The sequence below is a fragment of the Streptosporangium brasiliense genome (assembly GCF_030811595.1).
GTDB classification, from domain to species: Bacteria; Actinomycetota; Actinomycetes; order Streptosporangiales; family Streptosporangiaceae; genus Streptosporangium; species Streptosporangium brasiliense.
This window is the reverse complement of sequence record NZ_JAUSRB010000001.1, coordinates 1,254,265-1,482,507: the sequence shown is the minus strand read 5'-3', so window position 1 is coordinate 1,482,507 and position 228,243 is coordinate 1,254,265. Positions and strand designations below refer to the sequence as shown.

General features: G+C 71.5%; 208 protein-coding genes, 2 tRNA genes and 3 pseudogenes (2 of these 213 cut by a window edge). 104 read left to right on the top strand and 109 right to left on the bottom strand.

All coding sequences use genetic code 11. The annotated features are described in order from the left end of the window. The 6 genes from J2S55_RS06640 to J2S55_RS06615 form a co-directional block, all read left to right on the top strand. Positions 1 to 100: the 3' portion of a polysaccharide pyruvyl transferase family protein gene (locus J2S55_RS06640; RefSeq protein WP_306858072.1), read on the top strand. The gene continues 1,052 nt to the left of window position 1, outside the view; only the last 100 of its 1,152 coding nucleotides appear in the window; its start codon lies off the left edge, out of view; it ends in the stop codon at positions 98 to 100. Between the two features lie 107 nt (positions 101 to 207). Continuing rightward, a complete protein-coding gene (locus J2S55_RS06635) occupies positions 208 to 1,884 on the top strand; it encodes an MFS transporter (RefSeq protein ID WP_306858071.1) in 1,677 nt (558 codons plus the stop codon). Positions 1,885 to 2,025: 141 nt separating this feature from the next. Next, the gene (locus J2S55_RS06630) at positions 2,026 to 2,556 is read left to right on the top strand and encodes a hypothetical protein (RefSeq protein ID WP_306858070.1); all 531 of its coding nucleotides are present in this window, start codon (positions 2,026 to 2,028) and stop codon (positions 2,554 to 2,556) included. 68 nt (positions 2,557 to 2,624) lie between these two features. Further along, positions 2,625 to 3,062, top strand: a complete 438-nt coding sequence (locus J2S55_RS06625; protein WP_306858069.1) for a hypothetical protein — start codon at positions 2,625 to 2,627, stop codon at positions 3,060 to 3,062. A gap of 175 nt (positions 3,063 to 3,237) precedes the next feature. Continuing rightward, positions 3,238 to 3,441 (top strand): hypothetical protein, encoded by a 204-nt coding sequence (locus tag J2S55_RS06620; RefSeq protein ID WP_306858068.1) that lies wholly within the window; start codon positions 3,238 to 3,240, stop codon positions 3,439 to 3,441. A gap of 42 nt (positions 3,442 to 3,483) precedes the next feature. Then, a complete protein-coding gene (locus J2S55_RS06615; RefSeq protein WP_306858067.1) occupies positions 3,484 to 4,164 on the top strand; it encodes a haloacid dehalogenase type II in 681 nt (226 codons plus the stop codon). Between the two features lie 149 nt (positions 4,165 to 4,313). Here J2S55_RS06615 and J2S55_RS06610 read toward each other — a convergent pair whose 3' ends face one another. The 3 genes and pseudogenes from J2S55_RS06610 to J2S55_RS06600 all read right to left on the bottom strand — a co-directional run bounded on the left by J2S55_RS06610 (position 4,314) and on the right by J2S55_RS06600 (position 6,679). Continuing rightward, complete coding sequence (locus J2S55_RS06610) at positions 4,314 to 4,766, bottom strand: hypothetical protein (protein WP_306858066.1); 453 nt, start codon at positions 4,764 to 4,766, stop codon at positions 4,314 to 4,316. A gap of 251 nt (positions 4,767 to 5,017) precedes the next feature. After that, positions 5,018 to 5,281, bottom strand: a pseudogene (locus J2S55_RS06605) (discoidin domain-containing protein); the annotation flags it as partial. Positions 5,282 to 5,431: 150 nt separating this feature from the next. Continuing rightward, positions 5,432 to 6,679: an MFS transporter gene (locus J2S55_RS06600; RefSeq protein ID WP_306858065.1), complete on the bottom strand. Its 1,248-nt coding sequence runs from the start codon at positions 6,677 to 6,679 to the stop codon at positions 5,432 to 5,434. Between the two features lie 83 nt (positions 6,680 to 6,762). Between J2S55_RS06600 and J2S55_RS06595 the strand changes: the two genes are divergently transcribed. Continuing rightward, positions 6,763 to 7,248 carry a winged helix-turn-helix transcriptional regulator gene (locus J2S55_RS06595; RefSeq protein WP_306858064.1) on the top strand — a complete coding sequence of 162 codons (486 nt, stop codon included), beginning with the start codon at positions 6,763 to 6,765 and terminating at the stop codon, positions 7,246 to 7,248. A gap of 176 nt (positions 7,249 to 7,424) precedes the next feature. Here the strand turns inward: J2S55_RS06595 and J2S55_RS06590 are convergent, their stop codons facing one another. Further along, positions 7,425 to 7,688, bottom strand: coding sequence for a hypothetical protein (locus tag J2S55_RS06590; protein ID WP_306858063.1), 264 nt, complete (start codon positions 7,686 to 7,688; stop codon positions 7,425 to 7,427). 496 nt (positions 7,689 to 8,184) lie between these two features. Beyond that, positions 8,185 to 8,261, bottom strand: a tRNA-Pro gene (locus J2S55_RS06585). A gap of 113 nt (positions 8,262 to 8,374) precedes the next feature. Between J2S55_RS06585 and J2S55_RS06580 the strand changes: the two genes are divergently transcribed. The 4 genes from J2S55_RS06580 (at position 8,375) to J2S55_RS06565 (ending at position 10,653) form a co-directional block, all read left to right on the top strand. Then, positions 8,375 to 8,818, top strand: coding sequence for a hypothetical protein (locus J2S55_RS06580; protein ID WP_306858061.1), 444 nt, complete (start codon positions 8,375 to 8,377; stop codon positions 8,816 to 8,818). Between the two features lie 356 nt (positions 8,819 to 9,174). Further along, positions 9,175 to 9,813: a hypothetical protein gene (locus J2S55_RS06575; RefSeq protein WP_306858059.1), complete on the top strand. Its 639-nt coding sequence runs from the start codon at positions 9,175 to 9,177 to the stop codon at positions 9,811 to 9,813. A 6-nt stretch (positions 9,814 to 9,819) separates the two neighbouring features. After that, the gene (locus J2S55_RS06570) at positions 9,820 to 10,458 is read left to right on the top strand and encodes a hypothetical protein (RefSeq protein ID WP_306858058.1); all 639 of its coding nucleotides are present in this window, start codon (positions 9,820 to 9,822) and stop codon (positions 10,456 to 10,458) included. Positions 10,459 to 10,461: 3 nt separating this feature from the next. Further along, on the top strand, positions 10,462 to 10,653 hold the full coding sequence (locus tag J2S55_RS06565) for a hypothetical protein (RefSeq protein ID WP_306858056.1): 192 nt from the start codon (positions 10,462 to 10,464) through the stop codon (positions 10,651 to 10,653). 273 nt (positions 10,654 to 10,926) lie between these two features. Here the strand turns inward: J2S55_RS06565 and J2S55_RS06560 are convergent, their stop codons facing one another. The 3 genes from J2S55_RS06560 to J2S55_RS06550 all read right to left on the bottom strand — a co-directional run bounded on the left by J2S55_RS06560 (position 10,927) and on the right by J2S55_RS06550 (position 13,669). Beyond that, the gene (locus J2S55_RS06560) at positions 10,927 to 12,252 is read right to left on the bottom strand and encodes an NAD(P)/FAD-dependent oxidoreductase (protein WP_306858054.1); all 1,326 of its coding nucleotides are present in this window, start codon (positions 12,250 to 12,252) and stop codon (positions 10,927 to 10,929) included. A 65-nt stretch (positions 12,253 to 12,317) separates the two neighbouring features. Then, positions 12,318 to 12,773: an ATP-binding protein gene (locus J2S55_RS06555; protein WP_306858052.1), complete on the bottom strand. Its 456-nt coding sequence runs from the start codon at positions 12,771 to 12,773 to the stop codon at positions 12,318 to 12,320. A gap of 119 nt (positions 12,774 to 12,892) precedes the next feature. Further along, positions 12,893 to 13,669 carry a SigB/SigF/SigG family RNA polymerase sigma factor gene (locus tag J2S55_RS06550; protein WP_306858050.1) on the bottom strand — a complete coding sequence of 259 codons (777 nt, stop codon included), beginning with the start codon at positions 13,667 to 13,669 and terminating at the stop codon, positions 12,893 to 12,895. 192 nt (positions 13,670 to 13,861) lie between these two features. On the opposite strand from J2S55_RS06550, the gene J2S55_RS06545 reads away from it, so the two are divergent. After that, positions 13,862 to 14,233: an STAS domain-containing protein gene (locus J2S55_RS06545; RefSeq protein WP_306858048.1), complete on the top strand. Its 372-nt coding sequence runs from the start codon at positions 13,862 to 13,864 to the stop codon at positions 14,231 to 14,233. Between the two features lie 221 nt (positions 14,234 to 14,454). Here J2S55_RS06545 and J2S55_RS06540 read toward each other — a convergent pair whose 3' ends face one another. Further along, a complete protein-coding gene (locus J2S55_RS06540; protein ID WP_306858046.1) occupies positions 14,455 to 15,171 on the bottom strand; it encodes a GAF and ANTAR domain-containing protein in 717 nt (238 codons plus the stop codon). Positions 15,172 to 15,297: 126 nt separating this feature from the next. Here J2S55_RS06540 and J2S55_RS06535 point away from each other — a divergent pair, with 126 nt between their 5' ends. Continuing rightward, the gene (locus J2S55_RS06535) at positions 15,298 to 17,157 is read left to right on the top strand and encodes a SpoIIE family protein phosphatase (protein ID WP_306858044.1); all 1,860 of its coding nucleotides are present in this window, start codon (positions 15,298 to 15,300) and stop codon (positions 17,155 to 17,157) included. A 338-nt stretch (positions 17,158 to 17,495) separates the two neighbouring features. Further along, positions 17,496 to 18,647 carry a glycosyltransferase gene (locus tag J2S55_RS06530; RefSeq protein WP_306858042.1) on the top strand — a complete coding sequence of 384 codons (1,152 nt, stop codon included), beginning with the start codon at positions 17,496 to 17,498 and terminating at the stop codon, positions 18,645 to 18,647. Positions 18,648 to 18,875: 228 nt separating this feature from the next. On the opposite strand, the gene J2S55_RS06525 is transcribed toward J2S55_RS06530, so the two are convergent. After that, positions 18,876 to 19,883 carry a hypothetical protein gene (locus J2S55_RS06525; RefSeq protein WP_306858040.1) on the bottom strand — a complete coding sequence of 336 codons (1,008 nt, stop codon included), beginning with the start codon at positions 19,881 to 19,883 and terminating at the stop codon, positions 18,876 to 18,878. A gap of 100 nt (positions 19,884 to 19,983) precedes the next feature. Next, positions 19,984 to 21,051, bottom strand: coding sequence for a PucR family transcriptional regulator (locus J2S55_RS06520; RefSeq protein ID WP_306858038.1), 1,068 nt, complete (start codon positions 21,049 to 21,051; stop codon positions 19,984 to 19,986). A 94-nt stretch (positions 21,052 to 21,145) separates the two neighbouring features. Between J2S55_RS06520 and J2S55_RS06515 the strand changes: the two genes are divergently transcribed. After that, positions 21,146 to 22,072 carry a proline dehydrogenase family protein gene (locus J2S55_RS06515; protein WP_306858036.1) on the top strand — a complete coding sequence of 309 codons (927 nt, stop codon included), beginning with the start codon at positions 21,146 to 21,148 and terminating at the stop codon, positions 22,070 to 22,072. Continuing rightward, positions 22,072 to 23,697, top strand: a complete 1,626-nt coding sequence (pruA, locus tag J2S55_RS06510; protein ID WP_306858034.1) for an L-glutamate gamma-semialdehyde dehydrogenase — start codon at positions 22,072 to 22,074, stop codon at positions 23,695 to 23,697. The genes J2S55_RS06515 and pruA overlap by 1 nt, the downstream gene beginning before the upstream one ends. A gap of 149 nt (positions 23,698 to 23,846) precedes the next feature. Here pruA and J2S55_RS06505 read toward each other — a convergent pair whose 3' ends face one another. Beyond that, a complete protein-coding gene (locus J2S55_RS06505; protein WP_306858032.1) occupies positions 23,847 to 23,996 on the bottom strand; it encodes a hypothetical protein in 150 nt (49 codons plus the stop codon). A 221-nt stretch (positions 23,997 to 24,217) separates the two neighbouring features. Here J2S55_RS06505 and J2S55_RS06500 point away from each other — a divergent pair, with 221 nt between their 5' ends. Further along, positions 24,218 to 25,807: an arabinofuranosyltransferase AftB family protein gene (locus J2S55_RS06500; protein WP_306858030.1), complete on the top strand. Its 1,590-nt coding sequence runs from the start codon at positions 24,218 to 24,220 to the stop codon at positions 25,805 to 25,807. A 14-nt stretch (positions 25,808 to 25,821) separates the two neighbouring features. On the opposite strand, the gene J2S55_RS06495 is transcribed toward J2S55_RS06500, so the two are convergent. The 3 genes from J2S55_RS06495 to J2S55_RS06485 form a co-directional block, all read right to left on the bottom strand. Beyond that, on the bottom strand, positions 25,822 to 26,316 hold the full coding sequence (locus tag J2S55_RS06495; RefSeq protein WP_306858029.1) for an NUDIX domain-containing protein: 495 nt from the start codon (positions 26,314 to 26,316) through the stop codon (positions 25,822 to 25,824). A gap of 198 nt (positions 26,317 to 26,514) precedes the next feature. Continuing rightward, the gene (locus tag J2S55_RS06490; RefSeq protein ID WP_306858028.1) at positions 26,515 to 26,868 is read right to left on the bottom strand and encodes an OsmC family protein; all 354 of its coding nucleotides are present in this window, start codon (positions 26,866 to 26,868) and stop codon (positions 26,515 to 26,517) included. 192 nt (positions 26,869 to 27,060) lie between these two features. Beyond that, the gene (locus tag J2S55_RS06485; RefSeq protein ID WP_306858027.1) at positions 27,061 to 27,429 is read right to left on the bottom strand and encodes a helix-turn-helix domain-containing protein; all 369 of its coding nucleotides are present in this window, start codon (positions 27,427 to 27,429) and stop codon (positions 27,061 to 27,063) included. A gap of 59 nt (positions 27,430 to 27,488) precedes the next feature. On the opposite strand from J2S55_RS06485, the gene J2S55_RS06480 reads away from it, so the two are divergent. From J2S55_RS06480 to J2S55_RS06470, 3 genes are all read left to right on the top strand, one after another. Continuing rightward, positions 27,489 to 28,073: a hemerythrin domain-containing protein gene (locus tag J2S55_RS06480; protein WP_306858026.1), complete on the top strand. Its 585-nt coding sequence runs from the start codon at positions 27,489 to 27,491 to the stop codon at positions 28,071 to 28,073. Positions 28,074 to 28,197: 124 nt separating this feature from the next. Beyond that, positions 28,198 to 28,926, top strand: a complete 729-nt coding sequence (locus J2S55_RS06475; RefSeq protein ID WP_306858025.1) for a YqjF family protein — start codon at positions 28,198 to 28,200, stop codon at positions 28,924 to 28,926. A gap of 189 nt (positions 28,927 to 29,115) precedes the next feature. Next, positions 29,116 to 30,366: a PP2C family protein-serine/threonine phosphatase gene (locus J2S55_RS06470; RefSeq protein WP_370879596.1), complete on the top strand. Its 1,251-nt coding sequence runs from the start codon at positions 29,116 to 29,118 to the stop codon at positions 30,364 to 30,366. Between the two features lie 79 nt (positions 30,367 to 30,445). Here J2S55_RS06470 and J2S55_RS06465 read toward each other — a convergent pair whose 3' ends face one another. Further along, positions 30,446 to 31,339, bottom strand: coding sequence for a glycosyltransferase family 2 protein (locus tag J2S55_RS06465; RefSeq protein WP_306858024.1), 894 nt, complete (start codon positions 31,337 to 31,339; stop codon positions 30,446 to 30,448). Positions 31,340 to 31,704: 365 nt separating this feature from the next. Here J2S55_RS06465 and J2S55_RS06460 point away from each other — a divergent pair, with 365 nt between their 5' ends. The 6 genes from J2S55_RS06460 (at position 31,705) to J2S55_RS06435 (ending at position 37,467) form a co-directional block, all read left to right on the top strand. Continuing rightward, positions 31,705 to 32,124, top strand: coding sequence for an ester cyclase (locus tag J2S55_RS06460; protein WP_306858022.1), 420 nt, complete (start codon positions 31,705 to 31,707; stop codon positions 32,122 to 32,124). Between the two features lie 303 nt (positions 32,125 to 32,427). Next, complete coding sequence (locus tag J2S55_RS06455) at positions 32,428 to 33,477, top strand: iron-siderophore ABC transporter substrate-binding protein (RefSeq protein WP_306858021.1); 1,050 nt, start codon at positions 32,428 to 32,430, stop codon at positions 33,475 to 33,477. 16 nt (positions 33,478 to 33,493) lie between these two features. After that, complete coding sequence (locus tag J2S55_RS06450) at positions 33,494 to 34,531, top strand: FecCD family ABC transporter permease (protein ID WP_306858020.1); 1,038 nt, start codon at positions 33,494 to 33,496, stop codon at positions 34,529 to 34,531. Then, positions 34,528 to 35,580 (top strand): FecCD family ABC transporter permease, encoded by a 1,053-nt coding sequence (locus tag J2S55_RS06445; RefSeq protein ID WP_306858019.1) that lies wholly within the window; start codon positions 34,528 to 34,530, stop codon positions 35,578 to 35,580. Before J2S55_RS06450 ends, J2S55_RS06445 begins: the two co-directional genes overlap by 4 nt. Beyond that, complete coding sequence (locus tag J2S55_RS06440; RefSeq protein WP_306858018.1) at positions 35,577 to 36,383, top strand: ABC transporter ATP-binding protein; 807 nt, start codon at positions 35,577 to 35,579, stop codon at positions 36,381 to 36,383. Before J2S55_RS06445 ends, J2S55_RS06440 begins: the two co-directional genes overlap by 4 nt. A 178-nt stretch (positions 36,384 to 36,561) precedes the next feature. Beyond that, positions 36,562 to 37,467, top strand: coding sequence for an AraC family transcriptional regulator (locus J2S55_RS06435; protein ID WP_306858017.1), 906 nt, complete (start codon positions 36,562 to 36,564; stop codon positions 37,465 to 37,467). Positions 37,468 to 37,692: 225 nt separating this feature from the next. On the opposite strand, the gene J2S55_RS06430 is transcribed toward J2S55_RS06435, so the two are convergent. From J2S55_RS06430 to J2S55_RS06420, 3 genes are all read right to left on the bottom strand, one after another. Then, positions 37,693 to 38,568 carry a hypothetical protein gene (locus tag J2S55_RS06430; RefSeq protein ID WP_306858015.1) on the bottom strand — a complete coding sequence of 292 codons (876 nt, stop codon included), beginning with the start codon at positions 38,566 to 38,568 and terminating at the stop codon, positions 37,693 to 37,695. 306 nt (positions 38,569 to 38,874) lie between these two features. Then, the gene (locus J2S55_RS06425) at positions 38,875 to 39,870 is read right to left on the bottom strand and encodes a serine hydrolase domain-containing protein (protein ID WP_306858013.1); all 996 of its coding nucleotides are present in this window, start codon (positions 39,868 to 39,870) and stop codon (positions 38,875 to 38,877) included. A gap of 230 nt (positions 39,871 to 40,100) precedes the next feature. Further along, the gene (locus tag J2S55_RS06420; RefSeq protein ID WP_306858011.1) at positions 40,101 to 40,853 is read right to left on the bottom strand and encodes a dienelactone hydrolase family protein; all 753 of its coding nucleotides are present in this window, start codon (positions 40,851 to 40,853) and stop codon (positions 40,101 to 40,103) included. A 70-nt stretch (positions 40,854 to 40,923) separates the two neighbouring features. On the opposite strand from J2S55_RS06420, the gene J2S55_RS06415 reads away from it, so the two are divergent. Then, entirely contained in the window at positions 40,924 to 41,439 is a 516-nt protein-coding gene (locus J2S55_RS06415) for a MarR family winged helix-turn-helix transcriptional regulator (protein WP_306858010.1), read from the top strand. Between the two features lie 26 nt (positions 41,440 to 41,465). Here the strand turns inward: J2S55_RS06415 and J2S55_RS06410 are convergent, their stop codons facing one another. The 4 genes from J2S55_RS06410 to J2S55_RS06395 form a co-directional block, all read right to left on the bottom strand. Further along, positions 41,466 to 42,017 carry a hypothetical protein gene (locus J2S55_RS06410; RefSeq protein ID WP_306858009.1) on the bottom strand — a complete coding sequence of 184 codons (552 nt, stop codon included), beginning with the start codon at positions 42,015 to 42,017 and terminating at the stop codon, positions 41,466 to 41,468. A 149-nt stretch (positions 42,018 to 42,166) separates the two neighbouring features. Next, a complete protein-coding gene (locus J2S55_RS06405) occupies positions 42,167 to 42,919 on the bottom strand; it encodes a lysophospholipid acyltransferase family protein (protein WP_306858008.1) in 753 nt (250 codons plus the stop codon). A 147-nt stretch (positions 42,920 to 43,066) separates the two neighbouring features. Next, positions 43,067 to 44,722, bottom strand: a complete 1,656-nt coding sequence (locus J2S55_RS06400; protein WP_306858007.1) for a thiamine pyrophosphate-binding protein — start codon at positions 44,720 to 44,722, stop codon at positions 43,067 to 43,069. Next, entirely contained in the window at positions 44,719 to 45,492 is a 774-nt protein-coding gene (locus J2S55_RS06395; RefSeq protein ID WP_306858006.1) for a cyclase family protein, read from the bottom strand. Before J2S55_RS06395 ends, J2S55_RS06400 begins: the two co-directional genes overlap by 4 nt. A 145-nt stretch (positions 45,493 to 45,637) precedes the next feature. Here J2S55_RS06395 and J2S55_RS06390 point away from each other — a divergent pair, with 145 nt between their 5' ends. The 5 genes from J2S55_RS06390 to J2S55_RS06370 all read left to right on the top strand — a co-directional run bounded on the left by J2S55_RS06390 (position 45,638) and on the right by J2S55_RS06370 (position 55,550). Continuing rightward, on the top strand, positions 45,638 to 52,330 hold the full coding sequence (locus tag J2S55_RS06390; RefSeq protein WP_306858005.1) for a HEAT repeat domain-containing protein: 6,693 nt from the start codon (positions 45,638 to 45,640) through the stop codon (positions 52,328 to 52,330). A 179-nt stretch (positions 52,331 to 52,509) separates the two neighbouring features. Next, positions 52,510 to 53,502 carry a dihydroxyacetone kinase subunit DhaK gene (gene dhaK / locus J2S55_RS06385; RefSeq protein WP_306858003.1) on the top strand — a complete coding sequence of 331 codons (993 nt, stop codon included), beginning with the start codon at positions 52,510 to 52,512 and terminating at the stop codon, positions 53,500 to 53,502. A gap of 1 nt (position 53,503) precedes the next feature. Continuing rightward, entirely contained in the window at positions 53,504 to 54,196 is a 693-nt protein-coding gene (dhaL, locus tag J2S55_RS06380) for a dihydroxyacetone kinase subunit DhaL (protein WP_306858002.1), read from the top strand. Beyond that, complete coding sequence (locus tag J2S55_RS06375; protein WP_306858000.1) at positions 54,190 to 54,561, top strand: PTS-dependent dihydroxyacetone kinase phosphotransferase subunit DhaM; 372 nt, start codon at positions 54,190 to 54,192, stop codon at positions 54,559 to 54,561. The genes dhaL and J2S55_RS06375 overlap by 7 nt, the downstream gene beginning before the upstream one ends. Before the next feature lie 242 nt (positions 54,562 to 54,803). Then, complete coding sequence (locus J2S55_RS06370; protein WP_306857999.1) at positions 54,804 to 55,550, top strand: neutral zinc metallopeptidase; 747 nt, start codon at positions 54,804 to 54,806, stop codon at positions 55,548 to 55,550. Positions 55,551 to 55,842: 292 nt separating this feature from the next. On the opposite strand, the gene J2S55_RS06365 is transcribed toward J2S55_RS06370, so the two are convergent. Next, positions 55,843 to 56,820, bottom strand: coding sequence for a hypothetical protein (locus J2S55_RS06365; protein WP_306857998.1), 978 nt, complete (start codon positions 56,818 to 56,820; stop codon positions 55,843 to 55,845). A 107-nt stretch (positions 56,821 to 56,927) separates the two neighbouring features. Beyond that, positions 56,928 to 57,509, bottom strand: coding sequence for a hypothetical protein (locus tag J2S55_RS06360; protein ID WP_306857997.1), 582 nt, complete (start codon positions 57,507 to 57,509; stop codon positions 56,928 to 56,930). Positions 57,510 to 57,619: 110 nt separating this feature from the next. On the opposite strand from J2S55_RS06360, the gene J2S55_RS06355 reads away from it, so the two are divergent. Both J2S55_RS06355 and J2S55_RS06350 read left to right on the top strand, forming a co-directional pair. Beyond that, positions 57,620 to 58,672 (top strand): sensor histidine kinase, encoded by a 1,053-nt coding sequence (locus J2S55_RS06355; RefSeq protein WP_306857996.1) that lies wholly within the window; start codon positions 57,620 to 57,622, stop codon positions 58,670 to 58,672. After that, positions 58,669 to 59,313, top strand: coding sequence for a response regulator transcription factor (locus J2S55_RS06350; RefSeq protein WP_306857995.1), 645 nt, complete (start codon positions 58,669 to 58,671; stop codon positions 59,311 to 59,313). The genes J2S55_RS06355 and J2S55_RS06350 overlap by 4 nt, the downstream gene beginning before the upstream one ends. Positions 59,314 to 59,754: 441 nt before the next feature. Here the strand turns inward: J2S55_RS06350 and J2S55_RS06345 are convergent, their stop codons facing one another. After that, the gene (locus J2S55_RS06345) at positions 59,755 to 60,306 is read right to left on the bottom strand and encodes a DUF6461 domain-containing protein (protein WP_306857994.1); all 552 of its coding nucleotides are present in this window, start codon (positions 60,304 to 60,306) and stop codon (positions 59,755 to 59,757) included. Positions 60,307 to 60,931: 625 nt separating this feature from the next. Between J2S55_RS06345 and J2S55_RS06340 the strand changes: the two genes are divergently transcribed. Beyond that, entirely contained in the window at positions 60,932 to 62,239 is a 1,308-nt protein-coding gene (locus tag J2S55_RS06340) for an MFS transporter (RefSeq protein WP_306857993.1), read from the top strand. Between the two features lie 337 nt (positions 62,240 to 62,576). Here J2S55_RS06340 and J2S55_RS06335 read toward each other — a convergent pair whose 3' ends face one another. The 3 genes from J2S55_RS06335 to J2S55_RS06325 form a co-directional block, all read right to left on the bottom strand. Next, on the bottom strand, positions 62,577 to 62,837 hold the full coding sequence (locus tag J2S55_RS06335; RefSeq protein WP_306857992.1) for a transposase: 261 nt from the start codon (positions 62,835 to 62,837) through the stop codon (positions 62,577 to 62,579). 21 nt (positions 62,838 to 62,858) lie between these two features. Beyond that, on the bottom strand, positions 62,859 to 63,140 hold the full coding sequence (locus J2S55_RS06330) for a hypothetical protein (RefSeq protein WP_306857991.1): 282 nt from the start codon (positions 63,138 to 63,140) through the stop codon (positions 62,859 to 62,861). 186 nt (positions 63,141 to 63,326) lie between these two features. Continuing rightward, the gene (locus J2S55_RS06325; protein ID WP_012889737.1) at positions 63,327 to 63,581 is read right to left on the bottom strand and encodes a Smr/MutS family protein; all 255 of its coding nucleotides are present in this window, start codon (positions 63,579 to 63,581) and stop codon (positions 63,327 to 63,329) included. A gap of 440 nt (positions 63,582 to 64,021) precedes the next feature. Here J2S55_RS06325 and J2S55_RS06320 point away from each other — a divergent pair, with 440 nt between their 5' ends. Next, positions 64,022 to 67,363, top strand: coding sequence for a S8 family serine peptidase (locus tag J2S55_RS06320; protein ID WP_306857990.1), 3,342 nt, complete (start codon positions 64,022 to 64,024; stop codon positions 67,361 to 67,363). Positions 67,364 to 67,418: 55 nt separating this feature from the next. Here the strand turns inward: J2S55_RS06320 and J2S55_RS06315 are convergent, their stop codons facing one another. Both J2S55_RS06315 and J2S55_RS06310 read right to left on the bottom strand, forming a co-directional pair. Continuing rightward, entirely contained in the window at positions 67,419 to 67,847 is a 429-nt protein-coding gene (locus J2S55_RS06315) for a CBS domain-containing protein (RefSeq protein WP_306857988.1), read from the bottom strand. Positions 67,848 to 67,941: 94 nt separating this feature from the next. Beyond that, positions 67,942 to 69,141, bottom strand: a complete 1,200-nt coding sequence (locus tag J2S55_RS06310; protein ID WP_306857987.1) for a PucR family transcriptional regulator — start codon at positions 69,139 to 69,141, stop codon at positions 67,942 to 67,944. A 372-nt stretch (positions 69,142 to 69,513) separates the two neighbouring features. Between J2S55_RS06310 and J2S55_RS06305 the strand changes: the two genes are divergently transcribed. The 16 genes from J2S55_RS06305 to J2S55_RS06230 all read left to right on the top strand — a co-directional run bounded on the left by J2S55_RS06305 (position 69,514) and on the right by J2S55_RS06230 (position 85,715). Further along, positions 69,514 to 70,290 carry an ABC transporter ATP-binding protein gene (locus J2S55_RS06305; protein WP_306858571.1) on the top strand — a complete coding sequence of 259 codons (777 nt, stop codon included), beginning with the start codon at positions 69,514 to 69,516 and terminating at the stop codon, positions 70,288 to 70,290. Then, positions 70,287 to 70,517, top strand: coding sequence for a hypothetical protein (locus J2S55_RS06300; RefSeq protein ID WP_306857986.1), 231 nt, complete (start codon positions 70,287 to 70,289; stop codon positions 70,515 to 70,517). The genes J2S55_RS06305 and J2S55_RS06300 overlap by 4 nt, the downstream gene beginning before the upstream one ends. A gap of 23 nt (positions 70,518 to 70,540) precedes the next feature. After that, entirely contained in the window at positions 70,541 to 71,338 is a 798-nt protein-coding gene (locus J2S55_RS06295; RefSeq protein ID WP_306857985.1) for an ABC transporter ATP-binding protein, read from the top strand. Next, positions 71,335 to 72,225, top strand: a complete 891-nt coding sequence (locus tag J2S55_RS06290; protein WP_306857984.1) for a branched-chain amino acid ABC transporter permease — start codon at positions 71,335 to 71,337, stop codon at positions 72,223 to 72,225. The genes J2S55_RS06295 and J2S55_RS06290 overlap by 4 nt, the downstream gene beginning before the upstream one ends. Then, positions 72,218 to 73,342, top strand: a complete 1,125-nt coding sequence (locus J2S55_RS06285; protein ID WP_306857983.1) for a branched-chain amino acid ABC transporter permease — start codon at positions 72,218 to 72,220, stop codon at positions 73,340 to 73,342. The genes J2S55_RS06290 and J2S55_RS06285 overlap by 8 nt, the downstream gene beginning before the upstream one ends. A 1-nt stretch (position 73,343) precedes the next feature. Next, on the top strand, positions 73,344 to 74,648 hold the full coding sequence (locus J2S55_RS06280) for an ABC transporter substrate-binding protein (protein WP_306857982.1): 1,305 nt from the start codon (positions 73,344 to 73,346) through the stop codon (positions 74,646 to 74,648). A 106-nt stretch (positions 74,649 to 74,754) separates the two neighbouring features. After that, the gene (locus J2S55_RS06275) at positions 74,755 to 76,173 is read left to right on the top strand and encodes an aminopeptidase P family protein (RefSeq protein ID WP_306857980.1); all 1,419 of its coding nucleotides are present in this window, start codon (positions 74,755 to 74,757) and stop codon (positions 76,171 to 76,173) included. 236 nt (positions 76,174 to 76,409) lie between these two features. Continuing rightward, the gene (locus J2S55_RS06270; protein ID WP_306857978.1) at positions 76,410 to 77,219 is read left to right on the top strand and encodes an MlaE family ABC transporter permease; all 810 of its coding nucleotides are present in this window, start codon (positions 76,410 to 76,412) and stop codon (positions 77,217 to 77,219) included. Continuing rightward, entirely contained in the window at positions 77,219 to 78,085 is an 867-nt protein-coding gene (locus J2S55_RS06265; RefSeq protein WP_306857977.1) for an ABC transporter permease, read from the top strand. Before J2S55_RS06270 ends, J2S55_RS06265 begins: the two co-directional genes overlap by 1 nt. A 6-nt stretch (positions 78,086 to 78,091) precedes the next feature. Further along, positions 78,092 to 79,108, top strand: coding sequence for an MlaD family protein (locus J2S55_RS06260; protein ID WP_306857975.1), 1,017 nt, complete (start codon positions 78,092 to 78,094; stop codon positions 79,106 to 79,108). Beyond that, positions 79,105 to 80,172, top strand: a complete 1,068-nt coding sequence (locus J2S55_RS06255) for an MCE family protein (protein WP_306857973.1) — start codon at positions 79,105 to 79,107, stop codon at positions 80,170 to 80,172. The genes J2S55_RS06260 and J2S55_RS06255 overlap by 4 nt, the downstream gene beginning before the upstream one ends. Beyond that, the gene (locus J2S55_RS06250) at positions 80,172 to 81,197 is read left to right on the top strand and encodes an MlaD family protein (protein WP_306857971.1); all 1,026 of its coding nucleotides are present in this window, start codon (positions 80,172 to 80,174) and stop codon (positions 81,195 to 81,197) included. The genes J2S55_RS06255 and J2S55_RS06250 overlap by 1 nt, the downstream gene beginning before the upstream one ends. A 62-nt stretch (positions 81,198 to 81,259) precedes the next feature. Next, positions 81,260 to 82,342 (top strand): MCE family protein, encoded by a 1,083-nt coding sequence (locus J2S55_RS06245; RefSeq protein ID WP_306857969.1) that lies wholly within the window; start codon positions 81,260 to 81,262, stop codon positions 82,340 to 82,342. Between the two features lie 70 nt (positions 82,343 to 82,412). Beyond that, on the top strand, positions 82,413 to 83,432 hold the full coding sequence (locus J2S55_RS06240; RefSeq protein ID WP_306857968.1) for an MCE family protein: 1,020 nt from the start codon (positions 82,413 to 82,415) through the stop codon (positions 83,430 to 83,432). Further along, the gene (locus J2S55_RS06235; RefSeq protein WP_306857966.1) at positions 83,429 to 84,793 is read left to right on the top strand and encodes an MCE family protein; all 1,365 of its coding nucleotides are present in this window, start codon (positions 83,429 to 83,431) and stop codon (positions 84,791 to 84,793) included. Before J2S55_RS06240 ends, J2S55_RS06235 begins: the two co-directional genes overlap by 4 nt. Before the next feature lie 4 nt (positions 84,794 to 84,797). Next, positions 84,798 to 85,715 (top strand): hypothetical protein, encoded by a 918-nt coding sequence (locus tag J2S55_RS06230; RefSeq protein WP_306857965.1) that lies wholly within the window; start codon positions 84,798 to 84,800, stop codon positions 85,713 to 85,715. A 146-nt stretch (positions 85,716 to 85,861) separates the two neighbouring features. Here J2S55_RS06230 and J2S55_RS06225 read toward each other — a convergent pair whose 3' ends face one another. From J2S55_RS06225 to J2S55_RS06210, 4 genes are all read right to left on the bottom strand, one after another. Further along, positions 85,862 to 86,863 (bottom strand): LCP family protein, encoded by a 1,002-nt coding sequence (locus tag J2S55_RS06225; RefSeq protein ID WP_306857963.1) that lies wholly within the window; start codon positions 86,861 to 86,863, stop codon positions 85,862 to 85,864. 2 nt (positions 86,864 to 86,865) lie between these two features. Further along, positions 86,866 to 87,447: an RNA polymerase sigma factor gene (locus J2S55_RS06220; protein ID WP_306857962.1), complete on the bottom strand. Its 582-nt coding sequence runs from the start codon at positions 87,445 to 87,447 to the stop codon at positions 86,866 to 86,868. Positions 87,448 to 87,796: 349 nt separating this feature from the next. Then, positions 87,797 to 88,681, bottom strand: a complete 885-nt coding sequence (locus J2S55_RS06215; protein WP_306857959.1) for a phosphotransferase family protein — start codon at positions 88,679 to 88,681, stop codon at positions 87,797 to 87,799. Between the two features lie 286 nt (positions 88,682 to 88,967). Beyond that, entirely contained in the window at positions 88,968 to 89,621 is a 654-nt protein-coding gene (locus tag J2S55_RS06210) for a LysE family translocator (protein WP_306858570.1), read from the bottom strand. Positions 89,622 to 89,798: 177 nt separating this feature from the next. Between J2S55_RS06210 and J2S55_RS06205 the strand changes: the two genes are divergently transcribed. Further along, entirely contained in the window at positions 89,799 to 91,136 is a 1,338-nt protein-coding gene (locus J2S55_RS06205) for an aminotransferase-like domain-containing protein (protein WP_306857957.1), read from the top strand. Positions 91,137 to 91,345: 209 nt separating this feature from the next. After that, positions 91,346 to 92,026: a 4'-phosphopantetheinyl transferase family protein gene (locus J2S55_RS06200; protein ID WP_306857955.1), complete on the top strand. Its 681-nt coding sequence runs from the start codon at positions 91,346 to 91,348 to the stop codon at positions 92,024 to 92,026. Here J2S55_RS06200 and J2S55_RS06195 read toward each other — a convergent pair. Next, the gene (locus J2S55_RS06195) at positions 91,976 to 92,959 is read right to left on the bottom strand and encodes a cation diffusion facilitator family transporter (protein WP_306857954.1); all 984 of its coding nucleotides are present in this window, start codon (positions 92,957 to 92,959) and stop codon (positions 91,976 to 91,978) included. The genes J2S55_RS06200 and J2S55_RS06195 overlap by 51 nt on opposite strands. Positions 92,960 to 93,070: 111 nt before the next feature. Between J2S55_RS06195 and J2S55_RS06190 the strand changes: the two genes are divergently transcribed. From J2S55_RS06190 to J2S55_RS06175, 4 genes are read left to right on the top strand one after another with little or no spacing between them, the layout of a single operon-like run. Beyond that, positions 93,071 to 93,661 (top strand): malonic semialdehyde reductase, encoded by a 591-nt coding sequence (locus J2S55_RS06190; RefSeq protein WP_306857952.1) that lies wholly within the window; start codon positions 93,071 to 93,073, stop codon positions 93,659 to 93,661. A gap of 15 nt (positions 93,662 to 93,676) precedes the next feature. Beyond that, positions 93,677 to 94,228 (top strand): MarR family winged helix-turn-helix transcriptional regulator, encoded by a 552-nt coding sequence (locus tag J2S55_RS06185; RefSeq protein WP_306857950.1) that lies wholly within the window; start codon positions 93,677 to 93,679, stop codon positions 94,226 to 94,228. 60 nt (positions 94,229 to 94,288) lie between these two features. After that, positions 94,289 to 94,969: an LppX_LprAFG lipoprotein gene (locus J2S55_RS06180; protein WP_306857947.1), complete on the top strand. Its 681-nt coding sequence runs from the start codon at positions 94,289 to 94,291 to the stop codon at positions 94,967 to 94,969. 3 nt (positions 94,970 to 94,972) lie between these two features. Next, positions 94,973 to 96,751 carry an MFS transporter gene (locus J2S55_RS06175; RefSeq protein WP_306857946.1) on the top strand — a complete coding sequence of 593 codons (1,779 nt, stop codon included), beginning with the start codon at positions 94,973 to 94,975 and terminating at the stop codon, positions 96,749 to 96,751. 227 nt (positions 96,752 to 96,978) lie between these two features. Here J2S55_RS06175 and der read toward each other — a convergent pair whose 3' ends face one another. The 11 genes from der to pyrG form a co-directional block, all read right to left on the bottom strand. Next, complete coding sequence (der, locus tag J2S55_RS06170; RefSeq protein WP_306858569.1) at positions 96,979 to 98,358, bottom strand: ribosome biogenesis GTPase Der; 1,380 nt, start codon at positions 98,356 to 98,358, stop codon at positions 96,979 to 96,981. A 35-nt stretch (positions 98,359 to 98,393) separates the two neighbouring features. Then, entirely contained in the window at positions 98,394 to 99,050 is a 657-nt protein-coding gene (cmk, locus tag J2S55_RS06165) for a (d)CMP kinase (RefSeq protein WP_306857944.1), read from the bottom strand. A 124-nt stretch (positions 99,051 to 99,174) separates the two neighbouring features. Beyond that, entirely contained in the window at positions 99,175 to 100,284 is a 1,110-nt protein-coding gene (locus J2S55_RS06160) for a prephenate dehydrogenase (RefSeq protein ID WP_306857942.1), read from the bottom strand. 7 nt (positions 100,285 to 100,291) lie between these two features. Then, positions 100,292 to 100,651 carry a chorismate mutase gene (gene aroH / locus J2S55_RS06155; RefSeq protein ID WP_306857940.1) on the bottom strand — a complete coding sequence of 120 codons (360 nt, stop codon included), beginning with the start codon at positions 100,649 to 100,651 and terminating at the stop codon, positions 100,292 to 100,294. Between the two features lie 77 nt (positions 100,652 to 100,728). Further along, complete coding sequence (locus tag J2S55_RS06150; protein ID WP_306857938.1) at positions 100,729 to 102,447, bottom strand: pseudouridine synthase; 1,719 nt, start codon at positions 102,445 to 102,447, stop codon at positions 100,729 to 100,731. Continuing rightward, positions 102,447 to 103,004: an SMC-Scp complex subunit ScpB gene (gene scpB, locus J2S55_RS06145; protein ID WP_306857936.1), complete on the bottom strand. Its 558-nt coding sequence runs from the start codon at positions 103,002 to 103,004 to the stop codon at positions 102,447 to 102,449. Before scpB ends, J2S55_RS06150 begins: the two co-directional genes overlap by 1 nt. Further along, a complete protein-coding gene (locus tag J2S55_RS06140) occupies positions 102,997 to 103,848 on the bottom strand; it encodes a segregation and condensation protein A (protein WP_306857934.1) in 852 nt (283 codons plus the stop codon). Before J2S55_RS06140 ends, scpB begins: the two co-directional genes overlap by 8 nt. Positions 103,849 to 103,878: 30 nt before the next feature. Then, positions 103,879 to 104,826 carry a ParA family protein gene (locus J2S55_RS06135; protein WP_093887137.1) on the bottom strand — a complete coding sequence of 316 codons (948 nt, stop codon included), beginning with the start codon at positions 104,824 to 104,826 and terminating at the stop codon, positions 103,879 to 103,881. Between the two features lie 99 nt (positions 104,827 to 104,925). Beyond that, on the bottom strand, positions 104,926 to 105,852 hold the full coding sequence (locus J2S55_RS06130) for a site-specific tyrosine recombinase XerD (RefSeq protein WP_306858568.1): 927 nt from the start codon (positions 105,850 to 105,852) through the stop codon (positions 104,926 to 104,928). Positions 105,853 to 105,864: 12 nt separating this feature from the next. Then, positions 105,865 to 106,491 (bottom strand): NUDIX domain-containing protein, encoded by a 627-nt coding sequence (locus J2S55_RS06125; RefSeq protein WP_306857931.1) that lies wholly within the window; start codon positions 106,489 to 106,491, stop codon positions 105,865 to 105,867. Beyond that, complete coding sequence (gene pyrG / locus J2S55_RS06120) at positions 106,488 to 108,158, bottom strand: CTP synthase (RefSeq protein WP_306857929.1); 1,671 nt, start codon at positions 108,156 to 108,158, stop codon at positions 106,488 to 106,490. Before pyrG ends, J2S55_RS06125 begins: the two co-directional genes overlap by 4 nt. A gap of 157 nt (positions 108,159 to 108,315) precedes the next feature. Between pyrG and J2S55_RS48220 the strand changes: the two genes are divergently transcribed. The 5 genes from J2S55_RS48220 (at position 108,316) to J2S55_RS06095 (ending at position 113,624) form a co-directional block, all read left to right on the top strand. Continuing rightward, positions 108,316 to 109,251: an acyltransferase gene (locus tag J2S55_RS48220; protein WP_370879595.1), complete on the top strand. Its 936-nt coding sequence runs from the start codon at positions 108,316 to 108,318 to the stop codon at positions 109,249 to 109,251. A gap of 49 nt (positions 109,252 to 109,300) precedes the next feature. Beyond that, a complete protein-coding gene (locus J2S55_RS06110; protein ID WP_306857927.1) occupies positions 109,301 to 110,452 on the top strand; it encodes an NAD(P)H-dependent flavin oxidoreductase in 1,152 nt (383 codons plus the stop codon). Between the two features lie 430 nt (positions 110,453 to 110,882). After that, a complete protein-coding gene (locus J2S55_RS06105) occupies positions 110,883 to 112,043 on the top strand; it encodes a ScyD/ScyE family protein (protein ID WP_306857926.1) in 1,161 nt (386 codons plus the stop codon). Between the two features lie 140 nt (positions 112,044 to 112,183). After that, positions 112,184 to 112,777, top strand: coding sequence for a DUF4126 domain-containing protein (locus J2S55_RS06100; protein WP_306857924.1), 594 nt, complete (start codon positions 112,184 to 112,186; stop codon positions 112,775 to 112,777). 232 nt (positions 112,778 to 113,009) lie between these two features. After that, positions 113,010 to 113,624 (top strand): hypothetical protein, encoded by a 615-nt coding sequence (locus J2S55_RS06095; RefSeq protein WP_306857922.1) that lies wholly within the window; start codon positions 113,010 to 113,012, stop codon positions 113,622 to 113,624. 152 nt (positions 113,625 to 113,776) lie between these two features. Here J2S55_RS06095 and J2S55_RS06090 read toward each other — a convergent pair whose 3' ends face one another. Further along, a complete protein-coding gene (locus tag J2S55_RS06090) occupies positions 113,777 to 113,944 on the bottom strand; it encodes a helix-turn-helix domain-containing protein (protein ID WP_306857921.1) in 168 nt (55 codons plus the stop codon). Positions 113,945 to 114,358: 414 nt separating this feature from the next. Here J2S55_RS06090 and J2S55_RS06085 point away from each other — a divergent pair, with 414 nt between their 5' ends. Beyond that, positions 114,359 to 115,231, top strand: a complete 873-nt coding sequence (locus J2S55_RS06085) for a serine protein kinase RIO (RefSeq protein WP_306857920.1) — start codon at positions 114,359 to 114,361, stop codon at positions 115,229 to 115,231. A gap of 338 nt (positions 115,232 to 115,569) precedes the next feature. Here J2S55_RS06085 and uvrB read toward each other — a convergent pair whose 3' ends face one another. After that, on the bottom strand, positions 115,570 to 117,681 hold the full coding sequence (gene uvrB, locus J2S55_RS06080) for an excinuclease ABC subunit UvrB (RefSeq protein WP_306857919.1): 2,112 nt from the start codon (positions 117,679 to 117,681) through the stop codon (positions 115,570 to 115,572). Positions 117,682 to 118,019: 338 nt separating this feature from the next. Between uvrB and J2S55_RS06075 the strand changes: the two genes are divergently transcribed. From J2S55_RS06075 to J2S55_RS06060, 4 genes are all read left to right on the top strand, one after another. Continuing rightward, entirely contained in the window at positions 118,020 to 119,642 is a 1,623-nt protein-coding gene (locus J2S55_RS06075; RefSeq protein WP_306857918.1) for an SPFH domain-containing protein, read from the top strand. After that, positions 119,639 to 120,886: an SPFH domain-containing protein gene (locus tag J2S55_RS06070; protein WP_306857917.1), complete on the top strand. Its 1,248-nt coding sequence runs from the start codon at positions 119,639 to 119,641 to the stop codon at positions 120,884 to 120,886. The genes J2S55_RS06075 and J2S55_RS06070 overlap by 4 nt, the downstream gene beginning before the upstream one ends. 28 nt (positions 120,887 to 120,914) lie before the next feature. After that, on the top strand, positions 120,915 to 121,688 hold the full coding sequence (locus tag J2S55_RS06065) for a sporulation protein (RefSeq protein ID WP_306857914.1): 774 nt from the start codon (positions 120,915 to 120,917) through the stop codon (positions 121,686 to 121,688). A gap of 78 nt (positions 121,689 to 121,766) precedes the next feature. Then, positions 121,767 to 122,585: an inositol monophosphatase family protein gene (locus tag J2S55_RS06060; RefSeq protein ID WP_306857912.1), complete on the top strand. Its 819-nt coding sequence runs from the start codon at positions 121,767 to 121,769 to the stop codon at positions 122,583 to 122,585. 112 nt (positions 122,586 to 122,697) lie between these two features. Here J2S55_RS06060 and coaE read toward each other — a convergent pair whose 3' ends face one another. From coaE to polA, 5 genes are all read right to left on the bottom strand, one after another. Continuing rightward, positions 122,698 to 123,297, bottom strand: coding sequence for a dephospho-CoA kinase (gene coaE, locus J2S55_RS06055; protein ID WP_306857910.1), 600 nt, complete (start codon positions 123,295 to 123,297; stop codon positions 122,698 to 122,700). A 154-nt stretch (positions 123,298 to 123,451) separates the two neighbouring features. Further along, positions 123,452 to 123,940: a GNAT family N-acetyltransferase gene (locus J2S55_RS06050; protein ID WP_306857909.1), complete on the bottom strand. Its 489-nt coding sequence runs from the start codon at positions 123,938 to 123,940 to the stop codon at positions 123,452 to 123,454. A gap of 116 nt (positions 123,941 to 124,056) precedes the next feature. After that, positions 124,057 to 125,553 (bottom strand): 30S ribosomal protein S1, encoded by a 1,497-nt coding sequence (gene rpsA / locus J2S55_RS06045; protein WP_306857907.1) that lies wholly within the window; start codon positions 125,551 to 125,553, stop codon positions 124,057 to 124,059. 203 nt (positions 125,554 to 125,756) lie between these two features. Next, positions 125,757 to 126,845, bottom strand: a complete 1,089-nt coding sequence (locus J2S55_RS06040) for a polysaccharide deacetylase family protein (RefSeq protein ID WP_306857905.1) — start codon at positions 126,843 to 126,845, stop codon at positions 125,757 to 125,759. A gap of 107 nt (positions 126,846 to 126,952) precedes the next feature. Further along, a complete protein-coding gene (gene polA, locus J2S55_RS06035) occupies positions 126,953 to 129,664 on the bottom strand; it encodes a DNA polymerase I (protein ID WP_306857904.1) in 2,712 nt (903 codons plus the stop codon). A 146-nt stretch (positions 129,665 to 129,810) separates the two neighbouring features. Between polA and J2S55_RS06030 the strand changes: the two genes are divergently transcribed. Continuing rightward, positions 129,811 to 130,155 (top strand): PaaI family thioesterase, encoded by a 345-nt coding sequence (locus J2S55_RS06030; protein ID WP_306858567.1) that lies wholly within the window; start codon positions 129,811 to 129,813, stop codon positions 130,153 to 130,155. Positions 130,156 to 130,373: 218 nt separating this feature from the next. On the opposite strand, the gene J2S55_RS06025 is transcribed toward J2S55_RS06030, so the two are convergent. Genes J2S55_RS06025 through J2S55_RS06015 form a run of 3 tightly spaced genes read right to left on the bottom strand, consistent with a single transcriptional unit; the run spans position 130,374 to position 132,850 of the window. Then, positions 130,374 to 131,126: an amino acid ABC transporter ATP-binding protein gene (locus J2S55_RS06025; RefSeq protein WP_442480305.1), complete on the bottom strand. Its 753-nt coding sequence runs from the start codon at positions 131,124 to 131,126 to the stop codon at positions 130,374 to 130,376. A 5-nt stretch (positions 131,127 to 131,131) separates the two neighbouring features. Beyond that, positions 131,132 to 131,983: an amino acid ABC transporter permease gene (locus J2S55_RS06020; protein ID WP_306857902.1), complete on the bottom strand. Its 852-nt coding sequence runs from the start codon at positions 131,981 to 131,983 to the stop codon at positions 131,132 to 131,134. A 3-nt stretch (positions 131,984 to 131,986) separates the two neighbouring features. After that, positions 131,987 to 132,850 (bottom strand): ABC transporter substrate-binding protein, encoded by an 864-nt coding sequence (locus J2S55_RS06015; protein WP_306857901.1) that lies wholly within the window; start codon positions 132,848 to 132,850, stop codon positions 131,987 to 131,989. A gap of 506 nt (positions 132,851 to 133,356) precedes the next feature. Between J2S55_RS06015 and J2S55_RS06010 the strand changes: the two genes are divergently transcribed. Then, a complete protein-coding gene (locus tag J2S55_RS06010; RefSeq protein WP_306857899.1) occupies positions 133,357 to 133,917 on the top strand; it encodes a DUF4352 domain-containing protein in 561 nt (186 codons plus the stop codon). 190 nt (positions 133,918 to 134,107) lie between these two features. Here J2S55_RS06010 and J2S55_RS06005 read toward each other — a convergent pair whose 3' ends face one another. From J2S55_RS06005 to J2S55_RS05980, 6 genes are all read right to left on the bottom strand, one after another. Next, a complete protein-coding gene (locus J2S55_RS06005) occupies positions 134,108 to 134,821 on the bottom strand; it encodes an ABC transporter ATP-binding protein (RefSeq protein WP_306857898.1) in 714 nt (237 codons plus the stop codon). Continuing rightward, the gene (locus J2S55_RS06000; RefSeq protein WP_306857897.1) at positions 134,811 to 135,614 is read right to left on the bottom strand and encodes an ABC transporter ATP-binding protein; all 804 of its coding nucleotides are present in this window, start codon (positions 135,612 to 135,614) and stop codon (positions 134,811 to 134,813) included. The genes J2S55_RS06005 and J2S55_RS06000 overlap by 11 nt, the downstream gene beginning before the upstream one ends. Positions 135,615 to 135,622: 8 nt before the next feature. Then, positions 135,623 to 136,792: a branched-chain amino acid ABC transporter permease gene (locus J2S55_RS05995; protein ID WP_306857896.1), complete on the bottom strand. Its 1,170-nt coding sequence runs from the start codon at positions 136,790 to 136,792 to the stop codon at positions 135,623 to 135,625. Continuing rightward, positions 136,789 to 137,757, bottom strand: a complete 969-nt coding sequence (locus J2S55_RS05990) for a branched-chain amino acid ABC transporter permease (protein WP_306857895.1) — start codon at positions 137,755 to 137,757, stop codon at positions 136,789 to 136,791. The genes J2S55_RS05995 and J2S55_RS05990 overlap by 4 nt, the downstream gene beginning before the upstream one ends. A 157-nt stretch (positions 137,758 to 137,914) precedes the next feature. Further along, positions 137,915 to 139,087, bottom strand: a complete 1,173-nt coding sequence (locus tag J2S55_RS05985; protein ID WP_306857893.1) for a branched-chain amino acid ABC transporter substrate-binding protein — start codon at positions 139,085 to 139,087, stop codon at positions 137,915 to 137,917. 359 nt (positions 139,088 to 139,446) lie between these two features. After that, the gene (locus J2S55_RS05980; protein ID WP_306857891.1) at positions 139,447 to 140,046 is read right to left on the bottom strand and encodes an ANTAR domain-containing response regulator; all 600 of its coding nucleotides are present in this window, start codon (positions 140,044 to 140,046) and stop codon (positions 139,447 to 139,449) included. 113 nt (positions 140,047 to 140,159) lie between these two features. On the opposite strand from J2S55_RS05980, the gene J2S55_RS05975 reads away from it, so the two are divergent. Next, positions 140,160 to 140,232: transfer RNA gene (locus J2S55_RS05975), tRNA-Leu, on the top strand. A gap of 227 nt (positions 140,233 to 140,459) precedes the next feature. After that, positions 140,460 to 141,032, top strand: a complete 573-nt coding sequence (locus J2S55_RS05970) for a GNAT family N-acetyltransferase (protein ID WP_306857890.1) — start codon at positions 140,460 to 140,462, stop codon at positions 141,030 to 141,032. 452 nt (positions 141,033 to 141,484) lie between these two features. Here J2S55_RS05970 and pyk read toward each other — a convergent pair whose 3' ends face one another. From pyk to gltB, 4 genes are all read right to left on the bottom strand, one after another. Then, positions 141,485 to 142,915 (bottom strand): pyruvate kinase, encoded by a 1,431-nt coding sequence (gene pyk, locus J2S55_RS05965; RefSeq protein ID WP_306857889.1) that lies wholly within the window; start codon positions 142,913 to 142,915, stop codon positions 141,485 to 141,487. A 286-nt stretch (positions 142,916 to 143,201) separates the two neighbouring features. Further along, on the bottom strand, positions 143,202 to 144,863 hold the full coding sequence (locus J2S55_RS05960) for a S8 family peptidase (RefSeq protein ID WP_306857887.1): 1,662 nt from the start codon (positions 144,861 to 144,863) through the stop codon (positions 143,202 to 143,204). A 132-nt stretch (positions 144,864 to 144,995) separates the two neighbouring features. Continuing rightward, on the bottom strand, positions 144,996 to 146,474 hold the full coding sequence (locus tag J2S55_RS05955) for a glutamate synthase subunit beta (protein WP_306857885.1): 1,479 nt from the start codon (positions 146,472 to 146,474) through the stop codon (positions 144,996 to 144,998). Between the two features lie 77 nt (positions 146,475 to 146,551). Beyond that, complete coding sequence (gltB, locus tag J2S55_RS05950) at positions 146,552 to 151,057, bottom strand: glutamate synthase large subunit (RefSeq protein WP_306857883.1); 4,506 nt, start codon at positions 151,055 to 151,057, stop codon at positions 146,552 to 146,554. Positions 151,058 to 151,258: 201 nt separating this feature from the next. Between gltB and J2S55_RS05945 the strand changes: the two genes are divergently transcribed. Beyond that, positions 151,259 to 152,809 (top strand): bis-aminopropyl spermidine synthase family protein, encoded by a 1,551-nt coding sequence (locus J2S55_RS05945; RefSeq protein ID WP_306857881.1) that lies wholly within the window; start codon positions 151,259 to 151,261, stop codon positions 152,807 to 152,809. Here J2S55_RS05945 and J2S55_RS05940 read toward each other — a convergent pair. The 15 genes from J2S55_RS05940 to J2S55_RS05870 form a co-directional block, all read right to left on the bottom strand. Further along, positions 152,775 to 153,395: a hypothetical protein gene (locus J2S55_RS05940; protein WP_306857879.1), complete on the bottom strand. Its 621-nt coding sequence runs from the start codon at positions 153,393 to 153,395 to the stop codon at positions 152,775 to 152,777. The two genes, J2S55_RS05945 and J2S55_RS05940, sit on opposite strands and share 35 nt — an antisense overlap. Before the next feature lie 49 nt (positions 153,396 to 153,444). Then, the gene (locus tag J2S55_RS05935; protein ID WP_306857878.1) at positions 153,445 to 154,254 is read right to left on the bottom strand and encodes a hypothetical protein; all 810 of its coding nucleotides are present in this window, start codon (positions 154,252 to 154,254) and stop codon (positions 153,445 to 153,447) included. Continuing rightward, entirely contained in the window at positions 154,251 to 154,970 is a 720-nt protein-coding gene (locus J2S55_RS05930) for a VIT1/CCC1 transporter family protein (RefSeq protein WP_306857877.1), read from the bottom strand. The genes J2S55_RS05935 and J2S55_RS05930 overlap by 4 nt, the downstream gene beginning before the upstream one ends. After that, complete coding sequence (lgt, locus tag J2S55_RS05925) at positions 154,967 to 156,118, bottom strand: prolipoprotein diacylglyceryl transferase (protein WP_306857876.1); 1,152 nt, start codon at positions 156,116 to 156,118, stop codon at positions 154,967 to 154,969. The genes J2S55_RS05930 and lgt overlap by 4 nt, the downstream gene beginning before the upstream one ends. Positions 156,119 to 156,144: 26 nt before the next feature. Beyond that, positions 156,145 to 156,909 (bottom strand): DsbA family protein, encoded by a 765-nt coding sequence (locus J2S55_RS05920; protein WP_306857874.1) that lies wholly within the window; start codon positions 156,907 to 156,909, stop codon positions 156,145 to 156,147. Then, entirely contained in the window at positions 156,909 to 157,421 is a 513-nt protein-coding gene (locus J2S55_RS05915) for a MauE/DoxX family redox-associated membrane protein (RefSeq protein ID WP_306857872.1), read from the bottom strand. Before J2S55_RS05915 ends, J2S55_RS05920 begins: the two co-directional genes overlap by 1 nt. 452 nt (positions 157,422 to 157,873) lie before the next feature. Then, on the bottom strand, positions 157,874 to 158,668 hold the full coding sequence (trpA, locus tag J2S55_RS05910) for a tryptophan synthase subunit alpha (protein ID WP_306857870.1): 795 nt from the start codon (positions 158,666 to 158,668) through the stop codon (positions 157,874 to 157,876). 66 nt (positions 158,669 to 158,734) lie between these two features. Then, positions 158,735 to 159,940 carry a tryptophan synthase subunit beta gene (gene trpB / locus J2S55_RS05905; RefSeq protein ID WP_306858566.1) on the bottom strand — a complete coding sequence of 402 codons (1,206 nt, stop codon included), beginning with the start codon at positions 159,938 to 159,940 and terminating at the stop codon, positions 158,735 to 158,737. Between the two features lie 42 nt (positions 159,941 to 159,982). Further along, on the bottom strand, positions 159,983 to 160,792 hold the full coding sequence (trpC, locus tag J2S55_RS05900) for an indole-3-glycerol phosphate synthase TrpC (protein WP_306857868.1): 810 nt from the start codon (positions 160,790 to 160,792) through the stop codon (positions 159,983 to 159,985). Positions 160,793 to 160,960: 168 nt separating this feature from the next. Next, positions 160,961 to 161,344, bottom strand: a complete 384-nt coding sequence (locus J2S55_RS05895) for a DUF2752 domain-containing protein (protein ID WP_306857866.1) — start codon at positions 161,342 to 161,344, stop codon at positions 160,961 to 160,963. A gap of 121 nt (positions 161,345 to 161,465) precedes the next feature. Then, entirely contained in the window at positions 161,466 to 161,855 is a 390-nt protein-coding gene (locus J2S55_RS05890) for a DUF4190 domain-containing protein (protein ID WP_306857864.1), read from the bottom strand. 147 nt (positions 161,856 to 162,002) lie between these two features. After that, positions 162,003 to 162,689, bottom strand: a complete 687-nt coding sequence (locus J2S55_RS05885; protein WP_306857862.1) for a Trp biosynthesis-associated membrane protein — start codon at positions 162,687 to 162,689, stop codon at positions 162,003 to 162,005. Then, complete coding sequence (gene hisI, locus J2S55_RS05880; protein ID WP_306857860.1) at positions 162,686 to 163,033, bottom strand: phosphoribosyl-AMP cyclohydrolase; 348 nt, start codon at positions 163,031 to 163,033, stop codon at positions 162,686 to 162,688. The genes J2S55_RS05885 and hisI overlap by 4 nt, the downstream gene beginning before the upstream one ends. Further along, positions 163,023 to 163,721: a cache domain-containing protein gene (locus J2S55_RS05875; RefSeq protein ID WP_306857858.1), complete on the bottom strand. Its 699-nt coding sequence runs from the start codon at positions 163,719 to 163,721 to the stop codon at positions 163,023 to 163,025. Before J2S55_RS05875 ends, hisI begins: the two co-directional genes overlap by 11 nt. Before the next feature lie 30 nt (positions 163,722 to 163,751). Beyond that, positions 163,752 to 164,474 (bottom strand): FadR/GntR family transcriptional regulator, encoded by a 723-nt coding sequence (locus J2S55_RS05870; RefSeq protein WP_306857856.1) that lies wholly within the window; start codon positions 164,472 to 164,474, stop codon positions 163,752 to 163,754. 145 nt (positions 164,475 to 164,619) lie between these two features. On the opposite strand from J2S55_RS05870, the gene J2S55_RS05865 reads away from it, so the two are divergent. From J2S55_RS05865 to J2S55_RS05850, 4 genes are read left to right on the top strand one after another with little or no spacing between them, the layout of a single operon-like run. Continuing rightward, positions 164,620 to 165,648, top strand: coding sequence for an ABC transporter ATP-binding protein (locus tag J2S55_RS05865; protein WP_306857854.1), 1,029 nt, complete (start codon positions 164,620 to 164,622; stop codon positions 165,646 to 165,648). A gap of 16 nt (positions 165,649 to 165,664) precedes the next feature. Continuing rightward, on the top strand, positions 165,665 to 166,888 hold the full coding sequence (locus J2S55_RS05860) for an ABC transporter substrate-binding protein (protein ID WP_306857852.1): 1,224 nt from the start codon (positions 165,665 to 165,667) through the stop codon (positions 166,886 to 166,888). Next, positions 166,855 to 167,820, top strand: a complete 966-nt coding sequence (locus J2S55_RS05855; RefSeq protein WP_306857850.1) for an ABC transporter permease — start codon at positions 166,855 to 166,857, stop codon at positions 167,818 to 167,820. Before J2S55_RS05860 ends, J2S55_RS05855 begins: the two co-directional genes overlap by 34 nt. Continuing rightward, positions 167,817 to 168,626, top strand: coding sequence for an ABC transporter permease (locus tag J2S55_RS05850; RefSeq protein WP_306857849.1), 810 nt, complete (start codon positions 167,817 to 167,819; stop codon positions 168,624 to 168,626). Before J2S55_RS05855 ends, J2S55_RS05850 begins: the two co-directional genes overlap by 4 nt. Positions 168,627 to 168,653: 27 nt before the next feature. Here J2S55_RS05850 and ppk2 read toward each other — a convergent pair whose 3' ends face one another. Then, the gene (gene ppk2, locus J2S55_RS05845) at positions 168,654 to 169,610 is read right to left on the bottom strand and encodes a polyphosphate kinase 2 (RefSeq protein WP_306857847.1); all 957 of its coding nucleotides are present in this window, start codon (positions 169,608 to 169,610) and stop codon (positions 168,654 to 168,656) included. Positions 169,611 to 169,971: 361 nt separating this feature from the next. Between ppk2 and J2S55_RS05840 the strand changes: the two genes are divergently transcribed. The 4 genes from J2S55_RS05840 to J2S55_RS05825 are packed head-to-tail and all read left to right on the top strand — an operon-like array spanning position 169,972 to position 173,256. Continuing rightward, positions 169,972 to 170,889, top strand: coding sequence for an amino acid ABC transporter permease (locus J2S55_RS05840; protein WP_306857845.1), 918 nt, complete (start codon positions 169,972 to 169,974; stop codon positions 170,887 to 170,889). After that, entirely contained in the window at positions 170,886 to 171,650 is a 765-nt protein-coding gene (locus J2S55_RS05835; RefSeq protein ID WP_306857842.1) for an amino acid ABC transporter ATP-binding protein, read from the top strand. Before J2S55_RS05840 ends, J2S55_RS05835 begins: the two co-directional genes overlap by 4 nt. A gap of 59 nt (positions 171,651 to 171,709) precedes the next feature. Then, a complete protein-coding gene (locus J2S55_RS05830) occupies positions 171,710 to 172,708 on the top strand; it encodes a transporter substrate-binding domain-containing protein (protein WP_306857840.1) in 999 nt (332 codons plus the stop codon). Beyond that, a complete protein-coding gene (locus tag J2S55_RS05825) occupies positions 172,705 to 173,256 on the top strand; it encodes a GNAT family N-acetyltransferase (protein WP_306857838.1) in 552 nt (183 codons plus the stop codon). The genes J2S55_RS05830 and J2S55_RS05825 overlap by 4 nt, the downstream gene beginning before the upstream one ends. Here the strand turns inward: J2S55_RS05825 and J2S55_RS05820 are convergent. Further along, positions 173,253 to 175,025 carry an ABC transporter ATP-binding protein gene (locus J2S55_RS05820; protein ID WP_306857836.1) on the bottom strand — a complete coding sequence of 591 codons (1,773 nt, stop codon included), beginning with the start codon at positions 175,023 to 175,025 and terminating at the stop codon, positions 173,253 to 173,255. The genes J2S55_RS05825 and J2S55_RS05820 overlap by 4 nt on opposite strands. A 70-nt stretch (positions 175,026 to 175,095) precedes the next feature. After that, entirely contained in the window at positions 175,096 to 176,877 is a 1,782-nt protein-coding gene (locus tag J2S55_RS05815) for an ABC transporter ATP-binding protein (protein WP_306857834.1), read from the bottom strand. A gap of 189 nt (positions 176,878 to 177,066) precedes the next feature. On the opposite strand from J2S55_RS05815, the gene J2S55_RS05810 reads away from it, so the two are divergent. The 7 genes from J2S55_RS05810 (at position 177,067) to J2S55_RS05780 (ending at position 183,542) form a co-directional block, all read left to right on the top strand. After that, on the top strand, positions 177,067 to 177,699 hold the full coding sequence (locus J2S55_RS05810) for a TIGR03085 family metal-binding protein (RefSeq protein WP_306857832.1): 633 nt from the start codon (positions 177,067 to 177,069) through the stop codon (positions 177,697 to 177,699). Positions 177,700 to 178,324: 625 nt separating this feature from the next. Beyond that, complete coding sequence (locus J2S55_RS05805; protein WP_306857830.1) at positions 178,325 to 178,486, top strand: hypothetical protein; 162 nt, start codon at positions 178,325 to 178,327, stop codon at positions 178,484 to 178,486. A gap of 158 nt (positions 178,487 to 178,644) precedes the next feature. Further along, on the top strand, positions 178,645 to 180,054 hold the full coding sequence (locus J2S55_RS05800) for a glutamine synthetase family protein (RefSeq protein WP_306857828.1): 1,410 nt from the start codon (positions 178,645 to 178,647) through the stop codon (positions 180,052 to 180,054). A 138-nt stretch (positions 180,055 to 180,192) separates the two neighbouring features. Then, positions 180,193 to 181,194: a hypothetical protein gene (locus J2S55_RS05795; protein WP_306857826.1), complete on the top strand. Its 1,002-nt coding sequence runs from the start codon at positions 180,193 to 180,195 to the stop codon at positions 181,192 to 181,194. A gap of 224 nt (positions 181,195 to 181,418) precedes the next feature. After that, entirely contained in the window at positions 181,419 to 182,138 is a 720-nt protein-coding gene (locus J2S55_RS05790) for a VOC family protein (RefSeq protein WP_306857824.1), read from the top strand. A 271-nt stretch (positions 182,139 to 182,409) separates the two neighbouring features. Beyond that, positions 182,410 to 182,865, top strand: coding sequence for a nuclear transport factor 2 family protein (locus tag J2S55_RS05785; protein ID WP_306857822.1), 456 nt, complete (start codon positions 182,410 to 182,412; stop codon positions 182,863 to 182,865). A gap of 8 nt (positions 182,866 to 182,873) precedes the next feature. Then, the gene (locus tag J2S55_RS05780; RefSeq protein WP_306857821.1) at positions 182,874 to 183,542 is read left to right on the top strand and encodes an SDR family NAD(P)-dependent oxidoreductase; all 669 of its coding nucleotides are present in this window, start codon (positions 182,874 to 182,876) and stop codon (positions 183,540 to 183,542) included. 111 nt (positions 183,543 to 183,653) lie between these two features. On the opposite strand, the gene J2S55_RS05775 is transcribed toward J2S55_RS05780, so the two are convergent. Beyond that, a complete protein-coding gene (locus J2S55_RS05775) occupies positions 183,654 to 184,202 on the bottom strand; it encodes a winged helix-turn-helix domain-containing protein (RefSeq protein ID WP_306857819.1) in 549 nt (182 codons plus the stop codon). A gap of 322 nt (positions 184,203 to 184,524) precedes the next feature. Here J2S55_RS05775 and J2S55_RS05770 point away from each other — a divergent pair, with 322 nt between their 5' ends. Further along, entirely contained in the window at positions 184,525 to 185,103 is a 579-nt protein-coding gene (locus J2S55_RS05770; protein WP_306857818.1) for a Uma2 family endonuclease, read from the top strand. A 410-nt stretch (positions 185,104 to 185,513) separates the two neighbouring features. Here the strand turns inward: J2S55_RS05770 and hisF are convergent, their stop codons facing one another. From hisF to hisD, 9 genes are all read right to left on the bottom strand, one after another. After that, complete coding sequence (gene hisF, locus J2S55_RS05765; protein WP_306857817.1) at positions 185,514 to 186,284, bottom strand: imidazole glycerol phosphate synthase subunit HisF; 771 nt, start codon at positions 186,282 to 186,284, stop codon at positions 185,514 to 185,516. Between the two features lie 13 nt (positions 186,285 to 186,297). Next, positions 186,298 to 186,690 carry a RidA family protein gene (locus J2S55_RS05760; protein ID WP_148269081.1) on the bottom strand — a complete coding sequence of 131 codons (393 nt, stop codon included), beginning with the start codon at positions 186,688 to 186,690 and terminating at the stop codon, positions 186,298 to 186,300. Positions 186,691 to 186,715: 25 nt separating this feature from the next. Then, positions 186,716 to 187,438, bottom strand: a complete 723-nt coding sequence (priA, locus tag J2S55_RS05755) for a bifunctional 1-(5-phosphoribosyl)-5-((5-phosphoribosylamino)methylideneamino)imidazole-4-carboxamide isomerase/phosphoribosylanthranilate isomerase PriA (protein ID WP_306857815.1) — start codon at positions 187,436 to 187,438, stop codon at positions 186,716 to 186,718. 4 nt (positions 187,439 to 187,442) lie between these two features. Continuing rightward, on the bottom strand, positions 187,443 to 187,784 hold the full coding sequence (locus J2S55_RS05750; RefSeq protein ID WP_306857814.1) for a hypothetical protein: 342 nt from the start codon (positions 187,782 to 187,784) through the stop codon (positions 187,443 to 187,445). Between the two features lie 19 nt (positions 187,785 to 187,803). Further along, on the bottom strand, positions 187,804 to 188,433 hold the full coding sequence (gene hisH / locus J2S55_RS05745) for an imidazole glycerol phosphate synthase subunit HisH (protein WP_370879594.1): 630 nt from the start codon (positions 188,431 to 188,433) through the stop codon (positions 187,804 to 187,806). Next, positions 188,430 to 188,585, bottom strand: coding sequence for a CG2302 family histidine operon protein (locus J2S55_RS05740; RefSeq protein WP_306857811.1), 156 nt, complete (start codon positions 188,583 to 188,585; stop codon positions 188,430 to 188,432). The genes hisH and J2S55_RS05740 overlap by 4 nt, the downstream gene beginning before the upstream one ends. Positions 188,586 to 188,628: 43 nt before the next feature. After that, a complete protein-coding gene (gene hisB, locus J2S55_RS05735) occupies positions 188,629 to 189,249 on the bottom strand; it encodes an imidazoleglycerol-phosphate dehydratase HisB (protein WP_306857810.1) in 621 nt (206 codons plus the stop codon). After that, complete coding sequence (locus tag J2S55_RS05730; RefSeq protein ID WP_306858565.1) at positions 189,246 to 190,322, bottom strand: histidinol-phosphate transaminase; 1,077 nt, start codon at positions 190,320 to 190,322, stop codon at positions 189,246 to 189,248. The genes hisB and J2S55_RS05730 overlap by 4 nt, the downstream gene beginning before the upstream one ends. A gap of 61 nt (positions 190,323 to 190,383) precedes the next feature. Continuing rightward, positions 190,384 to 191,691 carry a histidinol dehydrogenase gene (gene hisD / locus J2S55_RS05725; RefSeq protein ID WP_306857809.1) on the bottom strand — a complete coding sequence of 436 codons (1,308 nt, stop codon included), beginning with the start codon at positions 191,689 to 191,691 and terminating at the stop codon, positions 190,384 to 190,386. 99 nt (positions 191,692 to 191,790) lie between these two features. Between hisD and ybaK the strand changes: the two genes are divergently transcribed. Together ybaK and J2S55_RS05715 are read left to right on the top strand one after the other, a co-directional pair. Then, on the top strand, positions 191,791 to 192,291 hold the full coding sequence (ybaK, locus tag J2S55_RS05720) for a Cys-tRNA(Pro) deacylase (RefSeq protein WP_306857808.1): 501 nt from the start codon (positions 191,791 to 191,793) through the stop codon (positions 192,289 to 192,291). Between the two features lie 98 nt (positions 192,292 to 192,389). Further along, a complete protein-coding gene (locus J2S55_RS05715; RefSeq protein WP_306857807.1) occupies positions 192,390 to 193,781 on the top strand; it encodes an amidase in 1,392 nt (463 codons plus the stop codon). Here J2S55_RS05715 and J2S55_RS05710 read toward each other — a convergent pair. Further along, positions 193,768 to 194,316, bottom strand: a complete 549-nt coding sequence (locus tag J2S55_RS05710) for a hypothetical protein (RefSeq protein WP_306857806.1) — start codon at positions 194,314 to 194,316, stop codon at positions 193,768 to 193,770. The genes J2S55_RS05715 and J2S55_RS05710 overlap by 14 nt on opposite strands. Positions 194,317 to 194,414: 98 nt before the next feature. On the opposite strand from J2S55_RS05710, the gene murA reads away from it, so the two are divergent. Together murA and J2S55_RS05700 are read left to right on the top strand one after the other, a co-directional pair. Next, on the top strand, positions 194,415 to 195,737 hold the full coding sequence (gene murA / locus J2S55_RS05705; RefSeq protein WP_306857805.1) for a UDP-N-acetylglucosamine 1-carboxyvinyltransferase: 1,323 nt from the start codon (positions 194,415 to 194,417) through the stop codon (positions 195,735 to 195,737). A 73-nt stretch (positions 195,738 to 195,810) separates the two neighbouring features. Next, a complete protein-coding gene (locus J2S55_RS05700) occupies positions 195,811 to 198,132 on the top strand; it encodes a transglycosylase domain-containing protein (RefSeq protein ID WP_306857803.1) in 2,322 nt (773 codons plus the stop codon). 98 nt (positions 198,133 to 198,230) lie between these two features. Here the strand turns inward: J2S55_RS05700 and J2S55_RS05695 are convergent, their stop codons facing one another. Together J2S55_RS05695 and J2S55_RS05690 are read right to left on the bottom strand one after the other, a co-directional pair. Further along, on the bottom strand, positions 198,231 to 199,061 hold the full coding sequence (locus tag J2S55_RS05695; RefSeq protein ID WP_306857802.1) for a hypothetical protein: 831 nt from the start codon (positions 199,059 to 199,061) through the stop codon (positions 198,231 to 198,233). Beyond that, complete coding sequence (locus J2S55_RS05690; RefSeq protein WP_306857801.1) at positions 199,054 to 199,569, bottom strand: SigE family RNA polymerase sigma factor; 516 nt, start codon at positions 199,567 to 199,569, stop codon at positions 199,054 to 199,056. Before J2S55_RS05690 ends, J2S55_RS05695 begins: the two co-directional genes overlap by 8 nt. A gap of 191 nt (positions 199,570 to 199,760) precedes the next feature. On the opposite strand from J2S55_RS05690, the gene J2S55_RS05685 reads away from it, so the two are divergent. After that, entirely contained in the window at positions 199,761 to 200,693 is a 933-nt protein-coding gene (locus J2S55_RS05685) for a hypothetical protein (RefSeq protein ID WP_306857800.1), read from the top strand. Positions 200,694 to 200,805: 112 nt separating this feature from the next. After that, positions 200,806 to 200,946, top strand: a pseudogene (locus tag J2S55_RS05680) (hypothetical protein); the annotation flags it as partial. 251 nt (positions 200,947 to 201,197) lie between these two features. Here J2S55_RS05680 and J2S55_RS05675 read toward each other — a convergent pair. The 5 genes from J2S55_RS05675 to J2S55_RS05655 form a co-directional block, all read right to left on the bottom strand. Then, positions 201,198 to 202,508 (bottom strand): serine hydrolase domain-containing protein, encoded by a 1,311-nt coding sequence (locus J2S55_RS05675; RefSeq protein ID WP_306857797.1) that lies wholly within the window; start codon positions 202,506 to 202,508, stop codon positions 201,198 to 201,200. A 159-nt stretch (positions 202,509 to 202,667) separates the two neighbouring features. After that, positions 202,668 to 203,633, bottom strand: a complete 966-nt coding sequence (locus J2S55_RS05670) for a TolB family protein (RefSeq protein WP_306857795.1) — start codon at positions 203,631 to 203,633, stop codon at positions 202,668 to 202,670. A gap of 115 nt (positions 203,634 to 203,748) precedes the next feature. Further along, on the bottom strand, positions 203,749 to 204,969 hold the full coding sequence (locus J2S55_RS05665; RefSeq protein ID WP_306857794.1) for an MFS transporter: 1,221 nt from the start codon (positions 204,967 to 204,969) through the stop codon (positions 203,749 to 203,751). Further along, positions 204,970 to 206,328: a galactose-binding domain-containing protein gene (locus J2S55_RS05660; RefSeq protein WP_306857793.1), complete on the bottom strand. Its 1,359-nt coding sequence runs from the start codon at positions 206,326 to 206,328 to the stop codon at positions 204,970 to 204,972. 258 nt (positions 206,329 to 206,586) lie between these two features. Then, a complete protein-coding gene (locus J2S55_RS05655; RefSeq protein ID WP_306857792.1) occupies positions 206,587 to 206,949 on the bottom strand; it encodes a MerR family transcriptional regulator in 363 nt (120 codons plus the stop codon). 138 nt (positions 206,950 to 207,087) lie between these two features. Between J2S55_RS05655 and J2S55_RS05650 the strand changes: the two genes are divergently transcribed. After that, positions 207,088 to 208,476 carry an MFS transporter gene (locus J2S55_RS05650; RefSeq protein WP_306857791.1) on the top strand — a complete coding sequence of 463 codons (1,389 nt, stop codon included), beginning with the start codon at positions 207,088 to 207,090 and terminating at the stop codon, positions 208,474 to 208,476. Between the two features lie 55 nt (positions 208,477 to 208,531). Here the strand turns inward: J2S55_RS05650 and dnaE are convergent, their stop codons facing one another. Then, positions 208,532 to 212,053, bottom strand: coding sequence for a DNA polymerase III subunit alpha (gene dnaE, locus J2S55_RS05645; protein WP_306857790.1), 3,522 nt, complete (start codon positions 212,051 to 212,053; stop codon positions 208,532 to 208,534). 184 nt (positions 212,054 to 212,237) lie between these two features. Between dnaE and J2S55_RS05640 the strand changes: the two genes are divergently transcribed. Further along, positions 212,238 to 213,614 (top strand): amino acid permease, encoded by a 1,377-nt coding sequence (locus J2S55_RS05640; RefSeq protein ID WP_306857789.1) that lies wholly within the window; start codon positions 212,238 to 212,240, stop codon positions 213,612 to 213,614. Positions 213,615 to 213,687: 73 nt separating this feature from the next. Here the strand turns inward: J2S55_RS05640 and J2S55_RS05635 are convergent, their stop codons facing one another. Next, positions 213,688 to 213,996, bottom strand: coding sequence for a chorismate mutase (locus J2S55_RS05635; protein WP_306858564.1), 309 nt, complete (start codon positions 213,994 to 213,996; stop codon positions 213,688 to 213,690). A 171-nt stretch (positions 213,997 to 214,167) separates the two neighbouring features. Continuing rightward, positions 214,168 to 214,620 (bottom strand): annotated as a pseudogene (locus J2S55_RS05630) (hypothetical protein); the annotation flags it as partial. Between the two features lie 315 nt (positions 214,621 to 214,935). Here J2S55_RS05630 and J2S55_RS05625 point away from each other — a divergent pair. The 6 genes from J2S55_RS05625 to J2S55_RS05600 all read left to right on the top strand — a co-directional run bounded on the left by J2S55_RS05625 (position 214,936) and on the right by J2S55_RS05600 (position 222,627). After that, entirely contained in the window at positions 214,936 to 216,945 is a 2,010-nt protein-coding gene (locus J2S55_RS05625) for a serine/threonine-protein kinase (RefSeq protein WP_306857788.1), read from the top strand. A 49-nt stretch (positions 216,946 to 216,994) separates the two neighbouring features. Further along, positions 216,995 to 219,076, top strand: coding sequence for a serine/threonine-protein kinase (locus tag J2S55_RS05620; protein ID WP_306857787.1), 2,082 nt, complete (start codon positions 216,995 to 216,997; stop codon positions 219,074 to 219,076). Next, positions 219,073 to 219,918: an AraC family transcriptional regulator gene (locus tag J2S55_RS05615; protein ID WP_306857786.1), complete on the top strand. Its 846-nt coding sequence runs from the start codon at positions 219,073 to 219,075 to the stop codon at positions 219,916 to 219,918. Before J2S55_RS05620 ends, J2S55_RS05615 begins: the two co-directional genes overlap by 4 nt. A gap of 10 nt (positions 219,919 to 219,928) precedes the next feature. After that, positions 219,929 to 220,609: an AzlC family ABC transporter permease gene (locus J2S55_RS05610; RefSeq protein WP_306857784.1), complete on the top strand. Its 681-nt coding sequence runs from the start codon at positions 219,929 to 219,931 to the stop codon at positions 220,607 to 220,609. Then, the gene (locus tag J2S55_RS05605; protein ID WP_306857783.1) at positions 220,606 to 220,917 is read left to right on the top strand and encodes an AzlD domain-containing protein; all 312 of its coding nucleotides are present in this window, start codon (positions 220,606 to 220,608) and stop codon (positions 220,915 to 220,917) included. The genes J2S55_RS05610 and J2S55_RS05605 overlap by 4 nt, the downstream gene beginning before the upstream one ends. A 114-nt stretch (positions 220,918 to 221,031) precedes the next feature. Next, complete coding sequence (locus J2S55_RS05600; protein WP_306857782.1) at positions 221,032 to 222,627, top strand: serine/threonine-protein kinase; 1,596 nt, start codon at positions 221,032 to 221,034, stop codon at positions 222,625 to 222,627. 108 nt (positions 222,628 to 222,735) lie between these two features. Here the strand turns inward: J2S55_RS05600 and J2S55_RS05595 are convergent, their stop codons facing one another. The 3 genes from J2S55_RS05595 to J2S55_RS05585 are packed head-to-tail and all read right to left on the bottom strand — an operon-like array spanning position 222,736 to position 224,646. Continuing rightward, positions 222,736 to 223,665, bottom strand: coding sequence for an RluA family pseudouridine synthase (locus J2S55_RS05595; RefSeq protein ID WP_306857781.1), 930 nt, complete (start codon positions 223,663 to 223,665; stop codon positions 222,736 to 222,738). After that, positions 223,658 to 224,263 (bottom strand): signal peptidase II, encoded by a 606-nt coding sequence (locus J2S55_RS05590; RefSeq protein WP_306857780.1) that lies wholly within the window; start codon positions 224,261 to 224,263, stop codon positions 223,658 to 223,660. The genes J2S55_RS05595 and J2S55_RS05590 overlap by 8 nt, the downstream gene beginning before the upstream one ends. Beyond that, complete coding sequence (locus tag J2S55_RS05585) at positions 224,227 to 224,646, bottom strand: TraR/DksA family transcriptional regulator (protein WP_306857779.1); 420 nt, start codon at positions 224,644 to 224,646, stop codon at positions 224,227 to 224,229. Before J2S55_RS05585 ends, J2S55_RS05590 begins: the two co-directional genes overlap by 37 nt. A gap of 469 nt (positions 224,647 to 225,115) precedes the next feature. On the opposite strand from J2S55_RS05585, the gene ileS reads away from it, so the two are divergent. Beyond that, positions 225,116 to 228,243, top strand: partial view of an isoleucine--tRNA ligase gene (ileS, locus tag J2S55_RS05580; protein WP_306857777.1) — the 5' portion only. 37 nt of this gene lie beyond the right edge of the window; 3,128 of the gene's 3,165 nt are visible here — the first part of the coding sequence; it begins with the start codon at positions 225,116 to 225,118; the stop codon falls past the right edge of the window.

Here is a 228,243-nt window from a genome sequence, read left to right as displayed (position 1 = left end):
CCCGGCCCTGCGCGCCCGCGCCGCCGCGACGGCCGAGCACCTGCTGGCACAGCTCGAACTCATCTCGCCGCGCACGTCCGTCTGGGACCGGAGCGCGTAGGGGGAAGGGGGGAACGGACAGGGGAGGCGGAGAACCGGAGGGAGCGCGGAGGACCGAGCGGAGGGAGCCTCCCGAGCCAGGACCGAGCGAACCGGGGAGCACCAGAGATGAGCCGGCCGCCACCGCAGCAGCCAAGGGGCGTCCCGCCGACGAAGGCGATGTGGGCGCCCCTGCGCCGCCGACTGTTCCGCGCGCTGTGGATCGCCCAGCTCGTGGCCAACACGGGCACGTGGATGCAGACCGTCGGCGCGCAGTGGCTCATGGGCGACCTGGGCGGCGACGCGCTGGACATCGCCCTGGTGCAGACCGCCACCGCGCTCCCGATCTTCCTGCTCGTCGTCCCGGCCGGGGCGCTGGGCGACATCCTCGACCGGCGCCGTCTGCTGCTGGTCAGCCAGGTGCTCACTTTCGCCGGCGCGGCCGCCCTCGCCGTGCTCACCGCCGCCGACGCCGTGACGCGGCCGCTCCTGCTCACCCTGACCGGCTTGATGGCCGTCGGGCAGGCCTTCGCCGTGCCCACCTTCCAGGCCATCCAGCCCGAGCTCGTCAGCCTGGACGAGATCCCGCAGGCCGCGCTGCTCAACGGCGCCAACGGCAACGTGGCACGGGCCATCGGGCCCGCGCTCGGCGGTGCGCTCATCTCCGTCGCGGGGCCGGAGGCGACGTTCGCCCTCAACGCGCTGTCCTTCCTCGGCGTCATGCTGGTGCTGTACGTCTGGAAGCGGCCACCCGACCACCGCCCCCTGGGCGCCGAGCACATCCGCGACGCGATCCGCGCGGGCGCGCGCTACGTCCGCAGCGCCCCGGAGTTCGCCGCGGTCCTGTGGTGCTCGGTGATGTTCACCTTCTGCGCCAGCGGGATGTGGGCCCTGCTGCCCGCCCTCGCCCGCGGCCCGCTCGGTCTCGGCGCCGGAGGTTACGGCGTGCTGCTGGCCGGGGTCGGCGCCGGCGCCGTCGCGGGCGCGTTCGCCCTCCCCGTGGCCCGCGGACGGATGGGGCCCAACACGGTCGTGGCCGGTTCGACGATCTGCTACGCCCTGGCGATGGCCGTCATCAGCACGGTCGAGGCCGTGCCGGTCGTCATCGCCGCCCTGGTGGCGGCCGGCCTGGCCTGGATCGCCGTCCTGTCGACGCTGAACGCCGCGGCCCAGCTCCTGCTGCCGGAGTGGGCGCGCGCGCGGTCGCTGGCCTACTACCAGCTGGTGTTCATGGGCGGGCAGGCGGTGGGGGCGCTGGTGTGGGGGCTGGTGGCCGAGAGCCTGTCCCTGCGGGCGGCCTTCCTGGTCCCGGCCGCCGTGCTGATCCTGAGCACGCCGATCGGCGTGCTGCGGGTGCCGCTGCCGACGGCGCGCTTCGACATGCGCCAGGTGCGCCACTATCCCGAGCCGCCCAGCGACATGGAGCACAACAGGGGACCGCTGCTGGTGGTGGTCGAATGGCACGTCGACCCGGCGAACGCCGAGGCGTTCCTGCAGGTGATGCAGCAGATCGGCCGGGCACGGCGGCGCACCGGGGCGACGATGTGGAGCCTCTTCGAGGACATGGAGGAGCCGACCCTCTACGTCGAGACCTTCACCATCCAGACCGCGCACGAGCATCTGCGCCAGCACGTCGAACGGGGCACGGCCAGGGACCAGGAGCTGGACCTGCAGGCACTGCGCCTGGTCATGGAGGGTACCTATCCGGAGGTGCGCCACCTGATCTGGGCCTACGCGCCCACGCCGGGTCAGGAGGCGAAGGAGCCGGAGCTCAGGTCGATCGTGTCGCTGCTGCGCCCCCGCTGACGGCGGCCGCGCCGGGGCGCGGGCAACCGTCCCGCAAGCGCCGGTCAAGCGGCCCCGCCGACAATCGGCCCGCCGATCGCCGCCGCCCGGCACCCCCGCCGGACGGCGCCGTCGATCGCCCGACGATCCCGAGAGGCGAGGATGATGAGAGCACTGGGCTGGGCCGGCGTGATCACCGGCACGGCGATGACACTGGCCGGCCTGTACGGCATGGCCGTCATCCCGACCACCGATCTCCGCCTGCCGGCCTGGGCGGTGCCGCTCTTCGTCGTCGGGCTCCTGTTGGAGATCGGCGCCGCGACGGTGCTGTTCCACGCCTACTTCGACCGGATGTGGGAGCGTTCCGTACAGGCCGTCCCCGGCGGGGGCTCCCCCGGCAGGCTCCTTTCCTCCATCGGCGTCCTGACCGGCGAGGACGGCCTGCTGACCGGCGGCCTGCCCGCCGAGGCGGACATCCTGGCGATGGCCGACACGGGCATGACCGTCAACGACTCCCCGGTCGCGCAGTTCCGGCTGGAGGTCCGGACGGGCACCGCCGAGCCGTACGTCGTCGACCATCGTCAGACACTGCCCGGGCTGCCGGCCGGCGCGGTGCTGCCGGGCCGCAGGGTGCCGGTCCGGGTCGACCCCGCGGACGCCCGGCGGCTCGCCATCGACTGGGCGGCGCTGTGAGCGCGGGCGACGGGACCGGATCTCCCCGTTCCCCGGGCCGTCGCCCTCCCCCGCTCTACGATGGTGCGATGCACGCGGAACTTCTGGCCGCGCTGGAGCCGGTCTGCCGGGACTTGCGCACGGGCTGCGCCGTACCCCCTGACATCCGTGAGGCCCACGCCGACCCGGGCCGCTGGGAGGGGCTGGCCTGCGCCTTGTTCTACGGCCCCGACGGCAGCGGGCAGGAGGTCTCCGTGGTGCTCGGCGAGGATCCGGCCGAGCAGGTGGCCCGGCTCGCGGACCAGGTGCAGGAGTGGGCGGTGGAGGCGTTGTGGGCGGCGGGCCTGCCCGCGGTGTGGCCGCACTGCCCGGCACACCCTGATTCGCACCCCCTGCTGGCCAGGGCGGAGCGCGGCCAGGCGGCGTGGTTCTGCCCGCACACCGGTGAGCTGGTCACCCCTGTCGGGCTGCTGCCCGCCCGCACGCCGCCGGAGGGACCGCGGCCCGCGGCGCCCGGACAACCATGATCTCCAAGAATCGGCGCATACTTACAGGGTAGGAAGCACCAGGATCGGGCCGACAGCTCCGCGATCTCACCGGAGCCCGACCGTCCCGCCCGGCGGGGCCGGCGTCGAGCACGCCCGGCTCGCGCGCTTCTCCATGACGGGGCACGGGCGGGAGCGCGGTGCCGAAGGAGGAGCAATGATCCATGACGGCACGTCCACCCCGGACCAGCCGGTGAGCGTTGAGGCCGGACGCCCCGCCGACGACTTCCCGATCGAGGACTCGGAGTGGCCGGCACCGCTCGCGCAGTCGCCCGACGCCCAGCCCGAGGGAGACCCCGACGCCGGCAGGCAGCACGACTGGCTGCCGCGCAGAGCGCAGTCGCCGGACGACATGGAGTGATCCCGGGGCGACGCGGCAGCGGACCGATCCGGGAGGAGTGACATGAGCGCGGTCCCCCAGATTGTGATCTTCGACGTCAACGAGACGCTCAGCGACATGGCGCCGATGCGTGCCCGCTTCGAGGAGGTGGGGGCGCCCGGGCATCTGATGCCCACCTGGTTCGCGGGCGTGCTGCGCGACGGGTTCGCGCTGACCGCGGCAGGCGGTTACGCCGAGTTCGCCCAGGTCGCCGCCGATGTGCTCAAGGAGCTGCTCGCCACCACGCCCGGCTGGCACGGCGACCCGGACGGCGCGGCCGCGCACGTGCTGGACGGGCTGGCCGGGCTGAAGGTGCATCCGGACGTCCCGGACGGGATGCGGATGCTCCGCGAGGCGGGGATACGGATGTTCACCATGACCAACGGCGCCGCGTCGACGACCGAAGGCCTACTGGCACGGGAGGGGCTCCTCGACCTGGTCGAGGAGCGGCTGGACGTGCACGGCCCCCGGGCGTGGAAACCCGCCGCGACCGCCTACCTGTACGCGGTCGGCCGCGCCGGAGTCCATCCCGACCAGGCTGTCCTGGTCGCCGTGCACCCGTGGGACATCGACGGCGCACAACGGGCCGGGCTCGTCGGGGCCTGGCTGGACCGGCACGGCACGCCGTACCCGGGCGCGATGTCCGCCCCGCACCTCAGCGCCCCGGACCTCGTCAGCCTGGCCGGGCGCTGGCAGAGCCCCTGACCGTCCGGGAGGCTCCGCCGGCGTCCCCGGCCGTGCCGTACGGCGGGCGGTCCGCCGGGGCGTCAGACGGGGCCGTACTCGGCGGCGCCGATGCCGCCGTCCGGTCCGATCTCCGCGCTGCCGCGACCCCGGGCTTTCGAAATCAGCGGCTACCAGCCGTCACCATTTCCGTTTCCGTTTCCGTTGCCGTTTCCGTTGTCCTCGCCGTTGCCATTCCCGTTGCCATTGTCCTCGCCGTTTCCGTTGCCGTTGTCCTCACCGTTGCCGTTGTCGTCCGTCCACTGCCCTCTCTCGTCGCACCCCTCGTGATTCCAGCCTTGTTCGTAGCCTATGTAGTAGCCGTACTCGAAGTCCGGCAGGCCCGAGTCCCCGTGGCCCTGCGGGTTGGGAGCGATGCAGCGATGGCCGTCCAGCTGGCCCTGAGTGATGCCCGGCTGGCAGCCGTGGCCCCTCGTCTCGCACGGGTCCTGCGGATCCGCCGGGGCTGCCACCTCTGGATCCGCTCGGAGCGGGGCGGCCAGGGCCTCCGCGGCGAAGCCCTGAGGGATCGCGAGGGAGGCGGCGAGTGCCGGCCCGACGATGAGTGAGTATTTACCAAACATGACTGCTCCTTTCCGGCAAATAACAGAGTATTTGCCTCGATCCGGAGAGGCATTCATGAGCGCAAGCGGGGGATACCCTGTTACATACGGCAAATAGCTATACAAGGTACAAACCATCTCAAATGCCATCAAAAGAGATCATCCTCCGGTTAGTCGGCGGCCCGAGTCGATGATCTGCTTATGGCGGAGAATTACCCCAAGGGATTTCCGGCTGATTTCCCACACGCCCACGTTCTTGTGGGTGAGCAGGCTCATACCACCGACCAGCGGGACCTGTGGTCCGCCGAGGCCACGACCGTGCTGTAGCTGGAGCCGTCGGCGCCGCCCTGGACCGAGAGCGTCTGGACGCGGGTCTGCCAGACGGTCGGCGCGGGCACCTTCAGGACGATCTGGTCGACACTCGTGGCGGTGCCGAGGTCGATCCGTGCCCACCGCGGGAAGCTGTTGTCGGTGCTCTCCCAGTAGGTGGACTGGTCGCCGTCGTTGGCCGCCGACACCTCGTGACCGGCTATGGAACTGCCGGCTTGGGCCGCTTCCCCGGCTCGGACAGCCGTTGGCGCCGAGAACGATCAGGACGGGTGCCGCGCGCCCCCTCGGCCGGATCCCGGGCGGTTCCGGACGGATCGAGCAGGGCCAGGCCGTGGCCCCCGCCCGCGGCGATGGCCTCATGGAGTGGTCATCGTGTTCTCTGTCGCGGTGAGCTCGCCCGTACCGATGTCGCCGTGAGGCCGCCGGTGCAGCGCCCAGATCACCAGGGCGGCGGTGGCGTAGCCGGCGCCGAGCACACTCGCGGCGGCCCACCCGGCGGCATCGTAGGCCCAGGTGGTGGTCACGGCGCCGAGACCGGAGCCGAGGGAGTAGAAGACCATGTAGGCGCCGATGGTGCCGCTGGCCCGGTCGGGGCGGGCCGCGGTGATGAGCTGCTGGCTGGTGACGTGCACGGCTTGCACGGCGAAGTCGAGCAGCACGATGCCCGCGCCCAGCGACCACAGCGAATGACCGGTCAGGGCGGTCAGCCCCCACGAGGCGATCAGAACGGCCAGGGACCATCCGGTCACGGAGCCGGAGCGACCGCGGTCGGCCCAGCGTCCTGCCCGCGCGGCACCGAGGGCTCCGGCCAGACCCGCGAGGCCGAACAGGCCGATCTGGGTGGTCGACAGCTGCCAGCGCTCGGCCGACAGCGGCAGCGCGATCCCGCTCCAGAGCGTGCCGAAGGAGGCGAACAGGAAGAACGCGATCAGCGCCCGCCCCCGGAACAGGCGGTCCGTCGCCGTCAGTCGCCCCACGGTGCCGATCGCCCGCGCATACCGCCGGGCGCCACCGCGGCGGCCGTCCCGGTCGCGCGGTGACCTCCGGGCGTCCGGGGGGAGCACGGCGAGGACGGCGGCCGCCAGCGCGAGGGAGAGGATCGTGAGGGTGAGATAAATACCGCGCCAGCCGGCGAGGTCGGCGAGGAGCCCCGCGAGCACCCGGCCGCCCAGGATGCCGATCACGACCCCGGAGGTGACGACGCCGATGTCACGCCCGCGCTCGGGTGCGGCGGAGGTGGCCGCGGCATAGGCCACGGCGATCTGCACGACCACGGCGAACACGCCCGCCACGGCCAGACCGATCAACGCCACCGCCGGCTGTTCGGTGACGGCCACCAGGCCGGTGCCGAGCGCGGCGAGGGTGAGATGGCAGGCCATGAGCCGGCGCCGGTCCAGCAGGTCGCCCAGCGGCACGAGCAGGATCAGGCCGGCCAGATATCCGAGCTGTCCGACGCCGACGACCCAGCCCAGCCCGCCCGCGCTCAGCCCGAGGTCGGTCCCCATCCGCTCCAGGACGGGCTGGGCCGCGTAGATGGTCGACACCGCCACCGCGCACACCACGGCCAGCAGCGTCCGGCGCCCGCGTCCCGATCCCCGATCCATCCCGACCTCCAATTGGTAGCAAAATGCAACTGATTGAAGGTAAGGCATAATAGTTTCAAATCGCAACTCTTTGGAGGTGGCGCATGACCGGCGAGCAACCCGCACCGACCCCTCCGGGCGGCCGGTGGACCGACTCCACCTGCCCGGTGGCACGCACGGTCGACCTGATCGGTGACCGGTGGACCCTGCTGATCATCCGCGATGCGATGGACGGCGCACGCGCGTTCACCGACTTCCAGGAACGCCTCGGCGTGGCGCGCAACATCCTCAGCGTCCGCCTGCGCCGCCTCGTCGAGCACGGCATTCTGGCCCGCCGGACGGCCCCCTCGGGCAAACGGCAGGAGTATGTCCTGACCGAGGCCGGACGGAATCTGTTCGCCACGGTCGTCGCCCTGCGCCAGTGGGGCGAACGCCACCTGTTCGCCCCTCACGAGCCGCACTCGGTGCTCGTCGACGAGCGCGGGGCGATCGTGCCCGAACTCCAGCCCCGCGACGCCGCCGGCACCGCGCTCACCGTCGAGTCGACCGGGGTCCGCAAGCCCGACGCGGCGGCGTCCCCCCGGACGTGACCCCAGCCGCCAGGCGGCAGGCGGTCGGCCCGCCGTTCCGGCGCCCGACGACGGAGCCCGGACCGCTGGCGTGCGGTCCGGGCTCCATCACGACGTAGATCCAGTTAACCGGTGTTCCGCCGTTCACCCTGGTCAGGGCGGCGGGGGCACCTTGCGGCCGACGAGGTCCGCGCCGTTCAGCGGTTGGTCCACAGGTGCCAGAGCCAATCGCCTTCGGAACAGGTGTAGTGATCCCAGTGGCCCCGGTCGATTCCGCCCTGACCGGCCGTCACGCAGTTGGAGTGGCTGGTGTACCAGTCACGGTAGACATCATCGCCGGCAGGCATCTGGCTGGTCGCGTCGACGGTCGCGGCCTGGACGGGGGCCGAGAGGGCCGGCGCGGCGAGCAGCGCGGCTGCCGTGAGTGCCGCAGCCCCGGCCTTCAGTGCTGTTTTGATCATGGTGTGTCTTTCTCTGGGGGAACAACTGCCATGGTCACACCAAGTGATTAAATCATCACCCTAAGTGCTTACGGAAGCCCTGGCCCGCCGTTCGACGGCTCCCGGCTGGGCGATCAGACGCCCTCGGAACGCTCGGACCCATGGTGCGCGGCGTCCGGTTGGCGCCGGAGGGTGTGCCGGCGATCCAGCCGGCGGCCACGCTCCGGCCGGCCCACCCCTGACGCCGGTCGGTCCAGCCCGCTCGGGCAGGTAGGGCATCCCGGGCACGGGACGGCTGTCCGGAAGGGTGCGCGGGCTCATCCGCTCCGCGGGACGGGACGGTGGACACGGATCATGCGGCCGGACCCGGTCGGATTCTGCACTTCTCCGAGGACCCGGAGATCACCCGGTCCGTGCCCCACGGTGCAGAACGTGCCCACAATGCAGAAAACCGTGCCCCGCAATGCAGAAAGGGTGTCTCCCTTGCGGGTGACACCCTTGCCGACCAGTGAGAACCTGGTCGGGACGACAGGATTTGAACCTGCGACCCCTTGACCCCCAGTCAAGTGCGCTACCAAGCTGCGCTACGTCCCGGTTGTCCTGCGCCCTCTCGGGCGGGACGTCATAACCTTAGCGCAGATCGGCTGGACGTGCGCACGCCAAGGCGTCCAGCCGGCGGATGTGATCACGCGAGAGACGGGGTGCAGGTGGGGCGCAGAGCGCTGATCGACCAGGACGAGCTGCGACGGCTCGTCCGGCAAGGGCTGTCCAACGCGGAGCTGGCCGCGCGGTTCGGAGTGAGCGAATCGGGAATCCTGCAGGCCAAGAGGGCCGCGGGGCTCTCCAAGCCGATGCTCGACCACTCCCGGGCGATCCCATGGAAGCTGGACCGCTCGCACAGCCAGTCGGGCCCGGCCACGAACCTGCGCAACCTGTCGTCCGTGGCCCAGGGACGCGCGATCCCCTCGGAGAAGCTCAACACCGCGCTGCGCTGGGCCGACCGGCTGGTGGCCGACGGCCTGGACGTCGCCTACGAGCCGGACCGGGGGTTCCACGAGATCCCGGCCGTCCCCGGGCGGTCGCTCGTCGAGACGGTCCTGGCCGCGGCCCGCAGGACGCTGGAGCCCGCGCGGGACCAGGACCCGGCCTGAACCCGCACGGTTCGAACCCGCACGGTTCGAACCCACGCCACCCGAACCGCACGCCCCGAACCCGCACGGCCTGAACCACGCGGCCTGAACCACACGGTTCGAACCCGCGCGGGCCAAACCTGCACGGGCCGAACCCGCGCGAGCCGAACCGCGCGGGCGCGCGTATCACCGCGACCGCCGGACCACTGGACCGCTGGACGGAAAGACCGCGCCGAAGCCGCCGGCCGTCCGGAAAAGCTCGACAAAACACCGGTTCAGAAAATTTTTGATGGCGGGCGCCGACATGGGCGGCCGGTTTCGAGGCTTGTCTCCGGGGCAGCGCACGGGGACAACCGCTTACACGACCGGAGGCAGCCATGTCCACTGTGATCTGGGTGGCCGTCATCGTGGTCGCGGTGGTGGCGATCATCGCAGTCGGCTATGCCGTACTGCAACAGCGACGCCGGCACCGACTCCGCGATCGATTCGGCCCCGAGTACGAACGCGCCCTGCGGGAGCGCGACACACGGCACGAGGCCGAGCAGGAGCTCATCGCCCGCGAGCAGCGTGTCAACTCCCTCGACATCCGGCCGCTCGACTCCGGGACACGTGACGCCTACGCCAAGAAGTGGATGGAGGTCCAGGAGCGGTTCGTGGACGCTCCGGGTTTCGCGGTGACCGAGGCCGATCACCTGGTGACCTCCGTGATGGCGGAGCGGGGCTATCCGACCGATGACTTCGAGCAGCGCCTGTCCGACCTTTCGGTGGCACACGGCCGCACTCTCGGCCACTACCGGCAGGCTCACGAGATCAGCAGCCGCGCCGCCCACAAGGAGGCCTCCACCGAGGAGCTCCGGCAGGCCATGGTCCACTACCGCGTCCTGTTCGAGGAGCTGCTCGCGGCCCCCGAGGGCGCGGTCAACGGCGGCCCCTCCGCGCGGCACACCGGTCCGCGCGCGGGAGAGACGACCAACGACGACGGGCGGACCGGCCGCCACGACCCCCGAGGACGGTGATCCCACATGAACGACCGGCAGCATGAAGACCGCCTGGTCTACAAGCACGATGACGACGATCTGAGCATCCCGCCCCAGCGCGCCGACGGGATGCCCGCCACCCAGGAACCGCGTCACAGCTCCCAGGAGCCGCGTCACGGCGGGGTGCTCCCGGAGCGCCGCGACGGCCTGGACGACGGCCGCCGCGGCGACCTGGACGACGACGACACGCCGACGGTGATCGCGGACAGGCCCGCGGGCCTTCCGGTGCCCGGTCAGGCGGCGGCCCACGCCGACCGGCCCGACCCGGCGGACACCGGGCACACCGGGCACACCACCGACGCCGCACACATCCCGGACGTCACGCACAGCGCCGACACCACCGGCGGCCCCCTCTTCGATCACGACTCCGAACAGGTACGGCGGCGCTGGCAGGAGGTCCAGGCCGGTTTCGTCGACGACCCGCGTGACTCGGTGGAACGCGCCGACTCCCTCGTCGGGGAGATCACGACCTCGCTGCGGACCGCGCTAGAGGCCCGGACCGCCGAGCTCCAGGGCCGCTGGAAGAACAACGACCACAACGACACCGAGCAGCTCCGTACCGCCCTGCGCGACTACCGGGCGACACTGGAGCAGCTCCTGACCCTGACCAGCGGGACGAGGTGACCCATGCTCGCAATCGCTGCCGCGGTCGTGTTCGGCCTCGGCCTTCTCCTTGATCTGATCAACACCAGGATCGGCGGCATCAGCGGCACGACCTTCCTGCTCCTCGGCCTGCTCCTGCTCGCGCTGCACCAGGCCGGAGTCGGTACGGCGGGCGTGCGGAGCGGGAATGGAGGAAGCTGGCGCCGCAGGCGCTGAGGACCCGTCTGAGAGCCCGCGGCCCGCGCCGATCGCCCCGGCGGAGCGGACGGGGACGCGGCCGGGACAGGAACGCGCGGAGGGGGCACCGTCCACACGGACGGCGTCCCCTCCGGCCGGAGCGGCCCGGACGGCCCCTTGAGGAGAGACACCGGAGGGCCCCCCTTCAGGAGAAGCCCCGGACGGGCCCTTCAGGAGAAGCCCCGGACGGGCCCTTGAGGAGAAGCCCCGGACGGGCCTTCAAGTAGGGCCCCTCGGAGAGGCCGGGACGGGTCAGCGGGACGCCGGGACGCCGGACTCGGTCCGGGCGGCGAGCTCGAACTCCTGGCGGGGACGGGTTATCGCGCCGAGCGAGACGGTCTCCCTGCGGAAGAACAGCCCCAGGGTCCAGTCGGTCATCACCCGGACCTTCTTGTTCACGGTGGGGACCCGCGACAGATGGTAGGTCCGGTGCATGAACCAGGCGGGCAGGCCGCGGATCTTGCGGCCGTAGATCTGGGCGACCCCCTGGTGCAGTCCCAGGCTGGCCACCGACCCGGCGTAGGCGTGCCGGTAGGGCCTGCGCTCCCTGCCCCGGAGCGTGGCCACCACGTTGTCGGCCAGCCGGCGGGCCTGCCGTACGGCGTTCTGGGCGTTGGGCGCGCACATCTCCCCCGGCCTGGTGAGGTCGGGCACGGCGGCGCAGTCCCCCGCGGTGAAGACGTCGGGGAAGCCCTCGACGGCCAGTTCCGCGGTCGCCTTCACCCGGCTCTTGTCGTCCAGCGGGAGCCCGCTGTGGTGCACGAGGGGGTTCGGCCTGACCCCGGCGGTCCACACCAGGGTGTCGGTGTCGAACTCGGTGCCGTCGTCGAGCACGATGTGCCCTTCCTCGGCGGAGCTCAGCCGGGTGTTGATGCGCACGTCGATCCCCCGCCCGCGGAGCTGCTCCAGCGTCCAGCGGCCCATCTCGGGGCCGACCTCGGGAAGGATGCGGTCGGTGGCCTCCACCAGGAACCAGCGCATGTCGCCGGGGTCCACCGTCGGGTAGTAGCGGCAGACGTCGCGGGCCATGTCCTCCAGCTCGGCCAGTGCCTCGACGCCGGCGAAGCCCGCGCCGACGAAGACGAAGGTCAGCGCCCTGGACCGGACGGCACTGTCGGTGGTGGACTCGGCCAGGTCGAGCTGGGCGAGCACGTGGTCGCGGAGGTGGATGGCCTCCTCGACGTTCTTGAAGCCGATGCCCCACTCGGCCAGGCCCGGGATGGGCAGGGTCCGGGAGATGGAGCCCGGCGCGAAGACCAGGATGTCGTAGGACAGGGTACGGCCGGGGCCCTCGTACAGGCGCAGGTCGGCGGTGTGGGCGACGGGGTCGATGCCGGCCACCCAGCCGTTGAGGATCTCGCACTTGTTCAGGACCCGGCGCAGGGACACGACGACGTGCCTGGCCTCGACGTTGCCTGCCGCCGCCTCCGGGAGGAACGGCTGGTAGGTCATGTATGAGTCGATGTTGATGACGGTGATGCGGGCCTCGCCGCGCCGGAGTTTGCGCTGGAGCCGCAGGGCGACGTACATGCCGACATAGCCGCCGCCGACGATCAATATCCGGACAGGTGCTGTCATAAACCGGCTTGTACCCAAAAAAGCAGATTCGGACCGATAAGGGTCTTATGTCGGAAAAAGCCGTTTCAGACTTTGAAGGACATCGTGATGAACGTCCCGGCCGCCCCGGTCTCGAACTTGATGTCGGAACTGATCATCCGGGCCACCCAGAGCCCCATGCCGCTGGTGGCATAGGGCGCGGGCGGCGTGTCGCCCGGGGGCCCGTCAGGGGACCACTGCCCCTCGTCGTGGATCTCCACGACGAGGGTGCGGCCGACGGTCCACATCCGCAGCACGGCCTTGGCCGTGGCATGGCCGTGGGTGACGGCGTTGGTGGCGACCTCGTTGACCGCCACGAGGAAGTCGGCCAGGCTCTCCTGCGACATCCCGCTCCGCATGGCCTGGACGGTGGCGAAGTCGCGCACGTCGGGCAGGTCGGGGAGGCAGAAGGCGATCTCCGCCACGGCGGCTCCGGCGGGGACGGGCCGGGAACGGGCGCCGCTCGCCAGGAAGCGAGCCGGACGAACACCGTCCTCGTTCACGCGAGATCCGCCTCCCCTGTCCCACCGCGCCATCTTCCCCGGCGCCTGGGGATCATTCAAACGCACCCTATGCCACTCCTGCCGTCGCCGACTGGGGTGCCCGGTGAGGGGCCGTGTATTCAGCATTCGGCGACGAGTTCCTCGCGGAGCTGGTCCAGGACCTTCCGCAGGATACGGGAGACGTGCATCTGGGAGATCCCGAACTCGGCGGCGATCTCCGCCTGGGTCATGTTGCCGAAGAACCGCAGCAGGAGGATGTTCTTCTCGCGCGTCGGCAGCTTGTCGATCAGCGGCTTGACCGCCTCGCGGTCCACCAGGACGCCCAGCGCGTCGTCCTCGTCGGGGATGACGTCGCCCAGCGCGGCCGCGTCGTCGTCTGCGCCGAGCGGCGCGTCGAGCGAGAGGGCGCTGTAGGCGGCCGAGGCGTCGAGGGTGAGCAGGACGTCCTCCTCGGAGATGTTCATCTTCGCGGCGAGCTCGGCGATCGTCGGCGACCGGCCCAGGTCCTGGCTGAGATCGGCGACCAGCCGGTTCAGCTCGGCCCTGCGCTCCTGGTAGACGCGGGGCACCCGGATGGCCCAGGTGCGGTCACGGAAGTGGCGCTTGACCTCACCGGTCATGGTGACCACGGCGTAGCCGCGGAAGGCGTGGCCGAGGGTGGGGTCGAATCCGTTGATGGCCTTCATCAACCCGACGTACGCGGCCTGGAGGAGGTCCTCCAAGGGCTCGCCCCGGTAGCGGTAGCGGCGGGCGATCTCCATGGCGAGTGGCCGGTGCATCTCGACGATCCGCTCGCGCAGACGCTCGGCGCGGTATTCGGAGACCTCGGGCAGAACCATCTCGGCGAGGAGTTCCTCGGCGGTCATGTCGGTGAGTTCGAGGGCCTGAACAGACATTGCTGCTCCTTGTATAACTGTCGGACGACACCGGCAGCTCGGAACAGCATCCGGGCAGACGGCATCGCCTCGACCACTTTTCGAGGCGAGGCCCTCTGCTGGACCTCGGTTCTAGTATTACCCCGATTCCGGGAGTATTGCTCGCTCTCAGGTAACAGTAAGGTTGCTAATCAAATGGCGAGGAGGACCTGAGTGACGGTGTCGGAGAACGGCGAGAGAGCGGCGGCCCTGACTCTGACGTCGGCGCTGGTCAGTGGGGTCAATGTGATCCGGGTGACGGGCCTGCTGGACGCGACGACCAGGGACCAGTTCGCCGACTACCTGGCGGCCGAGGTCGCCGAGCACGGCCCGGACATGGCGCTGGACCTGGGCGGGGTGACGTTCATGGACTCCCGCGCGCTCGGGCTCATCGTCCATCACTGGCAGCTCAGCACCAACTCCGGGGGGAAATTCGCCCTCATCGGCGTGGAATACGCCAAGACCAAGGTGATGTGGATCACCGGCCTGGCCCAGCGCCTGCCCCTCTACGACACGGTCGAGGACGCGCTCGCCGCGTTCGGTTAGCCCGCTCCCCACCCGCTCCCCCGCCGTCCGGCCCGGGTGTCCACGGCGCCCTGCGGCCCGGGGGTCCACGGCGGCCGGAGCTCCCTCCCGGCGGCCACGGCGCCGCCGCGACACGCCGGCCTCCCGGACAGCTCCCTCCCCCGGCACCTCGCCCCCGGGGCGCCGTCTCCCGGGCATCTCGCTCAGGGCCTCCCGGGCATCTCGCTCAGGGCGCCGTCCTCTCAGCCGGCTCGCCCGCCCCGGTTCCGCTGGTGCTCGTCGACCAGCAGCCGGGCCAGGTCGGCTACCTTCACCTGGTGGTGCTGGGAGATCCTGCGCAGTTCGTCGAAGGCGGCCTCGGCCGAGCAGCCGCTGGACTTCATGATGATGCCCTTGGCCTGGTCGATGATCGCCCGGCCGGCCAGCGCCTCCTGCATCTGGGCGGCGTCGGTCCTGACCTCGTCGTAGTCCCACATGTTGGCCAGCGCCACGCCCACCTGCTCGGCGAGCATGTCGGCCAGCGGGGGGACGCTCCGGGCCGCGAAGACGCCGGGACGCACGCCGTACAGGCCGAGGACCAGGACGGCGCGCTCGACGGTGATCGGCAGGGCCAGGACCGAGCGGATCCCGCAGCGGACCGCCATGCCGGCGTAGTCCGGCCAGCGCGACTCGCGCAGCACGTCCTGGATGATCACGTGACGGCCGGTGGCTCGGGCCTCGGCGGAGGGCCCCTGTCCCAGCTCACCCTCGCTGTCGACGAGCACGATGAGCTCGCTGTGCGAGGCCGAGACGACCAGGCGCTCGGCACGCCACAGCTCGGCCGAACCGCCCGCGCAGCCGGGCACGTCGCCGGCGAGGGTGGTGGTGAGCCCGCGCAGCACGCTCTCGCTCGAGGTCTCCTCGCTGACCCTGCCGAGCGCGGCGAGGTCCCGGGCGAGAACGGGAGTGACCATCTCCATGTCACGGAACCCCTTCCTGATTTCGCTAACTTAATCACTATCTGACCGCGCATCGATCCGACCCACCGGGTGGCGTACCGTCTACGACGGGGCCAGTCCCATCCCGGCCGCTGACGAGGACGAACATTGACCGACGCCATTGGCCTTCAGGCCCTGGAGCAAGCGCTGAGCGCGCTGACGACCAGGGTCTCCTCCCTGCGCGAGACCAGGTCCGCCTACCCAGCCGATCCCCGGTCCACACTCGACGCCGCGCTGGCGGAGCTCGACACCGCCCGCGAGCTGCTGGAGACGTCCCTGCGCGAGCTGCGCAAGGCGCCCAAGCGGTCCGGTGAGCGGGAGAGCGGGTCGCAGCGGGAGCTAAAGCTGCTGCGGCAGGTGTTCCGCACCTTCCCCGTCCCCGTGGTGGTGCTGGACGCCTCGGGGGTGGTCCGGCGCATCAGCGCGGAGACCTCCCAGATGTTGGGCAGCCCGGCCGGCTATCTGATCGGGCGCTCCTTCCCGCTGTTCGTCGACGTCTCCCGGCGCGCGGCGTTCCGCTCGCACCTGACGGCGGTGCAGCAGGGAGGGCAGACCGCGACGTTCCAGACGCGGCTGGCCCACCAGGGCCGCGCGCACACGGTGCAGCTCGCCCTCACCCGGCTGACGATGCCGGGCGAGCCGCAGGAGATGACCGCCGTCGTGATCCTCCCGCTGGAGGCTCAGGTGGCCGGCGCCCCCAGGGGACCGGTCGACCGGTCGGACGCCTCCCTGGTCATGGCCGCCGCCCGCCGCCAGGAGCTGCTGTCCGCGATGACCCGTCTGCTGCTCGACGAGGAGAGCCTGCGCCAGCCGGTGACCGTCACCCGGGCCGCACGGCTGCTGGCGGCCGAGAGCGCCGACTGGGTGATCGCCGACGTGGTCCGCGACGGCGTGCCCCGGCGGGCCTGCGTGCTGGGCCCGGGCGACAAGCCGGTGACCGACTTGATCCGGCTGATCGAGGGGATGACCCCGCTGACCGCGCCGGCCGTCGCCCACGTGCTGACCGGCGGCTCGGGCGTGGTCCACGAGATGCTGGAGGACGAGACGCTGCTCGGCGAGGTGCCCGGCGGGCCGCCGCTGCTGCGGGTCATGGGCGCCGCCTCGGCGCTGATCGTGCCGATCCAGGGTGACGGCGGCGCGCTGGGCGCCCTCACCCTCCTACGGCTGCGCGACCGCGAGCCGTTCTCCCTGGCCGACCTGGGCCTGATGGAGGAGATCGGCGTCCACCTCGGACTCGCCCTGCGCGCCCGGCGCAGCTTCCAGACGCGGTCCCAGGCCGCCGACGCGCTGCGCACCAGCGTGGTGCCGCGGAGCCTGCCGGACATCCCCGGATTCGAGGCGGCGGCGATCTATCACGCGGGCTCCAGCCTGGTCGGGGCCGAGTTCTACGACGTCTTCCCCGTGCGGGACGGGTGGGGGTTCGCCCTGGGCGGCGCGGCGGGCAAGGGCGAGGAGGCCGCGTCGGTCAGCGCCATGGTCCGCAACGGGCTGCGCGTCCTCAGCGTCTGGGAGTCCGATCCGGGCGAGGCGCTGCGCAAGCTGAACCACGCGCTGACGGTGCAGCACAGCGGCATGTTCGTGATGGCGGTGGCGGGGTTCATCCGGGCGCGCAGGATCAAACTGGCCAGCGCGGGGCACCATCCCGCCGCGATCCTGCAGTCCGACGGCTCGGTGCGGTTCACCGCCGGCGGCGGCGTGCCGCTCGGCATCGCCGCCGAGGCCGAGATGTTCAGCGAGGAGCTCACGCTGTCCTCGGGCCAGACGCTGGTCTTCTACTCCGACGGGCTGGTCGCCTCGCAGAACGAGCAGGGCGAGCCGTACGGCGAGAACCGCCTGGCCGACGTGCTCGCGCGCTGCGTGGCGCAGTCCCCGGCCACGGTGGTCAAGGCCGTGGAGGAGGACCGGCACGCCTTCTCCGGCGGACGGGTGTGGGACGAGATCGTGATCCTCGCCCTGCGCGCCGTGTGACTCACCCGCCCCGCGCCCCTCGCCCCTCGCCCTGCGCGCCGTGTGACTCACCCGCCCCGCGCGCCTCGCCCGCCCCACGGCGCGGTGCTCCCGGTGAGGCACGGTGCTCCCGGTGACTCGCGGCGCCCAGGACATCCGTGCCGACCTGGGCAGATGACCGGCAGGGGCGGGCACGGCCGGCGCCCGCCCCGGGAAACCGCGGCGGAGCGGGAGAAATTGAGGTTTGCCGGCGGCGGGAATCCGGGTATGTTTTCTCTCATACAGACGTGTGCCTAAGACGCAGGCACCCCTGAAGGAATCACAGGCTTTCCATGCCTATCTCCTCCCAGAGGTGTGCCGTGAATATTGCATTCGTCTCCTCCGACGCGCTGTCCTCCTCCCAGAGCCAGTCCGACATCGCCGCGCAGCGTGCCCACCTCCTCGCCGTCGCCCGCGAGCTGGGCCGGGAGCACAAGGTCACGATCTACACCCGCCGGCACTCCGACTCCGACAAGCCGCGGGTGCGGGTGTCGCAGGGGGTCACGCTGGAGAACCTGCCCGCCGGGCCGGCGGAGGACCTTCCCGAGGACAGTGTCCTGCCCTACCTGCCCGACCTCGGCGACCAGCTCATGCGCCGCTGGGGGCAGGACCGCCCGGACGTCATCCACGCCCACTCCTGGACCGGCGGCCTGGCCGCCATCGCGGGAGCCGACGGTCTCGGCGTCCCGTTCACCCAGAGCTTCAGCAGCGAGCACACCCACGACGCCAAGAAGGTCCGGGTGCAGCGCGCGATCGGCCGCCGGGCCAGCGCGGTGATCGCCGGATGCGGGGACGAGGAGTCCACGCTGATCCGGCTGGGCGTGCCGCGCCGCAACATCTCGGTCATCCCCTGCGGCGTCGACGTCGAGCGGTTCCGGCGCCAGGGCCCGGCCGCGGCCCGCGGCACCCGGCCCCGCCTGCTCCACGTCGGGCCGCTGACCAAGGAAAAGGGCGTCTACACCGCCATCCGCGCGCTGGAGGGCATCCCCGACGCCGAACTGCTCATCGCCGGCGGACCGGAGGCCGCGGCGCTGCCGCACGACGCCGACGCGCACCGCGTCATGCTGCTGGCCAAGGAGGTCGGCGTGGAGGACCGGGTCACCCTGCTCGGGCAGGTCCCGCACACCTCGGTGCCCAAGCTGATGCGCAGCGCCGACGTGGTCGTCTCGCTGCCGCAGGAGACCTCGACCGGCGTCGTCGCGCTGGAGGCCATGGCGTGCGGCGTGCCGGTCATCGCCTCGGCGGTGGGCGCCCACCTCGACTCCGTCGTGGACGGGGTGACGGGCCTGCTGGTGCCGGCGGACCGTCCGGCCCGGACCTCGCGCCTCATCCGCGAGCTGCTCGCCGACCCCACCCGGCGCACCGCGCTCGGCTTCGCCGGCGCCGACCGCGCCCGCTCCCGCTACTCCTGGGAGCGGATCAGCCAGGAGCTCGTCCAGGTCTACGAGAACGCGCTCGCCGCGCGGCACTGACCGGCCACACCTGCTGGGGTCCCCATACGGGGGCCCCAGTTCTCATGTCCGGCGTTCTCATGTCCGGCGCTTCCCTGCCCGGCTTTCAAGTCCGGCTTTCAAGTCCGGCTTCCCTGCCCGGTCCCGGGCGGTAGATCCGGCTGGTCCCCCGTCCCCTACCGTCCGTCGCACCGCACGGCAGCGCGGCGGCACGGCGGAGTCGTTCCGCTCCCTTACCCCTCGGCTCCCTTACCCCTCGGCCCGTCCCTGCTCGTCCTGTCCCGGCGCTGCTTGTCCCGGCCTTTCCTGTCCCGGCGCGGTACGGCGGTGCAGCAGAACGCCGAGGCCGGCGGCGGTCAGCAGGACGGCCCCGGCCAGGACGAGGATCACGGCGCCGCCGACGGCCCCGCCGGTCCAGTGCCAGACGGCCTCGGGGACCGCCAGCGTCAGCCCGGTCACGCCCGCGACGATCAGCACCCAGGCGCGTTCCCTGCCGTACAGCGCCAGGCAGGCCAGCGCGATCAGCGCGGTCACCGAGTAGCCCCAGGTCTGCTCATCCCACAGCAACGGCCACTGCCCTCCGGCCAGTGCGATGACCGCGCCCATACCCAGGGCGAGCGGGCGCGGGACCAGGCGCCCGGCGAGGGCGAGGGCCAGGACGAGCGCGCCCAGCGCGACGTAACCGGCCCCCCACGCGGCGCTCTCCGGCCGGGCGAACGCCTCCAGCAAGCCGGTGACGGCGACCAGAGCCAGGGCCCCGCAGGCCAGCAGGCCGACCGCGGTGGGCAGCGCCACGTAGGCGGCGGCCGCGACGGCCAGTCCCACCGCGCCACCGGCCAGCACCTCGTCGTGCTCGGCGACGACCCCCGCGCAGAGGGCGGCCGTCGCCGAGCCCAGCGCGGCGAGCGTGGCGGCGACCCTGCGCTGCACGGCGGCCGTCCGGCCGGTCGCCGTCCAGGCCATCCGGCCCAGCCAGGCGGCGGCCGCCAGCAGCAGGGCGGTGATGACCGCGAGCACCGCGATCCTCGCCGGTTGGGACATCCGGTCCCACCCCAGGCCGACGAAGGTGGCCGCCCCGGCGAGGACGAGCCCGCCGCCGACGTAGGAGACGATCTCGCTCCACCGCACGCCGCCGGCCGGCCGCTCGCGCAGGGCCTCGTGCACGGCCCGGGCGACCGGCTCCACCTGCTCGGCACGGAGCTCGCCGGAGTCCACCAGCCTCGACAGCGCCTGCCGTACCGGATCAGCGTCGCTCATAGGCGCATGCTCGCACAGACGGGAGCCGGGGAACACACCGGTCACCGGCGGCCCGAGAACGGCACATCGCTGGACCATGCGGGCAGAGGACAGCACATCGCTAGAGCAGGCGGGCCGCCTTGAGGCTGAGATGGACCAGCAGCCGGTCCTCGCCGTCGGCCAGGTCGCGGCCGATGAGCCGCTCGGCCTTGCCCAGCCGGTAGTAGAGCGTCTGGCGGTGCACGCCGAGCGCCGCCGCGGCCGCCTGGACCTGGCCCGCCCGGTCGAGGTAACCCTCCACGCTCCTGGCCAGCTCCGGGTCCACGGCCAGCCCGGCGGTCTCCCCCGCCAGCTCGCGCAGCTCGGCCTGGGACAGGCGGGCCAGCGTCCGGTAGACGCCGAGGTCGGACCAGGCCGCGACGGGGGCGAGGGCGGGCACCCGGTCGGCCACCCTGAGCGCCTGCACGGCCTCCCGCCAGCTCCGCCAGGCCTGCGCGGGGTCGGCCCGGGCGTCCCCGACCCCGGCGGCCGTGCCGTACATGGACTGGACCCGGCCGGCCAGCTGCCAGGCCTGGGCCGCCGGGGCGAGCAGCGCGACCAGCGGCTCCCCCTGGACGGGCAGGCCGGGGTCGGAGAGCACGCCGCGCGGGAGGGTCCAGAGCGCGGCCACCCGCTCCAGCGAGGTGCGGACGGCGATGGCGGTCACCGGGCCGTGCACGTCGAGCTGGGACAGCGCCCAGGAGCGCTCGTCGGCGTCGGGGGAGAACAGCTCCCGCAGGTTCCGGCCCAGGTCCTGGCGGCTGCGGGCCTCCTGGGCGAGCGCCGCGGCGACCCGGGCGACCAGGCCCGACACCGAGGCGAGCGCGTCACCGTCGAGGGTGCCGTCGTCCAGCAGCCACAGGTAGCCGTAGGTGACCTCGTGGTGGCGCAGCGGCACGCACACGCGGGCCAGGACGCCCAGCTCGGCGTCGGCGGGGATGCGGACCGGGCCGCGCGCGGCGGCGATGCCGTATCCCTCGAAGTAGGACCGCACCTCCTCCGTCGCGCGGCGGCGCAGGATCGACTCCTGGCGCACCACGTCGATGTCGCCGCTCTGCGCGGCATAGGCCAGGAGCTGGAACGAACGATCTTCAATCGTGGCGGAAGCCCCGAGCCTGGCGGCGATCTCGTCGACTGTCTCCTGCAACACCCTCCCATTGTTGTGCATCTGTATGAACAGCGGTTCCAGCGCTCGTGGCAGATGCACATGAGCCCTATCTGAACAGGGGTTTTAGTCTGAAAGCATGCTCGGTTCCCTTCTTCTCGCCGGTTCGCGGGTGCCGCTCGTCCGGCGCGCGGTGTCCGGCGTCCCGCTGACCCGCAAGGTCGTCGACCGCTTCGTCGCGGGCGAGACCACCCAGGACGCGGTCGAGGCCATCCGCCGGCTGACCGGCGCCGGTCTCGCCGTCACCGTCGACCACCTGGGCGAGGAGACCCGGGACGCCGGAGCCGCCGCCCAGACGGCGGACGCCTACATCGTGCTGCTCGACGCGCTGCGCGGGCTGGGGCTCGGCGACCGCGCCGAGGTCTCGGTGAAGCTCTCGGCGGTCGGCCAGGCGCTCGGCGGGGACGGCGACAAGATCGCTCTGGAGAACGCCCGCCGCATCTGCGAGGCCGCCCACGCCTCGGGGGCGAACGTGACCTTCGACATGGAGGACCACACCACGGTCGACTCCACGCTGGGCATCCTGCGGGCGGTGCGCGAGGACTACCCCTCCGCCGGCGTCGCCCTCCAGGCATACCTGTTCCGCACCGAGGCGGACTGCCGCGACCTGTCCCACGAGGGCTCGCGGGTCCGCCTGGTCAAGGGCGCCTACGCCGAACCCGCCACGGTGGCCCACCAGAACAAGGTCGAGGTCGACAAGGCCTACGTCCGCTGTCTGCGGATCCTCATGGCGGGGAAGGGTTACCCCATGGTGGGGACGCACGACGACCGGCTCATCTCGATCACCGAGACCCTGGCCGACCGTTTCGGCCGATCCCTGGGCGAGTACGAATACCAGATGCTCTACGGGATCCGCACCGACAAGCAGCAGGCCCTGGCCGGTGCCGGCCACACCATGCGCGTCTACATCCCCTACGGCGACGACTGGTACGGCTACTTCATGCGCCGCCTCGCCGAGCGCCCGGCCAACATCGCCTTCTTTCTTCGTGCCCTTGGAGGCAAGTGATGGATGCCATCTCCAACGTTCCTACCCCCGCCAACGAGCCGGTGCTCGGCTACGGGCCGGGCAGCGCCGAGCGTGCGGCGCTCGAGAACCGCGTCAAGGAACTGGCCGGAGCCCAGCTCGACCTGACCATGACGATCGGCGGCGAGCAGCGGATGGCCGGCGGCGCCTCCATCGACGTGGTCCAGCCGCACAACCACGCCTCCGTGCTCGGCCGTACGGCTGACGCCACCGCCGACGACGTGCGCGCCGCGATCGACGCCGCGCGCAAGGCCGCGCCCGCCTGGCGCGCCCTGTCGTTCGACGAGCGCGCCGCGATCTTCCTCAAGGCCGCCGACCTGCTGGCCGGGCCGTACCGGCAGACGCTGAACGGCGCCACGGTCCTGGGCCAGTCGAAGTCGGCGCAGCAGGCCGAGATCGACTCCGCCTGTGAGCTGATCGACTTCCTGCGTTTCAACGTGGCCTACGCGCGCCAGCTCTACAGCGACCAGCCGGTGTCGTCCCCGGGCGTGTGGAACCGGATGGAGTACCGCCCGCTGGAGGGCTTCGTCCTGGCGATCACGCCGTTCAACTTCACCGCCATCGCCGGCAACCTGCCGTCGGCGCCGGCCCTGATGGGCAACGTCGTCGTCTGGAAGCCCTCCCCCACCCAGCAGTTCGCCGCGCACTTCACCATGCGCCTGCTGGAGGAGGCCGGGCTCCCGCCGGGCGTCATCAACATGGTGACCGGCAACGGCGCCGCCGTCTCCGAGGTCGCCACGGCCCACCCGGACCTGGCCGGCATCCACTTCACCGGATCCACCGCGACCTTCCAGCACCTGTGGTCCACGGTGGGCGCCAACATCGCCTCCTACCGGTCCTACCCGCGCCTGGTCGGCGAGACCGGCGGCAAGGACTTCGTGCTGGCCCACCCCTCGGCCGACCCGGCGGTGCTGACCACCGCGCTGGTCCGCGGCGCGTTCGAGTACCAGGGGCAGAAGTGCTCGGCGGCCTCCCGCGCCTACGTCCCGCGCTCGGTCTGGTCGCTGATCCGTGACGACCTCGTCGGCATCTCCGAGTCGCTGACCGTCGGCGACGTGGCCGCCGACATGTCGACCTTCATGGGCGCGGTCATCGACGGGCGGGCCTTCGCCAAGCACAAGGCCGCGATCGACCGGGCCCGCGGGCTCGACTCGATCAACGTGCTGACCGGCTCCTACGACGACTCCACCGGCTACTTCGTGAAGCCGACCATCCTGGAGTCGGCCGACCCGACCGACGAGATCTTCACCAGGGAGTACTTCGGTCCGATCCTCGGCGTGCACGTCTACGACGACGCCGACTTCGACGCGGTGCTCGACCAGATGGAGAGCGTCTCCCCGTACGCGCTGACCGGTTCGGTCATCGCCCAGGACCGCTACGCGATCGCCTCGGCGTCGGAGCGGCTGCGCTTCGCGGCGGGCAACTTCTACGTCAACGACAAGCCCACCGGCGCCGTCGTCGGCCAGCAGCCCTTCGGCGGCGCCCGCGCCTCGGGCACCAACGACAAGGCCGGCTCGATCTTCAACCTGATCCGCTGGGTCAACGCCCGCACGATCAAGGAGACGTTCGTCCCGCCGGTCGACCACCGCTACCCGCACATGGGCTGACCTCCCGCGGCCCGGCCGGCGGCGGCCCGGCCCGAGAGAGCCCGGCTGTTCGAACGGCACCGCCGAACAGCCCGCGGTAGACGACGACGCCCGGGTCTCGAATTTCGAGACCCGGGCGTCGCTCGTTCACTCCGCCTTCACTTCGCCGGTCACAGCCACGGCATCGACCCCACCCACACCGCGCCGACGTCGAGCCGGTACCGGCCGGGCCCGTACGCCGCGCGCAGCAGGTGGACCGGTACGACAACCGGTGCCTGCTCCTGTTTGGAGCTCTTCGCCTGGATCACCCGCTGCAACATCCGGCACAGGCAGTCGGCCTTGAGTCATCTCAGCTTGATCAACTACGGGCAGTGCTCCGATAAGGTCCTGCTCGTAGCAGGACGGCCGATGCCCGCCTTATGGGGATCCCGGCGGTAAGCGTAATGCGATCAGTACGGAGGATGCCGTGCCCCCGCTCGTGTACGTCGATCACGCTTCCGCTGTCACGCGATCACCGCGACGGGCACGGGCATGGAACCGAATGATCATGGTGGTGGCCGCAGCCGTGATGGCCTTCGCCGGATGGCAGAACCGGTGGATCAGCGACGACGGCCTCATCGCCGTGCGGACCGTCCGGCAGTTACTCGCGGGCAACGGACCGGTCTTCAACATCGACGAACGCGTCGAGGCCAACACCAGCACCGCCTGGACCTATCTGGTCGCGGTGGTCTCCTGGCTGAGCCGGGGCGACGTGGCCTACGTCGCGGTGTTGCTCGGCCTCGCGTGCACAGTCGGCGCCATGTTGTTCGCCGTAGCCGGTACCGTGCGCCTGCACGGCGGCTCGCACTGGTTGCTGCCCGCCGGGGTGCTGATAGTCCTCGCGCTGCCGCCGTTCTGGGAGTTCGCCACCTCCGGCCTGGAGACCGGGCTGGTGTTTCTATGGATAAGTTCGTCCTGGTGGTTGCTGGTCCGGGCGGCTCCGGGAGGACCTGCGCTCCCCCTGGTGCTCGTCCTCGGTCTGGCGCCGCTGGTCCGGCCGGAGCTGGTCCTGGCCTATCCGGTCTTCTTCGGCGCGCTGCTCGTGCTGCGGCGGCCGGGGTGGCGCACCGTCGTCCGCTGGTTCATGATCTCCCTGGCCCTGCCGGTGGCCTACCAGATCTTCCGAATGGGCTACTACGGGCTCCTCGTACCCAACACCGCCCTTGCCAAGGAGGCCGGCGAGAGCCGGTGGGCACGCGGCCTGATCTACGCCGGGGACACCATGCTGACCTATCAGCTCGCGGGCCCCCTGCTGGCGGTGATCCCGCTTTCACTGTGGGCCTGCCGTACGCGCCGCGACCTCATCGTGTCGGCAGTCCCGCTCACGGTCGGGCTGCTGATGCTGCTGTATGTCCTGCGGGTCGGTGGCGACTTCATGCACGGCCGGATGATGCTGCCGGTTCTCTTACTTCTCCTGCTTCCCGCCATGGTTCTGCCGCTGCGCGCCATCGCCGCGCTCGCCTGTGCGACTGTGGCGCTGTGGGCCGTGGTCTGCGCCGCGGTGCTGAGCGTGCCGTACGGGCAGGCCGTCGGGCCGGACGGGATCGCCGACGAACGCGGTTTCTACGTACTCGAGACCCGGGACCCGCATCCGGTCACCGCCGAGTCCTACGTCCGCGCCAGGCCGGCCCCACTGAGCACGGAGAACGCCACTGGCTTGCACGTGCCTGACATGGGGCCGGTGCCGCTCCGCGCCGACCAGCCCGCGCGCCTGGCTGTGGCGGGCAAGGTTCTGGGCACACTGAGCGCGTCGTTCCCACTGGACGTCCTCGTCATCGACCAACTTGGCCTGGCCAACGCCCTCGGCAGTCATATGGCGACGGCCTGCGGGCAGCGGGTCGGTCACGAGAAGCCGCTTCCCGCCGAGTACGTCTTCGCCGACTACATGGCCCCGGGGACTCCGCTGCCGGACGAGCGGTTCCGGGCCGAGGTGGACCGGATCAGGGGTGAGATGGCCACCGGCGGGTTCCGGGACCTGCTGGACGCCGCGAGGGCCCCGCTGACGCCGCGCCGCTTCTGGGACAACCTGGTGGGCGCCCCGGCGCGCACGGCCTTTCGATTCCCCACCGCGAACGCCTCCTGCCCGTCGTGAGCACTTACCTGGGCTCACAGGGATTTCCGTACGAAGTATTCCGCCACGATCCGGGTGTGCAGCGGGAAGGCCAGCTCCCGCGGCCCGTCGATCAGCAACCACTCCGTCGTCTCGGCCGTGGACGCGACCGGCGGGAGGGCTGCCGAGCCGATCCGCGGCCCCACGGCGAAGATCAGCACGGTGCCGTCGGGAGCGCTGAGCACATCGAACAGCCGGACGTCGTCCGCGTCGACGACGACACCCGTCTCCTCCCGGAGCTCTCGGACGGACGCCTGCTGCCAGGACTCGCCCATGTCGATGAAGCCGCCGGGCAGGGCGAGCCCGCCGCGGTGCGGTTCGATGTCACGGCGGACCACGAGCAGGCTGTCGTCCACCGGCAGCACCATCACCGCGACCGGCAGCGGGTTGAGGTAGACGGTGTTCCGGCAGGCGGAGCAGGTCCGCGGCCAAGCCTGGCCGGAGGCGAACGCCTCACCACAGAAGGAGCAGTGCGAGTTCCTGACCGTCACGCCTGTGAGACTAGACCAGATGGGTACGGGTCCCGTACGGGAGCCTCCGCAGGCTTGACGGATCCTTGATCCCGCGATGCCGGGAAGCCGGAGACGGCACGGAATCGCGTCCGGCCGGTCAGGGAGGCCACAGAGGCGGAGGGGGCGGAGGGGGCGGAGGGGCTTTCCCCTCACCGGTGCTCCCGGGCCGTGGACGGCTCAGGCCAGGGTCATGACGCACGGGACGGACAGGCGCAGGGACTGCGCGACGACGCGGTACCGTTCGGTCAGCTCGATCAGCCGTGTCCGCTGCTCCTGGGTGAGGTCGCCCTCAAGCTCGAAACTGAGCCGTATCCCCGCGAAACCCACCGGGGCGTCCTTGCTGACGCCGAGCGTGCCGCGGAAGTCCAGATCGCCCTCGGCCCGGAGGGAGCCCCCGCGGACCGGGTGGTCCAGGGCGGTGGCCACCGCTCTCAGCGTCACTCCGGCACAGGCCACCAGGGCTTCGAGCAGCATGTCACCCGAACAGGCGAGGGTGCCGTCACCTCCGATCGCCGGGTCTTCCCCTGTCACCCCGTACCGACATCAACGACGCCGCGCCCGCCCGGGTCCTCACCCCGCCGTCCCGGCGTGTCCAGAACTCACGGCCGGCTGTTCCCGCAAGGGACTCCGGATCGGTGCCGCCCGGACCCCATACCCGGTGGACAGGCCCGGCATGCCCGGCATACCCGGTGAACAGGGCCGACGTCCCAACCGTCCGCGACGTCAACGCTCCGCAGGTCCGTCCGGGAGCGCGCGGGCGGCCTCCCGGCGGGTGAAGCCGGCGCGGTAGGCGCTGGGGCTGACGCCCAGGCGCCTCAGCAGGTGCTGGCGCAGCGAGTCGGCGCTGCCCAGGCCGCTCTGCCGGGCCACCTGGTCCATGAGCAGTGCCGTGGTCTCCAGCAGCTCCCTGGCTCGCTGGACCCGCTGGTGGAGCAGCCACTGCAGCGGGCTCAGCCCCGTCTCGGCGTGGAACCTGCGGGTCAGGGTCCGCACGCTGGTGCGCGCGTGGGCCGCCAGGTCGGTCAGGATCAGCGACTCGTCTTGACCAGGCCCTCGTCGAGATGGCCGGGCGGTAGGCCTGAACGATGGCACGCACGGACAGATAGGCGGGACCGGTTGGGGTAGGGCGACCCGCGTGAAGGGAGCACCCCATGAATGATCACCGGACCGCCCCTGAGTCGATGGGCGAGAACGACGTCGTGGACCTGCTGCTGCGACAGCACGCGCTCATCCGGGACCTTTTCGACGAGGTCGAGAACGCGCCCGCGGGCGAGCGCGCGGAGCCGTTCCAGCGGCTGGTGCGGCTGCTGGCCGTACACGAGACGGCCGAGGAGGAGGTCGTCCACCCCTACATCCGCCGTAAGATCGACGGCGGTGAAGCCGTCGTCGAGGACCGGCTGGCCGAGGAGAACGAGGCCAAGCAGCTCCTCGCCCACATGGACGAGGCGGGGGCGGACGACCCGCGGTTCCTGGCCGATCTCACCGCGCTGCGCGCGGCGGTGACGGCCCACGCGAGTGCCGAGGAGCGCTACGAGTTCGCCCAACTGCGCGCGCGGACCACCGAGGCCGAGCGCCGCGCGATGGCGGCCGCGGTGAAGGCCGCCGAGGCGCTGGCGCCGACCCACCCGCACCCGGGTGTCGAGTCGGCGACCAAGAACCTGCTGGTCGGCACGCCGATCGCGATCATGGACCGGGCCCGCGACGTGATCCGCAAGGCCATGGGCAAGGAGAACTGACAGACCCCTCTCCGGGGCGGTACGGCCCGCGCCCCCGATCCACGTCGGGCGCGCGGGCCGGCCGCCGGGTGGCGGATCCGCCGGGCACCGCACTGGACCGGCTTCCCGGGGGTAGGGGCGCGGGATGCGAACGACACAGTCCCCGCGGGGCGTCTGGCCGGTGATGTACCACCAGTGGTCTCAGATGACCTTCGTTCACTGGCGCTACCCCTCCGCCCTGGTCCAGCCGTTGCTCCCCGACGGGCTCACGGTGGAGGAGTTCGACGGCTCGGCCTGGGTCGGTCTGACGCCCTTCCTCATGGAGAACGTACGAGTGCCCGGAGCGCCGGTGCTGCCGTGGCTGTCCACGTTTCCCGAGACGAACGTGCGCACGTACGTGAAGGACGCGTGGGGGCGGAGCGGCCTGTGGTTCCTGTCGCTGGACGCCGGGCGCCTCCTCCCCGTCATCGGCGCCCGGGCCGGCTACCGGCTGCCCTACCACTGGTCCGACATGTCGGTGCGCGTTGAGGGCGGACGGCGCGTCTACCGCTGCCGGCGCCGCCGGCCAGGGGGCTCTGCCGGCGCCCGGTGCGACGCCGACGTGGAGTGGGGCGCGCCTCTGGCCGACTCCGAACGGGACGGGCTGACGGACTTCCTCACCGAACGCTACCGGCTGTTCACCGTCATCGGCGGCGGGCTGGCCCACGCCGAGGTCGAGCACCGGCCGTGGCCGCTGCGCCGCGCCCGGCTGACACATCTCGACCAGGGGCTCCTGCAGGCGGGCGGGCTCACGGCCCCGGACCACGATCCGATCCTGCACGCCTCCCCGGGAGTACGGGTACGGGTGGGAATGTGGAGCAGGAGCCGGCCGTAGTGCCCGACCTCTTGAGGCGGGAGTGCCGGGCCGTTGCCACGGAGCGGGGATCAGGGGTTCATGGGCCGGTAAAGCGCTGCCTCCGGTCGTTTTGTGATCTGCGCTCCGGACTTACCCGGGGTGAACAATCGTCTCTGTACGGAGGCCGTCGACGGACGTGGGTGGTCGCATGCAGGCGGAGGTGATGTCGTGAACGCCCAGCGCGGCACGGCGCGGATGCTGAGCGGACTGCTGGAGGCCGGCCACCTGATCGCGCTGGAGCGGCTGCCGTCCCTGGTCGCCGTGCACGCCGCCCACGCCGGCCTGGACGAGGTGCTGATCTACCTGGCCGACCTGCAGCAGAACGTGCTGCGGCTGCTGACCGGCCATGGCGAGGACGCCGGCGGGCAGGGCGGGGAGAGCGGCCAGGAGACAGCCGGGCGGATCGACGAGCTGCAGATCGACGGGACGCTGGCCGGACGGGCTTTCCAGCAGATAGAGGTGCTTCCCCGGTCCGGCGCCGGCGGCGAGGCCGATCACTGGTGGGTGCCGCTGCTGGACGGCACCGAGCGCCTCGGGGTGCTGCGCGTCAGCGCCTCGGACGCCGACGAGACGACCCGGGAGGCGATGCGGGCCCTGGCATCGCTGGTGGCGTTGCTGGTGGTCAGCAAACGCCCCTACAGCGACTCCTACGCCCGGCTGGTGCGCACCCGGCCGATGCATGTGGCCGCGGAGATGCAGTGGAACCTGATGCCGCCGCTGACCTTCGCCAACGCCGAGGTGGTGATCAGCGCGGCCTTGGAGCCGGCGTACGAGGTCGGTGGGGACGCCTTCGACTACGCCATCGCCGGCGACGTCGCGCATCTGGGGATCTTCGACGCGATGGGCCACGACGTCTCGGCCGGGCTGACCGCGAGCCTGGCCGTGGCCGCCTGCCGCAACAACCGGCGCCGAGGAGCCGGCCTGGCCGAGAACAGCGAGATGATCGAGGCCGTCCTGATCGCCGAGTTCGGCCGGGCGACCCGGTTCGTCACCGCGGTCCTGGCCGACCTGGACACCTCCACCGGAGTGCTGAGCTGGGTCAACCGCGGCCACCATCCGCCGGTGGTGATCCGGGGCGGCCGGTGGATCACCATGCTGGCCTGCCGGCCCGCCCACCCCCTGGGCCTGGACCTGGGCATCCCGGTCGCCTTGTGCCGCCAGCAGCTGGAGCCCGGCGACCGGCTGCTGCTCTACACCGACGGCATCACCGAGGCCCGCAACGCCTCCGGGCAGGAGTTCGGCCTGGAGCGCTTCGTCGACTTCATCATCCGCCGCACCGCCGACGGCCTGCCGGTCCCCGAGACCCTGCGCCGTCTCACTCACAGCGTGCTCGACTACCACGACGGCCGGCTCCAGGACGACGCCACCGTCCTGCTGACCGAATGGCAGGGCACCGCCCAACGCCGGCTGCGCATGTGACGGGCCCGGCGTCCCCGGCCCGGCGCGCCGTCCCCGGGTCCTCACGCTCTCCGGGGCGGATGTCCGCGGCCGAGGAAGATCACTCGTTCACCGTCTCGGCGGCGGCCTGTCCCGCGGAGCCGTGCCCGCCGCCGGGCGCCTCCAGCGACCTGCGGGCCGCCTCGACCTGCGGCGGCAGCCTGCGGCGGCCCGCCAGCGCCGCGGGCAGCCTGGGGACGGCCTCCCACAGCCCCCGCCGCCCCGCGGGGCCACCGCGCGCGGCGGCGGACGCCGTGCGCGCGACCACCGGCCACGGCCGCCGCAGGACGGCGGTGAGCACCGCGTTGCGGGCGGCGAGCACCTGCCTGCCCCGGGGGTCCCGCGAGGGCGAGGGATGGTGGTGGGCGACGACGTCCTCGACGTAGGCGAGCCCCCAGCCCGCCGCCGCCAGATCGAGGGCGAGGCGCTCCTCCTCCCCGAAGAAGAAGACGACCCCGTCGAAGCCTCCGGCGGCGAGGTACGCCTCCCGGCGCACCACCGCGCCGCACGCCAGAAACCCCAGAACACTCGGGCCGGGCAGGTCCGGCTCCCTGCCGAGGGGGGAGGCCGCCATGTCCGCACAGACCGGATCCGACCGCTCCTGCGGCCCGACCAGCACGCGTCCGGCCAGCACCGCCAGGCGAGGATGGGCGTCGAGGACGTCGGCGGCGCGCTCCAGCGCGCCGGCCGCCCACCAGGAGTCGTCGTCGGCGAAGGCCACGTAGGGCGTCCCCGCCAGCCGTACCCCGAGGTTGCGGGCGGGCGCGCCGAGGTTGCGCCCCAACTCGACGACCTCGACACGGGGGAAACGCCGCCGCACGGCGGCCGCGCTCCCGTCGGTCGAACCGTTGTCGAGCAGGATGACGGGCCCCTCGTGACGGGGCAGCGAGCGTTCCAGGTCGTGGCGGCGGTCCCGGCTGGCCACCACCACCGTCACCCGCGCCGGCCGGCCCATCCAGCCGACCCACCGGACCGCTCGGGCCCGGAGACTCTCCGACTCCCCCGTGGCATGCTCTCGGCCTCCGTCCCGCGACGGTCCGCACCGTGGCCCGTCTCGCGTCCCTCCTGCCGCGGGAGGGCCGGCGGAACGTCCGTACGGCCGGTATCTACCCCGCTGAACACCGAAGACGCCGTCGGCGGCCGGCGGACGCGCTGATGCCGGCCGAGCCACCCTGGTCATATGCTCGGGATTAGCGGGTTCCGTGAGGTGTTCGCATCAGCCGTCGTGGTGATCGGCGCAGCGGGCCTCCTTCGAGAGGCGACCGGCCTGAGGGAGCAGCCGCGTCGCGTGCGTCCACTCGCGGGGAGGAGGGCGACACCATGACCGATGCCCGGCAGGTGCGCGACGGATACACCGCCGCGTTCAACGATCACGACCTGGACGCGCTGCTGCGCACCGTCAGCCCGACCGGGGTGACCGTCAGCCCGGAGGGCCTGTCCCAGGGGCGCGAAGAGCTCGCCTCGTACTTGGAGCAGTTCTGGGAGGCCTTTCCGGACGTCCGCGCGGTGGTCACGGAGTCGTTCGACGTCGGCGACGCGGCGATCGACGAGCTGCTGATGGTCGGCACCCACAAGGGACCGTACGTGTTACCCGATGGCCGGGAGATCGCGGCGACGGGCCGCTCGGTGTCGCTGCGCTGCTGTTACGTCTGCGTGGTCGAGGACGGGCTCATCGTGAGCCTGCGCCTCTACTACGACCAGTCGGAGTTGCACGCCCAGCTCGGTATCTCCTGCGGGTGACCTCCGGCACGGCCCCGGGGAGACGTCCCCGCGCGGGCTCGGGCGGCGCGGTCACGGCCGGGTGGCGGACCGGGCGGTGGACTGCCGCCGGACCAGGTTCACCGCGATCGGCGAGAGACGGCCGGGCCGGCCCGCGGCGTCGGGCGGATTGAGGATCGGAGATTAGATAGGTTAGTCTTACCTAACTTCGAAAGCTCGGGCTGCGACCCGCGCGGCCTCCCGCCTCGGCCCGATCCTCGATCCAGCCGTCCCCCGCGGCGGCCGGGCGTGGCCGCGCGGCCCATGAAGCACAAGGATTCACCGATGCCGTTCAGGTTCGCCCGCGCGCGCCGCCGTGCGCTCTCCCTCTCAGCAGTCGTCGCCGCGGCCGCCCTCGCCCTCGGCGGTTGCTCCGCGGCCGAGGAGAAGCCCGCCGCCGCGGCGCCGGCGGGGACCGGCGGCTCCGCGTTCCCGGTCACGATCGACAGCGCGCTGGGCCAGGCGAAGATCACGCAGCAGCCCCAGCGCGTCGTCACCCTCGGGCAGGGGTCGGCCGAGACCGCGATCGCGCTCGGCTTCACGCCGGTGGGGATCGAGAGCTACGCCTGGGGCAGTGACAAGACCGGCTACCTGCCGTGGATCCACGAGGCGGTGACCAAGGCCGGCGGCACGCTGCCGAAGCAGTTCGCCGGCGGCGAGGACATCGACTTCGACACGATCGTCGAACTCGACCCGGACGTGATCCTGGCGCCCTGGTCCGGCATCACGAAGGAGCAGTACTCCGTCCTGTCGGGCATCGCGCCGACCGTGGCCTACCCGGACCTGCCGTGGAGCACGAACTGGGACCAGCAGATCGAGATCATCTCCAAGGCGCTGGGCAGGCCCGCCGAGGCCCAGCCGCTGATCTCGAAGGTCAGGAAGCAGCTCGCCGACGCGGCCGCGACCCGGCCCCGGTACAAGGACGTCACCTTCTCCTACATCTACACCACCGGCCCCGGCACCCTCGGCGTGTTCAAGCCCGAGGAACAGCGGGTCGAGATGGTCTCCTCGCTCGGGCTCACCGTCGACCCCGTCGTGAACTCCTTCAAGGAGACCGAGGGCACCGACTCCGCCCTCATCGGCCTGGAGAACGCGCAGAAGCTCGCCGGCAGCGACCTGGTCTTCACCTTCTACACCGACGAGAAGACCCGCAAGGAGATCGAGGCGCAGAAGCTGTACGCGGCGATCCCCGCGGTCAGGCGCGGCGGCGTCGTCTCCAGCGACGACACCCCGTTCGTCACCGCGTCGTCGATCATCAACCCGCTCACCGTGCCGTGGGTGATCGACCGCTACCTGCCGCTGATCGACAAGGCCGTCGCCACCATCGACCGCTGAGATCCCCGGCTCCTCGATGAGCACCGCCACCCATGCCCTGCCGGGCGGCGCCGGCGCCCCGCGCGCCGGCGCCGCCCGGCTGGCGTGTTCCCTGGTCATCGGACTCGCCGTACTCGCGCTCGCCATGCTCGCGAGCGTCGCGTTCGGCAGCCATCCCACCTCGCTCCCGGACGTCCTGGACGTCCTGGCCGGCACCGCGGACCCCAACACCGCCGCGGTCGTCGAGAGCCGCTACCCGCGGACCGCGCTCGGCCTGCTCGCCGGCCTCGGCCTGGCCGTCGCGGGTACGCTCATGCAGGGCGTCACCCGCAATCCCCTCGCCGACCCCGGGCTCCTCGGCATCACCGGGGGCGCGTCCGCCGCCATCGTCACCGCCCTGGCCTTCCTCGGCGCGTCCGGCCAGTCGGCCGCCGTGTGGTGGGCCCTGCCGGGGGCGCTCCTGGCGGGACTCCTGGTCCATGTCATCGGTTCGGCGGGCTCCGGCGCCGGGCCGGCGCGGCTCGTCCTGGCCGGCGCGGTCGTCTCGGCGATCCTGACGGCCTACGTCCAGGCGGTGGCGCTGAGCAAGCCGCAGGTCTTCGACGGCTACCGCTACTGGGTGGTCGGCGCGCTGGGCGGACGGGACTTCGAGGTCCTGGTGTCGGTCCTGCCGCCGGCCGCCCTCGGCCTGCTGCTCGCCGTACTGCTGGGGCCGGCTCTCAACACGCTCGCGCTCGGCGACGAGTCCGCCTCGGCGCTCGGCGCCAACCCCGCGCTGACGCGTTCGGGCGGGCTCCTGGCGGCGACGCTGCTGAGCACGGCGGCGACCGCGGCGGTCGGTCCCATCGCCTTCGTCGGCCTGGCCGTCCCGCACATCGTCAGGGCGCTCGTCGGCGTCGACATCCGCGTGCAGATCGCGTTCTCGGCCATCGTCGGCCCCGCCCTGCTGCTGCTGGCGGACGTCGCGGGCCGCGTGGTCCTGCGCCCGCAGGAACTGATGGTCGGCGTGGTGACCGCGCTCGTCGGGGCGCCGGCGCTGCTGCTGGCCGTACGCCGGATGAGGGGCACCGCATGACACGGACCCGCCCCGCGTCCCCGCGCGGCTACGTCACGATCGGCCGCGCGGTGGCGATCCCCGCCGCGCGCATCCCCGTCATCGCCGGGACCGTCACCGTGTCGCTCGTCGTCGCCGCCGCCGTCGCCACGCTGACGCTCGGACGGCTCGGCATCCCCCTCGGCGACCTGGTGGGCGCTCTCACCGGGGGCGCCGAGGGGAAACAGGCGTTCGTGCTGGAGCGGCTGCGCGGCCCGCGCCTGAGCGTGGCCGTCGGCGTCGGAGCCGCGCTCGGCCTGTCGGGAGCGCTGTTCCAGACGGTCACCCGCAACCCGCTCGGCAGTCCGGACGTGATCGGGCTGAGCGCCGGCGCCGGGGCGGGCGCCGCGGTCGCCGTGCTGCTCCTGCCCGGCGTGCTGCCGGCGCCCGCCGGCGCCCTGGCCGGCGCCGTGATCGCCATGGCGCTGGTGTACGTGTCGACCGGGACCGGATTCCGTAACCCCGGCCGCCTCGTCGTCGCGGGCATCGGCGTCCACTCGATCTCCACGGCGTTCATCCAGTACGTCGTCTACGCCGTGGAGCGGGACAAGGCCACCGTTCTCACCGCCTACGTCAACGGCAGCCTGGCGGCACGCTCGTGGGAGCACGCCGCCACGGTCTGGGTGATCCTCCTGGCCGTGGCGCCGCTCGTCGCGCTCATCGCCCGGCGTCTCGACATCTCCGAGCTGGGTGACGGGCTCGCCGCCGGGCTCGGCGCCGAACCGGAGCGGACCCGGGCCGTCGCCGTCACGCTGTCGATCGTCCTGTCGGCCGGCGCCGTCGCCGTCGCCGGGCCCATCGCGTTCGTCGCCCTGACCGCCCCGCAGATCGCCAGACGGCTCACCCGCGGGCCGGGCCCGCATCTGACGCTGTCCACACTCGTCGGCGCGCTGCTGCTGGTGCTCGCCGACCTCGCCGCGCAGCAGTCGCCGATCCCGGGCAACCTGCCCGTCGGCATCTACACGCTGGCCGTCGGCGGGCTCTACCTGGGATATCTGCTGACCCGCGAATGGAGAAAAGGAAGCCTATGAGCAGCCGGGCAGTGCCACGCGAGACCGGACTGGGCGCACGGGACGTGACGATCTCCTACGGCGGCGCCCCTGTCGTGCGCGACGTCAGCCTCGACATCCCGCACGGCGGGTTCACCATGATCATCGGACCGAACGGGTGCGGCAAGTCGACCCTGCTCAAGGCACTCGCCCGCACCCTGAGACCCGGACGCGGACGCGTCCTGCTCCACGGCCGGGACATCTGGTCGTACCGGGGGAAGGAGGCCGCCCGCCACGTGGCCCTGCTGCCGCAGAACCCGATCGCGCCCGACGGCATCACCGTGGGCGGCCTGGTACGGCGTGGCCGCTATCCGCACCACACGCTGCTCCGTCAGTGGTCGCCCGACGACGACACCGCGATCGGCTCCGCCCTCGAACGGACGGGCATGCACGGGCTCTCCGAGGCGCGGGCGAGCGAGCTGTCCGGCGGTCAGCGCCAGCGCGCGTGGATCGCCATGGTGCTCGCGCAGCAGACGGACCTCCTGCTGCTCGACGAGCCGACCACCTTCCTCGACATCTCCCACCAGTACGAGCTGCTGGAGCTCTGCCGCGAGCTGCACGAGGACGGCAAGACCGTCGTCGCCGTCCTGCACGACCTCAACCAGGCCGCCCGCTTCGCCTCCCACCTGATCGTGATGAACGAGGGGCGGGTGTTCGCCGAGGGGCCGCCGTCGGAGGTGCTGACCCCGCGACTGGTCGAGGACGTCTTCCGGCTGGCGTGCGACATCGTGCCCGATCCCCGGACGTCCACCCCGATGGTGGTCCCTCACTCCCGCCGGCCCTGAGGACGTCGTGGCCGAGGGGCGCGGGTGGGTGGCGGCACGGCGTCCGGTCCTACCGGTCCCGCCCGGTACGGGGATCGTCATGTGATCCAGCCGGTCACCCCGAGTCATGTGATCCACTCGGTCACCCTGATGTGAGACGCTTGCCTGGGCATGACGCGCATCGCATAGGAGTCCGTCCATGGACGTGATCGGGGACCTGCTCACCGGTGTGCGGGCGCGGGGGGCGGCGTTCGGCCGGTCGATCGCCTCTCCTCCGTGGGGGATCAAGTTCGCCGTGTCGACGCCGCTGTCGGTGGCGACGATGGTGCGCGGCCGGGCGTGGGTCACCGGCGCCGACGGCCGGGCCCGGCCGCTGCGGCCGGGCGATGTCGCGCTGGTCAAGGGCGGCCGGCCGTACGTGATCGCCGACTCCCCCGCCACGGCGCCGGCCGTGACCGTGTACGGCGAGGAGTGCGAGGGTGACGTGGTGGGGCCGGGCCCCGACGCCTACGGGGCCGCCGGCGGCGAGGCGCTGCTGGTGACGGGCGCCTACCGGATGGCGGGCGACCTGTCGGCGCGGCTGCTGTCGGCCCTGCCCGAGCTGCTGGTCGTCCCGGGTGACGACGTACGGCCGGCGCCCGCGCTCGACCTGATCAGCGCGGAGGTCACCGGCTCGGAGCCCGGCTCGCAGGTGGCGCTGGACCGGCTGCTCGACCTGCTGCTGGTGCTGCTGGTGCGGGCCTGGTTCGCCCGTCCGGAGGCCGGGACGCCGGCGTGGTACGCGGCGCTGGCCGATCCGCAGATCGGCCGGGCCCTGCGGCTGGTCCACGACCGGCCGGGCGCCCCCTGGTCGGTGGCGTCGCTGGCGGAGGCCGTGGGCATGTCACGGGCGGCGTTCGCCCGCCGGTTCGCCGCCCTGGTCGGCCGGCCGCCCCTGGCCTACCTGACCGAGTGGCGGATGGAGCTGGCCGCCGACCTGCTGCGGCGGCCGGGGGTGACGGTGGCGGCCGCCGCCGAGAAGGTCGGCTACGCCGACGCGTTCGGCTTCAGCGCCGCGTTCAAGCGGGTCCGCGGCGTACCGCCGAGCCGGGCCGCGCTCCGCTGACCCCACGGTCTTCGGTGCCCGCGCGGCGCCCGGCCGCCGCCGGGCGCGCGTGGGGGTGACGCCGGCTCGGACACGCGTTGGGGTGACGCCGGACACGACGGCCCGAACACGTGCGAGGGTCACGACGGCCCGGGCACGCGTGGAGGGTGACGCCGGGTGCGCCGGCCCGGACACGGGGAGGCCGTGCCCGGGCCGGCGCGCCGGTGTCCGGTCAGGAGCGGACACTCAGGGGTTGAGGGCCGGGGTCGCGGTGGCCGTCGGGGTCGGGGTCGGGATCGGGGTCCCCGGAGCCGTCGGGGTGGGGACGGGCGTCTCCGGAGCCGTCGGGGTGGGGGCCGGGTCCGTCGGGGTGGGGACCGGCGGAACGGTGGGGGTGTCGGTCACCGTGGGGGTCGGGACCGGGGTCTGCGGCGGTGTGGGACAGGACGCCGGGGGCCGCCACTTGACCGTGCCGGGCCATCCCTGCCGGGAGTACCACCAGCCGTTGCCGTGCCGGATCTTCCTGCTCGGCCGCGACAGGTCGTAGACATAGGCGGCCGTGGCCGCCTCTCCCTCGCGCGTGGCGGTCAGGGCCACCCAGTCACCCTGCCTGACCTCGCTGTTGCCGCGCCTGCCCGCCACGACGCGGGTGTCGTCGGTGACCGTGTACGCCTGCTCGAAGCCGTCGCGGCTCCGTACGGTGATCGACTCTTCGGTCACCGTGGTCGCCTCGCCGGTCTGGGCGAACACCGTGACGAACACGCACGGGTCCTCCGTCCCGGCCAGGAACTCCCCGTGCACGGCACCGATGAACTCCAGGGGGTGCGCGGTGGGCGACGCCGTGGCGGTGGGCGTGGGAGCGGGGGTCTCCGTCGGCGTCTCGGTGGGTGTTGCGGTCGGTGTCCCGGTGGGCGTCTGGCTGGCCGTCGCCGTCGGGGTGGGCGTCTCCGCCGGCGGCGGCGCGGGCGTCGCCGACGCCGCCGTGGCCACCCCGAGGCCACCCGACGCCAGCAACGCCACAGTCGTGGCGACGATCAGCGGCCGTGGGACGCTCCTGCGTGCCCCGCCCGTTCCGATCGGCTCCCGCCCGTCCGGCCTGTCATGGTTGGTCGGTGTCACCATGTCCTCCCGTCTACGGTGTTCCGGTTGAACGCCCGCCGGCCTGAGGCGATACGAGATCATCGCGCACCCGCCCCGTCGCGGACGACGATCACGGCGGTTCCACCGCGATGATCTTCCGACGGGCCCTCGGAGCCTGCCCGCTCCCATCCGGTCCATGCGGACGCCCGCCGCCCGGTCCCCGCGCGCCGGCGCCTTCCAGCAGCTCATCCCGGCGATCGGCGCCCGCAGAAAATCCGGCGCGGGCGGCCGGCGGGTGCGCACCCGCCGGCCCAGGACGGCCCGTCGCGCCGGCCCGCGCTACGGCAGTCAGGACTTGAGCGCGGGCAGGACCACCTCTTCCAGGACGGCCCTGGGCGCCGTGTCCTGGTCGTCCCTGTTGTAGCCGCCCGCGGTGACGGCCACGACGAGGCCGAGATCGGGGGCGAGGAAGAGCCGCTGACCGCCGTTTCCCGTGGCCCTGGCCCGCCCGTCGGGACCGACGTGCCACAGGTAGCCGTAGGAGAAACCGTCCCAGGTCGGCACCCGCGGCCGCAGCACCTCCTCGACCCAGGCCGCCGGGACCACCCGGCGCTCCAGTACGGCCTGGCCGATCGCGGCGAGGTCGCGCGGGGCCAGCCGCAGCCCGGAGGCCGCCGAGGCCACCCCGTCGTCACCCGCCATCCACTCGAAGGACTCGATGCCGAGCGGCTCGAAGAGCACGGTGCGCGCGTAGTCCTCCAGCGGGCGTCCGGCGCCCCGGGCGATGAGCCCGCCGACCAGTGCCGCGGCTCCTCCGCTGTAGTGCCACCGGGCCCCCGGCTCCCCGACGATCGGGCGCTCCAGCACGTACCGGTAGCGGTCCGCCGCCAGCTCCATCCCGATCTCGCTGTTCTCCGGGCTGGTGTACGGCTTGCTCTCGTCCCACTCCAGGCCGAGCGTCAACGTCAGCGCGTGCTCGACGGTCAGCCGGGCCCGCCGGGGATCGGCGGCCAGGTCGGGGTATTCGGGGAAGTGCCGGAGGATCGGCTCGTCAGGCTCGGGCACCAGTCCGTCGGCGAGCGCGGCGCCGTACAGCAGCGCGACGACGCTCTTGGTGACCGAGCGGATGTCGTGCAGCGTCTCCGGCCCGAAGTCCACCGTGCCGAGCGGCCGCCCCCAGGCGAAGTCCGTGCCGCTGCCGTAGCGCTCCAGGACCAGAGCGCCGTGGCGGGCGACCACGACGCCGTGCAGACCCGGTGCCCGCCCCTCCCGGATGAGAGCGTCGAGCCGCTCGGCCACGTCGGGAGCGAACCCGGCCTTCTCGGGTTCGGTCTGCTGCCACACGGGCTTCCTCCATGTCTGCGTGATACGCCGCGTATTCCGTGCTTACCGGGACACGCCAGGTATAGAGCCTGACACAGGGAGAGGGTCCATTCCCTCCTGATTTCCGCCGGCCCGCCCCGGCTCCCCGCCGCCGTCCGGTGCGGCCTCCGGACGGGCTCGACGCGTCCGTCCGGTGTGCGGCCATGGGGAGCCGTTCACCACCCGGGGCCCGTGACACCCGGGCGGCGGTCTCAGCCCTCGCGGCGGAGGAAGGCCAGGACCCGCCGCCAGGCGTCGGCGCACGCCTCGGCGTGCTCGTCGTTCCTGACGTCGAAGAACCCGTGCGGAGCGCCGGGATAGGTGACGAACTCGTGGTCCACGCCATGGGCGGTCAGGGCCTCGTCGAAAGCCGTCACCTCGCCCGCCGGGATGCCCTCGTCGGCGCCGCCGAACAGGCCGAGGACCGGGGCGGCGAGGTCGCCCGCGTGCTGGGTGGGCCCGGGGCCGTAGGGCCCGGCGATGCCCGGATGGCCGTAGAAGCCGATCACCCCGGCCAGGCCGAAGCGGGGTTCGGCGGCGAAGAAGGCCAGCCGGCCGCCCATGCAGAAGCCCAGCGCCATCTGCGTGTCCCCGAACTCGCGCAGCCGGTCGACCGCCGCGGTCATGTCGTCCTGCATGCCGGTCCTGGTGAGCCCGGCGAAGTGCTCCATGGTCGGGAAGTCCTCGCCTCGGCCGTCGGTGGAGGCGCCCGCCGTACGGCCGAAGTGGTCGTAGGCGAGCGCCGGGTGACCGTGCTCGGCCAGCCGTACGGCGAGGCGCTCGTAGAAGGGCGCCAGCCCCCGGTTGTCGGGGATCACCACGACGCCGGGGCCCGTGAGCCGCCCGGGAACCGCCAGGTAGGCCGCGAGGCGGGTGCCGTCGGCCGAGGTCAGAGTGAGCGGACCGGAGGTGACGGGCGAGGCGACGGGGGCGACGGGCGGGGTGGCGTCGGCGTCATAACACATGGCGGGGATCCTCTCGGGTGGGTGCGAGAGAAAATAGCAAAGCTGGATTGATAAAGCTAACCTTGGCTTTATGACGGATAACAATCCCACGGGCCGTGACCACACGGACCCCACGCACCCGGACCCGGCGCACGCCGATCCCGCGCACCCGGACCACGACCACACCGCCCGCGACCTCAGGATCGCCGTCGGCCGCCTCGCCCGGCGGATCAGGCAGATCTACGCCACCGTCGACGACGCCAGCGGCATCACCTTCACCGAACTCACCGTGCTGTCCCGGCTGGAGCGGCAGGGGCCTTCCACCTCGGCGGCGCTCGCCAGCTCGGAGCAGGTGACCCCGCAGGCGATCGGCACCGCCCTCGGGGCACTCGCCCAGCGCGGCCTGGTCTCCCGCGCCCCCGACCCGGCCGACGGGCGCAGGGTCGTCACCCGGATCACCGAGGCCGGGCGGCACGTCCTCGGCGACCGGACCCACGCCGTCACCGAGCAGATCGGACGCGCGGTCGGCGACACCATGGACGCCGAGGAGCGGCGCCGGCTGGCCCGGGCGCTCCCCCTGCTGGAGCGGCTCGCCGACCGGCTGTGACCGCCGAGCGCCGGGCGGCCGGGCCGTCAGGAGGAGGCCGCGACCAGGCCCGCGACGACCCCGGCGAGCGAGACCGCGGTGAGGACGGACCCGAGGATCACGGCGGCGCGGCGCCCCCGCCGCGCCTTGAAGACGTACAGGAACACATACGGCAGGAAGGCCAGGACCCCCACGCCGAGGAAGGGCATGGTGAGGGCGGCCACGAGGCCGGTGGTGCCGGTCGGGACGGCGCGGTCGCCCTGGGGCGTGAGCTGGGCGCGCTTGACGTCTCCGGCGGTGGAGTCGGGCGAGGCGTCCACCATCACCACCTCACCGCCGCGGTCGGACACGAACCTGCCCTTGCAGTCGTAGCGGCCCTCGCCCAGCGACTCGCACGAGAGGACCGTGAGGGTGCCCGGGGTACCGATCCTTCCGGTCGCGAGCTGGAGATCTCGCACCGAGAAGACGAAGGGCATCAGGCCCAGGGCGATCCAGCAGATGAGCAGGATCGCCATGCCGACCGGCCCCGGCGTGCGGCCGGGGCCCGGGGTGGGCCCGGGCTGGAAGGCGCCGACGATGTTCTCAAATGCGTCACTCATGAGGACAGGATGGGCCGTCCCGCTTGCGGTTCACCTGCTCACGACTTGTGCCGGGCCACCCTGGCGCTCACGACCTGCGCTCACGACCTGCGGCAGACCGCCTGGCGCTCACGACCTGCGCTCACGACCTGCGGCAGACCGCCTGGCGCTCACGACTTGTGCCGGGCCGCCCTGGCCTCCGCCTCGGCCGCGTCCAGCTTGTCGGCCTCCTCCGGGGTGGGGGCGGTGCCGCCGAGGTGGCGGGGCTGCCACCAGACCCCCGGGGGGATCTCCGGGTAGGTCCGCTGGGCCCGGTCGAGCAGCGCGGTCATGCGCCCGCGCAGGTCGGCGGTGACGGCGTCGTAGTCGTCGCCCCGCTTGGCGTGCAGCGGCTCGCCGACGAGGATGGTGATCGGCACGTGCCGCTGGAACAGCTTCTTGGGGTGCCCCTTGGTCCACAGCCGCTGGGTGCCCCAGAGCGCGACCGGGATCATCGGCACCTTCGCGCCCACGGCCATCCGGACCGCGCCGTTCTTGATCTCCTTGACCGTGAAGGACTGGCTGATCGTGGCCTCGGCGAACACCCCCACGATCTCACCGGACTTGAGCGACTTCAGCGCCGCGCCGAACGCGGCGGCACCCGCCGCGCGGTCCACCGGGATGTGGTGCATGCCGCGCATCAGCGGGCCGGAGATCTTGTGGTCGAAGACCTCCTTCTTGGCCATGAAGCGGACCAGGCGCTTGGCGGGCAGCGCGGCCAGGCCGGCGAAGATGAAGTCGAGATAGCTGATGTGGTTGCTGACCAGCACCGCTCCGCCGGTTCGCGGGATCCGCTCGGCGCCTTCGACGCGGATCTTCAGGTCCAGCGCGCGGAACAGGGTCCGCGCGGCCCCGATGACCGGGGGGTACACGATCTCAGCCATGGCTGAACCGTACCCCAGCCCTCCGGCGGTGTTCGACCGGCGGTCACGGCATGTCCACACCGTGGACACCGCCGCGGCGGGCGCCGCCGGCCCGTCCCCGGCGCTCCCCCTCAGGCGCGCGGAGCCGGCCGGCGGCCCGGGGCTCGCTCAGTGCCCCCGGAACGCCTCCTCCAGCCACCACGAACCCCGTGCCCGGCTGACCTTGGCGTGGACCAGCAGCGGCCGGTCCCGTGGCCCGTCCAGCCACCCGGCCACCGCGGCCAGGTCCGCCCGGTCCCGTACGGTCACCGCCTCGCAGCCGAAACCCCGGGCGATGGCGGCGATGTCGACGGGCGGGAAGACGACGGTGTCCAGGCGGTACCCGTCCGGACCGAAGTGGTGCACCTCGGCGCCGTAGCCCTCGTCGTCGTAGACCACGATCACCATCGGGAGGCCGAGCCGTACGACCGTCTCCAGCTCGGCCACGCCCATCAGCGCGCCCCCGTCGCCGAGCGCGGCCACCGCGAGCCGGTCCGGCCGGGCCAGGGCGGCGCCGATCGCGGTGGCCAGACCGAGGCCGATGGACTGGAAGGCCTGGGTGAAGGCGAAACCGCACTCGTCCGGAACGTCGAGGAACATCGACGGGTATCCCATGAAATTTCCTGAATCGACGGAGACGACGCGCTCGGCGGGGAGCAGGTCGTCCAGCCCGATCGTGAGGGTGCGGGGGTCGATGCGGCCCTCCCCGCCCTCGTCCACGTAGGGCACGTCCCGCCAGCGGCTCTCGCGGGCGATCCGCCCGGCCAGCGCCGCCGACCGGTACCCGGCGCCGCCGGGGGCCGCGCGGAGGGCGTCCGCCCCCCTGGCGAGCAGGGCCGTGACCGCCCTCGCGGTGCGGGCGACGTCACCGACCACACCGAGATGGATCGGACGGTGGGCGCCGAGGGCGTCGGCGTCGAGGTCGACCTGGACGACCTTGGCGTCCGGGCCGATGAGCGCGCCATGGCGGGTGGTCCACATGTTGAGCGCGCAGCCCCAGCCGACGATCACGTCGGCGTCGCGGACGAGCTCGGCGGTGAGGGGCGAGGCGAAGCCGCCGCTCACGTCCAGATCCCACGGGCTGCCCCGGAAGAGACCCTTGGCCACGGCGGAGGTGGCCAGCAGCGCCCCGGCCCGCTCGGCGAGCTCCTCCAGTTCCCGCCGGGCCGCACGCGCCCCCCGGCCCGCCACGAACACCGGCCGCCGCGCGGCCGCGAGCAGCTCCGCCAGCCGCGCGGCCTGCCCCGCCTCCGGTCCGGCCGCCGGGCCGGGGACCGGGAGCGCCTGACCGGGCGGGGACGGGACGCGCTGCCCCTGCACCTCCAGCGGGAGGTTCAGCAGGACCGTGCGCCGCCCGTCGCGGGCCAGGAGAAAGGCCTCGGCCGTCCGCGCGACGGCGGTCCCGGCGGAGTCGATCCGCAGCGGAACGGCCCCGACCGCCGTGGCCAGGGCGGCCTGGTCGACGAAGAAGTTGGACCGGGGGGCGGTCACCTCGGCGGCCAGCACGACGAGCGGCGTGCGGCTCTTGGCGGCCTCGGCGATGCCGGTCATCGCGTTGGTGAGCCCCGGCCCCTGGTGGACGCTGAGCACGCCGACCCGGCCGCCGGTGCGCGCGTAGGCGTCGGCCATGGTCGCCGCGCCGCCCTCGTGGCGCGCGGCGACGAACCGCACGCCGTGCTCGACCAGCGTGTTGGTCACGTGGAAGTTGCCGCTGCCGACGACCCCGAAGACGGTGTCCACGCCGAACGAGGCGAGGGCACCGCCCACGGCCTCGGCGACGTTCACCGTTCGACCAGGGCCAGCACGCGCACCGGGCTGCCCGAGCCACCGACGATGGGCAGCGGCGGCGCGACGACCACCGCCCCGGTGACCGGGAGCCGGTCGAGGTTGCGGAGCTGGGTCAGCCCGTACTTCCCCGCGCCGAGCAGGAAGGAGTGGCACGGGAAGGCCGGGTCGAAGCCGTGCGCGGCGCCCGCGTCGGTGCCCACCGTCTCCACGCCGAGCCCGATGATCGGGGTCTCCTCCGCCAGCCACCTGGCGCACTCCACCGAGATGCCGGGAGTGTGCGGGCCGGTCTCGTCGGCGTTGAGGAACCGCTCCTGGTCGTGCGAGCGGGCGTCCCAGCCGGTGCGGTAGAGCAGCCAGCCGCCCTCGGGCAGCGGCCCGTTGGCGTCCTGCCAGGTCTTGACGTGCTCGATCTCCAGCAGGAAGTCCGGGTCCTCGGCGGCCTCGGCGGCCAGGTCGAGCACCGCGGCCGGGGCGATCAGCCGGTCGACCGGCACCTGCGAAACGTCGTCGCCGTCCCGGGCGGTGACCCAGTGGACCGGGGCGTCGAAGTGCGTGCCGGTGTGCTCGCCGGTCGAGATGTCGTTCCAGTACCAGGCGGGACCGCGGTCGTCGTAGCGGCTGATCTCCTTCAGCGTGAACGGGACGGTGTTCCCGAACGGCTCGGGCAGGCGCAGGATCGGCGTCTCCGACGACAGCGGCGCGGTCAGGTCGATCACCTCGATCCCGCCGTCCCGGACGCTCTCCACCAGGTTCCGCAACACCGACATGACGCCTCCAGCATCGGAAGAAGACCTGGTCGGATCCTCCTACACCCCCGCGACCCGCGCCATCTCCACCCGCGGCCGGGCCGTCCGCGGAAAGGCATCCGATCGGCGGCGGCACCGATTTTGCCGGACGCGGGACGACCCGTGAATGTGTATGGGGAGAGACTTTATAAAGGGTATTTTGTGTGACGTGCCGAGCGTCTTCATCAGCCACACATCGGACATGGCGGAATATCCATCCACAGGATCGTTCGTGCAGTCGGCTGTCGACGCCGTGGCACGGGCGGGCCTGGTACCGGTGGACATGCGATATTTCTCCGCCCAGGAGACCGCACCGGCGGAGTATTGTCGCAATCGCGTTCAAGAGTGTGATTTCTACCTGGGGATAATCGGGTTCCGCTACGGCTCCCGGGTGCCCGGGACCGACCTCTCCTATACGGAGCTGGAGTTCGTCTCCGCCTCCGACCGGGGCATGCCGAGGCTGTTGTTCCTCCTCGACGAGGAGGTCCCGATCCCCCTGCGGCTCGTCGACAGGGACCGCGCGCCGGTCGAGGCGTTCCGGGCGCGCCTGCTGGAGTCCGACATCGTGGTCGACACGTTCACCTCGGCCGAGGACCTGCGCGGCCGGGTCCTCCACGCGCTCGTCGAATGCCTGGGCGCCCGGACCGCGCCGGCCGGGCCCCCCGCCACCGGAGAGGAGTCGTTCGCGATCGCGCGGGCGGCCTACCTCACCAGGGTGGAACAGCGCTACCGGCGGCTCGACCTGGAGGTGCTGACCCCGGCCGAGCAGGACGCCCACCTGCCCGTCCTCCTCAGATCGATGTTCGTCCCGCAGAGCGTCAGGGCTGATCCGCCCCCCGTCGAACTGTCCAAGGAACTGTGGCGGCGGCTGCTGAGCGCCGAGGAGATCTCGGAGCAGGACCTTCCGGAGGGGCTCGACCTCGACAGGATCGCGCAGGCGCGCACCACCTATGACAAGACTCCCCGGCGCGCGGTGCTGGACGTCCTGGGTGAGCCGGGCAACCGGCTGGTCACGCTGCTGGGTGATCCCGGCGCCGGCAAGTCGACGCTGGCGCGATACCTGCTCCTGGGCCTGGCGGGCGACGGGACGGAGCCGGCCCCGGCCGGGCTGAGGGGGTGGCTGCCCCTGCTGGTGGAGCTGCGCTCCTACGCCGATCTCCGGTCGCGGTGCGAGACCTTCCTGGAATACCTGGAGCACCTGTACCGGACCGAGGGCACCGGCCTCCCCGCGCAGCCCCTGGACCGCCATCTCCGCGAGGACGGGCGGGCGCTCGTCATCTTCGACGGGCTGGACGAGCTGTTCGACCCGAAGGTGCGGGAGACGGTGACCCGGCAGATCGCCGGATTCGCCACGCGCTATCCGAAGGTGCGGGTCCTCGTCACCAGCCGGGTCATCGGATACCGGCGGGCCGAGCTGCGCGACGCCGGGTTCCGGCACTACACGCTCCAGGACCTGGACACCGCCCAGATCGAGGAGTTCATCGCGCGCTGGTACGAGCTGGCCATACACGACCGCAGGGACGAGGCGCGGCATCTGCGGGACCGGCTGATGCACGCGATGACCGAGTCGCCGTCCATACGGGAGCTGGCGGGCAACCCCCTGCTGCTGACCATCCTGGCGATCATCGGGCGGCGCCAGGAGCTCCCGCGTGAGCGGCGGGCGGTGTACGTCCACGCGGCCTCCGTGCTGGTCGAGCACTGGGACGTCAACAGGCATCTGGAGGACGCGCGCATACCGGCCGGCTACATCGACGCCGAGGACAAGAAGGAGCTGCTGCGCCGGGTGGCCTGGCGCATGCAGAGCGGCAGGTCGGGACTGGCCGGCAACCACATCCGGGGCGAGGACCTCCTGGAGGAGTTCGTCGACTACCTGGGCAGCCGCTACCAGCTCGACGCCCTCGCCGCCAAGCCCGTCGCGCGCGGCATGCTCGGCCAGTTCAGGGAGCGCAACTTCATCCTCAGCCTGTACGGCGGAGGCGTCTACGGGTTCGTGCACCGGGCGTTCCTGGAGTTCTTCTGCGCGGACGAGATCGTCCGGAGGTTCCAGAACAAGCGTCAGTGGAGTCCCGCCGAGCTCGTCTCGGAGATGTTCGGCCGTCACTGGCGCGATCCCGCGTGGCGGGAGGTCCTCCTGCTGGTGGCCGGAATGATCGACGAGCGTTTCACCGGCGGGATCGTCGACTACCTCACCCGTGATGCGGACCCGCTGTGGCCGTTCGCGAAGATCGACGAATCGCCGCACCACCTGCTCCTGGCGGCCGAGTGCATCGCCGAGACCCGCAACCTGGGAGCGATGGAACGGCAGGGCACGGCGGTCATCGAGAAGATCATCGCCTGGCTGGAGGAGTCGGAGAGCACCTATGCCTTCGGCCCCGAGGGATTCCTCACCGGCAAGCTGGCCCCGCTCCTGCGGACGGTCCGGCCCCGGTGGCCGGGACGCGACCGCTATCTCGACTGGTTCCTCAGCCGGGAGAGGGCGATCACGTCGTTCGAGGGCCGGGAGACGGCGACGGCGATCGCGGCCGCCCTGTTCCCGGACGACGACCGCCTCAGGGAGCGTTTTCACCGGCAGGCCACGGGCGAGGCCGGCGTGAGCATGCGCGACGGGGCGGTGCGGGCTCTGGCGCAGGGGTGGCGCGACCACCCCGACACCCTCCCCCTCCTGCGCGGCCGCGCCCTCGTCGATCCCGACGAGAACGTGCGGACGACGGCGGTCCAGGCCATCGCCGAGAGCTGGCGGGAGCATCCCGACGCCCTGCCGACGTTACGCGGACGCGCCGTCGGCGACCCGCACCGGCGGGTCCGCTCGGCCGCTCTCCAGGCCCTTGCCGCCGGCTGGCGCGACCACCCCGACACCCTCCCCCTCCTGCGCGACCGCGCCGTCGGCGACCCGCACGGTGACGTGCGGGCCGGCGCCCTCCAGGCACTCGCCGACAGTTGGGGCGACAGTCCGGACTTCCTGTCGCTGCTGCGCGAGCGCGCCCTCACCGATCCGCACTGGAACGCCCGCCAGACAGCCGTCCAGTCCCTCGCCGCCGGTTGGCCGGAAGACCCCGCGACCCTCCCCCTCCTGCGCGAGCGCGCCCTGGCCGACCCGGACTGGCAGGTCCGCTCGGGCACGCTGCAGTCCCTCGCCGCCGGTTGGCCGGAAGACCCCGCGACCCTCCCCCTCCTGCGCGAGCGCGCCCTGGCCGACCCGGACCCGGATGTGCGGACGACGGCGATCCAGGCCGTCTCCGCGGACCGGCACGGTCATCCCGGCGTCTTCCCGTTCCTGCGCGAGCGTGCTCTGGCCGACCCCGGACACGACGCGCGGACCGCGGCTCTGCAGGCCCTCGCCGCCGGCTGGCCCGACCACCCCGACACCCTCCCCCTCCTGCACGGACGCGCCGTCACCGACCCGAACTGGCGGGTCCGCCAGACATCCGTCCAGGCCCTCGCCGCCGGCTGGCGCGACCACCCCGACACCCTCCCCCTCCTGCGCGAGCGCGCCCTGGCCGACCCCGACGAAGACACCCGCAAGGCCGCCCTCCAAGCCCTCGCCGCCGGCTGGCCCGACCACCCCGACACCCTCCCCCTCCTGCGCGAGCGCGCCCTGGCCGACCCCGACGAAGACACCCGCAAGGCCGCCCTCCAAGCCCTCGCCGCCGGCTGGCCCGACCACCCCGACACCCTCCCCCTCCTGCACGGCCGCGCCGTCACCGACCCCGGACACGACGCGCGGACCGCGGCTCTGCAGGCCCTCGCCGCCGGCTGGCCGGAAGACCCCGCGACCCTCCCCCTCCTGCGCGAGCGCGCCCTGGCCGACCCGAACTGGCGGGTCCGCCAGACATCCGTCCAGGCCCTCGCCGCCGGCTGGCGCGACCACCCCGACACCCTCCCCCTCCTGCACGGACGCGCCGTCACCGACCCCGACGAAGACACCCGCAAGGCCGCCCTCCAAGCCCTCGCCGCCGGCTGGCCCGACCACCCCGACACCCTCCCCCTCCTGCACGAGCGCGCCGTCACCGACTCTCACTACGGCACGAGGACCGCCGCGCTGGAAACCGTCGCCGCCGGCTGGCGCGACCACCCCGACACCCTCCCCCTCCTGCACGGACGCGCCGTCACCGACCCCGACGAAGACACCCGCAAGGCCGCCCTCCAGGCCCTCGCCGCCGGCTGGCCCGACCACCCCGACACCCTCGGCCGGCTGAGACGGCAGGCACTGCACGATCCGGACCAGGACGTCCGCGCCGCCGCCCTGCGGGCCGTCGCGGCGGGCTGGCGTGACCACCCCGACACCCTTGTCTGGCTGCGACGGCAGGCGCTGCACGGCTTCGGCCTGGTGCGCCGCACGGCGCTGACCACGCTCGCCGAGACGTTCCACGACCGCCCGGAGATCATGCGATGGCTGCGAGACCTGGCCGCCGCCGGAGCCGGTGACACCGCGGTCTCCAGGAACGCGCTGGTGGCGCTGGCCACCGCCCTGCCCGAGGATCCCGCCACTTCGGCGCTGTTGCGCGAGTGCATGGTGACGGCCGGCCACTGGGAGACCCGTCGCGCCGCCGTGGAGCGGGCGAAGGATCTCCTCACCGCCGGACTCATGCGCCGGGCTGTGACGGACAGCCACTGGCAGGTCCGCCGCACCGCCCTCCAGAGACTCGATCCGGCCCTGTCGCGTGACCCTGGGATCGTGGCGCTCGTCTTCGAACGCGCGGCGTCCGACGGCCACTGGGAGGTCCGCCGCACCGCCCTCCAGAGCCTCAACATCTGGCACAGCCGGCCGGAGGACCTGGCACTGCTGCGCGAACGCGCGGTGGCCGACGACCGCTGGGAGGTCCGCCGCACCGCCCTCCAGAGACTCAACATCTGGCACAGCCGGCCGGAGGACCTGGCACTGCTGCGCGAACGCGCGGTGGCCGACGGCCACTGGGAGGTCCGCCGCACCGCCCTCCAGAGACTCACCTTCCGGGGGTTCGGAGCGGAGGACCTGGCGCTGCTGCGCGAACGCATGGCGGCCGACGGCCACTGGGAGATCCGCCGCGCCGCCGTCCGGGGGGTCGCCGCGACGCATCGGGGCGACCCCGGGACCCCCGCCCGGCTCCGCGATCGCTTCCTCCTGGAAGGAGACGAGGACGTCCGGTCGGCGGCCGTCGAAGCGGTGGCCGCGACCTGGGCCCATGACCCCGAGGCCCTGCCCTGGGTCACCGGCGTCGCCGCCATGGACGACCACTGGAAAGTGCGCAAGGCCGCGGTCAAGGTCGTGGGAGAGACCTGGCCGGATGAGCCGGCCACGCTTGCCTGGCTCCGGCGGCGCGCCCTGCTGGACACGGATGAGGACGTCCGCAGCGCGGCCGTCGAACAGCTCGCCCTGGGCCGGCCGGACCGGCCCGGCGTCTCCTCCTGGGTGCGCGGCCGGGCGCTGGCCGATGATCACGAGCAGGCCCGCGCGGCAGGCGTGGAGATCGTCGCGCGGATCTGGCCGGGCGACCCGGCCACGCTTCCCTGGCTGCGGGAGGTGGCCTCGGAGGACGGGCACTGGAGGGTGCGGCAGGCCGCTGTCGAGGCCACGGCACGGATCCGGCCGGACGGACCGGACACCATGGCGTGGCTGCGGGCCCTGGCCGAGCACGACCCGCACAGGCAGGTGCGTGAAACGGCCGTCCGGGAGGTGGCGCGGACCGCCGCCGCCGACGACGCCACCCTGTCCTGGCTGGACAGCAGGATCTCCACCGACTCGGATCCCGACGTCCGCGCCGCCGCTGTGGACGTGGCCGTGCGCCACTGGCGCGACCGCGAGGGCATGCGGTCCCGGGTGCTCGCCTGGATCGCCACGGACGCCGCGGAGGAGGTGCGGGCCACCGCGATCACCCTCCTGGGCTGGGGCTGGCCCGACGAACCCGACACCCCGGCCAGACTCCAGGAGTGCGCGGAAGCCGGCCCCCATTGGACGGCCCGCCGGGCGGCCGTGCGCGCGCTGGCCGAGGGCTGGCCGGACGACGGGCGGGCGCACGCCGCGGTGCGGAGGGCGTGTGAGGATCCGCACTGGCAGGTGCGGCTGGCCGCGTTGAAGGCGCTGGCGGACACCTGGCCGGAGGAGGCCGGCACATCCCACCTCGTCCGCGGGCGGTCCCGGTCCGACGGGCACTGGCGGGTGCGCCGGACGATGATGCGGAAACTGGCCGCGCGGGCCGACGACGCGGCCACGGTCCCCCTGCTGCGTGAGCGGGCCGTGCATGACGAGCACGCCCAGGTGCGGCTGGCAGCCGTCCACGAGCTCGCCCGGGGCTGGTGCCACGACGCCGCCGTCCTGGACCTCCTGCGCGACCGGGCCGTCGCCGACGGCCACTGGAGGGTGCGGGAGGCGGCCGTGGAGGAGAGCGCCAAAGCCGGAGGCGGAACGGCGCGGACACTCTCCTGGCTACGGGAGCGGAGCGTGCGCGATTCCAACGCGGCCGTGGCCCGCGCCGCCCTGCAGGGGATCGGCCTGTGGTGGCGGGCGGACCCGGCCGGCGCGATGGCCTGGTTCCGTGAGCGCGCCGCGGGCGACCCGCGATGGGCCATCCGAGTGACGGCCGTCGAGCAGATCACGAAGATCTCCAGTAGGCCGGACCCCGCCATGCTGTCATGGCTGCGCGAGGACGTGGCCGCCGACGGCGCGTGGCAGGTCCGGCAGGCCGCTCTCTGGGCCGTCGCCCTCCTGTCCCATGAGGACCCGCTGTCCCATGAGGCCCCGCGCACCGTCGCCTGGCTGGGGACCTCCGCCCGGGACGACCCGCATCCGGCGGTCCGCAAGGAGGCCACGGCCGTGCTCCGCCACCTGCGGACCGCCCACTGAGAGCGCGCGGGCCCACCGGGACCGCCCCTTGAGAGTGCGCGGGCCCATCGCACGGGCGGCGGGGACCTGCCGGGACGTCACCGCCGGGCGGTGGTCACCGGGGACAGGCGGGCCCCGCCGGGCAAGAGGTTCTCCCGATCGCGCTTGCCTCCGTCCCTGGAGGGGAAGGGCTTCGAAATGTGAAGAAGCTCATCAACAGTGTCGACTCGGTCGTCACGGACGCGCTGCGCGGGCTCGCGGCGGCGCATCCTGGGCTGCGGGTGGACGTGGACAACCAGATCGTGGTGCGCGCCTCGGGGCCGCGTCCGGGCAAGGTCGGCCTGGTCTCGGGCGGGGGTTCCGGCCACGAGCCGCTGCACGCCGGCTTCGTCGGGTACGGCATGCTCGACGCGGCCTGCCCCGGCGAGATCTTCACCTCCCCGGTGCCGGACCAGATGATCGCGGCCACCGAGGCGGTGAACGGCGGCGCGGGAGTGCTGCACATCGTGAAGAACTACACCGGTGACGTCCTGAACTTCGAGATGGCCGCCGAGCTCAGCGCCGAGGAAGGCGTGGAGGTGGCCAGCGTGCTGGTCGACGACGACGTGGCCGTGCAGGACTCGCTCTACACGGCGGGCCGCCGGGGCACCGGCGCCACGCTCTTCGTGGAGAAGATCGCCGGGGCCATGGCCGAGACCGGCGCTCCCCTGCCGGAGGTCGTGCGGGTGGCCGGGGAGGTCAACGCGCGCAGCCGGTCCTTCGGCGTCGCGCTGAGCGCCTGCACCACCCCGGCCGCCGGCAAGCCGACCTTCGAGCTGAAGGACACCGAGATCGAGCTGGGCATCGGCATCCACGGCGAGCCGGGCCGGACCCGCTCGGCCATGCGCGGCGCCCGCGAGCTGGCCCGCACCGTGATGGAGGCCATCGACGAGGACATGCCGATCTCCGGCGACACCCTGGTCATGGTCAACGGCATGGGCGGCACCCCGCTGATCGAGCTCTACGTCGTCTTCGCCGAGGTGGCCGACTACCTCGCGAGCAAGGGCGCGACAGCGGCGCGGAGCCTGGTCGGCAACTACGTCACCAGCCTCGACATGCAGGGCTTCTCGGTCACGGTCTGCCTGCTGAACGACGAGCTCACCCGTCTCTGGGACGCCCCCGTGGAGACCCCCGGCCTGCGCTGGGGCCGCTGACATGGGCGCCGCCACCTTGGACACCGCCTTCTTCGCCGCGTGGATCGAGGAGATCACCCGGTCCGTCGGGGCCGAGAAGGACCGGCTGACCCGGCTGGACGCCGCGATCGGCGACGCCGACCACGGGACCAACCTCGACCGGGGGTTCACCGCGATCGCGCAGGCCCTGGCCGACAAGGAGCCGGACACCCCCGGCGCGCTGCTGACGCTGGTGGGCAGCACGCTGATCCGCAAGGTGGGCGGGGCTTCCGGGCCGCTGTACGGCACCGCGTTCCGGGAGGCGGGCAAGGCGCTGGCCGACGTCTCCGAGGTGTCGGCCGCCGAGCTGGTGGGCGCCCTGGAGGCCGCGCTGGCCGGGGTCCAGAAACTCGGCTCGGCCGCCGAGGGCGACAAGACCATGGTGGACGCGCTCGCCCCGGCGGTCCGTGCGCTGGCGCAGGCCGTACAGGAGGGGAAGGATCCGAGGGAGGCCGCCGAGGCGGCCGCGTCGGCGGCTCTCGCCGGGGCGGAGGCCACGGTCCCGATGCAGGCCCGTAAGGGCCGGGCCAGCTATCTGGGCCCCCGCAGCGTGGGCCACGAGGACCCCGGCGCCGCCTCCACCGCGCTGATCCTCACCGCCCTGCGCACGGTGGCGGCTCCCCGCTCGGCGGGCGGCTCGCCCCCGGCCGGACCGGACGGATCTCCCGGATGGTAGGCGTCGTCCTCATCTCGCACAGCGGCCCGCTGGCCGCCGAGGTCGCGGCCCTGGCCGCGCAGATCGGCGGTGCGGGCGTCCCGGTGGCCGCGGCCGGGGGCACCGAGGACGGCCGCCTGGGCACCAGCCCCGACCTGGTGGCGGCGGCGGTGGAGAAGGTGGACCAGGGTGACGGGGTGGTCCTGATCCCCGATCTGGGCAGTTCGGTGCTGACCGCCCGGCTGGCGGAGGGGCCGGGGGTGGTGATCGCCGACGTGCCGTTCGTGGAGGGCGCGATCGCGGCCGTCGTCACCGCGGGCGCGGGCGCGTCGCTGGAGGCCGTGCTCGCGGCGGCCGAGGAGTCCAGGACCTTCCGCAAGCTCTGATCCGCCTCCTCGCACCGGAGCGGCCACCCTCCCGGCCGCCGGCCGTGTCGGGACGGAGTCCCGCGGAGGGCGGGCGGACGGCTCAGCCCCGCCGGGAGCGGGACCGGACCGGGCCGGGACGCCGGTCCACTCGTAACGGGAGTGATGTCCCGCCGGGAGCAGGGCAGAAGCAGGGCGGAAGCAGGGCGGAAGTCGGACAACAAGACGCCCCGCGCATTGGGCCGCCCCTATGATCATTCCTCATGATGATTCGCGCATTGGCGACCACTACCGGGGCTTTCATCCTGTTATTCGCCGGTACGGTCACCGCATCCGCCGACCCCATCGTCGGGGCTCCCGAGCTGACCCACAACCCGCTCTACAAGCATGGGCATCTCCCCGCGATCTCCTGCAAGGCGACCAAGGGCACCACCAAAGCCTCCACGACGAAATACCTCAACAAGGTCGTCGACTGCCTCAACTCCGCCTGGCGCAGGACCATCCAGGACTTCACCCCGGCCGAGGTGGGTGTCCACGCCAACGTTGAGGGCGGCGTGTGCCTCACCGGCCTGGAGGTGTCCGGCTCCTTCGCCGCCAGTTGCCACGGCTCCGTCCAGGTGCAGCTCGGTTCCGACTGGATCAAGGCCAAGTCCGACCAGGCCGTTCTCGTCGAGATCACGCGTGCGTACGCCGGAGTCGTCCAGGCCCAGGCGGGCATCAGCGAGGCCTGGTGGGCGTTGCCGGCCGGAGACGAGGAGGACGGCGGCGAGGAGCAGATGCACCGCTTCTACCTGCAGGCGGACTGCCTGAGCGGGGTGTCCATGAAGATCCTGGGGCGCTCGGCCAAGGACTGGAAACCCCTCCTCACCGCCGAGACGCCGAAGGAATACGGCAGATTCAACTGGTACGGCAAGCCCGCCAACCGCCTTCACTGGTTCGAGCAGGGCTACCGGTCGCAAGGCCCGAGCGCGTGCAACACCTGGAAGGCTCCGTCCTCGCAGGTCGCCTGACCCCTGCGTTCAGCGGATCCGATGATCATGCACTTCACTTGGCCGGCCGGCCACCGATGGCGGGGTGGCCGCAGGTCAAGTCGGACAGAGGCCGGCCAAGCGGCAGGCGCCGGCGCGGATCGGCCGCCGCGGCGACCACCTCAGCGCCGGCTCCGACGACCTCTCGGCGGTCCGGCCGGGCAGCGAGAATGACCTTGTCAGTCCCCTTCGCCGACGCCGGTCAACGTCCGCTGGACCTCCCGGCCCTTGGACGACGGCGGTTCATGCGACGGCGTCTGGACCTCGTGCTCCTTCACATCCGGCTACTTCCACCAGCCCGCCTCCGCAGGTAGTAGGCGTACGTGGCGGCCGCGAGGGCCAGGCTCCACGGCAGCCAGAACAGCCCTGGAAGGAACGTCCCCCAGTGGTCCGCGGACAGCGTGATCTGCCCGGCGCCCCACCACAGCCACAGCCTGACCCCAGCCTGGATCAGCAGGACCGAGGCCGCCGTCGCCGGGACGACGGCGAGCCAGATCGGCACTCGCCTGCCGCGCAGGAAGGGAACCCAGCGGGGGAAGACCTCGCCCCAGCCCTGGACCAGCCCGAGCGTCAGCACCGCCCCCACCACGCACAGCCCTCCGAGCACGAACTCCGAGGCGGCGCCCGCTGACGGAGCGTCCACATCCAGATAGCCAGCCGGCACCCCGAGGGGGATGCCCAACGCCCATGAGATGCGCGAGATCGCGTACGGCAGAGCCAGCACGGCCGCCGCGTAGGTGACCCACCGCCCCCACCTGCCGGGGCTCACGTCATCGCCGCGCGTGTTCCAGACGACCAGGGCCCACAACCCTCCGCCCAAGATGCTGAACAGCATGAACAGCAGTGGCCGGTCCCACAGCTCCGTGTATCCCATGAACAGGTAGCCGAAGTTCTGGATCACTCGGATGTCGGGGACGCCCACCAACAACGCGACGGCAAGCAACGCCCCGACCGCCCTGGGCACCTGTGCCCGTGGCGCGTGGGCCAGCAGCGCCGCGGCGACCGCACCGAGCACCCCGGTCACCGCGATGATCACGCCGGCGGCGCCGGGCTCAGCGGTGGCGAAGAACGAGCCCATGTCGGAGCCGCGAGGATCGCTGCGGCCCAGGGGGAACGAAGTGCCTTCAACCGCCCAGTAGGCACCCGACAACCCAAAGGCCAGTGACCAGACGCCCGCCGCGACCATCGAGAACTTCGCCGTTTTCCTGGAGGAGACCGCTCCGGCCGCCGCCTTCTCCGCTCTGAAGATCATGCTGCCCTCACAGAAGTCGAGATCATGTCCGCTTTCGCGACGCCGTCCATGCGCTCGAGGCCGTCGTCGACGCCGCGCCCCGCACACTCTTGCCTGCCGTCCCCGCCTCAGATCGATCCACCGGTACGGCGCCGGTAGTAGTGCGCCGTGACGACCGCCAGCAGCGGGCCCCAAAGGGCCAGCGGCGCGTAGGTGAGGTAGAAGACGACGGTCTGCCAGCCGTTCACGATCAACCCGTCAGGTTCGCCGTTGATCTTCATGCCGAGCAACGACATGATCAACGCGTACGGGAAGACCAGCAGCACCACCGCGCCGATCCCGGCGGGGACGACGGCCGCCAGGACCGGGACCCTGCGACCGCCCAACCCCGGGATCCAGCGCGGCCACACCTCGCCCCACTCGGCGACCAGTCCCACCGTCAGGAACGCCACCGCCTCGCTGACCACGCTGAGCCCGATGATGTACCACCACTGTGCGTCGAACATCGTGGGGGCGTGACCGCCGGGAGGCGGGGCGCCGTGTTCGACCAGCGGCACGCCGAAGTTCATGGCCGCGATCCGCCAGATTCCGGACGGCAAGGCGGTCAGCGCGGCCGCGTAGGCGGCCCGCACCACCCAGCGCGGCACGCCGGCAGCCGTTCTGCCGTGCAGTTTCGTCATGATGGCCGGAGTGGCGAGTGCGCTCGTCATGCTTGTGAGGCTCGCAGTGCGGCGGCGGGCGCACCTCCCCCAGATGGGGGAAGGGGCGAGCCGGCGTTGCGGCTAGCATCGCCGTCGTGGGCGGACATATCAGGCGTGCTGTGAAGGCAGCCCTCTACCAGGTGCTGGGCGCGGCACTGCTGACCCCGGCCGGCGTGGTGCTCGGCATGGCGGTCCTGAGCGAGCAGACGCTGGCGCGCATCCTGATGCTGTGGGCGGCGTGCCTGCCCGCCTCGGTGCTGCTGGCCATGGCGCCGCTGGTGCGACGCATCGAGATCGCCGCGCTGGCCGAGCTGCTCGAGGTCGAGGTTTCGGACAAGGCGGACCGGGTCTATCTGGTGGCCTTGACGAGCCTGCACCTGTACGGCGGCGCGACACTCGGCGCGGGCGTGCTCATGCTGCTTCCGGGATTGATCTGGCTGGGCGATCTGACGCAGTGGCGCGACGACCCCGCCGTGCTGGCCGAGCCGCTGGCCATCGCGGTCGCGCTGGGGGCCGCCATGGTCGCGGCCGGGTCCGGCCAGCGGTGGGCGGCGCGCCGCCTGTTGCGTGCCGAACCGTCCCGCATGCTGGAGGAGCTCGGCCGCCGTCAGACTCTCGCGCTGGAGCTGCACGACGCGGTCGGGCACGCGCTGAGCGTCGTCCTGGTGCAGGGCATGGTGGCGCAGGCGGCGCTGCAGCGGCCGGATCCCGGCCTGGAGGAGGCCACGCGCTCGACGGAGCACCTGCTGGACACTGCTCGTGCCGCCCAGGAAGAGCTCGACGTGCTGCTCGGCGTCCTTGACGACGGTGAGATGTCGCGCACGCCCACGCTCGACTCGCTCGACACGCTCACCCGCGGGCTCGACGTACGCGTGAGCGCCGGACACCTCGGCCGGATCCCGGCGGCCACCTCGCGCACCGCCTACGCCATCGCCCGGGAGGCCCTCACCAACGCCCTGCGCCACGGGTCGGGCCCCATCACGCTGGACGTCGCCGTCGCCGGCGAGTTGGTGCTGACAGTGGAGAACGCCACCGCGGACGTCTCCTCGCCTCCGGCCGGGCACCGACGCGGTCTGACGGGCATGCGCATGCGAGCCCGCCTGGCCGGTGGGACGTGCACGCTGCAGCAGGCGGACGCGACCTGGCGCGTCCAGGCAAGGTTGCCGCTGTGATCCGCGTCGTCCTGGCCGACGACGAGCCGCTGATCCGCGAGGGATGGGCCGCCATGCTCTCTCTCCACGACGATCTCGCGGTCGTGGGCCAGGCCGGGGACGGCCGGGAGGCCGTCGAGGCGGGCGCGGGGGCGGACGTCGTGCTGATGGACATCCGCATGCCCCGGATGGACGGCCTGGCCGCCACCGTCGAGCTGAGCCGCCGTTCCCCCTCCACCCGCGTCGTCGTGGTCACCACCTTCGAAAACGATCAACTGGTCTGGGGAGCCCTGCGCGCCGGAGCCGCCGGGTACGTGCTCAAACGCGCCCCGGCTGGTGAGCTGGTGGAGGCCGTCCGGCTGGTGCACGCACGGCAGGCGGTGCTCTTCCCCGACGCGTTGCGCCGCATCGCGTCGCCTCACCACGGCAGCGCCAGGCCGCGCCGCCCGGTGACGCTGACGCCACGCGAGCTCGAGATACTGCGGCACATCACCCTCGGGCAGGCCAACCCGGAGATCGCCGCAGCACTGCATGTGTCCCGGGAGACGATCAAGACCCACGTGACCAACGTCCTGGACAAGCTCGGCGCCCGCGACCGCACGCACGCCGCGGTCCTGGCCTATGAGCTCGGCCTGATCCTGCACGGCATCGAGCCCGCCTGACGGACGGACAGTGACAGGTGAAGAGCCTGGCGCGCATGATCCGCGATCGGGAGCGCAGCGCTTACCGGCGCCATGGGCGCCACCGGCTGGTTGCTCAGGTAGCGCATCCCGCCGAGCTCGGCGTGCAGATGTGGCATGCCAGGTGGCGTCACCGAGAAGAGACGGCCGCCGCGCTCGCCGATTTACTTGTAGCGGAAGAAATGTCCCGCCGAAGCGACCTGTGGATACTTGTGTGCCACCACGCTGAGCTCGCTGTTCGGCCGTCAGCTTCAATCGTCGTCTGTCATCGTCGGCCCACCCCGGACGGCCCAGCCAGCGGTTTAGAAGTGGAAGGCTTCTCATGGGGCGAGTAGTGCAGCGACTTGGGCACTTACGACTCACCGAGTACGACAGGCGGAGACCATTCCGTATATGTTCCGGATCTTCGTGAGAAGCGGGTTGTCACCGATAGCGGTCCATGTAACCGGTGGACCCGGTCAGGGCGGGATCGGCGTAGTGAGCGGGAGACAGGTGAACGCCCGTGGCGCGTTCGGCAAGGGCGAGGGCGCTGGCGACGGGATGCTCGGGGAACTCGGGTCGCTCGTCGTCGAGGTTCATGCCGAGTTCCTGAAGGTCGCTCCGGAGTCGGTCGGGGTCGGAGCCTTCCCGGAAACGGTAGGAGAACAGGCTGGACGTGGTGATCAGTTGGTCCTTCACGTAGTAGATGAAGTCAGCGCCTTTGAGGGTCACACGTACTGCGGCTGCGGCGGTGCCTTCGGACAGCAGATGGGCGTTGCGGTAGACGATTCCTTCCCCGCAGCGTTCGAGCAGGACGGTTCCGCCGTGAGCCGCGTAGGCGGTGACGCCGGATCCTGCCCCATCCAGAGGGCCTGGAGTGATGCCGATCCGCTGCATGGCGTCTTCGGGGTGCAGTCCGTGCACGAAGCCGGCGTGGAGCCACGGTTCCCCGAGGCCGTCAGTGAACTCGTCATAGAGCCATTCGTAGGTCGTCACTGTCGCGCCGCTCATCCCTGTGCCTTCCGCGGGAACCGTATTGCGGTGATCATGACAGAGGGGGCCGACAACTTCGCTAGCAGTCCACGTGCTGTCAGCTTGGGAAGTCTCTATCGCGCCGGGCTACGAAGCTGGGGAAACACTGACCTGCGAGGGAGCGCTTCGAGTACCCGTGATTCCCCAGAGTCCCCTTGATCTCCTTCCTGCCGGGCACGCAACGGGCACGGCCTAACCTTCTGATCTGTAGGTCCCCGAACGGTCTACAGGGACGTTCAAATCAGTTCGCCGCGCAGGCCACCGGCGCTCCGGCTGTTCGGCCGTGTTCACCGCAGTCCATGACCGTCTACTCGGGTGGCTCCCAAGGTGGCTCCCAGAAAGAGCCATGCAGGGCTACACGACATGTCGCTGACCTGACCACCGAACCGTCTTCACGGACTCCGTTTCAAGTGCGAAGGGCCGCATATCTCACCTTCGATATTCAGTAGACAGTGTCATGTCTGATGAGTATCTTCTCCCGGTCCCGCCTCGCGCCTGTCCGCAGCCCGAATCGCAGCGGCAGCCCTGCCTCATCCGGAAACGGCACCGCAGGCCAGGAGTCGCACCCCCGACCTAAGGAAGATGATCCGTGACCGAGATCGTCCTGCTGCGCAAGAACGTGCGTTTCCAATTGCTGTGGATCGGCAGCGCGGTGTCTGAATTGGGGTCGGAGCTCACCCGGCTGGCCATGCCGCTGCTGGTGCTCGCGCTTACCGGCTCCCCAGGATTGGCGGGCGTCGTCGCCGGAGCCCGCACCGTCGTCTTCCTTCTGGTTCAGATACCCGCCGGCGTCTGGGTGGATCGGTGGGACCGTCGCCGTACGCTGATAACCGCCCAGGGCCTCCAGGCGGTCGTCTCAGCGCTGCTGGCAGCACTGGTCCTCACCGACCAGGTACAGATATGGCATTTCGTCACACTGGTGGTACTCGACGCTCTGTGCGCTGCGTTCATCGAGCCGGTCCTGGGCACGGCCATTCGCGGGATCGTCCCCACAAGTCAACTGCACAGCGCCTACGCCCAAGAGGAGTCCCGCACACATGCCGCCGGGCTGATCGGCCCTCCGCTCGGTGGCCTGCTGTACGGCCTGGGGCGTGCAGTGCCCTTCGTCGTCGACACCATCACCTTCCTTGCCGCCACGCTCTTCTACGCCCTGGCGAAGGTGCCGCGCCGACCGGCGAACCAGCCGCAGACCGCCGCACGAGAGGACGGCGAGGAGCAGCACCTGATCCAGCGTGGTATGCGCCGGGAAGCAGCTGAGGCCATCACTTGGCTGTGGCGCCAGCGGGGCCTGCGGGAGGTCACTGCGGCGATAATGGTCCTCAACCTGCTGGGCGGGGCGTTCCTGATCCCTCTGATCGTGCTTGTCGGCGAACGTGGCGGTGGCGCGCTCACCACCGGCACGGTCCTGGCCGGCCTCGGCGTCGGCGGGCTGGCCGGAGCGCTGCTGTCGGGCCGCATCAGCAAACTCCTGCCGCCCGGCAGACTGCTGTTGGTCGTCTTGACGGTCTTCGGTGCCGCGCTGGCGGCCACGGCGCTGCCGTGGGGGGCATGGTGGCCAATGGTTCCATTGGTGTTCATCACCCTGTCGACACCCTCGCTGAATGTGGTGCTGAACGTGGTGGTCGCACGGATGGTTCCAGAAGAGATGCTTGGCCGGATGGGCGCGGTCCTGAGCATGGGCAGCATGGCGCTCAAACCCTTCGGCCCGGTCCTCGGCGGAGCACTGGCCGCCGCACTGGGCGGCGCGACGGCGCTCGTCATCCTGGGCGGTCTACTCGGCGTGACCGCTGCAGTAGCCGCGCTCAGCCGAGAGTTGCGCCGCTTCACCGGGGAGGTCTCCCCCGCCGGACCCGACGCCGTAGAGTCGGCAGCAAATCCCGGGCAGGCGCCTGAATAGGCGCTGATGACGCTCGAATACTGGTCCAGCCCTTCCCTATCCCGAGGAACGAGCTCCCTCGGGGAGCCACCTGCCCTACCGGATCGCAATGTTCCGGGTACCAGCCCAGGTACCCCGCGAGCGCTGATGGACCTCGGTGATGCGTTCACTGAGTTGCGCATCACGCATCGCACGAGGACCAGGCAGACCCCGGCGACGGGCGTAGAAGGCGGCTCGGGAGACCTCCAGCAGCTCACACGCCCGCTTCACGTGGTGACCGCCCTGCTTTTCCGCCTCGATGAAGGGATGCACCCTCACCGGGTCTCCTTCGCGAAGAAGCCGTCTTAGATTCAGACGATCAACGCAACCGGCGGTTCTCCCGCCGCAGCGCCGCCAGTTCCTCGCGCTCGCTGCTGGTCAATCCCTCCCGATCACCGGTGTCGACTTCGGCCTGCCGGATCCAGTCGCGCACTGCGGTCTCGGTCAGATCGAAATCTTTGGCCACCTGGCCGACCGAGCGGTCACCCCGCTGGCACAGCTCAACGATCTCGGCCTTGAACTCCGGCGTGAACGAACGGCGAGGGCGAGGTTTCTTCTTCCCCATGCTCTCCTTCCCCATGCTCTCCATGATGGACGTCCTTCAGGGATGAACCCCTGATCTCAGATGTCCGTCAAACCGGATCAAGCCCACCTCCGTTGCGTCGTGAAGGCAGACGCGTGCCTCAACCTCCCGGTAGCCCTGCACGAGGTCGGTCATCAGTGACACCGGCCGGTAGTCCGGTTTGGCGGCCTTTTCGCGCTCCCACTCATGGGTCTCGCATTCGACCATGTCGCGGTCGAGGAGCTTGCCGGCGGGCTTGAGGATGCCGCCGCCGGCTCCGCAGACGATGCAAGCCCGGCCGTTGCGCTGGGCGGTGGACATGCTGCTTCTGGCGTTGGTACGTCCAAGAGGACGGCGCAAAGCCGCCTGAACGCAGCCCAAGATCAGGGCACGCACAGGGCACATGACGCCAAGGTCCACCGAGATTCGATGAGATCTCAGGAGACAAGAAATCACAGCTCAGAGCAGGTATAGACGCCTTAGCCGCAGGTGAGAGACCCGGCCGGTCTACTTGTAGCGGAAGTAGACGAACAGGCGGCCGTGGTTCTTGGCGTCCTTGTCGATGCGGTGGTAGAGGGCCTTGATCTCCTTCTGCTCAAGGAAGCGCAGGACCTTCTTCTTGAGCTGGCCCGAGCCCTTGCCGGGGATGATCTCGACCTCGGTGGCCTTCTTCCTGATGGCCTCGTCGATGATGCCCCGCAGCGCTTTGTCGATCTCCCCGCCCCGGTTGAAGATCGGGTGCAGATCCAGCTTGAGCTTCAACCGGGCCTCCCACAGGTCGCTTCGGACCAGTTTACGCACAGCGGACCGTCACGCACCGGCCTCGGCCGCGCGTCACCCGCGGCAGGGCCGCCGCCCGGGAGGGTTCCCGCGCCGGATACCGGCGCCGCCGTACGGGCCGTCTCCGGCGGCGGGGTGCCGGCCGTCAGCCGTGCCGGCGTCCCGTCAGGCCGCTGGGCTGACCGAGCATTTAAATTTGACCAATTCGGCCGGTGATTGTGGCAATTCCACGATCTAGGCAAATAAATGATCGCTAGTTAGGCTCCCTGTCATGATCGGCCGCCTTTACAGGTGGCCGTTCTCTCGTCACCCAACGGGGAGGGTCGAGTCCTCCTCAGCCATGCCCTGATCCAGGCATGCCCGGGTGACCCGACGCCTCCCACCGGCGTGACGTGGTCATGCGTCCCTACAGGGAGGTCTCGTTGCCAAGCACGTCCCACCTATCACGGACCGGCCGCGTGGCGGTGCTCGCCGCCGCCGTCGGACTCGTCGCGGCGATGGCGCCGCCGGCGAGCGCGGCTCCCACCCCCACCCCGAGCGCCAAGAAATGGACGGCGACCCCGCTGACCGGGGGTGAACCGGTCCAGGGCGCCAAGTCCACGACCGGCAAGCTCGCCAAGAGCGACCAGGCGCTGCTGAAGTCCACCTCGGGTGCCACGGTCAACGTGATGGTCAAACTCGACTACGACTCCTACGCCGCCTATCAGGGCGGACTCGAAGGCCTTCCCGCCACAAGCCCCGCAAAAACCGGCAAGGCTCTCGATATCAAAAGCGCCGACGCCAAGAAATACGAAAAGCACATCGAGGACGTCGAGAACACCTTCCTCGCCGGACTCGCCAAGAGCGTTCCCGGCGCCAAGGCCGGGCAGAAGCTGCGCACGGTCTACGGCGGCATCGCACTGCGGATCCCGGCCAACAAGGCGGCCGAGGTGCTGAAGCTGCCGGGCGTCGCGGCCGTCCAGGAGGACAGGCCCGAGCAGCTCCTGACCGACTCCAGCGCCTCCTTCATCGGGGCTCCGACGATCTACAGCAAGCTGGGTGGCAGCGCCTCCTCGGGCAAGGGCGTCGTCGTCGGCATCCTGGACTCCGGCGCCTGGCCGGAGCACCCCCAGTTCGCCGACCCCGGCACCCTGCCCGCCGCGCCCCCCACCAAGGACGGCACCCCGCGCGTCTGCAACTTCGGGGACAACCCGCTGACCCCGGCGGCCGACCCGTTCGCCTGCAACCGCAAGCTGATCGGCGGCGCGCCGTTCCTCGACACCTACAACGCGGTGTTCGGCGGCGAGGTCTACCCCGACAGCGCCCGTGACTCCAACGGCCACGGCACCCACACCGCGACCACCTCGGCCGGCGGCCCGGTGGCCGACGCCAACCCGCTCGGCATCAGCCGCGGCCCGATCCACGGGATCGCCCCGGCGGCGCACGTGTCGGTCTACAAGGTCTGCGGGGCGCAGGGCTGCTTCCCCTCCGACTCCGCGCAGGCGGTGGGCCGGGCGATCCTCGACGGCGTCCGCGTGATCAACTTCTCGATCTCCGGCGGCACCTCCCCCTACAGCGACCCGGTGGAGCTGGCCTTCCTCGACGCCTACGCGGCGGGCGTGCTCGTGTCGGCCTCGGCCGGCAACGAGGGGCCCGGGGCGGCGACCGCCAACCACCTCAGCCCGTGGGTGACCACGGTGGCGGCCTCCACGCAGAGCAGGACGTTCCAGTCCACGATCACGCTGGCCGGCTCGGGCGGCGCGACGGCCACGCTCAAGGGCGCCTCCATCACGGCCGGCGTCAACTCGCCGCTGCCGGTGGTGCTCGCCTCGGCCCCGCCGTACTCCAACGCGCTGTGCACGGCGCCCGCCCCGCCGGGCCTGTTCACCGGCAAGATCGTCGCCTGCCAGCGCGGCCCCAACCGGGTGCTCAAGAGCCACAGCGTGCTCCAGGGCGGCGCGGCCGGCATGATCCTCTACAACGCCACGCCGCTCGACGTGATGACCGACAACCACTGGATCCCGACGGTCCACCTCGACAAGCCGGAGGGCGACGCGCTGCTGGCCTTCCTGACGGCCAACCCGGGTGCGACCGGCAAGTTCACCCAGGGCACCAAGACCACCTGGCAGGGCGACGCGATCACCACGTTCTCCTCCCGCGGTCCGGGCGGCGACTTCCTCAAGCCGGACGTCACCGCGCCCGGCCTGCACATCCTGGCCGGGACCACGCCGACGCTGGAAGGCCCGGCGGGCGGCCCGCAGGGCAACCTGTACCAGGTCATCGCGGGCACCTCGATGTCGTCGCCGCACGTCGCCGGTGCCTCGGCGCTGGTGTTCGCGCTGCACCCGGACTGGACCCCGGGTCAGGTCAAGTCCGCGCTGGAGACCACGGCCAAGACCTCGGTCACCAAGCAGGACCGCGTCACCCCCGCCGACCCGTTCGACTTCGGCGGCGGCCGCATCGACCTGAGCAAGGCCGGTGACCCGGGCCTGACCCTGAACGAGACCGCGGAGAACTTCGCCGCCTCGGCCGGCGACGAGCTGAACCGCATCGACCTCAACCTGCCCTCGGTGAACGCCCCGACCATGCCGGGTCTCATCACCGCCAAGCGGACCTTCACCAACGTCACCGACAAGACGCTCACCTACGACGCCTCGGGCACGACCGTGAGCGGGGCGAACATCACGGTGCTGCCGCCCCGCTTCAGCGTCAAGCCGGGCAAGAGCGTCAAGCTCACCGTGGTGGTCACCGCGCCGGACCTGCCCGAGGGGCAGTACTTCGGCCAGGTGAACCTCAAGCAGTCGGGCGGCAGCCGCGATCTGCACCTGCCGGTCGCGTTCTTCCGCAAGGAGGGCGCCGTCCCGGTCGAGCAGACCTGCGTGCCGGACACCATCGCCCGCGACAGCGGCGAGTCCACCTGCACCGTGAGCGTGCAGAACACCACCCTCAAGGACGCCGAGGTGACGGCGGTCAGCACGCTGGACAGCAAGCTGCGGCTGAACTCCGTGACCGGCGCCACCAAGGTCGGCTCGCAGATCGCGACGGCGAAGACCACCCTCACGGCCCGGCAGCCGGACCGGCCCGGCATCGCCCCGGGCACCGGGCCCGCGCCCTACCTGCCGCTGGACGCCTACGGCATCACGCCGACGCCGATCGGCGACGAGCAGGCGCTGAACTTCACCGTCCCGCCGTTCAAGTACGCGGGCAAGACCTACACCCGGATCGGCGTCGTCTCCAACGGCTACACGGTCGCGGGAGGCACCGCGGGCTCGGCCGACATCGAGGCCGCGCCGCAGTCGCTGCCGGACCCGGCCACCCCGAACAACGTGCTCGCCCCCTACTGGACCGACCTGGACGGCGCCGGCGCGCCGGGCGTCTACGTCGGGACGCTGACCGACGGCGTGAGTGACTGGCTCGTCGTCGAATGGCGCCTCAACGTCTACGGCACGACGGACGCCAAGGTGTTCCAGCAGTGGATCGGGCTGAACGGGGAAGAGGACATCACCTACACCTACGACCCGGCCAACCTGCCCGGCGACATGCCGGCGAGCTACGGCCTGACCGTCGGCGCCGAGAACGACGAGGGTACGGCCGGCGGCCAGATCACCGGGCCGCCGACCCAGGACCTCCGCGTGACCAGCACCCCCGGCGCCCCCGGCGGCACCCTGACCTACACGATGAAGGTCAAGGGAGTCAGCACGGGCACCGGGACGGTGACGACGGGCACGTCGACACCGCAGGTGAAGGGCATCACGATCGAGGTCGACAAGATAACCGTGCAGTAAGGAAGCGGTAGGGATCCGTGGGGCCCGGCACCGGCGTGCCGGGCCCCACCGGGCCTCAGCGGTGCAGGTAGTCGACCAGGTAGGCCTTCTCGGTCTCCAGCGACTCGATGGCGCTCTTGACCACGTCACCGATGCTCACGATCCCGGCCAGCCGCCCGCCGTCCATGACCGGCACGTGCCGGATGCGGTGCGTGGTCATGGTCTGGCGCAGGTCGTCGACGTTGGCGGTGGGCGGGCAGGTATGGACGTCGGTCGTCATGATGGACGACACCGGGGCGGTCAGCACGCCGGCACCGCGGTCGTCGAGCCGCCGCACCACGTCGCGTTCGGAGACGATGCCCGCGATCGACGAGCCGTCCTCGGAGACCACCACGGCGCCGATGTTGTGCGCGGCGAGGACTGCCAGGAGCTCGGTCACCGTCGCCTCGGGACGGATGGTCGTCACGTCCGCTCCCTTGCCTTGCAGAATCGTACCGATCAGCATCGACATCACCTCGGTTCAACCTGGCTGGGGTATCCCTAACCATTGCCCCGCCGGCTCTCTGTCTAAGCACCCCTCGCGGCAAAGGCCGTGACTGTCACGTCACCGGCAGTAATCGCACCGCGTCGAGGGCCAGGGCGAGCTCCACGATGTCCAGCGGGCGGGCCAGGGAGCGCCCGGTGAGCTGCTCGATGCGGCGGATGCGGTTGAAGACCGTGTTGCGGTGGCAGTAGAGCTGCCCGGCGGTGCGCATCGCCGAGCCCTCGCAGCGCAGCCACGCCTCCAGCGTGCCGAGCAGCACCTCCCGGTCGGCCGGGTCGAGGGCGAGGATGGGCCGCAGCACAACACCGCTGAGGTGGCCGGCGAGTTCGGGCTGGCTGACCACCAGCGCGGCGGGCAACCGGTCCTCCAGCAGCGCGATCTCCGGCCCCTCCCCCACGCAGGTCCGCAGGGCGAGCTCGGCGAGCCTGCGCGCCCGGCCCAGCTCGGTCAGCCCCTCGACCACCGGGCTGATCCCGGCGCAGCCGGTGACGTGGGGGCGCAGTTCGCGGGTCAGGTCCTCCATCCCCGCCTCGCGGAGCAGGGCGACCGCGACCTCGTAGTCGGGGCGCATCCGCCACAGCAGCCGCATGGCGCCCAGGGCCGCCGGGCGGACCGCGTCGTCCTGGTGGTCGTGACGGCCCGGCAGCCGGGTGATGACGACCGCGTAGCGGCCGAGTTCGGGCAGGTCCAGCGCGGCGGCGGCGCTGCGGGCCAGGGCGGCGTCGGCCCGGTCCTCCAGGAGGGCGTCGAGCAGGGCCTGGACCCGTTCGGCCGTGCGGCCGAACATCTCGGCCTCCCGGTCGCGGTACGCCTCGGCGGCGGCGACCGCCTGCCGGTCGACGGCGTGCCAGACCTTGGTGGCGCCGCGGATCAGCACCGGCAGGCTGTCCGGCTCCTCCTCGGCGACGACGCCGACCAGCCCGTCCCACATCACCTGGGCGGAGATCCGGTAGCTGCGCAGCAGCGAGTCCATCGGGAGGCCCTGCTCGGCGCGGCGCCGGGCGGTCCGTTCCGCCTGCTGCAGGTCGCGCCGCTCGGCGAGAGGGAGCAGGATCGCGCCGATGCCGACCCGCATGGCGTCGTACACGCTCTGCCAGTGGTCGTCGGTGGGCACCATCCGGCGGTAGGCCTCGTCGGTGTCACGGGTCCTGGTCACCAGTTCGTCGGTGAGCTCGGGGAGGCGCTGCAGCAGCCGGGCGGCGGCCATGCGCATGATCCTGCGCACCTCGTCGTCGGCGGTGGTCCGGAGCCCCATCAGGCAATGGTGTCAGCCGCACACATTGCCGAACAAGATTCTGTTCTGTTCCGTGATCCCGCACTGTGCTGACGCACAACCGGCACCGGCCCCCCGTGGGCGCCGGTCCCGACTTCACCCCCGCGTCTGGACTCCGGTGAACCCTCCGGGTTGGATGCGTTCAACAATCGTCAGGAGGCATATGTGACTCCTCCGCTCCCTGAAGAGAGCGGCCCCCCGCCCGTCTCGGCCGAGGCAGGCGGCGGCCGGACCCCGACCGGTCCCAGCAGGCGGACCGTGACCGGGGGGCGCTTCCTCCGCCGGTTGAGGCCGGCGGCCCCGTCGCCGGACACGCCGGACGGCCACGTCCCTCCACCACCCGAGGACCGCGGGCTGGCCGTCCGGGACCTGGCGGTGAACTACGGCCCGGTGACGGCCCTGCGCGGGATCTCGCTGAGCGTCCCGCGCGGTTCGATCGTCACGGTGCTCGGCGGCAACGGCGCGGGGAAGTCGACCCTGCTGCGCGCCGTCTCGGGCACGCTCAGGTTCCACCGGGGCGCGATCACGGCGGGCGAGATCGGCTTCGACCGGGCGAGGCTGTCCGGCACCGCCGCCTCGGCCGTGGTCGCCCGCGGCGTCGTCCAGGTGCCCGAGGGCCGCCGGGTCTTCGCGCGGATGACCGTGGAGGAGAACCTGCGGGCCGGCGCGCTGGGAGCGCGCGGCCGCCGGGCCGCGGCCGAGGCCAGGGAGCGCGTGCTGACGCTCTTCCCGGTGCTCGCCGAGCGCGCCCGGCAGCGCGCCGGGCTGCTGTCGGGCGGCGAGCAGCAGATGCTCGCCATCGGCCGCGCGCTGATGGCCCGGCCGAGGATGCTCCTGCTCGACGAGCCCACCCTCGGCCTGGCGCCGATGATGGCGGCGCGGATCGCCGACACGGTCCGCGAGATCAACGCGCAGGGGACGACGGTGCTCCTGGTGGAGCAGAACGCCGCGATGGCCCTGTCCCTGGCCTCCCACGCCTACGTGCTGGAGGTCGGCGAGGTGGTCCTGTCCGGCCCCGCCGCCGACCTGGCCCGCAGCGACGAGGTGCGCCGCCGTTACCTGGGGGTCGGGGACGGTCCCGGCGCCCCCTCGCCCGCCGGGCGCCCGGCCCTGGCCAGGTGGTCGGCATGACCGGCGCCCCCGCGGCGGCCGACCCCATGACGGCGGGCCCCGCGGCGGTAAGCCTCACCGCGGCGAGCCCCGCGGCGTTCGATCCCGTGGCGTTCGATCCCGTGGCGTTCGATCCCGTGGCGTTCGATCCCGTGGCGTTCGATCCCTCGACCGGCCTCGCGGCGGTCGATCCCACGGCGGTGGGCCCGGCCGGCGCGCGCGGCGGCGGATCCGGATGGTCCACATGAGCGACACATACCAACCGGACGGTATGGACACCCTCCCTCCCCGGCTCGAAGTCCGGGACGTCACCGTGCGCTTCGCCGGGCTCACCGCGCTGGACGCGGTCGGCTTCACCGTCGAGCCCGGCAGCGTCCACGCGGTCATCGGCCCCAACGGCGCGGGCAAGTCGACCTGCTTCAACGTGCTGTCGGGGGTCTACCGGGCCACCTCGGGCAGCGTGCGCTTCGGCGGGGCGGAGCTGACCGCCCTGCCCCCGCACCGCATCGCCGCCCTGGGCGTGGCGCGCACCTTCCAGAACATCGCCCTGTCGCCCCGCCTGTCGGTGCGCGAGAACCTGATGCTCGGCCGGCACCGGCTGACCCGCGCCGGGTTCGTCGCGGCCGGCCTGCGCCTGCCGTCCGCGCGGCGGGAGGCCCGGCGGCACGGCGAGCGGGTGACCGAGATCGCCGCCTTCGTCGGGCTCAGCGGGCGGCTGCCGACACCCGTCGGGCTCCTGCCGTACGGCGTGCAGAAACGGGTCGAGCTGGCCCGGGCCCTGTGCATGGAGCCCAGGCTGCTCCTGCTCGACGAGCCGGTGGCCGGTATGAACGGCGGCGAGCGCCGCGACATGGCCGAGCTGATCGTCGCCGTCCGGGAGAGCCTCGGCATCTCGATCCTGCTGGTCGAACACGACATGGGGATGGTCATGCGGATCGCCGACGCGGTGACGGTCCTGGACTTCGGCCGGCGGATCGCCGGCGGGCCCCCCGCCGAGGTCCAGGACGATCCCGAGGTGATCCGCGCCTACCTGGGCGCGGCGGGCGGGGCCGGGGAGGCCACTTCATGATCACTTTTCTGGAGCTTCTGGCGAACGGGATCTCCGTCGGCGCGGTGTACGCGCTGATCGCCCTCGGGTTCGTCATCATCTTCAAGGCGACCGAGGTGGTCAACTTCGCCCACGCCTCGCTGCTGCTGGCCGGCGGTTTCGCCGTCGCGGAGCTGCACCCCGTGATCGGCTTCTGGGCCGCCCTGCCGGCCGGTGTCGCCGGCGCGGCCGCCGTGGGCGTCCTGATCGAGTTCCTGATCATCCGCCGGGCGGACGTCTCCTCCCACAGCGTCCTGGCGATCGTGACGATCGGCGTCGACATCATGCTGACCACCGAGCTGACCCGGCAGATCGGCACCGAGGTCCTCGCCCTCGGCGATCCGTGGCGCGATCAGGTGCTCCATCTGGGGGCCGTCGGCATCGCCCAGACCCGGGTCGTCGCGCTGGCCGTCGCGGCGGTCCTGATCACCGTCTTCCTGCTCGCCTTCAAGCACACCGGCTGGGGCGTCGCCATGCGCGCCACCGCGGAGGACGCCGAGACCGCCGCGCTGATGGGCGTGCGGCGCGGGCGGGTGTCGATGGGGGCCTGGGCGGTCGCCGGGGCCCTGGCCGCCGTCGCCGCGCTCTTCCTGTGCGTGTTCCCCACGCCGGGCCTGGACCGCAGCACGACGTTCGCCGCCATGAAGGCCTTCCCCGCGGCGATCCTCGGCGGCCTGGACTCCACCACGGGGGCGCTGGCCGGCGGCCTGATCATCGGGGTCACCGAGACCCTGATGAGCGGCTACCAGAACGACCTGGCCTTCCTCGGCAGGGGCGCCGGCGACGTCGCGCCGTTCCTCGTGATGATCGTGGTCCTGCTCATCCGCCCCGCGGGGCTGTTCGGGACGAGGGAGCCGGCACGTGTCTGACAGACCAGGCGGGTGCGCGGGGATCCTCATCCGGTCGGCGATCCTGGCCGCGGCGGCGGTCGCCGTGCCGTTCTACCTGGAGGGCTTCTGGCTGCAGGCCGGGCTCTTCGCGATGTCGGCGGCCGTCGGGGCGATCGGCATCAACCTGCTGACCGGCGCCACCGGCCAGCTCTCCATGGGCCACGCGTTCTTCCTCGCGGTCGGGGCCTACGCCTACGTCTACTTCGCCTCCGCCCCCGGGCACGGCCTGGGCGGCCTGGGCCTGCCCACCCCCGTCGCGGCGGTGCTCGCGGTGCTCACCGCGGGCCTCGCCGGGGGCGCGTTCAGCCCGATCGCCGGCCGGCTGAAGGGTGCCTACCTCGGCATCGCCACACTCGCCCTGATCTTCCTCGGCCAGCACCTGCTGTTCAACGCCGAGCCCGTGACAGGCGGCTACAACGGCCGCCCGGTGCCGCCCATGGAGCTGTTCGGCTTCGCCTTCGCCGACTCCCCCGCGCTCGTGGTGGCCCAGGTGCCGTTCGGCGCGCTGGAGCGGCTCTGGTTCCTCGGCCTGGCCGTCCTGGTCTGCGCGGCGCTGTTCGCCCGCGGGGTGCTGCGCGGCCGCCCCGGCCGGGCCATGAACACCATCCGCGACCACGAGATCGCGGCCGGGGTGATGGGGGTCCCCGTGGCCCGCTACCGCGCCGGCGTGTTCGTGCTGTCGTCGATGTACGGCGGGCTGGCCGGCGTCCTGCTCGCGCTGGTCTTCCAGCGGACCGTGCCGGACTACTTCGGCATCCTGCTCTCCCTCGACTACCTCGCCATGATCGTCATCGGCGGGCTCGGCTCGGTCGCGGGCGCGGTGATCGGCGCCGTCTTCATCTCGCTGCTGCCCCAGCTCCTGACCCGCTACAGCGACGCCCTGCCGCTGGTGGCCGAGCCCGGCTCCGGCGGGGTCTCCCCCGCCGAGGCCGCCCGGATCCTGTACGGCGCGGCGGTCGTCGTCATCGTCCTGTTCCTGCCGGGCGGCCTGCTCGGCCTGGCCGGCCGCCTGCGGTCCGGCCTCCGCCGCCGGACCGCCGCCGCCCCCGCGGCGGAGAAGACCTCCCTGCGCCCGTCCCCCGAACCGAGGAGCTGACATGACCTCACTGCCCGAAAAGCGCCGCCGCGCGGCACTCCCCGCGGCCCCGGCCCGGCGGATCGTGGTGCTCGCCCTGCTGGCCCTGGCGGTCGCCGCGTGCGCCAGCGGGAAGGCCACCGGGGGCGCCGGCGCCTCGCCGGCCGTCGGCGGCGACGGGGTGAAGACCGGGCCCGGCGTCACCGCCGACAAGATCACGGTGGCCGCCATGACCGATCTCACCGGCCCCTACGCCTCCTTCGGCAAGAGCCTGACCCAGGCGCAGCAGCTCTACTTCGAGCAGGTCAACGCGGCCGGCGGGGTGTGCGGCCGGCAGATCGAGGCCGTCGTGCGCGACCACGGCTACGACGCGCAGAAGGCCGTGGCGGCCTACACCGAGATCGCCCCCAGGTCAGCGGCGATCGCCCACTTCATCGGCTCCCCCATGGTGATGGCGCTCAAGCAGCGCATCGAGGCCGACCAGCTGCTCACCATCCCGATGGCCTGGGCCACCGGGCTGCTCGGCGGCAAGGCCATCCAGGTGACCGCCACCACCTACGACATCGACATGATCAACGGGGTCGACTTCCTGGTCAAGGAGAAGGGCGTCAGGTCCGGAGACAAGATCGGCCACCTCTACTTCGAGGGAGACTACGGCGAGAGCGCGCTGAACGGCTCCAAGTACGCCGCCGAGAAGCTCGGCCTGACGGTCGTCGAGCAGAAGATCAAGGCGACCGACCAGGACATGAGCGCCCAGGTGGCCGCCTTCAAGGCCGAGGGGGTCAAGGCCGTGCTGGTCTCGGTCGGCCCCAAGCAGTCGGCCTCGCTCGTCGGCGTCTCGCTGGCCAAGGGCATGGACGTGCCGTTCGTCGGCAGCAACTCGGCCTACTCCCCGCAGCTGCTGCCCACCCCGGCGGGCCCCGCCCTGCTGAAGGACTTCTACGTCATGACCGGCGGCGCTCCGATCAGCTCGCCGCTGCCGGCCATGAAGAAGCTGGCCGCCGACTACACGGCGAAGTATCCCGGCGAGACCATCGACAGCGGCGTCGCCACGGGCTACGCGGCGGCGGCGATCGTCGGCGACGCCCTCAGGAAGGCCTGCCAGGGCAAGGACCTGAGCCGTGCCGCCATCGTCGCCGCGCACCGCAGCCAGTCGTCCTGGGGCGGCGACTACGGCACGGTCATGGACTTCACCATGTTCGACAGGCCCGCGGCCCGGGCGTCCTTCGTCGTCAAACCGGACAAGGCCGCACTCGGCGGCGCCGTGGTCCTCAAGGAGGCGGCGGTCTCCGACCTGGCCAGGGACTACACGGTGCCGGTCGGCTGATCGCCGGTCCCCGGCAGGGCCCGCACCCCCTAAAGTTGGGGGATGCGGGCCCTGTCGGCGGCAAGTAGTGTGTGAAATACCACACACCTTCGCTCCCGGGGACACGATGACCGAGAAGCTCAACACCGGCAGCCACGACCTGCCGATCTCCGACGCCCTCGCCGCGTTCATGGCGACCGGCTGGGCCGACACCCACCGCGACGACCTGACCGCGCTGCCGCTGGCCACCTACACCGCCAAGCGGCGCGCCGCGCTCGCCGCGCGCTTCCCCGGCGAGCGGCTCGTCATCCCCTCCGGCACGCTCAAGGCCCGCAGCAACGACAGCGACTACCGCTTCCGGCCGCACAGCGCGTTCACCTATCTCACCGGTGACCAGGAGCCGGGCAACGTGCTGGTCATCGAGCCGTCCGGGGCGGCGACGCTGTTCCTGCGGCCGCGCTCGCCGCGCTCGGCGCCAGGGACGGCCGGACAGGAGTTCTACCGGGACCGCCGCTACGGCGAGTTCTGGGTGGGCCGCCGCCCCGACCTGGCCGAGGCCGAGTCGCTCTACCTGATCGACTGCGCGGCCGTGGACAGGCTGGACGGCGCGCTCGGCGGGCCCGCACGGGTGCTGCGCGGGGTGGACGCCTCGGTGGACGCCCGGGTCTCCCCGCACGACGGGGACGGCGAGCTGGAGACGTTCCTGTCCGAGATGCGGCTGATCAAGGACGAGTGGGAGATCGCCGAGCTGCAGTTCTCGGTGGACGCGACCGCCCGCGGGTTCGAGGACGTGGTGCGGGCGCTGCCCGCGGCCCTGGCCCACCGGCGCGGCGAGCGCTACCTGGAGGGGGTCTTCGGCCTGCGCTCCCGGCTGGAGGGCAACGCGGTCGGCTACGACAGCATCGTGGCCTCCGGCGCCCACGCGTGCGTGCTGCACTGGATCCGCAACGACGGCCGGCTGAACGAGAACGACCTGCTGCTGCTGGACGCGGGGGTGGAGACCGACAACCTCTACACCGCCGACATCACCAGGACCCTGCCGCTGTCGGGACGCTTCAGCCCGATCCAGCGCCAGGTCTACGAGCTGGTCTACGAGGCCCAGAGCGCGGCCATCGCCGTCCTGCGCCCCGGAGCGAGGTTCCGCGACTTCCACCAGACGGCCATGCGGGTCATCGCCGAGGGACTGCGCGACTGGGGTGTGCTGAAGATCAGCGCGGACGAGGCGATGGAGCCCGACAGCGGCCTGTACCGCCGCTACACCCTGTGCAGCAGCGGCCACATGCTCGGCATGGACGTGCACGACTGCGCCAAGGCCCGCTCGGAGGTCTATCTCGACGGCGTGCTGGAGGAGGGCCAGGTGCTGACCGTCGAGCCCGGCCTCTACCTCCAGCCGGACGACCTGACGCTCCCGCCGGAGCTGCGCGGCATCGGCGTGCGCATCGAGGACGACCTCGTCGTGACCGCCGACGGCGCCCGCCTGATGTCGGCCGGGCTGCCCCGCCACCCCGACGAGATCGAGGGCTGGATGAGCGCGATCTCCAGCTGACCGCGGCGCCCGGCCGCGCTCCGCCGCGTCCGGCGGCGGCGCCGTACCGCGCGCCCGATCCCCATGACCACCTGCGGAAAGTGTGAGGCCCTGACAAGATGTGATCTGGGCCTCATCCCTTTTCATCAAATTACCCAGGAGCCATCGACTTACTGGACTACCCGTCAGTAGGGTGACTGATCCATGGTCGGAGTCGCGAGCCCCGAGGTGGTCATGGCACAACGGACGGCGCACTGATGGCGGTCGGCGGGCAGGACGGGGTCACCGGTTACCTCGCCCGCAGGAGCACGGACATGCTGGGCCGGGTCGGCGACATGTCGGTGATCGCGCTCGAGGGCTTCCGCCGCACCTGGGACGTCCGGACCTGGTTCTGGGAATACGTCCAGCAGTGCTGGTTCCTCGCCCGTGTCACCAGTCTGCCCGTCCTGCTCGTCTCCCTCCCCCTGGGCGCGACCGTCGCCCTCCAGGTGGGCCAGCTGGCCTGGCAGCTGGGCGCCTCCTCGGCCACCGGCGGCGCCGTGGTGGTCGGCCTGGTCCGCGAAGTCGCCCCGATGGCCTCGGCCCTGCTCATCGCGGGCGCCGGAGGCTCGGCCATGACCTCAGACATCGGCGCCCGCAACATCCGCGACGAGCTGGCCGCCATGGAGGTGATGGCGGTCAACCCGGTCCACCGCCTGGTCACCCCCCGGCTGTGGGCGGCGAGCACGGTGGCCGTGCTGCTCGTGCCGCTGGTCATCGTGGCCGGGGCGGGCGGCGGCTACTTCTTCAACGTCGTCATCCAGGGCGTCACCCCCGGCGCCTACTTCGACGGCGCGGTGTCCCTGCTGGTCACCAGTGACCTGCTGGTCACCCTGTTCAAAGCGTGGATCTTCGGCTTCATCGCGGCGATCATGTCGTGCTACTTCGGCATGACCTGCCAGACCAGCCCGGTCGGCGTGGGACGCGCGGTGAACCAGTCCACGGTCGTCACGTTCATGCTGGTGTTCGCGGTCAACTACGTGGTCACCATGATCTACTTCCTCGCCTACCCGCCCAGGCCCCTGTGATGGCGACGATCCCGGGCGCGCGCACCGCCGGATTCCGCGCCTACGGCGTGCTGCGCGACCTCGCGGACCGCCTGGCCTCGCTGTCGGACTGGCCGCTGTTCCTGTGGAAGGTCGTCTTCTACTCGCTGCGGGACATCGTCTTCCGGATGAAGTTCACCAAGGTCGTGCTCCGTCAGGTCAGCGACGTGGTGGTGGGCGTCGGCGCGACCGTCATCGGCGGCGGCATGGTCTTCGTGGCCTTCACCATGGCCTTCGCGGTCGGCGCCACCGTCGGCCTGCAGGGCTACCAGGGTCTGCAGGCGATCGGCGCCGAGTCCTTCATCGGCCTGGTGGGCAGCTTCGCCAACGTCCGGGAGATCACCCCGATCATCGCGGCGGTCGCGCTCGCGGCGCAGGTCGGCTCGTCCTTCACCGCCGAGCTGGGCGCGATGCGGATCTCCGAGGAGATCGACGCGCTGGAGGTGATGGCCATCAACGCCTTCACCTACCTGATCTGCACCCGGGTGGTGGCCGCGCTGATCGCGCTGGTCCCGGTCTATCTGATCGCCCTGTTCGCCAGCTTCTTCGCCACCCGGCTGATGTGCACGGTCCTGTTCGGCATGTCGCCGGGCGTCTACGACTACTACTTCTACCTCGGCCTGCCGCTGATCGACATCGTCTACAGCGTGATCAAGGTGATCGTCTTCGCCTTCGCCGTCATCAGCATCCACTGCTACTACGGGTTCAACGCCACCGGGGGCCCGGTCGGCGTGGGGACCGCGGCCGGGCGGGCGATCCGCCAGTCGATCGTCACCGTCATCCTCCTCAACCTGCTGCTGTCCTACCTGTTCTGGGGCAACGGCAGCGGCGTGAAGCTGACGGGGTGAGCGGCGATGGCGCGCGGTGAAGTCCCCCTGCCGGTCCGGCTGGCGATCTCGCTCGGCGTGGTGCTCGCGCTCGTCCTGGCCCTCCTCCTCGTCATCCGGGCCGCGGCGCAGGTGAGCGGCATGCGCGTGACCGCCGTGTTCACCCACGCCGGGCAGGGGCTGGACCCCAACTCCCCCGTCAAGATCCGCGGCATCACGGTGGGCGGGGTCAGCTCCGTCACCCTCGACCCCGAGGGCCGGGCCGTGGTCGCCATGCACGTGGAGCCCGGGGTCAAGGTGCCCGAGACCGTCACCGCCGCGATCGAGCCGACCTCGGTCTTCGGCCCCAAGTTCGTCAACCTCGTCCTCGGCTCCGGCGAGACGGGCGGCCCCTACCTGGACAGCGGCGCCGTCATCACCAGGACGGAGGCGCCCAAGGACCTGTCGGACTCCCTCACCGACGCCTACGAGGGGCTGGGCGCGGTGGACCCCAAGGACATCACGACCATCGTGCACACCCTGGGCCGCGGCCTGGACGGCAAGGGCCCGCAGATCGCGGAGATCGTCGACGACACCGGGAAGATCGTCGAGGTGGCCCACCGGCGCCGCGGCGAGTTCCGGCGGTTCATCGGCGACGCCGGGGCGCTGAGCGCCGCGCTGTCCGACAAGGGCGACGAGCTGGTGGCGATCTCCTCCGACCTCAACGTGATCACCCCGGACCTGCTGAAGCGGGCCGACAAGGTCCGCGCGCTGCTGCGGGAGTTCGACGAGATCTCGCACCTGAGCGCGCACGGCCTGCGCAAGCACCGCAAGGACCTCAAGGCCGCGGTGAATGCCGGGGAGCGCGCGGCCGCGCTGCTCTACGCGCAGCTCGGCATCGCGGGCGACGGGGTGCGCGGGCTGAACCAGATCCTCACCGTGCTGAACGACCTGGTCTCGGGTGAGGGTCCGGGCGGCGCCAACCAGATCAAGATGGAGGCCTTCGTCGCGACCGACATCTGCGAGCTGTTCGTCGGCGCCTGCGGCCCCACGAACGGCAGGTGAGCCCTTTGGCCCGGTCGAGAGAGCAGATCCAGCGCCGCTGGACGCTCGCCAAGTTCGTCCTCTTCCTGCTCGTGACGGGCACCCTGACCGTCCTGATCGGTGCCCAGATCGCCCGGGTGAGCCTCGGCGACACCTACCGCCTCGTGGCCACCTTCGACGACGTCTCCGGGCTGCACGAGGGCGACCAGGTGAAGATCGCGGGCGCGCCGGTCGGCCAGGTCGAGTCGATCGAGGTGGTCGACGGCCGGGCCGAGGTCGTGCTCGGCGTGCAGGCGGCGGTCAAGGTGCCCTCCGACAGCTCGGCGGCGGTCCGGTGGCGCAACACGATCGGCCAGCGGGTGGTCTACCTGGAGCCGGGCACCGCCCCGGACATGCTGGGCGACGGGGCCCGCGTGAAGCTGACGAGCTCGGTGGTGGACATCGGCGAGCTGGTCAGCGACCTCGGCCCGCTCACCCGGAGCCTGGACCCCGACCAGATCAACCAACTGCTGACCGCGGCCGGCGAGGCGCTGGACGGCAACCAGGAGAACATCCCCGAACTGGTCGACAACCTCAACGACCTGACCACCACGGTCGCCGAACGCAAGAAGATCATCAAGGGGCTGCTGGAGGACTACGCCACGGTGACCGGCGTGGTCGCCCGCAGGGACCGGCAGATCTCCCGGCTGGTGGACAACCTGGTCGCGCTGACCGGCGCGTTCGCCCGGAACCGCGAGCTGGTCGACGACGCCCTGGTGGAGCTGTCCGCCACGGTCAGGGTCAACGACCAGGTGCTCGGCCGCAACTCCCGGGAGTTCGGCCGGATGGTCGACAGCATGACCCGGCTCACCGGCGGCATCCGGCGCAACATCAGCAGCGTGGAGAAGGTGCTCAACACCATCACCCCGCCGCTGCGGCGCTCGTTCCAGGTGACCGGCCGGGGCCACTTCGTCACCACGGCGGTGCCCTGCCTGGCGCTGGGCCCCCTGCCCTGTCCCTATCCGATGAGCAGTCCCCCGCCGCTGCGCGGCAGTCTCAAGCTCACCAGCACGGGGAACCTGCGGCGAGTGCTGGTGGGGCCCTGATGGCGCTGAAGTCGTTCCGCGACCGCAACAAGACCGTCGTCGGCCTGGTGTCGATGACGACCCTCGCCGCCGTCCTGGTCGCCACCTTCCTCGTCGGCAACCTCGGACTGCTGGAGGGCGGCTACACGATGTCGGCGGTGCTGCCCGACTCCGCCGGCCTGCGCTCCGGCAACGACGTGCGCGTGGCGGGCGTCCCGGTCGGCAAGGTCACCGAGGTCCGCGCCGACTACGGCCAGGGACACGTCGTGGTGACCTGGAAGGTGGACGACGGGATCAGGCTCGGCCCGCAGACCCGGGCCGAGATCACCCTGTCGAACCTGCTGGGCGGCCGCTACGTCAAGCTCACCGGACCGGTCACCCGCCCCTACATGGACGAACTGCCCGAGGAGAGACGGCGGATCCCGATGTCGCGGACCAGCACCCCCGTGCTGGTCACCGACGCGCTCAAGGACGCCACCCGGCTGGTGCAGAGGCTCGACACCGACTCGGTCGACAAGCTCCTGACGGAGCTGGCCGAGCTCAGACCCGCCCGCAAGGGCAGGGTCAGCAAGCTGCTGGACAACATCGGCGAGCTGTCGGAGATCATCAGCGAGAGCGAGCCGCAGCTGCGGAGGCTGCTGGACAACGGCAACAAGATCATGGACGTACTGGAGACAAAGGACGCGCAGCTCGGCCGGCTGATCGACTCGATCGAGATCATGCTCGACGAGCTGCGGCGCCGCCGCGACGAGCTGAAGTCCCTGCTCGGCGACGGCAGCGACCTGGTCAACAGCATCACCACACTGGTCACCGAGCACGAGAAGAACCTGATCGCGGTGGTCGACGACATGACCGCGATCGGCAACCGGCTCGACTCCACCAGCGGCAAGGCGCTCAACTCCGTCCTCGCCTGGGTCGGGCCCACCTTCTCCGGGCTGGCCACCGCCGGGGGCCAGGGCCCGTGGGTGGAGGCCATCGCCACCGGGCTCGGCCCGATCAACCCCGAGGTGCTCGGCGCCATCCGCAAGGACAGGAACAGCCGATGACACGCCGCAGACCGCGAGGGACGGGCCGCGCACACCGCGCGCCCGGGAGCGGAGCGACCCGGATGACACATGGACCGGCGGGGACGGGCCGCGCGCCCGGGAGCCGACACCCCCTGAGGAGAACGGCCGCGGCGCTCCTCGCCGGGGTGCTGCTGCTGTCGGGGGGAGGCTGCTCGCTGCTGCCCGGCGGGGCGTCGCCGTACCGGCTGACGGCCTACTTCAGCGCGGCGCCCTCCCTGTACGAGCAGGCCAAGGTGAAGGTGCTGGGCCTGGACGCCGGGACGGTGGACAAGCTCACCGTCGAGGGTGACCGGGTCCGGGCGGATCTGATCATCGACGGGGAGGTGCCGCTGCCCGCCGGGGTCAAGGCGGTCGTGGCCGCACAGAACACGCTCGGCGAGCGGAACGTGGTGCTCCATCCGCCGTGGAAGCCCGGCCAGGCCAGGATCGCCCCCGGTGCGGTGATCCCGCTGGAGCGGACCGACCTGCCGGTGGAGATCGACGACGCCCTGGAGGCGTTCACCAAGCTCACCGACGCCCTCGACACCGACAAGATGGGCGAGGTGGCCGGGAACCTGGCCGACACGGTCAGGGGCCGGGGCGGCCAGATCAACCGGGCGCTGGCCGACGCCGCCTCGCTGACCCGCACCCTCTCCGGACAGGACCAGCAGCTCATCGAGCTGGCCGACGGCCTCAACCGGCTCGCCTCCAGCCTCAACCGGCGCGAGGGGCAGGTCAAGACGGCCATCGACGCCTTCGCCGAGGCCAGCGCCACCCTGGCCGACGAGCGCCGGCGCATGAAGCGCTTCATCACCGGCCTGGCGGAGTTCGTGCAGCGGGGAGACGTGCTGATCGAGGCCTACCAGGAGAGACTGCCCAAGGGCGTGGCCAACCTGGCCGAGCTGGTGCTGACCATGAAGGTCAACAGCGAGTCCGCGGCCGCGGCCATCGCCGGGGCCCGCGAGTTCGTCGACAACCTGATCCTGTCCTGGGACCGGGAACACCATGTGATCAAGATCCGCCTGGTGCTCAACGCGATGACCCGGGCCTGGCTGAGGCCGCTGTTCGAGGCACTGGGCCTGGGCAAGGTGCCGTGCCTGCCCGGAGAGCTGAGCAACTGTGCCGGGGAGAGGGCGAGGCGGTGAGCGCGGTACGGCGGGCCGGCCGCCGGGCGGACGGGAGCGGTGGGTGACCTGCGGGAAGGGAGGGCGCCGGATGAGGACGTGGACACGGCTGACCGCGGGGCTGGCCGGGCTCTGCCTGACGGCGGCGTGCACCCTGCAGACCGTCGGGGCGCCGACCGGCGAGCTGACCCTGACCGCGACCTTCGACGACGTGCAGAGCCTGGTGGCCGGGCACAGCGTGCAGATCTCCGACGTCCGGGTGGGCAGCGTGACCGACATCCGCCTGGAGGGATACCGCGCGAAGGTCACCATGTCCGTAGAGGACGGCGTCCGGGTGCCCGAGGGCACGAGCGCCGTCGTGGCCAAGACCTCGATCCTGGGTGAGAACTACGTCGAGCTGAAGCTGCCCGCGGGCAAGGACATGACGGGCGGGCCGTTCATGCGCAGCGGCTCGGCGATCGCCGAGACCTCGGTCGAACCGGACATCGAGCAGGTCACCGAGCGGGCCGGGCCACTGATCGACGCGCTCGGCGCCCAGGACGTGAACGCCGTCCTGGACGCGGCGGCCACCGGCCTCGGCGGCAAGGGGAAAGATCTCAACCGACTGCTCAGGCAGATCACCGAGGTCACCGCCGCCTACGCCGAGACCCGCCAGGACCTGGCCCGCACCATAGACGGCCTGGCCGAGCTCGGCGACGACCTCGCCAAGGGCAGCGGGGAGCTGGACCGGCTGCCCGGCACGCTCGCCGACGCCACCGCCCGGCTGAACCACGGCCGCAAGCACGTGAAGAAGACCCTCCAGGAGCTGACCGCGCTGGCCCGCGAGGTCAACCGCACCGTCTATCCCAGGCACGCCGCCCGGCTGCGCACCCTGTTACATGAGCTCGACGCGGTTTCCACCTCGATGGTCCGCGGTAAGGAAGACCTGAAGGTCCTGGTCAGCCGCATACAGCGGTTCATCGACCTGCCACCGATCGTGGTGAACGGCCAGCTGCTGACCTTCGTCTGGCTCAAGGGGCTGCTGCTGCCCAAGCCGAAGAAGAGCAGCGACCGGCCGCGTCCGCCCAACCCGGTGGACGACTTCCGCCTGCTGCTGGAGCCGCCACGATGAGGAACCGCATCTGGATCAACCTCGGTTTCTTCGCGGTGCTCGGCGTGGTGATGACCGTGTGGGCGTTCACCAGCATCATCAAGCTCGACGTCATCGAGCGGCCGTACCGGATCAACGCGGAGTTCCTGTCCTCCCCCGGTCTGGTGCGGGGCTTCGACGTGGCCTATCTCGGCGTCCGGATCGGCCGGATCGACGACGTGGCGCTGGCCCCGGGCAGGATCGTGGTGGGCCTGAGCATCAACCGCGACGTACGGCTGCCGCAGGGCGTCACCGCCGAGGTACGCCGCAAGTCCGCCATCGGCGAGCCGTACGTGGAGATCTCCCCGCCCGGCGCGGGAGCCGGCGGCGGCACCCTGGCCGCGGGCGCCACCATCCCGCTGGCCCGGACCTCGGTCCCGCTCGACTACAGGAAACTGTTCGACGGGGTCGGCAAGCTGCTGAACGCGGTGCCGCCGGAGGACGCCCGGACCATCGTGCACGAGCTGGCGACAGGACTGAACGGCCGGACGACCTCGATCCGCGAGATCGTGGACAACGCGCACGGCCTCACCGCGACCCTGGCCGACAACACCGACCTGCTGGACGATCTGTCGGTGGAGCTGACCCGGCTGACCGGCACGCTGGCGGGCAGGCGCGAGAAGCTGTCCCAGGGGGTGACCGACCTGGCCGGGGTGACCCGGTCGATCCGCGAGTCCCGCAGGCAGCTCTACGCCACTCTCGACCACGGCCCCGGCTTCTTCCGCCAGGTCGACGACCTGCTCAACACCGCCCGCCCCGGCCTGTCCTGCGCGCTGACCGCGGCGGGCATGAACCCCGGCGTGGTGTTCACCCCCCGGAACCGGGCGCACGTCAACCATCTGCTCCGGACCGTGCCCACCGCCCAGGCGCTCCTGGCCGACGTGGTCGACAGGCGGGCCGACGGGGCGTACGGCAGGACCACGTTCGTCCTGAGCGTCCCCGGCGGCCCCCGGGTGCCGCTGGAATACCGTGGCCCGCTGCCCCCGCCGAAGGTGCAGGCGCTGCGCTCCTGCCCGAAGGGCGCCCCGGTCAAGACGTCCACCAGGACCGACGACGACGAGGACCGCGGTCCGCACCCCACCGACGGCTCCTGGGCCGGCGACGGCCCGTCCGGTGAGACGACACCGACACCGCAGGAGAGCGACGGGCCGTCCGGCGTCCCCGACGCCGAGGACTCCGGCCCGGCCGCCACTCCCTCGGTGGGCGCCGACCGGGCCTCGGACTCCGCGGGCCAGGACCTCACCCCCTTCATCGCCGCGATCCTCTTCGCCGTCGCCGTCTCCGGCGGCGTGCTCGGCTGGATCGCCGTCGGCCGGGCGTCTCGCCGCCGTGAACAGGAGTAAGCAGATGAGCCCAGTCCCTCAGCAGCCCGAAGAGCTCCCTCAGGAAACGGGTTCAGGCCGCGGTGAGGTCCCCGAGGACGGCGGGGAGCCCACCCAGCCGGACCCCGCGGCCGTGCCCGCCACCGGCGCGGCGCCGGACCGGGCCACCCCGGACAAGGCCGTCCCCGACAATGCCGCCCCGGACAAGGCCGCCCCGGACAAGGCCGCCCCGGACGGAGCGGCGCCGGACCGGGCCGCCCCGGACCAGGCCGCCTCGGACAAGGCCGCCCCGGACCAGGTGACACCGGAAGGGGCGGCGCCCGAAGAGGCGGCCGGGAACGGGGAACGGGGCCGCCTCGCGGGGGCCGGGAGATGGCGCGGCAGGCTGGTGGGCGCGGTCGCGGCCATGGCGTTCGCGGCGACGGCGGCGACCGCCGTGCTCCAGTGGATGGCCGCCGACCGTCTGGCCGAGGAGAAGGCCGATCGCAGCGCGGTGTCCGCGCGGGCGGGCGAGTTCGCCGTGGCCCTGCAGACCTACGACTACTCCGACCTCCAGTCCTATCGCGACCAGGTCTTCGCCATCTCGGGCGAGGACTTCGAGAAGACCTACGACGAGGCTTTCAGCCCGCTGGAGGGCGTGATCACGTCGATGAAGGCCAACTCGTCCGCCTCGGTCCGGGGCGTCTACGTCGCGGAGGTCGCCGAGGGCCGGGCCAAGGCGATCACGGTCGTCGACTCCCAGGTCACGAGCACCGCGGGCACCCGGCGCATGCTCGGCACCTACATGGAGCTCGGCCTGATCAAGACCGGCGGCGAGTGGAAGGTCAACGACGCGACCGTGATGGGCGCGGCCGACGAGCTGGTCACCGACCCCAACGGCAAGGCCGTCGACGCGGCCCCCACCCCCGCCCCCTCCCCGAGCACCGGCAAGAAGGACGGATAGGGCTCCCGACGCGGCCCGCGGCGCCGCTGTGGTCTGTGGCGGACCGGGAGAGACCCGCGCGGTCCCTCCCGGGGGGCCCGTCGGCCAGGGACCGCCCCGTCGATCACGCGAAGGTCACTCCGGAGACTCTTCAGGTGAAGTTCGAGCTAGCGCAGGCTGCCGAACAGCTTGCTCGCCTCGGGCTGTTTCCAGACGATCCTGTTGGGGTCGCCGGGAGCCGGCTGCCAGGGCACCGCGAGGAACGTCGGCCGGCTCTCGCGGGCGCTTTCGGCGACGGCGACCATCGTTTCCAGGTCCATGTCGCTCTTCACGCTCCTGGTCGCCGCGGAGAGGAACGACCGGAGCCGGACGGGGTCGGTAAGTCCCTGCCTGGCCTTCCTCAGCATCGTCTGCATGAGCGCGACCTGGCGTTTGATCCGCTGGATGTCCGAGCCGTCGCCGTAGTAGCGCAGCCGCGCGTAGGCGAGCGCCTTCTCGCCGTCGAGCAGGCTCTTGCCGGCGGGGAGCGTCAGCTTGGCCTTGTGGTCGTTCACGGGCTTGGGCAGCCTGACCTCGACGCCGCCGAGGGCGTCGACCACCTCCTTGAACGCCTGGAAGTTGAACTCCATCGCGTGGTCGATCCGCACGTCGGTCAGCGTCTCGACCGTCTTGACGGTGCAGGCGAGGCCACCCTTGTCGAACGCCGAGTTGATCATGTCCTTCCGGGCCGGCATCGCTCCGCAGGCGGGGATCTGGACGATCGAGTCGCGCGGCAGGCTGACGAACGTGATCCGCTCCCGGTCCGCCGGCAGATGCGCCAGCAGGATGCTGTCGCTACGCGCGCCCCTGCGGAAGCGGGGGGTGCCGGCCTGGCTGTCGGTGCCGACAACGAGGATGTTCAGCGCTTCGGTCACCTTGACCGGTCTGGCTCCGGCCGGGGCGGCGCTCTCACCGGCGTTCAGCATCAGCGTGGGCACGGCCACGGCGGCCACGGTGGCGACGGCGGCGGCCAGGCCCATGACCGGCCGGCCCACCCGCAGGCGGGACCGGGCGGCCGGCAGGCGGTCGCCCTGGTGGACCGGCAGGCGGTTGCGCTGGCGGGCCAGGGTCGCCGGTGGCTGGTGCTCCAGCTCGGCGCCAAGGTCGCGCAGCATCTTCAGGTCGTCCATCGTCACGCCTCCTCGACCATCGGGTTGGTGTCGCCCAGCGCCGCCCGTACCTTCCGCCTGCCCCTGTTGAGGCGGGAGCGTACGGTGCCGACCGGGATTCCGAGTGCCTGCGCGACCTCCTCGTACGTCAGGTCGCCCCAGGCGATCAGCAGCAGCACGTCGCGGTCCTTGGCGGGCAGCGCCGCGAGCGCGCTGATCAGAGCGGGCCGGGCGGCCTGCGCGCTCACTCCGGCGGCCACCCGGTCGGCGGGCGAGTCCTCGTGGCCGTCCACGGGCGCCCGTGACAGAGCCCGGTAGCGGGCCGCCTCGGTGCGGCGCTGACGGGATATGAGCTTGGTGAGGATGCCGAAGAGCCAGGGCCGGGCGTCCGGGTAGGCCAGGTCATAGCTTCTGCGGCGGGAGAAGGCGACCAGGAACGTCTCGCCGACGAGGTCCTCGGCCGGCTCCGGGCCGAGCCGTTTGGCGACATACCGGTAGAGCATGCCGGAGTAGCGATCGAACAGCTCGGCGAACGCCTCCGGCTGGGTCCAGGAGGCGCTGACGAGGTCGGCGTCGCCGCCCCGGGTGGCGGGTTGTGTGATCATCTCCGCCCTTCTGTAGGGAAGTGGGTCAGGGATGTATCACCACAACCCACCACCCGGGTTCACGGCAGCTCACCACCCGGGTTCACGGCGGCGAGGCCCGCGGTGGGCGCCCCGTCCCCCTGGTGGTCCGCGACCACAGGCCGGCATGTGCGGGCTACGACTCCTGGGTGGAACGCGGCGCCCTCATGACGCCGGACTCCGACCCGGGCGTCTGACGCTGGACTCCGCCCCGGGCGTCGTCGCCCTCACCCGCCTGAGTGACTGGTCCAAGGGGTTCGGTGGTCGTGGGCGGTCAGAGTGGGCGGACGGCCGGCCCTCCGCCCTGGACGAGTGATGAGCTCGGTGCGTCTCACTCCTGGCGCAGGAAGGCAAGAGCCTGCTGGAGGTTGTGCTCGGCGATCTCCATCATGAAGTCGCGGTCGGGGAAGTCGCCGTCGAGGAGCCGCAGCGGTCCGGCGACGAGCGACAGGCGCAGCGCCAGCGTGTAGAAGGTCAGGCGCTGCTCGTCGAGGCCGCTCCTGCGCAGCCACCGGTAGTGCTCACCGAAGCGGAGCCGCAAGAACGCGTGTTCCCACTCGACGTCGAAGAACATCAGGCCCTCGATGTCGATGAGGACGGGGTTCCCGTGCCGGTCCACCAGCACGTGATCCGGCCCTAGCTCGCCGTGGATGAGCCCGTACTCCGAGCGTGGGCGCACCGTGGCGGCCAGTCCGCGGACCACGTCCTCCAGGCGGTCGCGGGTGTCCGCGATCCGCGTGTCGCGCGAGGCGGCTTCGGCGAGGTCGTCGAGGGCGCGGTCGAGGACGACCTGCTCGCACGAGTATCCCTGGGAGACGCCGCCGTCATCGATCAGAGCGACTTTGCCGAAGCCCGGTCCCTGATGCCGCTGCATCACGTCGAGCGCGTCGGCAAGCCGTGACAGAGGCGCCTTCATGCCGTGCGGGTCTTGTTGGAGCAATGCCTCCAGCGTTGCACCGGGCACGTCCTCGACCACTGCGATGTCCGCCGGGTAGTGGCTTCTGCTCCGGTCGGCCAGATGGATCCGCGGGGTGCGGATCCCCAGGGCGTCCAGGCGCCGGTGCGCGGCCTCGAACAGGTCGATGCCAGAGGCGTGCGAGAACGGATCCGCGTGGTTCTCGGTCTCATCGATCCGCGTGGCGGGCCAGTAGTTCTCGGCGTCGTCCCAGATGTAGACGATCACGGTGGAATCATTGTCGAAGGTGAGGCGGTACACGCCTTTCTTGCTACCGCCGCGGAGCCGTGAGACGCCGGTCAGGCGATGTCCGGCGCCCAGAGCCGCGCGTGCGACTCCCGCCAGGTGATCAACCGTGACGACCCTGCGTGACACGCCCACGATCCGCTCCCCACGTATTGGCTGGAAGCCTCTGTCGGAGGAGGACAGGGAACCGTCCCTCAGGCGACCACCGCATGAGCGACTGATCCTAGGCGATGCCTGGGCCGGCCCGCGAGGTGAGACTCAGCGGGCCGGGCGGCACCGGGCGGGGCGAGCCGGAGGAGTGCTAGGCCAGGTGGGGGGTGAAAGTCCCGGAGCTGCCGAGGGCGAGCATGACGGCCAGCACCCCGAGCAGGCTCCCCATGGTGATCCGCTGGGCCCGCAGCCAGGACGGACGGTGGGTGAGAAAGCCCGCGACGGCCCCGGCGGCCAGCACGATCGACAGGTTCACCGAGACGGCCACCATGATCTGGAAGCCGCCGAGGATGATGCCCTGGAGCAGCACGTCGCCTCTGTCGAGGTCGACGAACTGGGGAATGATCGAGATGTACAGGATGGCGATCTTCGGGTTGAGCAGGTTCGTCATCAGCCCCATGGTGAAAAGCCGCCGCGGGGAGTCGGCGGGCACGTCCTGAACGGTGAAGACCGATACGCCGCCGGGTCTGATGGTTCTCCAGGCGAGCCACAGCAGATAGAGCGCCCCGATGATCCTGATGGCGGCGAGGAGCTCCGGCACAGCGGCGAACAGCACCGCGAGGCCCAGATTCGCACCCACCAGATAGACCAGGAATCCGGCTGCGACTCCGCCCAGGGAGATGATCCCGGCCCGGCGCCCCTGGCTGATGCTTCTCGACACCAGATACATCATGTTCGGGCCCGGGGACAGCACCATGCCCAGCGCGACCGACACCACACCGAGCAGCGCGCTCTGTTCGACCATTGCCACCGTCCACCTTCCGCGCTCGAGCCCCGAGGTCGTCGCAGGCCCGGGTAACCGTTCCGGGGGCGCCGATTGCGCCGACATGCCGAAGCTATCTCCTCAATTCATTTCAGTGCAATATTAGAAATTGCACTCGGAGCAATTTTATGCTTGAATTCTGCCGAGGAGGAGACGGCCATGGATGACTACCGGCGGGTGGCTGACGAGGTGGCGGCGGACATCGCGGCCGGGCGGCTGCGGCCGGGCGACCGCCTGCCGCCGCAGCGGGAGTTCGCGCGGCAGCGCACCATCGCCAACTCCACCGCCGCCCGCGTCTACAAGGAGCTCGTCCGCCGCGGCCTGACGGTCGGCGAGGTCGGACGCGGCACGTTCGTCAGGGCCGCCGCTCCACGCCCCGACCCCGCCCTCGCCGAACCGGCCGACAGCAGGGTCGATCTGGAGCTCAACTACGCCTTCGTGCCCGAGCAGGCGAGTCTTCAGGCGGCGAGCATCGGTTCCCTGCTCCGCCCCGACGTGCTGGAGTCGTCCATGCGTCCGGTGGGCGCGGCGGGGACGCTCCCGGCGCGCAGCCGCGTCGCCGAGCTGCTCGCGCGCGGGCACTGGCGGCCGGACCAGGAGCGTGTCCTGTTCGCGGGCAACGGCCGTCAGGCGATCGCCGCCGCCATGGCCGCGCTGGCGCCCCCCGGAGCCAGGATCGGCGTGGAGGAGCTCACCTATCCCGTCGTCAAGGCGATCGCCGGCCGCCTCGGCGTCACTCTCGTGCCGCTGGCCGTCGACGCGGCCGGAGTGGTCCCCGAGGCCGTCGAGGCCGCCACGCGCAAGACCCCGCTCGCCTCCATCTACCTCCAGCCGACGCTGCACAACCCGCTGTCGCTGACCATGCCCGTGGAGCGCCGGGCCGAGCTCGCGGACCTGCTGGAGCGGCTGGACCTCCACGCGATCGAGGACACGATCTGGTCCTTCCTCCGCCCCGACCTCCCGCCCCTCGCCGCGCTGGCCCCCGAACGGACCGTCCTCGTCGACAGCCTCTCCAAGCGGCTCGCTCCCGGCCTGACGCTCGGATTCGCCGTCGTCCCCGAGGCCCTCGGCGCGAACGTCTCGACCGCCCTGCGCTCCGGCGGCTGGACGCCGATGCGTTTCGCGCTGGACGCCGCGACCCGGTGGCTGAGCGACGGCGTCGTCGACACGGTGGCCCGCGCCAAGCAGCGGGAGGCCACCGCCCGCCAGGAGCTCGTCGCCCGGCATCTGGGGGAGTTCGCGGTGCACAGCGATCCCCACTCCTTCTACTGCTGGTGGGAGCTCCCGCCGCCGTGGCGGGCCGACACCTTCGTCGCCGCCGCCGCACGCCAGGGCATCGCGGTCACTCCTGCGGCGGCTTTCGCCGTCGGCCACTACCGCGCCCCGAACGCCATCCGCCTCGGCCTCGCCTCCCCGCCCACCGAAACCCTCGCGCGGGCCCTGGCCACGCTCGCCGGTCTCGCCCGCTCGACGCCGGACGACCTGATCGCCGAGTGACGGACGGGAACGAGGGAAGGTCCCATGGCGAGGTCCGCCTGCCCGGAGCGGGAGCAACTCGGCGTCGGCGCCGGGCCCGCGGCCTTACCCGGGGGATTCGGGGTCCCGGCCACCGTCCCGAGCGGGGTGGCGGCCGGGGCGGTCGCCGTATCACCGGTGATCCATCGATAGATCACCTCTTACGGCCCTGAAACGCTTAATCTGAGCAGATGCGCGATTGCCTGGTGCTGGCCGGTCCCACCGACGAGATCTACTCCCCCGACAGAATGGACCTGTTCACCGAGATCGAGCGTGAACGCGCGGCGACGTTCCTCAGAGAGAGCGACCGGCGCGACTTCGTCGCGGCCCATCTCCTGGTACGGCAGTGCGCGGCCAAGGTCGTCGGCGTCCCCGAGGACCGGCTGACGCTGCTGCAGCACTGCGACCGCTGCGGGCCGGGGCACGGCAAGCCGTACTTCCCGGAGGTCCCCGAACTCGGCGTCAGCCTCTCCCACAGCCACGGATACGTGTGCGCGGCGGTGGGCCCGGGCCGGGTCGGCGTGGACGCCGAGCGCGTCCCCGCGGGCCCCATGGACAAGGCCCTGGTCGCGCACGTCCTGGCTCCCGCGGAGCGGGCCCTGGTCCGCGACAGCGAGGAGCTGATCCGCCTCTGGGTCCGCAAGGAGGCGCTGATCAAGCGCGGCGAGCTCACCCTGGACGACCTGAGCACCGCGGACCTGTCCGCGCTCCCCATCACGGTGGAGGCGCCCTCCCCCGACGGACCGGGGCCCCGCCTCGACGGAGCCCGGCTCCACCGCCTGGAGTGGGAGGGCAAGCATCTGCTGGAGTGGCGGACGGCCTCAGCCGTCGCGGTCTGCGTCGTCACCGACCACCCGGCCACCCTGGGCTGACCTTCCCGGGGTCGGGTCGAGGAACACCTGCGAGATCGAGGAGAAGCGCGCCTCCAGCCTGCGCGCCACCCGGTCGGCGGCCAGCTCCAGGACGGCCCCGGTGGTGTCGTCGGCGAAGTCGACCCGGGCGGCGACCAGCACCTCGTCCGGCCCCAGCATCATGGTCAGCAGTTCCACCACCCCCTCGACCTCGGGCAGGGCGAGGAGTTCGGCCCTGATCTCCTGCTCCATCCGCACGGGCGCCGCCTGGCCGATCAGCAGGGACACGTTGGTGCGGATGAGGTTGAGCGCGACTCCGAGCAGCAGCAGGCCGATCGCCACCGAGGCGACGCCGTCCCACAGGGGGGATCCGGTCAGCTGGTAGGCCAGCAGGCCGCACGCGGCGATCAGCAGGCCCACCAGGGCGGCGCCGTCCTCGAAGAGCACGGCCTTCAGCGCGGTGTCGGTGGTTCTGGAGACGTAGCGCTGCGGGCTCACCCTCAGCCGCGCGGCCTCGGCGCGCACCTGTGACAGCGCCTTGAGGAACGAGAGGCCCTCGATGACGGCCGAGACCGCGAGGACGGCGTAGGAGATCCTCAGGTCGGCGAGCTCCTCGCCGTGACCGATCTCGTGCAGGCCGTGGGTGATGGAGAACCCGGCCCCGCCGATGAGGGTGGCGAAGGCGGCCATCAGCGCCCAGAAGAAGCCGGCCATGCCGTGCCCGAAGGGGTGCCGGGCGTCTGCGGGGTGGCCGGACCGGCGCACCGCGACGAACAGCAGTATCTCGGTGACCGTGTCGGCGGCCGAGTGCGCGGCCTCGGACAGCATCGCCGACGAGCCGCTGATCAGGCCCGCGACCAGCTTGGCCACCGCGATCGCGAGGTTGGCCAGGCCCGCCACGACCACCGTGCCGAGGCTCTCCGATCCGGCCTTCTCCGCCGCCTTGTCCACCACTCGATCACTGTACGTGCCTGTGAGCCACGTCTCAGGGACTGGACCGGAATAGTTGAAGGTTCACCTATGTTGATGCGGACATATAACCCATAAAGCATCTAAGGACACAAAATGGCTCTCGTGCTCTCCTCCGACGCCCAGAACCTGCTCTTCCGTGACGCCCGCACGGCGAACACCTTCACCGACGAGCCGGTCAGCGACGAGCAGATCCGGGCGATCTACGACCTGGTCAAGTACGCCCCGACCGCGATGAACCAGCAGCCGCTCCGGATCGTCCTGGTCCGCAGCCCCGAAGCCCGCGAGCGGCTGATCCCCCTCATGAGCCCGGGCAACCAGGCCAAGACCGCCGCCGCTCCGCTGGTCGCCATCCTCGCCGCCGACCTGGACTTCCACGAGGAGCTCCCCAAGGTCTTCCCGCACGCCACCGGCGCCAGGGACATGTTCGCCGCCGACGAGGCCAGGCGCGCCCACTCGGCCAGGTTCAACGCGACCCTGCAGCTCGGCTACTTCATCCTGGGCGTCCGCGCCGCCGGCCTGGCCGCCGGCCCGATGGCAGGCTACGACGCCGCCGGCATCGACAAGGAGTTCCTCGACGACGCCCACACCGTGCTGGCCGTCGTCAACATCGGCAGGCCCGGCGAGAACGCGTGGTTCGACCGTCTTCCCCGCCTGTCCTACGAGGAGGTGGTCACGGCCGTCTGATGTAGGTTCTGACCTATGAGCAGGGAGCGCGCCGACGCGGGAAGCGGAATGGCCGGCCGGCCGGAGCCGCCCGCACAGCAGACGGACGAGGGTGAGCGATCGGTGGACACCGAGGATCCCCGCTGGCTCAACTCGCTTGAGCAGCGGGCCTGGCGTGCCCACCTGGCCGCGCACAAGCTCCTGGAGCACCGGCTCGATCGCGATCTGCAGACCTTCGGGCTCTCGGTCAACGACTACGAGATCCTGGTCAACCTCTCGGAGCACCCCGAGCACCGCATGCGCATGAGCGACCTGGCCGACGCCACGATCCAGTCCCGCAGCCGCCTGTCCCATCAGATCTCCCGGATGGAGACGGCCGGACTGGTCGCCAGGGAGACCTGCGCCGACGACCGGCGCGGCACCTTCGCCGTGCTCACCGAGCACGGCTGGGCCACCATCCAGAAGGTCGCGCCGCACCACGTGGCCAGCGTGCGCCGGCACTTCATCGACCTGCTCACCGACGACCAGCTCCACGAGCTGGAGACGGCCTACGTCCCCGTGGTGAACCACCTCAAAAGCCTGCGCTGAAGCGAAACCGATACCGGCGGGTTCTCCCTTAGTTGACCGAGCGGTCGCTACGATCCGGCCATGTCTGCTCGCCGGATCCTCGTCGCCGCGGTGATCGCCGCGCTCTCCCTGATCACCGCGTGCGGCGGCGGTGGCTCCCCCGGTGACCAGGCGGCGCTGCCCGGCGGGGCCGAGCTGGTCAAGAAGTCCGCGGAGGCGATGCGGAGCGTCAAGTCCGCCGCCTTCACCATGGAGACCGAGGGCACCCCGCCGGTGCCGGTCAAGAAGGCCAGCGGCCGCCTCAGCGGGACCGGCGACGCCGACGGCACCATCAACATCGACCTGGCGGGCAGCCTCCAGGAGATCCAGTTCGTCCTGATCGGGGAGACCGTCCACTTCAAGGGCGTGACCGGCGGCTTCCAGAAGATATCGCGGAGCCAGCTGGCCTCGATCTACGACCCGTCGGCCATCCTCAACCCCGACAGGGGCATCGTCCAGCTCCTGAGCAACGCGCTGGACCCGAAGACCGAGGCCGAGGAGAAGGTGGACGGCACCGGCGCCTACCGGGTCTCGGCGACGCTCTCCCAGCAGGTCCTGGCCACGATGGTGCCGGGGCTCACGCAGAGCGTGAACGGCAGGCTCTGGATCGACAGGTCCACCAACCGCCTGCTCAAGGCCGACCTGCCGCTGAACGGCGGCAAGGTGATCGTCACCTTCCGCGACTACGACGTGCCGGTCCAGGTCACCGCACCGGCGGAGTGACCCGTGACCGACCCTGTCCCGCACCCCGCGACCGGCCGCCCGGCGACGCCCCCGGCGGCCGAGGATCCGACCGGCGCCCCTGCGACGCGCGGGGAGACCGGCTCCACGGCGCAGCCCGCGTCCGACCATGCGAGTCACCCCATCGCGCAGCCCGCGGCCGACCGTGCGGACGGCTCCACCACGCACCCGGCGCCCGGCCATGCGGACGGCTCCACCACGCAGCCCGCGGCCGACCGTACGAGCGACCCCGGGCCCGGCGGAGATCCGGCTGCCCGGCGGCGGACCGCGCTCGGCGTGGGCGGCACCGCGGTACTGCTGGCCGCCCTGGACGCCTATGTCGTGGTCACCGTCCTGGTCGACATCGCCAAGGACGCCGACGTCCCGCTGAACCACCTGGAGCGGGCCACCCCGATCGTCACCGGCTTCCTGCTGGGCTACATCGCGGCCATGCCGCTGCTCGGCCGGCTCTCCGACCGGTACGGCAGGCGCCCGCTGATCCATCTCTGCCTGGCGGGCTTCGCGGTCGGCTCGGTCGTCACCGCGCTGGGCGGCACGGTCGCCTGGCTGGTCGCCGGACGGGCCCTGCAGGGTCTGGCGGGCGGCGCGCTGCTGCCCATCACCATGGCCCTGGTCGGTGACCTGTGGGACGAGCGCGACCGCCCGGTGGCCCTCGGCGCGGTGGGCGCGGCCCAGGAGCTCGGCAGCGTGCTCGGCCCCCTGTACGGCGCGGCCCTGGCCGCCCTGGTGCCGCCCACCCTGCAACTGGGCGGCGTCCAGCTCGGCGGCTGGCGGTCGATCTTCTGGCTGAACCTCCCCCTGGTCGCCCTGGCCGCGGTGGCCGTGCACCGGTCCGTGCCGCCGCCGGTCCGCGGCCCGGCCGCCAGGACCCGCGTCGACGTGGTCGGCGGCCTGCTGCTGGCCCTGGCGCTGGGCCTGCTCGTGGCCGGGCTCTACAACCCCGACCCGAGCGCTTCGGTCCTGCCGCCGTGGGGCCTGCCCATGATCGTGGCGGGGGTGGCCTCCGCCGCCGCGTTCGCCGGGTGGGAGAGCCGGGCCCGGACCCGGCTGATCGACCTGGCGGGGGTCCTGCGCGGGCCGTTCTTCGCCACGCTCGGGGTGAGCTTCCTGACCGGCGCGGCACTGCTGGTCACGCTCGTGGACGTGCAGCTGTCGGCGCAGACGCTGCTCGGGCTGGAGACGCTGGACGGCGCGCTGGTGCTGTCCCGCTTTCTCGTCGCGCTCTCGGCGGCCGCGCTGCTGGGCGGGGTCGTGGCCCGCCGGTACGGCGAGCGGGTGGTCGCGGTGGCCGGGCTGGCGCTCGCCACGGCCGGCTACGTCCGGATCGGCCAGTGGCCCGCCGACCTGGCCGCCGCCGGATACCGCATGGACGTCGACCTGGTCGTCGCCGGGCTCGGCCTGGGCGTGGTGATCGCCCCCGTCTCCTCGGCGGTGCTGCGGGCCACACCGGCCGCCCAGCACGGCGTGGCGTCGGCGGCGGTGGTCGTGGCCCGGATGATGGGCATGCTGCTCGGTGTCGCCGGGCTGTCGGCCTGGGGTTTCCACCGCTTCCAGTCGCTCACCGCCGACCTGGACACGCCGCTGCCGTTCGGCGTGGACCCCACCGTCTACGCCGGGCGGCTGGCCGACTACGAGAGCAGGGTGCGGGCCGCCCTGCACATCGAGTACAGCGAGATCTTCCTGCTCACCGCCGCCCTGTGCGCGGCGGGGGCGCTGGTGGCGCTGCTGCTGCCGCACCGGCCGGCGGACGCGGCCGTGAAGTGAGCCGGACGCCCACTCGACAGCGGCTTGACCAGGGGTGGGACGAGGCGAGGGCCCGCGAGGTCCGGGAGGCGGCCGGTCCCGGGCGTCACGAACGGTCCCGAGAGTCACGGCCGGAGGGCCGATGAGAGCGCGGGACAGGGGCTCCGGCCCGGGAGGCGGCCGGCCTCCGTCCGAGGAGGCGCGGAAACGACAGACGGCCCGGCGTGAGCCGGGCCGTCCGCCGGCCGTCACTTCTTCTGGGCCGGCCGCTTCTCGCGGATCTTCATCGTGACCTCGATCGGAGAGCCGGCGAAGCCGAACTCCTCGCGGATGCGGCGCTCGATGAAGCGGCGGTAGGTCTCCTCGAGGAATCCCGAGGTGAACAGCACGAACTTGGGCGGCTCCGTCGACGCCTGGGTGGCGAAGAGGATCTTGGGCTGCTTGCCGCCCCGGACCGGGGGCGGGGTGGCCGCGACCAGGTCGGTGAGGAAGGCGTTGAGCCGGGCCGTGGGCACCCGGGTGGACCAGGACTCCAGCGCCCTGTCGATGGCCGGGACGAGCTTCTCCACGTGCCAGCCGGTCTTGGCGGAGATGTTGGCCCGCAGCGCCCACGGAACGCGGATGAGCTGGCGGTCGATCTCCTTCTCCAGGTAGTAGCGGCGGTCCTCGTCGAGGAGGTCCCACTTGTTGAACGCCACGACCATGGCCCGGCCCGACTCGATCACCAGGGAGATGATCCGCAGGTCCTGCTCGGTCAGCACCTCGCTGGCGTCGATGAGCACGACCGCGACCTCCGAGCGCTCCAGCGCGCCCCGGGTGCGCATGCTCGCGTAGAAGTCGGCGCCCTTCAGCTCGCGGTCGCGCCGGCGGATGCCGGCGGTGTCGACGAAGCGCCAGGTCTTGCCGCCGAGCTGGACCAGCTCGTCGACCGGGTCACGGGTGGTGCCCGCCATCGGGTCGACGAGCACCCGCTCCTCACCCGCCAGCTTGTTCAGCAGCGAGGACTTGCCCACGTTGGGCTTGCCCAGCAGGGCCACCCGGCGCGGGCCGCGCTCGACGCCGAAGCGCTGCTGCGGCGTCTCCGGCAGCTTGTCCAGGATCACATCCAGCAGGTCGCCGCTGGAGCGGCCGTGCAGGGCCGAGACCGGCTGCGGCTCGCCCAGGCCCAGGGCCCACAGGGCGGCGGCCTCCAGCTCCATCTGCTGGTTGTCGACCTTGTTCGCGGCCAGGATGACCGGCTTGCCGGAGCCACGCAGCACATGGCCGACGATCTCGTCGGCGTCGGTCACGCCCACCACGGCGTCCACCACGAACAGGATCACATCGGCCAGCTCGGCCGCGACCTGCGCCTGCTCGGCGATCTTCAACGCCATGCCGGTCGCGTCGGGATCCCAGCCGCCGGTGTCGACCACCGTGAACCGGCGGCCACGCCAGGTGGCGTCGTAGGTGACCCGGTCGCGGGTCACGCCCGGCACGTCCTCCACGACCGCCTCGCGGCGGCCGATGATCCGGTTGACCAGGGTGGACTTGCCCACATTGGGGCGGCCCACCACGGCCACGACCGGCTGCGGGCCGGAGTCGTGGCCCGCTTCCTGCTCAGAGCTGTCGTCGGTACCCAGATCGGCCAGCTCAGCCTCGATCCAGCCGCTGTCTTCTTCCCCGGTCACGCCTTTTCCTTAATCACACGTAGCACCACGGCGATGACCTCTTCCAGGTTCAGCGCCGTGGTGTCCAGTTCGACGGCGTCGGCCGCCATCGAGAGCGGGTCTGCCTTCCGCGTCGAGTCCAGGGTGTCGCGCCTGGCCATCGCGGCCTTCTGCGCCTCCACCGTGGTGCCGGTGAGCTCCGCCGTACGGCGCAGCGCCCGGGCGTCCGCGCTCGCGGTCAGATAGATCTTGACCGGGGCGTCGGGCGTGACCACCGTGCCGATGTCACGGCCCTCGACGACGATGTCGCCGGCGCCGATGACCTCACGCTGCTCGGCCACCAGCCGGCGCCGCACCTCGGGCACGGCGCTGACCGCGGAGACGGCGGCGGTGACCTCGGAGGTGCGGATGGCCACGGCGGCGTCGACGCCGTCCACGGCCACCGACGGGGCGTCCGGGTCGGTGCCCATGGAGAGAACCGGCTCCATGGCCCTGGCCGCGATCGCCCCGGGGTCGGTGAGATCGACGCCCCGTTCGAGCATCCACCACGTGATCGCCCGATACATCGCTCCGGTGTCGAGATAACGCAGCCCCAGCGCCCGCGCGACCCCGCGCGACGCGCTCGACTTGCCCGACCCCGAAGGACCGTCCATGGCGACGACCAGTCCGGTCACGACGCCTCTCCCTTGCAGCCCGCTTCAGTTGTCCGTACGAGGCTACCGGGAGCGGGGACGGAAGCACGCATCGATCGCCCCTGAGCGTCCCGCCTCCCGCCGGAGCGGGCGCGGGACGGACCCGTTACGGCAGCTGCCAGCCGTGCGCGCGCAGCGCCTCCGACAGCGTCTCCACCGCCTCGGGCTGCACGGACAGGTCGGCGGCGCCCAGCGGCAGCCCGGGGGCGTGCTCCAGCCGGACGTCCTCGATGTTGACGCCCGCCTCCTCGGCCACCAGGAACAGCCGGGCCAGCTCGCCCGGACGGTCACCGATGATGACCTGGACGGTCGCATAGGTGCGTGCCGGGCCTCCGTGCTTGCCGGGGATCCGGCCCGTGCCCGCGACGCCGCGGTGCAGCAGCTCGGTGACCCGCCCCATGGCCGCCGGGTCGGCGGAGGCCCGCAGCGAGGCGGCCGCGGCCGCCAGGTCGGCGGCCACCGCCTCCAGCACGTCGGCCACCGGCAGCGCGTTGCCCGACAGGATCCCGGTCCACAGGCCCGGGTCGCCGGCCGCGATGCGCGTGACGTCACGGACCCCCTGCCCGGCCAGGCCGAGCGCGGTCTCCGGCGCCTCGGCGAGCCGGGCGGCCACCGCGGAGGCGGCCACGTGCGGGGCGTGCGAGACGACCGCGACGGCCCTGTCGTGCTCGGCGGCCTCGACCTCGACGGCCTCGCCGCCGCAGAGCTTGATCAGCCCGCGCAGGGCCTCCACCGCGTCGGGCGAGGTCTCCTCCGTCGGGCACAGCGCCCACGGACGGCCCAGGAACAGGTCGGCCCGGGCCGCGGCGGGCCCCGAGCGCTCCCGGCCGGCCAGCGGGTGCCCGGCGATGTAGGTGGTCAGATCGCAGCCGAGGTCGGCGGCCTGCCGGAGCGGGAGCGCCTTGACGCTGGCCACGTCGGTGTAGAAACGGGCGGCGCCGGCCTTCTGGAGGTCGGCGAGCCGGTCGGCGACCACGTGCGGGGGGACCGCGATGACCGCGAGGTCCACGCTGCGCCCGGCGGTCCACTCGGTGCCGGCGCCCAGCTCCCGGGCCAGCCGTACGGCTCCGGCGTCGCGGTCGGCCAGGTAGACGGTGACCCCCTGCTCGCGCAGGGCCAGGGCGACCGAGGTGCCGATCAGGCCGGTGCCGACGACGAGGACGCTTTCGAGGCCGCTCACGCGTGCTCCCTGGGCTCGGCGGGCGTGGTGACGCATGACGGGGTCACTGGGCGATGTCCACACGCAGCGCCACCGCGCCGCGCAGGTAGACGTGCTGGATCTCCTGGCGGGGCCGGTCGGTCTCCACGTGGGCCATCAGCCGGACGACATGGGGCAGCGCGCCCGGGACGTCGATCTCGGAGGCGCAGATCAGCGGCACGTCGTGGAAACCGAGCTTGCGGGCGGCCAGGGCGGGGAACTCCGCGGTCAGGTCGGGCGTGGCCGTGAAGATCACGCTGATCACGTCGTCGGTCGTGAGCCTGTTGCGCCCCATCACCTCGGTGACCAGCTCGGTCACCCCGGCCAGGATGGCCTCCCGGTCGTTGCCCTCGACCTGGATCGCGCCGCGGATCGCCCGCACCATCGTCGTTCCTCCATACCGTTCGCGCCGGGCCACCCACGGGCGGCCCGGCGCGTCCTGGACGTGCGTATTACGGAAGGTTACAGGCCGACGGCGGCGTAGAGTTCGCCGACTTCCTTGAGGGTCAGCGCGCGGACCGTGCCCGGCTTGAGGCGGCCGAGCTTGACCGGGCCGAACTCGATGCGGGCCAGGTCGATGACCGGGTGCCCGACCTCCTCCAGCATGCGGCGGACGATGTGCTTGCGGCCCTCGTGCAGGACGATCTCCACCAGGGCCTGCTGCCCGTGCTCCTGGACCAGGGTGAAGGAGTCGGCCTTGGCGATGCCGTCCTCCAGGTCGATGCCCTTCTTCAGGCGCCGGCCCAGGTCCCGCTCGATCTTGCCGGGAACCTTCGCCCAGTATTTCTTCTGCACGCCGTAGCTCGGGTGGGTGAGCCGGTTGGCCAGCTCGCCGTCGTTGGTGAGCAGGATGAGACCCTCGGTCTCGGTGTCAAGACGGCCCACGTGGAACAGCCGCTCGGTGCGGTCGGCCACGAAGTCGGCCAGTGAGGGGCGGCCGTCGGGGTCGGACATGGTGCTGACGACGCCGATCGGCTTGTTGATGGCGAGGTAGACCAGGTCGGGCATCGTCGGCAGGCGCTTGCCGTCCACGTGGATGACCTGCTTGGCCGGGTCGACCCGGGCGCCGAAGCGGCGGACCACCTGGCCGTCGACCGTCACCCGGCCGTCGCCGATCATGTCCTCGCAGGCCCTGCGGCTGGCCACACCCGCCTGGGCGAGGACCTTCTGCAGCCGGACGCCGTCCGGGACCTCGGTGGTGTCGCGCTCGTCGACGTAGTCGCGGTCGTAGAAGTCGGAGTCCCGCTTGGGCTGGCGGGAGGTCTTGAACCGGTCGTTCTCGATCGCGCCGGGCCTGCGCTCGGCCTTGGCGGGGCCGCGGCCCGCGGCGGCGCGGGGCTCGCCGTACGAGCCCGCCCGCTTACCGCCGATCGTCTGGACCTCGTCCCGCCGCCCGGTCCTGCCGTACCGGCCACGGGAGCCGCCGCCGGCCGCCTCACCGCGGCCACTGTCCGGACCGGACCGGCCGCGCTGGCCGCCGCGGTCGTCACGGCGCGGACCGTCGGAGCGGAAACCACCGCGGTCATCGCGGCGCGGACCGTCCGAACGGAAACCGCCCTGCGATCCACCGCGGTCGTCACGGCGCGGGCCGTCGGAGCGGGAACCACCCTCGGCGGGCCTGCCGTAACGGCTGCGCGAACCGTCGCGCTCGGCCCGGAAACCACCGCGGTCATCGCGGCGCGACGGGTCGGAGCGGAAACCGCCCTGCGATCCACCACGGTCATCGCGGCGCGGACCGTCCGAACGGAAACCGCCCTGCGATCCACCACGGTCATCGCGGCGCGGACCGTCCGAACGGAAACCGCCCTGCGATCCACCACGGTCATCGCGGCGCGGACCGTCCGAACGGAAACCGCCCTGCGATCCACCGCGGTCGTCACGGCGCGGACCGTCGGAACGGAAGCCACCACGGTCGTCGCGGCGCGGGCCGTCGGAGCGGGAACCACCCTCGGCGGGCCTGCCGTAACGGCTGCGCGAACCGTCGCGCTCGGCCCGGAAACCACCGCGGTCATCGCGGCGCGACGGGTCGGAGCGGAAACCGCCCTGCGATCCGCCGCGGGATCCGCCGGAGCGGGAGCCGCCCCGGGAGTTGTCGCCTCCACGGGGGCCGCCACCGCGCGGGGCTCCGCCACGGCCTCGACCGCGTCCATCACCGGACGGGGTGCTGCGCCTGCTGTTCACTACTTGTGCTCCTCTAGGGTTTCCACGTCATCGGGAAGGAACGGCGCCAGTTCGGGGAGCTCGTCGAGATCCCGCAGGCCCATCCGTTCCAGGAAGAACGAACTTGTCCGGTAGAGCACGGCCTGGCTCTCCGGTTCGGTGCCGGCCTCTTCGACCAGCCCCCGCGTCACCAGCGTGCGCATGACACCGTCGCTGTTGACGCCTCGGATGGCCGCCACCCGGGCCCGGCTGACCGGCTGCCGGTAGGCGACCACGGCCAGGGTCTCCAGTGCGGCCTGGGTGAGCCGCGTCTGCTGGCCGTCGCGGACGAACCGCTCCACGAGGGCCGCGCACTCGGCCCGCGTGTAGAACCGCCAGCCACCCGCGACCTCTCTCAGATCGAAACCCCGGCCGCTGTCGGTGTATTCCGCCGACAGCTCACGGAGTGCGGCGGCGACCTCGCCGGTGGGCCGTTCGAGGACCTGGGCGAGGGTCATCTCGCTGACCGGTTCGTCGACCACGAGCAGGATGGCCTCCAACCCGGCGCGCAGGTCCGGCTCGGGCACCACGTCAGTCATGGGCAGGCTCTCTCTTGGTGCTCTCGTCGTAGTCGTCGGCCACGGCGACGTCCCCGTCGTCGCTCCCGGTCCAGGTCACGTGCAGTTCTCCGAGGGGCTCCACCTGGTCGAAGGAGACGGCCGCCTCCCGGTAGAGCTCCAGGACGGCCAGGAAACGCGCGACGACCTCGAAGGTGCCGGCGCAGTCGGAGGTGAGGGCCCGGAAGGTCGCCCGGCGCACCCGCCGCAGCCGCTCGACAAGGATAACCGCCTGATCCCTGACATTGGCGAGCGGTTGGTAGATGTGGGCGACGGAGACCGACGGGGGCGTCTTGGGCGCGAAGGCCCGCTGGGCGAGCTGGGCCAGGCGCTCGGGGCCGATGCCCAGGACCAGCTCGGGCAGGAGGTCGGCGAACTGGGCCTCCATCGGCACGGTCCGCGGGTAGCGCAGGGCCTCCTCGGCCATCCGCCCGGAGAAGACCTTCACGACCTCCTTGTAGGCCCGGTACTGCAGGAGGCGGGCGAACAGCAGGTCACGCGCCTCCAGGAGGGCGAGGTCCTCCTCGTCGTCGACCTCGCCGGAGGGCAGCAGCCTGGCCGCCTTGAGGTCGAGCAGGGTCGCGGCGACGAGCAGGAAGTGGCTGGTCTGCTCCAGATCCCACTCCGGACCCCGGGCCCGGATGTAGGCGATGAACTCGTCGGTGACCCGGCTGAGCGAGACCTCGGTGATGTCGAGCTTGTGCTTGGAGATCAGACCGAGCAGCAGGTCGAAGGGGCCCTCGAAGACCTCCAGGTGCACCCGGAAGGTGTTGTCGGCCGGCTGCGCCCCGAGGGCGCCGTCGGCCGGCTGCGGCTGCTCGGTCATCCCACCATTGTCCCGCACCCGGGACCGCAATCACCGCTCCAGCGCGGCCCACCTGGTGAGGACCTCGCGGGCCAGCTCGCGGTAGGCGCTGGCGCCGAGCGAGGAGGAGTCGAAGCTGGTGATGGGCTCACCGGCGACGGTGGCGTCGGGGAAACGGACCGTCCGGTTGATCACTGTGTGGTAGACCTTGTCGTCGAACGCCTCGACCACCCGGGCCAGCACCTCGCGGCCGTGCAGGGTCCGCGCGTCGTACATGGTGGCGAGCAGGCCCTCGATGACCAGGTCCTCGTTGATGCGCTGCTGGACCTTGATGATGGTGTCCATGAGCAGCGCGACCCCGCGCAGCGCGAAGAACTCGCACTCCAGCGGCACCATGACGCCGTGGGCGCAGGCCAGCGCGTTGATCGTGAGCAGGCCCAGAGAGGGCTGGCAGTCGATCAGGCACACGTCGTATTCGGGCAGGAGGGGCTTGATCACCCGGCCGAGCACCTGCTCGCGGGCGACCTCCGTGACGAGCTGGACCTCGGCCGCCGACAGGTCGATGTTGCTGGGCAGCAGGTCCATGCCCTCGACACCGGTCTCCATCAACACGTCCCTGGCGGTGATCTGCCGCTCCATCAGGAGGTTGTAGACCGTCAGGTCGAGCTGGTGAGGGTTGATCCCGAGGCCGACGGAGAGGGCGCCCTGCGGGTCGAAGTCGACCAGCAGCACCTTGAGCCCGGCCTCGGCCAGCGCCGCGCCCAGGTTGATGGTGGTGGTCGTCTTGCCGACGCCGCCCTTCTGGTTGACCATGGCCACGACACGCGCCGGCCCGTGCACCGTACGGGGGGGCGGGTCGGGAAAGACCGGACGGGGTCGCCCGGTCGGGCCGAGGACTCCCCCAGTGTGAGGGGTCCCGGCGGTCTTGGTGTCCCCCCAGGGATTCTCGGGGTTTCCGGGGGTCGTTCCCCGGACAGAACCGTCGGTGGTCACAGTCACCAGTCGAACCTCCCTGACGGCCTCGAACCGGACCGTCCGGACGGACACTATGGCGTCAACACGTATGCGGCAAGGCGGCACGCCCGGATATAAGCAAGGTCAATGCCGCGCGCGCGGGTGCGCCGCGGCATAGGCCTCGCGGAGCTTGTCGACCGTGACCAGGGTGTATACCTGCGTGGTGGTCACCGAGGCGTGGCCGAGTAGTTCCTGAACCACCCTAACGTCCACACCCCCGTCAAGGAGGTGCGTTGCGAACGAATGTCGCAAGATATGTGGCGAGATTCCCGCCAGCCCTCCGCGCTCGGCGGCCGCCTGGAGGACCTCCCAGGCGCCCTGGCGGGTGAGCCGGCCGCCTCTGGCGTTGAGGAAGAGCCCCGAGGTGCCCCTGCCGTGGGCGGCGATGCCCGGGCGCGCCCGGGTGAGGTAGGCGCCCAGCGCCTCCCGGGCGAAGCGGCCCAGGGGCACCAGGCGGACGCGTCCGCCCTTGCCGCGCAGGCGCACCTGCTGGGTCTGCGCGCCCAGGTCGACGTCGTCCACGGCGAGCCCCACGGCCTCGGAGATGCGCGCGCCCGTGCCGTACAGCAGCTCCAGCAGCGCCCGGTTGCGCATCGTGAGCGGCGCGCCCTCCGGGCCAGAGGCGGCGATGAGTCGCTCCACGTCGTCCACGCTGATCGCCTTGGGCAGCCGCCGGAGCTGCCGCGGCGGGCGCACCCCGTGGGCCGGGTCGTGGTCGGAGACGCCCTCGCGCAGCGCGAAGCGGTGCAGGCCGCGGACCGCGGAGACGGCGCGCGCCGTCGAGCTGGCGACGAGGGCCTGGTGCTCCTCGTCGCCCTCTCTGAGCGCGGTCAGGAAGGCCGTGACGTCGGCCTCGGCGATCTCACCGAAGGTGACGCGGCCACGGTTCTTCAGGTGCTCCACATACCGCAGGAGGTCACGGCGGTAGGAGGCCAGTGTGTTGGCAGCCAGGCCCCTCTCCAGCGCCAGGTGGGAGAGGTAGCTGGAGAGGACGGCCTCCGTCTCGCTCAGGGTGTCCTCCTGTCATGCCTCCGGCGCGTCGGCGGGCCGCAGGGAGGCGAAAGCATCCGCCGAAGCGGCGTATGCGGCGAGAATACCGGCCACGGCTTGGGAATTGTGGATCATTCCCGCCAGGGCACGCCGAACCGCGTCGGACAGGGGAATCCAGACCACCGGCATGTCGACCTCCTCGTGCCGGTGGACGAAGTCGAGCTCCCCGTCGGGGATGGGGCTCAGCCCCCTGGCGAGGAAGATGCGGGTCCGCTCGTCGGTCATCCCCGGGGAGGTGAAGGCGTCGATCAGGGTGTGCCAGGTCTCCGCCCGATAGCCCGCCTCCTCCGCCAGCTCGCGCGCGGCTCCGACGTGCAGCGGCTCGCCCTCCATGTCACGCAGGCCCGCCGGCAGCTCCCAGAGCATCCGCCGGACCGCGTGGCGGTATTGGCGGATCATCAGCACCCGGTCCTGTTCGTCGAGCGCGACCACGGCCACCGAGCCCGGATGGACCGCGTAGTCGCGGTTGACGACCTCCTCGTCCTGCATGAGGACCGCGTCGGTCACCGCGGTGATGACGCGCCCCCTGAAGTGCTCGGTGGAGGAGAGGACCTTCCACTCCTCCGGGACGTCCTGGACGTCGAGCCCGGAGTCGCTCACTTGCCCCGCCCGGCCTTGGCCGTGCTGCCACGGCTGTCGGCGTAGGCCAGGGCGGCGCCGACCAGGCCCTTGAACAGGGGGTGCGCGCGGGTCGGCCGGGAGCGGAACTCGGGGTGCGCCTGGGTGCCGATGAAGAACGGGTGGACGTCGACGGGCAGCTCGGCGTACTCCACCAGGCGTCCGTCGGGCGACAGGCCGGAGAAGACCATGCCGACCTTCTCCAGCTCCCCGCGGTAGGAGTTGTTGACCTCGTAGCGGTGGCGGTGGCGCTCGTCCACCTTCGCCATGCCGTACAGCTGGCGGGCGAGGGAGCCCTCGGTGAGCTTGGCCGGGTAGAGGCCCAGCCGCATGGTGCCGCCCATGTCGCGCTCGCCGGAGACGACGTCCTCCTGGTCGGCCATGGTGGAGATGACCGGATGGGTGGTCTCGGGGTCGAACTCGGTGCTGCCGGCGTCCTCGATTCCGGCGAGGTTGCGGGCGGCCTCGATGACCATGCACTGCATGCCCAGGCAGATGCCGAGCAGCGGGATCTTGTTCTCCCGCACGTGCCGGATGGCGCCGAGCTTGCCCTCGATGCCGCGCACGCCGAAGCCGCCGGGGACGAGCACGCCGTCCACGCCGTCGAGCTCACGGGCGGCGCCCTCGGGGGTCTCGCAGTCGTCGCTCTTGACCCAGCGGATGTTGACGCGGGCGTCGTTGGCGAAGCCGCCCGCGCGCATCGCCTCGGTGACGGACAGGTAGGCGTCGGGCAGGTCGATGTATTTGCCGACCAGCGCGATCGTGACCTCCTTGGCCGGGCGGTGCACCCGGCGCAGGAGCTGCTCCCACTCCTTCCAGTCGACGTCGCGGAAGGGCAGGCCGAGGCGGCGCACCACGTAGGCGTCCAGGCCCTCGGAGTGCAGCACCTTGGGGATGTCGTAGATGCTCGCCGCGTCGATGGCGGAGACGACGGCGTCCTCGTCGACGTCGCACATGAGGCTGATCTTGCGCTTGAGCGAGTTGGTGATCGGCCGGTCGGAGCGGCACACGATCGCGTCGGGCTGGATGCCGATGCTGCGCAGCGCGGCGACCGAATGCTGGGTCGGCTTGGTCTTCAGCTCGCCGCTCGGCCCGATGTAGGGCAGCAGCGAGACGTGCAGGAAGAACACGTTGTCGCGGCCGACCTCGTGGCGGACCTGGCGGACGGCCTCCAGGAAGGGCAGCGACTCGATGTCGCCGACGGTGCCGCCGACCTCGGTGATGACCACGTCCACGTCGGGGCCGGCCATGGACCGGATACGGTCCTTGATCTCGTTGGTGATGTGCGGGATGACCTGCACGGTGTCACCGAGATACTCGCCGCGGCGCTCCTTGGCGATGACGTTGGAGTAGACCTGGCCGGTGGTCACGTTCGCCGAGCCGTGCAGCTCGGTGTCGAGGAAGCGCTCGTAGTGGCCGACGTCGAGGTCGGTCTCCGCCCCGTCGTCGGTGACGAAGACCTCACCGTGCTGGAACGGGTTCATCGTCCCGGGGTCGACGTTGAGGTAGGGATCGAGCTTCTGCATGGTGACCCGCAGACCACGCAGTTTGAGAAGGCGTCCGAGGCTCGACGCCGTCAGTCCCTTACCGAGACTGGAGGCGACGCCGCCGGTGACGAACAGATGCTTGGTGTGTGCGGCGCTGCGCAAGAAGTCTCCCGTGGTCGTCATAGATCGGTCGGCACGCCCTGATAGCGGCCCACCTGTCCACGGACTCTCAGGTTATCAAACCGTTCCCCCGAACTGTCCGTACAACCCCACCACCCGTATTCCACTGAAAAATGACCAAGCGGTAACTTAGGCCGTTATGTCGATTCGTGGCGTGATACGGCGTGCCGCCGGCAGCCTCATTCACCGCGGCTGGGCCGCGATCCGGGCGGCCGGCACCGTGAGCCCGGCCAGTCCGGCCGGTTACCGCTTCCGCCGCCTCGGCGAGGGCGCCTGCCTGTCGTTCCCGGTCGGCGCGATCTTCGGCGAGGCGTGGATCGAGATAGGCGACCACACCCTGGTCGGCGAGCGCGTCTCCATCTCCGCCGGCATGGGTCCCGGGGTGGACCTGGGCCCGGACTCGATCGTGCGGATCGGCGGGAGCTGCTCGATCGGCCGGGGCAGCCACATCGTCGGCCACCAGTCGATCGACATCGGCGACCACGTGTTCACCGGCCCGTACGTCTACATCACCGACCAGAACCACGTCTACGACGACCCGGAGACGCCGATCGGCCGCCAGTGGCCGCGCAACAACCCCGTGGCCATCGGCTCGGGCTCCTGGCTGGGCACCGGCGCGATCATCCTGCCGGGCACCCGGATCGGCAGGCAGTGCGTGGTCGCGGCCGGGGCCGTGGTGCGCGGCGAGTTCCCCGACCACAGCGTGATCGCCGGCGTGCCGGCCAAGGTCGTCCGCCGCTACGTCGCCGGGGACGGCTGGCTGCCGCCCCACCTCAACGGCGCCCGCCCCGAATCCGCCGAGCGTCTCACACACGCCGGAGCCACCGGACCCGCCGGACCCGTGAGATCCGTCGAGCCCGCCGGAGCCCTGGACGCGGCCGGAGCCACGAGGCCCACCGGCCCCACGAGACCCGTCGAGCCCGCCGGAGCCCTGGACGCGGCCGGAGCCACGAGGCCCACCGGCCCCACGAGACCCGTCGAGCCCGCCGGGGTCCTGGACGCGGCCGAGGCCGTCGGGCCTGCCGGGTCCGGCGGGCCCGTCGAGCCGCTCGGGTCCGGGTCGATCGGCGCCTGAGCCGGGCCGGACCCTGGACCGAACAAGATTCTGGATTTACGGTCGCGGCATGCGCACCGCGATCTGCGAGAGATTCGGCGTCGAGTTCCCCCTCTTCGCCTTCAGCCACTGCCGCGACGTGGTCGCCGCGGTGACCAACGCGGGCGGGCTCGGCGTGCTCGGCGCCGTCGCCTACTCACCCCAGCAGCTCGACACGGAACTGAACTGGATCGACGGGCAGGTCGGCGGCCGGCCGTACGGGGTGGACGTCCTCGTCCCCGGCCGGATCGACGCGTCGGCGGCCGACCGGAGCGCCCGCCTCCTCGACTTCATCCCCGACCGGCACCTCGACTTCGTGACGCACCTGTTCGGCAAGTACGGCGTGGGCATGCCCGAGCCGTTCACCGGCGCGATGTCGGCCTACGCCGACGAGGTGGGCCGCCGGGTGACCGCCGAGGGCGCGACCGGCCTCATCGACGTGGCGCTCAGGCACCCGATCGGTCTCATCGCCAGCGCGCTCGGCCCGCCCCCGCCGGAGATGGTGGCCAGGGCGAGAGAGGCGGAGGTCCCGGTCGCCGCCCTGGTCGGGACCGTCGAGCACGCCCGGCGCCAGGTGGCCGCGGGGGCCGACGTGATCGTGGCGCAGGGCTCGGAGGCGGGCGGGCACACCGGTGACATCTCCACCATGGTGCTGGTCCCCCAGGTCGTGGACGCCGTGGACGTGCCGGTGCTGGCGGCGGGCGGCATCGCCGGCGGCCGCCAGATGGCCGCGGCGCTCGCGCTGGGGGCCGAGGGGGTGTGGTGCGGCTCGGTCTGGCTGACCACGGAGGAGGCCGAGACCCTGCCCTCGGTCAAGCGCAAGCTGCTCGCGGCCACCTCCTCCGACACCGTGCGGTCCCGGTCGCGGACCGGCAAGCCCGCCCGGCAGTTGAGGTCCGCCTGGACCGAGGAGTGGGACGGGGCCCAGGAGAGTCCGGGCCCGCTGCCGATGCCGCTGCAGATGCTGCTGGCCGAGGGCGCGATGGCCAGGATCGGCCGGGCCGCCGACAGCGGCGACCCCGGGGCCGGCGAGCTCGTCAACTACTTCGTCGGGCAGGTCGTCGGCCAGCTGAACCGGGTCGGACCGGCCCGCCGGGTCGTCCACGACATGATCGAGGAGGCCGCCGCCACCCTGGAGCGCCTGCGGGCCGTCACCGACGGCGGGCACCACCCCGGGCCGTGACACCACGGCGACACCACGGCACCGGCGAGCGTCACCACGAGCCCGCACGCCGTCGGGCCGGCGGCCCCGTCCCGGGCCGTGACACCGCGCGGCGTCCGCCGGGCCGTCGGACGCAGTCCCGGACCGTGACACCGCGTGGCGCCCGCCGGGCCGGGTCCCGGCACCGGAGCCCGCCCGGACGCCCCGCCGTCGGGCCGAGCGGCCCGCCGTCCGGGTTGAGCGGTCCGACATCCGGTCGAGCGGTCCGTCGTCCGGCTGAGCGGCCCGTCGTCCCTCTGAGGACGGAGGCGGCGTCACCCGCCGGGCGGAAATCGCCGTGTGCCCAGGTGGATTGGGGTGGATATCCCTTGTGAGGAGACGAGCCCCGCTCATAGCTTCTCCGGTGTTCGCTCATGCCGACGGATATGGCGGGGCGGTTGGGGAGGGGATCGTGTTGAGCGGAGTACGTTTCGGCCGCCGACTGCTCGCAGCGGCTTCGGGGAGTGTCGCGGCGCTGGCCGTGACGGCGGTGCCCGCCGTGGCGGCGCACGCGGCCGACGACACGGTCAAGGTCGTCGCCAAGGGCCTCGACAGTCCGCGCGGGCTGATGTTCGGCCCCGACGGCACGCTCTACATCGCCGAGTCCGGCCACGGCGGCAAGGTCAAGTGCGCCTCGCCCCCGGCCCCGGAGGGCGAGAAGGCGGAGAAGACGTGCCTGGGCCTGACCGGCCAGGTGAGCACGCTCAAGGACGGCAAGACCTCGGTGCTGCTCGACGGCCTGCCCTCGGCGGCCAGCGGCGGGTTCGCGCTCGGCCCGCACGACGTCGCCCTCACCGAGAAGGGCGACCTGCTGGTGACGGTCGGATTCTCCGGCGACACCGCCTTCCGCGCCAAGCTCGGCCCCAAGGCCGCGCCCCTGGGCACGCTGCTGACGATCTCCAAGAAGGGCCGGCGGATCTCCGTCGCCGACCTGGCCGCCTACGAGACCAAGCACAACCTCGACCGCAAGGACAAGGGCAGCGCGGTCGACTCCTACCCGTTCGGGGTGGCCCCGCTGCCCGGCGGTGGCGCGCTGGTCACCGACACCGGGGGCAACTCCGTGCTGCGGGTGGGCAAGAAGGGCGGCGTCAGCACCGAGGCGGTCTTCCACGCCCGCTCCGTGCCGGCCCCGCCGGCGCTGAAGATGCCGAAGGGCAGCAAGATCCCGATGCAGTCGGTCCCGATGGGCATCACCCAGGGCCCGGACGGCGCCTACTACGTGGCCGAGCACGGCGGCTTCCCGAACCCGGAGGGCTCCGCCCGGGTGTTCCGCCTGGAGCGGGGGAAGGTCACCACCGCCGCGCAGGGCTTCACCACGGTCGTCGACGTGGCCTTCGACGCCGAGGGCCGGATGGTCGTCCTGGGCTCGGTCGGGCCGATCCCGGCCGACGGCATGACCAAGAGCGCCGTCTACCGGATCGAGTCCGACGGCACCCGCACCGAACTTCTCCGACCCGGCACGCTGGTCACCCCGCTCAGCGTGGCCGTCGGCCCCGACGGCGCCGTTTACGTGGCCAACAAGGCCATGGTGCCCGGCAAGGGCGAAGTACTCCGGGTCCCCGTCCCGGAGTAGCCCTCACGGGGGACACGAGGGGCGCATCCCGCACGGGGTGCGCCCCTTGTCGTTCTCACCTCAGACGATTCCCGGCGCCCGGCGGGATCCATCGGCGGCCGGGAATCGTTGAAGGAGGGGACGAGACGGAGGGAGGCGCGATGCTCGCGGCACTGACAGGTCTGGGGCTCTCCACCGCAGCGGGGCTGAACGCCTACATCCCCCTGCTGGTGGTCGGTCTGATCGCCAACTTCACCGATCAGCTACGGCTGCCGCAGGAGTTCGCCTGGCTGTCCAACGGATGGGTGCTCGGGATCATCGGCGTGCTGCTGCTGGCCGAGATCGTGCTCGACAAGGTGCCGGTGGTCGACAGCGTCAACGACATGATCCAGACCGTGGTCCGCCCGGTCTCCGGCGGCGTCGTCTTCAGCGCCACCGAGGCGGCGGCCCGGCTCGACGGCTCGACCTGGATGAGCCACAACCCCTGGCTGAGCTGGGTGCTGGGCATCGGGATCGCGCTGGCCGTGCACGTGATGAAGACGACCGCCAGGCCCGTGGTCAACGCCTCGACCGCCGGGGTCGGCGCGCCCGTGGTCAGCACGGTGGAGGACGCCGGATCGCTCGGCATCAGCCTGGTCGCGATCTTCCTGCCGGTCCTGGTCGTCGTCGTGGTGGCCGTGCTGGCCCTGTCCGCCTGGTGGGTGGTCCGCAAGGTACGGCGGCGGCGCCGCACGCTCCGGCGGAGCCCGGCGTGAGCACCGTGCCCGGCCCGGACGCCGGGTCTCGGGTGAACACCACCGTGCCCGACATGAACGCGGAACCCGGCACGGACACCGGACCCCAGGCGAACACCGTGCCCGGCACGGACACCGGGCCTCAGGTGAACACCGTGCCCCGCGTGGACGCGGGGCCGGACCCGGACGGTGACCGCGCCTACGCGGCCGCGCGGGCTATGCTCGAAACACCCCGTTACGCCCCTGCTGGGAGGTGGCTTCGATCGGCACTTTCATCACCATCGTGCTGGTGATCCTCCTGTTCCTCCTCCTCATGGGGGCGGCTGGAATCTACCTGCTGGTCAAGGTCGGCAAGAAGGCCACCAAGAAGGCCCGCAAGGTGAGCACCCGCGTCGCCTCCCACATGGCGGCCATGGGCACCGGCGACGCGGCCGAGACCGAGCGGATGCGGCTGGACCTGCGCCGCGAGGTCTCCCTGACCCGCCAGGCGGTGGACCAGGCGCTGCACGACGGCTGGGGACTCGGCGACCTGCCGCATCTCGTGGCCGAGATCAGCACGCACGCCGACCAGCTCGACGCCCAGCTCGGCATCTACGCCCAGGAGCGCCGTGTGTCGGCCTATGTCGACCACACCGCGCTGGGCCGCCTGCGCGACCACCACGCCAAGCTGACCACGGCCTGCGCCCGGATCCGCGCCGACCTGCTCAACGACCGGATGACGCACGCGGCCGGGGGCATCGACGAACTCCAGAGCCGCACCGATCTGGAGATCGAGGCGCGCCGCCGCGCCCCCGATCCCCTGGACCAGATCGACGAGCTCTACAACCGCACGATGGTCGAGCGCTCCCGCCCCGACGACCTGCGCTGAGCCGCCGCCGGAGCTCTCCGACACCGGGACCAGGTATTTCCGGCATCGGCGGTCGGCCCGCCGTCCACACCGTCGGCTGGAGCCCGCCGTCAAGGCCGGCGCTCCCATCGGGATCCACCGTGGGCGGCCACGGACGGGCGTCGGCTCCGGCGTCATTGATCTCGATCTGAGCGGGGGACGCCCGGTTCCTCGGCCACGTGGGCGACGGGTCGGCCGTCGGAGCGGACCCGCCAGGTGAGCGGGGCACGGCCGTACCCGGTCAGGCGGGCGTCAGCGCGGGCCGTGAAGACCTCCGGTCGGGTGAGGACGGTGATCTCCACCGCGTCCGGAGGTCTTCTTATCGATCAAGCATCAACCACGGCGTGTCACCGACCTGTCGGCCGCCTACGGCCAGGCGCCGACCGGCGCCGTCAGAGGCGTGTTCCGGCGCCCCGCCGTACTGCCGGCACCGGCGGCCGGCATGCCGCCACAGGCGTGACGGCGTCCGCGCGCCGGCGCCCGAGGCGATTAATCCGGTTGCGGACCTCTCCGGGGCCTGGCACGATCGTGCCCGTTGATCGCCGGGTGCACGGATGCGCCTGAGCGTGAGGATCACCGGGCGCGCCGGACGCGCCCATCGGGAAGGGAGGGCGACCGTGACGGTTTTTCCGCGTCTTCACGCCTCTGCCTCTCCCACCGGCCGTCAGCTGATCTGACCACGGCGCCGGTGGGCCTTCCCTCCTGGAGAACCCGCCGTGCCCAAGCGTTCAGAACACCGTCGTCGCGGCAAGAACCGTCTGGACGACGACGACATCGAATGGCTCCACAGCACCCCCGAGGACCTCGACGGCCCGCCGTCCGGTGACCGGTGGTCCACCTGGGACCTGAGCACTCCCACCGAGCGCGGCCCCCGGCCGCATCCCGGCTGGCTCGTCACCGAGCTGGCCGCCGTCGACACCGAGCTCGGCATCCTGAAGACCGGCAAGGAAGCCGACGTCCACCTCATCTCGCGAGGTGTCCCGGACACCGACCGGATCTGCCTGCTGGCCGCCAAGCGCTACCGCTCCGCCGAACACCGCCTGTTCCACCGCGACGCCGGCTACCTGGAGGGCCGCGGGGTCCGTGACAGCCGGATCAGCCGGGCGATGTCGAGCCGGTCCCGGTTCGGCAAGGAGATGATCGCCGGCCAGTGGGCCGGTGCCGAGTTCGCGGCGCTGTGCCGTCTGTGGTCACTGGGCCTGCCCGTGCCGTATCCGGTGCAGATCGTCGGCACCGAGATCCTGGAGGAGTTCGTCGGCACCCCCGACGGCGCCGCCGCGCCCCGCCTGGCGGCGGTCTCCGAGGGGCTGGCGGAGCTGTGGGAACAGCTTGTGGAGGCCCTGGTGGTCCTGGCCCGTGAAGGTCTCGCCCACGGGGACCTGTCGCCCTACAACATCCTCGTCCACGAGGGACGGCTCGTCATCATCGACCTGCCGCAGATCGTGGACGTGGTGGCCCACCCCACCGGCCCGGAGTTCCTCGACCGCGACGCCCGCAACGTCGCCACCTGGTTCGCCGCGCGCGGGCTGGCCGCGGCCGACGCCGGGGCACTGGCCGGCCTCCTGCGGGCCGAGGCCGGCGTCCGCTGACCATCCGCCACCCACCCCGTCCGGAGGGCCACGGGCCCGTGGCGGCCTGCGCAGCCGGGTGCCGTCGAGGTCCGGCGAGCATGCCAGGACCGGCCCCTCATGACCACCGCGGCACCCTGGACGGGGCAGGGGGACGGGCGCCCCTCCCCCACCGGCGGCCCTCTGGACGGGACCGATGAGGGACGGCGCCCCTCCGCCATGACCACGGCGGCACCCTCACGGAGCCGGTGGGCATGGCGGGACCGGTCCCCCATGACCACCGCGGCACCCTGGACGGGCCCGGTGGGGGACGGCGCGCCTCCCCCACCGGCGGCCCGGGGCCCGTGGGCCGCCCCGGATCAGGAGACGCCGGCCTCCCGCATGTCGCGGACCTCCCGCTTGAGCTCCTTGATCTCGTCGCGGAGCCGGGCGGCGACCTCGAACTGGAGGTCGGCGGCCGCCTGGTGCATCTGGTCGGTGAGCGACTCGACCAGCGCCTCCAGCTGGGCGCGGGGCATCTCCCCCGCGATCGCCTTGGCGTGCTGGCCGGCCTGCTTGACCGCGAAGCCCGGGACGGGGGCCTTGCCGCGCGACTGCTGGCGGCCGCTGCCTCCGAGGAGCTGGGCAGTGTCGGCGTCTTCGCGGTTCAGCGAGTCGAGGATGTCGGCGATCTTCTTGCGGAGCGGCTGCGGGTCGATGCCGTTGGCCTCGTTGTAGGCCGTCTGCTTGGCCCGGCGCCGGTTGGTCTCCTCGATCGCCCGCTCCATGGAGGGGGTGATCCGGTCGGCGTACATGTGGACCTGGCCGGAGACGTTACGGGCGGCGCGGCCGATGGTCTGGATCAGCGAGGTCTCCGAGCGGAGGAAGCCCTCCTTGTCGGCGTCGAGGATGGCCACCAGCGACACCTCGGGCAGGTCCAGGCCCTCCCGGAGCAGGTTGATGCCGACCAGGACGTCGAACTCACCCATCCGCAGCTCCCGCAGCAGCTCGATGCGGCGCAGGGTATCGACCTCGCTGTGCAGGTAGCGGACCCGGATGCCGAGCTCCAGGAGGTAGTCGGTGAGGTCCTCGGCCATCTTCTTGGTCAGCGTGGTGACCAGGACCCGCTCGTCCTTCTCGGTCCGGGCCCTGATCTCGTGGACCAGGTCGTCGATCTGGGACGTGGTGGGCTTGACGATCACCTCGGGGTCGACCAGGCCGGTCGGCCGGATGACCTGCTCGACCACGTCGCCCTTGGAACGGCCCAGTTCGTAGGTGCCCGGGGTGGCCGACAGGTAGACCGTCTGGCCGATCCGCTCCAGGAACTCCTCCCACTTGAGCGGGCGGTTGTCCATCGCCGACGGCAGGCGGAAGCCGTGCTCGACGAGCGTGCGCTTGCGGGAGGCGTCGCCTTCGTACATCGCGCCGATCTGCGGCACGGTCTGGTGGGACTCGTCCAGCACCAGCAGGAAGTCTTCGGGGAAGTAGTCGAGAAGGGTGTTGGGCGCGCTGCCCGGGGCCCGGTCGTCCATGTGGCGGGAGTAGTTCTCGATGCCGGAGCAGGTGCCGATCTGGCGCATCATCTCCAGGTCGTAGGTGGTGCGCATGCGCAGCCGCTGGGCCTCCAGGAGCTTGCCCTGCCGCTCCATCGTCTCCAGGCTCTGGGCGAGCTCGGCCTCGATGCCCCGGATGGCCTTCTCCATCCGCTCGGTGCCCGCGACGTAGTGGGAGGCGGGGAAGATGTAGAGCTCCTCGTCCTCACTGATCACCTCGCCGGTCAGCGGGTGCATGGTCGAGAGCTTCTCGATCTCGTCGCCGAACATCTCGATGCGCACGGCGAGCTCCTCGTATTTCGGGATGATCTCAATCGTGTCGCCGCGCACCCGGAAGGTGCCCCTGGTGAAGGCCAGGTCGTTGCGGGTGTACTGCATGTCGACCAGGCGGCGCAGCAGCCTGTCGCGCTCGATCTCCTGACCGACCTTGAGCGCGGTCATCCGGTCGACGTATTCCTGGGGGGTGCCCAGGCCGTAGATGCACGACACCGACGCCACCACGATCGTGTCGCGGCGGGTCAGCAGCGAGTTGGTCGCCGAGTGGCGCAGCCGCTCGACCTCGTCGTTGATCGAGGAGTCCTTCTCGATGTAGGTGTCGCTCTGCGGGACGTATGCCTCCGGCTGGTAGTAGTCGTAGTAGGAGACGAAGTATTCGACCGCGTTGTTGGGCATCATCTCGCGCAGTTCGTTGGCGAACTGCGCGGCGAGCGTCTTGTTGGGCTGGATGACCAGGGTCGGCCGCTGCAGCCGCTCGATCAGCCAGGCGACAGTGGCGGTCTTGCCGGTGCCCGTGGCACCCAGCAGGACGTTGTCCCTGTCGCCCGCCTTGACCCGCCGCTCAAGCTCGGCGATCGCGGCGGGCTGGTCGCCCGAAGGGGTCATGTCGGTGACGACCTCGAAGGGGGCCACCTTGCGCTGCAAATCAGTTACCGGCCTCACCCCACCCACTGTAGGCGGAGCCACCGACATTCCCTCCTGGACGCGTGACGGACAGGCCCTTCCGGCGGGACGGGCCCTTCCTGTGGGACGGCCTCTGCCGGTTCCCGCGGGACGGGCTCTTCCGGTTCCGACGGGACGGCGCCCCCGACGGATCGCCTCCGAGACCGTTTCCGGCGGCCCCCTTCCGGAAGATCCCTTTTGGCGGCCCCCTTTCGGCCCGCCCCTTTCAATCGGGCGGCAAGCCGTCCGCAAGCGGGATGCCCTTTACTGTCCTGCGTGCGCCCGCCTACCAAGCGTGATATATCGGGCTCTCGACATATATCTACCCCGGAGGTTCGATGTCCCGGCCAAGACAGGCCATGCAGTCGGCGATGGAAGCCGCGCAGGCGATAGGGCAGGGGGGCGATCCGCGTCAGGTGGTCGGCCAGGCGGTGGGTCAGTTCGCGAGCCAGGCCATGGGCCAGGCGGGCGGTGAGAAGGGGTTCGCGCTCAACCCGACCGACTTCCTGGCCGCCCGTGAGCAGGGCGCGTCCGTGGGCACGGTCATCGAGGCCCGCGGCGCGTCGCTGAACGAGGCCGGCGAGATCGTCAACCGCAGCTTCACCGCGAGCGGCCCGGGCGGCGAGCCGGTTCACGTGATCTCCCCGGTGGTGATCCCCAAGGGCACCACCGCCCGGGTGGTCATCCCCCTGATCGTGCTGGCGGTGCTCGGTCTGGCCGGCCTGGTCGCCACCGGGCTGCCCGACGGTGCCCGGGTGCTGTTCGGGCCGCACTACTGGGCCGTGCTGGTGCTGGCCGCCGCGTTCCTGTGGTGGCGGCGGAGCGTGGTCATGGTGCCCGAGGGCTGCAAGGCCCTGATCACCAAGTTCGGCAAGCTCGTGCAGATCGCCGAGCCGGGCAGGGTCACGCTGGTCAACCCGTGGAAGCGGGTCAGCTACATCGTCAACACCACCCGCGAGTATCCCTTCAACGCGCCCATCCGCGAGGCCCCGACCCAGCAGGGCGTCAAGGCCAGCGTGGACCTCTTCCTGCAGTTCCGGATCGAGGACCCGGCCGAGTTCATCTTCGTCCTCGGCTCGGTCAGCGGCTTCCAGGCCAAACTGCAGAACGCCATCAGCGAGGTCACCCGCTCCCTCATCTACGCCCAGCGCGCCGAGGACATCTACGACCTGGTCGGCGAGAGCACCCTGGGCATGCTGGACAACCTCAACCAGCAGTTCCTGCCCGCCGTACGGCTCACCGACGTGAACATCACCCACGCCGAGCCGTCCAGCCAGGAATACCGGATGGACCTGGCCGCCCCGGAGATGATCAGAGTCGCCAAGGAGGCGTACACCTACGAGTACGAGCTCCAGCTGCGCAAGGAGCAGAACGAAGGTGACCTGATCAAGGAGCTCGCCGGACTGCAGGAGCAGCTGTCGGCCATCCACGCCGAGATCGCCGGATACCAGGCCCGGATGGACACCGCGCTGGAGCGCGCCTCCCACCAGGCGAAGGCGCAGGCGAGCCAGCGGCTGGTGGAGGCGGAGTCCACCGCCAAGGCCAACGCGGCGCTGCTGGAGGCGCAGGCGCTGGACATCCGGGCGCTGAGCGCCGCCGAGGCGCCGGAGATCCTGGACCACCGCTTCCAGCAGGACCTGCTCGACAAGCTCGAGTCGGTGGCCTCCCATCTGCCCCGCGTGGTGCAGGTCGGCGAGACGACCGACATCGATCTGCTGGCCCTGGCCAGGCAGCTCGTCGGCAGCCGCGAGACACAGCTGTTCTCCGCGGCGGACATGGCCGCCATCAGGGAACGGATCGCCGAGATCGGCAGGCGGGTCGAGGGTCGCGAGGCGGAGATCACCGCCCTGCTCAACCCGGCGGCCCCGGAGACCGCCACGCCCGCCGCGGCCCCGGAGACCGCCGCGCCCGCCGTAGGGGAAGTCACGGCGCCCGCCGTCAAGGAAGAGACCCAGAGATGAGCAGAGAGTTCTCCAAGATCAAGGAATCCCTGGCCTCCTGGTCGGAGATCCGCCAGCTGCTGCGCGGCGGTGAGGCCGGCCAGCTCGTCCCGGTGGTCATCCCCAAGGACCGCCGCGGCTTCGCCTGGGTGACGCTGCTGCTGCTGGCCGTCTACCTCGCCGGTACGGCGCTGCTGGCCGGCGGGACGTTCTCCGCCCTGGCCGCGGTCGGCGCGGTGCTGTCCCTGCTCGCGGCGCTGGTCTGGCTGTGGCGCCGGGCGATCATCGAGATCGAGGAGGGCACCACCGGCGTGCGCAGCCGGTGGGGCGCGATCGTGGGCACCCTGCCCCCGGGCCGCCACTACCTGTGGCTGCCGTGGGACCGGGTGGACGCGGTGGTGGACACCTCCACCGAGATCCCCTACTCCGCCCCGATCGCCGCCTGCCCGACCGCCGAGAACGTGCCGCTGAAGTCGATCGAGTTCTTCCTGAAGTTCCGCATCATCGACCCGGTGGCCTTCGTCCGGACGATCGGCGCCGGCAACTTCGACCTGGTGCTCAGCAGCGCCGTACAGGACGCCATCCGCCAGCGCAGCCGCCTCGTGCACACCGAGCGGGCCTACGACCTGCGCGGCTCGGACGTCGGCGACATGCAGGAGCTCCTGACCCGCCAGCTCGGCCGGTACGGCGTGCGGATCACCGGCGCCAACATCCCCGACGTGCAGCTGCCCGACCAGTACCAGCAGCACCTGGCCACCCGCGAGAAGGTCGCCAAGGAGCTGTCGGCCTTCGAGCGCGAGTGGGAGCTCACCCGCAAGCGGCGGATCGACACCCTGCTGATGGAGATCGAGCGCGCCAAGAAGACGCGCGACGCCCGCATCGTCGAGGTCCGGGCCGCCGCCAACACCGCGCGCAAGGACGTCGCGCGCATGCTGGAGGAGCACGAGACCGAGGCCCAGCGGGTGCGCTGGGAGATCGAGGCCAAGGGCCGGGCCCAGCTCACCTCCGCGGAGAACGAGGCCAAGGGGCTGCGCCGGCTGGCCGACGCCTACCGCGACAACCGGGCGGTGCTCCAGTACGAGCTGGCCCGCCGCCGCCTGGACGTCGGGGCCAAACTCGCCGAGCAGGCCCCGCGCCCCGTCGTCGTCCGCACCGACGGCGCCTCCGGCGACTCCTCCGCTCTGTCCACCATGCTCCTGGCCCAGATCCTGCCGCAGCTCGGCCGCGGGAACGGCCAGGTCAAGCCAGCCGTTGAACCCAACTGAAACCCACTATCCCCTTGGGAGTCCATCGATGGTGTTCCGTAAGCTGATGGCCGCGTTCGGCGCGGGTGTCGAGGTCGACACGATCCTGCAAAACTCCAACGTCCGCCCCGGCGAGGTCCTGCGCGGGCAGGTCAACTTCCGCGGCGGCGGCTCCGACTACAAGGTCGAGGGCATCTTCATCGACTTCACCGCGGTGGTCGAGGTCGAGAGCGGCGACAACGAGTACAAGTCGACCTACAGCTTCCTGCGCAAGCAGATCACCGGCCCGTTCCACCTCGCGGCGGGCGCTCCCCAGTCGGCCCCCTTCGAGATCCCCGTCCCGTGGGAGACCCCGATCAGCGCCGTCGGCGGCCACCCGCTGCGCGGCATGCAGCTGGGCGTCTCCACCGAGCTCGCCCTGGCCGGCGCGCTGGACAAGGGCGACCTCGACCCGCTGTTCGTCAACCCGATGCCCGCCCAGGACCACGTCCTGGGCGCGCTGGACAACATGGGCTTCCGCTTCAAGAAGGCCGACCTGGAGCGCGGCACCCTGCGTGGCTCCCAGATGCCGTTCTTCCAGGAGATCGAATACTACGCGGGCCACGAATACGCCCGGCACTTCAACGAACTGGAGCTGACCTTCATCGCCGGCCCGCAGTCGATGGACGTCATCCTGGAGGCCGACAAGCGCGGCGGCTTCCTGGAGTCCAGCCACGACGCCTACAACCGGTTCACCGTCCGCTACGACGACCACCCGGGCCAGGCGGACCAGGCGCTCCGCGCCGGCCTGCAGGCGATGGCCCAGCGGCGCGGCTGGTTCTGACCCGCCCCGTACGGCTGACGCCCCGGCCGCCGTTCACCGGCCGGGGCCACCGCCCGTCACACGACCGAGGAGGATCGCGTGGTTCAGGGGACGGATCTCGAACACGCCCGCCGGGTCGCCGTCGACGCCGCGCGGGCGGCCGGGCGGCTGATCACCGCGGGCGTCCTGGGGACGGTCGAGATCAGCCCCAAGGGCGACGACGGCGACGTGGTCACCGACCTGGACCTGGCCTCGGAGGAGCTGCTGCTCCGGCGGGTGCTGGCCGCCTTCCCCGACCACGCGGTGATCGCCGAGGAGTCGGGCCGGCAGGGCCGGGCGGGGTCGGAGTGGACCTGGCTCATCGACCCGCTCGACGGCACCAACAACATCGCGATCGGCCTGCCTCTGTACGCCGTGGGCCTGGCCCTGTGCCGTGACGGGCGCCCCGAGCTGGGGGTCGTCCACGAGCCGGTGACCGGCAGGACCTGGTCGGCCGTGCGGGGCCGGGGCGTGCTCGGCCCGAGCGGCCCGCTGGCCGCCCCGCCGCACCGCCCGGCCGGCGGCGGTCCCGTGCTGGCCTGGATCCAGGGGTACGGCGTGCGGCGCGGCGACGCCGTGGCCTGCGCGCTGAAGGCGGGGCTCGACAGGCGTGCCCGCCGGGTGCTGAGGCTCTGGGCTCCGCTGCTGGCCTGGGTGATGCTCGCCCGGGGGGACATCGACGGGATCGTCGGCTACCAGACCGGGATCGTCGACCTGCCCGGCGGCCTGCTGATCGCGCAGGAGGCCGGCGTGGTGGTCAGCGCCTTCGACGGCACCCCCTTCGACTGCGCCCCGCTCGCCGGGGGCGGGCGCGACTTCGTCGCGGGCCGGGCCGGGTTCCAGGAGGACCTGCTGGAGGCGGTCCGGGCCGTCCCCTGACCTGTGGGACCTCAACCCGGGTACGGCTCCCGCCGGACGCGGGGTCCCGGCTCAGGTGACGGTCCGAGCGGTCAGCTCAGCCCAGGTGACAGTCCGCATGCGCGGTCCCGGCTCAGGTGACGGTCCGGGCGGTCAGCTCGGCCCAGACCTCCTCCACCCGGGTCCCGAGATCCTCCAGCGACCCCTCGTTCGGGATCACGAGATCGGCGATCCTCAACCGGTCCTCGCGGCCCGCCTGGGCCGCGATCCGGGCCCTGGCGTCCTGCTCGCTCATGCCCCGCAGCTCGACCAGCCGGGCCAGCCGGATCTCGTCCGCGGCGTCCACGACGACGACCACGTCGTACATCGGGGCGAGGTTGTTCTCCGCCAGCAGCGGCACGTCGTAGACCACGATCGCGCCGTCGTCCGCCTGCCGCTGCAGCTCCGCCACCCGCGCCCCGACCAGCGGGTGCACGATGCCGTTGAGGGAGGCCAGCTTCCCGGAGTCGGCGAAGACGATCGAGCCGAGTCTCTCCCGGTCGAGTGAGCCGTCCTCGCGCAGCACCTCGGCGCCGAACATCTCCACGATGCGCGCCAGCCCGTCGGTCCCCGGCTCGACCACCTCACGGGCGATCTTGTCGGCGTCGATCACCATGGCGCCCATGGACGCCAGCCGCCGCGACACCTCGCTCTTGCCCGAACCGATCCCGCCGGTGAGTCCCACCTTCAGCATGATCCGCAGCATACGCGGTGCGGTGCGCGCCCCGGGAGACCGGGACGGAGGCTCGCACGGACGGCCGTCCGGAGCGGGATGAGCCGATCACCCATCTCAGGAGAAAAATAAACAGACCGATCCTTTACCGGTGTCGCGATCACACCTGGAGCCCTCACACCTGGAGTTCCCTGCGCATGTGGACCAGGGTCAGGTGGTCGCTCATCCGCTCGCGGCGGGTCTCGCGGTAACCGTGGCGGCGGTAGAGCCGCAGGTTGCCCTCCGACAGGTGCCCGGTGAAGAGGTCGAACGCCGCGGCGGCGATCTCGTCGTGGAGGGCCGACAGCAGGGCCCCGCCGATACCCCGGCCCTGCGCGTCCGGCGCCACCACCAGGCGGCCGACCAGGCAGGTCGTGCCGGACAGCCGGCCGCGGACCGCCCCGACGATCCGCCCCCGGCTGCGGGCGACGAGCACGGTGCCGGTCTGGACGGCCCTGCGGACCTGCTCGGCCGACTCCACCAGCGGCGGGATGAACGGGTCGCCGTAGAGCTGGGCCTCGCCCACATAGGCCGCCCGCTGCACGGTCAGGATCTCGCCCGCGTCCGCGGGCTCCGCCCGGCCGATCAGGGTGCCGGCGGGCTCCGTCCACTCGGTCGAGGTCACGGGGCAACGATATCGACCGGCATCGCCTGGCGGCGCTCAGGGTCCGGAGACGGGAAAGGGCCCCGCCGGAGCGGGGCCCTTCCGTGGATCCTCAGATCCTCACTGCTACGCCGACGTCAGCTCTGGCCGCCCGCGAGCTTCTCGCGCAGAGCCGCGAGAGCCTCGTCGGAGGCGAGAGCACCCGAAGCCGGAGCCGAGGAGCTGCTGGAGCTGGAGCCGGAGCTGGCGGCCGGGGTCTCACCGGAGTAGGACGTGGGGGCAGCCTCGCCCGCCTCGGCCTCGGCCTTGCGGGCCTCCTCCACCTGCTTCTTGTGAGCCTCGAAACGGGTCTGGGCCTCGGCGTACTGCCGCTCCCACTCGTCACGCTGCTTCTCGAAGCCCTCGAGCCACTCGCTCGTCTCGGAGTCGAAGCCCTCGGGGTAGATGTAGTTGCCCTGGTCGTCGTAGGTCGCCGCCATGCCGTAGAGCGTGGGGTCGAACTCGATGTCGGCGCCCGTCGCGCTCTCGTTCGCCTGCTTGAGCGACAGCGAGATCCGGCGACGCTCGAGGTCGATGTCGATGATCTTCACGAAGATCTCGTCGCCGACCTGGACGACCTGCTCGGGGATCTCGACGTGGCGCTCGGCCAGCTCGGAGATGTGGACCAGGCCCTCGATGCCCTCCTCGACGCGGACGAACGCACCGAACGGCACCAGCTTGGTGACGCGACCCGGGACGACCTGACCGATCTGGTGGGTGCGGGCGAACTGCTGCCAGGGGTCCTCCTGCGTCGCCTTGAGCGACAGGGAGACCCGCTCGCGCTCCATGTCGACGTCGAGAACCTCGACGGTGACCTCCTGGCCGACCTCGACAACCTCAGACGGGTGGTCGATGTGCTTCCAGGACAGCTCGGAGACGTGGACCAGACCGTCGACGCCGCCGAGGTCCACGAACGCACCGAAGTTGACGATCGAGGAGACGACGCCCTTGCGGACCTGACCCTTCTGCAGGGTGTTGAGGAAGGTCTGGCGGACCTCCGACTGGGTCTGCTCGAGCCAGGCGCGGCGGGAGAGGACCACGTTGTTGCGGTTCTTGTCGAGCTCTATGATCTTCGCCTCGAGCTCACGGCCCACGTACGGCTGAAGGTCACGGACGCGGCGCATCTCGACCAGGGACGCCGGCAGGAAGCCACGGAGGCCGATGTCGAGGATGAGACCACCCTTGACGACCTCGATGACGGTGCCGGTGACGATGCCGTCCTCGTCCTTGATCTTCTCGATCGTGCCCCAGGCCCGCTCGTACTGAGCGCGCTTCTTGGACAGGATCAGGCGCCCCTCCTTGTCCTCCTTCTGGAGGACGAGGGCTTCGACGTGCTCGCCAACCTCGACGACGTCCGCGGGGTCGACATCGTGCTTGATCGAGAGCTCACGCGAGGGGATGACGCCCTCGGTCTTGTAGCCGATGTCGAGCAAAACTTCATCTCGATCGACCTTGACGACGGTGCCCTCGACGATGTCGCCGTCGTTGAAGTACTTGATGGTCAGATCGATCGCTGCGAGGAAGTCTTCCTCGGACCCGATGTCGTTGACCGCTACCTGCGGGGTGCTCGAGGTGGCCTCAGTGCTGCTCGTCATGTGTGGAATTGCTCCGAACGCGGACAGAAGTCGATGTGGCGAACACGCGGCAGGCCTCTTATCGTTCAGCCGAAGAATTCATCGGCGTGACCGAGCGCGAGCCCACTCCGTCCGAGACACGCGCGAGCCCACAGCGCAGCGATCAGCATATGAGACCAGACGAGTCTGGTCAATCTGGAGGCACGACACCTCGGAAAACGGCTTTAGTAGGCGTTGACCTGCCGCCTACGCTCGGAGCTGATGATACCCCGAAATTTCTGCGGCACGGAGATGCGGCCGGGGTCGCCGTCGGCGGTGTAGCGCTTGTCGGGGTGCTTGTTCAGCCACTCCAGCCAATACTGCGAGCACCACTTGCGGCACTCCCCCTTCTTGCCGTTGCTCTGGATGCGCTGGATGGCCCGCCAGTCGAAGTCCTTGGCGAAGGGCGACGACGACGGCTGCGCGCCGGCCAGGAAGACGCCCTTGAACGCGAAGCGGTCGCCGTCCCACTTGCCCGACTGCACGGTGGACCTCTTGCGCGGCATCGCGCCGAAGGGCAGCGCGAGCGTGGCGGACGGGCCGGCGCCGAACTTCTTCAGCAGCCGCTCGACCCGGACGATCTGCTCGGCGACCTTCGCCTTCGACAGGCCCGGCAGGTAGGGGTGGGACCAGGTGTGGTTGGCCACCTCGAAGCCGCGCGAGGTCAGCCACTGCACGGCCCGCTCCTGGTCCCGCCGGTCGCGCAGGCCGAACGGCTCCCGGTTGACCCAGAAGGTGGCGACGGGGCGGAAACCCGGATACTTCTTCGCGACCTGGTAGATGATCCCGACCGCGGTGTCCTTGGCCGGCATGCCGTTGCCGTCGAGCGCGAAGTGGCTCGCGTGCCCGTCGTCGAAGGTCAGCACGACCGGGTGCCTGCCCGCCGGGATGTCGATCTTCCCGGTGACGAACTCCCGCGCGGTGACCGGCACGTAGCCGTCCCTGGCCAGTTTCTCCATCTCCTGGCGGACCTGGGCGGGCGTGCGGTCGATGGAGGCCAGCCGCTTCTTCATGATCCGGTGGTACATCAGGATCGGGACCATCCCCGCCTCGTTGGCCTTGACCTGGCGGGCGGACTCCGGGGTGGCCGTGACCGGCGGGGGCAGGTCGGCCGAGGGCAGATCGGGCGACGGCGAGGGCGACGGCGGCGCGGGGGTGCCCGTCACCGCGCCGGTCGCCGGGCCGGCCATGGGGGTGGCCCGGGGGACGGCCGCCGTGGGCAGTGTCAGAAGCACCACCACTGCGGCGGCCACCACCACGACGTTGGCCACCATGATGATCTGCGTGAGGGGGGATTGACTCCGCACAAAACTCCCGTGCCCGTCGAGGTATCGGCTGAACCACCAACCCTAGAACAGACTCGGACAGGCCGGACCAATCATCAGTGGGCGGCATCCTCCCAGGTGTGGCCGACGCCCACCGAGACCTCCAGCGGGACCCGCAGGGAGTAGGCGGCGTTCATCCGCTCGGTGACCAGCTCGCGCAGGGTCTCCAACTCTCCCGGCGCCACCTCGAACACGAGTTCGTCGTGGACCTGGAGCAGCATCCGGGAGGTGAGGGCGGCCTCCTTGAGGGCGCTCTGCACGTTGAGCATGGCGACCTTGATGATGTCGGCCGCCGAACCCTGGATCGGCGCGTTGAGCGCCATCCGCTCGGCCATCTCGCGGCGCTGGCGGTTGTCGCTGTTGAGGTCGGGCAGGTAGCGGCGGCGGCCCATGATGGTCTCGGTGTAGCCGTCGTGCCTGGCCTGCGCGACGATCGCGTTGAGGAAGTCGCGGATGCCGCCGAACTCCTCGAAGTATTCCTCCTTCAGCGCCCTGGCCTCCGACACCGGGATGTTGAGCTGCGCGCCCAGCCCGAAGTCCGACAGGCCGTAGGCGAGGCCGTAGTTCATCGCCTTGATCTTGGCCCGCATCTCCCCCGTCACCTGCTCGGGCGCGATGTCGAAGACCCGGGCGGCGGTGGCCTTGTGGAAGTCGTGGCCGGACTCGAAGGAGGCGATCAGTGACTCGTCGCCCGACAGGTGCGCCATGATCCGCAGCTCGATCTGGCTGTAGTCGGCGGTCAGCAGGGTCTCGTAGCCCGGCCCGACCACGAAGCCCTGCCGGATCCGGCGGCCCTCGACGGTGCGGACCGGGATGTTCTGCAGGTTGGGCTTCTCCGAGCTGAGCCGTCCGGTGGCCGCCACGATCTGGTTGTAGGTGGTGTGGATGCGCCCGTCGTCGGCGATCTCCTTGATCAGGCCCTCGACCGTGACCTTCAGCTTGGCCTGGTCGCGATGCCTGAGCATGATGGTCGGCAGCTCGTGGTCGGTCTGGGTGGCCAGCCAGGCCAGCGCGTCGGCGTCGGTGGTGTAGCCCGTCTTGGTCTTCTTGGTCTTGGGCAGGTTGAGCCTGGTGAACAGGATCTCCTGGAGCTGCTTGGGCGAGCCCAGGTTGAACTGCTCCCCGACGGCCGCGTGGGCCGCCTCGACGGCCTGCTTCACCGCGGCGCCGAACTCGGCCTCCAGCTTGCCGAAGTGGTCCCGGTCGGCGGCGATCCCGGCCCGCTCCAGCTCGGCCAGCACGGACACCAGCGGCAGCTCCACCTCGCGCATCAGGCGGGTGCCGCCGCGCGGCTCCAGGAACGCCTCCAGGGCGTCGGCGAGCTCCCGGACGGCCAGGGCCCGCAGACCCAGCTCCAGGGCCGCGCTGTCGTCCTCCTCCTCGAAGAGGCTGGTCTGGCCGCCGCTGTCGCTCTCGCCGCGCAGCTCCCGCTGGAGGTAGGCGCGCACGAGGTCCTCCAGCGGGAAGGCCCGCTGCCCCGGCATCGCCAGGTAGGCCGCCAGCGCCGTGTCGCAGGTCAGGCCGCGCAGCTCCAACCCCTGCGCCCACAGCGCCAGCATGGGGCCCTTGGCATCGTGCACGGCCTTGGGCCTGGAGTCGTCGCCGAGCCATCCGCGCAGGGCCGCCTCGTCGTCCTCGGTCAGCGTGGTGGGGTCGATGAACGCGGCGCCGCGCCCGCGGGCCGCGGCGGGGCCGTCGGGCGCGGCGATCGCGATGCTGTCGATCCGGCCGGTGCCGCTGCCGTAGGCGCCCTTGAAGGCCAGCCCGGCCCGGCCCTCGGGCAGCTCCCGCAGCCATCCGGCCACCTGGCCGGGGCCGAGCACGACGGTCTCGACCTCGAAGCCCTCCTCGGCCTCGGACTCCGCCGGCAGGAGCGTCTTGAACAGCCGGTCGCGCAGCTCGCCGCGGAACTCCAGCGTGTCGAGGATCTTGTTGATCTCCTCGCGGTCCCCCCGGCCGACCGTCAGGCCGGAGACCTCGTGCTCCAGCGGGACCTCGCGCATGAGCTGGGTGAGACGGCGGTTCATCAGCACCTGGTCGAGGTGGTCGCGGAGCTTGTCGCCGACCTTGCCCTTGACCTCGTCGATCCGGTTGACCAGCTCCTCCAGCGAGCCGAACTCGCGGATCCACTTGGCCGCGGTCTTCTCGCCCACGCCGGGGATGCTCTTCAGGTTGTCGCTGGAGTCGCCCCGGATCGCCGCGAAGTCGGGGTATTGGACCGGGGTGAGCTCGTATTTCTCCTGCACCGCCGCGGGGGTGAAGCGGGTCATGTTGCTGATCCCGACCCGGGTCATCAGCACGGTGACGTGGTCGTCGACCAGCTGCAGCGCGTCACGGTCGCCGGTGACGACCAGCACGTTCATGCCCTGCCCGGCGGCCTGGGTGGCGAGCGTGGCGATCAGGTCGTCGGCCTCGTAGCCCGCCAGCGACAGGTGCGGGACGCGCAACGCGTCGAGCATCTCGTGGATCAGGCTCATCTGGCTGCGGAAACTGTCGGGGCTCGCGCTCCGGTTAGCCTTGTATTCGGCGTACTCCTCGTGCCGGAACGTCGGCTCCGACCGGTCGAAGCAGACCGCCACGTGCGTGGGCTGCTCGTCGCGGAGCACGTTGACCAGCATCGACGTGAACCCGTAGACCGCGTTTGTCGTCTGCCCCGTCGTCGTGGAGAAATTCTCCTCGGGCAGGGCATAGAAGGCGCGGTAGGCCAGTGAATGCCCGTCCAGCAGCAGGAGACACGGACGATTGGGGGTCGCTTCGCTCTTCGGCACACCGGAAGCCTAGTCTGCCGGGGCGACAGAAAACCTGGCCGCGCATGACAGGAGGCATCCCCTTGACCTTGCCAGACCTCGAAGAAGTGACCCGCCGCGTGGAAAAGGGGCTCGGCGCCTCCTACAAGAACACGCTCGTGGACCGGATGGGGATCGAGATCACCGAGGCCACCCCCGAGCGCGTGGTCGGCCGGATGCCGGTGGAGGGCAACATCCAGCCGTACGGCCTGCTGCACGGCGGCGCCTCGTGCGTGCTCGCCGAGACCCTCGGCTCGACCGGCGCGACCCTGCACGCGGGCCCCGGGCGGGTGGGCGTGGGCGTGGAGATCAACGCCACCCACCACCGCTCGGCCACCTCCGGGCACGTCACAGGCGTGGCCACCCTGATCCACGGGGGCCGGACGCTCGCCACCTACGACATCGAGATCACCGACGACCAGGGCCGCCGGGTGTGCACCTCACGCCTCACCTGCATGCTGCGTGACATCTGATCCCACAAGTATTCGCCCGTATCAGACCTCCCCTTTTTGCACTCTTGCCACATGAGTCGCTACCGTGGGTGACAGTGATGCCCGTGGGGAGGCCGAGTAGAAAACGTACAGGGTCGGGGAAGCTCTGTACGGTGCCAAAGGCTCCCCCGGGCTCGCACCGCCCGGCCGGCACGGCACGGCCCGCGCCACCTGGGCGCGGGCCGTGCCGGAACCGGCTGTCAGACGTCGGTGTGCGTGGGGTCGAGCACGCGGCGCAGGAAGGTCTTCGTGCGCTCGTGCCGGGGCTCGCCGATCACCTGGGCGGCCGGGCCGTCCTCCACGATCACGCCGCCGTCCATGAAGACCACCCGGTCGGCCACGTCCCGGGCGAAGGCCATCTCGTGGGTGACCACGAGCATGGTCATCCCCTCCTCGGCCAGCTTGCGCATGACCGTGAGCACGTCGCCGACCAGCTCCGGGTCGAGCGCCGAGGTGGGCTCGTCGAAGAGCATCAGCGCCGGGTTCATCGCCAGTGCCCTGGCGATGGCCACACGCTGCTGCTGGCCTCCGGAGAGCTGGGCCGGGTAGGCGTCGCACTTGGCGGCGATGCCGACCTTCTCCAGGTTCTCCCTGGCGACCTTCTCGGCCTCCGCCCTGCCCCGCTTCAGCACCCGCCGCTGAGCGATCATCACGTTCTGCAGCGCGGTCATGTGCGGGAACAGGTTGAACTGCTGGAAGACCATGCCGACCCGGCGGCGGGCCGCGTCGAGGTCGACGTCGGGGTCGGTCAGCTCGACGCCCTCCAGGACCACCTTGCCCGAGGTGGGCTGCTCCAGCAGGTTCACGCAGCGCAGCAGGGTGGACTTGCCCGACCCCGAGGGGCCGATGACGCAGACCACCTGGCCGGGGTCGACGGCGAAGTCGATCCCCCTGAGCACCTCCAGCTTGCCGAAGTATTTGTGCAGATCACGGATCTCGACCGCGTGGTTCACCGGAGTCACCGTCCCTTCGCCTGACGCTTCTCCAGCCGGGACGCGAGGTAGCCCAGCGGGATGGTGACCAGAAGATACGTCACGCCGACGACCAGGATCGGCGTGGCGTTGGCGTGGGTCGAGGCCATGTCGTTGCCGAACTTCGTGAGCTCGACGTACTCGCCGGAGACGCCGAGGAACAGCACCAGCGAGGAGTCCTTGAGCAGGGACACGAACTGGTTGGTCGTCGGCGGGATGACGATGCGCACGGCCTGCGGGATGACGATGGTGACCATGGAGCGCGCGTGCGACATGCCCAGTGAGCGCGCCGCCTCCATCTGCCCCTTGGGCACCGCCTGCAGTCCCGCGCGGAGCGTCTCGGCCATGTAGGCGGAGCCGACGATCGTCAGGCCCAGGATGCCCTGTCCGTAGGTGCCGCCGGGCACCTCGAAGCCCGGCAGGGCCAGTGGCAGGAACAGGATGAACAAGAAGATCAGCAGCGCGGGCAGGCCCCGGAAGATCTCGATGTAGGCGATCGCGATCCACCGGTAGGGCCGCACCGACGACATCCGCATCAGCGCGAACAGCAGGCCGAGCAGGAAGGCGAAGGCGAAGCCGCCCACCGAGTAGATGATCGTGTTCTTCAGCGCGATCGTGAACACGTCCGGCAGCGTCTGTTCCGCCACCTCGGGCTTGGCGAAGTTCTCGCCGAGCTTGACCCACTCGATGCGCAGGGCGAGGAAGACCACGACGGCCGCCAGCACGACGTACTGGACGATCCGGCTGATCTGCTGCTTCTTACGGGGGCTGAGCCCGGTCCGGCCGGGGGGAGCCCCGGCGGGACCGGACGGCTCAGCCGTCGTTGACTGGTCGGTCATGGATCAGCCGAGCTCGCCGGGCTTCTTGCCGAACCACTTCACGAAGATCTGGTCGTAGGTCCCGTCCGACTTGGCCTCGGTGATGGAGTCGTTGATGGTCTTGAGCAGGACCGGGTCGGCGCCCTTCTTCAGGCCGATGCCGTACTGCTCGCCGGTGTCGAGGCTGGCGACCAGCTCGAACTTGTCGGCGATCTCCGGCTTCTTCAGCCAGGTCAGAACGACGGGGAGGTCCTGGACGATCACGTCGACCTGGCCGGACTGCAGGCCCAGCAGCTCCTTGGGGGAGTCGGCGAACTCCTTGGGGTCGAGCCCCTGCTTCCTGACGTAGTCGAGGCCCGTGGTCGAGGCCTGGGCGCCCAGCCTGAGGTTCTTGGCCTTGATCTCCTCCAACGTCTTGACGCCCAGGCCCTTCTTGGCCAGCAGCGCCTGGGTGGCGTCGAAGTAGGGCACGGAGAAGTCGATGTTCGCCTTGCGCTCCGGGGTGATGGTCATGCCCGCGGCGGCCACGTCGCACTTGCCGGCGGCCATCGCCGCGCCGCTCTTGATGACGGCGAAGTCGATGTCGACGATCTCCTGCGTCAGACCGAGCTTCTTGGCCGCCAGGTCGACGATGTCGACGTCGAAGCCGACGACCTTGTTGCCCTCCTTGAACTGGAAGGGCTCGTACGGAAGGTTGGTGCAGGTGGTCAGCTTGCCGGGGGTGACCAGCTTGGGACCACCCGCGGCGGCGGGGGCGCTGGACGAGGCACCGTCACTCGTGCTCGCGCCGGTGGTCCCGCCACCGCCGCAGGCGGACAGGCCGAGCGCACCGGCGACGACCATCGCGCCCACCGCGAGCGCACGGCGGGAAACAAAACTCAGGCCCACGAAGGCCTCCTTACGGTCAATGTCGCATCTCGAACAGCTACCTAAGTGCTGGTGATGCTGCCCCACCTGCATGGCCATGCAGATCACCGATGCGACACAATTCGGACAACAACCACACTCGGAGTCGTCTGATCAATACCCTGTTCGCGGTGTTGATCGTGACGCACCCGTTCATCGAATGGTCAACGACTCCCCTTTGAGCCGACCGTCGTGGCCTCGGACCTGTCGGATCGAGTCCACGGAACATGAAAATAGCCTATATCTGCACTTCAGGCATGTTTCACCGCGCCGTCCCGGGAAACGGGGCCCTCCCCACGGGGGCGGACTCCCGCGTACGGGACGGCGATCCCGCGGCCGTACCGCCAATCTCCCTAAAACCGGCAAACCTTAGAAATATTCTTATTTCACCCACGAGGGCCGGTGACGCCGCGGCCGTCCCGGCGGGCGCTTTCCCATCGCCGCCGACGCATTGATCTCCGGGACCCGACTCGGTTACGTTGCCCGGTGTGCGCAACCCCCTGATGCGGCTCACCGGCGCCGCCCTGGCAGGCGCCCTCCTCACCGGCTGCACCGGGCCGGCCCCGCCGCGGCCGACGGCCGCCCCCGCCACGCCCACCCCCTCCTACGAGCTCGCCCCGCGCCCGGTCCGGCCCGGCGAGCGCCCGGTCCGCGCCGCGCCCGTGACTGACGGCGACGGCCGCTTCCAGGTGATCGGCCTGCAGACCGGCATGAGCGGCTTCTTCGGCACCCACGCCGAATGGCAGGCCAAGGGCCAGTACGTGGTCGTGCGGATCGTCGTGGAGAACCCCGGCCGCGCCAACTCCCGCTTCGACGCCAAGCGGCAGAAGCTCATCACCACCGACGGCAGGACCTTCGGCATCGACAGGTTCGCCCAGGCCATCAAGCGCCAGCCCGACACCCTCCCCCTCGGGGCCGAGGTCAGGATCGAGCTGGACCTGTGGTTCGACATCCCCAAGGAGGCCAAGGTCGCCGCGGTCCAGCTGTTCGGCGACCCGCCGCTCGGCGTCGGCGGGACCACCGACGGCGTCAAGGTGCCCCTGGCCTGAACCGGGCGGCCTCCGCCCGGGAAGTGCGGGCCCGCCCCGCTCCGTGCGCGGGACGGGCCCGGGAGTACGGCGCCGTACGGCGCGCCCGCTCGCGGGCGCGCCGGTCCCGTCCCGCCCCGGCGCAGGCGCGGATGCGGGACGGGACCGGGTGGTGTCACACCGTACGGCTCACGGCCGCTCCGGCGGCCCGTCAGTGCCCGAGGCCGCCACCGAGGTAGGCGGCCTGCACGTCGGGGTCGTCGAGCAGCTCGGCGGCGGGCGCGCTCTTGACCACCTTGCCGGTCTCCAGCACGTAGGCCCGGTGGGCGAGCTTCAGCGCCTGCTGGGCGTTCTGCTCCACCAGCAGCACCGTGGTGCCCCGGTGGTTGATCTCCTCGATGATGGAGAAGATCTGCTGCACCATCAGCGGCGCCAGGCCCATCGACGGCTCGTCCAGCAGCAGCACCTTCGGCTTGGCCATCAGCGCCCGGCCGATGGCCAGCATCTGCTGCTCGCCGCCCGACATCGTGCCGCCCATCTGCGTCCGGCGCTCGGCCAGCCGCGGGAACAGCTCGTAGACCTCCGCCAGGTCGGCGGTGAAATCCCCTGAGCGCGAGTATGCGCCCATGAGCAGGTTGTCGTGCACCGTCATGCCGGGGAAGACTCCCCGGCCCTCAGGGGCCTGCCCCAGCCCCGCCATGACCCGCTTGTGGCCGGGCATCTTGCTGATGTCCTTGCCGTCGAAGGTGATGCTCCCCGACGACAGGCCGCGCAGACCCGAGATCGTCTTCAGGGTCGTGGTCTTGCCCGCACCGTTCGCCCCGATGAGAGTGACGATCTCACCCTCGTTCACCTCGACCGAGATGCCCTTGATCGCCTCGATCTTGCCGTAGTGGACGTGGATGTCCTTGATCTCAAGAAGCATCTGTGGAAGCCCCCAAATACGCCTCGACGACCCGGGGGTCGTTCCGCACCTCATCCGGCAGGCCGTCGGCGATCTTCTGGCCGAAGTCCAGCACCGCGATGCGGTCACTGATGCCCATGATGAGGCTCATGTCGTGCTCGATGATCAGAATCGTCCGGCCGGCGTCGCGGATGTCCCGGATCAACTGCTGCAGCGCCACCTTCTCCGCCGGGTTCATACCGGCGGCCGGCTCGTCCAGCAGCAGCAGCTTCGGCTTGGTCGCCAGCGCGCGGGCGATCTCCAGCCGGCGCTGGTCACCGTAAGGCAGGTTCTTGGCGTGGTCGTTGGCGCGGTGGGAGATGCCGACGAAGTCGAGCAGCTCCATCGCCAGCGCACGGCCCTCGCGCTCGGCCTGGCGGTGCCAGGGAAGCCCCAGGGCCACGCTCACCATGCCCGAGCGGTGGTGCGTGTCCGCGCCCACCATGACGTTCTCGATGGCCGTCATGTTGTGGAACAGCCGGATGTTCTGGAACGTGCGGGCGACGCCGCGCTTGGTGATCTTGAAGCGCTTGACGCCGCTGATCTTCTCGCCCTCGAAGCGGACCTGCCCCTCCGTCGGCTGGTAGACGCCGGTGATCACGTTGAAGATCGTGGTCTTGCCCGCGCCGTTCGGGCCGATGAGGGCGAAGATCTCACCCTCGTTGATGGTCAGGTTGACCTCTTTCAGCGCCGTGACGCCGCCGAAGCGCATCACGACGCCCTGCATCTCCAGCATCGCGCGGGCACTCCGCTCCTGGGCAGCCCCTGCGTTCACCTCGGCGCTCACTTGGAGGCCACCTCCTCACCACGCGACTCCGGCCCGGGCACCTCGGCCGCGAGCGTCCCCATCCCGCCCGATCCCTCTTTCAGCTCCGCCTTGCGTTGACGCGACGGCAGCAGCCCCTCGGGACGGAAGATCATCAGTGCGACGAGCACCGCGCCGAAGATCAGCATTCGGTATTCCTGCAGGCCGCGGAAGCGCTCCGGCAGCCACGCCACCACGAACGCGCCCAGCATGACGCCCGGCAGGTTGCCCGCGCCGCCCATGACCACCGCGGCCAGGATCGTCGCCGACAGCAGGAACTGGAAGTCGTTCGGGTTGAGCGAGATGACCTTGGAGGCCCACAGCACGCCCATCGCGCCGCCGATGGAGGCGCCGATGGCGAAGGCCAGCATCTTGAAGCGGAACGTCGGCACGCCCATGACCTCGGCCGCGTCCTCGTCCTCGCGGATCGCCGCCCAGGCACGCCCGACCCGGCTCTTCTCCCAGCGCTTGACCAGGATGATCACGATGACGGCCAGCGCGACCAGCAGGTAGTAGTAGGGCCGCGGGTCCAGCACGCCGTACTTGAGGAACTTCACCCCGAGGAGCTCGTAGAGGTCGACTCCGAAGAGGTTCAGCTCGTCGACGCTCGGCGGGTGCGGGATGCCGCGGATGCCGTTCGGGCCACCGATCTCGTCGGTGTTCCGCGCGGTGATCCGGATGATCTCACCGAAGCCCAGCGTCACGATCGCCAGGTAGTCGCCGCGCAGCCGCAGCGTCGGACCGCCCAGGGTGATGCCGGACAGGGCGCAGATCAGGATGCCCACCACCAGGATCAGCCAGAAGTTCCAGCCCATCCTGGTGCCGATCAACGCCATCGCGTAGCCGCCCACCGCGTAGAACGCGACGAAGCCGAGGTCGAGCAGGCCCGCCTGGCCGACGACCACGTTCAGGCCGATGGCCAGGACCACGTAGGTGCCGATCGGGAAGAACAGGATGCTCGCCCAGTCGGTGTAGGGCGACATGAAGCTGCCGATGGACTCCGACGGCAGCAGCAGGGCTCCGATGATCAGAGCCACGTACACGATCCATCGCTGCCAGCCCGGCGTGTTCACCCAACGGTCGTGCATGGCATCGCCGTACTGGCCGGTCTTATGACGGAAGGCTTCCAGGGAACTGTTCTGCTTCATGCGCGCGCCTGCTGGAGTGATTCACCGAGAATTCCGGTGGGGCGGAACATCAGGACCAAGACGAGGATGCTGAAGGAGATCACGTGTTTCCAGTCGGAGCCGAAGAAGATGGCTCCGTAGTTCTCCACCAGACCGAGCGCGACTCCGCCGACCAGGGCACCGCGCAGGTTGCCGATGCCGCCCAGGACCGCCGCGGTGAACGCCTTGATGCCGAACAGGAATCCGATGTAGTAGTTCGTGTTCTCGTACGAGATCAGGTAGAGCGCGCCGGCCACGCCGGCCATGCCGCCGCCGATCAGGAACGTCATCCGGACGATCTTGTTGATGTCGACGCCCATCAGGACGGCCGCCTCGGGGTCCTGCGCGGTGGCGCGGATACCACGGCCGATCTTGGTGCGGTTCACCAGCCTGTCGAGCGCGACCATCATGCCGACCGCGGCCACGATCACCAGCACCTGGTCGACGCGGACCGAGTGACCGAAGATCGAGAAGAGCTCGGTCCGCTCCATCAGCCGGGGCAGACCCATCTGGATGCGGCCCTGCTGCGGACGGTTGAAGACCTCGGGGATCACCAGCAGGGCGAACAGCTCCTGCAGGAAGATCGAGGCGCCGATCGCGGAGATGAGGGCCGCCAGCCGGGACGCCCCGCGCTTGCGCAGCGGCTTGTAGGCGATCTGCTCGAGCGCGATCGCGGTGCCCGCGGAGGCGAGCATGCCGGCCAGGATCATCGCCACGATCACACCCACCAGGGCGAGGCCCGTGAGCGCCGAGTTGATGCCGAGCACGAAGGGGACGAACATCGCACCGAAGGTTCCGATCATGAACACTTCGGAGTGCGCAAAGTTGATCAACCGCAGCACGCCGTACACCATGGTGTAGCCGAGTGCGATCAGAGCGTAAATCGAGCCGAAGGCCAGGCCGTCGATCGTGGCCGGCCAGAACTGATTGATGAAGTCATTGAGCACTAGGGGTTACCACTTCTAGCGGGGGTCGCCTGCACTGCCGGTAGCACACCGCTCCCAGCAGTGCCTCGTGGACTCTCTGGAAGCACGCCGGGAGCGGGAACCCATCGCGGCGTTCCCGCTCCCGCGCGTCAACTACCTACTGTTCTCGAGGTCTCGACTAGCCCAGCTTGGCCTCGGAGGCCTTGCCCAGCAGCGTGATGGCGCCGTCCTTGACCTGGTACATGTAGATGTCCTTGGCCTCAACCTCACCGTTGGCCGCGAACTTGACCTGCTTGGAGACACCGGCCAGGTCAACGGTCCCGATGAAGGCGTTGATCTTGTCGGTGGTGGTGTTGCCGGCCTTGACCGCCTCGACGAAGACCGTCGCCGCGTCGTAGCCCTCGGCGGCGTAGATCGCCGGCTCGGCGCTGAAGGCGGCCTTGTAGGAGTCGGCGAAGCCCTTCACCTTGGCGTCGGTGACGTCCGGCGTGGCGATGTAGCACGGGCAGCCGACGAGGGCGCCCTCGGCGTTCGGGGCGCCGGCGCCGTCGATCAGGCCCTTGTCCAGCGAGCCGTCGCCGGAGAAGAACTTCGCGTCCTTCACGCCCTTGTCACGGAGCTGCTTGAGCAGGTTGCCGCCCGCGGCGTAGTAGCCGCCGAAGAAGAGCGCGTCCGGCTTGGCGGCCGCGACCTTGTTGACCACCGAGGAGTAGTCGCTCTCGGCCGGGTCGAGCGAGTCGTTGGTGACCTTCACGCCCTTGGTGCCGAGCTGGGTGCGGACCGCGTCGGCCAGGGGCTTGCCGTACTCCGACTTGTCGTCGATCACGAAGACGTTCTTGGCCGCGGCGGCGCCGGCGATGAAGTCCGCGATGCCGGGGCCCTGGACGCCGTCGTTCGGCAGGACCCGGTGCCAGAACTTCCAGCCGTTCTCGGCGAGCTTGGTGTTGGTCGCCGAGGCGGTGATGCTGGGGATCTCCGCCTCCTCCAGCACCGGGCCCACCTGGGCCGACTCACCCGAGAACGCCGGGCCGATCAGGCCGGCGATCTTGTCGGTCTTGATGGCCTGCTGGGCCAGCGCGACGGCCTTGGAGGCGTCGCCCTGGCTGTCGTACTCGACCAGCTCGATCTTCACGGCCGGGTTGGTCTTGTTGTACTCGTCGATGACGAGCTTGGCACCGTTCCTGGGCGGAATGACGATGCCGGCGTTGGGACCGGTCAGGTCGCCCATGAAGCCGATCTTGACAGTGCTGGGAGCGGCAGCGTTGGAGCCGCCGTCCGCCGGCTTGGCCTCCGTGCCGCCGTCACCACAGGCAGCGAGACCGAGGGTGAGCGCCACACCGGCAGCGAGCACTCCACCGAGGCGAGCAGTCTTAGGCCGCAAGGTTGCCTTCCTTTCGCCCGGTCCCGCATCAGGACCGGGTTCACAGATGCCCTCCCCTGACGGAGTGGCCAGGGGGTCGTGTCGGTTAGTACAGCCAGCGCATGTCACGGGTCGATACAGGAGGGGCCCCCGTTACCATTTCGTTACAGCACCGATTCTTTTCGGCTATCACCGACAAAAGCCATGGTCACCGCCTGACTACCGCCCGCAGATGATCACTCCGGGTACGCGAAAGCCCACGCACCCCCTTGACTCACGGGAATGCGCGGGCTTATCGACGGGAAGATCCTCCCCGTACGGCGCGGCGAGACGCCGGCGGGACAGGTCCCTCAGGCACCCTCCCCCTCAGCCGGACCAGGCGTCCCGTCGACCACGATCTGCGCCACCTGACGCATGCTCAAGCGGCGGTCCATCGACGCCTTCTGGATCCACCGGAAGGCCTGCGGCTCGCTCCACCCGTGCTGCTCCATGAGCCGCCCCTTGGCCCGCTCCACCAGCTTGCGGGTCTCCAGCCGCTCGGAGAGCGTGCCCACCTCCCGCTCCAGCGCCGCGATCTCCTCGTGCCTGCTGACCGCCATCTCGATCGCCGGCACCAGATCCGACTTGGTGAACGGCTTCACCAGATACGCCATCGCCCCGGCGTCCCGGGCCCGCTCCACCAGATCCCGCTGCGAGAAGGCGGTCAGGATCAGGCACGGCGCGATCCGCTGCGACACGATCTGCTCGGCGGCCGAGATCCCGTCCAGGATGGGCATCTTCACATCCAGGATCACCAGATCCGGCCGCGTCTCCAGCGCCAGTTTGACCGCGGTCTCCCCGTCCCCGGCCTCACCGACGACGGCGTAGCCGTCCTCTTCCAGCATCTCCTTGAGATCGAGGCGGATCAGCGCCTCGTCTTCCGCGATCACCACTCGCCGCTGCGTACTCACGAGCAAGAGAGTACCGATGTCCGCTAGATTAGGACCACGCCGGTGCCCGACACTGATCCAGTTCTGGGTAGGCTCGCAGCCTGCACGTCAGTTCTGGACAGGTCCGGAAATACGCCCCGATATCCCAACGGCAGAGGAAATGGTCTCAAACACCATCTAGTGTGGGTTCGAATCCCACTCGGGGCACCTCACAACCGCTCGGCCGGGCAGCCGGGCGGTTTGTCGTATCCACCGGCGGAACTCTCCTCCACCGGCGAGACTCTCCGCACTCTCCGCACTCTCCGCGCGCGCGGAGGCCCCCGCAGGCCGACGGGGCCGGGGCCCGATGATCCGACGGGGTACGGGAGAAGGAGACGGCGATCGAGTAGGTTGCCGGAGACGGACGGATCGGGAGTTGACGGCATGGGTGATCGGTGAGCCACGTCGCGGAGGGGCGCGGCGGCATCCCGGTGAGCTTCCCCGCCGAGCTCCGGCTGAGCGGGCACGGCCTGGTGCTGCGGGAGTGGCACGACGAGGACCTGGCGGCGATGGTGGGGCTGTTCGACGACCCGGACGTGGCCTACTGGACGCCGCTGGTCTCGCCGTTCGACCTGAACGCCGCGCGGGTCTATCTCAAGCGGGCGCGGGAGAGACGGGCCGCGGGGCAGCGGGTCCAGCTGGCCATCACGGCCGACGGCGGTGAGCCGCTGGGCGAGGTCCTGCTCATGCTGCCCGGAGCCGACCTGGACGTCGCGGAGATCGGTTACGTCGTGGGGGCGGCGCACCGGAGACGGGGGCTGGCGTCGCGGGCGGTGCGGGTGATGACGGACTTCGCCCGTGACACGGTGGGCGTCGTCCAACTGCTGCTGGAGATAGAGACGGGCAACGCCGCGAGCGCGGCGGTCGCCCGCGCGGCGGGATACCGCCTGACGGACGTGCCGCCGATCGCCGGGGAGGACAAGGGACGTCGGCTGTCGCTGTGGACGTGGGCCTACGACCACGTCTAGCGACGCGGGCGGCCCACGGCCCGCCGACGCCGTACGGGGCTGAGAGTCACCGTGTGGCCCCTGGGGGCCGCCGTGGCCGCACGAGGCCCGGACGGGACCGCGGTCGGCGCCCGGTGCGGCTGAGTCCCGCAGGGCGCGTGCGGCGCGACCGAGTCCCGCAGGGCGCCTGTGGCGCAGCGGAGTCCCCCAGGACGTGTGCAGCGCAGCGGAGTCCCGCAGGGCGCGGGTGGCGCCCCGGTCCCGGTGGCCGACGCAGACCCGCCACCGGGACCGGAGTGATCCGGTGCTCCCCGGAGACCACATGGGGACAGAGAGCACCGATTACCCCGGAATCATCACGGGAAACGGGGACCGTGTCGAGTCCGCGGCCGGAGCCCGGTGTGACGGAGGCCCGGCGGCGGCGCCGGGGCGGTCAGGCGGAGCGATCAGACGGGGTGGGCCAGGCGGAGCGGTCAGACGGGGTGGGCGACGGCCGCGCCGATGGTGTGGACCCGCAGGGCGTTGGTGGAGCCGGCCGTGCCGGGGGGCGAGCCGGCGACGATGACGACCTTGTCGCCCTTCTCCAGGCGCGCGTTGGCCAGCAGGGACGCCTCGACCTGGCGGACCATGTCGTCGGTGTGGTGGACGAACGGCACCTCGAAGGTCTCCACGCCCCAGGTCAGCGCGAGCTGGCAGCGGACGTGCGGGGAGGAGGTGAAGGCCAGCAGCGGGATCGGCGAGCGGTAGCGCGCCAGGCGGCGGGCGGTCTCTCCGGACATGGTGAAGGCGACCAGGGCCTTGGCTCCGACGATGGCACCGACCTCGGCCGCGGCACGGGCGATGGCGCCGCCGGTGGTCTCCGGCAGCCGGTCGAGGCTGTGGGTGGCCTGCAGCGAGGTCTTCTCCGCCGCGGTCGCGATGCGGCTCATGGTCTGCACGGCCTCGATGGGGTAGTTGCCGACCGAGGTCTCGCCGGAGAGCATGACCGCGTCGGCGCCGTCCATGACGGCGTAGGCGACGTCGGAGGCCTCGGCGCGGGTCGGGCGGGGCGCGCTGATCATCGAGTCGAGCATCTGGGTGGCGACGATGACCGGGCGGGCCTTCTCACGGCAGAGCTCGATGGCGCGCTTCTGCACGATCGGCACATCTTCGAGGGGCAGCTCGACGCCGAGGTCGCCACGGGCGACCATGATGCCGTCGAAGGCTTCGATGATCTCGGGCAGCCGCTCCACGGCCTGCGGCTTCTCGATCTTGGCGAGCAGCGGGAGGCGGACGGCCTCCTGCTCCATGATGTTGCGCACCACGTCGGCGTCGGAGGGACGGCGGACGAAGGAGAGCGCGATGAGGTCGAAGCCGGTGCGCAGGGCCCAGCGCAGGTCGGTCTCGTCCTTGTCGGTGAGGGCCGGGGCGCTGACGTTGACGCCGGGCAGGTTGAGGCCCTTGTTGTCGGAGATCATGCCGCCGATGATCACGCGGGTGGTGATGCGCTGGCCGTCGACCCTGGTCACCTCCAGGTGGACGCGGCCGTCGTCGACGAGGATGCTGTCGCCCGGGCGGACGTCCTTGGGCAGGCCGAGGTAGGTCGTGGAGACCTGCTCGCGGTCGCCGGGGACCTCTTCGGTGGTGATGGTGAAGACGTCACCGAAGCCGAGGCGGACCGGGCCCTCCTCGAACTTGCCCACCCGGATCTTGGGGCCCTGCAGGTCGGCCAGCACGCCTACGCCGCGGCCGAGCTCGGCGGCGGCCTCCCGCACCCTGTCGTAGACCTCCTTGTGCAGCTCGTGGCTGCCGTGGCTGAGGTTGAAACGGGCCACGTCCATGCCCGCGGCGATGAGCTCGCGGAGGCGTTCGGGAGAGGAGGTGGCAGGGCCGAGAGTGCAGACGATTTTCGCGCGACGGGTCACGGGTCCCACCCTAATTGGTACAGACCACTTGGTTGTTACGTTGGCCGTAGCACCGGTGAAAAACTCGGTGACATTACGCTACCTCCGGTCACCGGTGGTCGGCGAATCGGCCTGCGGGGTTCTCATCGGATCTTCACGGGCCACCAAGGGGTGTCGAGGGGGCCTCCGAGGGCGGGCCCATGGTGTGCGGCCGGAGCCACGGCGGTCGAGACGGGCGCTGGTCACGGCGTGCGCGCCGGGCGGGGCGGGTGCTGTGGGGTGGCCGGTGGGCGCCGCACGGCGGGTGTCACCGGGTGACGGTGGCGGCCTTGGCGGCGTTGACGATGCCCCGGCCGTAGAAGCCGTTGCGGGACTTGGCGCCCTGGCAGGTCTGGGAGATCTTCTGGTCCTTGATGCGGTAGACGTACTTGCGCGGCGAAGGACAGGCGTGCTTGGTGGCGGTGGCGTAGAGCAGGCGCTCGACCTCGGCGGGGGGCATGCTGAGGCCGCCCTTGCCGGGCCTGCCGAAGCGGCTGATGAGGATGGCGGCGACGCCGGTGGCGTGCGGGGCGGCCATGGAGGTGCCCGCGAGATACTGGTAGTAGGCGCAGGTTCCGTCGTGGCAGTCGCGGACCACCGAGCGGTTCTTGGGAGTGCCGTCGCGGCTGATCAGGCCCTCGGCGCGGAGCACGTTCTCGGGCGCGGCGGCCAGGACGGTCCGGGTGACGTCGGATCCGCCGGTGCCGTCATACCCGTCGCCGCCGGGGGCCGCCAGGTCCGTCTGCTCGACGCCGTAGTCGGAGTAGTAGGCCTTGCGCTTGCTGACGCCGACCGCCGCCACCGAGATGACGCCCTTGGACTCGGAGGGGACGCTGAGGCAGGAGTTGTCGATCTCGCGGACGCGCGCGGAGTCGGCCGGGTGGTCGGGGCTGGACATGTCGTAGCGGGGCCTGCCGAGGTCGATGAGGTCGTTGCCGAGGGCGCTGATGAGGGTGACGCCGCGCTTGCGGGCGTAGTCCAGCGCGCGCTGCATGCCGATGACGACCCCGCGCTGTTCGAGCTGCTCGGCCTTGGAGTCGGCCGGGTTGGCCTTGCAGTTGAACAGCCAGGGGTCGATGTAGTAGCTCATGTTGACCACGTCGATGCCCGCGTCGGCGGCGTAGGTGAGCGCGTCGATGCTGGGTTTGAGGAAGAACATGCCGGAGTCCTGGCCGGCGCGCAGGTTGACCAGGGAGACCTGGGGGGCGACGCCGGCGACGCCCAGGCCGTTGATCGGCGAGGCGACCGTGCTGGCGACGTGGGTGCCGTGGCCGTCGTCGTCCCAGTCGGCCGGGTCCTTGCATCCCTTGAACTCGCAGGGCCCGTCGAAGGTCTCCCCCTTGGAGTCGGTGGGCCGGTCGGTCACGAAGTTGCGGCTCAGCGCGCGGTTGAAGTTCGGCGCGATGTCGGGGTGCCTGCCGTCTATGCCGGTGTCGATGATGCCCACGAGCACTTTCCTGCTGCCGCGCGCGGTGGCGTAGGAGCCGTCGGGGGTGGCGCCGATCATCTTCATGTCCCACTGCCTCCCGGCCAGCGGCTCGCCCCCGGAGGACAGCTCGACCTCCCGGATGTCGGAGGCGTTCGCGCGGGTGGCGGGGGCGGCGGCGGGTGCCGCCGTCGCGGAGCCGATCCTGCGGTCGGAGGAGACGCCCGCTACGGCGTCGCTGCCGGCGAGGCTCTCGACGAAACGGGCGCCGGGACCGCGGGCGACGACGTAGCCGAGCCTGGGCTCGGTGGACAGCGCGGTGCCGCCGCCCGCCCTGATGGCCTCCACCGCCCGGTCCCGGGCGCCGTCGGCGTAGAAGACCAGGTAGTCACCGAGCTGTCCGGTGGCGGCGGACGCCCCGCCGGTCGGGGGGATCGCCGTGAGGGTGCCGGCCAGAGCCACCACCGTCACCGCGCTGGTCAGGCGACCGCTCCACCGACTCATATATCCCCCATATTCACCTAGATAAGGATGAATAATATTTCAGGGATATATCCGGCGCAGCAACTCGCACACTGATCCCCGCGGTGTTCCCGGTACGGCGGGCGCCGCCGTACCGGGAACACCGCGGAACGGTCAGACCAGCGGCCGGGCGGTCGGCGGGATGGCCACCGGAAGGGCCGTCTGACCGGTGAGGTAGCGGTCGGCCGCCGACGCGGCCGAGCGGCCCTCGGCGATCGCCCAGACGATCAGCGACTGGCCGCGGCCCATGTCGCCGGCCACGAACACGCCGTCCACCGAGGACATGTAGCCCTTGTCCCGCGCGACGTTGCCGCGCGCGTCGAAGAACTCGCCGGAGGCGACCCCGGCCAGCTCCTCCAGCAGACCGCCCTTCTCCGGGCCGACGAAGCCCATCGACAGCGTGACCAGCTCCGCCGGGATCTCCCGCTCGGTGCCGGGGACCGGCCTGAAACCGGCCGCCGGGCCCTCGACCTCGACCAGGCGCAGCGCCCGGACGTTGCCGTCGGCGTCGCCGACGAACTCGGTGGTGGAGACCGCGTAGACCCGGTCGCCGCCGCCGTCGGCCAGCTCCTCGTGGGCGCTCTCCATCTTGAACAGGATGGGGAACGTGGGCCACGGCTGGCTGCCGGGACGCTCGGCCGGAGGCTGGGGCATGATCTCCAGCTGGGTGACCGAGGCGGCCCCCTGCCGGATCGCGGTGCCGATGCAGTCGGCGCCGGTGTCACCGCCGCCGATCACGACGACGTGCTTGCCCTCGGCGCTGATCGGCGAGACCGGGTAGTCGCCCTCCTGGACCTTGTTGGCCGGGGGGAGATACTCCATCGCCTGGTGGACGCCCTTCAGGTCGCGTCCGGCGACCGCCAGGTCGCGCCACTGGGTCGCGCCACCCGCCAGGACGACCGCGTCGAACTCCTCCCGGAGCTGGGCCGCGGTGATGTCGACGCCGACGTTAACGCCGGTGCGGAACTCGGTGCCCTCGGCCCGCATCTGCGCGAGCCTGCGGTCGATGTGCCGCTTCTCCATCTTGAACTCGGGGATGCCGTAGCGGAGCAGCCCGCCGATCCGGTCGGCGCGCTCGAACACCACCACGTCGTGCCCGGCCCTGGTGAGCTGCTGGGCGGCGGCCAGGCCCGCGGGGCCCGAGCCGACGACCGCGACCCGCTTGCCGGTCTTCGAACTCGGCGGCTGGGGGGTGACCCAGCCCTCGTCGAAGGCACGGTCGATGATCTCGACCTCGACCCGCTTGATCGCGACCGGGTCGGAGTTGATGCCGAGCACGCACGCCGCCTCGCACGGAGCCGGGCACAGGCGGCCGGTGAACTCCGGGAAGTTGTTGGTGGCGTGCAGGCGCTCGATGGCCTCCTGCCAGTCGTCGCGGTAGACCAGGTCGTTCCACTCGGGGATGAGGTTGCCCAGCGGGCAACCGTTGTGGCAGAACGGGATGCCGCAGTCCATGCAGCGTGCGGCCTGCTTGGTCAGCGCGGGCCGGGGGAAGTCCTGGTAGACCTCCCGCCAGTCGCGGATGCGCACGTCCACCGGGCGGCGCGCCGGCAGCTCGCGCCCGTGCGTGAGGAAACCCTTCGGGTCAGCCATCGGTATGCCCCCTTATCCCTGAACAGTCTCGTGAGCGCGGCCGGTCATGACCACTCCGGTATGTGTCGGCATCGGCGTCATCCCTGAACCGCGGCGGCCATGACCGCCTCGTCGATGTCGCGGCCTTCGAGGCGCGCGGCCTCGGCGGCCCGGAGGACCCGCTTGTAGTCCGTCGGCATGATCTTGCTGAACCGGGCCGGGTCCCAGTCGGTGAGGAGCGCCTTGGCCACCGTGGAACCGGTCTCGGTCAGGTGCGCCTCGACGACCTCCCGCAGCATGTCGGAGTCGGCCTCGTCCAGCGCCTCGATCTCCACCATCTCGCGGTTGACCCGGTCGGCGTTGAGGTCGAGCAGGTAGGCGACGCCGCCGGACATGCCCGCCGCGAAGTTGCGGCCGGTCGGGCCGAGGACGACGACCTTGCCGCCCGTCATGTACTCGCAGCCGTGGTCGCCGACGCCCTCGACGACCGCGGTGGCGCCGGAGTTGCGGACGCAGAACCGCTCCCCCATCACGCCGCGGACGAACACCTCGCCGGAGGTCGCGCCGTACAGGCCGACGTTGCCGGCGATGATGTGCCCCTCAAGCGGGGCCTCGTCGTGCGGCTGGAGTGTGATCCGGCCACCCGACAGGCCCTTGCCGAGGTAGTCGTTGGCGTCGCCGGTCAGCCGCAGCGTGACGCCCCGGGGCACGAAGGCGCCGAAGGAGTTGCCGGCCGAGCCGGTGAAGCGGACCTCGATGGTGTCGTCGGGGAGCCCGGCCCCGCCGTACCGCTTGGTCACCTCGTGGCCGAGCATGGTGCCGACCGTGCGGTTGACGTTGCGGATGGGCAGCTCCAGGGTGACCCGCCGGCCGTTGGCCAGCGCCCCCTCGGCGAGCTGGATCAGCGTGTGGTCCAGGGCCCTGTCCAGGCCGTGGTCCTGCTCCTGCGTACGGCGGAGCGCGGTGCCCGCGGGCAGCTCCGGCTGGTGCAGGATCGGCGCCAGGTCCAGGCCCGCCGCCTTCCAGTGGTGCTCGGCCGAGGTGGTGTCCAGCAGCTCGGCGTGGCCGATGGCCTCGTCGAGGCTGCGGAAGCCCAGCGCGGCGAGGTGCTCGCGGATCTCCTCGGCGATGAACTCGAAGAAGTTGACCACGAACTCGGGCCTGCCGCTGAAGCGCTTGCGCAGCTCGGGGTTCTGGGTGGCGACGCCGACCGGGCAGGTGTCCAGGTGGCACACGCGCATCATCACGCAGCCGGAGACGACCAGCGGGGCGGTGGCGAAGCCGTACTCCTCGGCGCCGAGCAGCGCGGCGACGACCACGTCACGGCCGGTCTTGAGCTGGCCGTCCACCTGCACGACGATCCGGTCACGCAGGCCGTTGAGCAGCAGCGTCTGCTGTGTCTCGGCCAGGCCCAGCTCCCAGGGGGCGCCCGCGTGCTTGAGCGAGGTCAGCGGGGACGCGCCGGTGCCTCCGTCGTGACCGGAGATGAGCACGACGTCCGCGTGGGCCTTGGACACGCCCGCCGCGACCGTGCCGACGCCGACCTCGGCCACGAGCTTGACGTGCACGCGGGCGGCCGGGTTGGAGTTCTTCAGGTCGTGGATGAGCTGGGCGAGGTCCTCGATGGAGTAGATGTCGTGGTGCGGCGGCGGCGAGATGAGGCCGACGCCCGGGGTGGAGTGCCGGGTCTTGGCGATCCACGGGTAGACCTTGTGGCCGGGCAGCTGGCCGCCCTCGCCGGGCTTGGCGCCCTGGGCCATCTTGATCTGCAGGTCGTCGGCGTTGACCAGATACTCCGACGTCACGCCGAAGCGGCCGGAGGCCACCTGCTTGATGGCCGAGCGGCGGGCCGGGTCGTAGAGCCGCTCGGGGTCCTCGCCGCCCTCGCCGGTGTTGGACTTGCCGCCCAGCCGGTTCATCGCGATGGCGAGGGTCTCGTGCGCCTCCATCGAGATGGAGCCGTAGGACATCGCGCCGGTGGAGAAGCGCTTGACGATCTCGGAGACCGGCTCGACCTCGTCGATCGGGACCGGCTCGCGGACGCCGTCCCTGAACTTGAACAGGCCGCGCAGCGTCATCAGCTTCTCGGCCTGGGAGTCCACCAGGCCGGTGTACTCCTTGAAGATCTCGTAGCGGCGCGAGCGGGTGGCGTGCTGCAGCTTGAAGACCGTCTCGGGGTTGAACAGGTGCGGCTCGCCCTCGCGGCGCCACTGGTACTCCCCGCCGACCTCCAGGCGGCGGTGGGCGTTCTCGGCCCGCGGGTAGGCCCGGCGGTGGCGGAGCGCGACCTCCTGGGCCAGGACGTCGAAGCCGACGCCGCCCAGGCGCGAGGTCGTCCCGGCGAAGCAGGCGTCGATGACGTCCTTGCCCAGGCCGAGCGCCTCGAAGATCTGGGCGCCGGTGTAGGAGGCGACGGTGGACACGCCCATCTTGGACATGACCTTCAGCACGCCCTTGCCGTAGGCCTTGATGAGGTTGCGCACGGCCTTGTGCCTGTCGATGGCCAGGACACCGGAGCCGACCATGTCCTCGACGGTCTCGATGGCGAGGTAGGGGTTGACCGCGCCCGCGCCGTAGCCGATGAGCAGCGCCATGTGGTGGGCCTCGCGGGCCTCGCCGGTCTCGATGACCAGGCCGACCCGGGTGCGGGTCTTCTCGGCGATCAGGTGGTGGTGGACCGCGCCGGTGAGCATCAGCGACGGGATCGGCGCCAGGGCGTCGGAGGAGCCCCGGTCCGACAGCACGATGATCCGCGCCCCGCCCTCGATCGCCGCCGAGACCTCGGAGCGGATCTCCTCAAGGCGGCGCAGCAGCGCCTCGCCGCCGCCGGCGACCTCGTACAGGCCGGAGACGACGCGCGGGTGGAAGCCCGGCAGCGCGCCCTCGTCGTTGATGTGGATGATCTTCGCGAGCTCGTCGTTGTCGATCACCGGGTAGGGCAGGACGAGCTGGCGGCAGGAGGCCGGGCCCGGGTCGAGCAGGTTGCCCTCGGGGCCGAGCGTGCTGGCCAGGGAGGTGACGAGCTCCTCGCGGATGGCGTCCAGCGGCGGGTTGGTGACCTGGGCGAAGAGCTGGCTGAAGTAGTCGAACAGCAGCCGGGGCTTCTCGCTGAGCACCGCGACCGGGGTGTCGGTGCCCATCGAGCCGATCGGCTCGGCCCCCACCCTGGCCATCGGCGACAGGATGATCCGCAGCTCTTCCTCGGTGTAGCCGAAGGTCTGCTGCCGCTTGATCAGCGCCTCGTGGGTCGGGATCTCGCGGGAACGGGCGGGCAGCTCCTCGAAGCGGACCAGACCGGCGTGCAGCCACTCGTCGTAGGGCAGCTCGGCGGCGAGCTCCGCCTTGATCTCGTCATCCTCGATGATCTTGCCGAGCGCGGTGTCGATCAGGAACATCTTGCCGGGCTGCAGGCGGCCCTTGCGGACCACGTCCCCCGGCGCGATGTCGAGCACGCCGGCCTCGGAGGCCAGCACGACCAGGCCGTCGGCGGTTACCCAGAACCGTCCGGGGCGCAGGCCGTTGCGGTCGAGGACCGCGCCGACCAGGGTGCCGTCGGAGAAGGTGATCGAGGCCGGGCCGTCCCAGGCCTCCATGAGGGTGGAGTGGAACTCGTAGAAGGCCCGCCGCGCGGGGTCCATCTCGGTGTGGCTCTCCCACGCCTCGGGGATCATCATCAGCACCGCGTGCGGCAGCTTGCGCCCGGTGAGGTGGAGCAGCTCCAGCGTCTCGTCGAAGGAGGCGGTGTCGGAGCCGTCGGGGTCGCAGATCGGGAACAGCCGCGACAGCTCGCCCGGGATAGCGGCGGTCTCCAGCATGGCCTCGCGGGCCCGCATCCAGTTGCGGTTGCCCTTGACGGTGTTGATCTCACCGTTGTGGGCGATGTAGCGGTAGGGGTGCGCCAGCGGCCACGACGGGAAGGTGTTGGTGGAGAAGCGCGAGTGGACCAGCGAGATCGCGGTCTCGTAGCGCTCGTCGCTCAGGTCGGGAAAGAACGGCTCGACCTGCGAGGGGGTGAGCATGCCCTTGTAGACGATCGTCCGGGCGCTCAGCGAGGGGAAGTAGACGTCCACCTCGTGCTCGGCCCGCTTGCGCAGGCAGAAGGCCAGCCGGTCCAGCTCCAGCCCGCTCTCCCCGCCGGGGGAGGCCACGAACAGCTGCCGGAAGAACGGCATCACGGCGCGGGCGCTCGGCCCGGGCAGCGCGGAGTCGGTCGGCACGTCGCGCCAGCCGAGGACCGTCAGGCCCTCCTCCGCCGCGATCTCCTCGATCATCCGCACGCCGGTCTCGCGGGCCTCGGAGTCGCTGGGCAGGAAGGCCATGCCGGCGGCGTAGGAGCCGGCCGCGGGGAGCGGGAAGTCCGTCACCGCGCGGAAGAAGGTGTCGGGGATCTGCGTCAGGATGCCGGCTCCGTCGCCGGTGTCCGGTTCGCTACCCTGGGCCCCCCGATGATCGAGATTGCACAGCGCCGTCAGAGCCTTCGCGACGATGTCGTGGCTGCGGCGCCCGGCCACGTCCGCGACCATGGCGACGCCACAGGCGTCGTGCTCGTGCGAGGGGTGGTACAGGCCCTGGGGCTCGGGAAAGCCGAGGTGGGCAGCAGGCATTGAATCCCTCCCGTCGTCTCGCTTCTGTGGAACAAGCAAAGGGACGACGTTGGCCCTGCTGCGTGGTGTGTAGACATTACCGTACCCTGCCGGAAACCTGCCTACCCGACCCATATCACAACCATTTAGTACCGGTTTGACCGCTTCGTTCAACATGACGGCACGGCAGAACATTCCAGGTGAGGGCTCTAGGGTGGCCCCATGGAAGCGATTGCGGCGCTCATCGCGCAGGCGGGTGTGGACGGCAGGCGGCTGCGGACGGTGCTGACGCTCCTGGGCGACGGCCGCTGGTGGACACTGGCGGATCTGGTCCGGGAGAGCGCGACGTCGCGGCGGACCGTCGAAGCCCTGCTGCGCGAGGTCGAACTGGAGCGCTCCGGCGAGCGTTTCCGGCTCCGCGAGCCGCTGATCGGCCTGACGGGCGGCGGCCTCGCGCCGGCCGACCCGGTGGCCCACCTGCTGCCCGGGCACGCCGGCCTGGTCGCGCGGATGGAGGAGCTCATCGCCAAGGCGCCCCGCGGCCGCCAGGCGCTGGACCACGTGGCCGCCACCGCCGACACCGTGGTCCGGCGGGCGCTGCTGCTGGACGCCCGGTTCTGGCTGGAGGGGGCCCGGCTGCTGTGCGTGGGCGACCACGACCTGACCTCGCTGGCCACCGCGATGCTGCACCCGGGCGTCGAGGTGACCGTGGTGGACATCGACGAACGCATCCTCGCCTACATCTCGGAGCAGGCCGACCGGCTCGGCCTCGCCGTGCGGACCCGCTGGGCCGACCTGCGCCTGGGCCTGCCCGCCTCCGCGCAGTCGTGGGCCGACCTGGCCGTCACCGACCCGCCCTACACCCCCGAGGGCATCGGCCTGTTCGTCTCCCGCGCCGTGGAGGGGCTGCGCGACCGCGAGCGGGGCCGGATCCTGCTGGCCTACGGCGCGAGCGAGCGCACCCCGGCGCTGGCGCTGAAGGTGCAGCACGCCCTGTCCCAGCTCAACCTCGTCAACGAGGCCATCTATCCCGACTTCAATCGCTATTTCGGCGCCGAGGCCATCGGCTCCGCCGCCGACCTGTACATCCTGCGCCCCACCACCAAGACCTGGCCCGCCGTGGCCGCCCGCGTCGACGGCTTCGGCGCCGCCATCTACACGCACGGCCCCCAGTCGATCGAGTCGGCCCCCGCCCCCGCCCCCGCGTCGGCCGCCGCCGGCCCGGCCCCCGAGGTGCTCGTGGGCGAGTGGCCGAAGGACCTGCTCGCCAAGACGCCCCGGGCCCGGCTGGCGACCTGGCTCGCCAAGCCCTACGCCAGCGACCCCGCGAGGGTGGCGATAGCCGTGCCCGCCGGGCTGGAGGCGGCGCTCCCCCGGCTGCTGCTGGCCACCCGCGCCCAGCACGTCCAGGTCACCCTGGCCGGACCGCCGAAAGACCTGCCCACCGAGCTGCTCTCGGCGGTCTACGGACTGACCGTCGAGGGCCGGACCGTCCACGCCGTACGGCTGCCGCCCCCCGCCACGGCCGAGGGGCGGATCCTGCGCCGCGTCCTGGACAACGCCCACGGCAAACTCGCCAACACCTGGCGCGAGGCCCTCATCAAGGCCCGTGACGGGCTGACCAAGAAGCAGGCCAGGGCGATCGTCGGCCGCCTGGCCCCCTGGGCCGACGACGTCACCGTCCTCGAACTGCCGGCCTGCCGCCTCCAGCAACTCCCCGCCGCGGTGGCGGCCTCCCTCACCGCACCAGACGCCGCTGGATCACCAGACTGAGGCCGTCCATCGCGACCTGCGGATAGGTGAGGTCCACCCGGCCCGTGCCGCCCACCGGGGCGACCCAGCTCACCGTGACGTAGTGGCCCAGGGCCCGGGCCTGGGCCCAGCTCCGGGAGCCGTCGAAGCCGGCCGGGGTGCCGGGGGCGGGCCGTACGAACCCGCCGTCCTTCAGGGCCGCCACGAGCCTGTCGGCCGCGGTGGAGTCGGCCAGGTTGAAGACGGCGAACTGCCCGGAGATCCGGCCGTCCGGGGTCGCGTAGTGGGCGCGCAGCGCCTGGCTGCATCCGGCGACCGCGGCCTCGGCACTCCCCCACACCGCCGGGACGCAGTCGGTGAGCGCCTCGGTCCCCTTGACGGTGAGCGTGGTCCCGCCTGCGCTCACCGGCCCGGCGGGGAACATCTCGGCGACGGTCAGCGGGTCGGGATCGGCCGCGCGGGTGGCGATCGGCGCGTAGTGCGCCGTGGTCGGCTCGCCCCGGAAGGTGGCCGGGCGCGGGGCGTCGGCACCTCCGCCCAGCCACAGGAACGCCGCCCCCGCGGCGACGGCGAGCAGCACGGCGGTGACGGCGATCCACTTGCGCATGACCGATGAGCCTACTGCGACCGAACAGGTGGCGCAGGTCTAAGCAGGTCTAAGGGGCGGGAGCGGCCGCGACGACACGGCGGAAGACGGCCTTCTCCGCACCCCGGACCGCCAGGGACAGGGAGATGAAGTCGTCCTTGGCGCCCGGCTCGGCGCCGTCGGCGCGACCGATCCAGACCAGGCCCACGTAGTGGCCCATGGCGTGGCCGCTGGCCTCGGTGTAACCGCCGGCCGGGAAGCGCACCCTGGCCGACTCCAGCGGATGGGGCCAGCCGCCCCGGTGCATGGTCGTCAGCGACTGGACGAGCCCGTCGGCCGCGGCGGCGTCACGGAGGTTGAGCAGGGTGTATTGGGCGACGTGGCGGCCGTCGGCGGAGGTGTACAGGCCCCGGACGGCCTGGGTGCACCCGGCCTCGGTGAGCCGGCCGGCCAGCCCCTGCCCCCAGACCGCCGCCGAGCAGTCGGTGTCGAGTTTGGTGGCCGCCAGCCTGAGCGTGGTCCTGCCCTCCTTGAGGACCTTCTCGGCGAAGACGTCCTTCAGGGTCAGCGGGGCGGTGTCGGCCTTGCTCTGCGCGATCGGCGCGAACAGCTTCGGGGAGACCCAGCCCTTGTAGGCGTCGGGCCGGGGCTGGGTGGAGATGGCCGCGGCGGTGGCCCGCTCCGGCGAGAAGTCGTTGCCCATCGAGTCGATCACGAAGGCGAGGACGACCGCGGCGGCCAGCACCCCGGCCACCGAGGCGACGGCCACCAACAGCCGCTGCTGGCCCCGGCTCAGCCTCCGCTCCTCCGTCGGAGGCGCGCTCCTGGTCTGCGCCTTCGCCGGAGCACGGCGGCGCTTGCGGGCAGGGGGGGTCGTCACAGTCCGCTCCCTCCCAGGAGACTGCCGAGGGCGAAGGTCAGGCCGGCCGCGACCACGCCGACGACGAGCTGGCGCAGCCCGCTGTACCACCAGCTGCGCGCGGTGACCCGGGAGACCAGCGCACCCGCGCCGAACAGCGCCAGGCAGGAGATCACCGCCGAGCTCACCAGACTGGTGACCCCCAGCAGGTACGGCAGGAGCGGCAGGATCGCGCCCACGGAGAAGGACAGGAACGAGGAGACGGCGGCGGTCTTGGGCGAGGGCAGGTCGTCCGGGGTGACCCCCAGCTCGACCAGGGCGTGCACCTCCAGCGCCTTTTCCGGGTTGCGGGAGATCTGCCTGGCCACCTCGGCCGCCAGCGCGGGCTCGACGCCGCGTGACTCGTAGAGCTGGGCGAGCTCCTGCTGCTCGGCCTCGGGGTGGCGTTGCAGCTCGCGCCGCTCGACGTCGATCTCGGCGAGGGCGAGCTCCCGCTGGCTGGCCACCGAGACGTATTCGCCCCCGGCCATGGAGAACGCGCCCGCCGCCAGCCCGGCCACCCCGGCCAGCACGATGACCTTGGTGCTGGCCGTGCCGCCCGCCACACCCGCGATCAGGGCGAAGTTGGAGACGAGGCCGTCCATCGCGCCGAACACCGAGGGCCGCAGCCAGCCGCCGTTGACGTCACGGTGTGCGTGATGGATCTCGGCGCGTCCCCCGGACTCGCCTGCGCTCATGATCTGCCTGTCTCTCCCTCGGACACGGCCCGCACCGCGACCCCCTCGCCGGAGGTCCCGGAGGCGTCTGTCCCGCCGGCCTCGCCGGCCTTCTCTTCCTGGTCCGCCTGGTCGGACGGGTGCGCCGGGTCGACGGCCTCCGCGCCCTCCGGCGCGGCCCCCCGCGTCAGGCCGGCGGACCCGCCGTCCTTCCCGGCGTCACCGGTCTCCCCCTCATTGTCCGCGGCCGCCCTCTCCGCGCCGTCACCGGACTCCGCGGCCCCGTCGGCCTGGTCGGACGGGTGCGCCGGGTCGACGGCCTCCGCGCCCTCCGGCGCGGCCTCCTGCGTCAGGCCGACGGACTCCTCACCGGTCTTCCGTCCGGCATACCAGAAATACGCCACCGCCGCGACGAACAGGACGATGGAGGTCCACTGGTTGAGCCGCAGGCCGAGGATGTGGTGGGCGGTGTCCACCCGCATGCCCTCGATCCAGAACCGGCCCACGGTGTAGCCGGCGACGTAGAGGGCGAACACGCGGCCGTGACGGAGCGCGAACCTGCCGCCGATCCAGATCAGGACAAGCGCCAGGCCCAGGTCCCAGATCGACTCGTACAGGAACGTGGGGTGGTAGGTCGACTCGCCCGGCACCGTGCCCGGCCGGTCGGGGTCGATCTCCAGACCCCAGGGCAGGTCGGTGGGGCCGCCGAACAGCTCCTGGTTGAAGTAGTTGCCCCAGCGGCCGATGGCCTGGGCGAGCGCGATGCCGGGGGCGACGGTGTCGGCCACCGCGGACAGGGAGATCCCGCGGCCGCGACAGCCGAACCACACGCCCAGCGCGCCCAGGGCGACGGCCCCCCAGATGCCCAGGCCGCCGTTCCAGATGAACAGCGCCTCGATCGGCTCGTTGGGCGCGTCCGGCCCGAAGTAGAGCTGCCAGTCGGTGATGACGTGGTAGAGACGCCCACCGACCAGGCCGAACGGCACAGCCCAGACGGCGAGGTCCACGATCGTGCCGGGCGCGCCGCCGCGGGCGCGCCAGCGGCGCTCACCGAGGGCGACGGCGACGATGACGCCGAGCACGATGCACAGTGCGTAGGCCCGGATGGGGACCACGCCGAAGAGATGCCAGACCCCCTGGGAGGGGCTGGGAATCGAGGCGAGGGGCATGTCAGGTGACGTTACCGTGTCACGGCCTACTTGGCCGCATCAAGGATCGCATTGCGTAGATCGCCCGGCTTGAACGCCACGTCGTTGGCCAGCTCGACGCCGTTGAGCTTCAGCGTCGGGGTGCCCTGGAGCTTGGCGCTCTCCAGGACCTTGGCACTGTAGTCGGCCTGGGTGGCCGCCTTCTCCTGGCCGGTCACGCACTTGGCGAAGCCGGGGTCGGTGACGCCGGCGTCCTTGCCCCAGCTGACCAGGTCGTCGAGCTTGAAGCCCTCGACGGTCTCCGACGGCTGCTCCTTGAACAGCGTGTCGTGGAACTTGATCCACGGGACGCCGCCGGGGATGCAGCGGGCCGCCGCGCCGGCGCGGAGGGAGTTGCCGCGGGTGACGCCGCTGTTCATCTCCTGGGGGAAGATGGTGATCGTGTGGTAGACCACCTTGACCTTGCCCTCGGCCGCCAGGTTCTTGATCGTGGCGCTGCTGGTCTCCTCCAGCGCCTTGCAGGCGGGGCACTGGAAGTCCTCGTAGACGTCCAGCACCGGCTTCTCCACGCCCGCCTTGGCCATCACCATGGAGCCGTCGGCGGCGGGGGTGATGGGCGCCAGCGCCCCGGTGAGCTCCTCGGACTTGCTGCCCTGGGCGGCGAACCACCAGCCGGACCCGACGGCGGCGAGCGCGACGACCGCCACGGTCGTGATCGTCGCGATGCGCTTGAGCCGCTCCTTCTTCTGCTGCTCCTCGCGCTGCGCCTTGATCCGGTCACGCGCCGACTGATCCCGCGCGGCCTTGCCCATCAGTGGTTCTCCTTTTCATAGGGCTTCTCGTCGTCGCCCTCGATGTCGTCGTCATACAGCTTCCGTGCCGGGGTCAGGCCCAGCGCCGAGTCCAGTGCGAACCGTCCCGGCGGCAGCCAGGCGATGACCACGCCGAGCACGAAGAGACCGAAGTCCCGCAGGATGTCGATGAGGTATTCGGGCTCCACACCGGCCTTGAGCTGGCCGCCGCCGCCGAAGCAGCCGCAGTCGATCCGCAGGCCGCGCGCCCACGCCGAGGCGATGCCGATGACGAACGCCAGCATGAGCAGCGCGGAGATGATGCCCGCCACGCGGGTGAGCAGCCCGACAATCAGCAACACCCCTACGACGATCTCCACGATGGGCAGGCCGTAGCCGATCACCGTGGCAAGTGAGTCCGGAAGCAGTTCGTATGCTCTGACCGCCTGCACGGACAGCACCGGCGCGCCGATCTTCCCCCAACCGGCGTAGACCAGCACACCCGCCAGCACCAGCCGCGAGACAGTCGTCACCCAGGGTAGCGCCCAACTCGCCGAGTGCGACCGCGGAAGCACGGGCTTGTCAGAAGTCACGAGCACCATCGTCTCCTATTCCGGGCCCCCGGTTACGGCCGATCTCCATGGAAAGGCACCATCTGGGAGAACCCCATCACGAGCCAGATAAGCGTCGAATAAATCAACTACCGGGCAGAGAACCGCAGAACTGCCACACCAGAAACGCGCAGGTGGCGGCCTGGCGCAGGCAGATATCCTACGGTGAAGCCGGGCTCCGATCGCGCCGGACGGCCTCTCCATCATTGCGCACGGTGGCGTCCGTCCCCCGGATGACCCCCTTGGGCCCGCGAGCGGGGTCCGCGCGTCGCGGCCGTGGAGCGGGAGGCCGCGCACACGGGCCGGAGACGGGAGCGCGGCCGGAGACAGGAGCGCGGCCGTCCGGCAGGACGGCCGCGCTCCTGACACGACGGCTATCGCCTGACGCCCGCCGCCAGCTCGGCGCCCAGCTCGCGGACCGACGCCAGGCCGGAGGCCTCGTCGGGGGCGTCCAGGAGGCGGCGGATGAACGCCGATCCCACGATGACGCCGTCGGCGTAGCCGGCCACCTCGGCGGCCTGCTTGCCGGTGCCGACGCCCAGTCCGACGCAGACCGGCAGGTCGGTCTGGAGGCGGGTCCGCTCGACCAGCCCGTGGGCGGCCTCGCCGACCGACTCGCGGGCACCGGTGACGCCCATCAGCGAGGCGGCGTAGACGAAGCCGGTGCAGCAGTCGACGACGGCCTTGATGCGGCTCTCGGGGGAGCTCGGCGCGACCAGGAAGACGGTGTCGATCCCGGCGCCGGCGCTGGCGGCGCGCCAGGGCTCGGACTCCTCCGGGGTCAGGTCGGGCGTGATGGTGCCCACCCCGCCCGCGGAGGCCAGGTCACGGGCGAACCGGTCGGCGCCGTAGCGGTCGATCGGGTTCCAGTAGGTCATGACCAGCGTGGCCGCGCCCGTCCTGGCCACGCCCTCGACGGTGCGCAGGACGTCGGCGATGCGGGTGCCGTTGGTCAGCGACCGGTGCACGGCGTCCTGGATCGTCGGGCCGTCCATGAGCGGATCGGAGTAGGGCAGGCCGATCTCGATCACGTCGCAGCCCGCCTCCACCATGGCGGCCGCGGCCGCGATCGCGCCGTCCTTCGTGGGGAACCCGGCGGGAAGGTATCCGATGAGAGCGGCGCGATCGTCCGCCTTCGCCTTGGCGAACACCGTCTGAAGAGTCGTCATGGTTGTTCCGTTGCGGTTCGTGGCCTCCGTCCCCCCCGGCGCGCCGGAGGGGAAGCAAGTCGGTCGTCAGAGGTTGAAGTACTTCATGGCGGTGCCCATGTCCTTGTCGCCACGGCCCGAGAGGTTGACCAGGATGGTCGCCTCGGGGCCCAGCTCGCGGCCGAGCTTGAGGGCTCCGGCGAGCGCGTGGGAGGACTCGATCGCCGGGATGATGCCCTCGGTGCGGGCCAGCAGCGCGAAGGCGTCCATCGCCTCGGCGTCGGTGATGCCGTGGTAGGTGGCCCGGCCGGTGTCCTTCAGCCAGGCGTGCTCGGGGCCGACGCCCGGATAGTCGAGGCCCGCGGAGATCGAGTGCGACTCGATCGTCTGGCCCTCCTCGTCCTGCAGGACGTAGGTGCGCGCGCCGTGCAGGACCCCGATGGAGCCCTCGGTGAGCGTCAGGGCGTGCTCGCCGGTCTCCAGGCCCCGGCCGGCGGCCTCGTAGCCGTGGAGCCGGACGTCCTCGTCGTCGAGGAAGGCGTGGAAGATGCCGATCGCGTTGGAACCGCCGCCGACCGCGGCGGCGACGGCGTCCGGCAGCCTGCCGGTGAGCTCCAGCATCTGCCTGCGCGCCTCGACGCCGATGATGCGGGCGAAGTCGCGGACGATCTCCGGGAACGGGTGCGGGCCGGCGATCGTACCGAACAGGTAGTGGGTGCGGTCGACGTTGGCGACCCAGTCGCGGAAGGCCTCGTTGATGGCGTCCTTGAGGGTCTGGCTGCCGTTGGTGACCGGGACGACGGTGGCGCCGAGCAGCTTCATGCGGGCGACGTTGAGCGCCTGGCGCTCGCAGTCGACGGCCCCCATGTAGATGACGCACTCCAGGCCGAGCAGGGCCGCGGCGGTGGCGGTGGCCACGCCGTGCTGGCCCGCGCCGGTCTCGGCGATCACCCTCGTCTTGCCCAGGCGCCTGGTGAGCAGTGCCTGGCCGAGCACATTGTTGATCTTGTGGGCGCCGGTGTGGGTCAGGTCCTCGCGCTTGAGGATGATCCGGGCGCCGCCCGCCTGCTCGGCGAACCGGGGCACCTCGGTGAGCGTGGTCGGCCGCCCGGCGTAGGTGCGCAGCAGGTGGTCGAACTCGCGCAGGAACGCGACGTCGTTCTTGGCCTTCTCGTATTCGGCGGCCACCTCGTCCAGCGCCGGGATGAGCGCCTCGGGCACGTAACGCCCGCCGAACACGCCGAACTTGCCGTGGACGTCCGGGTCGTCGCCGCGGGCGCCGTTGCCGGCCAGGTCGGCCCGGGTGAGGAGGATTCCGTCTGTCGCTGTCACTGCTTACTGCCCCTCAGGTCGAGATGCGGGGTGGGCGCCGGCGGTGACCAGGTCGACCACTGCGGCCCGCGGGTCCTTGCCGGTGACCAGGCTCTCCCCGACCAGGACGGCGTCGGCGCCGGCCCTGGCGTAGGCGAGCAGGTCGTGCGGGCCGCGCACGCCCGACTCGGCGATCTTGATGACGCCGTCGGGGATCTTCGGGGCCAGCTTCGCGAACACCTCGCGGTCCACCTCAAGGGTCTTGAGGTTGCGCGCGTTGATGCCGATGATCTTCGCTCCGGCGGCGAGCGCCCGCTCGAGCTCCTCCTCGGTGTGCACCTCGACCAGCGGGGCCAGCCCGATCGACTCGGCCCGCTCGATGAGCGAGACCAGCGCGTTCTGCTCCAGCGCGGCCACGATCAGCAGCACCAGGTCGGCGCCGTAGGCCCGGGCCTCCCAGAGCTGGTAGGAGGTGACGACGAAGTCCTTGCGCAGCACCGGGATGTCGACCACGGCGCGCACGGCCGCCAGGTCGTCGAGGCTGCCGCCGAAGCGGCGCCGCTCGGTCAGCACGCTGATGACGTGGGCGCCGCCCGACTCGTAGTCGCCGGCGAGCGCGGCGGGGTCGGCGATCGCGGCCAGCGCGCCCTTGGACGGGCTGGAACGCTTCACCTCGGCGATGACCGCCACCTGGTCGCCGCCCAGCGCCGCGTAGGCGTCACGGGGGGCGGGCGCCCGCCCGGCCCGCTCCTTGAGCTCGGCCAGCGACACCGCCTCCTGCCGCTCGGCCAGATCGGCGCGGACCCCTTCGAGGATTTCCTCCAGCACGCTCACTTGCCCTCCTCGCGAAACTCGGAGGTCAAGTTCGCGAACGCTGCCGTATCCCTGGTCCGCTCGCTCCACTCGCTCACGAGTAAGGCCCCTCCCGATCGATTGCTTGTCCCAGCCGATGCTATCGGCCTCGCCGAGGTCACCCCGCCACCGGGTGACGGCTAAAGGTGACTATGGGGCCAAGAATTCCCCAAAGGGCATATTTCGCACTATCCAAAAAACGATCATTAAAGCAAGAAATGCCCATACATAGACAGGGCGTACGGATATCCCATCAGATGGCGCACCGCGCCAGGAACGCAGCGCCCAGCGTCCCCACAGGAAGACCAGGACCGGGATCAGGGCCACGACGAGGGGATTGAGCCCCAGGGCCGTGGCGGGGTCGCCGTGGGCGAGCGCGTGGACGGCCCGCAGACCGCCGCAGCCCGGGCAGTAAAGTCCGGTGAGCACGAGGAACGGGCACGCGGGATAATGTCCCGGCTCGTTCGGGTCCACCGCGCGCACGTAGCCGAGCGCGGCCCCGGCGGCCAGCGCGGCGCCGAGCGGGGCCAGCACGGCCCGCGCCCGCCTCCCCCGCACACCCGCGGCCCTTCCCGTCAGCATCGGCCCGCCCGCACCTCTCCCACCGGTGAACGTCTTCACCGGCCACGATACTCAAAGCGGGCGCGGAAGCCCGTCAGTAACCCGACAGCGAGGCGGAACCGGCCAGGACCCCGATCGCGACCAGCCAGATCACCAGCACGACCAGCCAGCACGCGACGCCGAAGTAGGACAGGACCAGGCCGGCGACGCCCATCCCCCGGCCCTCCTCGCCCGTCCGCTTGATCTGGCCCAGCGAGATGTGGCCGAGCACGATGCCGACGATCGAGGTGACGCCGCAGCTGAACAGCCCGACGATGCCCAGGATCAGCGCGGCGATGGCCATGCCGTTGTTGCCGCGGGGCGGCTGCGCGCCGTAGCCGTAGGGGTCGTAACCACCGCCGGGGGGCGGCCCGTACCCGCCCGGGGAGCCGTACCCGCCACCCGGCGGCGGACCGTAACCACCGGACTGATTGTCGTAGCTCATGGATGACTCCCCTTTGTGCGAGTTGCGGCGAAATCCTAGCGAAACCCGCGTCTCCCACGAGGGACAGCGCCTGCTCCGTGGGCAATTTGTGACCGGGTGGCCAGGTGACACGGACGGCGCCGCCGATCACCGCCGCGACCCCGGCGGTCAGCGCTCCCCGTCGTCCCGGCCCGCCGCCGGGTTCTCCTCCCGCCCGGTCTCCCGTCCGGTCTCCCGCCCGGCCTCCCGGTCGATCTCCCGCCCGCCCGCCGGACCGTCGTCCGGTCCGACCGTCGGATCGGCGCCGAGATCGATCGCGTCCCACAGCGCCCGCTCGCTCGGGGCGCCGCCGGCGGCGGCCGCGCCGCCGGGGCCCGACCCGTGACGGTCGTAGCGGTCGGACATGCCGGGCCAGCCGGCGCCCTTGAGGACGGCCACGATCCCCGCGCCCACCAGCAGCAGCCCGCCCGCGCCGGCGGCCAGCGGCCAGGCGACGGTCGGGGCGAGGTCCAGGTCACCGGTCCGGGCCATCGGGATCTGCTGGGCCGCGACCTCCAGCGCCGCGCCGGCGCGGCTGCCCTGCCAGGCCCAGACGACCGTGCCCACGCCACAGAGCGCCATCGCCACCCCGACGGCCCTGCGCCACACCCCGCGGGTGGCGAGCACGGCGACCACCGCGGCGAGCGCCGCCCAGGCCGCCGGGCCGAGCGCGGGCGCCAGCTCCGCGGCGGAGACCGCCACCTTGCGCGCGCCGTACGTCGCGGTGAACCAGTCGCGGCCGGCCGCCAGCAGCACGAGGGCGGCGCCCGCCACGCAGACGGCCACCCAGGTCCACAGCGCCCGCCCGGCCGTCACTCCGCCTCCACCGCCAGCTCGCCGGCGTCGAAGCAGGTCCGGTCACCGGTGTGGCAGGCGGCGCCCACCTGGTCGACCTTGAGCAGGATCGTGTCGCCGTCGCAGTCGAGGGCGGCGGACTTGACGTGCTGGACGTGACCGGAGGTGTCGCCCTTCACCCAGTAGGCGCCGCGGCTGCGCGACCAGTAGGTGGCGCGGCCGGTGGTGAGCGTGCGGTGCAGGGCCTCGTCGTCCATCCAGGCGAGCATCAGCACCTCGCCCGTGTCGTACTGCTGGACGATCGCGGGCACCAGCCCGTCACCGGTGCGCTTCAGCCGTGCCGCGACGGCGGGGTCAAGGGACATGCGGCAATTGTGCCGCAACCAGGGAGAGGGGTGACGTCCGGCATGGCCGGAGGGACATGCCGGGGGCGCCGCGGAAGACCGACCCGGCCAGCCATCTGGCGGTGGTGGAGGCCACCACCCGGCCGGAGCCGTTGACCAGGAAGGCCGGCCCCCCGATCCCGCGGAGCACCGGCGCGACGGCCACCTCGAAGCGGCGCACGAGCACGTCCGCCGCCGCCACCCCGATGAACTCCCCGCCCCTGAGCACGGGCACCGACAGGGTGAGGGAGTATTCGTCGGTGCACAGGAAGTCGACGTAGGGGCCGGCGAGCGTGTGCCCGGCGCCGGAGCGCGGACCGGCGAACCAGTCCCAGTGCGTGTAGTCGTAGAACGCGCTGCTGGCGGGGTCCATGTCCCTTATCAGCCGCACCGGCTCGCCCGAGGCGCTCTCCTGCCACCACTCCAGGTGCCACGGCGCGTCGGCCAGCAGGCCGGGCGCGGCGATGAACCCGATGCCGGAGACCAGGCCGCCCAGCAGCGGGAAGAGCACCGGGCGCAGCGCGGCCAGGTCGGCGCTGACCGGCGCCTGGCCCACGGCGCGGACCGCGGCCTCGCGCACCCGATGGAGCCGGGCGAAGACGCCCTCCACGATCTCGTCCACCGCCTCGGCCGCGGCGCCGGACGCCGGCAGCGTCCCCTGTTCGCTCACGTCGCCCCACCGCCCTAGACACGCTGACCGTCACGGCTGCCGCAGACGCAGTTCGATGAGGTGTTCCACCGCGTCGAGGACGTGCCGCTCGGCCAGGCTCCTGGCCTGGCCGTCGTCGCCTCGACTGATGGCCTCGGCGATGGCGTGGTGCCGAGCCGACGGCCCATCCTCTCCCACGTGGGCGAGCCAGAGCAACGGTCCGATGTCAGCCTGTAACCGGATCTCCTCCTGAGTGAGTCTCGCCGACTGCGACACGGCCGCCACCTCGATGTGGAAACGGCCGTGCAGCCTGCGCAGCTGCGCCTCGTCCCGGGCCTCGGACATCTCCCGCAGCGTCCGCCGCAGCGGCGCGAGGTCCTCCGGCAGCGCCCGCTGGGCGGCCAGCCTGGCCGCCGCCCCGGCGATGGCCGCGTAGTGGTCGCCCAGGTCGCGCAGCTCCTCCACCGTGAAGGCGCGCAGCCGCCCGGCCAGTCCGGGCGCCTCCTTGGGCACCCGCACGAAGCTGCCGCCGCCGCGCCCCCGCCGCGTCTCGACCATGCCCTGCTGCCGCAGGGCCATCAGGGCCTCGCGCAGCGTCACCGTGGAGACGCCGAGCTGGGCGGCGAGCTCGGCCTCGCTCGGAAGCTGCTCGCCGTCGGCGAGCAGGCCCAGGGCGATGGCGTCGGTGAGCCGCCTGACCACGGCGTCCACCCGCGCGGTGCTGTCCACCGGCGCGAACGCGGCCAGCCGGGCGCCCCCCGAGATGTCGGCCACGGTCGCACCCTCCGCCCCTCGACGGTCACGCGGATCCCCGCCCGGGTGCAGGGACTGTCGCAAACGCCGCTTTTTTCTGGCGCTCGCACCAGTGATACCGGATCGGGCCTTGCAACAAAACATTTAACCCCATATGTTTTCGGCCATGTCAGACCCAGCTGTGAGGCTGAGCGGCCTCCGCAAGAGCTTCGGCGCCGTGGACGCGGTCACCGGTGTCGACCTCGACATCGCCGACGGCGAGTTCTTCGCCATGCTCGGGCCCTCGGGTTCGGGGAAGACGACCGTGCTGCGGATGATCGCCGGCTTCGAGTCCCCCACCGCGGGCACGGTCGAGCTCGGTGGCGTCGACGTCACCCGGCTCGCCCCCTTCGAGCGGGACGTCAACACCGTCTTCCAGGACTACGCGCTGTTCCCGCACATGAACGTGGTGGACAACGTCGAGTACGGCCTGCGCGTCAAGCGGGTCCCCAGGGCCGAGCGGCGCGAGCGGGCCCTGGCCGCGCTGGCCTCGGTCCGGCTGGAGGGCCTGGAGCGGCGCAGGCCCGGCCAGCTGTCGGGCGGCCAGCGCCAGCGGGTCGCCCTGGCCCGCGCCCTGGTCAACCGCCCCCGCGTGCTACTGCTGGACGAGCCGCTCGGCGCGCTGGACCTCAAGCTCCGCGAGGAGATGCAGGTCGAGCTCAAGTCCATCCAGCGCGAGGTCGGCATCACCTTCCTGTTCGTCACCCACGACCAGGAGGAGGCGCTGACCATGAGCGACCGGGTGGCGGTGTTCGACCGGGGCCGGATCGAGCAGGTCGGCACCCCGGCCGAGATCTACGAGCAGCCGGCCAGCACGTTCGTCGCGGGGTTCGTCGGCACCTCCAACCTGATCTCCGGCGAGGCCGCGCGCTCCGTGCTCGGCAGAGAGGGCACCTTCAGCGTACGGCCGGAGAAACTACGCGTGGCCGGGCTCAGTGACGAGGTCGGCGACGCCGAGCACAGCGCGACGGGCACCGTCGGCGAGGTCGTCTACGCCGGGCCCGCCACCCGCTTCGTGGTCGATCTCGACGCGGGCGGACGGCTCATCGCGCTCCAGCAGAATCTGCAGGTCTCGTCCATGGACGTGATGGGCCTGCGCGGCACCAGGGTCCGGCTCGTCTGGAACCGCAGACACGAGTTCGCGATCGTCCCGTAAGAAAGGTCGTCATCACATGCGTCCCCGGATTCTCGTCAGGAACGGCGCGGTCGCCCTGTCCGCGCTCACCCTCGCCGCCGCCACCGCCTGCGGCGGCTCCTCCGCCCCGGAGCCCGGCACCGCCGCCGCTCCGGGCCGGAGCGGTTTCACCCCGCCCAAGCTCGACGCGCCGAAGTCGCTCGGCGCGGGCGAGGGCCAGGTCAACCTGGTCCACTGGGCCGGCTACGCCGAAGACGGCACCAACGACCCCAAGGTCGACTGGGTCACCCCGTTCGAGAAGGCCACCGGCTGCCAGGTCAACTCCAAGACCGCCGGCACGTCCGACGAGATGGTCAACCTGATGAAGACCGGCGAGTACGACGCCGTCTCCGCCTCCGGTGACGCCTCGCTGCGCCTGATCGCCTCCGGGACGGTCGCGCCGGTCAACACCTCGCTGATCCCCAACTACGCCGGCGTCTTCGAGGGCCTGAAGAACAAGGCGTGGAACTCGGTCGGCGGGGTCGCCTACGGCGTGCCGCACGGCCGCGGGGCCAACCTGCTGATGTGGCGGACCGACACGGTCAAGCCCGCGCCCGACTCCTGGAGCGTGGTGTTCGCCCCCGCCTCGCCGTACGCGGGGAAGATCACCGCCTACGACTCGCCCATCTACATCGCCGACGCGGCCCTGTACCTGATGGCGACCAAGCCCGACCTCGGCATCAAGAACCCCTACGCGCTGGACGACGGGCAGTTCCAGGCCGCGGTGGACCTGCTCAAGCAGCAGCGCAAGCTCGTCGGCGAATACTGGTCCGACTACACCAAGGAGGTCCAGGCCTTCAAGAGCGGCGACTCGGTGGTCGGCACCACCTGGCAGGTCATCGCCAACGTGGCCAAGGCCGACAAGGCGCCGGTCGAGGTGACCCTGCCCAAGGAGGGCGCGACCGGCTGGTCGGACACCTGGATGGTCGCCGCCGCGGCCAAGCACCCGAACTGCGCCTACAAGTGGATGGACTGGATCATCTCCCCCAAGGCCAACGCCCAGGTCGCCGAATACTTCGGGGAGGCTCCCGCCAACTCCGCCTCCTGCGAGCTGACCGCCGATCCCAAGCACTGCGAGACCTTCCACGCCACCGACGAGACCTACTTCTCCAAGGTCTGGTTCTGGACCACGCCGATCGCCCAGTGCCTGGACGGCCGCACGGACGTCAAGTGCAAGGACTACTCCGAGTGGACCAGGGCCTGGACCGAGATCAAGGGCTGATCCCGGCGGCGGGCGTCCCGGCGCCCGCCGCACCGGCCGTCTCCCCCCCACATGGCAAGGAGCCCACGCTGAACACCACCGCAACGGCGGGCCGCGCGCCGCGACGCAGGCTCGCCGCCTTCCTGCACCGGCACGCGGGCGTACGGCTGTCGCTGCTGCTGTCGGCCCCGATGCTCTGGCTCGGCGTCGCCTACCTCGGCGCCCTGGCCGCCCTGTTCGTCACGGCCTTCTGGAGCACCGACACCTTCACCGGCGACCTGGTCAAGGAGTTCACCTGGGCCAACTTCCAGGACCTGTTCACCGGCGAGGTATACCGGACGATCGCCCTGCGCTCGGTGGGGGTGGCCGCCGCGGTGACGCTGATCGACCTGGTGATCGCGTTCCCGATGGCGTTCGCGATGGCCAAGCTGGCCTCCCCCCGCGCGCAGCGCTGGCTGGTGATCGCGGTGCTGACCCCGCTGTGGGCCTCCTACCTGGTGAAGGCCTACGCCTGGCGGATCATGCTCTCCTCCGACGGCGTCCTCGGCTGGGGATACGGCCTGACCGCCACGGTCCTGACCCTGTCCTACCTGTGGCTGCCGTACATGATCCTGCCGATCTACGCCGGCCTCGAACGGCTGCCCGGCTCGCTGCTGGAGGCGGCGGGCGACCTGGGGGCGCGCGGCTGGCGGACGTTCCGGACGGTGGTGTGGCCGCTCACCTTCCCGGCCGCGGTCGCGGGCTCGGTCTTCACCTTCTCCCTGTCACTCGGCGACTACATCGCCGTGAAGATCGTGGGCGGCAAGTCACAGCTCATCGGCAACGTCGTCTACGACAACATCGGCGCCGCCAACAACCTGCCGTTCGCCGCGGCGGTCGCCACCGTCCCCGTGATGATCATGCTGGTCTACCTCACCGCGGTCCGCCGCACCGGCGCCCTGGAGAACCTGTGAACCTGTCCCGCCCGGCCCGCGTGGCACTGTGGACCGCGCTGGCCGCCGGTCTCGGCGTCGTCTACGTGCCGCTGCTGATCGTGCTGCTCAACTCCTTCAACGCCGACCGCACCTTCGGCTGGCCGCCCACCGGGTTCACCGTCCGGTGGTGGGAGGCGGCCTGGAACTCCGCCGGCGTGCGCGAGGCGCTGTGGACCTCGGTCCAGGCGGGAGTGGGAGCCACCGCGATCGCCCTGGTGCTGGGCACGATGGTCGCCTTCGCGATCCAGCGTTACGCCTTCTTCGGCCGGAACACGGTCTCGCTGCTGATCGTGCTGCCGATCGCCCTGCCCGGCATCGTCACCGGCATCGCGCTGAACAACGCCTTCCGGACGGTGCTGGAGCCCTTCGGCGTGGGCCTGGGCCTGTTCACCGTGATCGTCGGGCACGCCACCTTCTGCGTGGTGACGGTCTACAACAACATGCTGGCCCGCCTGGGCCGCCTGGGCGCCTCCGTCGAGGAGGCCTCGGCCGACCTGGGGGCCGACACCTTCACCACCTTCCGGCTGGTCACCTTCCCGATGGTGCGCTCGGCACTGCTCGCGGGCGGCCTGCTGTCCTTCGCCCTGTCCTTCGACGAGATCATCGTGACCACGTTCACCGCGGGGGCCGGGGTCAGGACCCTCCCGCTGTGGATCTTCGAGAACCTCTTCCGCCCGAACCAGGCCCCCGTGGTCAACGTGGTCGCCGCCGCCCTGATCATCCTGTCGGTCGTCCCCATCTACCTCGCCCAGCGCCTGTCCGGCGGCGGTGCCGGGACCCGCTGACCGGGCGGTGGTCCCGGCGCCGCCGCTTCAGCGCGTGCGGTCGTCGTCGAACAGGTCGGCGGCCTGGACGACGATCCTGGGGTCGGGCTCGCCCACGACCTCGTGGTCCTTGTTGTCATACTCGAACTGGCTGAGCAGGTGGCGCATGGCCTCGATCCTGGCGCGCTTCTTGTCGTTGCTCTTGATCACCGTCCACGGCGCGTGCTCGGTGTCTGTGTAGAGGAACATGTCCTCCTTGGCCTCGGTGTAGTTCTCCCACTTGTCCAGCGACTGCAGGTCCATGGGCGACAGCTTCCACTGCCGCACCGGATCGACCTGGCGGATCACGAACCGGGTGCGCTGCTCGGAGCGGGAGACCGAGAACCAGAACTTCACCAGCCGGATGCCGTCGCGCACGAGCATGCGCTCGAACTCGGGGGCCTGCTCCATGAACTCCAGATACTCCTCGGGCGAGCAGAAGCCCATCACCCGCTCCACCCCCGCGCGGTTGTACCAGGAGCGGTCGAAGAAGACCATCTCCCCCGCGGCCGGCAGGTGCGAGACGTAGCGCTGGAAGTACCACTGGGTGCTCTCGCGCTCGCTCGGCTTCTCCAGCGCGACCACACTGGCCCCGCGCGGGTTGAGGTGCTCCATGAACCGCTTGATGGTGCCGCCCTTGCCCGCCGCGTCACGCCCCTCGAACAGGACGACCAGCCGCCCGCCGGTGTCCTTGATCCAGTACTGCAGCTTGAGCAGCTCGATCTGGAGCAGCCGCTTGAGCCGGTCGTACTCCGAGCGGTCCATCCGCTCGCCGTAGGGATATTTCTCCCGCCAGGTGTCCACCGGTGTGCCGTCCAGCCGTACCAGGACGGGATCGTCGTCGTCATCGTCCAGGACCCGCAGGTTCGGCAGCTCCTCCAGCAGATCGCTGCGGGCCACGGCCGTGCGCACGTCGAGCACGGGGAACCGCCCCTCTGCGGGCTCCTCGCCCAGCACGCCTGTCATGAATCCCCACCCCCGGAAAGGTCCGTGCCTCACTCCTGCCACCTACCTCCGCGTGCGGGCGCTAATCCTCCCGCCGAGCAGGCTCTTCGATCCTCTCTCCCGGCGCGGCCCGGCCCTCCGGCGGCCCACCCCCAGCGCCCGGCGGAAGGTGGTCCCGGGGGGTCACGTTAAAAACCCACTAAACAAGTAGGTCTTGACGGAATTGGACGCCTGTGTTGGAGTGAAGGCCATGCAGGCCGGGCTCCGACCGGCGGCCCGCGTCGCATCGGCCCGCGCCACCTGTGCCGCACCGCGGCGCCGCCGGCCCTCCCGGCGCCCGCCGCCCCCAACCCCCCAGACGACCTGCGGAGAGGCTTCGACCATGGCTGTGGAGTTCCTGGACGTAGGTGACACGCACGACGGAGCGCGACCGGCGCCCGCCCCCGGCCGGCGGGCGGGACCGGCGGGCGACGGCGCCCCCGCGCCGAAGGTGGTCACCACCAGGCATCCGGGACGGTGGGCGGCCGCCGTGGCGGTGGCCGTGCTGCTGGCCATGGCGGCCAGCGCGCTGATCACCAACCCCGCGTGGGAGTGGGAGGTGGTCGGGGAGTTCCTCTTCGCCCCCTCCGTGCTGCGCTCGGTGCTGTTCACCCTGGAGCTGACCGCGCTCGGGATCGTCTTCGGCTTCCTGCTGGGCACCGTGCTGGCGCTGATGCGCATGTCGGGCAACCCGCTGCTGTCGTCGGTGGCCTGGGGCTACATCGCGCTGTTCCGGTCGATCCCGCTCATCCTGCAGCTGCTGTTCTGGTACAACCTGGCACTGCTGTACCCGCGGCTCTCCTTCGGCGTCCCGTTCGGCCCGGCGTTCTTCGACATCGGCACCATGGACCTGATCGGCCCGGTCACCGCCGCCGCGCTCGGCCTCGCCCTCCACCAGGCCGCCTACGCCGCGGAGATCGTCAGGGCGGGGCTGCTGTCGGTGGACCACGGCCAGCGGGAGGCGGCCGCCGCGCTGGGCATCCCCAGGACCAGGCAGCTGATGCGGATCATCCTGCCGCAGGCCATGCGCTCGATCGTGCCCACCGCCGGCAACGAGATCATCGGCCTGGTCAAGGGCACCTCGGTGGTCTACATCATGGCGCTGCCCGAGCTCTTCTACCAGGTCCAGGTGATCTACAACCGCAACGGCCGGGTCATCGCGCTGCTGCTGGTCGCCACCATCTGGTACCTGGTGATGACCACGGTCATGTCCGTCGTCCAGCACTACCTCGAGCGCCACTACGGGAAGGGCCGCGCATGAGCAGCGCGATGGTCGACCTGCGGGAGGTGCACAAGAGCTTCGGACCGCTGGAGGTGCTGCGCGGGGTGGACCTCCAGGTCACCGCCGGCGAGGTCACGGTGATCATCGGCCCCTCCGGGTCGGGCAAGTCGACCCTGCTGCGCACCGTCAACCACCTGGAGAAGGTGGACAGCGGGTCGGTCAGCGTGGACGGAGGACTCGTCGGCTACCGCCGGGTCGGCGACCGGCTGCACGAGCTGCCCGAGCGCGAGATCCTCCGACAGCGGACCAAGATCGGCTTCGTCTTCCAGAACTTCAACCTGTTCCCGCATCTGACGGTGCGGCAGAACGTCACCGAGGCTCCCCTGGCCGCCCAGCGCAGGCCGAGGGCCGAGGTCGACGCGCTGGCCGGCCGGCTGCTGGAGCGCGTCGGGCTGGCCGACAAGGCCGGCGCCTACCCCCGGCAGCTGTCCGGCGGCCAGCAGCAGCGGGTCGCCATCGCCCGGGCCCTGGCCCTGGAGCCCAAGGTCATCCTCTTCGACGAGCCGACCTCCGCCCTGGACCCCGAACTCGTCGGGGAGGTGCTCGACGTGGTGAAGGACCTCGCGCGGAGCGGCACCACCATGATCGTCGTCACCCACGAGATCGGCTTCGCCCGCGAGGTCGCCGACACGGTCGTGTTCATGGACGGGGGCCGCGTCGTCGAGCGGGGCACCCCCGCGCAGGTGCTGGACGCCCCCCGGCACGGGCGCACCCGACTGTTCCTCAGCAAAGTCCTCTGACCCCTTCCACGGAGCCTCCCGTCACCGGACGGGGCTCCCGTCACCATGCAAGGAACGACATGTCCCTGTTATCAAGGTTCGCCCCCGTCGCAGCTCCGCTCCCCCTCCTGCTGGCCGTGGCCTGCGGCGCCTCCGGGACCACCTCCGGGACCGCCACCGGGACCGAGGCCGCACCCGCCGCCGCCCCGTCCGGGAGCGGCGGGCTGAGGATCAACATCTCCGCCGAGCAGAACCGGATCCGCGCCGACAAGGTCGACTCCATCGCCGCGCAGGTCCCCGCGGCGATCCGCGCCAAGGGCGAGCTCACCGCCGGTTTCGACGGCGAGGGCACTCCGCCGCTGGTCTCCCTGGCCGACGACGACGCCACGCTGATCGGCGTCGAGACCGACATCGCCCATCTCGTCGCCGACGTCCTGGGCCTGAAGCTCAAGGAGGAGAACACCTCCTGGGAGAACCTGTTCCTGGCGGTGAGATCCGGCAAGTACGACCTGGTCTTCAACAACGTCACGGTGACCGAGGAGCGCAAGGACATCTACGACTTCGCCACCTACCGGGTGGACCAGCTGGCCTGGCAGACGGCCAGGAACAGCCCGATCACCAAGATCGAGAAAGCCGCCGACATCGCCGGCCTGAACGTGTCGGTCGGGTCGGGCACCAACCAGGAGAAGATCCTGCTGGAGTGGGACGCCCAGAACCAGAAGGCCGGTCTCAAGGCCGCCCGGATCCAGTACTACCAGAAGTACGGCGACGTCCTGCTCGCCCTGAAGTCCGGCCGCGTCCAGGCCTACCTCGGCCCCAACCCGCCCATCGCCTACCAGGTGGCCGTCGGCGGCGACAGCAGGATCGTCGGAACGCTCTCGGGCGGCGGCTCGGTCGGGGGCCTGATCGCGGCCATGACCCTCAAGGGGAACGGCCTCGTCAAGCCGGTCAACGAGGCGCTGAACACGCTGATCGACAACGGCAAGTACGCCGAGGCGCTCAAGCGCTGGGGTCTTGGGAACGAGGCCGTGACCGAGTCCCGGATCAACCCGCCCGGCCTGCCCCGGCAGGCCAAGTGAGCGTCGGAGCCGTCGAGGTGCGGCACGTCTCGGTCCGCGATCCCGAGGTCAGGCCGCTCCTGGAGGACCTGCACCACGAGTACACCAGCCGCTACGGCCCCAACCAGGAGCTCAGCCGCTATCCCGACGAGCAGTTCGCCCCGGCGCAGGGGGGCGCCTTCCTGGTCCTCGTCGAGGGCGGCCGGACCATCGCCGGAGGCGCGTTCCGCCGCTATGACGAGGAGACCGCCGAGCTCAAGCGGATCTGGACCCACCCCGACCACCGGCGGCGCGGTCTCGGCCTGGCCGTGGTGCGCGAGCTGGAGCGGGAGGCCGGGCGGCAGGGCTACCGCAGGATCTACCTGACCACCGGCCCCCGCCAGCCCGAGGCCGCCGGACTCTACCTGGCGGGCGGGTACGTCCCCCTCTACGACCTGGGGGCCGACCCTGAGACGGTCGGCCCCCACCCCTTCGAGAAGGTCCTCCGGGACCCGCCCGGGAGGGCCCTCCAGGTCTGTTCCGCCGGCCGCCGGCCGGCGGGCGCGGCCGGGTCCGCGGAGCGGAGCTAGGAGCGGGCCGCCGAGACCCAGGAGGCGTGCAGGTCGGCGTAGACGCCGGGCTCCTCGACGAGCTCGGCGTGCGGGCCCCGCTGCACGATCCGGCCCCGGTCGAAGACGAGCACCTCGTCGGCGGCCTCGGCGGTGGACAGCCGGTGGGCGATGGAGATGGCGGTACGGCCCCGGGTGACGCCCTCCAGCGCGCGGGCCAGCCGTACCTCCGTCGCCGGGTCCACCGCGGAGGTGGCCTCGTCCAGCAGGAGCAGATCGGGGTCGGCCAGGTAGGCGCGGGCCAGCGCCACGAGCTGGCGTTCGCCCGCCGACAGCGACTCCCCGCGCTGGCCGACCTGGGTGGACAGGCCCGCGGGCAGGCCCTCCAGCCAGTCGGCGAGCCCCAGTTCGGTCATGGCCAGCCGGATCTCCGCCTCGGTCGCCGACGGGCGGCCGAAGCGGATGTTGTCCTCCAGGGTGCCGTCGAACAGGAAGCCGTCCTGCGGCACCATGACGATCCGCTCGCGCAGCGAGGAGAAGCGGACCGTGCGCAGGTCCGCACCGTCCACGGTGACCCGGCCGGAGACGGGGTCCATCAGCCGGGTGAGCAGCTTGGCGAAGGTCGTCTTGCCCGAACCCGTCTCGCCCACCACCGCGATCCGCGAGCGCGGCGGGATGTCCACCGACACCTCCCGGAGCACCGGGGCCCCGCCGGGGTAGGCGAAGCCGACCTCCTCGAAGGAGACCGAGATGGGGCCGCGCGGCAGCTCGACGCCATCCTGGCCGGGGTCGGCGACGTCGGGCGGGGTGTCGAGGACGCCGAGGACGCGCCGCCAGCCGGCGACCGCGTTCTGCGCCTCGTTGAGCACCTCGGTGGCGATCTGCAGGGGCGAGACGAACAGCGTGATCAGGAACAGGAAGGCGATCAGGCGCCCGGCGGTGATCTCGCCTCCGATGCCCAGCCGCACGCCGAGCAGCACCACGCCGGCGATGGCCACCGACGCGACGATCTCGGTCAGCGGGAACACCGTCGCGACGATCCGCTGCGTGCGGGCCTGCGCGGCCCGGTTGGCGTCGATCGCGCTGTCCAGCCGCCCCGCCGTACGGGACTCCGAGCCGTGGGCCCGGATCACCGCCGCGCCCACGACCGACTCGCTGACGGCGGCGAGCATGTCGCCGGTGCGCTCGCGGACCAGCGTGTAGGCGCCCGACAGCCAGCGCTGGAAGCGTGGCAGCACGACGATGAGCGGCAGGAAACAGAGCCAGACCAGCAGGGCGAGCTGCCAGGAGTAGACGAACATCAGCACGGTGGCGACCAGGAGCTGCCCCAGGGCGATGATGATCATCAGTCCGCCCCACTGCATGAACACGCTGATCTGGTCCACGTCGCCGGTGACCCGGGAGACCAGGGCGCCGCGCCGCTCGGAGTTCTGGGTGAGCACCGACAGGTCGTGCACGTGCCGGAAACCGCGCACCCGCAGCCCGGCCAGGGAGGTCTCGGTGGCCTTGTAGAGGCGGACGTTCATCAGGTACGCGCACAGCGCGGTGAGCACCACGGCCGCGGCGCACAGCAGCACGGCGGCGCGGATGTAGGGCAGGTCCGGGACCGTCCCCTTGAGTCCCCGGTCGATGGTCTGCTGGACGGCGATCGGTACGATCACCTTGCCCAGCGTGGCCAGCACGGCCAGCACGAGCGTCCCGGCCAGTCCTTTGCGGAACTCCGGCGTGAGCGACAGCCCGTGCCGGACGGTGGCCAGCGCCGACCGTTCGATCCCCTGCAGCGAGCTCACGCGCGCACCTCGCCCAGCGGCCCGCCGCCCCGGGGGCCCTGCGGACCGCTGTGTTGACCGACTAGCTCGCTCACGCGCTGACCTCTTCCTCTTCCTCTGCCCCGAGCGCCTCGCGCTCGGCCTCTTCGCGTTCGTAGGCGGTGACCAGGTTGCGGTAGCCCTCGCAGCGGGCGAGCAGCAGGTCGTGGGGTCCCCGGTCGACGACGCTGCCGTGCTCCAGGTAGACGACCTCGTCGGCCAGGGCGATGGTGGCCATCCGGTAGGCCACGACCACCACGGTCGAGGCCTGGGCCGCGTCCCGCAGGCCGTACAGGATCTTGGCCTCGACCTGCGGGTCCACGCTGGAGGTGGCGTCGTCCAGGATGAGCAGCCGGGGGCGGCGGACCAGCGCGCGGGCCAGGGCCAGGCGCTGCCGCTGGCCGCCGGACAGGGTGGTGCCGCGCTCGCCGACCTTGGTGTCGAGCCCGGAGGGGAGGGCGCTGACGAAGCCGTCGGCCTGGGCCAGGCGCAGCGCCGCCCAGACGTCCTCGTCGCCCACCGGCAGGCCGAGGGTGACGTTGCCGCGCACGGTGTCGTCGAACAGGAACGTCTGCTGGGGCACCAGCGCCACCGTGTCGCTGACCCCGCCGCGGGCGACCTCGCGCAGGTCCACCCCGTCCACGGACACGGCCCCCGCCGCCGGGTCGACCAGCCGGACGAAGGTCTGGGTGAGCGTGGACTTGCCGGAGCCGGTGGGCCCGACCAGCGCGACCGTGCGGCCCGGCTCGGCGGTGAGGCTCACCCCGCGCAGGACCGGGAAGTCGTCGTAGGCGTAGTCGAGGTCGCGCACCTCCAGCCTGGCCGGGGACGCGCCGGACAGCGTGGCGGTGCCGTAGTCCATCGAGCCCGTCGCGGCGAGCACGGCCTGGACCCGCTCGTAGCCGACGACGGCGCGGGGCAGTTCGGCCAGCACCCAGCCGAGCGCGCGGATCGGGAAGGCCAGCAGGGTGAACAGGTAGGCGACCTGGACCAGGACGCCCGAGGCGATCGCGCCGCTCTCCAGCCGCGCCGCGCCGACCAGCAGCACGGCGAGCACACCCAGGGTGGGCAGGGCCTCCAGCATCGGGTCGAACAGGCCGCGGATGCGGCCGACGGCGACGTTGGCGTCGCGCAGCTCCTGGGCCTTGGCCTGGAACCTGAGGGTCTCCTCGTCCTCGCGGCCGAGGGTCTTGACGACGAGGGCGCCGTCGAAGCTCTCGTGCGCGATCTCGCTGACCTCGGCGCGCAGCTGCTGGGCCCGGGTGGCCAGCGGGCTGAGCTTGCGCTGGTAGACGAGGTTCAGGACGGCGATCGCCGGGAAGATCAGGAAGCCGACCAGGGCCAGGACGGGGTCGGTCAGCACCAGCGCGACCGCCGCGGTGACCAGCATGACGACCACGCCGACCGCCATCGGCAGCGGCGCGAGCGGGGCCCAGGCGGCCTCGGCGTCGGAGCTGGCGTTGGACAGCAGCTGGCCGGTCGGGTGCCGGTGGTGCCAGGCCAGGGGGAGCTTGAGGTACTGCCGGGTGACCTCCCGGCGCGACCGGGCCTGCATCCGGTACTGCATGACTCCGGCGAAGAAGCGCCGCCCGGCCACGCCCAACGCCTTGAGCAGCGCCACGCCGAGGATCAGCAGCGTCCCGGCGACGAGCGCGCCGGTGGTCACCTCCCCCTTCTCGAACGCGGGCAGCACGAGGTGCTCGGTGGCCCAGCCGAGCGCCCACGCCGATCCGACCGTCATGACGCCGTACAGTCCGCTGGACAGGGTGGCGGCGGCGAAGACCGCCTTCTCGGCCCGGATGGCCACCCCGAGCACGCGGAGTCCCTTACGCATGACGGCGGAAGTCACCTTGCTCGCCACTCGGGGGGTGTCCTTTCAGAGAGGAACATTGCTACTTAAGTCACTATCACGCTGGATCATGTCCTTATTCCCCCAAGCCCCTTCCTCGGAGTGTCGTTTCCCGCCCCGATCCGCCGTGACATGCCTCGATTGTCCGGACAACAATGTTGTTAGGATCATCAGATGACTCACGCCCGCGCCGAACGCCTCGCGCTCAGCGACCTGTTCGTCCAGCTCGGCCCGGACGCTCCCACGCTCTGCGAGGGCTGGACCACCTTCGACCTCGCCGCCCACCTCGTCCTGCGCGAGCGCCGCCCCGACGCCGCCGGCGGCATCGCGCTCCGGCCGCTGGCCCGCCACACCGCCTCGGTGCAGGAGTCCCTGAAGGCCAGGCACGGCTACGCGGGCCTCGTCGAGCTGATCCGCTCCGGCCCGGCCGGGATCTACGGCCTGGTGCCCGGCATGGACCAGGCGGTCAACACCCTGGAGTTCTTCGTCCACCACGAGGACGTACGGCGCGCGCAGCGGGTCTGGGAGCCGCGCGAGCTCCCGGCCGACCTGGAGGAGACCTTCTGGAAGCGGGTCCGCACCGGCCGGCGCCTGTTCCTGCGCAGGTCACCGGTGGGCGTCGTGCTGCACCGCATCGGCGGCGGCGTCGCCCTCGGCGGCGCCAAGACCTCGCCCAGGGTCGAGGTGACCGGCCCGGCGAGCGAGCTGCTGCTGTTCTGCTTCGGCCGCCAGTCCCACGCACGGGCCGAGGTCACCGGCCCCGACGAGGCCGTGGCCCGGCTGATGGACGCCCCGCTGGGCGTCTGAGGCGGCCGGGGTCGGCGCGCCCTCCTGGGCGCCTGGCCGGCGGCACGGCCGGTCGGCAGGCGGCGCGGCGGGCGGACGGTGCGGCCGGCGCGACGGGCGGGCAGGCGGGCGGTGCGGCCGACGGGCGGGCGGGATCAGGACAGCGTGGGCGGGTCTGGCCATATGGGGCCCCTCGGGTCGTTCTGATCTCTTGTCCGGAGCCGTCGGAGATCCGGATGCTCCCCTTGCCGAAAGTCCTTGGTTTCCTTGGGAAGGCCGCCGGAGCCTCCCGGGCCGGCCGTCCACCCGGCCCCGCGCCCCCTCCCGGCCCCCTCCAGCGCGGGCCGCCCCCGGCGGGGCCGCGACTCCGACAGTGCGGCGATCGCCCGGGGCGCCGGCCCCGGCAGGGCGATGACCTGGCCGCCTCCCTAGCCCCGGCGGTACATCTGGCAGTAGGGGTTGGACAGGAGCCCGCATCCCCCGCACGATGGCGTGGGGGGACTCATGCCAATCCGCGGTCTGGCCATGGATCGCCCCGGCCGGACAGGTATGATCATCAAAATCCGGGAGCCACCCGGGCCGAAGATGCCAAAGATCCTTAAAATCCGGGTATATAAGGCTGGGACTGGAACTGCAGGAGGCCCCCATGCAGGTCAAGAAGGTCGCTACCTACGTAGCGGTGGCGTTCGTGGCCTTTTATCTGTTCACCAAACCCGCGGAGGCGGCGAACGCGGTGAACGGAGTCTTCGACGGGATCGTGAGGGGAGCGGACCAACTGGCCCTGTTCTTCACACGTGTGCTGAGCTGACCGCCGGCGGGGCCGGCCCCCGCCCATGACCTTTTGCCGTTCTCTCACCCGGCGCTCCCGTCCGATCCACGCGGGAGCGCGGGACCACCGCATCCCCATGACGCCGAGCCCCGCGCGATGTGCTTCCACTGTCCCCGAGGACGTGTTACGCAGAGAGCATGGGAGATCGTCACAACGTCACCGGGGTTCATCGGCTCGACCCGGCGGGTCTTCGCGTCGTCGAACACGCCGAGACGGAGCACGTGGAGCTGGTCCGTTTCCTCTACGCCGACCACGGCGGGGTGATCCGGGGCAAGGCCACCTCGCGCTCCCGGCTGGCCGAACGGCTCGTCTCCGGCATCGGGCACACCGTGGCGATGATGGCGATGAACATGCTCGACCAGCTCCAGGAGGTCGAGCATCTCGGCCCGGTCGGTGAGGTCCGCCTCGTCCCCGACCCGGCCACCTTCGTCACCCTCCCCTACGCCCCCGGCGCCGCGGCCATGCTGTCGGACCTGCGCCAGATCGACGGCTCCCCCTGGGCCGCCTGTCCCCGCACCTTCCTGCGCGAGGCGATCGCCGCCCTGGCCGACGAGGGCCATGTCGCCGTCGCCGCCTACGAGCCCGAGTTCACTCTCGGCCGCCGGGTGCCCGCCCCCGAGGGGGGACTGGACCGGCTGGTCCCGGTCGACGACAGCCTCTGCTACGCCACCACCGGCTTCGACCAGGCCCACGACTACACGATGCGCCTGGTCCACGCCCTGGAGACGCAGGGGCTGCGGGTCGAGCACTACCACCCCGAGCTCGGCCACGGCCAGCAGGAGCTGTCCATCCGCCACGCCTCCGCCATGCGGGCCGCCGACAACCAGATGATCTACCGCGAGACCGTCCGCGGCGTCGCCTCCCGCATGTCCCTGTGGGCCTCCCTCGCCCCCAAGCCGCTGGCCGACCAGGCCGGCAACGGCGCCCACCTCCATCTGTCCCTGTGGGACCCCGCGCTGCGGGTCAACGCCTTCGGCGACGCCTCCGACCGCTACGGCCTGTCGGCCACGGCCTACTGCTTCATCGGCGGCCTGATCGCCCATCTCCCGGCGCTCACCGCGCTGACCTGCGGCTCGGTGAACAGCTTCCGGCGGCTGGCGCCGAGGATGTGGTCGAGCGCCTACGCCTGCTACGGCATGGACAACCGGGAGGCGGCGGTGCGGATCTGCTCCCCGGTGGGAGAGGACGCCGAGGCGTCGGCCAACCTGGAGATCAAGCCCTCCGACTCCTCGGCGAACCCTTACCTGTCGCTCGGCGCCGTCATCCACGCGGGCCTGGACGGCATCCGCCGCGGGCTCGACCCCGGCGAGGCCGTCAACGTCGACCCCGCCACCCTCACCGAGAGCCGGCTGGCCGCCCTGGGCGTGCGCCGCCTGCCCGCGACCCTGGACGAGGCTCTGGGCGCCCTGGAGGCCGACGACGTCCTCATGGACGCCCTCGGCCCCCTCCGCTCCTCCGCCTACCTGGCCGTCAAACGCTCCGAGGCCCGGGCCTTCGCCGCCGAGGACGCCTCCTACGAGCTGTTCCACCATTTCCGCGTCTTCTAGGACCTCGGCCGGGCGCCCCACCTGTCCGGACCCGTCCGAGCCCACGGCACCGGCGCCGGGGCGGCGAGCTGGGAGCCACCTGGGCGGGTGGGGTCCTGATCGGTTGTAGCGGCCAGTGACCTCCTCTAGGGTCACACCATGAAGATCGGGCAAGCGCGGGCGGTGGCGGCGCGCTGGGTGGCAGGCCACCAGGTCCCCGGTTTCGCCGGCGCCTACGTCAGCGGCTCGGCCGCCTGGCTCCCGGCCGAGGCGGAGCTCCCGACCTCCTCCGACGTGGATCTGGTCGTCATGGTGGACGGCGAGGTCCCGCCCAAGCTGGGCAAGTTCCGGCATGAGGGCGTGCTGCTCGAGGTCAGCTACGCGCCGTTGCAGCCCGCGGAGACCATACTCGCCTCGCCGGCCCTGGCACCCGGGTTGAGCAGAGGCGTCCTCCTGGCCGACCCGGACGGATCGCTGGCCGCACTGCAGACCGCCGTGGCAAGGGAGTTCGCCCGCCCGCATTGGGTCCGCACCCGATGCGCGGCGCTGGAGGACCGCATCGCCACCCTGACCCAGCTCGATGTCAGCCGACCGCTCGCCGAGCGGGTCCTCTCCTGGGCGTTCCCGGCGAGCCTGCCCACGCTGGTGATCCTCACGGCCGCCCGCGCCAACCCAACTGTCCGCCGCCGCTACGTGGCGGCCCGAGAGGTCCTCCTGAGGTGCGGCGGAGCCGACTTCCACGAGGAACTGCTCGACTGGCTCGGGTGCGCCCACTTCTCCAGGTCCCAGGTCGCCGAGCACCTGCGGCGGCTGACCGACGTCTACGACCGCGTGCCGTACGACCCGGCAAGGCCGTACGGGACCGATCTCACCCCCGAGGCCCGGCAGATCTCCATCGACGGCACCCACGACCTCATCGAGCAGGGCCTGCACCGGGAGGCGACCTGGTGGATAGTGGTCACCTTCGCGCGATGTCTGACATTCGACCCCTACGGCACCGCCGCCCTGCAAGAACTGCTTGATGATCTGGGCGTCGGCACACCGGCGGCGATGCGGCGGAAGGCCAGGACGGTGGTGGCCGGTTTCCCCAGACTCCGGCAGGTGTCCGAGGCGCTCATAGCCGCACACGATGCCCCGGAAACCATGGACGGACACACGTGATCTCGGTTCTTCACATTTCATGACCGCCACCCGCACCGTGGCCACTGCTCCACAGTGATCGCGGAAAATCCACCGGACATCCCCCTGGACCGCTCCGATGGAGGACACCGCAGGGGTGGCGTGCCGGCCGTGCGGTTCCTCGCGGTCCGTCCACGTGGGCATAAGCGGTCCGTTCACGTGGGCATAAGATCGGCGGCATGACGTTGCGGCTTGTTCAGATTGCGATGAATGCTCAGGATGACTCCGTGGTCGGCCGGTTCTGGGCGGAGGCGCTCGGCTGGGGTGTCTCCAGCGAGGGACCCGGCGTGACCAACCTCGAACCCGTGGGCTTCACCTATCCCGACCCCGTCGCCGTCTGTATCGACGTCCTTCGCGTCCCGGAACCCAAAACGGTGAAGAACCGGGTGCACGTCGACCTCGCCACCACCTCCGCGGCCCATCAGGCGGACCTGGTCGCGCGCCTCCAGGATCTCGGCGCGACGCCCGCCGACGTGGGCCAGGGCGACGTCCCGTGGACGGTCCTCGCCGACCCGGAGGGCAACGAGTTCTGCGTGCTGGAGCCTCGGGAGATCCACCGGGACACCGGGCCGATCGCCACGCTGGTGGTCGACTGCGCGGACCCGCGGGCCATGGCCCGGTTCTGGGGCGAGGCGATGGACTGGACCCTGCACGAGGTGACCGACGATCACGCGGTGCTGCGCTCCGCCAAGGGCGTCGGCCCGTATCTCGAGTTCCTCCGCACGCCCGGCGCGGAGACCGTGAAGACCGTGAAGAACCGCATCCATCTCGACCTCCGGCCGTACCCCGGTGACGATCAAGCGGCGGAGGTGGCCCGGCTGAAGGCCCTCGGCGCGACGCCCGCCGACGTGGGCCAGGGCGACGTCCCGTGGACGGTTCTGGCCGACCCGGAGGGCAACGAGTTCTGCGTCCTCACCCCGGCCTGACGCGGAGCCTCCCCCGCCTGCGTGCCGGACAGCGGCAAGCCGCCTGCCAGGTGCTAGATCCCCAGGCGCTGAAAGAGTCGTGAACAGTTACGGGACAACCAGTACTTCACGTTGAGCTCTTCCGCGAGGACCGAGAAGTATCGCGGGTCACGCAGGTGGATGCCCATAACGGACGGTTATCACAGCGGATATTGGACACGCCAGATATCGGGGCAGCATGATCCTCATGCCCGGTGGGAGCACCGGTGACCGATTATCCGAGGAGTGAATCATGAGCCGCGTCGAGGACCGCCTGGCGATCATCGAGGTCTGTACCCGGATGGGCTGGCACGCCGACCAACGCGAGTGGGACCGGCTGAGGACGATCTTCTCTGACACGGTGACGCTGGACTACACCAGTCTCAACGGCGGCGAGCCCGCGGCGCTCACCCCCGAGCAGATCGTCGGCGCCTGGTCGGTGGTGCTGGGCGGCTTCGACGCCACCCAGCATCTGATCACCAACCATCTGGTGGCCGTGGACGGCGACACCGCGGTCTGCACCGCGTCCTTCCAGGCCACCCACCGCCTGGCGAACCCTTTCGGGTCACCCTTGTGGACACTGGGCGGCACCTACCGCTTCGACCTGGTCCGCGCCGACGGTGATTGGCGGATCAGCGGTGTGGTGATGACCGCCACCTGGGCCGACGGCAACAAGGACCTGATGGCCCTGGCCGCGGGCACATCGTGATCGTGCTGGTGACCGGTGCGAACCGGGGCATCGGGCGGGAGGTCTGCCGGCAGCTCGCCGCCCTCGGCCACACCGTGCTGCTCACCGCCCGATCGGCGGAGGCGGCCACCGCCGCGGCCGCGGAGCTCGGACCGGAGGTGCATCCCGTGCGGCTCGACGTCACCTCCGAGGACGACGCCGTACGGGTGGCCGGAGAGGTCGCCGGACGGTTCGGACGGCTGGACGTGCTGGTCAACAACGCCGCCATCACCTACGACACCTGGCAGCGCGCCTCGACCGCGGACCTGGACGTCGTACGGCAGGCGGCCGAGACCAACCTGTACGGCCCGTGGCGGCTGACCCAGGCGCTGCTGCCGCTGCTGCGCGAGAGCGCCCATCCCCGGATCGTCAACGTCTCCAGCGAGGCCGCGTCGCTGACCAACATGGGCGGCGGCACCCCCGCCTACACCTCGTCCAAGGTCGCCCTCAACGCCCTGACCCGGATGCTCGCCGCCGAGTTGCGCACCGACCGGATCCTGGTCAACGCCGTCTGCCCGGGATGGGTCGCCACCGACATGGGCGGGCCCGGCGGCCGCCCCGTCCCCGAGGGCGCCGCGAGCGTCGTGTGGGCCGCCACCCTGCCCGACGGCGGCCCCACCGGCGGTTTCTTCCGCGACGGCCGTCCGCTCCCCTGGTGAGCGCCGCTCCACGGAGGAGAATTCAATGATCTTGATAGTGGGCGGCACGGGGAACGTGGGCACCGAGCCGGCCCGAGCGGCCCGTGGACCGGGTCGTCCACACCCGCGAGCTCAAGTGAGGCCGCCCCGCGGGTCCGCTACTTCACGCTGATCGTCGTCCTTGAGCCGCTGCCGTCTTTTTATCCGCTGCCACTGCTCGATCTTCCACCAGGTGATCACCACCTCGTCGCGTTCCGCGGCCCGATGTACGCTCACCTGCGGCGACCAGCCCATCCGGTGCAGCAACAGCGAGACCCCGCGCAGGCTGTAGTGGATCCGAAACAGCCGAGCGATCAGATCCGCCACCCGCTCCAGCGTCCAGCGCTGATCACTCCAGCCGTGCGCGGCCAGCCCGGCCTCCAGTTCGGCTTCCAGCCGGGCACGTTGTTCCTCGTTGAGCCGGCAGGGCCATCCGGCCGCTCCCTTGGAGGCCAGCGCCGCAACTCCACCGACTTTCCAGGCCCGATACCAGCGGCTGGCCGACATCGCCGAGACGCGTAGCCGCCGGGCCACCTCGGCCTGGGACACGTCTTGGGCGAACATCTCCGCCGCGCGTAGCCGTACCGCTTCGCGTCGTGCCCGGTCTTTGGCGGTCAGCCCGCCACCTTCCGGATACCTCACGATTCCGACATACCGAATGCATGACCACCTAACGGCCATGAATCACGCATGATGATCTAACTTCCGAGCTTCAGCCTCAGTAATCAGACAGAACTCGCGGGATCAAACGCCCACTAGCTGCCATGACCGACCGGAATACCCACCCTGCCGCAGCGCGGACCATATCCAGCCATACCAAGTCGACACACTGTGCATGAGAAGGATGTTCTCAACGCCTACGAGCGACTCACTCGAGAGTACGTTTCCCCACGCTGGTGAACGTGCTGTTCGACTCGGGCAATCAAGCTATGAGACGTCTGGGAACCCCGATAACGTGGTAGGCATGACCGTTGCACATGAGTCCGAACCTTACGGGGCGCCCCCATGGGCTCCGCGTTACTGGGGCGCGGACGAGTTCATGAACCACGACTTCGGCGACGTCGGCCGCCGCTTCGAGCTTGAGGACGGCTGCATCGTCATGACCCCCGCGCCCTCCATCCGCCACCAGCGGATCGCCCGGCGTCTCATCAACGCCATCGAGGCATGCCTGCTGGCCGACGATCTGGACCTGGATGTGGAAGGGCCGATCAACCACCGCCTCAACTCCGACACCGTGTTCGCCCCCGACATCGCCGTCTTCCGTCGTGACACCGACAGCGATCTCTACGTGGAACCGCACGAGATCGAGATCCTCGCGGAGGTCACCTCCACCAACTCCAACCGTGACCGCCTCACGAAAATGAACCGCTACGCGCGGACCAAGTGCGAGTGGTACTGGATCATCGATCAGAACACCCTGGTCATTGACATCTATCAGCTCGACGGTGATCTCTATAGGCAGGTGGCCGCCATCGCACCCGGCACCGCCACCACCCTTCCCGGCCCCGTCCGCCTGACGATCGACCCCGGAACCCTCGCTTGATCACAGCTTTCCCAACACCCTGCGGCACCCAACCCTGAGCTCCTTTCCGCAGGAGTGCTTCAGCGACGGCGATCAGCCCTGAACGGACCCGCATGGGCGCTTCAGCGTCAGGCCGCACCCTGGGCGGACGGAAAACGAAGCGGCTATGGTCCGCATGCCGTACGGCGAGGCAGGATGGCGCGGAGGTGGGCCGGTGTTCCGACCGGCGTATAAAAGGACCGCGACCGCCGCGCCCGCCAGGCCGGAGGCCTGAAGAAACCAGAGATCAACTGCGACGGCCGGCCGGAACACCGGCCCGCCGCAGCGCGAACCGCCCTCGGCCATCAACACCGGCTATCGGTCGTCAGGCCTCCGGTCACCCAAAGGTGACGCACCCAAGCTTTCCTATCCGAACCTGAACGCCGCACTCGTCAGCGGACGGGGTGACCCGCCGCGCGCAGCATGTCCTTGACCTCGCCGATCTTGAGCTGGCCGAAGTGGAACACCGACGCGGCCAGGACCGCGTCCGCCCCCGCCTCGACGGCCGGGGGGAAGTCCTCCAGCGCCCCGGCGCCGCCGCTGGCGATCACCGGGACCGACACCACGGCCCGGACGGCGCGGATCATCTCCAGGTCGTAGCCGTGCCGGGTGCCGTCGCCGTCCATGGAGTTGAGCAGGATCTCCCCCGCGCCCAGCTCCTCGCCACGGCGGGCCCACTCGACCGCGTCGATGCCGGTGCCGCGACGGCCGCCGTGGGTGGTCACCTCGTAGCCGGAGGGGGTCGGCGGGCCGTCGACCACCCGGCGGGCGTCCACCGACAGCACGATGCACTGCGCGCCGTAGCGCTGCGACGCCTCGGTCAGCAGCTCCGGCCTGGCGATCGCGGCGGTGTTCAGGCCCACCTTGTCCGCCCCCGCGCGCAGCAGCAGGTTGACGTCCTCGACCGAGCGCACTCCCCCGCCCACGGTCAGCGGGATGAACACCTGCTCGGCCGTCCGGCGGACCATGTCGTAGGTCGTCGACCGGTCGGAGCTGGAGGCCGTGATGTCGAGGAACGTCAGCTCGTCGGCCCCCTCCGCGTCGTAGCGGCGGGCCAGCTCGACCGGGTCGCCGGCGTCACGGAGGTTCTCGAAGTTGACACCCTTGACGACCCGCCCGGCGTCCACGTCCAGGCAGGGGATCACTCTTACCGCGACACTCATCTTCTACAGCTCCTCATTCACGGTAGGCCTCGACCTCGGCCTCGACAAGCATGCGCGGGTCGATCAGGCCCGCCACCCGGACCCCGGTGCAGGTGGGACGGACCTCGCCGAACAGCTCGGCATGCGCGCGGCCCACCTCGTCGTAATGCTCGTCGTCGACCACGAAGTAACGGACCCGGACCACGTCGTGGCGGGACAGGCCGGCCTTCTCGATGGCGTCCAGCGCGACGCCGAAGGCGGTCAGCGACTGCCGGTAGGCGTCGCCGACGTGCTGGACCTCGCCTCCGACCGTGGCGGTGCACCCCGAGACGATCACCCATGGCCCCGCCACCACCGCGCGGGCGTAGCCGTAGCGCTCCTCCCAGACGCCACCGCTGAACACCCGGGTGCCCGAGCGGTGGCTCACCGCGTCTCCTCTCACCGGCCGCAACCTACGAGCTCACCGCGGCCAGGGCCTCTTCGAGGGTGAAGGCCTGCGCGTAGAGGGCCTTGCCGACGATCGCGCCCTCGACCCCGATCGGGACCAGCTCCGCCAGGGCGCGCAGGTCGTCGAGGGAGGACACACCGCCGCTGGCGACCACCGGCCGGTCGGTGCGGGCGCAGACCTCACGGAGCAGGTCGAGGTTGGGGCCGCGCAGCGTGCCGTCCTTGGTGACGTCGGTGACGACGTAACGGGAGCAGCCGTCGGCCTCAAGGCGCTCCAGCACCTCCCACAGGTCGCCACCCTCCTTCGTCCAGCCGCGGGCGGCGAGGGTGGTGCCGCGGACGTCGAGGCCGATCGCGACCCGGTCGCCGTACTCAGCGATGATCTTGGAGCACCAGGCGGGGTTCTCCAGGGCGGCGGTGCCGATGTTCACCCGGCGGCAGCCGGTGGCCAGCGCGGCCTCCAGGGAGGCGTCGTCGCGGATACCGCCGGACATCTCCACCTTGACGTCGAGGGCCTCCACGACGGAGGCCAGCAGCTCGCGGTTGGAGCCGCGGCCGAAGGCGGCGTCGAGGTCGACCAGGTGGATCCACTCGGCGCCGGCCTCCTGCCAGGCGAGCGCCGCGGACAGGGGGTCGCCGTAGGAGGTCTCGGTGCCGGCCGCCCCCTGGACCAGGCGGACCGCCTGGCCGTCGGCGACGTCCACGGCGGGCAGCAACTCTAGCGACATCTGATCAGGACCTCCGGTCGAAGACGAGGGTGACGAAAAGCGGCACGAAGAGCACCGAGAGAACGAACACGCCGAACCGCGCGGCCCACGAGGACCACAGCAGCCAGGCGATCACCTGGACGATGAAGAACAGGACGGCCACGAGGCCGTTCTGCGCACGGCGGCGGCGGGCGGCGATGCCGCCCTGGACGGCGATCCGGACCGGCCTGCGGGGCAGCAGCGCGGTGACCCGCCCGACCCGCTCGCGCCGCCGGGCCAGCCGGGCCTCGCGCTCGGCGCGCAGGGCCGCCTGACGCGCCCGCTCGGCCTCACGCTCGGCCCTGCGCCTGGCACGTTCCTTGCTCACCGGCGGCTCACCTGAGGGCTCACCTGAGGGTGCCGAGCCAGTTGGCGAGCAGCCGAGCTCCGGCGTCACCCGACTTCTCCGGGTGGAACTGGGTCGCCATGAGCGGGCCGTTCTCCACCGCCGCGACGAACGGGACGCCGTGCTCGGACCAGGTGACCAGGGGGTCTCTGAAGCCCGGCCCGGCGTCCAGCTCCCACTTCCGCACGCCGTAGGAGTGGACGAAGTAGAAGCGCGTGTCGGGGTCGATCCCGTCGAACAGCACGCTGCCCTCGGGCGCGCTGACCGTGTTCCAGCCCATGTGGGGCAGGACCGGCGCGTCGAGACGCTCGACCGTGCCGGGCCACTCGCCGCATCCCTCGGTCGTGACGCCGTGCTCGACGCCCGTGCCGAACAGGATCTGCATGCCGACGCAGATGCCCAGGACCGGCCGGCCGGCCGCCAGGCGCCGGTCGATGATGCGCTCCCCGCGCACGGCGCGCAGCCCGGCCATGCAGGCGGCGAACGCGCCGACGCCGGGGACGACGAGGCCGTCGGCCTCCATCGCCGCCGTGTAGTCGGAGGTCACCGTGACCTCGGCCCCGCCCCTGGCCAGGGCGCGCTCCGCCGAGCGGAGGTTGCCGGATCCGTAGTCAAGAACGGTTACGTTCACCACCAAAGCACCGCCGCGGTAGTCGCCAGGGCCGCCAGGACGGCCAGCAGCAGCGCGCCGACCTTCAGCCCCTGTTTGAAGAAGGAGATGATCCCGCCGACCAGGAAGAGTGCCACGAAGGCCATGGCGACGGCGGTCCAGTTGTCGCTCACGTCTGTCTCCGGTCCGGGCGGACGGACGGGCAGCCGCGCCCGCTCACAGCACGCCCTTGGTGCTCGGCACGCCGGTGGCGCGGGGGTCGAGCTCGGAGGCCTCGCGCAGCGCCCGGGCCAGGGCCTTGAACTGGGCCTCGACGATGTGGTGGGCGTTGCGGCCGTAGGGGACGTGGACGTGCAGGCAGATGGCGGCCTGGGCGACGAACGACTCCAGGATGTGCCTGGTCATCGTCGTGTCGTATTCGGCGCCGATCATCGGGGCCATGCCCTCGGGCTCGGTGTGCACCAGGTAGGGCCGGCCGGACAGGTCGACCGTGACCTGGGCGAGGGCCTCGTCGAGCGGGCAGGACGCGCTGCCGAACCGGCGGATGCCCGACTTGTCGCCCAGGGCTTCGCGGAACGCCGCCCCCAGCGCGAGCGAGGTGTCCTCGATCGTGTGGTGGGAGTCGATGTGGAGGTCGCCCTCGGTCTTGACGGTCAGGTCGAACAGGCCGTGCTTGCCGAGCTGGTTCAGCATGTGGTCGTAGAACCCGACGCCCGTGGACACCTCGACCTGCCCGGTGCCGTCGAGGTCGACCTCGACCAGCACCGAGGTCTCCTTGGTGACGCGCTCGACGCGGCCCAAGCGCTTGGCGGGCCCGTCTCCGGCGGGACTGCTCACAGGATTCCCTCCAGGGCGGCGCGGAAGGCCGCCATCTCCTCGGTCGTTCCGATCGAAACTCTCAGCCACTCCGGCGGCCCCACCTCGCGGATCAGCACCCCGCGGTCGAGGACGGCCTGCCAGACCGCGTGCCGGTCGGCGAACCGGCCGAACAGCACGAAGTTGGCGTCGGAGTCGGCGACCTGCAGCCCCTTGCCGCGCAGCCACTCCACCGTGGCGTCCCGCTCGGCCCGCAGCGTGTCGACGGTGCCGAGCAGCTCGGCCCGGTGGGCGAGCGCGACGCGCGCCGCCGCCTGGGTGAGCGTCGACAGGTGGTACGGCAGGCGGACCAGGAGCAGCGCCTCGATCACCGACGGGTGGGCGGCGAGATAGCCGAGCCGGGTGCCCGCCATGGCGAACGCCTTGGACATGGTCCGCGTGACGATGAGCCGGGGGTTGTCCGGCAGCAGGGTCAGCGCGGACGGGGTGCCGGTGCGGGCGAACTCGAAGTATGCCTCGTCCACGACGACCATGCCGGGCGCGGCCTCGACGATCCGGGCGATCACGGCCGGGTCGAGCGCGGTGCCGGTGGGGTTGTTGGGCGAGGTCAGGAACACGACGTCGGGCCGGTGCTCCTCGATCGCGGCGATGGCCTTGCCGGGGTCGAGCCCGAAGTCCTCCTCGCGCGCCCCGGAGATCCACTCGGTCGAGGCGCCGGTGGTGATGATCGGGTGCATGGAGTAGGACGGCTCGAAGCCGAGCGCGCTGCGGCCGGGGCCGCCGAAGACCTGCAGGATCTGCTGGAGCACCTCGTTGGAGCCGTTGGCCGCCCAGACCTGCTCGACGGTCAGGCCGTGGCCCAGGTAGGAGGCCAGGTCACGGCGGAGGGCCAGGGCGTCGCGGTCGGGGTAGCGGTTGAGGCCGGCCGCGCCGTGCCGTACGGCCTCGGCGAGGTCGGCGACCAGGGACGCCGAGGGCCCGTAGGGGTTCTCGTTGGTGTTGAGCCGGACCGGGACGTCGATCTGGGGCGCGCCGTAGGGCGACCGTCCCCGGAGGTCGTCGCGGATCGGCAGGTCCTCAAGCCTCATCGAGATCTCTCCCGGTCGGAACGGTCACGGGTCGCCGCGCGCCCGGTGAGCACGGGCCGGCAGGTCCTCATGAGGGGACCTCCCAGTCGAACCTCGCGCGGATCGCCGCGCCGTGCGCCGGCAGGTCCTCGGCGTCGGCCAGGACGCACACGTGGGCGGCGGCGCCGGCGAGGGCCTCGCGGCTGTAGTCGACGACGTGGATGCCACGCAGGAAGGTCTGCACCGACAGCCCGGAGGAGTGGCAGGCGCAGCCGCCGGTGGGCAGCACGTGGTTGGACCCGGCGAGGTAGTCGCCGAGCGAGACCGGCGCGTAGGTGCCGACGAAGATGGCTCCGGCGTTGCGGACCCGGGCCGCCAGCGCGGGCGCGTCGGCGGTGTGGATCTCCAGGTGCTCGGCGGCGTAGACGTCGACGACGCGCAGGCCGGCCTCCATGTCGTCGACGAGGATGATGCCGGACTGGCGGCCGGACAGGGCCTCGGCGATGCGCTCGCTGTGCTTGGTGGCGGCGACCTGGCGGGGCAGCTCCCGCTCGACGGCCTCGGCCAGCTCGACGGAGTCGGTGACGAGGACGGCGGCGGCGATCGTGTCGTGCTCGGCCTGGCTGATCAGGTCGGCGGCGACGTGCACGGGGTCGGCCGTGGAGTCGGCGAGGATCGCGATCTCGGTGGGCCCGGCCTCGGAGTCGATGCCGATGCGGCCCTTGAGCAGCCGCTTGGCGGCGGCGACCCAGATGTTGCCGGGGCCGGTGACCATGGTGACCGGCGCGCACTCCTCGGTGCCGTAGGCGAACATGGCCACGGCCTGGGCGCCGCCGACGGCGTAGACCTCCTCCACGCCGAGCAGCGCGCACGCGGCCAGGATGGTGGGGTGCGGCAGTCCGCCGAACTCCTTCTGCGCGGGTGAGGTGACGGCCAGCGAGGCCACCCCCGCCTCCTGGGCGGGGACGACGTTCATGACCACGCTGGAGGGGTAGACCGCGCGGCCGCCGGGGACGTAGAGGCCCACCCGGTCGACGGGGACCCAGCGCTCGGTGACGGTGCCGCCGGGCACGACCTGGGTGGTGACGTCGGTGCGCCGCTGGTCGCGGTGGACGAGGCGGGCGCGGCGGATCGACTCCTCCAGCGCCGCCCGGATCCTGGGGTCGAGCTCCTCCAGCGCGCCGGCGACGGCCTCGGCGGGGACGCGGGTGGACTCCAGCTCGACGCCGTCGAACCTGGCGGTCAGCTCCCGCACCGCCTCGACCCCGCGATGATGCACGTCCTCGCAGATCGGCCGCACTTTCTCCAGGGCGGCTTCGACGTCGAGTTCGGCACGGGGCAGCACGTGGCGCAGGTCCTCGGGGAGGGCTCCGCGCAGGTCGGTACGGGAAATCACCCGTCCAGTCTACGGAGGTCCGGCACCCGGTCACGTTCCGTCCGCCATCCGGACATGCCCTTTACAAAGTAGATTTTAACCGGCCACTAAGCTTCCCCTGTGAGCAAGAGCAAGAACAAGGGTGGTCAGGGGACACCGGCGACGGTGGCGCTTACCCAGGCGAAGGTGGATTTCACTCTCCACCCCTACACACACGACGCCGGCTCCCAGGCCTACGGCGAGGAGGCCGCCGACGCGCTCGGCGTGCCGTACGGGCAGATCTTCAAGACCCTCGTGGCCGAGGTGGAGGGCGGGCTGGCCGTCGCGGTGGTGCCGGTGGCGGGCAAGCTCGACCTGAAGGCGTTCGCGGCGGCGCTCAGCAGCAAGCGGGCGGCGATGGCCGACGCGGCGAAGGTGGAGCGGGTCACCGGCTACGTGGTGGGCGGGATCAGCCCGCTGGGCCAGCGCAGGCGGCTGCCGACCGTGATCGACGCCTCCGCGCTGGACCACCCGACGATCTACTTCTCGGCCGGGCGGCGCGGGCTGCAGATCGAGACCGCCCCGGCGGAACTGATCAGGCTGACGCAGGCGATCACCGCCCCCATCGGCAAGACAGGCTGATCTCCCCGGCCATCCTGTTGTCGAAGGTTGCCGACGCGGCCGGCGGTGGCCTTCGGCGAGACTCGGCGCAGGCCGTAACCTCGATCGGGGGGGAGCAGATGTTTTACCTGACCGCTACCGAGATGCTCGAACTCCTGCGCACCAGGCAGGTCAGCGCGGTCGAGCTGCTGGAGGCGCACCTGCGCCGGATCGAGGAGATCAACCCGCGGGTCAACGCGATCGTCACCCTGGTGGCCGAGCGCGCCCGGCGGGAGGCCGAGGAGGCGGACCGCGACCTGGCCAGGGGGCGGTGGCGGGGGCCCCTGCACGGCCTGCCGGTCGCGCACAAGGACCTGGCCGACACCGCCGGGATCCGCACCACCTACGGCTCGCCGCTCTTCGCCGACCACGTCCCCGGCGCCGACTCCCCGATCGTGCGGCGGATGCGCGAGGCCGGGGCGATCATGGTCGGCAAGACCAACACCCCGGAGTTCGGCACCGGCTCGCACACCGTCAACGAGCTGTTCGGCGCCACCCGCAACCCCTACGACCTGTCGAAGTCGGCCGGCGGCAGCAGTGGCGGGGCCGCGGCGGCGCTGGCGTCCGGGATGGTGGCCCTGGCCGACGGCTCGGACATGGGCGGGTCGCTGCGCAACCCGGCCTCCTTCTGCAACGTGGTCGGGCTGCGGCCGACCCCGGGACGGGTGCCCTCGCCGTCCGCGACGGCGGCGTGGTTCACCCTCGGCGTGCCGGGCCCGATGGCCCGCACCGTGGAGGACCTGGCGCTGCTGATGAGCGTGGTCTCCGGGTTCGACGCCGCCTCCCCCCTGTCGATCGCCGAGGGCGGGGCGGTCTTCACCGCGCCGCTGGAGCTGGACCTGACCGGGCTGCGCATCGCGTGGAGCCCCGACCTGGGCGGGCTGCCGGTGGACGCGGAGACGGCGAAGGTCACCGCCGACGCCCCCGCGGTGCTCGCGGGGCTGGGCGCGCGGGTGGAGCGGGTCGAACTGGACCTGTCGGACGCCGAGGACGCCTTCCGGATCTACCGGGCGTGGTACTACGCGCTGTCCTACGGCGACCTCCCCCAGGACCGCCTGGGGGAGAACGTGCGCTGGAACGTCGAGCGGGGACGCGCGGTGACCGGGGCGGACCTGGCCAGGGCGGAGCGGCTGCGCAGCGGCCTCTACCAGCGGATGGCCGGGTTCTTCGGCACCTACGACTTCCTGATCGCACCGGTCAGCCAGGTGCCGCCGTTCCCGGTGGACGCGCCGCACGTCTCGGAGATCAACGGGCAGGCGCTGCCCGACTACCTGGCCTGGATGCGCTCGGCCTACTGGATCAGCGTGCTGCACGCCCCCGCGGCGTCGGTGCCGTGCGGCTTCACCTCCGGCGGGCTGCCGGTGGGCGTGCAGATCGTCGGGCGCCCCTTCGGCGACATGGACGTGCTGCGGCTGGCCCACGCCTTCGAGCGGGCCACCGGGCACGGCACCCGCAGACCTACCTGCCGCTGATGTCGTAGGTCGACAGCGGCCCGTAGGGGTCCTGCCCGCCGAACGGGCGGCGCAGCGGCGAGTCGCGGTAGCCGGCGACGCCCTCCAGGGCGAAGAACAGGCCGACGGCGAGCAGCGGCCAGGCGCACATCACCCCCTGCGCGGTCAGGCCCAGCGGGCCGGGGATCAGGGTCACGGCCGTGCCGGCGGCGGTGACGCTCTGCGTGCCGAGGTTGACCGCCCGGCCGACCTCCAGCGTGAGGTAGGCGCCGAGCAGGCCGCCGGCGGCCAGGCCCAGCACCACCGCGAGCGGGCGCCCCCGGCGCGACAGGGTGTAGCCGACGGCGCCGCAGGCCAACCCGAGCACGCCGGTGACGACGGCGAACCAGCCGTCGGCCGCGATGAGCGTCTGGGTGGAGGGGTCGGCGAGCAGCGGGCCCTGCTTGGTCATGACGTACGGCGGGCGCGGCGCGAGGAGCGACCACAGGACACCGGCGACCACTCCCAGGAGGCCGAGCACGAGCACTGTGACGGTGAAGTCGCGCGCATGCCGCAATGTGTTTCCCCTCACCCTCTGTACTGATGTGCCCGATGTTACCGATCCCCCGGCCCGTGCTCCCCGAGACTTCGACCGAATCCCGTTAGTCTGTCCGGGTGAACGAAGAGGTATGGCTGATCGAACCCTCCGGGCCGCTACGCGGCGACGTCGAGGTCCGCGGCTCCAAGAACGGCGTCTCCAAGCACATGGTCGCCGCGATGCTGGGCACCGGCGAGAGCACTATCCACAACGCCCCCGACGTGGGCGAGGTCGGGATCACCGCGCAGATGCTGCGGGCGCTCGGCATCGACGTGGAGATCACGCCCCGCGAGATCAGCATCGCCCAGGGACCGCAGATCAACCCGCACGTGCCGGCGGCGTTCACCGGTCTCAACCGGATCCCCATCCTGATGCTGGGCCCGCTGCTGCACCTGGCGGGCGAGGCGTTCGTGCCGCTGGTGGGCGGCGACCCGATCGGACGCCGGCCCGTCGACTTCCACGTCGAGGCCCTGCGCGCCATGGGGGCCGAGGTCGAGGTGAGCGACACCGGCGTCTACGCCAAGGCCAAGCGGCTGCGCGGGACCCGGCTGGAGCTGCCCTACCCGAGCGTGGGCGCGACCGAGACGATCCTGATGTCGGCGGTGCTGGCCGAGGGCAAGACCGTGCTCAAGGGCGCGGCCATGGAGCCCGAGGTGGTGGAGCTCGCCCTGTTCCTGCAGCGCATGGGCGCGCGCATCGAGCTCAGCCCCGACCGGCGCATCGTGATCGAGGGCGTGGAGCGGCTGCGCGGCGCCTCCACCTGGCTCAACGGCGACCGGATCGAGGCGTTCTCCTACCTGGCGGCGGGCCTGATCACCGGCGGCGAGGTGCGGGTGCACGGCTGCCCGCAGGACCGGCTGGTCACCGCGATCACCACCCTGGCCCGGATGGGCGCCGAGATGGACATCACCGACGACTACGTGTCGGCGTCCGCGCCGGACGGGCTGCGGGCGGCGGCGGTGCAGACCGACACCCACCCGGGCTTCATGACCGACTGGCAGACCCCGCTGATGGTGCTGTTCACGCAGGCCCAGGGCATGTCGGTGCTGCACGAGACGGTCTTCGAGAACCGGCTGGTCTACGTGCCCGCCCTGCAGCGGATGGGGTGCGAGATCGAGGTCTTCGACGTGTGCCTCGGCGGCCCGGCCTGCCGCTACCACGACACCAACGCCAAGCACTCGGCGGTCGTGCGGGGAGTTTCGAAGCTGCGCGGCGCCGACGTGACGCTGCCCGACATCCGCGCCGGCTTCTCCGCCGTGCTCGCGGCCGCGGCCGCGGAGGGCACCTCCACGCTGCGCGGGGTGCACCACATCGAGCGGGGCTACCACCGTCCCTTCGAGCAGTTCGCCTCGCTGGGCCTGAAGATCAGCAGGGAGATCGTCGGACCGGAGGGCCAGTAGCGGACAGGCTCCCGAAAGTAAAAAATCCCGCCCGGACGTTTGTGCCTGATCGTCCGGTCGCACCTTACTATCTGTGACATCGCGACGACATGAGGTGAGGCGTGGCCCCGCCGCGTGCCTGCGCGGGCTGATGGCCTGCGGTGTGCTCGGCGGGCTGCTGGCCGCGGTCGCGGCCCTGCCGCTGGCCGGCACCGCCGGGATCACCGCCCACAACGTCGCGCGCACGGTGACCGATCTGCCCCCCAGCCCGCGGGAGGACCCCCTCCCCCAGCGCACGGTGCTGCTCGACCGCAACGGCAGGCAGTTCGCCCAGTTCTACACGGAGAACCGGACGGTCGTGCCGCTCGGCAAGGTCGCCCCGATCATGCGCCAGGCGATCGTGGCGATCGAGGACTCCCGGTTCTACGAGCACGCGGGGCTCGACATCAAGGGGACGATCCGGGCCCTGGTGACCAACACCCAGGCGGGCGGGGTACGGCAGGGCGGGTCCTCCCTCACCCAGCAGCTCGTCAAGAACATCCTGGTCGAGAACGCCCAGACCAGCGCCGAGCGCGCCCAGGCCCGGGCGCCGAGCCTCCGGCGCAAGATCACCGAGCTGCGGTACGCCCTGGCGCTGGAGAAGAAGTACAGCAAGGCCGAGATCCTGGAGCGCTACCTCAACATCGCCTACTTCGGCGCCGGAGCCTTCGGGATCGAGGCGGCGGCCCAGCGGTTCTTCTCGGTCCCGGCCTCGCGGCTGTCCCTGCAGCAGGCGGCGACGCTGGCCGGCGCGGTGCGCACGCCGTACGCGACGGACCCGTCGCTGGGCCCGCAGCGCCGCGCCCGCCTGCAGGAGCGCAGGGACACCGTGCTGGACCGGATGGCCCAGGTGGGCGACATCACCCAGGTCCAGGCCGACGCCACCAAGCGGGCCCCCCTGAACATCCGGCTGAAGCCGGAGCCCGGCGGCTGCGCCGAGAGCGCCTACCCCTATTTCTGCCTCTACGTCCACAAGGAGCTGCTGACCAACCCGGTGTTCGGCAACACCCGCGCCGAGCGGGAGCGCCGCCTGGCCAGGGGCGGCATCGTGCTGCGCACCACCGTGGACCCGGTCGCGCAGCGGGCGGCGCAGCGGGCCATCTCCTCGCGGGTCGCCCCGGCCGACACCGAGGTCGCGGCCGAGGCCATGATCGAGCCGGGGACCGGCCGGATCCGGGCGATGGCCGCCAGCAAGAAGTACGGCCGCAACTCCGGCAACACCGACAACGGCCCCAGGACCACCTTCAACCTGCCCGCCGACGTGGCGCACGGCGGCGGGCAGGGCTTCCAGGCCGGCTCCACGTTCAAGGTGTTCACCCTGACCACCGCGCTGGGCAAGGGCTGGCGGTTCGACGAGGGCTTCATGACGCCGGGCCGCTACGTGCCCGCCTCGGGCTACGTCGACTGCCGGGGCCGCCGGGTCAACGACCCCGGCGCCGAGATCTTCAACGCCAGCGGCGAGGGCAAGGGCGGCCCGCAGAGCATCTCCACCGGCACCTGGAAGTCGGTGAACATCTTCTACATGATGCTGGAGCGGCGCGTGGGCCTGTGCCCGGTGGTCAGGACCGCCAGGGCGCTCGGCATCGTCCGGGCCGACGGCAGGCCGCTGCGCGAGGTCCCCACCTTCACCCTCGGGGTCAACGAGATGGACCCGGTGACGGTGGCCGGGGCGTTCGCCGCGCTGGGCGCGCGGGGCCGCTACTGCCGCCCGATGGCCATCACCGACATCGTCGAGCGCGACGGCAGGCGGGTCCAGGTGCCGCCGAGCTGCGAGCAGGCCGTCGAGCGCGAGGTGGCCGACGCGGTCAACCACGTCCTGTCCGGGGTGTTCACCAAGGGGACGATGACGGGCCAGGGCATCGGCCGCGACGCGGCGGGCAAGACCGGCACCAACAACGGCTACACCTCGGCGTGGTTCGCCGGATACACCCCCGACCTGGCCGCGGCGGTCAGCGTGGGCGACATCCGCGGCTCCTACCGCCATCCGCTGCGCGACGTGACGATCGGCGGCGAATACTACGGCGCGGTGCAGGGCGCCTCCCTGCCCGGCCCGATCTGGGTGTCGTCCATGTCCGCCGCCCTGGAGGACGTCGAGCCGTCCTCCTTCCACCACCCGGACATGGGCCGCTTCGGCGGCGGCTTCACCCCCGGCATGGAGAAGGACAAGGACGACAAGGACCGGGACGGCGAGCGCAGCGCCGCCGGGCGGCGCGGCGGCTGGGGGCACGCGACCGGGCGGCGTACGGACGCCCGCCCGCACCAGCGGAACGTGCGTGACCAGGCCGGGTACGGCGACCGCGGCCACGGCCCGTACCGGGGGTGGCGGGACGGCCCCTACCGGGAGTGGCGGGACGGGCCGTACCGCGGCCGCCGCTGAGCCGGTGACGGGCGGGTCCCGTCCCGGCGGGGAGTCCGGGAGATCTCCCGAGGGCTCCGGTCTCCGCGGGTGAGCCCTCGGACGATCTCCCGGGGAATTCAGCCGCCGGCGGGCGCCTCGGTGGCCTTCCCCGCGTCCCCGCCGTCGGCGGCGGGCGCCTGTCCGGTCTTCCCCGGGTCCCCGTCGGCGGCGGTAAGGCCCTGGGCGATCTTCCGCAGCTCGCGCTCGACCGCTTCCGGGGTGTCCAGATCCTTGACGAAGGCCGGGCCGAGCATGATCTCGGCCATCCGTTCGGGGCCCATGTGGAGGAACATCGTGGGGGTGCCCCTGCCGCCGTCCTCACCGACCCACTGGGTGACCAGATAACCGGTCCGGTCGCCGATGGTCACTTCCTCGCCGTCGGACTTGTCGCGGTAGGACTGCACGGCCTCGCGGGGCTCCTGAACGGCCTGCCCCTCGAAGACGTGGATCTGGACGCAGTAGAAGCCGTTCTTGTCGCCGTCGTAGTTCCACGAGGTCGTGTACTGGTCACCCCCGTCGATCGACCAGTGGGACCACTGCAGGCCGTCGGGCAGGTATCCCACCTTGACGCGCCCGAAGGCCTTTCCGTCGCCCAGGTCTCCGAAGTCGAGGGTGGGCGACGGGGTGGGCAGCGGGGGCGGCTCGAAGGGCTGCGGCACAGCGGATCCGGTGCTGTCGGGTGACACCACCGCGGCCGCGGGCCCCGGCACGGCCGTGTGCCCGGAGACGAGGGTCAGACCGGTGGGGACCGTGATCCCCACGACGGCCACCGCGGCGGCCACCGCGGCGTACCTGGTCCGCACCGTCCTGCGCCGTGAGGAGCGGATGACCCGGTCCACCAGGTCGGGCGCGGCGCGCAGCCGCGCCGTCTCGTCCGCCATGATCTGGCGGAGGTCGTCCTCAAGCATGGACATTCCTGATCAGCCCTTCCACTGATTCGGCGCCGAGCGCCGACCGGAGCTTGGTGAGCGCTTTCGACGCCTGGCTTTTCACGGTGCCCACCGAGCAGCCGAGGATCTCCGCGGTCTGGGTCTCGCCGAGGTCCTCCCAGTAGCGCAGGACGACCACCGCGCGCTGCCGGGGCGGCAGGGCCCGCAGGGCGTCCATGAGCACGTGACGCAGGTCGACGTCGGTCTCCCCGACCGGCAGCTCGGGCGGGGTGTGCGTCGGGAGGATCCGCAGGATCGCCCGGCGGCGGGCGCGGCTGATGGCGGTGTTGACGATGACGCGGCGGACATAGGGCTCGGGGCTGTCATGACGCACCCGGTCCCACTTGCGGTAGGTGCGCTCCAGCGCCGTCTGCAGCAGATCCTCCGCGTCCCGTTCGTCGCCGCACGCGAGGTAGGCGACCCGCAGCAGGCTGGTGCCGCGCGCGGCGACGAACGCGCCGAACCCGTCGTCCTCCGGGCCGCTCACGCCTGTTCATCCGATTTCATGCCCTCTAATACGCCTGGACCGGACAGACCGTTGCCCGCATCGACCTCCCTGATTCCGGGAGACTCATGGATTCGGCGGGCAACGTCCCGGACGGCCCAGGCGTATTAGGTGGCATGCGAACTGATCATTCGAGGGACCGGACAACGCGCCCGGCCACGCCGATCCGCCGGTTGACCGCGACAGGGATCGGCCTGGCCGCGGTGGGCGCCATCGCGCTGTCGAGTCCGCAGCCCATACCGGCTCTCCGGCCCGCGGCCGCCTCTCAGGCGGTGACGGCTCCGGCGGAGGGCGCCTACTGGCACACCCGGACGCTCTGGAAGGGCACCTACTCCCACCAGCTCGGGCGTGGGAAGAACCGTTACTGGGTGGAGCAGCAGTCCGTCGCGGAGAGATGGACCGCGCTCGACGGCAGGACCTGGCGGGGATTCCGGGATCTCGGCGTGCGTCCGAAGAGCGCCGCGGACGAACGGGCATGGCGCCGCGACGGCTCCCCGACCACCTGGACCCGCACCGCGAACGGCATGACGGCCTCCCTGTCCACCAAGCCGGACAAGGGCATGGTCATTCTCGACAAGGGCGCAAAAGGCGCTCCCCTGATCGGGTTCGACCTGGTCGACCGGATGTTGTCGTACGAGCAGGCCCAGGCTCTGCCCACGGACCCGGCCGGGCTGAAGGCCTGGATCGACAAGGCGTCGCGGGATCCGAACGCCCACGTCTCCGACGACTTCCGCGAGAGCTATGTGAGAGGGCAGCTGGTCGGCATACTGTCCGAAGCCCCGGTGAAGGAGGTCCGCGCCGCGGCGTACGAGGCGCTGCCGACGATGCCCGGCGTCCGTTCCCTGGGGAAGGCCGAGGACCCGCGGGGCAGGACCGGCCAGGGCTTCCTCGTCGACGTCGACTCGGGCAAGGGCTCCGGCGGATCACGGCAGAAGCAGTTCACCGTCACTGAGCGGCTGATCGTCGACACCGGCACGATGACGCCCCTGGCCTCCGACGTGAAGACCACGGTGGACGGCGAGCCGTTCCCCGCCAAGACCTCCACCACGATCACGCTCCAGGCCGGCTGGACCGACGGCGAGCCGGCGGTGCCCGCCCTCCCGTGAAGGACTTCGGCGTTCCCGGGACCGGGGAGGTCCCGGGAACGCGTCATGAGACGGGACGGCCATTCGAACGGGGACCTTCGATCGACGGGCAATTGACGGGGGAATTCGGGAGGTGCCGGTGGTCAGCTTCGGCTGCCCGCACGGACCCCGCGAGATCCTCACCCACGGGCACGACGGCCTGCTGGTCGACCTGGCCGGGCCGAGCGGCCGTCCCCATCCCCTGCCCTGCTCGCTGAGCACCCCGGCGCGCTGACCGCCGGTCCACCGTGCCGCCGCGTGCCGTACGGCGTGCGGCGTGCGGCGTGCGGCGTGCGGCGACTCGCCCGGCCTGGCCGCCGGCGCCGGCGTGCGCGCGGGCTCGGCTCCGGCCGCGGGGGCCTGGAGCCGAGCCCGCGCACGCGTCTGGGCGGCGGTCACGGCACGGCGTCCACGCGCCCGGCCGGCATGCGACGGGCGCCCACCCCCGGCCGGAGATCCGGGCGGGCCGGCCACGGGAGCGTGCGGCTATCTCTTGACCAGGACCTGCTGGGTCGGGAAGGGCGTGAGCGGCCGCCCGCCCTTCGCCAGGGGCGCGGTGGGGCCGCACAGGGCCTGGACCATGTGGTCCCCGAGCGCGAGATCGATCGCGTGGGGCTGGAGAACGCCGTTCTCGTCGAAGCGCTGGTACTTCATCAGGTTTATCCCCAAGGAGAGCTGGCGGCGGCCGTCCGGGCTGGACAGCGAGAACGTGCCCATCCCGAACACCCCTCCGTCGTGGCCCCAGAACCGGCCGCACGGCAGGTCCTGGGCGTAGAGGCCGAGCCCGTAGTTCATCAGGACGTTGCCCTGGCCGTCGGTGACCGGCACCGTGGTCTGCATCTGGGCGAGCTGCGCGGAGCCGAGGAGCCTGCCGCCCAGCAGCGCCCGGTAGAACCGGTTGAGGTCGTCCATCGTCGAGACGACCGCGCCCGCCGTGCCCGCCCAGGACATGTCGTAGACGCTGTAGTCGCGCGGCGGGTCGATGTAGCCGTAGAACGACTCGTAGGCCCTGGAGTGCGCCCCGGGGATCAGCGGCGTGCGCGGGAAGGAGGTGTCGCGCAGCCCGGCCCTGCGGATCACATGCCGGGTGATGTACGGCTCGGCGGCGGTGCCGGTCACCTTCTCCAGCAACAGGCCGGCGATGATGTAGTTGGTGTTGGAGTAGGACCAGTTCTGGCCCGGCTCCCCCGTCGACGGCGCCTCCAGGCCGAACCCCACCAGCTCCTCGGGGGAGAAGGCGCGGAAGCGGTTGTCGTCCAGGCTGGCGGTGGAGCCCTGCTGGAGGGAGGGGAAGGCGCCGAGGACGTAGTCGCCGATGCCGCTGGTGTGGTTGAGCAGCATCCGCACCGTGATCTTCTGGCCGCGCTCCCCCGGGATCAGCTCGGGCAGGTAGCGCGCGACGGGCGCGTCCAGCTCGATCCGCCCCCGCTCGACCTGCTGGAGGATCGCGACCGCCGTGAAGGTCTTGGTGATGCTGCCGACCCGGTGGAGCATCCCGGGACGGACCGGCCGCTTGGTGCGCACGTCGGCGACCCCGGCCGCCCCGCTCCAGTCCGCGCCGGCGTCCCGCACGGCGGAGTAGGCGCCGTACATCCCGGCCTCGCGGATCGCGTCGAGGCCGCGCCGGAGCGCCTCGCGGTCGAGTCCGGCCGGGGGGCCGGCCTTCGCGGCCGTCGCGGCGGGCGTGGTGGGCACGGCGGCCCAGGTGGCGGGTGCGGCGGCCCAGGTCACGAGCACCGCGCTCAGCCCGAGTCCGGCGATCGTCCGTCCACGGTGGTGGGGTCGCGCGAGAGGCATCGCCCGTCAGCTCCTCAGATCCGGAAAAATACGACATGACGATCATCGCAATCCGGTCCCGGCCCTCCCTCCTCTCTCTGGATGATCCGGCCTTCATCCGCCGGGACGAAGCCGCCTCGATGTCACATGACAACCGTCATCCGGCCGGCATGACGGCCGTCACCGGACGGCCACCGGGGAGGAGGCCCCGCGCACCAGCCGGGTGGGGGCGCCGGAGCCGTCGGCGGGCACCGACCAGACGTCCCCGGCCCTGCCGTACATCACCGTGCGCCCGTCGAGCCACGCCACCTGGTCGTCGACGCTGGCCCGCTCGGCCAGCGGCGTCTCCCGCATGGTGGCCAGGTCCAGCAGGTGGAGCCGCCACATCCGGGCGGGGTCGGCCGAGACCCGCTTCTTGAACACCAGGCGCGTCCCGTCGGGCGACAGCGACGGGCACTCGGCGTTCTCCCGCAGCGTACGGGCCTGCCACCTGCCGTAGTCGCCCTCCACGAGGTAGGTCTTCCCGCCGGTGGCCACCGTCGCGTAGAACCGGTTGTCGTCGGCGGCGAAGGTCACGCCCCAGTAGTTCACGTCGGGGGCGTGGTAGCGGCGGCCGTTCAGGGTCAGCGGGATGTCCTCGATGTTGGTCACGGCGTAGCCGGTGCGGGTGTCCAGGATGCCGGTCCAGGTGGAGAAGCCGCCCTCGCTGTAGGAGTCTCCGGTGACGAACACCGTCCACGACGCCATCCGGCCGCTCTGCGACATCCTGGCCCGGTTCGGGATGCCGGCCAGCTTGATCCGGCGCGTCTCCCGCATCGAGCGGTCGAGGATCACCGCGTGCGTGGTGGCCACCGGCCCCGGCCGGGCCACCAGGCAGATCGAGGTCCCGCCGCCCGTGGAGAAGCGGTCACAGGCCGGGCCGCCGGCCTCGGGCACGGCCGAGGTCGCGGTCAGCGGCACCCCGGCGACCCGGCCGGCCGCCGTACGGAACATCAGGCGCCCGGGACGGAGCGCGCTCTCCCGCCCCGCCTCCTCCTGGACCGGGGCGGGGTCGCGGCGCGCGGCCCAGGCCGCGTAGCCGGCCGCCGCGCCGCCGAGTACGGCAAGGGCGGCCAGCAGCACCAGCAGGCGCCGTACCGGGGTCATGGACGCCTCCCCGTCACCGGCCGGGGACCGGATGCCCGTGTCACCGTCACCGTCATGGTCATGGTCATGGTCATGGCCTCCTCCTCGGCGCCCGGCGCCCACGTCATCGGCGGTGTCACGCGTGCCTCCGCACGACGGACCAGGCCCCCAGCAGGCACACCGCGAGCCCGGCGGCCATGACGGCGAGCCCCTGGGCGCTCCCCCACACCGTCCAGACGGCGCCGAACAGGATCGAGGAGAGCAGCCGGGCGCCCGCCTGGCCGGTCTGGAGCAGGGCCAGGCCGCTGGTGCGCAGGTGGGCCGGGAGCATCGGACCAGCCACGGCCATCAGCACACCGTCGGTGGCGGCGTAGAAGGCCCCCTGCAGGACCAGCACGGCGACGAGCCATCCCGGCCCGATCAGCACCAGGTAGGCGGCGATCAGCGCCACGTGTCCGGCCAGGAAGACCGGCACGCGGCCCAGCCGGTCGGCCAGCCGCCCGACGGGCACGGCCAGCAGCAGGTAGGCGGCGGCCGTGCCCAGGGGCAGCAGCGGGAAGTATTCGGCGCCGAACCCGCCGCGCTTCTGCAGGAGCAGGTAGACGAAGGCGTCGCTGAGCGTGACCAGCCCGAGGAGCGCGGCCACCACGCACACCCGCCGGAACGCCGCATCGCGCAGCAGCGCGGCCACCGCGCGCGGCGAGGTCGCCGGGCGCGGGCCCGGCAGCGGCGGCCGCGGGTCGCGGACGTACATGAGCAGCAGCAGCACGCCGAGCACCGCCACGCAGAAGCTGACCACGAACACCGCGTCGTAGGCTCCGCCGGTGCCCGTCAGGACGGCGAAGGCCACCAGCGGGCCGAGCAGCGCGCCGAAGGTGTCCATGGCCCGGTGTACGCCGAACGCCTGCCCGAGGCCGTCCGGCGGGACGCTCAGCGAGATCAGCGCGTCCCGCGGGGCCGTGCGCAGCCCCTTGCCCGTCCGGTCCGCGGCGATCACCGCGCCCAGCGCCGTGACGGAGCCGCCGGCCGCGAGCAGGGCGAGCCTGCACAGCGCCGACAGACCGTATCCGAGGCCGGCGACCAGCTTGCGCCGCCGCCACCGGTCGGCGAGGTTGCCGCCGGCCAGGCGGACCAGCGCGGTCACCCCGAAGGAGAGCCCGTCCAGCAGGCCGAACTGCAGCAGGTTGAGCCCGAGGGAGAGCGTCAGGTAGAGCGGGAGCACGGCCGTGACCATCTCCGAGGAGATGTCGGTGACCAGGCTGACCGCCCCGAGCGCGAGCACGTTCCCGGGGACCGCGAAGGAGAGCCGGGACCGCGGGCGTGCTCCGTCCGCGGCCCGGCTTGCCGAGATGTACATCTAGTGGCAGGTGTAGGTGGGGCTGCTGTCCTTGACCGCGCCGTCGGTCCCGATGAGCTGCGAGGAGAAGGAGTCGGGGCCGAACTTCAGCTTGAGCACTCCGTAGATGTCCTGCAGCCGCTTCTGGCTGTTGGGCTGGACGTTCTCGATGTTGTACGGCGAGGCGCCGCCCATGCCGCCGAGGATCTCCACGATGCCCTCGGGGTCGGCCTGGGCGTCGGGGTTCTGCGGGGCGAACCGCTCGTAGTGGTGGTCGTGGCCGTTGAGCACCAGGTCGGCCCGGGCGTCATAGAGGATCTTCCAGACCGGCTTGCTCACCGGGTCGTTGCCGTGCTCGCCGGAGCTGAACAGCGGGTGGTGCCAGTAGGCGGCGACGCAGCCCTTGGTGTTGGCGGCCAGGTCGGCCTTGAGCCAGTTGATCTGGGCCGTCTGGTCGAAGTAGTTGGAGTCGAGGGCGACGAAGTGCCAGTTGCCCCGGTCGTAGCTGTAGTAGGTCTTGCCCTGCGGGGTGGCGATGGAGCCGAAGTAGCCCTTGTACCCGGCGTAGGTGCCGGCCGGGTCGTAGGTCTCGTGGTTGCCGGCGACCGGGCGCGTCTTGCTCTTGAACTTGCCCCAGGTCTTGTCGTAGTAGTTCTGGAAGTCCGAGAGCCGGGCGTCGTCGTACTGGTTGTCGCCCATGGTGATGACGAACTCGGGGTTCATCGCCTGGACCTGCGCCGCCGTCTTGGGGTGGGCGCAGGAGCTGGAGCTCGCGGTGCACTGGGCGGCGATGTCACCGGCCGCCGCGACGACGAAGGTGTCGCCCGGCGGCACGGTCGGGGTCACCGTCGGGGTGGGGCTGGGCGTGGCGGTGTCGCCGCCGAACACCTGGAACTCATACAGGGAGTAGCCGTACTCGGTGCCCCGGGCCGTGCCGTACATGCGCACGTAGCGGCCCGAGCCCGACAGGCCCGTCAGGTCGTCCTGGCCGCCGTCGCCGCTGGTGGTGGAGTAGATGGTCGTCCAGCTCGCGGCGTCGGCGGAGACCTGGATCTTGTAGGCCCTGCCGTAGGCGGCCTCCCAGAACAGCTTGACCCGGGAGATCGGGGTGACCGCGCCCAGGTCGACGCGGATCCACTGCGGGTCGCTGCCCTCCAGGGAGGCCCAGCGGGTCGAGGTGAGGTCGCCGTCGACCGCCTTGCCCGAGCTGTAGGAGGAACCCTCCTTGGACGAGGAGGAGGCGGGCTTGCCCTGCGACAGCAGGGTCTCGGCCGCTTCGGCGCGGCCGGCGGCGACGAGGACGCCCGCGATGAGGGCGGCGACCGCCACGAGGGCCGGTAAGAGGAGGCGGGGGGCGGGACGGGGCGTCGTTGAAGACACAGGCTGTCTCCTGAGGGGTGAGAGGAGAAGATCACGGCGCCGACCACGGCGCCGTGCGACACGCGGCCGGGGCAGCACATCTCTTACTGAGCACGTCACGTCCCCGGGGGACGCCGCGCCAAGCCGCTCACCGGCATCCTGGCAAGCGGCCAGTACGGTGTCAACGGAAGTTAGGAAGGTTTCCTAACTCGTCTCCAGCCGGCCCCCGGAAACACCCCCGCCGGAAACGCGCCCCGCGGACGCCCGGACGGGTGGCGCTCAGCCCTCGGCGCGCACGGCCTCCAGGTAGGCGGTGATGGCGTCGCGGTTCCTGGCCAGGCAGGCGATGCGCTCGTCCATGCGGTCACGCTCCCGCTCCAGGAGCGCGAGCAGCTCGGGCGTGGCGTCCGAGAACAGGATCGTGCACGGCCTGTCCAGGAACGGCAGGATCTGGCGGATGACCCGGGTGGGCAGGCCGACGTCGAGCAGGCCGCGGATCTGCTGGACCCGGTCGACCAGGCACTCGCCGTAGTCCCGGTAGCCGTTGTCCCGCCGGGCCGGGGTGATGAGTCCCTGCTCCTCGTAGTAGCGCAGGAGCCTCGTCGGGGTGTCGGTACGGCGGGAGAGCTCGCCGATGCGCATGTGACCACTCTCGATTCCGGTCCTGGACGCCGGGACTTGACCTTCACATTAGTGTGAAGCTTGATGATCCCGTCATGACGTGCGAGACACCGTGCTCCCGTGTCGACGACAGTCCGTGCATCCATGACAGGAACTCCCGTGAACAACGCGCCGACCTCCACCGATCCGGCGACGGTCCGCAGCCCGGCGGCCCTCGCCGTGCTCTCGGTGGCGCAATTCCTCATCGCCCTCGACTACTCGATCGTCTACGTCGCCCTGCCCAGCCTCGCCCGTGACCTGCACCTCACCCCGGCCGTCGCCCAGTGGGTGGTCAGCGCCTACGCGGTCCTGTTCGCGGGGTTCCTGATGGTCGGGGGCCGCCTCACCGACCGGGTGGGGGCCAGGCGGCTCCTCATCGTCGCGGTCACCCTCTTCGGCGCCGCGAGCGTCGTCGGCGGCGCGGCCCAGGACGGGACGGCCCTGCTGCTCGCACGCGGCGCGCAGGGGTTCTGCACGGCGCTGCTGCAGCCGGCCGTGCTCGGTCTCATCGGGACGACCTTCCCGGCGGGACCGTCCCGGAGCAGGGCCCTGGCGGTATGGGGCGCGGTCGGCGCGTCGGGGCTCGCCGTCGGCGTCGTCCTCGGCGGCCTGCTCACCACGGTGTCGTGGCGGCTGACGTTCTTCATCAACGTCCCGCTGACGCTGCTGTGCGCGCTGGGGGCGGCCAGGTGGTTCGGCCGGGCCCACGACCGGGACCGCACGGACCGGATCCCGGTGCTCGCCTCCGTCCTCGGCACCGGCGCCATGCTCTGCCTGGTCGTGGGACTCACCCTCAGCGCCGACCAGGGCTGGGACTCGGCGCCGGCGCTCGTCTCGCTCGGCCTCGCCCTGCTGCTGTCCCTCGGGTTCGCGCTGAACGAGAACAGGCCGCGGGGCGTCCTGATCGAGCCGGTCCTGCGGCGGACCCGATCGCTCCGGACGGGGGCGGCGGCGACCGCGCTCTACATGGCGAGCGTGGGCTCGGAGTTCTACCTCGTGACCCTTCTCCTGCAGTCCACGAAGGGCTACCCACCGCTGCAGGCGGGACTCGCCTTCCTGCCGCTCGCCGTCATGGTCACGGTCGGGAGCATGGCGGCCGGCCGCGCGGTCCGGAGGTTCAGCGCTCCGGCCGTGCTCGCCGGCGGATTCGGCACGGCCGCCGCCGGTCTCGGCTGGCTCTCCTTCGCCCTGCACGGAGACTCCTACGTCGCCGACCTGCTCGGCGGGCTGATCGCCAGCGGCTTCGGGCACGGGGTCATCTACACCTCGATGTTCGTCATCGGCACCCGGGACGTGCCTTCCGAGCACCAGGGCACCGCCGGAGCGCTGCTGACGACCTCCCAGTATCTCTCGGCGGCCGTCACGGTCGCCGTCCTCACGCTCGTGCTCGGCGCGTCGCCGGACGACGGGAGCTTCCGGGCGGCTTTCCTGATCACCACCGCGGCCGCGGCGGCCGGGGCCGTGCTGGCAGCGGTACGGCGCCGCCGGCTCGCGCCCAGCGGGCGGTGAGGGAGACCGGTCGCGGCCGGTCCCCGCACCGCCCGGGGCGGCCGGTCTCCCGGGCTCAGGCCCCCAGGCAGGCGGGGCCCAGCAGCTGCTTCAGGTCGCCCATCAGCGCCGGGGAGGGCGCCACGCGCAGGCGGTCGTCCAGCCGGACGACGGTGGTCTTCGGGCCGTTGTGGACCTGGAGGTGGACCTCGGTGGTGCCGGGGTGGGCGGTCAGGACCTCCTTGAGGCGGCCGACCACCGGAGGGGTGCAGCGGGTGAGGGGGAGGCTGACCGCCAGGGGACCGCCGCTCTCGCGCGTCAGGTCGGGGGCGGTCACCTCCATGGCGATGATCTTCCCGACGTCCTCGCGCTTGTCCAGGCGGCCCTTGACGAAGACGATGGCGTCCTCGGCCAGGACCGTCGCGCAGAGCTGGTACGCCGAGGGGAAGATCATCACCTCGATGGCGCCCTCCAGGTCCTCCAGCATGGTCAGGACCCAGGTGTCGCCCTTCTTGGTGACCTTGCGCTGGACGCCGCTCAGGATGCCGCCCACCGTGACGATCTGGCCGTCGGGGCGGTTCTCGTCCTGGAGCGCGGCGACCGAGCAGTCGGCGCCGGAGGCGAGGATGTGCTCCACGCCGAAGAGCGGGTGGTCGGAGACGTAGAGGCCGAGCATCTCCCGCTCGAACTGGAGCAGGGTGGTCTTGTCCCACTCGCCGGGCGGGATCTGCACGTCGAAGGTCTGGTCCTCGGCGCCCTCGATGGCCCCGAACAGGGAGTCCTGCCCCTGCGCCTCGTTCTTCTTGATGCCGATGATGCTGTCGACGGCCTGCTCGTGGACCATCACCAGGCCCTTGCGCTCGTGCGCGAACGAGTCGAAGGCCCCCGCCTTGATCAGCGACTCGATGACCCGCTTGTTGCAGACCACCATCGGGACCTTGCGCAGGAAGTCCTTGAAGTCGGCGAAGCGGGTCTTCTCCTTGCGGGCGGCGATGATCCCGTCGACCACGTTGCCGCCGACGTTGCGGATGGCCGACAGGCCGAACCGGACGTCGGTGCCGCGCGGGGTGAAGTCGAAGTCGGAGTCGTTGACGTCCGGCGGGAGCACCTTGATGCCCATGCGCCGGCACTCGTTGAGGTAGAGGGCCGACTTGTCCTTGTCGTCCTTGACGGAGGTCAGCAGGCCGGCCATGTACTCGGAGGGGTAGTTGGCCTTGAGGTAGGCGGTCCAGTAGGAGACCAGGCCGTAGGCGGCGCTGTGCGCCTTGTTGAAGGCGTAGTCGGAGAAGGGGAGCAGGATGTCCCACAGGGTCTTGATCGCGGCGGCCGAGTAGCCGTTGTCCTTCATGCCCTGCTCGAAGGACTCGAACTGCTTGTCCAGCTCCGACTTCTTCTTCTTGCCCATCGCGCGGCGCAGCAGGTCGGCCTTGCCGAGGGAGAACCCGGCGACCTTCTGCGCGATGGCCATGACCTGCTCCTGGTAGACGATCAGGCCGTAGGTCGTGCCGAGGATCTCCTGCAGCGACTCCTCGAACTCGGGGTGGATCGGGACGATCTCCTGCAGGCCGTTCTTGCGCAGCGCGTAGTTGGTGTGGGAGTCGGCGCCCATCGGCCCCGGCCGGTACAGCGCGCCGACGGCGGAGATGTCCTCGAAGTTGTCGGGCTTCATCAGCCGCAGCAGCGAGCGCATGCCGCCGCCGTCCAGCTGGAACACGCCCAGGGTGTCACCGCGGCCCAGCAGCTCGTAGGTCTTGCGGTCGTCCAGCGGCAGCTTCAGCAGGTCGATCTTGGTGCCGGTGTTGGCCTCGATCATCTTCAGGCAGTCGTCGATGATCGTGAGGTTGCGCAGGCCCAGGAAGTCCATCTTGAGCAGGCCGAGCGTCTCGCAGGTCGGGTAGTCGAACTGCGTGATGATCACGCCGTCGGAGTCACGGCGCATGATCGGGATGTAGTCGGTCAGCACCTCCGAGGACATGATCACGCCGGCGGCGTGCACGCCGGTCTGCCGGATCAGGCCCTCCAGGCCCCGGCCGAGGTCCATCGCCGACTTGACGTCGACGTCCTCCTCGTACAGCTTGCGCAGCTCACCGGCCTCGTTGTAGCGCGGGTGGTCCTTGTCGAAGATGCCCGACAGCGGGATGTCCTTGCCCATCACCGCGGGCGGGAACGCCTTGGAGACCTTGTCGCCCAGCGCGTACGGGTGGCCGAGGACGCGGGCGGCGTCCTTGATGGCCGCCTTCGCCTTGATGGTGCCGAAGGTGGCGATCATGGCGACCTTGTCGGCGCCGTACTTCTCGGTCACGTAGCGGATCACGTCGCCGCGCCGGCGCTCGTCGAAGTCGATGTCGACGTCGGGCATGGAGACGCGGTCGGGGTTGAGGAACCGCTCGAAGATCAGGCCGTGCGGCAGCGGGTCGAGGTCGGTGATGCCCAGCGCGTACGCCGCCAGCGAGCCGGCCGCCGAGCCACGGCCCGGACCGACCCGGATGCCGTTGTTCTTGGCCCACATGATGAAGTCGGCGACCACGAGGAAGTAGGAGGGGAACCCCATCTGCAGGATGACGTCCATCTCGAAGTCGATCTGCCTGCGGTGCTCGTCGTCGATGCCCTGGGGGAAGCGGCGCTCCATGCCCCGCTGGATCTCCTTGCGGAACCAGCTCTCCTCGGTCTCCCCCTCGGGCACCGGGAAGGTCGGCATCAGGTTCTTGAAGCCGAACATGCCGGTCGGGTCGACCTTCTCGGCGACCAGCAGCGTGTTGCGGCAGCCCTCGGCCCACAGGTCGGAGGAGTCGACCGCGCGCATCTCGTCGGCGGTCTTGATGTAGTAGCCGCTGCCGTCGAAGCGGAACCGGTCGGGGTCGGACAGCTGCTTGCCGGTCTGGATGCACAGCAGCGCGTCGTGGGAGGTCGCGTCCGACTCGTAGGTGTAGTGGGAGTCGTTGGTGACCAGCGGCGGGATGTTCAGCTCCCGGGAGATGCGGGTCAGGCCGTCGCGGACCCGGCGCTCGATGTCGAGCCCGTGGTCCATGATCTCCAGGTAGTAGTTGTCCTTGCCGAACAGCTCCTGGAACTTCGCCGCCGCCGCCAGCGCCTCGTCGTACTGGCCCAGGCGCAGCCGGGTCTGCACCTCGCCCGACGGGCAGCCGGTCGTGGCCATCAGCCCCTCGGCGTGCTCGGCGAGGGTCTCGGCGTCCATCCGGGCCCACTTGCGCACGAAGCCCTCGGTGTAGGCGCGCGAGGAGAGCTTCATCAGGTTGCTCAGACCCTTGGCGTTCTTCGCCCAGATCGTCATGTGGGTGTAGTAGCCACCCGCCGACACGTCGTCCCGCTTCTGGTGCGGCTCGCCCCACAGCACCGGCTTCTTCTGGTGCCGGGAGGCGGGGGCGACGTAGGCCTCGATGCCGATGACCGGCTTGATCCCGGCCCCGGTGGCCTGCTTGTAGAAGTCGTAGGCGCCGTGCATGTTGCCGTGGTCGGTGATCGCGATGGCGGGCATGCCCAGGTCGCCGACCTGTTTGAACATCTGCTTCAGGCGAGCGGCCCCATCGAGCATGGAGTACTCGGTGTGAACGTGAAGATGCACAAACGAGTCGGACATGCGGCCTCGTTCCTCCCCCTAGTCGCGTGTCGGCGTGGGAAGCCTACGCGTGTTTGCCCCCCGCTGTGGCCCCCCGCGGCCCCACACTTCGCCACCTTTCGCAGCGCCTGCCGTCGAGCACTCAGAGTGGCGATCGGCTACTTTGGGTAACGATGTTTCCGGGGCGGGCATACGGGGGGAACGCGTGAAGACCGACGAGGGCTACAGCCACGCGCTCGGCAACCGCCAGGTGCAGATGATCGCGATCGGCGGCGCGATCGGCGTCGGGCTGTTCCTCGGGGCCGGCGGACGGCTCCAGGCCGCCGGTCCGGCGCTGGTGCTGTCGTACGCGGCCGCCGGGCTCGCGGCCTTCTTCGTCATGCGGGCCCTCGGCGAGCTGGTCCTCTACAAGCCGACCTCGGGCTCATTCGTAGACTACGCCGCCGACTTCGTCGGACCGTGGGCGGCCTTCGCCAGCGGCTGGATGTACTGGATCAACTGGGCCTTCACCGGCATCGCCGAGCTGACCGCGATCTCCATCTACGTGCACCTGTGGGCCCCGCAGTTCCCCCGATGGCTCACCGCCCTCATCGCGCTGGCGTTCGTGCTGACCGTCAACCTGCTGTCGGTGCGCCTGTTCGGCGAGCTGGAGTTCTGGTTCGCGCTGCTCAAGGTCCTGGCGATCTGCGCGTTCCTGGTGACCGGGCTGGTGCTGGTGATCTTCGGGATGGGCCTGGGCGGCAGCACCGCGGGGGTGGGAAACCTCGCCGCCCACGGCGGCTTCGCCCCCAACGGGTTCCCGGTGGTGCTGATGAGCCTCCAGTCGGTGATCTTCGCCTACTCCTCGATCGAGCTGGTCGGCATCGCCGCGGGCGAGACGAAGAACGCCAGGGAGGTCCTGCCCAGGGCGATCAACGGCGTTATCTGGCGGATCATGATCTTCTACGTCGGCTCCGTCCTGCTGCTGGCGATGGTCCTGCCGTGGACCGCCTACGGCCCGGCCCAGTCCCCGTTCGTGACGGTCTTCGCCGCGCTCGGCGTCCCCTGGGCCGCCGACGCCATGAACCTGATCGTCATCACCGCGGCCCTGTCGTCGTGCAACTCCGGCCTCTACTCCACCGGCCGGATCCTGCGCGCCATGGCCGTCAAGGGCGAGGCCCCCGCCTTCGCCGGGCTGCTCAGCTCCCGCCAGGTCCCCTACGGCGGCATCCTCCTCACGGCCGCGGTGTTCGTCGCCGGGGTGGTCCTCTACTACTACGTCCCGGAGCGGGCCTTCAACATCGCCACCGCGATCGCCTCCCTGGGCGTGATCACCACCTGGGGCACCCTGGTCTTCTGCCAGATCCGGCTGCGCCGCGCCGCCGAGCGGGGCCTGCTCGAACGCCCCGCCTTCCGGATGCCGGGCGCGCCGTACACCGGCTGGTCCACCCTGGCCTTCCTCGCGCTGGTGGTGCTGCTCATGCCGTTCGCCGACGCCGACCAGCGCATCGCCTTCTTCTGCATCCCGCTGCTGGCCGCCGCCATCGCGACGGGCTGGCGGATCGTCGACTCACGCCGCGGCACCGAGATGCTCTTCGACTGACGGCGTCCGGGCGCACCGCGGTGCGGGCGTCCGGCGCCGCGCGGCCGCCGTCCGGCCCGCGGCGGGCACGGGGTCAGTCCTGACCGGCCGCCCTGCGCTCCTCGGCCAGGTGCAGCCCCGCCTCGATCACGGCGTTCATGATGGGCGCCAGCCGCGCCTCACCCAGGGTGGGGGCGCGGCGGGCCATCTCGGCGACCAGGCGGCGCTCGCGGTCCATGTCGCGGCCGGCGAAACCGCCGACGGGCTTGAGGCTCTGGATGACCCCGGCGAGCTCGGCGCGGCGTTCGAGCAGGACGGCCAGGGCCGCGTCGACACGGTCGACGGCGCCCCGGGCGGCCAGGACGGAGTCGGGGGTCTCGCGGCGGGTGAGCGCGCCGACGATCCGCACGGCCTCCTGGGCGGCGAGGACGGCCCGCTCGGCGGCGTCGGGGGCCAGGAGCAGGCCGTCGGCCCCGGCGGCGACCGCCGCGGCGGCCAGCGCGGGATCCCCGCCGAGGTCGGCCAGCACGGGGCGGCCGGACCTCTCCCGGGCGGCGCGCATCAGGGTCAGGTCGAGGGTCACCCCGGCCAGGTGCGTACGGCTGCCGCTCTCGCAGAGCACGACCCGGTCGTTGCCCTCGGCCACGCAGTAGTCGGCGATCGCCAGCCACTCCTCCAGGGTCGCGGCCGGGCCGCGCTGGACGAGCACGGGCAGGCCCAGCCGGGCGACCGCGCGGACGAGCTGGAAGTCCTGCATCCAGGCCGCGCCGACCACCACGCCGTCGGCGTCGGCGAGGATCTCCGGCAGGTCTCCCGCCGAGAACGGCTCCACCAGGATCGGCCCGGCCCACTCGGCGCGGACCGCCGCCACGGCCTCGGCCGCCGGCACCCGTCCGTGGTGGTCGCGCAGGCTGATCCAGCGGGCGTCCGCCCCCGGGCCGCCGACCACCACGGCCGGTCCGGCCCCCACCGTGAGCGTCCCCAGCTTCACGGCTCCGCGCTCCAGGTGTGCGGTCAACAACGACATCTCGGCTCCTCATGCTCAGCCGGCGCACATCCGCGAGCCGGCGAATCGTAAGAAACAAAAAAGGCAGAGAACGTGTCTCTGCCTCGTGCCGGCTCCGGGTGGTCGCTAGATCACACTGTCACGACCGGCCCTCCGGAGCCGGCTCGATAAACGCGAAATAGCAAGTCATGGGATCGACGATAGGCCATCTCCCCACCGGGCGCCACCTGTTGGACAGCGCGTCTCGAATCGTGGACACCCGGGTCTCGCGAGAGTCGATCACCCTTCCCGGCCTATGAGAGTATTCGGGGGTTTAGAAAGGGGTAGGTGCGGTTGATGGCCGAAGCACAGTCTTCTGAGGGACGTCGCATTGCCGCCCGCTACCACCTGCGCGAGCCCATCGGCCGGGGTGGCATGGGCATCGTCTGGCGGGCCCACGACGAGCTCCTCGACCGGGAGGTCGCGGTCAAGGAGGTCCGCTACGCCGACATGCTCGGCGAGGACAACCAGGAAGACTTCAACCGGCGCACCAAGCGCGAGGCGCGGGCCGCCGGCCGGCTGACGCACCCGAACGTGGTGGTCGTCCACGACGTGGTCGAGGAAGACGGACGCCCCTGGATCGTCATGCAGCTCGTGGAGTCCCGCTCGCTCGGCAAGGTCCTGCGCCAGGACGGGCCGCTGCGGCCCGAGCGGGTCGCCGAGATCGGGCTCCAGGTGCTGGAGGCGCTGCGCGCCGCGCACGCGCAGGGGGTGCTGCACCGGGACGTCAAGCCGGAGAACGTGCTGCTGGCCGACGACGGCCGGGTGGTGCTGACCGACTTCGGCATCGCGACGCTGGAGGCCGAGACCGCGCTGACCATGACCGGGATCGCGGGCACGCCCGCGTTCATCCCGCCGGAGCGGATCAAGGGGGCCAGCGCGCAGCGCGAGTCGGACCTGTGGTCCCTCGGGGCGACGCTGTACGCGGCCGTGGAGGGCAAGCCGCCGCACGAGCGGGGCGGGGCGCTGCCGACCATGCACGCCGTGCTGAACGACGAGCCGGAGCCCCCGGTCCGCGCCGGACGGCTGCTGACCACGGTGCTCGACGGGCTGCTGCGCAAGGACCCGGCCCAGCGCATGTCCTACGACGAGGCCGCGCGCCTGCTGCGCGAGGTGGCCGAGGGCGGCCGGCAGCGGACCCCCAAGCCCGCCGGTCCCGCCAAGACCGCCCTCATGCCGGCCGTGTCCACCTCGGCGACGGCCGAGACCGACCCCGGGATCAGATACGAGCCCGAGGGCTTCCCCGCGACCGGGGTGAAGCTGGAGCCCGCCGTACCGGCCCCCGCCAAGGACTCGCCGCCCGCCACACCGGCACCGCGCGGGCCCGCCGCGAAAGTGCGGCAGGAGCCCGCCCCCACGCCGGCCCCCGCACCAGTTCCCAAGCCCGCCTCCACACCGGCTCCCAGGCCCGTCTCCCGGCCGGCCCCCTCGACGAGACGCGAGCCCTTCCCTCCGGTACGGCCGGAACCCGCGCCCGAGCCGGTCCCCGCGCCCAGGCCCGAGCCGGTCGTGCCCGTCCCGCCGGCGCGGCAGGAGCCCGGCACCGGCCCCCGGCCCGCACCGGCCGCCACACCGATGGAGGGCTACCGCTCCACCTCGCCGACGGTCCTCTCGCGAGGCCCTCGGTCGCAGGTGAAACGGGGCCTGCTGGTGATCGTGCCCGCGGTCCTGGTCGTCGGCGCGGTCGCCGGCTGGCTGGGGATGCGCAGCCGCGAGTCGGACGCCCCGCCGACCTCGCACGCGAGCAGGCCGACCACGTCGGCGGGGACGGCCAAGGCGACCGCGGAGGCCACCCCCTCCGTCTCCGAGAGTCCCGCCCCCAGTCCCACCAAGACCGAGGAGAAGGACAAGGAGAAGGAGAAGTCGAAGCTCCCCGACGGCTGGCACATGCACAAGGACGGCAACGGCTTCTCCATCGGCCTGCCCAAGGGCTGGAAGGTGGACAAGCGGCCGGGCCAGCAGGTCTGGTTCCGCGGGTCCGACCGCAGGAGCTTCGTGTTCGTCGAATACGTCGACAAGGCCGGTCCCGACCCGAAGCAGGACTGGTACAACGGAGAGCGGGCCAGCCGGGGGAACTTCCCCGGCTACGAGCGGATCCGGATCGAGAAGGTCGACTACATGGAGAAGGCCGCCGACTGGGAGTTCACCTGGAACACGAGCTCGGGCAAGGCCCGGGTGCTCAACCGGGGGTTCGTGACCAAGGGCGGCCGGGGATACGCGATCTACTGGCACACCCCGGCCGAGGACTGGAAGAAGAACATGCACCTTTTCGAGGGATTCGCCCAGACCTTCTCGTCGAAAAAGTGAGACCCGCCCCGACCGGCTACGATTCGTGGGTTTGGGAGGGGCGAGGAGAATGACCGAACGGAAGGTGGCGGGCCGGTATCGCCTGCTCGAACCCATCGGCGAGGGCGGGATGGGCGTCGTCTGGCGTGCCCATGACGAGCTTCTCGACCGGGTCGTGGCGGTCAAGGAGGTCCGCTACCGCGGGGTCGACGAGGCCGCGCGCACGGACCTGAACCGGCGGACGATCCGGGAGGCCCGGACCGCCGGGCGGCTCGACCACCCGTCCGTGATCATCGTGCACGACGTGGTCGAGGAGGAGGGCCGGCCCTGGATCGTCATGCAGATGGTCCGGTCGCGCTCGCTGGGCGAGGTCGTCCGCGCGGAGGGGCCGCTGACGCCCGAGCGGGTGGCCTCGGTCGGGCTGCAGGTGCTGGGCGCCCTGCTGGCCGCCCACGCCGCCGGAGTGCTGCACCGGGACGTCAAGCCGGAGAACGTGCTGCTGGCCGACGACGGCCGGGTCGTGCTGACCGACTTCGGGATCGCCGCGATGACGCAGGAGACCGGGATCACCCGGACGGGCGCGATGGTCGGCACCCCCGCCTTCCTGCCCCCGGAACGGCTCCACGGGCTGGCGGCCACCCCCGAGTCGGACCTGTGGTCCCTCGGGGCGACGCTGTACGCGGCCCTGGAGGGGCGTCCGCCGTTCGAGCGGGCCACGGCCGCGGCGACGATGATGGCCGTCCTCCACGGCGAGCCCAGCCCCATGGCGCACAGCGGTCCCCTGGCCGTCGCCATCCTCGGCCTGATGGCCAAGGACCCCGCCACCCGGATGACCGCGGAGCAGGCCACGCCCCTGCTCACCCGCGCGGCCGCGGGCCCGGCCACCGGGCCCCGCGATCCGTCCGGCGGGGCGGCCGCGGCGTCCGCGCACGCCGACACGCCGTCCCCCTACCCCGGCCACCCCAGCCCGGCGCCCTCCTACCCCGGCCACCCCGGCCCGGCGCCCTCCTACCCCGGCCACCCCGGCCCCGTCCCCGCGCACGCCGACGCGGGGCCCCGTTCCGACCAGCCGTCCCGTCCGGCGCACCCCTTCCCTCCGGACGACCCCGCGCACCACGGCGGTCCTCCGTACGGCGCGCAGCACCCGCACGGAGGGCAGCCGCCGTATCCGGCGGGAGCGGCACCGGGCGGATGGCCGCCGCGGCACGCCGGGCAGCCGTCACGTCCGGGAGACCAGCCGCACCACCCCGGCGACCCGCTGCACCACTCGGGCGACCCGGCGTGGCCGTCCCACCGGAGCGGCTCCACGCCCGCGGAGCAGCCGCCCCACCGCGGCGAGCCCACCCTCGCCGGGCAGCCGCCCCATCCGGACGGCCGGGCCTGGCCGTCGCACCGCGACGCGCCCACCCACGCCGGGCACTCCTACCTCGACGATCCGGCGTATCCGGGGCGGTGGCCGCACGAGGAGCGGCCCGCCGCCCCGCCCGCCGCGGCGCGGCGGCGGGCGGGGCGGGTGGCGCTCGCCGCCGGGGTGCCCGCGCTCGCCGTCACGCTCGGGGTGGGGGGCTGGCTGGTGCTCCGGGGCCAGGACGGCACGGCGGCGCCCACGCCGACGGCCACGGCGGCGGTCACCACCGGGCCGACCACCCCGGCCGAGCCCTCCAAGACACCCCGTGCGACCCCCACCCCGTCCGGCCGCCCGTCCCAGGCGCTCCCGGCGGGCTGGCGGCTCCACCGCGACCCGCTGGGCTTCACCGTCGCGGTCCCCAGGGGCTGGGCCGTCAAGCGCTTCTCCGACCGTGACAGGGTCGAGTTCCGGCCTCCGGGGCGGAACGGCTTCCTGTGGATCGAGTCGACCGAGGACCCCGAGACGGATCCGGTCAAGCACTGGGAGAAGGTGGAGAAAGGCGGGCTGGCGAAGAACGTCTGGCCGGGCTACGAGCGGATCGGCATCACCGCGCTGAGATACCGCGGCCTGCCGGCCGCCGACTGGGAGTTCACCTACCTGAAGGACAAGGTCAGGATGCGCGTCCTGGACCGGGGCTTCCGCACGTCCACGGGCCGCCCGTACGCGATCTACTGGGAGGGCCCCGACGACGGCAGGTCGAACCGGATGTTCTTCGACAGGTTCACCGAGACCTTCCGGCCGTGACCGAGCGGGAGGCGGCGCGCTTCTGGCGCAGTCCGGGGCTGCCGGGGGTGGACCTGCTCAAGGCCAGATACGTCACCCACCGGTTCTCCCGGCACGTGCACGACGGCTACGCGATCGGGGTGATCCTGTCCGGGGTCGAGGAGTTCGACTACCGGGGCGCCCGGCACCGCGCGGGTGCGGGGAACCTGGTCCTGGTCAACCCCGAGCACGTGCACACCGGCCAGGCGGGCGAGCCCGGCGGCTGGGCCTACCGGATGCTCTACCCGTCGATCGAGGTCATGGCGGACATCGCCGCGGAGCTGGCGGCCGGGCGCGGCACGCCGCACTTCCCCGAGCCCGTCGTCTCCCACCCGCACGCCACCGCGCTGCTGCGGGCCGCGCACGACGCCGCCGAGCACGGCGACGGCCTGGCCTCCTCCACGCTCGCCCGCACGGCCTTCGGCGCCCTGCTCAGGCAGCACGCCGCCCACCGCACGGCGGACGCGCGGCCCGCCAGGGAGGACCGGGCCGTACGGCGGGCGCGGGAGATCCTGCACGAGCGGCTCGTCGACCCGCCCACGCTGGAGGACCTGGCGCGGGCCGTACAGGCGAAGCCCTTCGCTCTGATCCGGGCCTTCAAGTCGGTCACGGGCCTGCCCCCGCACGCCTATCTCAACACGCTCCGGGTCCGGCGGGCCCGGGGGCTGCTCGACTCCGGCACATCGGCCGCGCAGGTCGCCACCGACGTGGGTTTCACCGATCAGGCCCACCTGACCAGGCACTTCAAGCGGATCGTAGGGGTGCCACCCGGGGCGTACCAGCGCGCAGGAACGTACAAGACGGCACCAGAAAACCGGACATAACCTCGTTCGCATGGATACAACCACTCGTTCCTCAGCGGTCAGGGACGGACTGGGCGTGGGGATCGCCGTGGGGCTGTCCGGACTGGCGTTCGGCGCCGCCGCGGTCACCGCCGGGCTGAACGTCGCACAGGCGTGCGTGCTGAGCCTGTTCGCCTTCACCGGGGCCTCGCAGTTCGCCCTGGCCGGGGTCATCGCCGGCGGCGGCGGCCTGGTGGCGGGCACGGCGGGCGCGCTGCTGCTGGGAGCCCGGAACGGCCTGTACGGCCTGCGCATGTCCGACCTGCTCGCGGTCCGGGGCTGGCTCAGGCTCCCGATGGCCCACGGCGTGATCGACGAGACGACCGCGGTGGCACTGGCCCAGCCCGACGAGCGGTCCGCCCGGACCGGTTTCCTCGTCACGTTCGTCAGCCTCTACCTGACGTGGAACGTCACCACCCTGCTCGGCGCGGCGGGCGCCTCCCAGGTGACCGACCCGGCGGTGTTCGGCCTGGACGCGGTGGGCCCGGCGACGTTCGTGGCCATCCTGTGGCCCCGGCTCACCGGCAGCGGCCCGGAGACCCGTGCGCTGCGGCTGATCGCCGGCGGCGGTGCGGCCATCGCGCTGGCCACGACGCCGTTCACCCCGCCGGGCGTGCCCGTGCTGATCGCGGCGGTCGCCGTGCTCGCCGTGATCCTGAGGAGGCCGAAGTGACCGTCTGGTGGGCAATCGTGATCACCTGCGCGGGCTGCTACGCGCTGAAGCTCGCCGGGCTGTCGGCTCCGCGCCAGGTGCTCGACCATCCGACCGTGCAGCGTTTCGCGGCGCTGGTCCCGGTGGCGCTGCTGGCCGCGCTGATCGCGGTGCAGACCTTCACGCATGGGCAGCAACTGCACTTCGACCTGCCCCGCACCGCCGGGCTGGGGGCGGCCGTCGTGGCGCTGCTGCTGCGCGCGCCCTTCCTGGTGGTGCTCGCGACGGCGGCCGTCGTCACGGCCGCGCTGCGTCATCTCCTGAGCTGATCTCCGCGGGGACCGTCTGACATGACGGCAGATCCGTGGTCGATTGTGGATCACTGGGGGTATCTGCGTAAAGCGTCCGGAATGTCAGAGCAAATCCTGGGTACTCGGCAGCTCATGACCGACTCTCAGGGGATCATCGGCGCTCGGTACCGGCTGCTGGAACACATCGGCCGAGGAGGGATGGGCACGGTCTGGCGGGCACGGGACGAGGTGCTCGGCAGGGACGTGGCGGTCAAGGAGGTCATCCCCTCTCCCGACCTGACCGGTCCCGAACGCGAGGTCTTCACCGTACGGACGCTCAGGGAGGCCCGCGCCGCCGGGCGGATCGGCCATCCGGGCGTCGCGACGGTCTACGACGTGATCGAGGAGCACGGGCGCCCGTGGATCGTGATGCAGCTCGTGGACTCCCGGACGCTCGGGGCCGTGGTCCGGGAGGACGGGCCGCTGCCGCCGGCGCGGACGGCGCAGATCGGGCTGGAGGTGCTCGGCGCGCTGCTCGCCGCGCACCAGGCGGGTGTGCTGCACCGGGACGTCAAGCCGGACAACGTGCTGCTGTCGAAGGACGGGCGGGCGGTGTTGACCGACTTCGGCATCGCGGTGCTCGAAGGCGACTCGTCGGTGACCAGGACCGGCGCCCTCATCGGCACCCCGGCGTTCATCGCGCCGGAGCGGGCGAGCGGGGGCCCGGCGGAGTTCGCCTCCGACCTGTGGTCGCTGGGCGTGACGCTCTACATGGCGGTCGAGGGACGGTCCCCCTTCGAGCGCGCCCACCCGCTGGCGACGCTCAGCGCGGTCATGCACGAGGAGCCGGCCCCGCTGAGGTTCGCCGGGTCGCTGGGGCCGGTGATCTCCGGTCTGCTCCGCAAGGACCCGGCGCAGCGCATGTCCGCTCAGGAGGTGCAGGTCCACCTGCGGGCGATCGTGAACGGGACCGAGCCGCAGCCCACCATGCCGATCGTGCTCCCGGCCCCGGCCCCGGCCCCGGCCTCGGCCCCGGCGCCCGCTCCGGCCGCGGCGCCGGTCGGGGCGCCCGCGCCGGAGCCCGACCCCCTGGTGGCCGCCGGGAGGCGACGGCGGCGGCCGGCCGTCGCGGCCCTGGCGGCGACGGCGGTCGCGGCCGTCCTGACCTCGGGCGGGGCCGCCTGGGTGGCCCTGAACTCCGCCCCCACGCAGCCGGTGAAGGGGCCCACCACCGCGAGCGTCCCCGCCGAGAAGGACACCCCGGACAAGAACACCGAGCAGGCGAGGCTGCCCACGGAGAGGAAGCCCTCCCCGGCCAGGACGGGCAGCGGCCGCCAGCAGCCCTCCGCCCGTCCCACGACTCCGGAGCAGCCCCGGCACAGCAGCCCCTCCCCGTCGGACGGGCCGACGGGGGACAGGCCCGAGGACGGCTCCGGGAAGGGTTCCAAGGACGACTCCGGCAAGGACTCCGGCAAGGGTTCCAAGGACGACACGGGCAAGGACTCCGAGCAGGACTCCGGCAAGAAGCCCGGCAAGGACTCCCAGGACGCCCCCGACGACGGCTCCGGCCAGGAGCAGGGGCAGGGGCCCGACGACGGCGCGGGCGAGAGCTCCGGCGGCACCTCCGGAGACGACGCCACCCAGGACCGGAGCCAGGAGGGGACCGAGCAGGTCGCCTTCGGGGGCGGGACGGACGCCCCCGGCAAGGTCAGCGGCAAGGCCGCCGCGAAGCACGGCGAGGACAAGTAGCCGCCACCACGGCGGAGAGCACCACAGCAGGCACCACCACGGCAGGCACCACAGCGGACAGCACCACGGCAGGCGCCACCACGGCGGACAGCACCAGGGCGGGCGGCGTTACGACTCGCTGCCGACGACCTTCAGCGCGTGGGCCAGGTCGTCCGGGTAGTCGGTGGTGAAGGAGACCCACTCACCCGTCGCGGGATGCTCGAAGGCCAGCGAGACCGCGTGCAGCCACTGCCGGGTCACGCCCAGACGCGCGGCCAGCGTGGGGTCCGCGCCGTACATCATGTCACCGACGCACGGGTGACGCAGCGCCGACATGTGGACCCGGATCTGGTGGGTCCGGCCGGTCTCCAGCTTGATGTCCAGCAGTGACGCCGCCCGGAACGCCTCGATCGTGTCGTAGTGGGTGACCGACTCCTTGCCCCCGGCCACGACCGCGAAGCGGCCGTCCCCGGAGGGATGGCGGTCGATCGGCGCGTCGACGGTGCCGCGCAGCGGGTCGGGATGCCCCTGGACCAGCGCGTGGTAGCGCTTGTCGACCGTGCGCTCCTTGAAGGCCCGCTTCAGGTTCGAGTAGGCGTGCTCGCTCTTGGCCACGACCATGGCGCCGGTGGTGTTGGCGTCCAGGCGGTGCACGATCCCCTGCCGCTCGGCGGCGCCGCTGGTCGCCACCCGGTGCCCGGTGCCGAGCAGGCCGCCGATCACGGTCGGCCCGGTCCAGCCGGTGGTCGGGTGGGCGGCCACGCCGATGGGCTTGTTGACGACCACGATGTCGTCGTCCTCATAAATGATCTTCATGCCGGGGACCGGCTCCGCGACCGGCATCGGCGCGGTGGGCGGCGGCGGCAGGGTGACCTCCAGCCACGCGCCCCCGTGGACCCGGTCGGACTTGGCCGCCGGCGAGCCGTCCACCAGCACGTCGCCGGAGACGATCAGCTCGGCCGCGCGGGTCCGGGAGAACCCGAACAGCCGGGACAGGGCGGCGTCGAGGCGCTCGCCCTCCAGCCCGTCGGGGACGGGGAGACTCCGCTGCTCAGCCATCGTTCTTCTGCTCCCCCGTGTCGCGTGTGCCGTCGATCTGGTAACCCCGCCAGGCGAGGAAGACGGCCAGGATGCCGCCGCAGACGATCGCCGAATCCGCCACGTTCCAGACCGGGAAGTGGCCGGGGAAGGTCTCGATGAAGTCGACGACGTGCCCCTGGAACGGCGAGGGCCGCCCGAAGCCCGAGGGCCAGCGCAGGAGCCGGTCGGTCAGGTTGCCGAGCGCCCCGCCGAGCATCAGCCCCAGCGTGACGGCCCACGGCAGGCTGCGCAGGTTGCGGGCGGTGCGCAGGATGGCGATCACCACACCGGCCGCGACGAACGTGAAGACGATCGTCATGCCCGTGCCGATGCTGAACGCCGCCCCGGAGTTGAAGATCACTCGGAACTGGAGCAGCCCGGGGACGACGACGAACGGCTCCTTGCCCTCAAGGGTCCTCAGCACGACCGTCTTGGTGATCAGGTCGAGGAGGTAGACGATCGGTACGATCGTCGCCAGGACGGCGATCCGCCGCGCTCCGGCCGGGGCGGCCGCGACCGCCCCGGCGACGCTGCCGTCCGTCAGCGGCGCTCCTCCCGCTGCTTGCAGGCCACGCACAGCGTCGCCCTCGGGAACGCCTGAAGGCGCTCCTTGCCGATCGGCTTGTGGCACGATTCGCACACTCCGTAGGTTCCCGCGTCGATCCGGGCGATCGCTCGCTCGTTCTGCGCGACCAGGTCGCGCGAATTCAGGGTAAGGGCGATCTCGCGTTCCCGTTCATACGTGCGGGCCCCGGCGTCCGCCTGGTCGTCTCCGGCACCGTCCGTCACATCGCTCGACGCGATCTCGGTCTCGGCCTTGGCGATCTCCTGGTTCAGCTCCTCGATCTCCGTGGCCAGCCGCTCGCGGACCTCCGCGAGCTCCTTGGCCGACCAGGTGACGACGGTACTGTCCTCTGACGGCGCTACCGCGCTCTCGTCTGCGCGTACGGTCGCGGCCATGTCGGCCTCCTTGCTCGATCGGACCGTATCCAATGTGGTAAACGGTGCGGGCAGCTTAGGTCTCCCATAACAGAACGGCAAACGACCCGCCGTGATGTTTACCACTCCCGTAACATCCGGCTCCCTCCTCGCGATTCCCGTGCTCCGCCGATCGCCGGTAGTGCCGATATCGGGAAGCTTCGAGCAGGCCCGTGCGTTATCGTTTGAGTTCGCAAGGCGTTGATGGGGACAACTACCTCCGTGCCCCTCGCACGAGCGACCCGGGGACGGTGTGAGCCCGGGGCGAGACCCGGAGGGAAAATCACCCCGGAGCCGCCGGAAGAACGGCCTTCACGGCCCAGTAGACCCGGCAGCGGACCAAAGGAAGAGGGCCTTCCCCTGTGAAGGTCAAGGAGGGTGGTACCGCGGGGCCCGAGAGGTCTCGTCCCTCCACGCCACTGCCAGCACCAGCGTGGAGGTCCCGCCCGTCATGTCCGCCTATTTCCGCTCTCTTCCCGCGCAGGTCGACCTGCCCGCGCTCGAACATGAGGTGCTCGACCGCTGGCGGGACGGAAAGGTCTTCGAGCGTTCGGTCGAGCAGAACGCCGACGGCCCCAGCTGGGTCTTCTACGAGGGCCCGCCCACCGCCAACGGCATGCCCGGCGTGCACCACGTCGAGGCCCGGGTGTTCAAGGACGTCTTCCCCCGCTACAAGTCGATGCAGGGCTACAGCGTGCCCCGCAAGGCGGGCTGGGACTGCCACGGCCTGCCCGTCGAGGTCGCCGTCGAGAAGGAACTCGGCCTCAGCGGCAAGAAGGACATCGAGGCGTACGGCGTCGCCGAGTTCAACGCCCGCTGCCGCGAGTCGGTGCTGCGGCACGTGGACGCCTTCGAAGAGATGACCGAGCGGATGGGCTACTGGATCGACCTGTCCCAGGCCTACCGCACGATGGACCCGGCCTACGTGGAGTCCGTCTGGTGGTCGCTCAAGGTCATCTTCGACAAGGACCTGCTGTTCCGCGACTTCCGGATCACCCCCTACTGTCCCCGCTGCGGCACCGGCCTGTCCGACCACGAGCTGGGCCAGCCGGGCGGCTACGAGACCGTCTCCAGCCCGTCCGTCTACGTCCGCATGCCCGTCACCTCGGGCCCGCTGGCCGAGCTCGGCGCCTCGCTGCTGATCTGGACCACCACGCCGTGGACGCTGGTCTCCAACACCGCGGTGGCCGTGCACCCCGACGTGACCTACGTCGCGGCGCGCCCCGCCGGGTCCGACGAGGTGCTGGTGGTGGCCGAGCAGCTGCTGACCTCCGCGCTGGGCGAGGGCGCGCAGGTGCTGGCCACCTTCCAGGGCGCGGAGCTGGAGCACACCACCTACTCCCGCCCCTTCGAGCTGGTCGACATCCCCGGCGCCCACTACGTGGTGCTCGGCTACTACGTCACCACCGAGGACGGCACCGGCCTGGTCCACCAGGCCCCCGCCTTCGGCGCCGACGACATGACGACCTGCAAGCGGTACGGCCTGCCGATCGTCAACCCGATCGGCCCCGACGGGCGCTTCCTCGACAGCGTCCCCCAGGTCGGCGGGCAGTTCTTCAAGGAGGCCGACGAGGGCCTGACCGAGGACCTCAGGGCACGCGGCCTGCTCTACCGCGGCAGCCACTTCGAGCACAGCTACCCGCACTGCTGGCGCTGCCACACCGCGCTGCTCTACTACGCGCTCCCCGCCTGGTACATCCGGACCACGGCCGTCAAGGAACAGCTCCTCGCCGAGAACGAGAAGACCAACTGGTACCCCGAGACGATCAAGTGGGGCCGCTTCGGCGAGTGGCTGCGCAACAACGTCGACTGGTCGCTGTCCCGCTCGCGTTACTGGGGCACGCCCCTGCCGCTGTGGGTCTGCACCGCCGACGAGTCGCACATCACCTGCGTCGGCTCGATGGAGGAGCTGAGCCGGCTGTCGGGCCAGGACGTCTCCGCGCTCGATCCGCACCGTCCCTACGTCGACGACGTCACGCTGCCCTGTCCGACCTGCGGGGCCGAGGCGCGCCGGGTGCCGGACGTGATCGACGCCTGGTACGACTCGGGGTCGATGCCGTTCGCCCAGTGGGGCGCGCCGTACCAGAACGCGGACATGCTGGAGAAGGCCTACCCGGCGCAGTTCATCTGCGAGGCCACCGACCAGACGCGCGGCTGGTTCTACTCGCTGATGGCGGTCGGCACGCTGGTCTTCGGCAGGACCTCCTACGAGAACGTGCTCTGCCTCGGCCTGATCCTCGCCGAGGACGGCCGCAAGATGAGCAAGCACCTGGGCAACGTGCTGCAGCCCATCCCGCTGATGGACCAGCACGGCGCCGACGCGCTGCGCTGGTACATGGCCTGCTCCGGTTCGCCGTGGGCGGCCCGCCGGGTCGGGCACGGCGCCCTGGAGGAGATCGTCCGAAAGGTCCTGCTGACCTACTGGAACACCGCGTCGTTCTTCACGCTCTACGCCAACGCCGAGTCGTGGTCGCCCGCCAAGCTCTCCGAGGCCCCCCCGTACGCCGAGCGCCCGCTGATCGACCGCTGGGCGCTGGCCGAGCTGCACCGGACGGTGGCCGAGGTCACCTCGTCGCTGGACGACTTCGACACCGCCCGGGTCGGGCGGCGGCTGGCGGAGTTCCTCGACGACCTGTCCAACTGGTACGTGCGGCGCTCCCGCCGCCGGTTCTGGTCCGGCGAGGCCTCGGCGTTCGCCACGCTGTACGAGTGCCTGGAGACCGTCACCCGGCTGATGTCGCCGGTGGTGCCCTTCATCACCGACTACGTCTGGGACGTGCTGCGCGAGGCCGGCGGCCCCACCTCGGTCCACCTGGCCGCCTGGCCCACGGTGACCGAGGAGCTGCTGGACCCCGCGCTGTCGGAGCAGATGGCGCTGGTCCGCCGCCTGGTGGAGCTGGGCCGCTCGGCCCGCGCCTCCAGCGGGGTCAAGACCCGCCAGCCGCTCGGCCGCGCCCTGGTCGGCGCCCGCGGCTGGGGCGCGCTCTCCCCCGAGCTGCGCGAGCTGATCGCCGACGAGCTCAACGTGCAGGGGCTGGAGGACCTGTCGGGCATCGAGGCCGACCTGGTCTCCTTCACCGTCAAGCCCAACTTCAGGGCGCTGGGCAAGCGGTTCGGCTCGCAGACCAAGCTGGTCGCCGCCGCCGTCGCGGCCGCCGACCCCGGCGAGCTCGCACGGGCCCTCCGCTCGGGCTCGGCGGTCTCGGTGGAGGCCGGCGAGCTGGGCACGGTGGAGCTGAGCGGCGAGGAGGTGATCGTCACCGAGCAGCCGAAGACCGGCTGGGCGGTGGAGACCGGGGCCGTCGACACCGGCACCGGCGAGACGGTCGCCCTCGACCTGACCATCACCGACGAGCTGCGCCGCTCCGGCCTGGTCCGTGACGTCGTCCGCCTGCTCCAGGAGGCCCGCAAGTCGACCGGCCTGTCCATCTCCGACCGGATCGACGTGTGGTGGTCCACCGCCGACGCCGACCTGGCCGAGGCCCTGCGCCTCCAGGGCGGCACCGTGGCCGGCGAGGTCCTCGCCGTCACCCTCACCGAGGGCGCCGACAACGACCTGCCCACCCACCACGACGCCGA

What these genes read in the sequence shown, in the direction of transcription:
- J2S55_RS06330 (WP_306857991.1), bottom strand. Translation starts at nt 63,140, where the DNA reads ATGTCCACCGCCCAGCGCAACGGCCGGGCTTGCATCGTCTGCGGAGCC.
- J2S55_RS05865 (WP_306857854.1), top strand. Translation starts at nt 164,620, where the DNA reads ATGTCAGACCCAGCTGTGAGGCTGAGCGGCCTCCGCAAGAGCTTCGGC.
- J2S55_RS06230 (WP_306857965.1), top strand. Translation starts at nt 84,798, where the DNA reads ATGAGCCCAGTCCCTCAGCAGCCCGAAGAGCTCCCTCAGGAAACGGGT.
- J2S55_RS05585 (WP_306857779.1), bottom strand. Translation starts at nt 224,646, where the DNA reads ATGGCCGCGACCGTACGCGCAGACGAGAGCGCGGTAGCGCCGTCAGAG.
- J2S55_RS06065 (WP_306857914.1), top strand. Translation starts at nt 120,915, where the DNA reads ATGGTGTTCCGTAAGCTGATGGCCGCGTTCGGCGCGGGTGTCGAGGTC.
- J2S55_RS05790 (WP_306857824.1), top strand. Translation starts at nt 181,419, where the DNA reads ATGAATGCTCAGGATGACTCCGTGGTCGGCCGGTTCTGGGCGGAGGCG.
- J2S55_RS06395 (WP_306858006.1), bottom strand. Translation starts at nt 45,492, where the DNA reads ATGTCGGTGTTGCGGAACCTGGTGGAGAGCGTCCGGGACGGCGGGATC.
- J2S55_RS06280 (WP_306857982.1), top strand. Translation starts at nt 73,344, where the DNA reads ATGACCTCACTGCCCGAAAAGCGCCGCCGCGCGGCACTCCCCGCGGCC.
- J2S55_RS05940 (WP_306857879.1), bottom strand. Translation starts at nt 153,395, where the DNA reads ATGCGCAAGTGGATCGCCGTCACCGCCGTGCTGCTCGCCGTCGCCGCG.
- J2S55_RS05835 (WP_306857842.1), top strand. Translation starts at nt 170,886, where the DNA reads ATGAGCAGCGCGATGGTCGACCTGCGGGAGGTGCACAAGAGCTTCGGA.
- J2S55_RS06570 (WP_306858058.1), top strand. Translation starts at nt 9,820, where the DNA reads ATGAACGACCGGCAGCATGAAGACCGCCTGGTCTACAAGCACGATGAC.
- J2S55_RS06610 (WP_306858066.1), bottom strand. Translation starts at nt 4,766, where the DNA reads ATGTTTGGTAAATACTCACTCATCGTCGGGCCGGCACTCGCCGCCTCC.
- J2S55_RS05805 (WP_306857830.1), top strand. Translation starts at nt 178,325, where the DNA reads ATGCAGGTCAAGAAGGTCGCTACCTACGTAGCGGTGGCGTTCGTGGCC.
- J2S55_RS06625 (WP_306858069.1), top strand. Translation starts at nt 2,625, where the DNA reads ATGCACGCGGAACTTCTGGCCGCGCTGGAGCCGGTCTGCCGGGACTTG.
- J2S55_RS06420 (WP_306858011.1), bottom strand. Translation starts at nt 40,853, where the DNA reads ATGTGTTATGACGCCGACGCCACCCCGCCCGTCGCCCCCGTCGCCTCG.
- J2S55_RS06430 (WP_306858015.1), bottom strand. Translation starts at nt 38,568, where the DNA reads ATGGTGACACCGACCAACCATGACAGGCCGGACGGGCGGGAGCCGATC.
- J2S55_RS05620 (WP_306857787.1), top strand. Translation starts at nt 216,995, where the DNA reads ATGACCGAACGGAAGGTGGCGGGCCGGTATCGCCTGCTCGAACCCATC.
- J2S55_RS06500 (WP_306858030.1), top strand. Translation starts at nt 24,218, where the DNA reads ATGATCATGGTGGTGGCCGCAGCCGTGATGGCCTTCGCCGGATGGCAG.
- J2S55_RS06220 (WP_306857962.1), bottom strand. Translation starts at nt 87,447, where the DNA reads ATGATCACACAACCCGCCACCCGGGGCGGCGACGCCGACCTCGTCAGC.
- J2S55_RS06540 (WP_306858046.1), bottom strand. Translation starts at nt 15,171, where the DNA reads ATGGAGATGGTCACTCCCGTTCTCGCCCGGGACCTCGCCGCGCTCGGC.
- J2S55_RS06225 (WP_306857963.1), bottom strand. Translation starts at nt 86,863, where the DNA reads ATGGACGACCTGAAGATGCTGCGCGACCTTGGCGCCGAGCTGGAGCAC.
- J2S55_RS06595 (WP_306858064.1), top strand. Translation starts at nt 6,763, where the DNA reads ATGACCGGCGAGCAACCCGCACCGACCCCTCCGGGCGGCCGGTGGACC.
- J2S55_RS06475 (WP_306858025.1), top strand. Translation starts at nt 28,198, where the DNA reads ATGCGAACGACACAGTCCCCGCGGGGCGTCTGGCCGGTGATGTACCAC.
- gltB (WP_306857883.1), bottom strand. Translation starts at nt 151,057, where the DNA reads ATGCCTGCTGCCCACCTCGGCTTTCCCGAGCCCCAGGGCCTGTACCAC.
- J2S55_RS06370 (WP_306857999.1), top strand. Translation starts at nt 54,804, where the DNA reads ATGATGATTCGCGCATTGGCGACCACTACCGGGGCTTTCATCCTGTTA.
- J2S55_RS06100 (WP_306857924.1), top strand. Translation starts at nt 112,184, where the DNA reads ATGCTCGCGGCACTGACAGGTCTGGGGCTCTCCACCGCAGCGGGGCTG.
- J2S55_RS05770 (WP_306857818.1), top strand. Translation starts at nt 184,525, where the DNA reads ATGACCGTTGCACATGAGTCCGAACCTTACGGGGCGCCCCCATGGGCT.
- J2S55_RS06295 (WP_306857985.1), top strand. Translation starts at nt 70,541, where the DNA reads ATGGACACCCTCCCTCCCCGGCTCGAAGTCCGGGACGTCACCGTGCGC.
- J2S55_RS06635 (WP_306858071.1), top strand. Translation starts at nt 208, where the DNA reads ATGAGCCGGCCGCCACCGCAGCAGCCAAGGGGCGTCCCGCCGACGAAG.
- J2S55_RS05795 (WP_306857826.1), top strand. Translation starts at nt 180,193, where the DNA reads ATGAAGATCGGGCAAGCGCGGGCGGTGGCGGCGCGCTGGGTGGCAGGC.
- J2S55_RS06040 (WP_306857905.1), bottom strand. Translation starts at nt 126,845, where the DNA reads ATGGTGGCCAACGTCGTGGTGGTGGCCGCCGCAGTGGTGGTGCTTCTG.
- J2S55_RS06375 (WP_306858000.1), top strand. Translation starts at nt 54,190, where the DNA reads ATGGTAGGCGTCGTCCTCATCTCGCACAGCGGCCCGCTGGCCGCCGAG.
- J2S55_RS06525 (WP_306858040.1), bottom strand. Translation starts at nt 19,883, where the DNA reads ATGAGCGACGCTGATCCGGTACGGCAGGCGCTGTCGAGGCTGGTGGAC.
- J2S55_RS06275 (WP_306857980.1), top strand. Translation starts at nt 74,755, where the DNA reads ATGACCGAGAAGCTCAACACCGGCAGCCACGACCTGCCGATCTCCGAC.
- coaE (WP_306857910.1), bottom strand. Translation starts at nt 123,297, where the DNA reads ATGCTGAAGGTGGGACTCACCGGCGGGATCGGTTCGGGCAAGAGCGAG.
- J2S55_RS05815 (WP_306857834.1), bottom strand. Translation starts at nt 176,877, where the DNA reads ATGCGTAAGGGACTCCGCGTGCTCGGGGTGGCCATCCGGGCCGAGAAG.
- J2S55_RS06075 (WP_306857918.1), top strand. Translation starts at nt 118,020, where the DNA reads ATGTCCCGGCCAAGACAGGCCATGCAGTCGGCGATGGAAGCCGCGCAG.
- J2S55_RS06620 (WP_306858068.1), top strand. Translation starts at nt 3,238, where the DNA reads ATGATCCATGACGGCACGTCCACCCCGGACCAGCCGGTGAGCGTTGAG.
- J2S55_RS06250 (WP_306857971.1), top strand. Translation starts at nt 80,172, where the DNA reads ATGGCGCTGAAGTCGTTCCGCGACCGCAACAAGACCGTCGTCGGCCTG.
- J2S55_RS06450 (WP_306858020.1), top strand. Translation starts at nt 33,494, where the DNA reads ATGAGCACCGCCACCCATGCCCTGCCGGGCGGCGCCGGCGCCCCGCGC.
- J2S55_RS06405 (WP_306858008.1), bottom strand. Translation starts at nt 42,919, where the DNA reads ATGGCTGAGATCGTGTACCCCCCGGTCATCGGGGCCGCGCGGACCCTG.
- J2S55_RS06465 (WP_306858024.1), bottom strand. Translation starts at nt 31,339, where the DNA reads ATGGGCCGGCCGGCGCGGGTGACGGTGGTGGTGGCCAGCCGGGACCGC.
- J2S55_RS05920 (WP_306857874.1), bottom strand. Translation starts at nt 156,909, where the DNA reads ATGGGCAAGGCCGCGCGGGATCAGTCGGCGCGTGACCGGATCAAGGCG.
- J2S55_RS06030 (WP_306858567.1), top strand. Translation starts at nt 129,811, where the DNA reads ATGGGGATCGAGATCACCGAGGCCACCCCCGAGCGCGTGGTCGGCCGG.
- J2S55_RS06140 (WP_306857934.1), bottom strand. Translation starts at nt 103,848, where the DNA reads ATGACCGAGCAGCCGCAGCCGGCCGACGGCGCCCTCGGGGCGCAGCCG.
- J2S55_RS06210 (WP_306858570.1), bottom strand. Translation starts at nt 89,621, where the DNA reads ATGGTCGAACAGAGCGCGCTGCTCGGTGTGGTGTCGGTCGCGCTGGGC.
- J2S55_RS05665 (WP_306857794.1), bottom strand. Translation starts at nt 204,969, where the DNA reads ATGTACATCTCGGCAAGCCGGGCCGCGGACGGAGCACGCCCGCGGTCC.
- J2S55_RS06310 (WP_306857987.1), bottom strand. Translation starts at nt 69,141, where the DNA reads ATGGGGCTCCGGACCACCGCCGACGACGAGGTGCGCAGGATCATGCGC.
- J2S55_RS05655 (WP_306857792.1), bottom strand. Translation starts at nt 206,949, where the DNA reads ATGCGCATCGGCGAGCTCTCCCGCCGTACCGACACCCCGACGAGGCTC.
- J2S55_RS06245 (WP_306857969.1), top strand. Translation starts at nt 81,260, where the DNA reads ATGACACATGGACCGGCGGGGACGGGCCGCGCGCCCGGGAGCCGACAC.
- J2S55_RS06365 (WP_306857998.1), bottom strand. Translation starts at nt 56,820, where the DNA reads ATGATCTTCAGAGCGGAGAAGGCGGCGGCCGGAGCGGTCTCCTCCAGG.
- J2S55_RS05960 (WP_306857887.1), bottom strand. Translation starts at nt 144,863, where the DNA reads ATGAGTCGGTGGAGCGGTCGCCTGACCAGCGCGGTGACGGTGGTGGCT.
- J2S55_RS05860 (WP_306857852.1), top strand. Translation starts at nt 165,665, where the DNA reads ATGCGTCCCCGGATTCTCGTCAGGAACGGCGCGGTCGCCCTGTCCGCG.
- dhaL (WP_306858002.1), top strand. Translation starts at nt 53,504, where the DNA reads ATGGGCGCCGCCACCTTGGACACCGCCTTCTTCGCCGCGTGGATCGAG.
- J2S55_RS05890 (WP_306857864.1), bottom strand. Translation starts at nt 161,855, where the DNA reads ATGAGCTACGACAATCAGTCCGGTGGTTACGGTCCGCCGCCGGGTGGC.
- J2S55_RS06565 (WP_306858056.1), top strand. Translation starts at nt 10,462, where the DNA reads ATGCTCGCAATCGCTGCCGCGGTCGTGTTCGGCCTCGGCCTTCTCCTT.
- J2S55_RS06005 (WP_306857898.1), bottom strand. Translation starts at nt 134,821, where the DNA reads ATGCTTCTTGAGATCAAGGACATCCACGTCCACTACGGCAAGATCGAG.
- J2S55_RS05930 (WP_306857877.1), bottom strand. Translation starts at nt 154,970, where the DNA reads ATGAGCGCAGGCGAGTCCGGGGGACGCGCCGAGATCCATCACGCACAC.
- J2S55_RS06410 (WP_306858009.1), bottom strand. Translation starts at nt 42,017, where the DNA reads ATGAGTGACGCATTTGAGAACATCGTCGGCGCCTTCCAGCCCGGGCCC.
- J2S55_RS05600 (WP_306857782.1), top strand. Translation starts at nt 221,032, where the DNA reads ATGACCGACTCTCAGGGGATCATCGGCGCTCGGTACCGGCTGCTGGAA.
- J2S55_RS48220 (WP_370879595.1), top strand. Translation starts at nt 108,316, where the DNA reads ATGTCGATTCGTGGCGTGATACGGCGTGCCGCCGGCAGCCTCATTCAC.
- J2S55_RS06630 (WP_306858070.1), top strand. Translation starts at nt 2,026, where the DNA reads ATGATGAGAGCACTGGGCTGGGCCGGCGTGATCACCGGCACGGCGATG.
- J2S55_RS06020 (WP_306857902.1), bottom strand. Translation starts at nt 131,983, where the DNA reads ATGACCGACCAGTCAACGACGGCTGAGCCGTCCGGTCCCGCCGGGGCT.
- priA (WP_306857815.1), bottom strand. Translation starts at nt 187,438, where the DNA reads ATGTCGCTAGAGTTGCTGCCCGCCGTGGACGTCGCCGACGGCCAGGCG.
- J2S55_RS06445 (WP_306858019.1), top strand. Translation starts at nt 34,528, where the DNA reads ATGACACGGACCCGCCCCGCGTCCCCGCGCGGCTACGTCACGATCGGC.
- J2S55_RS06070 (WP_306857917.1), top strand. Translation starts at nt 119,639, where the DNA reads ATGAGCAGAGAGTTCTCCAAGATCAAGGAATCCCTGGCCTCCTGGTCG.
- aroH (WP_306857940.1), bottom strand. Translation starts at nt 100,651, where the DNA reads ATGGTGCGGGCGATCCGCGGCGCGATCCAGGTCGAGGGCAACGACCGG.
- J2S55_RS06160 (WP_306857942.1), bottom strand. Translation starts at nt 100,284, where the DNA reads ATGCGTCACCACGCCCGCCGAGCCCAGGGAGCACGCGTGAGCGGCCTC.
- J2S55_RS06235 (WP_306857966.1), top strand. Translation starts at nt 83,429, where the DNA reads ATGAGGAACCGCATCTGGATCAACCTCGGTTTCTTCGCGGTGCTCGGC.
- J2S55_RS06200 (WP_306857955.1), top strand. Translation starts at nt 91,346, where the DNA reads ATGCGCGATTGCCTGGTGCTGGCCGGTCCCACCGACGAGATCTACTCC.
- trpA (WP_306857870.1), bottom strand. Translation starts at nt 158,668, where the DNA reads ATGACGACTCTTCAGACGGTGTTCGCCAAGGCGAAGGCGGACGATCGC.
- J2S55_RS06190 (WP_306857952.1), top strand. Translation starts at nt 93,071, where the DNA reads ATGGCTCTCGTGCTCTCCTCCGACGCCCAGAACCTGCTCTTCCGTGAC.
- J2S55_RS06335 (WP_306857992.1), bottom strand. Translation starts at nt 62,837, where the DNA reads ATGGGGAAGGAGAGCATGGGGAAGAAGAAACCTCGCCCTCGCCGTTCG.
- J2S55_RS05715 (WP_306857807.1), top strand. Translation starts at nt 192,390, where the DNA reads ATGTTTTACCTGACCGCTACCGAGATGCTCGAACTCCTGCGCACCAGG.
- J2S55_RS05955 (WP_306857885.1), bottom strand. Translation starts at nt 146,474, where the DNA reads ATGGCTGACCCGAAGGGTTTCCTCACGCACGGGCGCGAGCTGCCGGCG.
- dnaE (WP_306857790.1), bottom strand. Translation starts at nt 212,053, where the DNA reads ATGTCCGACTCGTTTGTGCATCTTCACGTTCACACCGAGTACTCCATG.
- J2S55_RS06315 (WP_306857988.1), bottom strand. Translation starts at nt 67,847, where the DNA reads ATGCTGATCGGTACGATTCTGCAAGGCAAGGGAGCGGACGTGACGACC.
- J2S55_RS06505 (WP_306858032.1), bottom strand. Translation starts at nt 23,996, where the DNA reads ATGTTGCAGCGGGTGATCCAGGCGAAGAGCTCCAAACAGGAGCAGGCA.
- J2S55_RS06600 (WP_306858065.1), bottom strand. Translation starts at nt 6,679, where the DNA reads ATGGATCGGGGATCGGGACGCGGGCGCCGGACGCTGCTGGCCGTGGTG.
- J2S55_RS06590 (WP_306858063.1), bottom strand. Translation starts at nt 7,688, where the DNA reads ATGATCAAAACAGCACTGAAGGCCGGGGCTGCGGCACTCACGGCAGCC.
- J2S55_RS05610 (WP_306857784.1), top strand. Translation starts at nt 219,929, where the DNA reads ATGGATACAACCACTCGTTCCTCAGCGGTCAGGGACGGACTGGGCGTG.
- J2S55_RS06180 (WP_306857947.1), top strand. Translation starts at nt 94,289, where the DNA reads ATGTCTGCTCGCCGGATCCTCGTCGCCGCGGTGATCGCCGCGCTCTCC.
- J2S55_RS06515 (WP_306858036.1), top strand. Translation starts at nt 21,146, where the DNA reads ATGCTCGGTTCCCTTCTTCTCGCCGGTTCGCGGGTGCCGCTCGTCCGG.
- J2S55_RS06415 (WP_306858010.1), top strand. Translation starts at nt 40,924, where the DNA reads ATGACGGATAACAATCCCACGGGCCGTGACCACACGGACCCCACGCAC.
- J2S55_RS06615 (WP_306858067.1), top strand. Translation starts at nt 3,484, where the DNA reads ATGAGCGCGGTCCCCCAGATTGTGATCTTCGACGTCAACGAGACGCTC.
- J2S55_RS05995 (WP_306857896.1), bottom strand. Translation starts at nt 136,792, where the DNA reads ATGAAGCAGAACAGTTCCCTGGAAGCCTTCCGTCATAAGACCGGCCAG.
- pruA (WP_306858034.1), top strand. Translation starts at nt 22,072, where the DNA reads ATGGATGCCATCTCCAACGTTCCTACCCCCGCCAACGAGCCGGTGCTC.
- ppk2 (WP_306857847.1), bottom strand. Translation starts at nt 169,610, where the DNA reads ATGACAGGCGTGCTGGGCGAGGAGCCCGCAGAGGGGCGGTTCCCCGTG.
- J2S55_RS05785 (WP_306857822.1), top strand. Translation starts at nt 182,410, where the DNA reads ATGAGCCGCGTCGAGGACCGCCTGGCGATCATCGAGGTCTGTACCCGG.
- J2S55_RS06550 (WP_306858050.1), bottom strand. Translation starts at nt 13,669, where the DNA reads ATGTCTGTTCAGGCCCTCGAACTCACCGACATGACCGCCGAGGAACTC.
- J2S55_RS06270 (WP_306857978.1), top strand. Translation starts at nt 76,410, where the DNA reads ATGGCGGTCGGCGGGCAGGACGGGGTCACCGGTTACCTCGCCCGCAGG.
- J2S55_RS05810 (WP_306857832.1), top strand. Translation starts at nt 177,067, where the DNA reads ATGACTCACGCCCGCGCCGAACGCCTCGCGCTCAGCGACCTGTTCGTC.
- J2S55_RS06265 (WP_306857977.1), top strand. Translation starts at nt 77,219, where the DNA reads ATGGCGACGATCCCGGGCGCGCGCACCGCCGGATTCCGCGCCTACGGC.
- J2S55_RS05670 (WP_306857795.1), bottom strand. Translation starts at nt 203,633, where the DNA reads ATGACCCCGGTACGGCGCCTGCTGGTGCTGCTGGCCGCCCTTGCCGTA.
- J2S55_RS06360 (WP_306857997.1), bottom strand. Translation starts at nt 57,509, where the DNA reads ATGACGAGCGCACTCGCCACTCCGGCCATCATGACGAAACTGCACGGC.
- J2S55_RS06575 (WP_306858059.1), top strand. Translation starts at nt 9,175, where the DNA reads ATGTCCACTGTGATCTGGGTGGCCGTCATCGTGGTCGCGGTGGTGGCG.
- hisI (WP_306857860.1), bottom strand. Translation starts at nt 163,033, where the DNA reads ATGTCCCTTGACCCCGCCGTCGCGGCACGGCTGAAGCGCACCGGTGAC.
- J2S55_RS06480 (WP_306858026.1), top strand. Translation starts at nt 27,489, where the DNA reads ATGAATGATCACCGGACCGCCCCTGAGTCGATGGGCGAGAACGACGTC.
- J2S55_RS05840 (WP_306857845.1), top strand. Translation starts at nt 169,972, where the DNA reads ATGGCTGTGGAGTTCCTGGACGTAGGTGACACGCACGACGGAGCGCGA.
- J2S55_RS06560 (WP_306858054.1), bottom strand. Translation starts at nt 12,252, where the DNA reads ATGACAGCACCTGTCCGGATATTGATCGTCGGCGGCGGCTATGTCGGC.
- J2S55_RS06290 (WP_306857984.1), top strand. Translation starts at nt 71,335, where the DNA reads ATGATCACTTTTCTGGAGCTTCTGGCGAACGGGATCTCCGTCGGCGCG.
- J2S55_RS06205 (WP_306857957.1), top strand. Translation starts at nt 89,799, where the DNA reads ATGGATGACTACCGGCGGGTGGCTGACGAGGTGGCGGCGGACATCGCG.
- rpsA (WP_306857907.1), bottom strand. Translation starts at nt 125,553, where the DNA reads ATGACGAGCAGCACTGAGGCCACCTCGAGCACCCCGCAGGTAGCGGTC.
- J2S55_RS05830 (WP_306857840.1), top strand. Translation starts at nt 171,710, where the DNA reads ATGTCCCTGTTATCAAGGTTCGCCCCCGTCGCAGCTCCGCTCCCCCTC.
- J2S55_RS05675 (WP_306857797.1), bottom strand. Translation starts at nt 202,508, where the DNA reads ATGCCTCTCGCGCGACCCCACCACCGTGGACGGACGATCGCCGGACTC.
- J2S55_RS06240 (WP_306857968.1), top strand. Translation starts at nt 82,413, where the DNA reads ATGAGGACGTGGACACGGCTGACCGCGGGGCTGGCCGGGCTCTGCCTG.
- lgt (WP_306857876.1), bottom strand. Translation starts at nt 156,118, where the DNA reads ATGCCCCTCGCCTCGATTCCCAGCCCCTCCCAGGGGGTCTGGCATCTC.
- J2S55_RS06435 (WP_306858017.1), top strand. Translation starts at nt 36,562, where the DNA reads ATGGACGTGATCGGGGACCTGCTCACCGGTGTGCGGGCGCGGGGGGCG.
- J2S55_RS05595 (WP_306857781.1), bottom strand. Translation starts at nt 223,665, where the DNA reads ATGGCTGAGCAGCGGAGTCTCCCCGTCCCCGACGGGCTGGAGGGCGAG.
- J2S55_RS06460 (WP_306858022.1), top strand. Translation starts at nt 31,705, where the DNA reads ATGACCGATGCCCGGCAGGTGCGCGACGGATACACCGCCGCGTTCAAC.
- hisF (WP_306857817.1), bottom strand. Translation starts at nt 186,284, where the DNA reads ATGAGTGTCGCGGTAAGAGTGATCCCCTGCCTGGACGTGGACGCCGGG.
- J2S55_RS06185 (WP_306857950.1), top strand. Translation starts at nt 93,677, where the DNA reads ATGAGCAGGGAGCGCGCCGACGCGGGAAGCGGAATGGCCGGCCGGCCG.
- J2S55_RS05800 (WP_306857828.1), top strand. Translation starts at nt 178,645, where the DNA reads ATGGGAGATCGTCACAACGTCACCGGGGTTCATCGGCTCGACCCGGCG.
- J2S55_RS06455 (WP_306858021.1), top strand. Translation starts at nt 32,428, where the DNA reads ATGCCGTTCAGGTTCGCCCGCGCGCGCCGCCGTGCGCTCTCCCTCTCA.
- J2S55_RS06260 (WP_306857975.1), top strand. Translation starts at nt 78,092, where the DNA reads ATGGCGCGCGGTGAAGTCCCCCTGCCGGTCCGGCTGGCGATCTCGCTC.
- J2S55_RS06440 (WP_306858018.1), top strand. Translation starts at nt 35,577, where the DNA reads ATGAGCAGCCGGGCAGTGCCACGCGAGACCGGACTGGGCGCACGGGAC.
- J2S55_RS06110 (WP_306857927.1), top strand. Translation starts at nt 109,301, where the DNA reads ATGCGCACCGCGATCTGCGAGAGATTCGGCGTCGAGTTCCCCCTCTTC.
- J2S55_RS05625 (WP_306857788.1), top strand. Translation starts at nt 214,936, where the DNA reads ATGGCCGAAGCACAGTCTTCTGAGGGACGTCGCATTGCCGCCCGCTAC.
- J2S55_RS06390 (WP_306858005.1), top strand. Translation starts at nt 45,638, where the DNA reads ATGTGTATGGGGAGAGACTTTATAAAGGGTATTTTGTGTGACGTGCCG.
- scpB (WP_306857936.1), bottom strand. Translation starts at nt 103,004, where the DNA reads ATGACTGACGTGGTGCCCGAGCCGGACCTGCGCGCCGGGTTGGAGGCC.
- J2S55_RS05695 (WP_306857802.1), bottom strand. Translation starts at nt 199,061, where the DNA reads ATGCTTGAGGACGACCTCCGCCAGATCATGGCGGACGAGACGGCGCGG.
- J2S55_RS06300 (WP_306857986.1), top strand. Translation starts at nt 70,287, where the DNA reads ATGACCGGCGCCCCCGCGGCGGCCGACCCCATGACGGCGGGCCCCGCG.
- J2S55_RS05945 (WP_306857881.1), top strand. Translation starts at nt 151,259, where the DNA reads ATGGAAGCGATTGCGGCGCTCATCGCGCAGGCGGGTGTGGACGGCAGG.